General features: G+C 43.6%; 233 protein-coding genes, 1 tRNA gene, 1 riboswitch and 1 other annotated feature (2 of these 236 only partly in view). Of the genes, 159 read left to right on the top strand and 75 right to left on the bottom strand.

Annotation, left to right across the window (positions count from 1 at the left end; translation table 11 throughout):
• The 4 genes from AM506_RS02845 to splB form a co-directional block, all read left to right on the top strand.
• Positions 1 to 697, top strand: partial view of an ABC transporter permease gene (locus AM506_RS02845; protein WP_060670577.1) — the 3' portion only. Its footprint begins 65 nt before the window's first position; 697 of the gene's 762 nt are visible here — the last part of the coding sequence; its start codon lies off the left edge, out of view; it ends in the stop codon at positions 695 to 697.
• Between the two features lies 1 nt (position 698).
• Positions 699 to 1436, top strand: coding sequence for an ABC transporter ATP-binding protein (locus tag AM506_RS02840; RefSeq protein WP_060670575.1), 738 nt, complete (start codon positions 699 to 701; stop codon positions 1434 to 1436).
• Positions 1437 to 1587: 151 nt separating this feature from the next.
• A complete protein-coding gene (locus tag AM506_RS02835; RefSeq protein ID WP_060670573.1) occupies positions 1588 to 1833 on the top strand; it encodes a transcriptional regulator SplA domain-containing protein in 246 nt (81 codons plus the stop codon).
• Between the two features lie 11 nt (positions 1834 to 1844).
• The gene (gene splB, locus AM506_RS02830; protein ID WP_060670571.1) at positions 1845 to 2873 is read left to right on the top strand and encodes a spore photoproduct lyase; all 1029 of its coding nucleotides are present in this window, start codon (positions 1845 to 1847) and stop codon (positions 2871 to 2873) included.
• Between the two features lie 46 nt (positions 2874 to 2919).
• On the opposite strand, the gene AM506_RS02825 is transcribed toward splB, so the two are convergent.
• Entirely contained in the window at positions 2920 to 3348 is a 429-nt protein-coding gene (locus AM506_RS02825; protein ID WP_060670570.1) for a hypothetical protein, read from the bottom strand.
• 373 nt (positions 3349 to 3721) lie between these two features.
• Between AM506_RS02825 and AM506_RS02820 the strand changes: the two genes are divergently transcribed.
• The 3 genes from AM506_RS02820 to putP all read left to right on the top strand — a co-directional run bounded on the left by AM506_RS02820 (position 3722) and on the right by putP (position 7581).
• A complete protein-coding gene (locus tag AM506_RS02820; protein ID WP_060670568.1) occupies positions 3722 to 4966 on the top strand; it encodes a dicarboxylate/amino acid:cation symporter in 1245 nt (414 codons plus the stop codon).
• 201 nt (positions 4967 to 5167) lie between these two features.
• Positions 5168 to 5731: an NAD(P)H oxidoreductase gene (locus tag AM506_RS02815; RefSeq protein ID WP_060670566.1), complete on the top strand. Its 564-nt coding sequence runs from the start codon at positions 5168 to 5170 to the stop codon at positions 5729 to 5731.
• 374 nt (positions 5732 to 6105) lie between these two features.
• Entirely contained in the window at positions 6106 to 7581 is a 1476-nt protein-coding gene (gene putP, locus AM506_RS02810) for a sodium/proline symporter PutP (protein WP_060670564.1), read from the top strand.
• A gap of 46 nt (positions 7582 to 7627) precedes the next feature.
• Here the strand turns inward: putP and AM506_RS02805 are convergent, their stop codons facing one another.
• On the bottom strand, positions 7628 to 9025 hold the full coding sequence (locus tag AM506_RS02805) for a cryptochrome/photolyase family protein (RefSeq protein WP_060670562.1): 1398 nt from the start codon (positions 9023 to 9025) through the stop codon (positions 7628 to 7630).
• Between the two features lie 196 nt (positions 9026 to 9221).
• Between AM506_RS02805 and AM506_RS02800 the strand changes: the two genes are divergently transcribed.
• Positions 9222 to 9674, top strand: a complete 453-nt coding sequence (locus AM506_RS02800; protein ID WP_060670560.1) for a helix-turn-helix transcriptional regulator — start codon at positions 9222 to 9224, stop codon at positions 9672 to 9674.
• A 60-nt stretch (positions 9675 to 9734) separates the two neighbouring features.
• Here the strand turns inward: AM506_RS02800 and AM506_RS02795 are convergent, their stop codons facing one another.
• Both AM506_RS02795 and AM506_RS02790 read right to left on the bottom strand, forming a co-directional pair.
• Positions 9735 to 10253, bottom strand: a complete 519-nt coding sequence (locus AM506_RS02795) for a universal stress protein (RefSeq protein ID WP_060670558.1) — start codon at positions 10251 to 10253, stop codon at positions 9735 to 9737.
• A gap of 344 nt (positions 10254 to 10597) precedes the next feature.
• Positions 10598 to 12658 carry a sigma-54 interaction domain-containing protein gene (locus AM506_RS02790; RefSeq protein ID WP_060670556.1) on the bottom strand — a complete coding sequence of 687 codons (2061 nt, stop codon included), beginning with the start codon at positions 12656 to 12658 and terminating at the stop codon, positions 10598 to 10600.
• A gap of 165 nt (positions 12659 to 12823) precedes the next feature.
• On the opposite strand from AM506_RS02790, the gene yfcC reads away from it, so the two are divergent.
• The 10 genes from yfcC (at position 12824) to AM506_RS02740 (ending at position 23757) form a co-directional block, all read left to right on the top strand.
• On the top strand, positions 12824 to 14326 hold the full coding sequence (gene yfcC / locus AM506_RS02785; RefSeq protein WP_082386205.1) for a putative basic amino acid antiporter YfcC: 1503 nt from the start codon (positions 12824 to 12826) through the stop codon (positions 14324 to 14326).
• A gap of 76 nt (positions 14327 to 14402) precedes the next feature.
• Complete coding sequence (iadA, locus tag AM506_RS02780) at positions 14403 to 15575, top strand: beta-aspartyl-peptidase (protein WP_060670552.1); 1173 nt, start codon at positions 14403 to 14405, stop codon at positions 15573 to 15575.
• A gap of 307 nt (positions 15576 to 15882) precedes the next feature.
• Positions 15883 to 17148 carry an MFS transporter gene (locus AM506_RS02775; protein WP_060670550.1) on the top strand — a complete coding sequence of 422 codons (1266 nt, stop codon included), beginning with the start codon at positions 15883 to 15885 and terminating at the stop codon, positions 17146 to 17148.
• A gap of 173 nt (positions 17149 to 17321) precedes the next feature.
• Positions 17322 to 17855, top strand: coding sequence for an RNA polymerase sigma factor SigY (sigY, locus tag AM506_RS02770; protein ID WP_060670548.1), 534 nt, complete (start codon positions 17322 to 17324; stop codon positions 17853 to 17855).
• A complete protein-coding gene (locus AM506_RS02765; RefSeq protein ID WP_060670546.1) occupies positions 17839 to 18156 on the top strand; it encodes a YxlC family protein in 318 nt (105 codons plus the stop codon). Before sigY ends, AM506_RS02765 begins: the two co-directional genes overlap by 17 nt.
• On the top strand, positions 18153 to 18359 hold the full coding sequence (locus AM506_RS02760; RefSeq protein ID WP_060670544.1) for a hypothetical protein: 207 nt from the start codon (positions 18153 to 18155) through the stop codon (positions 18357 to 18359). The genes AM506_RS02765 and AM506_RS02760 overlap by 4 nt, the downstream gene beginning before the upstream one ends.
• A gap of 522 nt (positions 18360 to 18881) precedes the next feature.
• Complete coding sequence (locus AM506_RS02755) at positions 18882 to 20639, top strand: ABC transporter ATP-binding protein (protein ID WP_060670542.1); 1758 nt, start codon at positions 18882 to 18884, stop codon at positions 20637 to 20639.
• Positions 20636 to 22654, top strand: a complete 2019-nt coding sequence (locus tag AM506_RS02750; protein WP_060670540.1) for an ABC transporter ATP-binding protein — start codon at positions 20636 to 20638, stop codon at positions 22652 to 22654. The genes AM506_RS02755 and AM506_RS02750 overlap by 4 nt, the downstream gene beginning before the upstream one ends.
• 243 nt (positions 22655 to 22897) lie before the next feature.
• Complete coding sequence (locus tag AM506_RS02745) at positions 22898 to 23275, top strand: hypothetical protein (RefSeq protein ID WP_060670538.1); 378 nt, start codon at positions 22898 to 22900, stop codon at positions 23273 to 23275.
• A complete protein-coding gene (locus tag AM506_RS02740; protein WP_235576025.1) occupies positions 23272 to 23757 on the top strand; it encodes an endolytic transglycosylase MltG in 486 nt (161 codons plus the stop codon). Before AM506_RS02745 ends, AM506_RS02740 begins: the two co-directional genes overlap by 4 nt.
• 41 nt (positions 23758 to 23798) lie before the next feature.
• On the opposite strand, the gene AM506_RS02735 is transcribed toward AM506_RS02740, so the two are convergent.
• Positions 23799 to 24407: an NAD(P)-dependent oxidoreductase gene (locus AM506_RS02735; protein ID WP_060670536.1), complete on the bottom strand. Its 609-nt coding sequence runs from the start codon at positions 24405 to 24407 to the stop codon at positions 23799 to 23801.
• A 201-nt stretch (positions 24408 to 24608) separates the two neighbouring features.
• Between AM506_RS02735 and AM506_RS02730 the strand changes: the two genes are divergently transcribed.
• The 4 genes from AM506_RS02730 to fumC all read left to right on the top strand — a co-directional run bounded on the left by AM506_RS02730 (position 24609) and on the right by fumC (position 28396).
• A complete protein-coding gene (locus tag AM506_RS02730; RefSeq protein ID WP_060670534.1) occupies positions 24609 to 25424 on the top strand; it encodes an amino acid ABC transporter substrate-binding protein in 816 nt (271 codons plus the stop codon).
• Complete coding sequence (locus tag AM506_RS02725) at positions 25408 to 26103, top strand: amino acid ABC transporter permease (RefSeq protein ID WP_060670532.1); 696 nt, start codon at positions 25408 to 25410, stop codon at positions 26101 to 26103. Before AM506_RS02730 ends, AM506_RS02725 begins: the two co-directional genes overlap by 17 nt.
• Positions 26104 to 26121: 18 nt before the next feature.
• Positions 26122 to 26856: an amino acid ABC transporter ATP-binding protein gene (locus tag AM506_RS02720; protein WP_060670530.1), complete on the top strand. Its 735-nt coding sequence runs from the start codon at positions 26122 to 26124 to the stop codon at positions 26854 to 26856.
• Between the two features lie 154 nt (positions 26857 to 27010).
• Positions 27011 to 28396 carry a class II fumarate hydratase gene (gene fumC, locus AM506_RS02715; protein WP_060670528.1) on the top strand — a complete coding sequence of 462 codons (1386 nt, stop codon included), beginning with the start codon at positions 27011 to 27013 and terminating at the stop codon, positions 28394 to 28396.
• Between the two features lie 62 nt (positions 28397 to 28458).
• Here fumC and AM506_RS02710 read toward each other — a convergent pair whose 3' ends face one another.
• Positions 28459 to 28677: an alpha/beta-type small acid-soluble spore protein gene (locus AM506_RS02710; RefSeq protein ID WP_034763234.1), complete on the bottom strand. Its 219-nt coding sequence runs from the start codon at positions 28675 to 28677 to the stop codon at positions 28459 to 28461.
• A gap of 296 nt (positions 28678 to 28973) precedes the next feature.
• Between AM506_RS02710 and AM506_RS22445 the strand changes: the two genes are divergently transcribed.
• The gene (locus AM506_RS22445) at positions 28974 to 29225 is read left to right on the top strand and encodes a hypothetical protein (RefSeq protein WP_152968513.1); all 252 of its coding nucleotides are present in this window, start codon (positions 28974 to 28976) and stop codon (positions 29223 to 29225) included.
• A gap of 47 nt (positions 29226 to 29272) precedes the next feature.
• Here AM506_RS22445 and AM506_RS02705 read toward each other — a convergent pair whose 3' ends face one another.
• Positions 29273 to 30370, bottom strand: coding sequence for an ABC transporter ATP-binding protein (locus AM506_RS02705; RefSeq protein WP_060670526.1), 1098 nt, complete (start codon positions 30368 to 30370; stop codon positions 29273 to 29275).
• Between the two features lie 96 nt (positions 30371 to 30466).
• Positions 30467 to 31384, bottom strand: a complete 918-nt coding sequence (locus tag AM506_RS02700; protein ID WP_060670524.1) for a PucR family transcriptional regulator — start codon at positions 31382 to 31384, stop codon at positions 30467 to 30469.
• A gap of 147 nt (positions 31385 to 31531) precedes the next feature.
• On the opposite strand from AM506_RS02700, the gene AM506_RS02695 reads away from it, so the two are divergent.
• Positions 31532 to 31792, top strand: coding sequence for a metal-sensitive transcriptional regulator (locus AM506_RS02695; protein WP_034763238.1), 261 nt, complete (start codon positions 31532 to 31534; stop codon positions 31790 to 31792).
• 54 nt (positions 31793 to 31846) lie between these two features.
• Here the strand turns inward: AM506_RS02695 and AM506_RS02690 are convergent, their stop codons facing one another.
• Positions 31847 to 32035 carry a hypothetical protein gene (locus AM506_RS02690; protein WP_060670522.1) on the bottom strand — a complete coding sequence of 63 codons (189 nt, stop codon included), beginning with the start codon at positions 32033 to 32035 and terminating at the stop codon, positions 31847 to 31849.
• Between the two features lie 97 nt (positions 32036 to 32132).
• A complete protein-coding gene (locus AM506_RS02685) occupies positions 32133 to 32342 on the bottom strand; it encodes a YheE family protein (RefSeq protein ID WP_060670709.1) in 210 nt (69 codons plus the stop codon).
• A gap of 127 nt (positions 32343 to 32469) precedes the next feature.
• Between AM506_RS02685 and AM506_RS02680 the strand changes: the two genes are divergently transcribed.
• The gene (locus AM506_RS02680; RefSeq protein WP_060670520.1) at positions 32470 to 32868 is read left to right on the top strand and encodes a ferritin-like domain-containing protein; all 399 of its coding nucleotides are present in this window, start codon (positions 32470 to 32472) and stop codon (positions 32866 to 32868) included.
• Positions 32869 to 32910: 42 nt separating this feature from the next.
• Here the strand turns inward: AM506_RS02680 and AM506_RS02675 are convergent, their stop codons facing one another.
• From AM506_RS02675 to AM506_RS02660, 4 genes are read right to left on the bottom strand one after another with little or no spacing between them, the layout of a single operon-like run.
• Positions 32911 to 34104, bottom strand: a complete 1194-nt coding sequence (locus tag AM506_RS02675; RefSeq protein WP_060670519.1) for a YheC/YheD family endospore coat-associated protein — start codon at positions 34102 to 34104, stop codon at positions 32911 to 32913.
• Complete coding sequence (locus tag AM506_RS02670) at positions 34101 to 35474, bottom strand: YheC/YheD family endospore coat-associated protein (RefSeq protein ID WP_060670517.1); 1374 nt, start codon at positions 35472 to 35474, stop codon at positions 34101 to 34103. Before AM506_RS02670 ends, AM506_RS02675 begins: the two co-directional genes overlap by 4 nt.
• On the bottom strand, positions 35474 to 36565 hold the full coding sequence (locus AM506_RS02665; RefSeq protein ID WP_060670515.1) for a YheC/YheD family endospore coat-associated protein: 1092 nt from the start codon (positions 36563 to 36565) through the stop codon (positions 35474 to 35476). The genes AM506_RS02670 and AM506_RS02665 overlap by 1 nt, the downstream gene beginning before the upstream one ends.
• Positions 36566 to 36580: 15 nt before the next feature.
• On the bottom strand, positions 36581 to 37906 hold the full coding sequence (locus AM506_RS02660; protein WP_060670514.1) for a YheC/YheD family endospore coat-associated protein: 1326 nt from the start codon (positions 37904 to 37906) through the stop codon (positions 36581 to 36583).
• 129 nt (positions 37907 to 38035) lie between these two features.
• On the opposite strand from AM506_RS02660, the gene AM506_RS02655 reads away from it, so the two are divergent.
• From AM506_RS02655 to AM506_RS02630, 6 genes are all read left to right on the top strand, one after another.
• Positions 38036 to 39175 (top strand): DUF445 domain-containing protein, encoded by a 1140-nt coding sequence (locus AM506_RS02655; protein ID WP_060670512.1) that lies wholly within the window; start codon positions 38036 to 38038, stop codon positions 39173 to 39175.
• 74 nt (positions 39176 to 39249) lie between these two features.
• Positions 39250 to 39603 (top strand): YlbF family regulator, encoded by a 354-nt coding sequence (locus tag AM506_RS02650; RefSeq protein ID WP_060670510.1) that lies wholly within the window; start codon positions 39250 to 39252, stop codon positions 39601 to 39603.
• A gap of 135 nt (positions 39604 to 39738) precedes the next feature.
• Positions 39739 to 40611 (top strand): HAD-IIB family hydrolase, encoded by an 873-nt coding sequence (locus tag AM506_RS02645; protein WP_327205513.1) that lies wholly within the window; start codon positions 39739 to 39741, stop codon positions 40609 to 40611.
• Positions 40612 to 40744: 133 nt separating this feature from the next.
• Positions 40745 to 42244: a coproporphyrinogen III oxidase gene (locus AM506_RS02640; RefSeq protein ID WP_060670508.1), complete on the top strand. Its 1500-nt coding sequence runs from the start codon at positions 40745 to 40747 to the stop codon at positions 42242 to 42244.
• Between the two features lie 190 nt (positions 42245 to 42434).
• A complete protein-coding gene (locus tag AM506_RS02635) occupies positions 42435 to 44048 on the top strand; it encodes a long-chain fatty acid--CoA ligase (protein ID WP_060670506.1) in 1614 nt (537 codons plus the stop codon).
• A gap of 101 nt (positions 44049 to 44149) precedes the next feature.
• Positions 44150 to 44944 (top strand): enoyl-CoA hydratase, encoded by a 795-nt coding sequence (locus AM506_RS02630; RefSeq protein WP_060670504.1) that lies wholly within the window; start codon positions 44150 to 44152, stop codon positions 44942 to 44944.
• 105 nt (positions 44945 to 45049) lie between these two features.
• On the opposite strand, the gene AM506_RS02625 is transcribed toward AM506_RS02630, so the two are convergent.
• The gene (locus tag AM506_RS02625; RefSeq protein ID WP_060670502.1) at positions 45050 to 45235 is read right to left on the bottom strand and encodes a YhzD family protein; all 186 of its coding nucleotides are present in this window, start codon (positions 45233 to 45235) and stop codon (positions 45050 to 45052) included.
• A gap of 190 nt (positions 45236 to 45425) precedes the next feature.
• Here AM506_RS02625 and AM506_RS02620 point away from each other — a divergent pair, with 190 nt between their 5' ends.
• The 6 genes from AM506_RS02620 to AM506_RS02595 all read left to right on the top strand — a co-directional run bounded on the left by AM506_RS02620 (position 45426) and on the right by AM506_RS02595 (position 53172).
• Positions 45426 to 46325, top strand: a complete 900-nt coding sequence (locus AM506_RS02620) for an ABC transporter ATP-binding protein (RefSeq protein WP_060670500.1) — start codon at positions 45426 to 45428, stop codon at positions 46323 to 46325.
• The gene (locus tag AM506_RS02615; RefSeq protein ID WP_060670498.1) at positions 46318 to 47568 is read left to right on the top strand and encodes an ABC transporter permease; all 1251 of its coding nucleotides are present in this window, start codon (positions 46318 to 46320) and stop codon (positions 47566 to 47568) included. The genes AM506_RS02620 and AM506_RS02615 overlap by 8 nt, the downstream gene beginning before the upstream one ends.
• A 143-nt stretch (positions 47569 to 47711) precedes the next feature.
• A complete protein-coding gene (locus AM506_RS02610) occupies positions 47712 to 48923 on the top strand; it encodes a metallophosphoesterase family protein (RefSeq protein WP_060670496.1) in 1212 nt (403 codons plus the stop codon).
• Complete coding sequence (locus AM506_RS02605; RefSeq protein WP_060670494.1) at positions 48920 to 51880, top strand: ATP-binding protein; 2961 nt, start codon at positions 48920 to 48922, stop codon at positions 51878 to 51880. Before AM506_RS02610 ends, AM506_RS02605 begins: the two co-directional genes overlap by 4 nt.
• Before the next feature lie 54 nt (positions 51881 to 51934).
• Positions 51935 to 52876, top strand: a complete 942-nt coding sequence (gene yhaM, locus AM506_RS02600) for a 3'-5' exoribonuclease YhaM (protein WP_060670492.1) — start codon at positions 51935 to 51937, stop codon at positions 52874 to 52876.
• A 116-nt stretch (positions 52877 to 52992) separates the two neighbouring features.
• The gene (locus tag AM506_RS02595; protein WP_060670490.1) at positions 52993 to 53172 is read left to right on the top strand and encodes a sporulation YhaL family protein; all 180 of its coding nucleotides are present in this window, start codon (positions 52993 to 52995) and stop codon (positions 53170 to 53172) included.
• Positions 53173 to 53225: 53 nt separating this feature from the next.
• Here the strand turns inward: AM506_RS02595 and AM506_RS02590 are convergent, their stop codons facing one another.
• The gene (locus tag AM506_RS02590) at positions 53226 to 54179 is read right to left on the bottom strand and encodes a peptidylprolyl isomerase (RefSeq protein WP_060670488.1); all 954 of its coding nucleotides are present in this window, start codon (positions 54177 to 54179) and stop codon (positions 53226 to 53228) included.
• A gap of 187 nt (positions 54180 to 54366) precedes the next feature.
• Here AM506_RS02590 and AM506_RS21990 point away from each other — a divergent pair, with 187 nt between their 5' ends.
• The 3 genes from AM506_RS21990 to AM506_RS21985 all read left to right on the top strand — a co-directional run bounded on the left by AM506_RS21990 (position 54367) and on the right by AM506_RS21985 (position 54845).
• The gene (locus AM506_RS21990; RefSeq protein ID WP_044337791.1) at positions 54367 to 54453 is read left to right on the top strand and encodes a YjcZ family sporulation protein; all 87 of its coding nucleotides are present in this window, start codon (positions 54367 to 54369) and stop codon (positions 54451 to 54453) included.
• A gap of 85 nt (positions 54454 to 54538) precedes the next feature.
• On the top strand, positions 54539 to 54622 hold the full coding sequence (locus AM506_RS02585) for a YjcZ family sporulation protein (protein ID WP_060670486.1): 84 nt from the start codon (positions 54539 to 54541) through the stop codon (positions 54620 to 54622).
• A 127-nt stretch (positions 54623 to 54749) separates the two neighbouring features.
• On the top strand, positions 54750 to 54845 hold the full coding sequence (locus AM506_RS21985) for a YjcZ family sporulation protein (protein WP_079534381.1): 96 nt from the start codon (positions 54750 to 54752) through the stop codon (positions 54843 to 54845).
• A gap of 62 nt (positions 54846 to 54907) precedes the next feature.
• Here AM506_RS21985 and AM506_RS23055 read toward each other — a convergent pair whose 3' ends face one another.
• Both AM506_RS23055 and AM506_RS02575 read right to left on the bottom strand, forming a co-directional pair.
• Positions 54908 to 55087 (bottom strand): hypothetical protein, encoded by a 180-nt coding sequence (locus AM506_RS23055; RefSeq protein WP_034763303.1) that lies wholly within the window; start codon positions 55085 to 55087, stop codon positions 54908 to 54910.
• A gap of 217 nt (positions 55088 to 55304) precedes the next feature.
• On the bottom strand, positions 55305 to 55841 hold the full coding sequence (locus AM506_RS02575; protein ID WP_060670485.1) for a DUF3267 domain-containing protein: 537 nt from the start codon (positions 55839 to 55841) through the stop codon (positions 55305 to 55307).
• Between the two features lie 183 nt (positions 55842 to 56024).
• Here AM506_RS02575 and AM506_RS02570 point away from each other — a divergent pair, with 183 nt between their 5' ends.
• Complete coding sequence (locus tag AM506_RS02570) at positions 56025 to 56354, top strand: DUF1878 family protein (RefSeq protein WP_060670483.1); 330 nt, start codon at positions 56025 to 56027, stop codon at positions 56352 to 56354.
• Position 56355: 1 nt separating this feature from the next.
• On the opposite strand, the gene AM506_RS02565 is transcribed toward AM506_RS02570, so the two are convergent.
• Together AM506_RS02565 and AM506_RS02560 are read right to left on the bottom strand one after the other, a co-directional pair.
• Positions 56356 to 56931, bottom strand: a complete 576-nt coding sequence (locus AM506_RS02565) for an HTH-type transcriptional regulator Hpr (protein WP_060670481.1) — start codon at positions 56929 to 56931, stop codon at positions 56356 to 56358.
• 373 nt (positions 56932 to 57304) lie between these two features.
• A complete protein-coding gene (locus AM506_RS02560) occupies positions 57305 to 57676 on the bottom strand; it encodes a YtxH domain-containing protein (RefSeq protein WP_060670480.1) in 372 nt (123 codons plus the stop codon).
• Between the two features lie 165 nt (positions 57677 to 57841).
• Between AM506_RS02560 and AM506_RS02555 the strand changes: the two genes are divergently transcribed.
• The gene (locus AM506_RS02555; protein WP_060670478.1) at positions 57842 to 58036 is read left to right on the top strand and encodes a hypothetical protein; all 195 of its coding nucleotides are present in this window, start codon (positions 57842 to 57844) and stop codon (positions 58034 to 58036) included.
• 61 nt (positions 58037 to 58097) lie between these two features.
• Here the strand turns inward: AM506_RS02555 and AM506_RS02550 are convergent, their stop codons facing one another.
• Positions 58098 to 58634 (bottom strand): tryptophan transporter, encoded by a 537-nt coding sequence (locus AM506_RS02550; protein ID WP_060670477.1) that lies wholly within the window; start codon positions 58632 to 58634, stop codon positions 58098 to 58100.
• Between the two features lie 171 nt (positions 58635 to 58805).
• Complete coding sequence (locus AM506_RS02545; protein WP_060670475.1) at positions 58806 to 59228, bottom strand: HIT family protein; 423 nt, start codon at positions 59226 to 59228, stop codon at positions 58806 to 58808.
• A gap of 1431 nt (positions 59229 to 60659) precedes the next feature.
• Here AM506_RS02545 and AM506_RS02535 point away from each other — a divergent pair.
• The 4 genes from AM506_RS02535 to AM506_RS02520 all read left to right on the top strand — a co-directional run bounded on the left by AM506_RS02535 (position 60660) and on the right by AM506_RS02520 (position 63939).
• Positions 60660 to 61403, top strand: a complete 744-nt coding sequence (locus AM506_RS02535) for an ABC transporter ATP-binding protein (RefSeq protein WP_060670703.1) — start codon at positions 60660 to 60662, stop codon at positions 61401 to 61403.
• Positions 61393 to 62622 carry an ABC transporter permease gene (locus AM506_RS02530; RefSeq protein WP_235576024.1) on the top strand — a complete coding sequence of 410 codons (1230 nt, stop codon included), beginning with the start codon at positions 61393 to 61395 and terminating at the stop codon, positions 62620 to 62622. Before AM506_RS02535 ends, AM506_RS02530 begins: the two co-directional genes overlap by 11 nt.
• A gap of 61 nt (positions 62623 to 62683) precedes the next feature.
• Entirely contained in the window at positions 62684 to 63388 is a 705-nt protein-coding gene (locus AM506_RS02525) for an EcsC family protein (protein ID WP_060670471.1), read from the top strand.
• A 143-nt stretch (positions 63389 to 63531) separates the two neighbouring features.
• Complete coding sequence (locus tag AM506_RS02520; protein ID WP_060670469.1) at positions 63532 to 63939, top strand: DoxX family protein; 408 nt, start codon at positions 63532 to 63534, stop codon at positions 63937 to 63939.
• A 40-nt stretch (positions 63940 to 63979) separates the two neighbouring features.
• Here AM506_RS02520 and AM506_RS02515 read toward each other — a convergent pair whose 3' ends face one another.
• Positions 63980 to 65182 (bottom strand): M20 family metallopeptidase, encoded by a 1203-nt coding sequence (locus AM506_RS02515; RefSeq protein WP_060670467.1) that lies wholly within the window; start codon positions 65180 to 65182, stop codon positions 63980 to 63982.
• Positions 65183 to 65278: 96 nt separating this feature from the next.
• Here AM506_RS02515 and AM506_RS02510 point away from each other — a divergent pair, with 96 nt between their 5' ends.
• Positions 65279 to 65872: a phosphatase PAP2 family protein gene (locus AM506_RS02510; RefSeq protein WP_060670465.1), complete on the top strand. Its 594-nt coding sequence runs from the start codon at positions 65279 to 65281 to the stop codon at positions 65870 to 65872.
• A 40-nt stretch (positions 65873 to 65912) separates the two neighbouring features.
• On the opposite strand, the gene AM506_RS02505 is transcribed toward AM506_RS02510, so the two are convergent.
• Positions 65913 to 67310 (bottom strand): hypothetical protein, encoded by a 1398-nt coding sequence (locus AM506_RS02505; protein WP_060670463.1) that lies wholly within the window; start codon positions 67308 to 67310, stop codon positions 65913 to 65915.
• 243 nt (positions 67311 to 67553) lie between these two features.
• Between AM506_RS02505 and liaF the strand changes: the two genes are divergently transcribed.
• From liaF to AM506_RS02490, 3 genes are read left to right on the top strand one after another with little or no spacing between them, the layout of a single operon-like run.
• Positions 67554 to 68366, top strand: a complete 813-nt coding sequence (gene liaF, locus AM506_RS02500) for a cell wall-active antibiotics response protein LiaF (protein ID WP_060670461.1) — start codon at positions 67554 to 67556, stop codon at positions 68364 to 68366.
• Between the two features lie 19 nt (positions 68367 to 68385).
• Positions 68386 to 69420 carry a histidine kinase gene (locus AM506_RS02495; RefSeq protein WP_440480336.1) on the top strand — a complete coding sequence of 345 codons (1035 nt, stop codon included), beginning with the start codon at positions 68386 to 68388 and terminating at the stop codon, positions 69418 to 69420.
• Positions 69421 to 69438: 18 nt separating this feature from the next.
• Positions 69439 to 70092 (top strand): response regulator transcription factor, encoded by a 654-nt coding sequence (locus tag AM506_RS02490; RefSeq protein ID WP_327205512.1) that lies wholly within the window; start codon positions 69439 to 69441, stop codon positions 70090 to 70092.
• A 92-nt stretch (positions 70093 to 70184) separates the two neighbouring features.
• On the opposite strand, the gene AM506_RS02485 is transcribed toward AM506_RS02490, so the two are convergent.
• Positions 70185 to 70760, bottom strand: coding sequence for a cysteine hydrolase family protein (locus tag AM506_RS02485; RefSeq protein ID WP_060670457.1), 576 nt, complete (start codon positions 70758 to 70760; stop codon positions 70185 to 70187).
• Between the two features lie 144 nt (positions 70761 to 70904).
• A complete protein-coding gene (locus tag AM506_RS02480; RefSeq protein ID WP_060670699.1) occupies positions 70905 to 71411 on the bottom strand; it encodes an antibiotic biosynthesis monooxygenase family protein in 507 nt (168 codons plus the stop codon).
• Positions 71412 to 71687: 276 nt separating this feature from the next.
• Between AM506_RS02480 and hemE the strand changes: the two genes are divergently transcribed.
• The 3 genes from hemE to hemY all read left to right on the top strand — a co-directional run bounded on the left by hemE (position 71688) and on the right by hemY (position 75252).
• The gene (hemE, locus tag AM506_RS02475; protein WP_060670455.1) at positions 71688 to 72716 is read left to right on the top strand and encodes a uroporphyrinogen decarboxylase; all 1029 of its coding nucleotides are present in this window, start codon (positions 71688 to 71690) and stop codon (positions 72714 to 72716) included.
• A gap of 90 nt (positions 72717 to 72806) precedes the next feature.
• Entirely contained in the window at positions 72807 to 73739 is a 933-nt protein-coding gene (gene hemH / locus AM506_RS02470; protein ID WP_060670453.1) for a ferrochelatase, read from the top strand.
• A gap of 115 nt (positions 73740 to 73854) precedes the next feature.
• Positions 73855 to 75252 (top strand): protoporphyrinogen oxidase, encoded by a 1398-nt coding sequence (gene hemY / locus AM506_RS02465; RefSeq protein ID WP_060670697.1) that lies wholly within the window; start codon positions 73855 to 73857, stop codon positions 75250 to 75252.
• Positions 75253 to 75362: 110 nt separating this feature from the next.
• Here hemY and AM506_RS02460 read toward each other — a convergent pair whose 3' ends face one another.
• Positions 75363 to 76769 (bottom strand): LysM peptidoglycan-binding domain-containing protein, encoded by a 1407-nt coding sequence (locus tag AM506_RS02460; RefSeq protein WP_060670450.1) that lies wholly within the window; start codon positions 76767 to 76769, stop codon positions 75363 to 75365.
• A 188-nt stretch (positions 76770 to 76957) separates the two neighbouring features.
• Between AM506_RS02460 and AM506_RS02455 the strand changes: the two genes are divergently transcribed.
• From AM506_RS02455 to AM506_RS02445, 3 genes are all read left to right on the top strand, one after another.
• Entirely contained in the window at positions 76958 to 77530 is a 573-nt protein-coding gene (locus AM506_RS02455; protein WP_060670448.1) for a TetR/AcrR family transcriptional regulator, read from the top strand.
• A gap of 126 nt (positions 77531 to 77656) precedes the next feature.
• Positions 77657 to 79855 carry a YhgE/Pip domain-containing protein gene (locus AM506_RS02450; protein ID WP_060670446.1) on the top strand — a complete coding sequence of 733 codons (2199 nt, stop codon included), beginning with the start codon at positions 77657 to 77659 and terminating at the stop codon, positions 79853 to 79855.
• 140 nt (positions 79856 to 79995) lie between these two features.
• On the top strand, positions 79996 to 80748 hold the full coding sequence (locus tag AM506_RS02445) for a FixH family protein (protein ID WP_060670444.1): 753 nt from the start codon (positions 79996 to 79998) through the stop codon (positions 80746 to 80748).
• A gap of 64 nt (positions 80749 to 80812) precedes the next feature.
• On the opposite strand, the gene yhfH is transcribed toward AM506_RS02445, so the two are convergent.
• Complete coding sequence (gene yhfH / locus AM506_RS21980; protein WP_079533738.1) at positions 80813 to 80947, bottom strand: protein YhfH; 135 nt, start codon at positions 80945 to 80947, stop codon at positions 80813 to 80815.
• Positions 80948 to 81143: 196 nt separating this feature from the next.
• Between yhfH and AM506_RS02440 the strand changes: the two genes are divergently transcribed.
• The 3 genes from AM506_RS02440 (at position 81144) to AM506_RS02430 (ending at position 84582) form a co-directional block, all read left to right on the top strand.
• Positions 81144 to 81878: an MBL fold metallo-hydrolase gene (locus AM506_RS02440; RefSeq protein ID WP_060670442.1), complete on the top strand. Its 735-nt coding sequence runs from the start codon at positions 81144 to 81146 to the stop codon at positions 81876 to 81878.
• A gap of 11 nt (positions 81879 to 81889) precedes the next feature.
• Entirely contained in the window at positions 81890 to 82876 is a 987-nt protein-coding gene (locus AM506_RS02435) for a lipoate--protein ligase (protein WP_060670440.1), read from the top strand.
• Between the two features lie 149 nt (positions 82877 to 83025).
• A complete protein-coding gene (locus AM506_RS02430; RefSeq protein ID WP_060670438.1) occupies positions 83026 to 84582 on the top strand; it encodes a fatty acid--CoA ligase family protein in 1557 nt (518 codons plus the stop codon).
• A 40-nt stretch (positions 84583 to 84622) separates the two neighbouring features.
• Here the strand turns inward: AM506_RS02430 and AM506_RS02425 are convergent, their stop codons facing one another.
• A complete protein-coding gene (locus AM506_RS02425; protein WP_060670435.1) occupies positions 84623 to 84925 on the bottom strand; it encodes a hypothetical protein in 303 nt (100 codons plus the stop codon).
• Between the two features lie 152 nt (positions 84926 to 85077).
• Between AM506_RS02425 and AM506_RS02420 the strand changes: the two genes are divergently transcribed.
• From AM506_RS02420 to AM506_RS02395, 6 genes are all read left to right on the top strand, one after another.
• Positions 85078 to 85854 (top strand): enoyl-CoA hydratase-related protein, encoded by a 777-nt coding sequence (locus tag AM506_RS02420; RefSeq protein ID WP_060670434.1) that lies wholly within the window; start codon positions 85078 to 85080, stop codon positions 85852 to 85854.
• A 329-nt stretch (positions 85855 to 86183) separates the two neighbouring features.
• Positions 86184 to 87785 (top strand): DcuS/MalK family sensor histidine kinase, encoded by a 1602-nt coding sequence (gene dcuS, locus AM506_RS02415; RefSeq protein WP_060670432.1) that lies wholly within the window; start codon positions 86184 to 86186, stop codon positions 87783 to 87785.
• Positions 87778 to 88488 (top strand): response regulator, encoded by a 711-nt coding sequence (locus AM506_RS02410; protein ID WP_060670430.1) that lies wholly within the window; start codon positions 87778 to 87780, stop codon positions 88486 to 88488. The genes dcuS and AM506_RS02410 overlap by 8 nt, the downstream gene beginning before the upstream one ends.
• A 201-nt stretch (positions 88489 to 88689) precedes the next feature.
• Positions 88690 to 90012, top strand: a complete 1323-nt coding sequence (locus AM506_RS02405; protein WP_060670428.1) for a 2-hydroxycarboxylate transporter family protein — start codon at positions 88690 to 88692, stop codon at positions 90010 to 90012.
• A gap of 70 nt (positions 90013 to 90082) precedes the next feature.
• On the top strand, positions 90083 to 90985 hold the full coding sequence (locus tag AM506_RS02400; RefSeq protein ID WP_060670426.1) for an AEC family transporter: 903 nt from the start codon (positions 90083 to 90085) through the stop codon (positions 90983 to 90985).
• A gap of 131 nt (positions 90986 to 91116) precedes the next feature.
• Positions 91117 to 92367 (top strand): YeeE/YedE family protein, encoded by a 1251-nt coding sequence (locus AM506_RS02395; RefSeq protein WP_060670425.1) that lies wholly within the window; start codon positions 91117 to 91119, stop codon positions 92365 to 92367.
• Positions 92368 to 92409: 42 nt separating this feature from the next.
• Here AM506_RS02395 and AM506_RS02390 read toward each other — a convergent pair whose 3' ends face one another.
• Both AM506_RS02390 and AM506_RS02385 read right to left on the bottom strand, forming a co-directional pair.
• Positions 92410 to 93480: a CotH kinase family protein gene (locus AM506_RS02390; RefSeq protein WP_235576023.1), complete on the bottom strand. Its 1071-nt coding sequence runs from the start codon at positions 93478 to 93480 to the stop codon at positions 92410 to 92412.
• 104 nt (positions 93481 to 93584) lie between these two features.
• A complete protein-coding gene (locus AM506_RS02385) occupies positions 93585 to 94142 on the bottom strand; it encodes a helix-turn-helix domain-containing protein (protein WP_060670421.1) in 558 nt (185 codons plus the stop codon).
• Positions 94143 to 94245: 103 nt separating this feature from the next.
• On the opposite strand from AM506_RS02385, the gene AM506_RS02380 reads away from it, so the two are divergent.
• From AM506_RS02380 to AM506_RS02365, 4 genes are all read left to right on the top strand, one after another.
• A complete protein-coding gene (locus AM506_RS02380; RefSeq protein WP_060670419.1) occupies positions 94246 to 94968 on the top strand; it encodes an AzlC family ABC transporter permease in 723 nt (240 codons plus the stop codon).
• Positions 94961 to 95272, top strand: coding sequence for an AzlD domain-containing protein (locus AM506_RS02375; RefSeq protein ID WP_060670417.1), 312 nt, complete (start codon positions 94961 to 94963; stop codon positions 95270 to 95272). Before AM506_RS02380 ends, AM506_RS02375 begins: the two co-directional genes overlap by 8 nt.
• A gap of 247 nt (positions 95273 to 95519) precedes the next feature.
• Positions 95520 to 96791, top strand: a complete 1272-nt coding sequence (locus tag AM506_RS02370; protein WP_060670415.1) for a M48 family metallopeptidase — start codon at positions 95520 to 95522, stop codon at positions 96789 to 96791.
• Positions 96792 to 97039: 248 nt separating this feature from the next.
• Positions 97040 to 97303: a hypothetical protein gene (locus AM506_RS02365; protein ID WP_060670413.1), complete on the top strand. Its 264-nt coding sequence runs from the start codon at positions 97040 to 97042 to the stop codon at positions 97301 to 97303.
• A gap of 30 nt (positions 97304 to 97333) precedes the next feature.
• Here AM506_RS02365 and AM506_RS02360 read toward each other — a convergent pair whose 3' ends face one another.
• A complete protein-coding gene (locus AM506_RS02360) occupies positions 97334 to 98002 on the bottom strand; it encodes a DUF421 domain-containing protein (RefSeq protein WP_060670411.1) in 669 nt (222 codons plus the stop codon).
• A 134-nt stretch (positions 98003 to 98136) separates the two neighbouring features.
• Entirely contained in the window at positions 98137 to 98373 is a 237-nt protein-coding gene (locus AM506_RS02355; RefSeq protein WP_060670409.1) for an IDEAL domain-containing protein, read from the bottom strand.
• Between the two features lie 197 nt (positions 98374 to 98570).
• Here AM506_RS02355 and AM506_RS02350 point away from each other — a divergent pair, with 197 nt between their 5' ends.
• Complete coding sequence (locus AM506_RS02350; RefSeq protein WP_060670407.1) at positions 98571 to 99140, top strand: competence protein ComK; 570 nt, start codon at positions 98571 to 98573, stop codon at positions 99138 to 99140.
• An 8-nt stretch (positions 99141 to 99148) separates the two neighbouring features.
• Here AM506_RS02350 and AM506_RS02345 read toward each other — a convergent pair whose 3' ends face one another.
• A complete protein-coding gene (locus AM506_RS02345; RefSeq protein WP_034763359.1) occupies positions 99149 to 99538 on the bottom strand; it encodes a hypothetical protein in 390 nt (129 codons plus the stop codon).
• A 207-nt stretch (positions 99539 to 99745) separates the two neighbouring features.
• Here AM506_RS02345 and AM506_RS02340 point away from each other — a divergent pair, with 207 nt between their 5' ends.
• The 4 genes from AM506_RS02340 to AM506_RS02325 all read left to right on the top strand — a co-directional run bounded on the left by AM506_RS02340 (position 99746) and on the right by AM506_RS02325 (position 106585).
• Complete coding sequence (locus AM506_RS02340; protein WP_235576022.1) at positions 99746 to 101716, top strand: alpha/beta hydrolase family protein; 1971 nt, start codon at positions 99746 to 99748, stop codon at positions 101714 to 101716.
• 317 nt (positions 101717 to 102033) lie between these two features.
• Positions 102034 to 102675 (top strand): TVP38/TMEM64 family protein, encoded by a 642-nt coding sequence (locus tag AM506_RS02335; protein WP_060670403.1) that lies wholly within the window; start codon positions 102034 to 102036, stop codon positions 102673 to 102675.
• On the top strand, positions 102672 to 103232 hold the full coding sequence (gene lepB / locus AM506_RS02330; protein WP_060670401.1) for a signal peptidase I: 561 nt from the start codon (positions 102672 to 102674) through the stop codon (positions 103230 to 103232). Before AM506_RS02335 ends, lepB begins: the two co-directional genes overlap by 4 nt.
• 131 nt (positions 103233 to 103363) lie before the next feature.
• Positions 103364 to 106585 (top strand): BTAD domain-containing putative transcriptional regulator, encoded by a 3222-nt coding sequence (locus AM506_RS02325; RefSeq protein WP_060670399.1) that lies wholly within the window; start codon positions 103364 to 103366, stop codon positions 106583 to 106585.
• A 58-nt stretch (positions 106586 to 106643) separates the two neighbouring features.
• Here AM506_RS02325 and AM506_RS02320 read toward each other — a convergent pair whose 3' ends face one another.
• Positions 106644 to 108158, bottom strand: coding sequence for an HD-GYP domain-containing protein (locus AM506_RS02320; protein ID WP_235576021.1), 1515 nt, complete (start codon positions 108156 to 108158; stop codon positions 106644 to 106646).
• A gap of 555 nt (positions 108159 to 108713) precedes the next feature.
• Between AM506_RS02320 and AM506_RS02310 the strand changes: the two genes are divergently transcribed.
• The 12 genes from AM506_RS02310 (at position 108714) to AM506_RS02255 (ending at position 120824) form a co-directional block, all read left to right on the top strand.
• Positions 108714 to 109934 (top strand): substrate-binding domain-containing protein, encoded by a 1221-nt coding sequence (locus AM506_RS02310; protein WP_060670393.1) that lies wholly within the window; start codon positions 108714 to 108716, stop codon positions 109932 to 109934.
• A 101-nt stretch (positions 109935 to 110035) separates the two neighbouring features.
• A complete protein-coding gene (locus AM506_RS02305; protein WP_060670695.1) occupies positions 110036 to 110800 on the top strand; it encodes an ABC transporter ATP-binding protein in 765 nt (254 codons plus the stop codon).
• On the top strand, positions 110784 to 111491 hold the full coding sequence (locus tag AM506_RS02300) for an ABC transporter ATP-binding protein (RefSeq protein ID WP_060670391.1): 708 nt from the start codon (positions 110784 to 110786) through the stop codon (positions 111489 to 111491). The genes AM506_RS02305 and AM506_RS02300 overlap by 17 nt, the downstream gene beginning before the upstream one ends.
• A 12-nt stretch (positions 111492 to 111503) precedes the next feature.
• The gene (locus AM506_RS02295; RefSeq protein WP_060670389.1) at positions 111504 to 112364 is read left to right on the top strand and encodes a branched-chain amino acid ABC transporter permease; all 861 of its coding nucleotides are present in this window, start codon (positions 111504 to 111506) and stop codon (positions 112362 to 112364) included.
• A gap of 4 nt (positions 112365 to 112368) precedes the next feature.
• Positions 112369 to 113364: a branched-chain amino acid ABC transporter permease gene (locus AM506_RS02290; RefSeq protein ID WP_060670387.1), complete on the top strand. Its 996-nt coding sequence runs from the start codon at positions 112369 to 112371 to the stop codon at positions 113362 to 113364.
• Positions 113365 to 113378: 14 nt separating this feature from the next.
• The gene (locus tag AM506_RS02285) at positions 113379 to 114383 is read left to right on the top strand and encodes a 3-oxoacyl-ACP synthase (RefSeq protein WP_060670384.1); all 1005 of its coding nucleotides are present in this window, start codon (positions 113379 to 113381) and stop codon (positions 114381 to 114383) included.
• Positions 114384 to 114399: 16 nt separating this feature from the next.
• Positions 114400 to 115311, top strand: a complete 912-nt coding sequence (gene phaZ, locus AM506_RS02280; protein ID WP_060670378.1) for an intracellular short-chain-length polyhydroxyalkanoate depolymerase — start codon at positions 114400 to 114402, stop codon at positions 115309 to 115311.
• Entirely contained in the window at positions 115308 to 116051 is a 744-nt protein-coding gene (gene fabG / locus AM506_RS02275; protein WP_060670376.1) for a 3-oxoacyl-ACP reductase FabG, read from the top strand. The genes phaZ and fabG overlap by 4 nt, the downstream gene beginning before the upstream one ends.
• Positions 116052 to 116076: 25 nt before the next feature.
• Positions 116077 to 117255, top strand: coding sequence for a thiolase family protein (locus AM506_RS02270; protein ID WP_060670374.1), 1179 nt, complete (start codon positions 116077 to 116079; stop codon positions 117253 to 117255).
• A gap of 194 nt (positions 117256 to 117449) precedes the next feature.
• Positions 117450 to 118622, top strand: a complete 1173-nt coding sequence (locus AM506_RS02265) for an endonuclease (RefSeq protein ID WP_060670693.1) — start codon at positions 117450 to 117452, stop codon at positions 118620 to 118622.
• Between the two features lie 129 nt (positions 118623 to 118751).
• Entirely contained in the window at positions 118752 to 120239 is a 1488-nt protein-coding gene (locus tag AM506_RS02260; RefSeq protein ID WP_327205511.1) for a class I adenylate-forming enzyme family protein, read from the top strand.
• Positions 120240 to 120287: 48 nt separating this feature from the next.
• Positions 120288 to 120824, top strand: coding sequence for a GNAT family N-acetyltransferase (locus AM506_RS02255; protein ID WP_060670370.1), 537 nt, complete (start codon positions 120288 to 120290; stop codon positions 120822 to 120824).
• Between the two features lie 256 nt (positions 120825 to 121080).
• Here AM506_RS02255 and AM506_RS02250 read toward each other — a convergent pair whose 3' ends face one another.
• A complete protein-coding gene (locus tag AM506_RS02250) occupies positions 121081 to 122238 on the bottom strand; it encodes an MFS transporter (protein WP_060670368.1) in 1158 nt (385 codons plus the stop codon).
• Positions 122239 to 122401: 163 nt separating this feature from the next.
• On the opposite strand from AM506_RS02250, the gene addB reads away from it, so the two are divergent.
• The 3 genes from addB (at position 122402) to AM506_RS02235 (ending at position 130039) form a co-directional block, all read left to right on the top strand.
• A complete protein-coding gene (gene addB, locus AM506_RS02245; protein WP_060670366.1) occupies positions 122402 to 125884 on the top strand; it encodes a helicase-exonuclease AddAB subunit AddB in 3483 nt (1160 codons plus the stop codon).
• Positions 125877 to 129644, top strand: a complete 3768-nt coding sequence (gene addA, locus AM506_RS02240; RefSeq protein ID WP_060670364.1) for a helicase-exonuclease AddAB subunit AddA — start codon at positions 125877 to 125879, stop codon at positions 129642 to 129644. Before addB ends, addA begins: the two co-directional genes overlap by 8 nt.
• 92 nt (positions 129645 to 129736) lie before the next feature.
• Positions 129737 to 130039: a hypothetical protein gene (locus AM506_RS02235; protein WP_060670362.1), complete on the top strand. Its 303-nt coding sequence runs from the start codon at positions 129737 to 129739 to the stop codon at positions 130037 to 130039.
• A gap of 49 nt (positions 130040 to 130088) precedes the next feature.
• Here the strand turns inward: AM506_RS02235 and AM506_RS02230 are convergent, their stop codons facing one another.
• The 6 genes from AM506_RS02230 to AM506_RS02205 form a co-directional block, all read right to left on the bottom strand.
• Positions 130089 to 130307 (bottom strand): spore germination protein, encoded by a 219-nt coding sequence (locus AM506_RS02230; RefSeq protein WP_060670360.1) that lies wholly within the window; start codon positions 130305 to 130307, stop codon positions 130089 to 130091.
• A gap of 79 nt (positions 130308 to 130386) precedes the next feature.
• Positions 130387 to 130797 carry a spore germination protein GerPE gene (locus AM506_RS02225; RefSeq protein WP_060670358.1) on the bottom strand — a complete coding sequence of 137 codons (411 nt, stop codon included), beginning with the start codon at positions 130795 to 130797 and terminating at the stop codon, positions 130387 to 130389.
• 3 nt (positions 130798 to 130800) lie between these two features.
• On the bottom strand, positions 130801 to 130980 hold the full coding sequence (locus AM506_RS02220; RefSeq protein ID WP_060670356.1) for a hypothetical protein: 180 nt from the start codon (positions 130978 to 130980) through the stop codon (positions 130801 to 130803).
• Positions 130955 to 131584: a spore germination protein GerPC gene (gene gerPC / locus AM506_RS02215; protein ID WP_060670354.1), complete on the bottom strand. Its 630-nt coding sequence runs from the start codon at positions 131582 to 131584 to the stop codon at positions 130955 to 130957. Before gerPC ends, AM506_RS02220 begins: the two co-directional genes overlap by 26 nt.
• A 31-nt stretch (positions 131585 to 131615) precedes the next feature.
• Positions 131616 to 131840: a spore germination protein GerPB gene (locus tag AM506_RS02210; RefSeq protein WP_060670352.1), complete on the bottom strand. Its 225-nt coding sequence runs from the start codon at positions 131838 to 131840 to the stop codon at positions 131616 to 131618.
• A gap of 12 nt (positions 131841 to 131852) precedes the next feature.
• Positions 131853 to 132074 (bottom strand): spore germination protein, encoded by a 222-nt coding sequence (locus AM506_RS02205; protein ID WP_060670350.1) that lies wholly within the window; start codon positions 132072 to 132074, stop codon positions 131853 to 131855.
• 130 nt (positions 132075 to 132204) lie between these two features.
• Between AM506_RS02205 and AM506_RS02200 the strand changes: the two genes are divergently transcribed.
• The 4 genes from AM506_RS02200 to AM506_RS02185 all read left to right on the top strand — a co-directional run bounded on the left by AM506_RS02200 (position 132205) and on the right by AM506_RS02185 (position 137801).
• The gene (locus AM506_RS02200) at positions 132205 to 133392 is read left to right on the top strand and encodes a DUF418 domain-containing protein (protein ID WP_060670347.1); all 1188 of its coding nucleotides are present in this window, start codon (positions 132205 to 132207) and stop codon (positions 133390 to 133392) included.
• A 24-nt stretch (positions 133393 to 133416) separates the two neighbouring features.
• The gene (locus tag AM506_RS02195) at positions 133417 to 134286 is read left to right on the top strand and encodes a fumarylacetoacetate hydrolase family protein (protein WP_060670346.1); all 870 of its coding nucleotides are present in this window, start codon (positions 133417 to 133419) and stop codon (positions 134284 to 134286) included.
• A gap of 72 nt (positions 134287 to 134358) precedes the next feature.
• Positions 134359 to 134730 carry a YisL family protein gene (locus AM506_RS02190; RefSeq protein WP_060670344.1) on the top strand — a complete coding sequence of 124 codons (372 nt, stop codon included), beginning with the start codon at positions 134359 to 134361 and terminating at the stop codon, positions 134728 to 134730.
• A gap of 158 nt (positions 134731 to 134888) precedes the next feature.
• Positions 134889 to 137801: a bifunctional diguanylate cyclase/phosphodiesterase gene (locus AM506_RS02185; RefSeq protein ID WP_060670342.1), complete on the top strand. Its 2913-nt coding sequence runs from the start codon at positions 134889 to 134891 to the stop codon at positions 137799 to 137801.
• 59 nt (positions 137802 to 137860) lie between these two features.
• On the opposite strand, the gene AM506_RS02180 is transcribed toward AM506_RS02185, so the two are convergent.
• On the bottom strand, positions 137861 to 138424 hold the full coding sequence (locus AM506_RS02180; protein WP_060670340.1) for a DUF2777 family protein: 564 nt from the start codon (positions 138422 to 138424) through the stop codon (positions 137861 to 137863).
• A gap of 148 nt (positions 138425 to 138572) precedes the next feature.
• Between AM506_RS02180 and asnB the strand changes: the two genes are divergently transcribed.
• The 4 genes from asnB to AM506_RS02160 all read left to right on the top strand — a co-directional run bounded on the left by asnB (position 138573) and on the right by AM506_RS02160 (position 144583).
• Entirely contained in the window at positions 138573 to 140429 is a 1857-nt protein-coding gene (gene asnB, locus AM506_RS02175) for an asparagine synthase (glutamine-hydrolyzing) (protein ID WP_200908401.1), read from the top strand.
• Between the two features lie 329 nt (positions 140430 to 140758).
• Complete coding sequence (locus AM506_RS02170) at positions 140759 to 142282, top strand: phytoene desaturase family protein (RefSeq protein WP_060670336.1); 1524 nt, start codon at positions 140759 to 140761, stop codon at positions 142280 to 142282.
• The gene (locus AM506_RS02165; protein WP_060670334.1) at positions 142279 to 143781 is read left to right on the top strand and encodes a phytoene desaturase family protein; all 1503 of its coding nucleotides are present in this window, start codon (positions 142279 to 142281) and stop codon (positions 143779 to 143781) included. The genes AM506_RS02170 and AM506_RS02165 overlap by 4 nt, the downstream gene beginning before the upstream one ends.
• Positions 143747 to 144583, top strand: a complete 837-nt coding sequence (locus AM506_RS02160) for a phytoene/squalene synthase family protein (protein WP_060670332.1) — start codon at positions 143747 to 143749, stop codon at positions 144581 to 144583. Before AM506_RS02165 ends, AM506_RS02160 begins: the two co-directional genes overlap by 35 nt.
• A gap of 108 nt (positions 144584 to 144691) precedes the next feature.
• Here the strand turns inward: AM506_RS02160 and AM506_RS02155 are convergent, their stop codons facing one another.
• The 4 genes from AM506_RS02155 to AM506_RS02140 all read right to left on the bottom strand — a co-directional run bounded on the left by AM506_RS02155 (position 144692) and on the right by AM506_RS02140 (position 150609).
• Positions 144692 to 146077 (bottom strand): ammonium transporter, encoded by a 1386-nt coding sequence (locus AM506_RS02155; protein WP_060670330.1) that lies wholly within the window; start codon positions 146075 to 146077, stop codon positions 144692 to 144694.
• A gap of 62 nt (positions 146078 to 146139) precedes the next feature.
• The gene (locus AM506_RS02150) at positions 146140 to 146481 is read right to left on the bottom strand and encodes a P-II family nitrogen regulator (protein ID WP_060670328.1); all 342 of its coding nucleotides are present in this window, start codon (positions 146479 to 146481) and stop codon (positions 146140 to 146142) included.
• Positions 146482 to 147376: 895 nt separating this feature from the next.
• A complete protein-coding gene (locus AM506_RS02145; RefSeq protein WP_060670326.1) occupies positions 147377 to 148732 on the bottom strand; it encodes an MATE family efflux transporter in 1356 nt (451 codons plus the stop codon).
• Between the two features lie 116 nt (positions 148733 to 148848).
• Positions 148849 to 150609 carry an alpha-glycosidase gene (locus tag AM506_RS02140; protein ID WP_060670323.1) on the bottom strand — a complete coding sequence of 587 codons (1761 nt, stop codon included), beginning with the start codon at positions 150607 to 150609 and terminating at the stop codon, positions 148849 to 148851.
• A gap of 292 nt (positions 150610 to 150901) precedes the next feature.
• On the opposite strand from AM506_RS02140, the gene AM506_RS02135 reads away from it, so the two are divergent.
• The 5 genes from AM506_RS02135 (at position 150902) to AM506_RS02115 (ending at position 157194) form a co-directional block, all read left to right on the top strand.
• Entirely contained in the window at positions 150902 to 152179 is a 1278-nt protein-coding gene (locus tag AM506_RS02135; RefSeq protein ID WP_060670320.1) for an extracellular solute-binding protein, read from the top strand.
• A gap of 152 nt (positions 152180 to 152331) precedes the next feature.
• Positions 152332 to 153618 (top strand): carbohydrate ABC transporter permease, encoded by a 1287-nt coding sequence (locus tag AM506_RS02130; RefSeq protein ID WP_060670318.1) that lies wholly within the window; start codon positions 152332 to 152334, stop codon positions 153616 to 153618.
• 1 nt (position 153619) lies between these two features.
• On the top strand, positions 153620 to 154462 hold the full coding sequence (locus AM506_RS02125) for a sugar ABC transporter permease (RefSeq protein WP_060670316.1): 843 nt from the start codon (positions 153620 to 153622) through the stop codon (positions 154460 to 154462).
• Between the two features lie 38 nt (positions 154463 to 154500).
• Positions 154501 to 156036, top strand: coding sequence for an alpha-amylase family glycosyl hydrolase (locus tag AM506_RS02120; protein ID WP_060670314.1), 1536 nt, complete (start codon positions 154501 to 154503; stop codon positions 156034 to 156036).
• 126 nt (positions 156037 to 156162) lie between these two features.
• Positions 156163 to 157194, top strand: coding sequence for a LacI family DNA-binding transcriptional regulator (locus AM506_RS02115; RefSeq protein ID WP_060670312.1), 1032 nt, complete (start codon positions 156163 to 156165; stop codon positions 157192 to 157194).
• A 67-nt stretch (positions 157195 to 157261) separates the two neighbouring features.
• Here the strand turns inward: AM506_RS02115 and AM506_RS02110 are convergent, their stop codons facing one another.
• The 5 genes from AM506_RS02110 to AM506_RS02095 form a co-directional block, all read right to left on the bottom strand.
• Positions 157262 to 158131: an SDR family oxidoreductase gene (locus AM506_RS02110; protein ID WP_060670311.1), complete on the bottom strand. Its 870-nt coding sequence runs from the start codon at positions 158129 to 158131 to the stop codon at positions 157262 to 157264.
• 128 nt (positions 158132 to 158259) lie between these two features.
• Positions 158260 to 159612, bottom strand: coding sequence for a CoA-disulfide reductase (locus AM506_RS02105; protein WP_060670309.1), 1353 nt, complete (start codon positions 159610 to 159612; stop codon positions 158260 to 158262).
• Positions 159613 to 159681: 69 nt separating this feature from the next.
• The gene (locus AM506_RS02100) at positions 159682 to 160173 is read right to left on the bottom strand and encodes a YajQ family cyclic di-GMP-binding protein (protein ID WP_044337711.1); all 492 of its coding nucleotides are present in this window, start codon (positions 160171 to 160173) and stop codon (positions 159682 to 159684) included.
• 153 nt (positions 160174 to 160326) lie between these two features.
• On the bottom strand, positions 160327 to 160458 hold the full coding sequence (locus AM506_RS22440) for a DUF3941 domain-containing protein (protein WP_152968511.1): 132 nt from the start codon (positions 160456 to 160458) through the stop codon (positions 160327 to 160329).
• A gap of 57 nt (positions 160459 to 160515) precedes the next feature.
• Positions 160516 to 161373 carry a DegV family protein gene (locus AM506_RS02095; RefSeq protein ID WP_060670306.1) on the bottom strand — a complete coding sequence of 286 codons (858 nt, stop codon included), beginning with the start codon at positions 161371 to 161373 and terminating at the stop codon, positions 160516 to 160518.
• Positions 161374 to 161539: 166 nt separating this feature from the next.
• On the opposite strand from AM506_RS02095, the gene AM506_RS02090 reads away from it, so the two are divergent.
• A complete protein-coding gene (locus AM506_RS02090) occupies positions 161540 to 162394 on the top strand; it encodes a YitT family protein (protein ID WP_060670304.1) in 855 nt (284 codons plus the stop codon).
• 54 nt (positions 162395 to 162448) lie between these two features.
• Complete coding sequence (locus AM506_RS02085) at positions 162449 to 162871, top strand: Gmad2 immunoglobulin-like domain-containing protein (RefSeq protein ID WP_060670302.1); 423 nt, start codon at positions 162449 to 162451, stop codon at positions 162869 to 162871.
• A 41-nt stretch (positions 162872 to 162912) separates the two neighbouring features.
• Here the strand turns inward: AM506_RS02085 and AM506_RS02080 are convergent, their stop codons facing one another.
• The 3 genes from AM506_RS02080 to AM506_RS02075 all read right to left on the bottom strand — a co-directional run bounded on the left by AM506_RS02080 (position 162913) and on the right by AM506_RS02075 (position 164177).
• Entirely contained in the window at positions 162913 to 163104 is a 192-nt protein-coding gene (locus AM506_RS02080; RefSeq protein WP_060670300.1) for a DUF3813 domain-containing protein, read from the bottom strand.
• The gene (locus AM506_RS22940) at positions 163104 to 163253 is read right to left on the bottom strand and encodes a hypothetical protein (RefSeq protein ID WP_179886584.1); all 150 of its coding nucleotides are present in this window, start codon (positions 163251 to 163253) and stop codon (positions 163104 to 163106) included. Before AM506_RS22940 ends, AM506_RS02080 begins: the two co-directional genes overlap by 1 nt.
• Before the next feature lie 108 nt (positions 163254 to 163361).
• On the bottom strand, positions 163362 to 164177 hold the full coding sequence (locus AM506_RS02075; RefSeq protein WP_060670298.1) for a Cof-type HAD-IIB family hydrolase: 816 nt from the start codon (positions 164175 to 164177) through the stop codon (positions 163362 to 163364).
• A gap of 189 nt (positions 164178 to 164366) precedes the next feature.
• On the opposite strand from AM506_RS02075, the gene AM506_RS02070 reads away from it, so the two are divergent.
• Positions 164367 to 165140, top strand: a complete 774-nt coding sequence (locus AM506_RS02070; protein ID WP_060670296.1) for a prolyl oligopeptidase family serine peptidase — start codon at positions 164367 to 164369, stop codon at positions 165138 to 165140.
• A gap of 84 nt (positions 165141 to 165224) precedes the next feature.
• On the top strand, positions 165225 to 165533 hold the full coding sequence (locus AM506_RS02065) for a metal-sulfur cluster assembly factor (protein ID WP_060670294.1): 309 nt from the start codon (positions 165225 to 165227) through the stop codon (positions 165531 to 165533).
• Between the two features lie 60 nt (positions 165534 to 165593).
• Here the strand turns inward: AM506_RS02065 and AM506_RS02060 are convergent, their stop codons facing one another.
• Together AM506_RS02060 and AM506_RS02055 are read right to left on the bottom strand one after the other, a co-directional pair.
• Positions 165594 to 166286: a Crp/Fnr family transcriptional regulator gene (locus AM506_RS02060; RefSeq protein WP_060670292.1), complete on the bottom strand. Its 693-nt coding sequence runs from the start codon at positions 166284 to 166286 to the stop codon at positions 165594 to 165596.
• Between the two features lie 71 nt (positions 166287 to 166357).
• Positions 166358 to 167167 carry an undecaprenyl-diphosphate phosphatase gene (locus AM506_RS02055; RefSeq protein WP_060670290.1) on the bottom strand — a complete coding sequence of 270 codons (810 nt, stop codon included), beginning with the start codon at positions 167165 to 167167 and terminating at the stop codon, positions 166358 to 166360.
• Between the two features lie 194 nt (positions 167168 to 167361).
• On the opposite strand from AM506_RS02055, the gene AM506_RS02050 reads away from it, so the two are divergent.
• Both AM506_RS02050 and clpB read left to right on the top strand, forming a co-directional pair.
• On the top strand, positions 167362 to 167541 hold the full coding sequence (locus AM506_RS02050; protein WP_034763424.1) for a YjzC family protein: 180 nt from the start codon (positions 167362 to 167364) through the stop codon (positions 167539 to 167541).
• Between the two features lie 122 nt (positions 167542 to 167663).
• Positions 167664 to 170255, top strand: coding sequence for an ATP-dependent chaperone ClpB (gene clpB / locus AM506_RS02045; RefSeq protein ID WP_060670288.1), 2592 nt, complete (start codon positions 167664 to 167666; stop codon positions 170253 to 170255).
• Between the two features lie 33 nt (positions 170256 to 170288).
• Here clpB and AM506_RS02040 read toward each other — a convergent pair whose 3' ends face one another.
• On the bottom strand, positions 170289 to 170456 hold the full coding sequence (locus tag AM506_RS02040; RefSeq protein WP_309137639.1) for a YjzD family protein: 168 nt from the start codon (positions 170454 to 170456) through the stop codon (positions 170289 to 170291).
• A 264-nt stretch (positions 170457 to 170720) separates the two neighbouring features.
• On the opposite strand from AM506_RS02040, the gene AM506_RS02035 reads away from it, so the two are divergent.
• The 9 genes from AM506_RS02035 (at position 170721) to AM506_RS01995 (ending at position 177936) form a co-directional block, all read left to right on the top strand.
• Entirely contained in the window at positions 170721 to 171464 is a 744-nt protein-coding gene (locus tag AM506_RS02035) for a hypothetical protein (protein WP_060670285.1), read from the top strand.
• A 22-nt stretch (positions 171465 to 171486) separates the two neighbouring features.
• The gene (locus AM506_RS02030; RefSeq protein WP_152968510.1) at positions 171487 to 172206 is read left to right on the top strand and encodes a hypothetical protein; all 720 of its coding nucleotides are present in this window, start codon (positions 171487 to 171489) and stop codon (positions 172204 to 172206) included.
• A gap of 100 nt (positions 172207 to 172306) precedes the next feature.
• Entirely contained in the window at positions 172307 to 173275 is a 969-nt protein-coding gene (locus AM506_RS02025) for a BMP family ABC transporter substrate-binding protein (RefSeq protein ID WP_060670281.1), read from the top strand.
• Positions 173272 to 173460, top strand: coding sequence for a ComZ family protein (locus tag AM506_RS02020; RefSeq protein WP_034763435.1), 189 nt, complete (start codon positions 173272 to 173274; stop codon positions 173458 to 173460). Before AM506_RS02025 ends, AM506_RS02020 begins: the two co-directional genes overlap by 4 nt.
• Positions 173461 to 173654: 194 nt before the next feature.
• Positions 173655 to 174587, top strand: a complete 933-nt coding sequence (locus AM506_RS02015) for a beta-ketoacyl-ACP synthase III (RefSeq protein WP_060670279.1) — start codon at positions 173655 to 173657, stop codon at positions 174585 to 174587.
• Between the two features lie 51 nt (positions 174588 to 174638).
• Positions 174639 to 175883: a beta-ketoacyl-ACP synthase II gene (gene fabF, locus AM506_RS02010; protein WP_060670277.1), complete on the top strand. Its 1245-nt coding sequence runs from the start codon at positions 174639 to 174641 to the stop codon at positions 175881 to 175883.
• A 95-nt stretch (positions 175884 to 175978) separates the two neighbouring features.
• The gene (locus AM506_RS02005; RefSeq protein WP_060670275.1) at positions 175979 to 176752 is read left to right on the top strand and encodes a DUF2268 domain-containing protein; all 774 of its coding nucleotides are present in this window, start codon (positions 175979 to 175981) and stop codon (positions 176750 to 176752) included.
• A 129-nt stretch (positions 176753 to 176881) separates the two neighbouring features.
• Positions 176882 to 177091: a hypothetical protein gene (locus tag AM506_RS02000; protein ID WP_060670273.1), complete on the top strand. Its 210-nt coding sequence runs from the start codon at positions 176882 to 176884 to the stop codon at positions 177089 to 177091.
• 95 nt (positions 177092 to 177186) lie between these two features.
• Positions 177187 to 177936 (top strand): YjbA family protein, encoded by a 750-nt coding sequence (locus AM506_RS01995; protein WP_060670271.1) that lies wholly within the window; start codon positions 177187 to 177189, stop codon positions 177934 to 177936.
• A gap of 111 nt (positions 177937 to 178047) precedes the next feature.
• Here the strand turns inward: AM506_RS01995 and trpS are convergent, their stop codons facing one another.
• Positions 178048 to 179046: a tryptophan--tRNA ligase gene (trpS, locus tag AM506_RS01990; protein ID WP_060670269.1), complete on the bottom strand. Its 999-nt coding sequence runs from the start codon at positions 179044 to 179046 to the stop codon at positions 178048 to 178050.
• A 50-nt stretch (positions 179047 to 179096) separates the two neighbouring features.
• Positions 179097 to 179329: a binding site (T-box leader), on the bottom strand.
• A 43-nt stretch (positions 179330 to 179372) separates the two neighbouring features.
• Positions 179373 to 179756 (bottom strand): DUF3899 domain-containing protein, encoded by a 384-nt coding sequence (locus AM506_RS01985; RefSeq protein ID WP_060670267.1) that lies wholly within the window; start codon positions 179754 to 179756, stop codon positions 179373 to 179375.
• Positions 179757 to 180268: 512 nt separating this feature from the next.
• Here AM506_RS01985 and AM506_RS01980 point away from each other — a divergent pair.
• The 12 genes from AM506_RS01980 (at position 180269) to pepF (ending at position 194853) form a co-directional block, all read left to right on the top strand.
• On the top strand, positions 180269 to 181921 hold the full coding sequence (locus AM506_RS01980) for a peptide ABC transporter substrate-binding protein (protein ID WP_060670265.1): 1653 nt from the start codon (positions 180269 to 180271) through the stop codon (positions 181919 to 181921).
• A 173-nt stretch (positions 181922 to 182094) separates the two neighbouring features.
• Positions 182095 to 183024: an oligopeptide ABC transporter permease gene (gene opp3b / locus AM506_RS01975; protein ID WP_034763453.1), complete on the top strand. Its 930-nt coding sequence runs from the start codon at positions 182095 to 182097 to the stop codon at positions 183022 to 183024.
• On the top strand, positions 183024 to 184058 hold the full coding sequence (gene opp3C / locus AM506_RS01970) for an oligopeptide ABC transporter permease (RefSeq protein WP_060670264.1): 1035 nt from the start codon (positions 183024 to 183026) through the stop codon (positions 184056 to 184058). The genes opp3b and opp3C overlap by 1 nt, the downstream gene beginning before the upstream one ends.
• A gap of 19 nt (positions 184059 to 184077) precedes the next feature.
• The gene (locus tag AM506_RS01965) at positions 184078 to 185148 is read left to right on the top strand and encodes an ABC transporter ATP-binding protein (RefSeq protein ID WP_060670262.1); all 1071 of its coding nucleotides are present in this window, start codon (positions 184078 to 184080) and stop codon (positions 185146 to 185148) included.
• Complete coding sequence (locus AM506_RS01960) at positions 185148 to 186083, top strand: ABC transporter ATP-binding protein (RefSeq protein ID WP_060670260.1); 936 nt, start codon at positions 185148 to 185150, stop codon at positions 186081 to 186083. Before AM506_RS01965 ends, AM506_RS01960 begins: the two co-directional genes overlap by 1 nt.
• A 260-nt stretch (positions 186084 to 186343) precedes the next feature.
• Positions 186344 to 187495, top strand: coding sequence for a putative glycoside hydrolase (locus AM506_RS01955; protein WP_060670691.1), 1152 nt, complete (start codon positions 186344 to 186346; stop codon positions 187493 to 187495).
• Positions 187496 to 187788: 293 nt separating this feature from the next.
• On the top strand, positions 187789 to 188361 hold the full coding sequence (locus AM506_RS01950) for a GNAT family N-acetyltransferase (RefSeq protein ID WP_060670258.1): 573 nt from the start codon (positions 187789 to 187791) through the stop codon (positions 188359 to 188361).
• Between the two features lie 296 nt (positions 188362 to 188657).
• On the top strand, positions 188658 to 189053 hold the full coding sequence (spxA, locus tag AM506_RS01945; protein WP_032089161.1) for a transcriptional regulator SpxA: 396 nt from the start codon (positions 188658 to 188660) through the stop codon (positions 189051 to 189053).
• Positions 189054 to 189387: 334 nt separating this feature from the next.
• Positions 189388 to 190059, top strand: coding sequence for an adaptor protein MecA (gene mecA, locus AM506_RS01940; RefSeq protein WP_060670250.1), 672 nt, complete (start codon positions 189388 to 189390; stop codon positions 190057 to 190059).
• A 104-nt stretch (positions 190060 to 190163) separates the two neighbouring features.
• Positions 190164 to 191669, top strand: coding sequence for a cardiolipin synthase (cls, locus tag AM506_RS01935; RefSeq protein ID WP_060670249.1), 1506 nt, complete (start codon positions 190164 to 190166; stop codon positions 191667 to 191669).
• A gap of 90 nt (positions 191670 to 191759) precedes the next feature.
• A complete protein-coding gene (locus tag AM506_RS01930) occupies positions 191760 to 192941 on the top strand; it encodes a competence protein CoiA (protein ID WP_060670247.1) in 1182 nt (393 codons plus the stop codon).
• An 88-nt stretch (positions 192942 to 193029) separates the two neighbouring features.
• Positions 193030 to 194853, top strand: coding sequence for an oligoendopeptidase F (gene pepF, locus AM506_RS01925; protein ID WP_060670245.1), 1824 nt, complete (start codon positions 193030 to 193032; stop codon positions 194851 to 194853).
• Positions 194854 to 194939: 86 nt separating this feature from the next.
• Here pepF and AM506_RS01920 read toward each other — a convergent pair whose 3' ends face one another.
• The 5 genes from AM506_RS01920 to AM506_RS01900 form a co-directional block, all read right to left on the bottom strand.
• Positions 194940 to 195128 (bottom strand): hypothetical protein, encoded by a 189-nt coding sequence (locus AM506_RS01920; protein WP_060670243.1) that lies wholly within the window; start codon positions 195126 to 195128, stop codon positions 194940 to 194942.
• Between the two features lie 280 nt (positions 195129 to 195408).
• Positions 195409 to 196275 carry a ClpXP adapter SpxH family protein gene (locus AM506_RS01915; protein WP_060670241.1) on the bottom strand — a complete coding sequence of 289 codons (867 nt, stop codon included), beginning with the start codon at positions 196273 to 196275 and terminating at the stop codon, positions 195409 to 195411.
• Complete coding sequence (locus AM506_RS01910; RefSeq protein WP_060670239.1) at positions 196268 to 196669, bottom strand: globin domain-containing protein; 402 nt, start codon at positions 196667 to 196669, stop codon at positions 196268 to 196270. The genes AM506_RS01915 and AM506_RS01910 overlap by 8 nt, the downstream gene beginning before the upstream one ends.
• Positions 196670 to 196921: 252 nt before the next feature.
• Positions 196922 to 197563, bottom strand: coding sequence for a lytic transglycosylase domain-containing protein (locus tag AM506_RS01905; RefSeq protein ID WP_060670237.1), 642 nt, complete (start codon positions 197561 to 197563; stop codon positions 196922 to 196924).
• A 47-nt stretch (positions 197564 to 197610) separates the two neighbouring features.
• Positions 197611 to 198198, bottom strand: coding sequence for a CYTH domain-containing protein (locus tag AM506_RS01900; protein ID WP_060670235.1), 588 nt, complete (start codon positions 198196 to 198198; stop codon positions 197611 to 197613).
• A 128-nt stretch (positions 198199 to 198326) separates the two neighbouring features.
• Between AM506_RS01900 and AM506_RS01895 the strand changes: the two genes are divergently transcribed.
• The 4 genes from AM506_RS01895 to AM506_RS01880 are packed head-to-tail and all read left to right on the top strand — an operon-like array spanning position 198327 to position 201112.
• Positions 198327 to 198701 (top strand): hypothetical protein, encoded by a 375-nt coding sequence (locus tag AM506_RS01895; RefSeq protein ID WP_060670233.1) that lies wholly within the window; start codon positions 198327 to 198329, stop codon positions 198699 to 198701.
• A gap of 19 nt (positions 198702 to 198720) precedes the next feature.
• Positions 198721 to 199371: a GTP pyrophosphokinase gene (locus tag AM506_RS01890; protein WP_060670231.1), complete on the top strand. Its 651-nt coding sequence runs from the start codon at positions 198721 to 198723 to the stop codon at positions 199369 to 199371.
• 17 nt (positions 199372 to 199388) lie between these two features.
• Positions 199389 to 200186: an NAD kinase gene (locus AM506_RS01885; RefSeq protein ID WP_060670229.1), complete on the top strand. Its 798-nt coding sequence runs from the start codon at positions 199389 to 199391 to the stop codon at positions 200184 to 200186.
• Positions 200187 to 200200: 14 nt separating this feature from the next.
• On the top strand, positions 200201 to 201112 hold the full coding sequence (locus AM506_RS01880) for an RluA family pseudouridine synthase (RefSeq protein WP_235576019.1): 912 nt from the start codon (positions 200201 to 200203) through the stop codon (positions 201110 to 201112).
• A gap of 38 nt (positions 201113 to 201150) precedes the next feature.
• On the opposite strand, the gene prpE is transcribed toward AM506_RS01880, so the two are convergent.
• Positions 201151 to 201888 (bottom strand): bis(5'-nucleosyl)-tetraphosphatase PrpE, encoded by a 738-nt coding sequence (gene prpE, locus AM506_RS01875; protein ID WP_060670227.1) that lies wholly within the window; start codon positions 201886 to 201888, stop codon positions 201151 to 201153.
• 278 nt (positions 201889 to 202166) lie between these two features.
• On the opposite strand from prpE, the gene mgtE reads away from it, so the two are divergent.
• The 5 genes from mgtE (at position 202167) to AM506_RS01850 (ending at position 207505) form a co-directional block, all read left to right on the top strand.
• Positions 202167 to 203510, top strand: a complete 1344-nt coding sequence (gene mgtE / locus AM506_RS01870) for a magnesium transporter (protein WP_060670686.1) — start codon at positions 202167 to 202169, stop codon at positions 203508 to 203510.
• A 21-nt stretch (positions 203511 to 203531) separates the two neighbouring features.
• The gene (locus AM506_RS01865; protein WP_060670225.1) at positions 203532 to 205394 is read left to right on the top strand and encodes a monovalent cation:proton antiporter family protein; all 1863 of its coding nucleotides are present in this window, start codon (positions 203532 to 203534) and stop codon (positions 205392 to 205394) included.
• Between the two features lie 115 nt (positions 205395 to 205509).
• Entirely contained in the window at positions 205510 to 205995 is a 486-nt protein-coding gene (locus tag AM506_RS01860; RefSeq protein WP_060670223.1) for a DinB family protein, read from the top strand.
• Positions 205996 to 206075: 80 nt separating this feature from the next.
• Complete coding sequence (gene fabI, locus AM506_RS01855; protein ID WP_060670221.1) at positions 206076 to 206852, top strand: enoyl-ACP reductase FabI; 777 nt, start codon at positions 206076 to 206078, stop codon at positions 206850 to 206852.
• Positions 206853 to 206974: 122 nt separating this feature from the next.
• Positions 206975 to 207505 (top strand): CotO family spore coat protein, encoded by a 531-nt coding sequence (locus tag AM506_RS01850; RefSeq protein ID WP_060670219.1) that lies wholly within the window; start codon positions 206975 to 206977, stop codon positions 207503 to 207505.
• Positions 207506 to 207557: 52 nt separating this feature from the next.
• Here AM506_RS01850 and AM506_RS01845 read toward each other — a convergent pair whose 3' ends face one another.
• Positions 207558 to 208043, bottom strand: a complete 486-nt coding sequence (locus AM506_RS01845) for a CotY/CotZ family spore coat protein (RefSeq protein ID WP_060670217.1) — start codon at positions 208041 to 208043, stop codon at positions 207558 to 207560.
• A 134-nt stretch (positions 208044 to 208177) separates the two neighbouring features.
• Here AM506_RS01845 and AM506_RS01840 point away from each other — a divergent pair, with 134 nt between their 5' ends.
• The 10 genes from AM506_RS01840 to AM506_RS01800 all read left to right on the top strand — a co-directional run bounded on the left by AM506_RS01840 (position 208178) and on the right by AM506_RS01800 (position 213837).
• Entirely contained in the window at positions 208178 to 208534 is a 357-nt protein-coding gene (locus AM506_RS01840) for a DUF1360 domain-containing protein (RefSeq protein ID WP_060670215.1), read from the top strand.
• A gap of 265 nt (positions 208535 to 208799) precedes the next feature.
• On the top strand, positions 208800 to 209267 hold the full coding sequence (locus tag AM506_RS01835) for a sporulation protein (RefSeq protein WP_060670213.1): 468 nt from the start codon (positions 208800 to 208802) through the stop codon (positions 209265 to 209267).
• Positions 209268 to 209279: 12 nt separating this feature from the next.
• Positions 209280 to 209750, top strand: a complete 471-nt coding sequence (gene spoVAC, locus AM506_RS01830; RefSeq protein WP_060670211.1) for a stage V sporulation protein AC — start codon at positions 209280 to 209282, stop codon at positions 209748 to 209750.
• Positions 209750 to 210766, top strand: coding sequence for a stage V sporulation protein AD (gene spoVAD, locus AM506_RS01825; protein ID WP_060670210.1), 1017 nt, complete (start codon positions 209750 to 209752; stop codon positions 210764 to 210766). The genes spoVAC and spoVAD overlap by 1 nt, the downstream gene beginning before the upstream one ends.
• Before the next feature lie 20 nt (positions 210767 to 210786).
• Positions 210787 to 211143, top strand: coding sequence for a stage V sporulation protein AE (gene spoVAE / locus AM506_RS01820; protein WP_034763503.1), 357 nt, complete (start codon positions 210787 to 210789; stop codon positions 211141 to 211143).
• Between the two features lie 15 nt (positions 211144 to 211158).
• Entirely contained in the window at positions 211159 to 211851 is a 693-nt protein-coding gene (locus tag AM506_RS01815) for a DUF421 domain-containing protein (protein ID WP_060670207.1), read from the top strand.
• A gap of 78 nt (positions 211852 to 211929) precedes the next feature.
• Positions 211930 to 212061, top strand: a complete 132-nt coding sequence (locus AM506_RS21975) for a YjcZ family sporulation protein (RefSeq protein WP_082386193.1) — start codon at positions 211930 to 211932, stop codon at positions 212059 to 212061.
• 153 nt (positions 212062 to 212214) lie between these two features.
• Positions 212215 to 212475, top strand: coding sequence for a stage VI sporulation protein F (locus tag AM506_RS01810; protein WP_034763965.1), 261 nt, complete (start codon positions 212215 to 212217; stop codon positions 212473 to 212475).
• A gap of 166 nt (positions 212476 to 212641) precedes the next feature.
• A complete protein-coding gene (locus AM506_RS01805) occupies positions 212642 to 212914 on the top strand; it encodes a hypothetical protein (RefSeq protein WP_060670205.1) in 273 nt (90 codons plus the stop codon).
• A 26-nt stretch (positions 212915 to 212940) separates the two neighbouring features.
• Entirely contained in the window at positions 212941 to 213837 is an 897-nt protein-coding gene (locus tag AM506_RS01800; RefSeq protein ID WP_060670203.1) for an MBL fold metallo-hydrolase, read from the top strand.
• Here AM506_RS01800 and AM506_RS01795 read toward each other — a convergent pair.
• The 4 genes from AM506_RS01795 to AM506_RS01780 all read right to left on the bottom strand — a co-directional run bounded on the left by AM506_RS01795 (position 213834) and on the right by AM506_RS01780 (position 216454).
• Positions 213834 to 214508, bottom strand: coding sequence for a DUF421 domain-containing protein (locus AM506_RS01795; RefSeq protein ID WP_060670201.1), 675 nt, complete (start codon positions 214506 to 214508; stop codon positions 213834 to 213836). The two genes, AM506_RS01800 and AM506_RS01795, sit on opposite strands and share 4 nt — an antisense overlap.
• Positions 214509 to 214625: 117 nt before the next feature.
• Positions 214626 to 215048: a GNAT family N-acetyltransferase gene (locus AM506_RS01790; RefSeq protein ID WP_060670199.1), complete on the bottom strand. Its 423-nt coding sequence runs from the start codon at positions 215046 to 215048 to the stop codon at positions 214626 to 214628.
• A gap of 3 nt (positions 215049 to 215051) precedes the next feature.
• Positions 215052 to 215570: a YjcG family protein gene (locus tag AM506_RS01785; RefSeq protein WP_060670197.1), complete on the bottom strand. Its 519-nt coding sequence runs from the start codon at positions 215568 to 215570 to the stop codon at positions 215052 to 215054.
• A gap of 161 nt (positions 215571 to 215731) precedes the next feature.
• Positions 215732 to 216454, bottom strand: coding sequence for an alpha/beta hydrolase (locus AM506_RS01780; protein WP_060670195.1), 723 nt, complete (start codon positions 216452 to 216454; stop codon positions 215732 to 215734).
• A 150-nt stretch (positions 216455 to 216604) separates the two neighbouring features.
• Between AM506_RS01780 and AM506_RS01775 the strand changes: the two genes are divergently transcribed.
• The 5 genes from AM506_RS01775 (at position 216605) to AM506_RS01750 (ending at position 221567) form a co-directional block, all read left to right on the top strand.
• Positions 216605 to 217159: a phosphatidylglycerophosphatase A family protein gene (locus tag AM506_RS01775; RefSeq protein WP_060670193.1), complete on the top strand. Its 555-nt coding sequence runs from the start codon at positions 216605 to 216607 to the stop codon at positions 217157 to 217159.
• Positions 217160 to 217450: 291 nt separating this feature from the next.
• On the top strand, positions 217451 to 218446 hold the full coding sequence (locus AM506_RS01770; RefSeq protein ID WP_060670191.1) for a TAXI family TRAP transporter solute-binding subunit: 996 nt from the start codon (positions 217451 to 217453) through the stop codon (positions 218444 to 218446).
• A gap of 122 nt (positions 218447 to 218568) precedes the next feature.
• Complete coding sequence (locus AM506_RS01765) at positions 218569 to 219090, top strand: DUF1850 domain-containing protein (protein ID WP_060670188.1); 522 nt, start codon at positions 218569 to 218571, stop codon at positions 219088 to 219090.
• Complete coding sequence (locus AM506_RS01760; RefSeq protein ID WP_060670186.1) at positions 219077 to 221062, top strand: TRAP transporter permease; 1986 nt, start codon at positions 219077 to 219079, stop codon at positions 221060 to 221062. The genes AM506_RS01765 and AM506_RS01760 overlap by 14 nt, the downstream gene beginning before the upstream one ends.
• 433 nt (positions 221063 to 221495) lie before the next feature.
• Positions 221496 to 221567 (top strand) — tRNA-Val (locus AM506_RS01750).
• 131 nt (positions 221568 to 221698) lie between these two features.
• Here AM506_RS01750 and AM506_RS22935 read toward each other — a convergent pair.
• Positions 221699 to 221872 (bottom strand): hypothetical protein, encoded by a 174-nt coding sequence (locus tag AM506_RS22935; protein ID WP_167562135.1) that lies wholly within the window; start codon positions 221870 to 221872, stop codon positions 221699 to 221701.
• 374 nt (positions 221873 to 222246) lie between these two features.
• Between AM506_RS22935 and AM506_RS01745 the strand changes: the two genes are divergently transcribed.
• From AM506_RS01745 to AM506_RS01730, 4 genes are all read left to right on the top strand, one after another.
• Positions 222247 to 222447: a cold-shock protein gene (locus AM506_RS01745; RefSeq protein WP_034763533.1), complete on the top strand. Its 201-nt coding sequence runs from the start codon at positions 222247 to 222249 to the stop codon at positions 222445 to 222447.
• A gap of 180 nt (positions 222448 to 222627) precedes the next feature.
• On the top strand, positions 222628 to 223395 hold the full coding sequence (locus AM506_RS01740) for a 3-hydroxyacyl-CoA dehydrogenase (RefSeq protein WP_060670184.1): 768 nt from the start codon (positions 222628 to 222630) through the stop codon (positions 223393 to 223395).
• A 90-nt stretch (positions 223396 to 223485) separates the two neighbouring features.
• Positions 223486 to 224631 (top strand): acyl-CoA dehydrogenase family protein, encoded by a 1146-nt coding sequence (locus tag AM506_RS01735; RefSeq protein WP_060670182.1) that lies wholly within the window; start codon positions 223486 to 223488, stop codon positions 224629 to 224631.
• 14 nt (positions 224632 to 224645) lie between these two features.
• Entirely contained in the window at positions 224646 to 225800 is a 1155-nt protein-coding gene (locus tag AM506_RS01730; RefSeq protein WP_060670181.1) for a thiolase family protein, read from the top strand.
• A gap of 42 nt (positions 225801 to 225842) precedes the next feature.
• Here AM506_RS01730 and AM506_RS01725 read toward each other — a convergent pair whose 3' ends face one another.
• Complete coding sequence (locus AM506_RS01725; RefSeq protein WP_060670180.1) at positions 225843 to 226697, bottom strand: MurR/RpiR family transcriptional regulator; 855 nt, start codon at positions 226695 to 226697, stop codon at positions 225843 to 225845.
• Between the two features lie 163 nt (positions 226698 to 226860).
• Between AM506_RS01725 and gndA the strand changes: the two genes are divergently transcribed.
• Positions 226861 to 228273 carry an NADP-dependent phosphogluconate dehydrogenase gene (gene gndA / locus AM506_RS01720; RefSeq protein WP_060670178.1) on the top strand — a complete coding sequence of 471 codons (1413 nt, stop codon included), beginning with the start codon at positions 226861 to 226863 and terminating at the stop codon, positions 228271 to 228273.
• Positions 228274 to 228309: 36 nt separating this feature from the next.
• Here the strand turns inward: gndA and AM506_RS22930 are convergent, their stop codons facing one another.
• Together AM506_RS22930 and AM506_RS01715 are read right to left on the bottom strand one after the other, a co-directional pair.
• A complete protein-coding gene (locus AM506_RS22930; RefSeq protein ID WP_200908406.1) occupies positions 228310 to 228471 on the bottom strand; it encodes a hypothetical protein in 162 nt (53 codons plus the stop codon).
• A gap of 120 nt (positions 228472 to 228591) precedes the next feature.
• Entirely contained in the window at positions 228592 to 229362 is a 771-nt protein-coding gene (locus AM506_RS01715) for a SurA N-terminal domain-containing protein (RefSeq protein ID WP_060670177.1), read from the bottom strand.
• Positions 229363 to 229935: 573 nt separating this feature from the next.
• Positions 229936 to 230115: riboswitch (cobalamin riboswitch) on the top strand.
• A 144-nt stretch (positions 230116 to 230259) separates the two neighbouring features.
• On the opposite strand from AM506_RS01715, the gene AM506_RS01710 reads away from it, so the two are divergent.
• Positions 230260 to 230686, top strand: partial view of a ribonucleoside-diphosphate reductase subunit alpha gene (locus AM506_RS01710; protein ID WP_060670175.1) — the 5' end (the start) only. 1811 nt of this gene lie beyond the right edge of the window; the window shows 427 of its 2238 coding nt (coding positions 1-427); it begins with the start codon at positions 230260 to 230262; its stop codon lies beyond the right edge, outside the window.

Here is a 230686-nt window from a genome sequence, read left to right as displayed (position 1 = left end):
GGAAGTTGCCATCAATATATTTGAGGTGCCAGCCTGGCTGATGCCGTCCCCTTCAGAGATATGGGAAGAAGGAATTGCTTCGTGGTCTGAGTTCAAGGGGCATTTCTCATCAACGGCATTTCTGACAATCACAGGGTTTGCGATTGGCTGTTCAATTGGACTCGGGACAGCGGTCGTGCTGCATCTCCTGCCAAAGGTAAGGGAAGCGGTTTATCCACTTATGATCCTGTCTCAGAATATACCTATCATTGTCTTGGCTCCTCTCCTTGTCATTTGGTTCGGATTTGGCCTCCTGCCCAAAATCATCGTCATTACCTTGATTTGTTTCTTTCCTGTGGCCGTTTCGGCGATGGATGGATTCAGGCAGACGAATGGAGAGTATATCCTTTATATGAAAATGTCCGGTGCAACAAAAGGGCAGATTTTCCGGAAAGTGGAGTGGCCGCATGCTCTGCCTTCCATCTTCTCCGGTTTGAAAATATCAGCTACCTATAGTGTGATGGGGGCGGTCATTTCGGAATGGCTTGGTGCTCAAAAAGGAATTGGCGTCTATATGACACTTGCATCCTCTTCCTTCAGGACCGACAGGGTTTTTGTCGCCATTTTCATGATCATGCTCCTCAGTCTGCTGTTCTTTGGACTCATCGTACTATTAGAAAAAATCATGGTGAAGTGGAATCGAAAGGAGGACAAATAACATGACGACGTTATCTATACAAAATATGTCCAAATCCTTTGATGGTGAATTGATTCTCGATGATCTTTCCATTCATGTAGGGGAAGGTGAGTTCGTTTCCATCCTTGGCCCTTCCGGAAGTGGGAAAAGTACGCTATTTCACGTGATCGGTGGATTATTCGCACCCGATTCAGGAGATATAAAGCTCGATGGACAGTCGATAAATGGCCGTAGAGGGTCCATCAGCTATATGCCGCAAAGTCCGTCCCTCTTACCGTGGAGGACGGTGATCGAGAATGTGATGCTTGGTCAGGAGTTACACGGAAAGAGGGATAAGGAAATGGCGATGGGGATGATTGAGCGTGCCGGTTTAAAGGGCTATGAGGACGCTTATCCTGAAGATCTCTCAGGAGGGATGAAACAGCGTGTCGCATTCATCCGTGCACTGGTCAGTCCTCAATCGTTTTTATGCCTGGATGAACCATTTTCTGCCCTTGACGAATTTACCCGGTTGGACATGCAGAGGTGGCTCCTTTCCATATGGGAGGAAGACTTAAGTTCGGTCCTGTTTGTCACTCATAATATCGACGAAGCCCTCTTCTTGTCGGACCGTATCATTGTGTTATCAACCAGACCGGCCCGTGTACAAAAGGAGTTCATCGTGCCATTTCCCCGACCTCGAGACAAGGAAATCCTTCTAACCGAGGAGTTCCTGAAATGGAAAACGGATATCTTTGAGGAATTATCTCAATATGTGTAAGTCATTGATTGTATAGAAAAACTTCTCCTGCAATTTGGATGTGGGGGGAGTTTTCTTTTTTTCTTAAAATGATTAAACATCTTTTACCATCATATTTCTATCACGATTGACAGAAAATGAATGTAATGAATGATAGGAAAAGGTGAGGAAAATGGAATTGAACGATCATTATACGCCATATCAAGCTGGCGATGTTGTTTACGTGATTTACCGTAACCCGCATACTCAAAGCGTAGCCAATGTACAGGAAGCAGCGGTTGTGCACGATCCCGAAAACCCAAACGAATTAGCATTATTTCTTTATGAAACCTATTATCCGTTAACACATGAAGTAGCCGTCTATTCTACAGAAGCAGAAGCAGAAGAGGCCTATTCACAATCATTTGGAGACCTGTAGGAGGGAATAATATGGTAAAGCCTTTCGTGCCTCAATTGGTCTATTTTGAACCCAATGCACTGGATTACCCATTAGGAAAGCAATTAAAGGAAAAATTCGAGAAAATGGATGTGGAAATCCGCTATACCACTTCCCACAATCAGGTTCGAAATCTACCTGGGGATAATCATTTTCAAAAATACAGAATCGCCAAATCAACGTTAGTGGTAGGCGTGCGGAAAACGCTGAAGTTCGATACCTCCAAGCCCTCAGCTGAATATGCCATCCCGTTTGCGACAGGTTGTATGGGGCACTGCCATTATTGTTATCTTCAAACCACAATGGGGAGTAAACCTTATATTCGGACGTATGTAAATGTAGATGAAATTTTTGAGGCAGCAGATCGGTATATCGAAGAAAGGGCACCAGAATTTACGCGATTTGAAGCAGCGTGTACCTCTGATATCGTAGGAGTGGACCATCTCACACATACGCTAAAGCGCGCAATCGAACATTTTGGTGAATCGGAGTATGGCAAGTTACGTTTCGTAACCAAATTTCATCACGTTGATCATTTGCTGGATGCGAAACATAATGGGAAGACAAGATTCCGCTTCAGTATCAACGCGGATTATGTCATTAAGAATTTTGAACCTGGTACATCCCCACTCGATAAAAGGCTGGAAGCAGCAGGTAAAGTTGCCAGGGCAGGGTATCCATTGGGCTTTATCGTAGCACCCATTTATTTACATGAAGGCTGGGAGGAAGGGTATAAGCGGATGTTCGAACACCTGGAAGCTCATCTGCCTGATGAAGCGAAAAAAGATTTAACATTCGAATTCATCCAGCATCGCTTTACGAAGCCGGCGAAAAGAGTGATCGAGAAGAATTACCCGATGACGAAGCTTGAATTAAATGAAGAAGAACGGCGATATAAATGGGGGAAATACGGAATCGGGAAGTATATATACCAAAAGGATGAAGAGCAGGAAATCAAGGATCATCTGTATGCTTATATGGAGAAGCATTTTCCGAAAGCAAAGCTTGAGTATTTTACGTAAAAAAAAGGGACTGATTACATTGAACGTTCCGTTGTAATCAGTCCTCTTAATGTAATTGTGGAAGTAAATGTTCTAAATCCTTTACCTTCATTGCAATCTCGTCGCAAATTTCCTGGTAATGTACCCATTCTTCAATTAATGTTGCAGCACGCTTTCTTGGATTTGGTAAATTCCAATAGATGACTTTTTCTTCTAATTCAGAAGGAAGTTCAATCTTATCATCGTATTCTCTATCCTGAATCGCAACGATAACCGAGGCATCACCAAGTTCCTTCATCTCGATGCGCGAGAGAGGGAATGAACTGATATCGATACATAATTCTTTCATTGCCAGAACGCTGAATTCGGCACGGCCATCAGCAACCCATCCGGCACTTTTAAATGACCAATCCGACACGTCGAGCTTTTCTGCCCAGGCCTCAGCCATCAAGCTGCGCTGTTGACTACTTGAAAGAAAATAGACGGTTTTATTCATAATCGTATGTTCCTTTCTAATTTCATGCTGTTATTACTATTTACCCAATTGCGTATCATTTAATCCATGAATGGTGAAAAGAAATTTTTGGAAAGGTTTTCTTAGTAGAATGGATTCATTGAACTGCCTGAAATTATGAAATCCCAATCCGTAAAACTAGTAAATTTGATGTGAATCTCCGTCAAACTTCTTTAATTTTATAAAAAATCAGTATAATGGTGAGAGAAGAATGAAGTTCTCGAACGAACAAGGCAGCCGGGGGATGACACGAGAGAAAATCATTCATTAAAAGTTCTAAACATTTTTGGTTTTATAAAAATGATATAAGGGTAATATCTTTATACTATTTGGAAAATTATAGGGAGGTACATCTATGAAATTTAATTTAACAACAAAGATTATTACAGCCTTGATATTAGGGGCAGTAGTAGGATTGATTCTGAACATTTTCGCAAAAGATTTATTCGATATATTAGATCCTTATCTGTTCACACCCCTGGGCAAGATTTTCCTCAACCTGATCAGTATGCTTGTCGTACCGATTGTTTTTCTTTCCATCGTCCTTGGATCGGCAGGATTAGGGGACCCGAAGAAGCTTGGAAGAATTGGATTGAAGACGATCGTATACTTTTTAGTGACAACCTGTATCGCCATTGTGATCGGTTTGACACTGGCCTACATCATTGATCCAGGATTGGTGGAAGGAATCGACGCCTCCCAATCAGAAGGCTTTAAAACAGAAAAAGCTCCTCCAGTAGGGGAAACACTTATGAACATCATCCCTAAAAATCCATTAACGGCCATGACCGAAGGCAATATGCTACAGATTATCGCGTTTGCTATCTTCATCGGATTCGGATTAACGGCACTGGGTGAAAAGACAAAAGGAATTTTAAAGCTTGTGGAGCAAGGAAACGATCTGATGATGTATCTTGTAACCCTTGTGATGAAATTCGCTCCATACGGAACATTTGGATTGATCGCTTCTGCAATCGGCAGTCAGGGGTCCAGTGCCCTGAAGGCCATGTGGCTTTATTTTATAGTCGTTTTAGCGGCATTACTTGTACATGCCTTTATCACCTATGGCGGAACGATACTCTTACTTGCAAAGAAAAACCCTATATGGTTCTTCAAGAATTTCAGTCCGGCCATGAGTGTCGGGTTCAGTACATCAAGCAGTAATGCGACCCTCCCGATTTCGATGGACGTCGCCCAGCAGCGACTCGGTGTTTCCAAACCGGTAAGCTCCTTCGTACAGCCTTTGGGAGCCACAATTAACATGGATGGAACGGCCATCATGCAAGGGGTAGCCACTGTATTCATCTCTCAGGTTTACAATGTCGATCTATCCTTGGAACAGCTGATTACCGTCGTCCTTACGGCTGTACTTGCAAGTATCGGTACAGCAGGGGTGCCGGGAGTCGGATTGATCCTCCTGGCCATGGTCTTAAGCAGTGTCAATCTGCCTGTTGAAGGGATCGGTTTGATCCTTGGGATAGACCGTCTGTTGGACATGGCCCGTACATCCATTAACATCTCAGGGGATGCTGCATGTGCCCTGTTTGTATCTGAGTCAGAGAAAAAACGGACTATAAAGATCCAAAGGGGCGAATCATAACCGTTCGCTCCATTCTGCAAGAAAAAAAGGTGAAATCAAATTGATTTCATCTTTTTTTTGTAAAACGAAGCGCGTATGCATGTTCTCCATAGCGATTCGACAAATTATAGAAGACGGACTCTGTGAAAAATCCGGTATGTTATCCTAAGATGGTGAAAGCCGCACAGTGATCACTGTAGTCCATTTAAGGAGTTGTTTTTCTTGAAAGTACTATTGATTGTTGCCCATCCGCGATTGAATTCCCTCACGTTTTCCATTACAAAGCATATTCAGAAAGGTCTGCATGACAAAGAATATAAGTCATCCATTTTAGATTTGTACAGGGAGGAATTCAATCCCCTACTTGATGAAAAGGGTGAAGAAGAGTGGGATAACCCTATGAAAGGGAAGCCTTCCTATATTGCTGAGAAAGAAAGGAAGAAATTAAAGCGATATGACGCCCTGATCTTTGTTTTCCCGATTTGGTGGTATGGTTTACCGGCCATCATGAAAGGGTACATTGATCGAGTCTTTACCTATCCGGCATTCACTCAGATTAATCCTCAAAAGGTTCTTTGGGTCGGGCTCGCAGGTGAAACGAAAGAGGAATTTATTTCTAATGGTCATGATGAAACGCTGAGACACCAGCTAATAAAGGGAATTTCTGAAAAAATGGGAGTCATAGACAAAGAAGTGGAGATCTTTTTTGACACAATGGACAGGGATAAAAAATTTGATTATGAAAAAACTATGAATAAAGCGTATCTGCTTGGTACGTTATTTTGATTAGGGTGAGAAAAAAGTACTGTTTTTCAATAAATTTAAATAATTTTTTGTGAATAAATATTGACTAATACTTGATATAAGTCAAAAATATCGAATATTAACGTATATTTATTCATTAATTTATTCCTGTTGAGAGCAGATGACTTTAAAATATTCTGGTTTATGGTATGATAATTCTTGTGTCTACAACAGCCGTAAACTTATCATTTAAAAATAAAGTGTATAAAAAATACACTTAATTGCATAAGGAGGAGGTACTGAATATGGGTGAAGAATTAACATTGGGAACCTGGTTATGGTTATTAATTCCGATGCCGACATTGATCATTTTATCAATCATTACTTTTTTTACAGAAAAAACAAAGGAGTAGATTATGGATATTAATATTCAAACGTTAACATCGATTATTATTTATTTAATTGGAATGGGTATTATTGGTTACATGGCAGCTAAGTTAACCAGTAATTTATCCGACTATGTGCTTGGAGGCAGGCGACTAACTGCCGGTGTAGCTGCCTTGAGTGCAGGCTCTTCCGACATGAGTGGTTGGTTGATGCTAGGTCTGCCAGGTGCCGTTTATGCCAGTGGGATGGGGTCAATCTGGTTAGCGATTGGTCTATCAGTAGGTGCTTACTTGAATTGGCAATTCGTTGCAAAGCCATTCCGGGTTTATACGGAAGTGGCGAATGATTCAATCACAGTACCGGATTTCTTTGAAAATCGTTTTCACGATTCAAGCAAAATTCTTCGAGTGTTCTCTGCTATCATCATCCTGATCTTCTTTACGTTCTATACTTCATCAAGTTTAGTGGGTGGAGCAATCTTACTTGAAGAATCATTCAATATGGATTACCGATTAGCATTATGGGTTGGTGCAGGGGTTATCCTCTCTTATACGTTCTTTGGAGGATTCCTTGCAGCCAGCTGGACAGACTTCATTCAAGGAATCTTGATGTTCCTTGCTTTGATCATCATCCCGATTGTAGCCATTTCCGAGATTGGCGGCTGGGATGCCACGGTGAATGCCGTATCAAACATCGATCCATCCTACTTGAATGTTTACACTGGAGCGACATTCGTCTCAGTTGTATCGCTTCTGGCATGGGGCTTGGGTTATTTCGGACAGCCTCACATCATTGTACGATTTATGGGTATCAAATCAACGAGAGAAATTCCTAAAGCACGCTTGATTGGTATGGTATGGATGATTGTCTCCCTGTTTGGAGCGATCTTCATCGGTTTCTCCGGTATTGCGTATTTCGCTGATTCACCGTTAGAAAACTCTGAAACGGTGTTCATTATGTTCTCACAAGTATTATTCAATCCTTGGGTAGCCGGTTTCTTACTTGCGGCCATCCTATCAGCGATCATGAGCACAGTGGATTCACAGCTTCTTGTTTCATCAAGTGCCCTGGCCCAGGATTTCTATAAAGCGATTTTCCGAAAAGAAGCAAGCCAAAAAGAAGAAGTATTGGTTGGTCGTATTTCGGTAGTAGTCATCGCGATCCTTGCGATTTTCCTAGGATATGACCGCGATAGTAAAGTGCTTGAGTTAGTCAGCTATGCATGGGCTGGTTTCGGTGCTGCCTTTGGACCAGTCGTGATCTTGAGCTTGTTCTGGAAACGCATGACACGTAACGGTGCCCTTGCAGGTATGATTACGGGTGCGGTAACGGTCATTGTATGGAAGCAGTTGTCTGGAGGACTCTTCGATGTGTATGAGCTCCTGCCAGGATTCATCTTCGCGACCATCGCCATCTTTATCTTCAGTTTTGTTGGTAATCCTCCTGCCAAAGAAGTACAGGAAGAGTTCGAAACGGTTAAGGTGCGACTAAAAGAATACCAATGATCTAAAAAAGGACCCGGTACGCTCGTATCGGGTCCTTTTCTTTGCATTATTTTATCTCCTCATAGTGCTCCAATGCCCTTTTCCTGGCTGCCTTGTGATCAACGACGGGATATGGATAATCCACTCCAAGGGTAATGTCAGTACTTTTTAACACATCTCCGGGAGCGTCTGAAGGCTTGTGTATATAGCGATTTGGGAGATGACTTAATTCAGGAAGCCACATCCGTATATATGTCCCTTCTTTATCAAACTTTTCACTTTGAAGGGTAGGGTTGAAGATCCGGAAGTAAGGTGCAGCATCAAATCCTGAGCCTGACACCCATTGCCACCCCATAGAGTTGTTGGCAAGGTCTGCGTCGATCAGCGTATCAAGAAACCACTCTGCTCCCCTTTGCCATGGGATGAGCAGGTGCTTCGTGAGGAAGGATGCCACAATCATTCGCACCCGGTTATGCATGAAGCCGGTTGCCCACAACTCCCTCATCCCTGCGTCGACGATGGGATAACCGGTTTGTCCTCTTGTCCATTGTTTCCATCCTTCTTCATCACTTTGCCAATGGAATTCTGCAAATTTTTCATTAAGTGGACGTGTCGGGGACTCGGGATAATGGAGAAGGGCTGAATAGGAGAATTCTCTCCATATAAGCTGTTTAATAAAAGGTTCAATCGGTTTGCTCTCCATATCAATGAGGGTATGATAGATACTCCTGACAGAAATGACCCCGAGAGCCAAATATGGGGACAGGGTGGAATGTTGTCCCTTGCCCGGGAAATCTCTGCCTTCTGAATAATCATGTAATCTTTTAGTAAAGAATGAACTCATCCTTTTGAATGCAGCTTCTTCACCGGGGTCCCATATGCTTTCCATGATGTGAAACCAGGGGATGGACGGGAGGAGATCTAATTCGTTCAGGGCCATCCCATCGTCTTGAAGTTGTGGAACCTCGATCCGTTTAAGAGCTGGAAGCGGCTTTGGGATTTCTTCTTTCCTGAGTGATCGGTAATAAGCCGAGTACACTTTATATGGAGTCCCATCCTCCTTTTTGATTTTCCAAGGGGGCAGAAGAAGTGTCCCTTCGAACGTTTTGACCTGGATTCCCTGGGATGATAAGGACTGGGCCATCGTACGATCCCGTTGGTATATGTCAGGGTTGTATTTCCGGTTCCAGTAAACAGCTTTTGCATTTGTGTTCTTCACCCATCGGGAAAGGACTTCTTCAACCTTTCCCTTATCCAGCCATAATCGGCCGTTAATCGATTGAAGGGTGTGTTGGTAGGTCTCGATATTCCGGTGCAGCCACCACTTCTTTGCGGCGCCGAGGCTGGCTTGCTCATCCAGGATATAAAGGGGGATCACGTGCCCTTCCTGGCAAGCTGCATAGAGAGCGGGGTGATCGTGAATCCTTAAGTCTTCCCTGATCAGAACGATGATGGGATTCTTCACCTTGATTCCTCCTTTGAAACGATAATTTTTAGCGCATCTTTGCAAAAAATTTTTAAATGAATTCTAAGTAGAAGTATAATGAATCATTGAATGGTATACAAAACTCAATGGGTTGCTTAAAAGATATTCGATTGGGATTGAAATCAGATATGAGATAGGTGTAATATTACACTATAAACAAGTAGGGTGTGAAACGATGACAAAAGAAGAAATCATATTAATCATCTCGGATAAATTACGGTTGGTACGGACAGAAGCGGGGTATACGCAGGATAAGATGGCTACTGTCATAGGGCTTTCGAAAAAAACCCTCGTACAGATTGAAAAGGGCAGAGTGATGGCCAGCTGGACCGCAGCCGTCGCCATTTGTGCATTATTTAAAGATAGTGAAACATTAACGACCAGTCTTGGTGGAGAACCCCTTGAGGTCATCGAGACTATCGCCCGGGAAGGCATTGATTATCGGAAGGAAAAAACACTTGGGGGCAAGATTTGGTGGAAGGATATCAAAAAGACGGGCGAATACATTCTTCAGCAAAATCTGTTCAGCAAACATTACCGAATACTCGATGCAGAGGCCTACCGGATCTATAGCAGCTTTGATGAGGAAAGCAGTCATAAGCGATTGGACGAATTGACGGCTGATTAAGATACATAACAAAGAGGAGGGACGGACCATTAAGGTCCGTCCCTCCTCTTTGTTAATTGCTTACTTTACTACCAGGACACTGGATTCACAGTTTTGTGTGACTTTTTCGCTGACACTTCCGAGTACCCATTTCTTCATGCCGGATTTACCGCTGCTTCCAACGACAACCAGGTCGGCCTGTATTTCCTTGGCGTATTCACATATGCGTTTCGCTTCAGAACCTGACAGGTGAATGAAATTGGCATCCACTCCATGAGGAGAAAGTTTTTCCCTGGCATTTACTAAATACGGATGGGTGGAAGAAGGTGTCTGGATTTCATGCCTATCTTCATCACGAACTTTGTTGTCAGGAGAAACCGATAGATTCCCCATGTACTGGTTATCGAAACCAGGAGACGTATCAGCGATTGCGTGAGTCGGTGTAAAGTTGTCACGAGGTTCATTCGCTATTTTTTCATCTGAAATATGAAGCACGGTTAGTTTTGAGTCTATGGAACTTTTCATTAATTTCGTTACTTCGTCTAATGCTTTTTTACTTCCATCTGTTTCATCGTAAGCTAATAGAATATGTCTATACATGTTAATCACCTCAACATTGGGATATCTGTTGTTTACCCCTTTTAAGAATTTTTAATCTTCTTTGGCGAATTCCCGAGATGGATGAAGAATCATTCAAAAAGAAAAATAAGGAGCAGAATGGGGGAAGATCCATTCTGCTCCTTCGCTTTCGATAATATAACTCAAATAATTGCAAGAATAATGTTTGGCTGATGTGGTCTTTCTTAAAGCATGCTGATGATCCAGCCAATAACAACAATTGCGCCAATGACCATTAAGATCGTACGTACCATGAAAATCACCTCGACTTATTGTATCGTGAAGAATGTTTAGTATTTCTAACCGGTTAAAGTAAACATACCCCGTTATCCATTGGTTAAAACATTCTCCCTCTGTTCATTTAGCCAATTTACTCCTGCAGGTGTTATTTCAGTTCCGATTCTCCCTCTTTGGATGCACACATATCCTAAAGCCTGTAATTCGTTCAATCTTGTCCTGATTTGTTGAACGGATAGCGGGGTAGGACCTTGTTGGAGTGTAGAATGAATCTTATCCCTGCTTGCCCTCTTTCCATTTTTAAAGAAATCCGCTAATGCAGTCAGGATATTGATATACTCCTGGGATTTAGACATGGTGACTTCCACCTGAGAATAGGTACCGTTAGTTTGCTCTTTATCAGTGAAATTATGATCGTTTCTCGGTAATTCTTGTAGTGTCAGCCTGTTGTGCCCGGCGACGGTCATCATATATAGGAGTGTATTCTTCAGTTCCCGAATATTTCCCCTCCACGGAGCTTTCTTCATTGATTCTAGTACGGAGCGGTCGATAGTGGTGATTTTACTATGTTCCATCAGGAGGAAGTGTTCGATAAGAAGAGGGATATCTTCACTTCTTTCCCTGAGGCTTGGCAGCTGTAAGGATAATACTTTTAAACGATGGTAAAGGTCTTCCCGAAACGTACCTTCTATTATTAAGGTTTGAAGGTCTTTGTTTGTAGCTGCGATGATCCTCACATCCACCGGAATATTCTTGTTTCCTCCGATCCTCCTGATTTCCATTTCCTGAAGGACCCTTAGGAGTCTTGCCTGAAGCTTCAAACTGATATCCCCAATTTCGTCAAGGAACAGAGTGCCTCCATCAGCCTGTTCGAATAATCCCTTTTTGCCGCCCTTTTTAGCACCTGTAAAGGCGCCTTCCTCATAACCGAATAATTCGCTTTCCAATAAATCTTCTGGTAAGGCGCTGCAGTTAACAGCGAGGTATGGGCTGTTCTTTCGGGAAGAATCATTGTGAATGGCGCTTGAAAACAGCTCTTTCCCAGTCCCTGTCTCACCGTAAATCAGAACCGGAAGCTCGCTTTTTGCAAGTTTCTCTGCAATCAATTTAGTTTCGTTAATAAGACGGCTGTTTCCTAATATGCTGTCGAATGTGTACTTAGCGATATATCCCCTTCGCTGAAGTTCACGTTTCCGTACTTTTTCCATTTCAATGGTCTCTTCCATATCTTTGAAAGTAGCCACAATGACACCTTCAGCCTCCAAACGGAAACGATACACCATGACATTCTGCTGTCGGAGCGTGAAATATTCCAGATCTTCATCCTGCTCTGAGGTCAGGAAATGATTGAGCTCGATGTTTTTGAACACCCTGCTCAATTTCTTCCCCTTTGCGTGAGTGGCGGAGATCCCGATCATTCTTTCAAGCACTTCATTGAAGACGGTGATTTCCCCATCCTCCTGAAAGGCGAGAATCCCGTCATTAACTCCATCGACTACTTTATTTAAAAATTTGTTTAACGTTTTTGCTCGTCGGTTGATGGCACCGAGCTTCTGACTGAGCTCAATGATTTTCCTCGTATAACGATCCGTTATGTCATAGGTCAATCTCTCTGATAATTGAAAGTGATGGACGATTTTCATGATCGTATTCAAATCGATCAGTCTGACACCTATATCGATTTTTTTTGGGATGGAGGAGGGGATGCTTGCCATTTCCCCTGGAGAAACAGCTGTATCAACTTGTCTCGTATCTCCTTCTCCGGATGGGGAGTAAGGAATATAGTCCACATGATCAATTCCGAGACGTTTTAAAGTAGCGACGGCTTCCTGAGCCGTTTCGATGAAGTCATTGACATAAAGGATCTTCTTTCCCGGAGGTAATTCGAATATTCGGTCTATGTATTCGTAATTTACCGTTCGACGGGCTTTCATGATGGTGCAGGAATCGAAATCGATATATTCTTGTACTTCGTCGGAAATGAGGGAAGAAGAGTACACGATCAATGCATTTGTAAAATACGTTGGGATTCCCTCATCACAGGCATAGCTTGTAATTTGAATCAGTTCGCCGAAAACGGATTGCAGCTGTTCCTTAAGTGCTCTTTCTGTTTGCTTGGTTCCGGCTAATAGAATTAATTCGCGTTTCATAATGTCCCTCCTAATGGTTATTGAAAGTTTAATGGTTATTAATAGTTTAACCTATATCAACCAATGAAGGGGATGGAGTTTGTATTTTCAGATAATTAAAGGTTGGCACGGAACTTGCAAGTTAGGAAATGAAGCACATCAAAATGTCTTATGGGGGGAATAGAAATGGAGAAAGAACAAAAAGCATGGAAGGTGCCGCATACGTTTGTTATTGTGTTTTTTGTCGTGCTGGCTGCTGCCATATTAACGTATGTCATACCTAAGGGGCAATTTGCGACGGAAGAGATCACGTACATGCAGGATGGGGAGGAACAAACCAAAACGGTTTTAAATCCTGATTCGTTTAGTTATTTGAAAGATGGGGATGGAAATCTCATCAGAGAAGGGACAAGTCTATTCGAACCAGGCGGGGGGATCGGCTTCCTGAATTATGTATTCGAAGGCCTCGTATCGGGGGATAAATGGGGATCCGCAGTCGGGGTAGTGGCATTTATCCTCATTATCGGGGGAGCCTTCGGAATCATCATGAAAACAAGGGCGATCGAAGAAGGGATCCTTAAGGTGATCGATCGGACCAAAGGGAAGGAATCTCTTATCATTCCGATCATGTTCTTCTTATTCTCATTAGGTGGGGCAGTCTTTGGTATGGGGGAAGAGGCCATCGCGTTTGCCATGATCCTCGTTCCGATCATGATTGCGATCGGTTATGATGCCATTACGGGGATCATGATCACATATGTTGCGACTCAGATCGGGTTTGCCACATCGTGGATGAATCCATTCGGTGTAGCAATCGCTCAAGGGGTATCAGGTGTCCCGGTTCTATCAGGAGCCGGCTTCCGAATTGTCATGTGGATCGTCTTTACTCTGTTCGGAATTATTTACACATGGAGATATGCCAATGCGATCAAGAAGGATCCTAAACGAAGCCTTTCTTACAAAACCGATGAGTACTTCCGGAAAGAAGGGAAAGTGGAAAATTTAAATGCGACATTCACTTTGGGCCACTCACTCGTCATTCTTACAGTAGTAGTGGGGATTGCCTGGATCATTTGGGGAGTAGTGGAGCATGCTTACTATATTCCTGAGATTGCGAGCCAATTCTTTACGATTGGTTTAGTTGCGGGAGTCATCGGAGTCCTGTTTAAATTAAACGGGATGACATGGGACGATGTAGCAAATGGATTCATCGACGGTGCCAAAGATCTTCTGCCTGCCGCATTGGTGGTGGGGATGGCAAAAGGGATCGTCATCATCCTTGGTGGAGATGCACCGGACGCACCATCTGTATTGAACACGGTATTATATGGTGCAGGGCAGGTAGTCGGTGATTTCCCTGAAGCCATTTCTGCCTGGTGTATGTATTTATTCCAGTCTGCTTTCAACTTCTTCGTTGTTTCCGGTTCCGGTCAAGCAGCGCTCACGATGCCTTTGATGGCACCACTTTCAGATATCGCCGGCGTTACCCGCCAAGTAGCGGTACTTGCTTTCCAATTGGGGGATGGACTGACGAATATCCTTGTTCCGACCTCTGCTGCCTTGATGGGATCACTCGGAGCGGCACGGGTCGATTGGGGTGTGTGGGCGAAATTCATCATTAAATTCATGCTCATTCTATTTGTACTGTCATCCATCTTTGTGATCACGGCCACACTCATCGGATTCTAACCTTTGAACTTTCGTGCCGGGTCCACCTTTCTGGCCCCGGTACAATCATTAACAAGAAATGAAAGGAGCAAACATCATGCTGACATTAATTCAAAACGGGGAAGTTTATGCTCCAGCATATCTAGGGAAAAAAGATATCCTCCTGGTCGGGGATAAAATAGGATTCATTGAAGACCATATTGAGCTTCCAGATTCATTTGTGGATATAAAAGTCGTGGATGCAACAGGGAAATTTGTTGTACCAGGATTCATCGACTCTCACGTACATATCATTGGGGGTGGTGGTGAAGGGAGTTTCCGTACAAGAACCCCGGAAATCCAGCTCTCCCAGGCTACTCTTGCAGGAATCACCACTCTTGTCGGAGTCATCGGAACAGATGGGACGACAAGGACGATGGCAAGCCTTATTGCTAAAGCGAAGGGGCTTGAGGAAGAAGGCATCACCTGCTACACACAAACCGGTTCATACCAGGTACCATTGAAAACGCTCACCGGCAAGATCGAGGACGATATTATCCTCGTGGACAGAATCATAGGAGTTGGTGAAGTGGCGATTGCCGATCATCGCTCCTCACAACCGACGGTCAACGAATTAGCAAAAATTGCGTCTGCTGCAAGAATCGGAGGAATGCTGTCTGGTAAAGCCGGTATTGTGAATGTCCACGTGGGAGACAGCCATGATCATTTAGGTCTGCTTGAAGAAATAGTTGAAACAACGGATATTCCGATCAAACAGTTCTACCCGACACATATCAACCGAAATGCCCATCTTTTTGAAGCGGGGATCCGATACGCACAAAAGGGTGGATATGTGGACTTTACGACAAGCACGATCCCACAGTTTCTTGAAGACGGGGAAGTCAAATGCAGTAAAGCACTTAAACACATGCTTGATGCAGGTGTACCGGTGGAACAAATCACCTACACTTCCGATGGACAGGCAAGCCTGCCGGATTTTGATGGGGATGGAGAACTGATCGGGCTGCAGATTGGCCAGGTATCCAGTCTCTATAATGAAGTGAAGGACGCTGTTTTGGTGGAAAGAATTCCGTTGGAAACAGCGATCAAGGTCATAACCTCAAACCCTGCCAAAATCCTGAAACTAAAGCATAAAGGCCATGTGGAAGTGGAAAGGGATGCTGATCTTGTACTGTTGGACAACGACAGCCTTGAAGTGAGATCGGTTTTTGCGAGAGGGAAGTTAATGGTCGACAATGGGGAAGCCGTGGTGAAGGGGACATTTGAATGATTTGCTGAATGTAAGAATGGCTTGGAGCATTTATGCTTCAGGCCTTTTTGTTGATTGAGGGATGGATCTCACCTGGGAATAGTCAATTTCCTAAAGATATCGGAGGTACGTTGAGAACGTATTGAGATTTTATTCATATGCGAAATTCCAAAAATATCAGCGAAAAGACAAATCATCACTGCATCATCGGAAATACCCGATCCCCATCCGACCCGAGACTGAGGAAAAAACCACCAATAGACCCTCATGCTCATAAGTGAATTTCTATAAAATAAAGATAGTTAATCATTGATGGGGGACGGTTTGTATGAAAAAAATGATAGAAATTTTTAAGAATCCGGTATTTTTAAAATTATTTTTCGCGAATTTCACTTCACATATGGGAAGTGTGATCGGTCTTACGGCGTTTATGTTTTATCTTTTGGATCGATTTTCTGATCAGCCCATGTATGCTTCTATTACAGAAATGATGTATTCAATCCCGACTCTTGTTGTGTTTTTCCTAGTGGGGGTGTTCGCTGACAGAATGGACCGTCAAAAAATTGCGTATCACTGTGATACGATCAGTGCCTTTCTCACACTGTTATTATTCGGAGCCATATTCATCGGTTGGCTGCCACTCATCTTTGCCGTTCTTTTCCTGAGAAGCGGCGTGCAGAAATTTTTCTTTCCTGCAGAACAAGGCATCCTGCAGGGGGTACTTTCCAAGGATGATTATGCTACAGCAGCCGGATTGAATCAGATGGTGATGAGTTTGTTTATGCTGCTCGGAAACGCCGTTGCCATATTTGTTTATTGGACCGCCGGGATTTACGGTGCCATTGTGGTGGATTTCGTTACGTTTGTGATTTCAGCCATCTTGATTAGAAAATGTGTTATTCCCGAAGAAGTCCGTCTCCCAAATGGCAAGCATTCCTGGAAGGATTTGAACATACAATCTGTCGCGAAAGACTTTACAGCGGGAATGAAGTATATCCTGAACCATAAGCTCCTATTATCGTTGGTTGGCGGGTTTGTCGTGTTCGGAATCGTGAACGGCGGGTTCTCGGTGATTCCTATCTTTATATTGAAATATAAGCTTGCGCCCGCTTCTTATGAAGAATACTCAATTTTATTAGGTGTCGCATTCGGGGCAGGTGTGCTGATCGGAAGTATCTTCTCTTCGATGCTGACCCAGAAATTCAAGCTTCATGTACTGATTGTGTCAGGTCTAGTGATTTCGGGGACATTCATCATCGCTGCATCTTTTGCTCCGACCACATGGATCTTCCTTGCCATCATTTTCTTGGCTGCACTCGGGTTGCCACTCGTAAACATTGCGATTGGCGGGTGGATGCCGAGTATCATCGACCCCAAAATGATGGGAAGGGTTCAGGGGTGGATCAATCCACTCATGATGCTGTCTCAATCGATTACTCTTGGAGTCATCGCTGTGACATTCCCATCCACCGTCACCGTAGAAATGCTCTACTGGCTCGTCGGCGGCTGCCTCCTCATCGTAGCCGTATTCTATACCATCATCCTTCCAAAATACGTGAAAGAAGAAACACAAACCGCAGTTGTGAATGGATAGAAATCCAATCCCCCCTATTGAATAGGCAGGTCTATTCGATAGAGGGTTAAATTGTGTCAAATATAGAATGAAAAATATTTTGAAAAAGTATACTGTTTTTATGAACGATATTTCCTGTTATACGTCTTATCAATGAACTCACCGGATAGGGTGGATAGAAAGGACAGTAATGGATGGATGAGAGAAAATGGATTAAACTAGCAAAAAAGGGGAATCACGAAGCCTTTGCTCTGCTTTTTAGAGAACATTATCCTTTTCTAGTGAAATACTTGATCAAAGTGACAATGAATCGGGATCAGGCAGAAGATCTTGCCCAGGATACGATGGCTAAGTGTGTCGAGAAAATCCATCAATACAACGGAAAATCCAAATTTTCCTCCTGGCTGATTTCAATTGCGACCAATCGATATATCGACCTTCAGCGCAAAAATAAGAGAGAAGAGACGTGGCAAAAGGAAGAGATGAATGGTAGGAAGCTGAAATGGGAAATGGAGTCAAGAAATGAGGAGTGGAATGATGTGTTAGCTGCACTGTCCACATTATCTGAAGATATCAGGCTCCCAATCATCTTGAAACATTACTACGGATATTCCTATGATGAAATCGCTCATATGACGGAAATTCCAGCAGGTACAGTCAAATCGAGGGTTCATCACGGAATCACCAGGTTGAGAAAGGAGTTAAAGATAGATGAACAAGGATCGTGAACAAGATGAATTAAAGAGATTACTTGGGGACGGATTCCGATCTATTGAAGAAGAAGTCCATCAAAACACGCCAAATCTGCAATGGTTTGAAGAGTTCGTCTCCGAGAGACAGGAGCGGCAAAAAGCCAGATTCAGACGGGATCTCATCATTTTTCTCCTTCTGGCCGGCTGCATCCTGACTTTGTTTTCCCTAACATTATTTCAAATGCCCGTATTGTTTCTGCTTCTTCAAATTATCATCTTTCTGGGAGCATCGATTTTTACAGGGATTACCTATCGGAAAAAGGTGAAGAGGGTATGACGAAAGAAGAACTTTATATTTTACCCCTTGTCATTCCCATTCTTTTGACACAAAGCATTTATCTGTTCATCGATGCTCGTAAAAACGGTCACAATTACTGGTTCTGGGGAATTTGGGGATTGATACAGTGTCCATTCCCCATCATCTTCTATTTATTATTTGCTAAAAAAGTATGGAGGAAATTCAAGAGAATAGAAAAATGATGGTTCACGAATGCATAATTGGATCATATATTGTATTGAAAATTACTAATAAAGATAATATTGACACAATTCGCGCCATATAGTATGGTTATTAATGGAATAAACACATTAAATGAATGGAGGGTTTGTGATGATGAAAGTGTATAGAATTAAAGGAGCACCATCAGCTTGTCCTATCAATTTCATATCATCACATGACCAGTAACTCCTTGCGATTTTATATGAATCAATGAGCACAGGTTATGAAGGTAATCTGTGCTTTTATATGTCCAAAATCGAAGACGGACGTTCATAAGGCGCAAAAGATCCGGTTGGTCCAATGGTGGGCTCTGCTGAATCTAACCGCTTTAGGACGTCCGTCTGTTTTATTTTTGGTGTATCCAAGGCAATCCTTGATCACATATGCATTTAATTTATTGAGGAGGAAATGAAGATGGTAATGGTTCAAATGAAGAAGATGATGACTGCAGTGGAGACAGAAGGCGGATAGATGGGAAAGTCAACTTGAGGAGGTAGAGTGGGATGTTTAGTATTTTTAAGAAATTATCATGGTTTTTTATTGAGAATTGGAAACGATATACAGTCGCAATCGTCCTATTGACGATTGTCGGGATTCTTGATGTGATTCCACCTAAACTTGTGGGGAATGCCATCGATGACATCCACCTTGGTGCGATGACCTGGGATGTGGTGGGGAAGTATCTTTGGATGATTGCCGGGATTGCCCTCATCTCATATGGGATGACATATGTGTGGATGTATCAACTGTTTGGCGGAGCCTTTCTCGTTGAGAGGAAGCTGCGCAGCAAATTTATGGGGCACCTCTTAAAGATGACCCCGACGTTCTTTGAGAAGAATCGCACGGGTGATTTAATGGCGCGGGCGACGAATGATTTGAAGGCGATCTCGGTTACGGCAGGTTTCGGTGTGCTGACGTTGATCGATTCCAGCGTGTTTATGTTAACGATCCTGTTTACGATGGGGTTTCTCATCAGCTGGAAACTGACGATAGCGGCTGTTTTGCCGCTCCCGATCATGGCTCTGTTAATGAAGGTATACGGCGCGAGGATCCACAAACGGTTCACCGAAGCACAGGATGCGTTTGGAGACTTGAATGATAAGGTGCTTGAGTCGATTGCCGGGGTCAGGGTCATCAGGGCTTACGTACAGGAAAGGGCAGATGAGAAGCGATTCGCTGATATGACGGAAGATGTATATAACAAAAATATAGGTGTAGCAAGGATTGATTCACTCTTTGAACCGACCATTAAAGTCCTTGTCGGGTTAAGTTATTTAATCGGATTGGGCTATGGGGCCTACCTGGTGTTCCATCAGAGCATAACGCTTGGGCAGTTGGTTTCCTTTAATGTGTACCTGGGGATGCTGATCTGGCCGATGTTTGCGATTGGTGAATTGATCAATGTGATGCAGCGCGGGAATGCGTCCCTCGATCGGGTTCAGGAGACCCTTGATTATGTCCAGGACGTCCAGGATAGGGAGAATCCTAAATCAATCGATTCCCCTGAACAGATCGGATTTAAGGATGTGGACTTCAAGTATCCGTCCTCACAGGTATTGAACCTTTCCAACATCAATATGGACATTCATCAAGGAGGAACTCTCGGGATAGTCGGAAAGACCGGAAGCGGCAAAACGACATTCATCAAGCAGCTTCTCCGTGAATATCCAGCGGGAAGTGGTTCGCTATCCATCGGAGGTATCCAGATAGACGACTTGTCCATTCAGCAGGTAAGGGACTGGATTGGCTATGTACCACAAGATCATGTTTTATTTTCCAGAAGCGTACGAGAAAATATATTATTCGGAAAGCATGATGCAACAGAGGAAGATTTGGAAAAGGCGATAGAACTGGCTGATTTCAAAAAGGACCTCGAGATGCTGCCTGATGGGTTGACCACTCTTGTAGGTGAAAAGGGTGTGGCTCTCTCAGGCGGGCAGAAACAACGGATTTCGATAGCAAGAGCTCTCATCAAAAATCCTGAAATCCTGATTCTTGATGACTCATTATCGGCCGTAGATGCAAAGACAGAAGCAAAGATCATAGACAATATACGAACAGAACGTGAAGGGAAAACAACGATTATTACGACTCATCGTCTCTCGGCGGTTCAGCATGCAGATTGGATCATCGTATTTGAAGATGGGAAAGTGGTAGAAGAAGGGGTCCATGAAGTGCTCCTCGAAAATGGTGGTTGGTATAAAGAACAATTCGACCGCCAACAAGTTGAAGATTCCTCGCGTGAGGAGGTGGGCACATGAACGTCGGAAGAAAACTAACCGAATATGCGCTTATTTATAAAAAAATCATCATAGCGGCCCTCCTGATGCTCAGTGTATCAGTGGCGGCAGAACTTGCCGGTCCTTTCATAGCCAAAAAACTGATTGATGACCATATACTAGGGATTGAGTCGACCTGGTATGAAACGGTGGAGGGGAAAGAAGCTGTACCTTATGAAGGAACTTGGTATAAGCGAGATCAATATTTCCAGGAAGGGGAGACAAAAGGAGAAGACGTCCGTATCCTTCAGGTTGGCAGAGCGTTTTATTTCGTTCCTGCCACGGTTTCCTTTGACGGGGAACGATCTGTGTCATCAGGGGAGATGACGATTACAAAAGGCGGGGAATCAGCAACCTATCCCGCTGAGAAGTTAACAGGGGATGAGCTTCTCAGGTTCTATAATCCGGAAATCCCAAGGATCATCCGGTTGATTGCCTTTTATTTCGGCTTGCTTGTCCTCGCGGCCTTCTTCCAATACGGCCAGCGGTTCTACCTTCAGAAGGCAGCAAACCGTGTCATACAAAAGATGCGTAATGATGTATTTCAGCACATCCAGAAGCTACCGATCCGCTATTTCGATAATCTGCCGGCAGGGAAGGTCGTTGCCAGAATCACAAACGACACGGAAGCAATCAGGGACCTTTATGTAACGGTATTATCCACATTCTTCTCAAGTACCATCTATATTATCGGGATTTACATTGCACTCTTTATCCTTGATGCAAAATTAGCGGCCATCTGCTTGATCCTGATACCGATCCTTGTGGTGTGGACGTATCTTTATCGTATTTATGCGTCGAAATACAATCACATCATCAGATCGAAAGTGAGTGATATCAATGCCATGGTCAATGAATCCATTCAGGGCATGAGCATCATTCAGGCTTTCAGCAGAGAAAAGAAAACAAACGAAGAATTCGAAGATCTGAACGAAACCCACTTCAAGTATCAAAATAAGCTATTAAGCTTAAATTCAATGACCTCCCATAACCTTGTAGGGGTTCTGAGGAATATCACGTTCGTGGCGTTCATTTGGTATTTCGGGGGATCATCGATCGGAGTGGGATCTGTTGTCACGCTTGGTGTGCTTTACGCCTTTGTTGACTACATCAACCGGTTGTTCCAGCCGGTGACAGGGATCGTGAACCAGCTTGCCAACCTTGAACAGGCCCTTGTTGCGGGTGAACGGGTTTTCGAGCTGCTTGAAGAGACGGGAACCCCTGTAAACGATGAAAAAATGAGCAGGTATGACGGAAATGTCAGCTTTGAACATGTATTCTTTGGATATAAAGAAAATGAGTATGTATTGAAAGATATAACGTTTGAAGCGAATAAAGGGGAAACCGTTGCACTGGTGGGACACACGGGTTCAGGAAAGAGCTCGATCATGAATCTGTTGTTCCGTTTCTATGATAGCAATGAAGGGGAAATCCGGATTGATGGAAAAGACATTGTCGATATTCCCTATCAGACGATTCGGGAACATATGGGAATCGTCCTGCAGGATCCTTATTTGTTCACAGGGACGATTGCTTCTAATGTCAGTCTCGATGATCCAAGGATTTCACGGGAACAGGTGAAGGCAGCACTCGATGCAGTAGGTGCGGAAAAAGTGTTCAAAAACTTGGAGAATGGATATGATGAACCGGTGATCGAGAAAGGCAGCACCCTTTCATCCGGTCAGCGCCAACTGATATCATTTGCCCGTGCACTTGCCTTTAATCCAGCAATCCTAATTCTCGATGAAGCGACGTCGAGCATCGATACAGAGACTGAGGCCATCATTCAGGAAGCGATGGAAGTCCTGAAAAAAGGCCGAACGACCTTCATCATCGCTCACAGGTTATCCACGATCAAGGAAGCCGATCAAATCCTTGTGTTAGATCGAGGGGAAATCGTTGAACGTGGGAATCATGATGAATTAATGAAAAGGCTGGGGCGTTATTATCAAATGTATCAGCTTCAACAAGGAACAAAAAATAATCTGGCAGGATAGAAGAGGAAAAGCGTCTGACGATAGAAGTCGGATGCTTTTTCTTATTGACCTATTATGATTTTGAAAATATCCCATTCTACTTTATAAATATATTGGTGATACGGGGGATCAACCATGTGTAAATACAATTTCCTGTTAAGAAAACAGGACTTTCGTGGGATTTTGTCGTTTTAAATCGAATTTATCTCTTTATCAATGTATAATTTAATTGATGAAAAAGTTTCATAAAGGGAGGATCCTATGATGGGATGGGCAATCGCCATTTTATTTGGGTCAGCAGTTGTGCTGCTCATTTTATCGTTTATTAAAACGACACAAACCAACTCGAGGCTTGAGCAACAGATAGAGCATGTATCCATTTCTGTATTGAATGAGGTTCATGAACTGGAGAAGCAATTACGAAATATACAATTGGATGCAGAAATTACAGCCCAGCAGGCAGGAGCTGTACCAGCTGTATCCGAGGAGCGCCAATTGCTCCGTGAGATGCTTGATTTGTATAAAAGAGGCTATTCTGTTGAAAGTATTGCTGGAAAAACAAAGCTCAAACCTAATGAAGTGGAGCATATGCTTGCGCCGTTCATGGCTCAAAAGGGTGAAAGGGGCTTAGTGGCACAATGACAGTGACATCGAATTCGTTACGGAGTTTTGCTGGGGGGATTTTGATCGCAACCTCATTGATTGGGGCTGTGTATCTTTTTGGTCCTTCTGAAGCAAGTAGTACCGGGAAAGAAGAACCTGCTGAAGTGCAAAAGCTGTCAGAGGATGAAATGGTGAAGAAGCTGACTTCAGAAGGCTATGTCATACATACAGAAGACCAGTGGAACAAACAGCTGAAAGCTATGAATGAAAAGCAGGATGAAAAAGCATCGGATAAGAAAGATGACGATAAGGTGGTCTACAAAACGATGCTCACCGTTTCTACCGGTATGACAAGTATCGACGTAGGAAACGCTCTGGAACAAGCCAATATCATAAAAAATGGGTTGGATTTCTATAAAGAGGTAGAAAAGCGGGGGCTTGAGAACGAGCTGCGCCCAGGTACCTTTGAAGTCGAAAGTGGAATGAGCACGGACGAAATCATTTCTACCATCTTTAAATAATAGGAAAACGGGACTGATATTCAGCCCCGTTTTTTTTATACTCAATAACTGATACCAACCCGAGTTTTGATGAAGGATTCGTCTGAGAGTTGTTTGTATATGAAATCTCCGGTGTCATACATGGAAATGCTGCTTCCGCCTTCAGGTAGAACATCTCTTTCCGTTCGGTAATTCCCCAGTCGTTCTCCATCCGGCAAATAGGTCGGACAAACGATGGTCCAGTCCATTCCGGATGCCTGAAGCATGAGAAACGCCCTTAAATGGTCTTCCGCAGCGGTTGTGCTCCTTCGTTTCGATTCACTTGACTGAAAACGATAGAGGCGATCATCTTTCCGCGCCTGGAGGATGCCCGCCGTCCCGCACGTGATAATTCGTTTCACTCCATAGTTTCTCATGGCTTTCAACAGGATTGGCATGCTTTTTGTGAGGACATCCTGTTTATCTGTATTCAGGCAGCTGATCACGGCATCTGAGCCTTCGATGGTCTTCCTCACATCTTCTTCATTCAACACATCCCCGACAACTTCCATACCGGAGGCGTCTTGTCCACTGCCTCTCCGTACCAATCGATTTACTTCATGTTCTGACACAGCCAGTTGGAAGACTACGGAACCAACCCGGCCCGTGCTCCCGAATAAAGCAATTTTCATATCATGCCCTCCCATTTTCTTATAAAAATAGTGTATCTTATAATCGGAAATTTTTACATGTTTGTGTATTCAGGGATACATACTAAAGACATGAAGAAAAAAATCTTGAAATGAAACTTTTATGTTGACTTATTTCTGGTAACGTTTTATGATGACATTCGTAACAAATTTAAATCCGATAAGAATAGTGGGGGTTTTACAATGAAAAAATGGAAATTATCCATCATCATGCTAATCGCCTTATCCATGGTATTAGCTGCATGTGGGCAATCTAAAGATAAAGAAGAATCAAATGGTGATTCGAAAAAGACATCCCTTTACGAGAAGGTAAAGGAAGATGGCGAATTGCTTGTCGGGACGGAAGGTACATATCCTCCTTTCACATTCCATGACGAATCAGGAAAACTGACCGGGTTTGACGTAGAAATCACCCGTGAAATCGCGAAACGTCTTGGTGTCGAAGCGAAATTCCAGGAAACGCAATGGGATGCAATGTTTGAAGGTTTGAACTCCAAGCGATTCGATATGATCGCAAATCAGGTGGGGATTCGTGAAGACCGCGAGAAGAAATACGATTTCTCTAAACCATATATCGAATCAAGTGCCGTAGTGGTCGTGTCAAAAGACAACAAGGATGTTACCTCATTTGAAGATATCAAAGGATTGACTTCAGCTCAGTCCTTGACAAGCAACTACCGTGATATCGCTGAGAAAAACGGGGCAAAGATCCAAGGTGTGGAAGGTTTATCACAATCAATCCAGCTTCTTGAACAAGGCAGAGTGGATGTGACCGTGAATGATAAAATTTCCATTCTTGATTACTTAAAGAAACAACCAAACGCCAACGTCAAAATCGCTGCTGAAGCGGAAGATGCGGGTCAAAGTGGTTTCATGTTCCGTAAAGGGAATGATAAGCTGGTTGAGGAAGTAAACAAAGCGTTAGAGGACATGATGGAAGACGGTACGTACAAAGAAATCTCTGATAAGTGGTTCGGAGAAGATGTATCTCCTAAGTAGCATTTACCAGGATCCTGAAGCAATGATTGATATTTTACAAAGCTCCCTGCTTCCAATGTTAGAGGGGGCTTTGTATTATTCTATCCCTCTGACGCTCATTTCTTTTGCTTTAGGTATGATTCTGGCTGTACTCACTGCTCTTGCACGTCTATCAAATGTATCGATCTTACGGGGAATTGCCCGATTTTATGTTTCGGCCATACGGGGCACGCCTCTACTCGTGCAATTATTTATCATATTCTATGGGTTACCTACTCTAGGAATCAAATTTGATCCATTCCCATCAGCTATCATTGCCTTTTCATTGAACAAAGGTGCGTATTCATCAGAAATCGTGCGTGCGGCGATTCAATCGATTCCAAAAGGCCAATGGGAAGCGGGATATTCGATCGGCATGACCTATTCACAGGCGTTAAAAAGAATCATCCTGCCCCAGGCGACGAGAGTATCGATTCCACCATTGGCCAACTCATTCATCAGTCTAGTGAAAGATACGTCCCTTGCTTCCTTGATCCTAGTAACAGAAATGTTCAGAAAAGCCCAGGAAATCGCTGCAACGAATTATGAGTTCCTGCTTATGTATATGGAAGCAGCCGTACTTTACTGGATCATCTGCTTTATATTATCAATCATACAAGGCCGCATCGAGAACAGGCTGGACCGATATATTGCGAAGTAATTTAAAAGGAGATTGAATATGATTTCCATCAAAGGATTAACGAAACGATTTGATCAGTTAGAAGTCTTAAAGGGAATGAACGTAGAAGTCGATAAAGGACAGGTAATCGTCCTGATCGGACCTTCAGGCTCCGGGAAGACAACTTTCCTCCGTTGTCTGAATGCCCTTGAAATCCCGAATGAGGGGACCGTTTCAATAGGAGGAACGGCGGTAGACTTCACGAAGAAAGCCTCCAGGCAGGAGCTTCTTCAACTAAGAAGAAAAACCGGGATGGTATTTCAAAATTATAATCTGTTCCCCCACATGACAGCTCTTGAGAACGTCATGGAAGGTCCTACGGTCGTGCAAAAGCGTAACAAGGGAGAAACAAGGAAGAAAGCCATCAGGCTGCTTGAAAAAGTGGGCCTGGGTGATAAGGTCGATTACTATCCATTCCAGCTTTCAGGTGGGCAGCAACAGAGGGTCGGCATTGCAAGGGCCCTCGCAATCGAGCCGGAAGTGATGCTCTTCGATGAGCCAACCTCTGCACTCGATCCCGAACTGATAGGTGAGGTCCTCAAGGTCATGAAAGACCTTGCTGAAGAAGGAATGACAATGGTCGTCGTGACACACGAAATGAGGTTCGCGAAAGAAGCGGCCGATAAAGTCATTTTCATGGATGGGGGCTATATTGTCGAAGAAGGCCCTCCACAGGAAGTATTCGAGAACCCGACGAATGAACGGACGAAGCAATTCCTTAACTTAATACAATAAAGTGAGAAGGTGAATGGGGCGTGGGCTCATTCATCTTTTTTTAGATTTTGTTCATATAGTCAGCTAACGTTAATAAACTTTTCAGAAAAAGGTTAGAAGGGACGTTTTAGTGGAAATATGGTAGTAGTTGGATCATTTACAGGGAGGAATGACAATGGAATACCGTATTGAACGTGACACAATAGGAGAAATGAAGGTGCCAAAGGAAAAATATTGGGGGGCCCAGACTCAAAGGAGTAAGGAAAATTTCCAGATCGGCACCGAGAAGATGCCCATCGAGGTTACATATGCCTTTGCACAGTTGAAGAAGGCGGCTGCAGTCGTCAATCATTCACTTGGAAAGCTTTCTGAAGGGAAGATGAAGACGATTGGAAAGGCCTGTGATGAGATTTTGGAAGGGACGTGGGATGACCATTTTCCCCTGGTCGTATGGCAAACGGGAAGCGGGACACAGTCCAATATGAACGTAAACGAAGTAGTGGCTTATCGTGCCAATGAACTTCTCGGTGAAAACGGCTCGGAGGAGAGGGTTCATCCTAATGATGATGTGAACATGTCTCAAAGTTCCAATGACACATTCCCGACTGCCATGCACGTAGCGGCGTATCAGGAAATCGAATCCAAGCTGTTTCCCGTGCTTCAGGAATTCATTGCAACACTGAAAGAGAAAGAAAATCAATTTCAGGATATTATAAAAATCGGCCGTACCCATCTCCAGGATGCAACGCCGTTAACTCTTGGGCAGGAAATCAGCGGATGGCGCTCCATGATGGAAAAATCCTATAGCATGACAAGAGAAAGTGTACAGCGTTTGGTCAACCTTGCCATTGGGGGAACAGCAGTAGGAACCGGGATCAATGCAGATCCGACTTTTGGCAGCAAGGTTGCGGCACAATTAGAAGTACAGACAGGCATCAAATTCGTTTCATCTGATAATAAGTTCCATGCCCTGACATCCCATGATGAAGTCGTGTTCGTCCACGGTGCCATCAAGGCATTGGCAGCGGATCTAATGAAAATTGCGAATGATGTCAGATGGCTTTCAAGCGGACCACGAAGCGGCATAGGGGAAATGACGATACCTGCCAATGAACCAGGCAGCTCCATCATGCCGGGGAAGGTGAACCCGACACAAAGCGAGGCTGTGACGATGGTTGCCACACAAGTGTTTGGAAACGATGCGGCCATAGGCTTTGCCGCAAGTCAAGGGAACTTCGAACTGAATGTATTCAAACCGGTCATCATTTATAATATGCTGCAATCCGTAAGGCTGCTTGCGGATGGGATAAAGTCCTTCAACGACAAATGTGTGAAGGGTTTAGAGGCAAATCGGGAGGTCATTGAAGACTTTGTGCAAAGGTCACTCATGCTCGTGACGGCACTAAACCCGCACATCGGATATGAGAAGGCTGCAGAAATTGCGAAGAAGGCCCATCAGAACGGGTCTACATTAAAAGAAGCAGCCCTCGAGTCAGGTTACCTGACAGAAGAACAGTATGATAAATGGATCGATCCGGCAGCCATGGTCCATAATAAATAAAGACATAATGAAACTCCCGGCCTAAAGACCGGGAGTTTTATCCATTCATATTAACTTGCTGATTATTTTTGGTACCCGCCACCGATTTGTTGTTCAGCCATTTGAACCAGGCGTTTTGTGATTTCTCCACCTACAGAACCGTTAGCACGTGCTGTTGCATCAGGTCCTAATTGTACGCCAAATTCAGAAGCGATTTCGTACTTCATTTGGTCGATTGCTTGTTGAGCTCCTGGAGCTACTAGTTGGTTAGATGAATTGCTGCGAGATTGTTGCTGTTGCATAATCTGTCATCTCCTTAAAATGTATATGATTTTTTTGGTTGGGTTAGCTGGAATTGCACCAGCCCGCTATTCCATGAGCGACCATCTTATTATGGTATAACCCATCGGGTGGGGTTTAGTGAAGGCTTGTTTCTGCCTTGTTACTAGGTATTATGGTTTCTCTGAAGGATTATATTCAAGGGGATGACAGGGAATTTATTCCTATTAAATCCCTGCAAGTTTTCTACATAAATCACCATGATTGTAAAAAGGATAACACTATACAAAGATTTAGATTGAAAGTATGGTGACACATCATGAAAGCTTGCGCGTTATGTAACGGAATCGTTGAATACAGGGGACTTTGCAAGAAATGTGGAGACTCGACAACGGATCAGGGCAGATATTATGATTTTTACGATGAGTATAGTGCGTATATGGATATTCAGCACGTGCAATTAGCCGACGGCATTCCGAATAGCAGCTGCTCTGATACTTGTCTTCATCTTTTTACATGCATCCGGTGTGGGGAAGAAGAAGGCAAAAGTATAGACCTGACGGAATTTTAATAAAAAATGGCGCACCCTGCTTTCGGGGTGCGCCATTTCTTATATGATTATCGAATTCTTGACTCAGACTCTGAATCAAAGAAATGAGCTTTATTCATATCAAATGCCAGGTCGATCGTTTGACCTGCAACGATATCTGTACGGGAGTCAACACGGGCTACAAACTCTTGTCCTTCTAATTGAGAATATAACATCGTTTCAGCACCCGTTAATTCAGATACTTCAATCTTCGCCGTGATCTTCGCACCTTGAGCAGTATCAAGGAAAAGAGGCTCGTCATGAATATCTTCAGGACGCACACCAAGAATGATGCTCTTTCCTACATGTCCTTGCTCGCGAAGCACCTTCATTTTTCCTTCCGGTACAGAAACTTTCGTATTACCGATGACGAATTTCCCATCTTCGAGTGATCCGTGAAAGAAGTTCATGGCAGGTGATCCGATGAATCCGCCTACGAAGACATTCTCCGGTTTATCATAAACCTCTTTAGGAGAACCGACTTGTTGAATCACACCGTCTTTCATGACCACGATACGTGTGGCCATCGTCATCGCTTCTGTCTGGTCATGTGTTACGTAGATCGTTGTTGTTTGTAAACGTTGGTGAAGCTTGGCGATTTCAGCACGCATCTGTACACGAAGCTTTGCATCAAGATTGGATAAAGGCTCATCCATCAAGAACACTTTCGCATCACGGACGATGGCACGGCCAAGGGCTACACGCTGACGCTGACCACCTGATAATGCTTTCGGTTTACGATCAAGCAGTGCTTCAAGACCGAGAATCTTAGCTGCTTCCTGTACGCGGCGGTCAATTTCCTGTTTATCGAACTTCCGCAGTTTAAGACCGAATGCCATATTATCATACACACTCATATGAGGGTATAGGGCATAGTTCTGGAAAACCATTGCGATGTCACGGTCTTTAGGTGCCACATCGTTCACGCGCTTGCCGTCAATCGAGAAGTCCCCTTTTGAAATTTCTTCAAGTCCTGCGATCATGCGCAGGGTAGTGGATTTCCCGCAGCCCGATGGACCGACAAATACGATGAATTCTTTATCTTGAATGTGAAGGTTAAAGTCATTTACCGCTGTTACCTTACTATCATAAATTTTGTGGATATTTTCTAATTTTAATTCAGCCATTTCTTTTTTCCTCCTCGAAATGCAATCGTTTTCATCTATAGATTCATTGTAGAGAAAGCGGATTCATAACGATATGGTCAACCTGCACAAAGTTGCCTAACGATTATTGGGCAGGTTGTCAGATTGGTAGCTTAAACAGGCAAAGTAGGCAAGGATTCCTCCTTGAAAGCTTTTAATATCTATATTTGTTTTTTCGATAAACTTATCAATCCGGTACTGGACGCTGTTCCGGTGCATGAATAATGTCTTGGCGGTTTGACTGATATTGGATTGATTTTCAAGAAAGGCCCTAATGGTGTGAATTTGTTCAGGATCTTCAGAAAAGAAGTCGGCGACCTTTTTAAAGAAATGCTCCTCCCACTCGTGTGGAAAGTGGTAGAGGGCGAATTCAGGCAGAACCGTCACGGCCGACTGGATGAATGCCTGCTTATGAATGGTTCTTGAGAACGAAAACAGCTCTCGCTCATGGGCAAAAAAAGCAGGGAGATGTGAATCGGTTTCATGAAACTGCCCTATGTAAAAAGAAGGGGTGACGAAGAAGTCCGATTCAATGACATGGGAAATCGACAGCAGCTGTTCCGCATCCATGTTCCACTCATGCTTCTTTTCTATAAGCAGGCCCATACGTTCGGCCAGGAAAACGAGAATGGTCCCGTGTGGTAACAAATGTTGAAACGCTTCTCTCAGTTGAAGCTGATCCCTGTCTTCCTTCAGCCTGAATTGTATGATGCGGAACTCTCCATCATTCATTGTGGGGACAGGACCGTTTTCCAATAAGTAATTGTACCACTCCGCGGAACCGGGAGAATCATTCACGATTCCCGCTGAAGGGGTGATCTCTTTAAACAAGCAATATAATAAATCCAATTCCGGCTGGGAAATCTCTGATTGATCGATCCCTATATACTCATTTTCTTGTTCGTTTGTAAACCAGACTTTCGTAGACTCGATGCTGGCGGGATAATGGTGCTGAATGATGGCACCAGGATATTTTTTACGTAAAGATGTAAACATGTGATCCCTCTTTGTTCATTATTATAGTAAAAAAGGTTATAATGACATTGTACTGAAATAGCTGGAGTAATCAAAGAGTGCATGATTGCAAAAGTACAATAATTTTAATACTATTGTATAATGAATAATTCTTATGGGGTGTCCTGAATGGAATATACAAAAGAAGTAACCAATCGAATGAAACGTCTTGAAGGTCAGGTCCGCGGTGTATTGAAAATGATGGAAGATGAGAAACATTGTAAGGATGTCGTTACTCAACTATCAGCCGTCCGTACTGCCGTTGACCGCACGATCGGCCTCATCGTGGCAAAGAATTTGGAAGCGTGCATACGTGAGTCAGAAGAAGAGGGCATAAAGGCGGAAGATGCGATTCAAGAAGCTGTCAATATGCTCGTTAAAAGTCGATAAAAGGTAAAAGCTGCCGTAGGGAAGATTCCTGATTGGCAGCTTTTTTTGTCCATATTATCTTGGTGGCTCTTCGTAGTCTGTGATTTCAACTGCTTCTTCAATGTTCGTGGTGTTTTCCCTCATGTGGACGGAACCTCCGGACATACCTTCGTTGATGAAACGGTCGACATCGAGAAATGCTTTTTCTTTTCCTTCGTAATTCGTATCAGGAAGGAATTGATCGTTTTTATTATCTTTTTTCATGCTTATCAGCCTCCTTTCTTTAGTTTTAGAAAGGGGGCTGAAGTTATGCATGGAGGAGGATTAAATTCTTTCGGACTGGGGTATTATGTAATTTGCATCACTCATAAACATGGAAAAGCATCAGTTCATGCAGCTGCTTCTTAAGGACCTCTTCCTTGTCAGCCGGAGGATTGGGGCCGGTCCATTCAATTCGTCCATCCTTATGATATGTTCCTGTATATTTCGTCCCGCTGTAATAAAAGGAAAACGTCCAGCCGGGAAGCTGTTTATTTTCGTACATGTTCTTAAATTGAAAATGTTGAATCATCATTTGTCACCTCCATTCATATTGTAAACGTTTTAACTCGAACTGTGTAGGACCGGGCTGTGAAATGTATCATAAATGGAGTGCTTCTCTAATAGAATTTACTGAAGAGATAGGGGAGGGACGAAGAATGAATTCGTTTATTCGTGATTTAGAGAAGGCGATCAGTGATGAATGGACAGGTTATTATTTCTATAAAGAGTTAAAAGCGCGGACCAATAATCCACTGTACGTTGAGTTTATTGAACACGCTCAAAAAGACGAAAAAGAACATTATGAAATGTTTCAATATCTTCATTATTTATTGACGGGAGAGTATTATGAACACAAGAAAGAAAAGGTGGGGTTCACCACCTTTAAAGAAGGGGTGCTGCGTGCACTGAAGGATGAACTTGAGGGTGCGGAGTTTTACCGGGATATGCTCCTTGAGATTCCCAATCAGCAGGCGTATAAACCACTTTTTATTGCCATGACAGATGAACAGGAACATGCAACCAGATTTTCAACCATCTATAATTCTTTACGATAAGCAATAACGAAAAAGGTTGAACCTTGTGTCAATCACGAAGATTCAACCTTCACTGTTTTGTGCACTGAGTGTCATGAATGTACGGACAAGCTGTTTTCTCCGCTTCGTCTCAATCTCAATCTCATCAAAACACATCGGCTTTGAATTAATTTCAAACAAAACGAATCCCCCTTGTTCCCTGGGAGCAAGGTCAATGGAAAACTCCCCTACATAGCCAAACGATTTGGCCAATTCTTCCCCGCATATTTGAACGATCCTCGAAATTTCTTTTTTTGTTTCTGCATCTGCTACTTCCTTCAAGGAAATGATTTTGCCACCGGCAGGTACATGTGTTGTGACTTCCTGACGCTGGGACATGCGGACCCCAATACCGATTAAACGGAAATCTTCTCCTGTGTGAAGGACTAATATGCGAAAGTCGAAACGGTGTTCGTGCACTGTTTTACAAGGAACCGCTTCCTGCATGATCCACTGATTGCCCAGAAACCATTCGTTATACGTTTGATGAAGACGGGAGATCGATACGAACCTCTCTATCTTCTTAATGCTTTTACATAAGACTCCGCCTCTGTCGTCCATTTCTATCAGACGGATGCCTTTTCCCTGTGAAGCGAGGGAGTGTTTCACATATACTTTCTGATGAGTGGCCAAAAAGCGTGAAAGGGAAGCTTCATCGGTAATCAGTTCGGTCTTTGGCAGGTATGCTTTGAGTTCATCATTTTTGGATAACAGCTGGTAGATTTCCCATTTGTTAAAGAAATGGGGATTGAAGAAAGGAATCCCATGCTTTTTGATGAAACGAAGAAGCTTTTCGTATGATTGATTTTGCTCGGCATGCCTTGAGGGGACCCGGTTGTATATTACGTTGGGAACTGGAAATAGGCATCTTACCCATTTGTGTAAATCATGATTATACATGATTCCCTCGATCGAATCACCCAGAACATCCTGCGGGGAAAAGACGAAACAGATTCCTCCAGACTGCTCGACATCCTGTTGTATCGACCGGAATAATTCAAAGTTTCCCTTATATTTGTTTCTTCCCTCCTTACTCGAGACGATGCCGACTAAGGGAATCGCGGGACGATTCCTCATTCGGGGGGAGATGGAAAATGTATAGCATTGATTGGAAGCTTTAGAGGATAAGAGAAAGGAATCCTTTGCAAATGCATAGGTGGTAATAGGTTCTTCCCTGTGAAAAAAGGTCTTCTTTATTCGGTCGTAAAGGATAATCATGGAATCATTTCCTCGGGATGATCCAGGCTTTGGTGGGTGAGGAAAATTCCAAATGATAAGGCGAGTTTCCTTGTTAATAAATCAAACCTTTTTAAGTCAGGATGGGAGAATATCGACCTGCCTGGCTTTGAATTTGCTTCAAACATCCAAATGCGATGTTGATCGTCCACACCGAAATCGAATCCTATTTCACCGATGAATCCTTCAAGGTTTCCCTCGATGGCATGTGACAGCAATAAAGCCGCATCCTTTAAAGCCTCTTCAATGGTCTGTCTTTCACTTGCTTCCGGGAATAGTTCTGAAAGGATCTTCACTTCTCCTCCATTGTTCGCATGTGTCGTCACACTTCCTGCTCCTGCCACTTTTCCCGCCATTGCACTGACTTGCCAGCTGCCATCTTCGTCTTTATTCGTATGGACCCGGAAGTCAATAGGGCGATTATTCTCTTTCAGTAAGGAGATTCCCTGCTGGACGACAAAGGAGTCCAGGTTCCTGTTTTTTAACACTGTATTGGCCAGCTGTTCCAGTGATTTAAACTTAAGTAACCGGTTCTTCTGATCTCCGTCCCTGAAACGGCAATAATACTCTTCTGTGGACCGGTTATACGTGATTTTGTGTATTCCGTTCCCGAGACTTCCGTTTTTCGGCTTCAAATAAATATGGTAATAGGCGGAAAGCATTCGTTCCATTTCCTCAAATGATTGGAATGGTCTGGTTTCTGGAAGAAAGTGTTGAACCGTGCGATCATTTTCCAGTCTCTCGAAAAGGTCGAGTTTATTGAAGAACCCTGGATTATACCACGGAATGCCGTACTCTCTTTCCAATCTCTCCTTTAGTCCCTGATATGTTTTCCGCTTTTCGCTCTGCCTGTTCGGAAGTCTGTCATAAATCACATTCGGGAAAGGGATTTCTTCGATTTCCCACCCTTCCCCAAAATGAAAAAATCCTTTGATGAGTCCATTTTCCCAATCAATATGCCGTTCTCCAAATACAAATGGGATGACTCCCAAGGAAGATTGAACCGATAACAGCTTCTTGAAAAAGTGGGATCGTTGTCCGATGGGACTTAATCGGAAACTTGTGAAACCGGCAGTGAATATTCCTATGAGTACCCCTGCGTGTAAGCATTCATCTTTACAATAAAGGGAGAGGGAATCGACTTTTGATGGTAGGTGCAGCTTTTCCGCTAAACCTGTACTGATCCCCAATACATTCCGGCCATTCGGATGACGCCTGCAGATGGCAGGTTGTCTTCTGGTCCCAAGTATCACAGTATGTGGAAGGATGTCCTCCTCGATTCTGAATCCGGACGGAAGGTAGAGGATGCTTTCTTCATCTTGGAAGTATTCGACTTTATATGCATGAAGCATTAGAAATCACCTCGCCTTAAGGATGAAAGAGATTGTGAGGATAGAAAGTCACAATAATCTAATGGTGCCTGATATAATGTTGATAATTTCCCGGGATGTAATGCCTCCACCACCTTATGCCCGGGCTTGGAGTTAAGATCCAGGATCCATAGGGAATGATCATCCCCAATAATGAGGTCGACTCCAATTTCAAAAAGAGGGGAAAAATGTTTTTCAAGAAGGATAGGGACTTCTTCCAAAATGGATGTGAGTTCTTCGTCGATAAAATCCCATGCATGCGAGTCATGATTATCCTTCCACTCCCTGTAGGAAAGATAGGAAGCACCGCGGCTGATATTCGTCAGGATTCCATTCTCTTCACCTTTACGGATCGCACGTTGAAATTTCCTCCATTCTCCCTTCTGATCTTTATTCATGAGAACGCGCATATCGAAAGGGGCATTTCCTTTCGTCAGGTTTGGCAGCCTTTTTTGACAAATGAACGTGTTAAGCTTGAGTATGTGGTCAACCCATTTTAGAAAGACATCTTCATTTGCAAAAGATTGTTCTATGATTCCCTGCTTTTTGGTGGTGCGAACGACAATTTCATGTGGATGTGCAACGAGATGATAAACGGCAAAACCATGAGCTCCGTCGACAGGTTTGATTATTATATCTTTATGTTCGATGAGGAGATTTAATAAATGTTTTCCATCGGATACTAAGGAGGTTGCAGGGATATAGGGGGCGAGGGAGGTCTCTTTCAGCTTTTCATATAGATGCCATTTGTTAGGTAATCCGTAACCAAGGAAACGGATATGCTCTTGGTTCTTTAACCATTGAACGACGGCCCTCGCCTGCCGGGACTTCAGATCCTTCTGATAATATGTTCTGTCATAGATATACTCAGGGATTTCAAAGGCATCTTTTTCCCATTCCCCCGTCACCCTGTCAAAATGAAAACCTTCCACGGTTTCGTTTAAAGGGGATATCCCCTGTGGAGAAAACAGGTAAAGATCAATTGGGTAGGCAAGAGACTGTTTGGCGATTTCGAGAAAGTATTCGTTCGTCACATCCGGTGTAAGGGTCATGATGCCCAGTGAGTGATTCATTTGTGTTGTTCCTCCTTATTTAGTCCATTTGGCAAAACTGAATTCATAAAGGGCTTTAACCGATGGACGAATTCTGTCGTTCTCTAAGTAGGTTCGTTTAGATGGCTTGGAATTGACCTCGATCAGCCATGGCTTTCCCGACTTATCAATTCCAATATCGATGCCAAACTCTGCGAAATGGCCTTCAAGGCTATCGGCAAGAAGCTTTGAAGCATGGATACATAATTCTTTCATCTCTTTCATGATAGCGGCGCTCTCCCTGGGTGAAAAAATCGTTTGCAAGACCACGAGGGGCTTTTCGATCCGGCCACCCTGGTCGACATTTGCCACGAATTGGTCTTGAGAAGCAATTCTTGCAACCGATGAGACCAGCCCCCATTCTTCATCGCGATTCTGATGACAAAGAAATCGAAAGTCCAAAGGCTGTCCTTCGACTGTAAGAAAGGGGATCGTCTCCTGAACCAGGTAAGAACGATTGCACCAGGCCTTAAGTTGTTTGTACAGAGCAGGGTAGGTCGGGAAAGTTAGAGGATTCTCAGGAGAAAATGAATTCTGCTGCATGTGATAACCATCTTCTCTTTTTTGGATCCTCATGATGTAGCGTCCTTTGCTCCCATTTATCCCTTTGACGAAAACATCGTGATATAAGGTAAGCATCTTCTCCAAGGGATGCAGTCCCTTTACGGTCTCGGGCAGGTGAGGAGAAAGGATGGGACTGTCTTTTAATGCGTCGTAGACCTGGTCTTTGGACAAAAAGCCGGTATTGAAAACCTTGATGCCCTGGTCCAGTGAGCGGTCAAGAGCCTTTTGAAAGGAAGGTGACCTCTCTGTTTTTCGTGAGTGACATCGATTGTACAGGACATGGGGATCAGGCAGCGGGCCGGTTTCCCAATCGTTACCGTTATAATAAACACCCTCCGCGTTATTCCCGACGAAGGAGGAAAGGGGGAGCAGGTAGAAAAATCCACCTTTTCGTTGAAACCATTCCTGACACTCTGTAAAATATTCTTTTAAAGAGTGGGAATGGATGGTCTCAAGCGAAGATTGATTGAGTAAGAGAGCCACAACAGGTCCCATATGGATCACGGCATTCCTCGTGTCGATGGAGATCCATATATTTTGCAATGGAGGGATGGATGCGAATAATGAATCCGATGTATCCAACATAATCTGTATAGAATCCGTTTTTGTTTCCACGCATGTTACGTCAAGATGGGAGCTGCCACATTTCAACGTCATATGCCGTTGAAAGGGGAAGCGGTCCATCAATTTTCCTGGAATATATAAATGATGATGCTCCTTATTATGTTGATGCGAAATAAATGAACATTTTATCTTCATCCGACATTCCCCGTTTGCATAACCCGTTCGATTGACTTTATAATAATTTATTGGGCTAATGTTGATATAGCATTCTATGTAAACATAGGCAAAATGTTCAAACGAGAAGTAGAAAAGGAAGGTGCACTCATGCTAGATGCTTTCATCCTGGTATTATTCATGGTAATCATTGGGGCCATTATTGGGGGAGTCACCAATTCACTCGCAATAAAAATGTTATTCAGGCCTTATCGGGCATACTATATCGGAAAATTCAAAGTCCCATTTACACCCGGACTGATCCCGAAACGCCGGGGGGAGCTGGCGGAACAACTCGGGAAGATGGTGGTGGACCACTTAATCACCCCTGAAAGCCTTCAGAAGAAAGTGATGAATGAAGACTTCCAAAAGGATGTGACCCATTGGCTATCTGAAGAATTACAGCCGGTATTCTCATCCGATAGAACGGTGAATGAGTGGCTCGACACCCTTCAAATCCCCGTCTCTTCCGATCGAGTCAATGAATGGCTAGAGGACTGGATCGCAGTAAAGATCAAGGATGCAAAGACGTCCTATACCTCTTTGAAACTGGAAGAGGCACTTCCAGAGAAGTGGCAGGAAAAGGTTTCAGAAAGTATTCCGAATCTTGTGGACTTCATTGCAAACAGGGCTGAAACATATTTCACAAGCCCGGAAGGAAAAATGAAAGTGAAGATCATGATCGATGATTTCCTGAAAGAACGCGGCATGCTCGGAAATATGCTTGGCATGTTCCTTGGTAACACGTCGGTTGCGGATAAAGTGCAGCCGGAAATTGTCAAGTTCATCAAGCATGAAGGCACACAGGAGATCCTCTTTAACCTCTTGACCCAAGAGTGGTCGAAGCTGAAACAAATGAAGCTGGAAGAATTCATCGACAGATTGCCGGAAGAGGACCTCATCCAGACCGTCCAGACGTCACTGGTCAAACTCGTCAACATCGACGGTCACCTCTCCAAGCCGCTCAGGTCTTGGCTCGAACCGCACAAGCATTCCTTCTTCGACAAACAACTGCCGAAATGGGTGGATAGAGGGACGGATCTATTATCCAAGAAGATCCCGAACCTCATGGAGAAGATGCACCTTCAGCATATCGTTCAGGAGCAGGTGGAATCCTTCTCTGTCGGCAGGTTGGAAGAACTCGTCCTCGGCATTTCGCGGCGAGAATTCAAAATGATCACCTATCTCGGGGCTTTGCTCGGCGGCGTGATCGGGATCATTCAGGGAATGATCGCTCTTTTCATCTCCTGATAAGGGTCCTTCCTAGAAATCCACCCCATTGTTTGTTATAGTGAGGGAGACTGAAATTTTAGGAGGTACGTATTTTGGCTATTAACTTATATGATCAAGCAAACGAACTGGAAAGTGCATTGCGTCAGAGCGATGAATTCCTACAACTGAAAAAAATGTATGATGAAGTAAACAATGACGAATCTGCTAACAAGATGTTTGAAAACTTCAGAAACATTCAAATGACGCTTCAACAAAAACAAATGAGCGGTGAAGAGATTTCACAGGAAGAAGTGGAGCAGGCTCAAAAAACAGCTCAACTTGTTCAACAGCACGACAAGATTGCGAAGCTTATGGAAGCTGAGCAACGCATGAGCATGGTGATTAATGACTTAAACAAAGTCATCATGAAGCCGCTTGAAGAACTTTATGGTTCCATGCAACAATAATACTGATGAGTAGGGACCGACTTCCTGATGGGGAGTCGGTCTTTTTTTGTTGGGCTTTTCCCCCCCTTGGCATATTTGTCTCCCATCCTTCATAAAAGTAAAGAAAGGGAGTAGACAACATATAGGGGGACACCAATGATGATCTATCGAATGCTGGCTTTGAATATTGATGGCACGATTGTAAATGAAAACGGAAAAATTGCGAAGGAAACGAAGGAAGCGATTGAGTACGTTCAAGATAAAGGGGTTCCGGTCACATTGGTTACAAGCCGGAGTTTTACTTCTGCAAAGAAAGTAGCCAAAGCCCTGAAGCTTGAAAGTCCGATTGTGACACACAGCGGTGCCTATATTGCAGGAGAGCTTGAAAAACCGATGTATGTGAAAAAAATTGCGGAAGACATAACCTATGAAATCTCACAATTCCTTGAAGGCTTTTCATGCCAGATACACCTGTCCCATGAAAAGCGGTCCATCGTAGGTAAAACCAGTACCGGGGCACGTGAGATGGCAAGGGTCTCCTGGCAAAGAGAATCGAAATTACTTTACAGCAAACAGTTTGTGGACCGGGTCAGTGATCACCTGTTGGAGAATCCAATGTCGGTACCGAAAATTTCGGTAGTGATGGAGAACAAGGAAGACGTGTGGGACGTTGTCGCTTCGTTAAAAGGAATGTATGAAGAAGTGGACGCGATTCCGACGTCTGACTATAAGGTGGATATCGTGCCAAGAGGTGTTTCAAAGCTCAGGGGATTGATGTACCTGTCTGAGCGTCTCGGAGTGAAGAAGCACCAAATCGTGATGGTCGGATCCGGGATAGATGACATTGATTCCATGGAGTGCTCGGGCCTCGGTGTCGCCATGGGGGATGCACCCCGTCAAGTGCGGGAAGCGGCGGACTGGATCACACGCAGTCAGGTTGAAAAAGGGATTCCGTACTTTGTCACTGAGTTATTCCGTAAACAACATCCCATTCCATTCTTGAAAAAAATGAACATCATAAAATCGTAACTAGAGGAACACCCCGTCATTCCAACAGGAATGCGGGGTGTTATTTTGTTGGGAGGTTTCGGACCATTGACCATTCCCACCCCTTTCTGTACACTTATAAAAGCTTATTAGTTTTATGAAAGGTGATTAGAACGTGAATGTTTTGATAAAAGGAATCGAGGATGAGCGTTTTGAACGTCCCCTGCGATTGATAGCGAATTTATTCTTTGAAGAGTCCGCCATACACTTCGGTGATTGTGTTGAGCCCGATCTTCAAGTCCAAATAGAACTTTCTTCAGATGACAAGATAGAGGCGGAAGCCGTATTAACTGACTCAAGGGAACAAGAACAATCATACACGGCACGCTATGAGCATGGCTGGGTGCCTTATGAAAATGAGAAAGAACGGTTCAAACAGTTGAAAACGGCTGTTTCCCATGTGTATTTAAATGTTCTTCAAGATTTGACGGGGATCAGGCAGAAGTGGGGCATATTGACGGGAATCCGTCCCACGAAACTCATTCATAAGCAAACCCAGCTCGGATTGCCCAAACAAGAGATTCATGAGAAATTAAAAAAAGAATACCTGATCACGGATGAAAAGATCGAGCTGATGCAAAACATCGTCGACCGCCAATTATCCGTTGTACCGGATCTCTATGATCTACAGCATGAAGTGAGTATTTATATCGGTATTCCATTTTGCCCGACCAAATGTGCTTATTGCACATTTCCTGCCTATGCCATTCTCGGTAAACAGGGGAGGGTCGATTCCTTCCTGGCGGGACTTCACTATGAAATTCAGGAAATGGGACGCTGGATGAAGGAAAACAATATCCAGATTACGACCATCTATTACGGCGGGGGTACACCAACATCCATCACAGCCGAAGAAATGGATGCCCTGTATGAAGAGATGTACCGTTCTTTCCCGGATGTCGACAAGGTAAGGGAAGTGACAGTGGAAGCAGGGAGGCCGGATACGATTTCCGAGGATAAGTTAAAGGTCCTCAATAAATGGAATATCGACCGGATCTCCATTAATCCTCAATCGTACACACAGGAAACATTAAAAGCGATCGGACGTCATCATACAGTGGAAGAAACGATTGATAAGTTTCATTTATCCCGTGGTATGGGAATGAACAACATCAATATGGACCTCATCATCGGTCTTCCAGGGGAGGAGCTTCCTGAACTTCAGCATTCTTTGGACGAAACAGAGAAGCTTATGCCGGAATCATTGACGGTTCACACCTTATCCTTTAAGCGGGCGTCTGAAATGACGAAGAACAAGGACAAGTACAAAGTGGCGGATCGGGTTGAGATCGGGAAGATGATGAATCTTGCTGAGGAATGGACGAAGGAGCACGGTTATGAGCCGTACTATCTATACCGCCAGAAGAACATTCTCGGTAACCTGGAAAATGTAGGATATGCGCTTCCCGGGCAAGACAGCATCTATAACATCATGATCATGGAAGAAGTCCAAACCATCATTGGAATCGGATGCGGGGCGGCAAGCAAATTCATCGATCCGAAAACCGGAAAGATCACGCATTTTGCCAATCCGAAAGAACCAAATGCGTATAACCTTGGATTCAAAGAATATACGGACAAGAAAATCAAGATTTTGAATGATTTATTTTCATAAAAATGAAACGCGCCACTTCACAACATGAGTGGCGTGTTTTTTTATTATGAAGTCAGTTTCCTTGCTCATTTCATGAATATTTCATTCCTTCTTAAAGGAGATATCATCATAAAAGGAGAATTAGTAAGATAGACATAGGAAATCAGACATTTATTGTAAACGCTTACTATATTGAGGGGAGAGATCGAATATGATGCAAACACCTCTGCTATTGACACAAATGATTGAACGAGCCGAAAAGTATTTTCCCAAGAAAGAAATCGTATCCCGAACAGAGTCCGGTATCAACCGCTTCACATACAAACAGTGGGGTGAGAGAACGCGGCGGCTTGCAAGCTCCCTTTCGAAACTCGGTATCGAAGAAGGGGACAAAGTCGGTACACTCGCATGGAATCATCATCGTCATCTGGAAGCATACTTTGCGATTCCATGCAGCGGAGCCGTACTACATACGATCAATATCCGCTTATCGCCCCAACACATCGTTTACATCATCAATCATGCCAGGGATCAAGTATTGCTCATCGACCCGGACATTGTCCCGCTCATTGAAAAGGTCAAAGATCAGATCCCGACGGTTAAAGCCTTCATTGTCATGACCGATGGAGACTTGCCTGAAACGACTCTTGAGCCAGTGTATCACTATGAAAGATTGTTGGAAGAAGGAGATCCATCGTTCCAATTTCGCAGCGACATTGATGAAAATGCCCCTGCGGGAATGTGTTACACGTCGGCCACGACCGGAAACCCTAAAGGAGTCATCTATTCCCACCGTGGAATCGTGCTCCATGCGATGGCACTGGGACTGGCTGATACGACAGGCGTCAGTGAAAGGGACGTTGCCTTGCCGGTGGTACCTATGTTCCATGTGAACGCCTGGGGACTCCCGTTTGCGTCTGTCTGGTTCGGTAGTAAGCAGGTTCTGCCGGGACCTTATTTCACCCCTGGCCTCCTTGCCGGGCTCATGCAGGATGAGAAAGTGACCATTTCCGCAGGGGTACCGACGATTTGGCTTGGATTACTCAATGAATTGGAGAAAAATGAGTATGATCTCTCAAGCCTCCGTTCCGTTCTTTGTGGGGGATCAGCAGCCCCAAAAGGGATGATCAGAACATTTGAAGAAAAATTCGGCATCCCGTTCATGCATGCATATGGAATGACGGAAACGAGCCCACTCGCTGTGATCGCTGCATCCAAAAGCTATCATGACGACCTTTCTGCCGAAGAGAAGCTCGACTTGAAAGCGAAGCAGGGGATCCTCGTTCCCGGATTAGATATGAAGATCGTCGGGAAAGATGGGGAAGTGGCATGGGATGGAATTGAAATGGGGGAGCTTGCCTTAAGGGGTCCATGGATTGCTTCTGAGTATTATGAAGATGATCGCACCGAGGATGCGTTCAGGGATGGCTGGCTTTATACGGGAGATGTCGTCACCATTGATGAAGAGGGCTATATCAAGATCGTCGACCGTACGAAGGATTTGATCAAATCAGGCGGGGAATGGATTTCTTCCGTAGATCTTGAAAATGCCCTCATGGCACATGAGCATATCTTTGAAGCCGCTGTGGTGGCCGTTCCCCATGAGGAGTGGCAGGAACGTCCGATTGCCTGTGTCGTCTTAAAGGAATCGGGAAAAGGGAAGGTGACGAAAGAAGAAATCATGGACTTCCTGAAACCTCAGTTTGCAAAATGGTGGCTTCCGGATGAGATTCTGTTCCTGGATGAAATCCCGAAAACCTCTGTGGGGAAATTTTTGAAGAGAGCTCTCAGGGACCAGGTGCAGGATAAAATGAAACAAACTTAATTGAGACGGGAGATCGGCTCTATGTCGATCTCCATTTAAAATTATTGTACTTTTCTAAATAATCATTCTGCGCTATGCTAGTAGAAAGGGGAGGGATTTTTTTGACAGTGTCAAATCAATATGAAACAGTAAAATTACATAAGGATGGGAAGGTGGCGAGGGTTCACTTGAACCGGCCGCAGTCCCTGAACGCATTGGATGCCCGGCTTATGGAAGAGTTGCTGGCTGCTTTGAAGGAAGTGAAAAATGATCCATCGATTTCTTTATTGATCCTGACAGGGGAGGGTAAGGGATTTTCTTCCGGGGGAGATATTAAGTCCATGCTGTCATTAAGTGGAGAGGAGCAGTTTTCACGGATCATGGATACGATCAGTGAACTGGTGATGACCTTGTATTCCATGCCGAAAGTGGTCCTGACAGGCATTCACGGGGCAGCGGCTGGGCTTGGGCTGAGTCTCGCCCTCGCTTCTGATTATATCCTTTGTGAAGAAGATAGTAAGCTCGCCATGAACTTTATCGGAATCGCCTTGATCCCGGATGGAGGAAGTCATTTCCTTCTCCAGGAACGCCTGGGGACGCATAAGGCAAAGCGTTTGATCTGGAATGGAAAAGTATTTGAAGGACAGGAAGCCCTAATGAAAGGACTCGTCGATGAAGCCATTCCTTCAGGGAAATTGGAGGAAGGCATAGAACGCTACACGAAACAGGTATTGAGTGCGCCGACGAAAGCAATGCTGAAAACGAAAGAAGTATATGTGGAGTTGAACAAAGAAAGATTGCAGCATGCACTCGATCTTGAGAAGGAAGGTCAGTGGCTCATGCGCCAAACCTCCGATCACCAGGAAGGCATTCGCGCATTCGTGGAAAAGAGAAGACCTGAATTCAAGGGTGAATAGTGAATCGATAAAGGGAATCAGCCTTAGAGGGTTGGTTCCCTTTTTAAAAATGTGCAATAAAAAAATGCATTACAGCCATTGAAGTCTGTAATGCAAGAAGGAATCCTACACGTGAAACAGCAAGAGTTTCCCAAGCGGGGACGTACAGCGATGCGTATGTTCAGAATATCCTTTTTCCTCAAGCATTGTTTCTCCCATCTTCTTCGCTTCGCTGTCGGAAGAAGCTTCGAATGATTCGTCCAGGATCTTTTTTCCGTCACGCTCAAATACCGTCAGTTTGTATACTTTCATTATGTAATACCCCTTTTTCTTGAAATGATGTTCTTCTTTATTTTTTCATATTATCATTTTTTTGGGAAGTCTAAATAGTTTGATAATGAAAAAATACTGGGAAATGAAACCTTTTATGGATAGAATCGTAGAGTACTAGAGAGATAAGATACAGGATTTCAATAATGGGCAACAGGAGGGAAAGCGGAAGATGAGTTTAAAATTACAACAGGTGACCAAAAGGTTTGGGGATTTCACAGCGGTAGATGAGCTGTCACTTGAAATTCCCCCAAGTGAAATGTTCGGCTTCCTTGGAGCGAATGGAGCCGGAAAGACGACGACGTTCCGAATGGTGTTAGGATTGTTGGATGCAACAGAAGGCAGGATCACGTGGGACGGCAAGGGGATTGATTATTCCACCAGTCCGGAAATCGGGTATCTCCCGGAAGAAAGAGGACTATATCCGAAAATGAAGGTGAGTGATCAAATCGTCTATTTGGCACGCCTCCGGGGGATGGAAAAGAAGACGATCCTGAAAGAATTGGATTATTGGCTGGAGCGATTCAATGTTCCTCAATACCTAAATAAAAAAGTGGAGGAACTCTCCAAAGGGAATCAGCAGAAAATTCAATTCATCGCATCCGTCATTCATAAGCCGAAGCTATTAATACTCGATGAACCATTCAGCGGTCTTGATCCCGTGAATGTGGAGCTATTGAAGGACGCCGTAAGGGAAATAAAAAAGAACGGAACGACCATTGTGTTTTCAAGTCATCGGATGGAGCATGTGGAGGAGCTTTGTGAAAGCTTATGCATCATGCATAAAGGCCGTCCAGTGGTGCATGGCGGACTGAAGGAAATCAAACGTTCCTTTGGAAAGAAGAATGTCGTGATCCATGCAGACTATGATCTTACGTACTTAAGGGACATGCAGGGAGTGACAAAGCTTAAAGAAACGACGGAAGGAGTCCTGCTTCAGGTGGAATCCGAGGCTGCCGCTCAAGGGGTATTCCATGATGTCGTCCAAAAGGGCTTCCTGCGCAAATTCGAGCTGGAAGAACCTTCACTGAACGATATATTTATAGAAAAGGTGGGCACTTCATATGAATAATTTCTTCTTGATCCTCGGTCATTCCTATATGTCAAAATTGAAAGCCAAGTCCTTTATCATATCCACCATCATCATTGCCGCTGCCCTAGTCCTACTGGCCAACTTCGACAGCATCATTTCGAGTTTCACAGATGATGAAGGGAGCAGGGTAGCGGTTCACGATGAAACGGGCAAATTATATGAACCGCTCCTGCAGCAGTTGAAGACGATGAATAGTGAGATTCAATTAGAGCCCGCAGCGGAATCAACAAATGAAATCGAGAAAAAAATAAAGTCAGAAGAATTTAAAGGTTTACTGGTATTAAGTGAAAACAGTGATGGGCTCCCACAGGCTCTGTATAAATCGAACTCATTATCAGAGTCCGCCGTGACCGGGGAATTGCAGGCAGCCCTGCAAAATGTAAAATCGTCCCTTGCTGCGGGTAAACTGAATCTGTCCGGGGAGGAGCTCTCCTTGTTAAGTGCCCCCGTAGATTTCGAGAAAGAAGCACTCCTTGAGGGGGCGAAGTCTGAAGAAGAACTGAGTCAGGCGAGGGGCATCGTTTACGTCTTATTATTCTTTATCTATTTCTCGGTCATTGCCTATGCGAATATGACTGCGATGGAGGTCGCCACCGAGAAAAGCTCCCGGGTCATGGAAATCCTCATCTCAAGTGTGTCACCGGTAAAACAAATGTTTGCCAAAATCATTGGAATCGGTCTCGTTGGCTTGACTCAATTAGCCGTTATCCTTGGTGTCGGATATTTTACCCTGATCCGCAAGAAGGATGAACTGGTAGGAGGATTCTTTGAAGGATTCGGATTTGAATCCCTGTCACTCAGTGTCATCATTTATGCTGTCATCTTCTTTCTGCTTGGTTACTTCCTGTATGCAACCCTGGCAGCGTTACTCGGCTCACTCGTGAGTAGAATCGAAGATGTCCAGCAGATGATCATGCCGATGACCTTCCTGATCATGATCGGATTCTTCATATCCATGTTTGGCCTTGGGAGTCCGGAATCGGGCTTTGTCACGGTTACATCATACATTCCATTTTTCACTCCGATGGTCATGTTCCTGCGTGTAGGGATGCTGAACCTCCCTGTATATGAGCCGATCATCGGGATACTCGTCCTGCTTGTGTCCATCACTCTTCTTGGAGTTTTCGGTGCGCGGGTCTATCGTGGAGGAGTGCTCCTATATGGGAAGTCCAATTCGTATAGGGATATTAAGAAAGCAATCGATTTAACATCAAAGAAATAAGTGGAAGGCTGTCACGTTTAAACTGGCAGCCTTTTTTTCATGAATCGGATAAATTGTACATACATACTGAAATCTTCGCCGGTTTTAGGATATAATGAATGAATAGCAGAACGTATATTCGTAGTGTTGAAGGAGGGGACTTCATGGAGGACATAAAGTTTTTTCATGTAGCAGACTTGCATTTGGACAGTCCGTTTAGGGGTCTGAAGCATTTACCAAAAGAAGTATTTGAACGAATACATAATAGTACCTTTGCTTCTTTTGAAAAAGTGGTGAAAGAAGCGATAGAGAGAGAAGTCGACTTTATGATTCTCAGTGGGGATCTGTTTGATGAAGAAGACCGGAGCATCAGGGCGCAGGCTAAGTTGGCGAAACAATTTCAAATACTTCATTCACATGAAATCCCTGTATACGTCGTTCACGGAAATCATGATCATCTCAGCAGCCGACGATTAGAACTTGATATGCCGGATAACATACATATTTTTCACGAGAAAACCGAAGTGAAACAGCTTACTACAAGGAAAGGTACCCTGGTTGAACTTGTGGGGTTCAGCTATGGAACAAGGCATATCCGGGAAAGAAGGATCGGGGAATATCCTAAAGGAACGGCAGACCGTTTCACGATCGGAATCCTGCATGGAAGTGAAGGGAGCATGCATTCTTCTCATGAAACGTATGCCCCTTTTACGATAAATGAGTTATTGGAGAAGAATTACCATTACTGGGCACTCGGGCATATTCATCAACGCCGGATATTGCATGAAGAGCCCTTTATCGTTTATCCCGGAAATATCCAGGGGAGGCATCGAAAGGAGACTGGTGCAAAGGGATGCTATGAAGTCATACTTGGTGAGCATGGGACAGAGCTGACGTTCATTCCCACCAATGATTTGATATGGGAAACATGTGGTGTATCCCTGCATGGTATAGGGAGGTTTGGTGAGGTGTTTCAGCGCATCCAAGGGGCGATGGAATCCATAAGTGAAGATAGCTTGATTGAAATCGTCCTAACCGATGGAGATTCCCTCCCAGAAGATATGATGAGCAAGGTTGAAAATGGTGATCTCCTGGAGGCGCTGCAATCCGATATAGAAAATCAGGGGAAATTGAAATGGGTTCACTCCATACGCCGGTCTCCCGGCACCACAGTGTTAAAGGAAAGGGATCCCTTTCTACAGGATGTGATTTCAACTCTTGAAAGCTTGGAAGGGGAAGAGTGGAAAGAAGTCCTGGCAGAGCTGTATGAACATCCGTCGATCTACCGATTTCTTGAACCTTTGGAGGTCGAAGAGAAGAACGAGCTGATAGAAGAAACAAAGCACTTACTTAAAAGTGGGGGTGAAAGAAATTGAAGCTGAAGGAACTTCATATTTACGGATATGGGAAGCTTGAGAACAAGCATTATACACTTAGCGATCTTCAATTATTCTATGGAGAAAATGAAGCGGGTAAATCGACGATCATGTCCTTCATCCATAGCATCCTATTCGGTTTTCCAACGAAACAGCAATCTTTGCTGAGATACGTACCGAAATCATCGACCGAGTATGGTGGGAAAATCCTTTGTCAAACGGAAGAGCAAGGGGTTGTGAGCATCGAGCGGATCAAAGGGAAGGCTGCAGGAGACGTAACTGTCCAATTTGAAGATGGAAGAGTGGAGGGAGAAGAAACCCTCCAACAATTGTTGGGGAATATGGACCGGTCCACCTATCAAAACATCTTCTCGTTCAACCTGGATGGCCTACAAAACATCCAACGACTCAAAAAAGAGGAACTGAACCAGTATTTATTCACAGCGGGTTCTACAGGGACGGACCTTCTATTAAAGCTTTCACAGGACTGGCAGAAAGAAAGGGAACTGCTGTTTAAGAAATCAGGCAGAAAACCGAAGATCAATGTAGTGCTTTCCCAACTGAAAGACCTTGAAAAACAAGTTAAGGAAGGCAAAGAGAAAAACGATCAGTACCTGCCCCTCATAGCGAGACGAGGATCACTGGAGTCGGATATATCAGCCATGGAAAGGGAAAAGGAGCTTCTTTCTGAAAAGAGGGAAAATCTTATTTCCGTAAATGAAAATTGGGATACCCTTGTCCAATTTTATGATGTGGAAAATCGCCTTTCCGTACTGAATGACCTCGATTTCCCTCCAAACGGATTAGAAAGAATGAACGAGCTGAAAATCGAAGAAAGACAAACGTCAGCCTATCTTGAGACCCTGAAGAGCAAGCAAAAGAATCTACAGGAAAAGTTGGAATCAGATGATCTGGACCTTACATTAAGTGAAGACATTCCGTATATGGAGAAACTATTGTCCCAGCAATCCTCTTACCTGAAATGGAAAGAAGAGAGCAGTGAACGAAGCAGGGAATTGAGAATGGTCCAAAGTAAAATCAGCGACACAATCCGTGAATTGGGACTGCAGATTGACATGGAAAATATCCCGTCATTGAACACTAGCCTGATGATGTCTGAAAATATCCAGCAGGCTTTGGACCATCAGACCAAACTCCTTCACGAACAAGAAAGCCTGGATAAGCTTCAAGAAGAGGAAATGGAAGAACTTCAGGCCATTGAAAAAAAATGCGAAAACTTAGAAAAACGATTAATGGAAGAGGATGAATATCAAGAATTACAACGAAAGGTCAAAGCTCTCACCGGCAGGCATTCTACGAAGGAGCAGATGGAATGGGTGAATCTGCAAGTAAAGGAGGCAGAGGAAAACTATAGCCGAAAAAAAGCCTCCTATTCGTATCAGATGCTTATCAGTGGTGGAGCACTCCTGATAGCAATGGGATTCGGTTTATGGGGGATGTTCTCCGGCAATTGGATCATGGCGGGTATGTGCTTGCTGGTTATGATGGCTGTCGGTGGAACCATCTTTCAATCGAGGGAGAATGTCAGGAAAGAAACCCTCACCCTCCAAAAGCTCAAGGCAAGAGCTAAAGAAATTCAACCGGAGAATACCGGGACTCTGGATACAGCAGAACAAAGCCTGTCGGAACAAATGGAATTTCGTAACGAGTGGAAGCAGCGGGTCCTATCGTTAGAGGAACAGGAGCTGAAGATGCAGAAGCTTCACGAGAGAAAGGAAGAGCTTGAGAAAGCAATCGTCCAGGGAGAGGGAAGGATAGAACGCCTGAAACGGGAATTATACTTACCTTCCGATTTTCATTGGAAATGGCTGCGTGATGCATTTGCCAAGATGAAAGAATTAGTCTCTTCCTATGAAATATGTACTCATCTATCCGATGAAGTGGCTTATTCAGGAGAGAAAGTGAAAGAATTCACTGAAGAATGCCGGGATTGGTTTCACCGTCACTCCCTCTTGTTCACGACGGTGGAGGAAGCACTCCTTCAATTGAAAAGGATGCTCCAGGATCTGGAGAAACGTCAGCTGGTAGTTGAAAGTATTGCTGCAGAGTTAGAGCCATTATCCTTGGACATCGAAAAGCATTCCATAGAAGTTGGGAAGATCCGTCATGATATGCATGACCTTATTCATGTAACTGGTTGCTCCGGGGAAATGGAATTTCGGGAGAAGGCTCTGAAGGTTCAGGAACGAAACGAACTCTGGTCTCAATATAGGGGGATGAAAACGAGATTGACCAAAAAAACCCTTGATACGTTTCTTGAGTTTCCGTCGTTGGAAGAAAGCAGGAGAGAATCATCCCGGGTCTTACAATCCATCGATGAGTTGTCAAAGGAACTCTCCGCTCAGCAAAAAGAACTCGCCTCCCTTTCGTATGAAATCAAAACGTTAGAGGAAGGTAAGAGTTATTCGACCATCCTTCAAGAATTCCAAAGTAAAAAAGCCGAGGTTGCAGAGCTAGCCTTTGAATGGTCTAAATATACATTGGCAGACGTCTCCTTAAAGAGAACCATGGAACTATATCAGAAAACCAAAATGCCGAAAGTCATAGAACTTGCAGAAGAAAACTTCAGGGAACTGACAGAAGGGCATTATCAACGCATTTTCTTGTTGGACGATGAGATGATCAAGGTTGAGAGGAAGGATGGGACGATCTTTCATGCAATCGAACTCAGTCAAGGTACGAAAGAGCAGCTTTTTATTTCGATTCGCTTTGCCCTCATTCAATCTATCGGTGATAAATATCCTTTGCCTGTTTTGATAGATGATGGGGTAGTCAATTTTGACCTGGCCAGGACAAAGGCATTTCTTTCGCTCCTAAGGAAAGTGGCAAGGGACCATCAAGTGTTATTCTTCACCTGCCACCCCCATATCAAACAATCGTTTACGGATGACGAGATGATTGTGTTAAAGAGGAAGGAGTCGATCCGGACTTCTTGAGTACAAAAATATGATATACTGAAACTACTTTTATAGTGGAACGGAGGAGAAGAGATGTCAGGTATTACACATTTTAGCGTAGGTGAGACGATTGACCTGCCATTATTGATCAAGCAAATGACCAAAGGTACCACCAATACAGGAAAGCCGTTTCTCACGCTGATTCTGCAGGATAAGAGCGGAGATATGGAAGCGAAACTCTGGGATGCTTCTGAACAGGATGAGAAGGCATACCAGCCTGAAACGATTGTCAGGGTTGTCGGGGACATACACAGCTACCGTGGGAAGAATCAGCTAAAGATCAAACAGATCCGGCCAACTTCCCCGGCGGATGGCTTTGCCATTTCAGACTTCCTTGAAACGGCACCGGTGAGCATAGATGAGATGACGAGCAAGATTACACAGTATATCTTTGAAATGAGAAATCCGAACATCCAGCGCATCACAAGGCATCTGATTAAAAAATATCAAAAGCCTTTCCTTGAATATCCGGCAGCTACGAAGAATCATCATGAATTCGTATCAGGACTCGCCTATCATGTGGTCTCGATGCTGGATCTTTCGAAAGCCATTGCAGGACTGTATCCTTCCCTGGATTCGGATCTTCTCTATGCCGGGGTGATCCTTCACGATTTAGGGAAAGTCATCGAGCTGTCGGGCCCTACATCGACAACGTATACGATTGAAGGAAATTTGATCGGGCACATTTCGATCATGGTGAATGAAATCGGGAAAGCAGCGGATGAACTGGGAATTGAAGGGGAAGAGGTCATGATCCTTCAACATCTCGTATTGAGTCATCACGGGAAAGCCGAGTGGGGAAGTCCCAAGCCGCCACTCATCCGGGAAGCTGAAATCCTTCACTACATCGATAATGTCGACGCAAAGATGAACATGCTTGACCGTGCACTTGAGCGGGTGAAGCCTGGAGAGTATACGGAGAGAGTATTCGCACTGGATAATCGTTCGTTCTACAAACCTACTTTTCATAAATAAAGATTCCAAGAATCCGGTCCATTGATCGGATTCTTTTTTTACATAGGGTCATGTTTTCTTCCCCAGTCTCATATAGTGTTAATAAAAGAGGACAAACCTATAAGGAGATGAAGCAAATGACCCTGCCTATTTGGATGTACCTGGTTGTAGCAGGAATTTTCGGGAGTGCCTTTATGACGATCAAATCGGCGAAGGAAGAAAAGACGCTGGAAGATGAGTGGATTGAAAAAGAGGGAGAAGTCTATATTCATCGGATGGAAGAGGAGAAAGAGAAGAGACGTCACCTAACGTCATGATCAATTCATTAAAAAAGGACTGATGGCTTATAATAGCCGTCAGTCCTTTTCAATTATTCCTGTTTCTCCGTTGCAGGAGCTTCGCCTTCAGGTGCAGGTGTTTGTCCGCCTTCAGGTGCTGCAGAAGAATTCAGTACCTGATCGAATGATTTCTTCAGATCTTTATCTTTGATCTTCAGATCAGCTTTTTCGATTTCAGCTTTCATCGCTTCCTGGATTTTTTGAGGATCCACTTTGGAAAGTTTCAGTTCTTTTTCGATTTCCTTTTTCATTTCGTCAAAGGATTTCTTTTCTTTTTTATCTGTCACTTCAATGATATGGTAACCATAATCTGTTTTGATCGGCTCACTTACTTTTCCTTTTTCAAGAGTGTCCAGGGCTTTCGAGAATTCAGGAACAAAGTTTTGGCGACCAGCGTAGTCTACCCATCCTAAGCTTCCGCCGTTTTCAGCAGAACCGGGATCTGTGGAGTATTCCTTTGCAAGATCTTCGAATTTCGCTCCATCAGCCAATTTTTGTTTGACTTCTTTCGCTGTTTTTTCATCTTCTACAAGGATATGGCGAACTTTAATTTCAGGCTTCCATTTCTCGTAGTACTCTTTCACTTCTTTATCCGTTACTTTCACATCGGAAATAGCGGATTTTTCTTGTAGCAATTGAAGCTTTAAGTATTGTTTGAACGATTTTTCGTCCAGGTTATATTGTTGTAAGAAACTATCGAATTGAGGCCCTAATTGATCTTTCGCTTCATTCAGCTTGTCATCGACTTCCTCTTTTGACACGTCATACTTTTCTTCAAGGACTTTTGTATACACCAGCTCCTGAAGGGCCTGTTCCATTTGTGGAGTGAATTTTTGTTTCATTGATTTGTAAAGTTCATCTTTTGTTACATCTCCGGCTTTTGTTGTTGCAACAACGTCATTGTTTCCTTCAGCACCGTCACCGCTGCATCCTGCAAGTCCTACGACTCCCGCAGCCAATGATACTGAAATGATCCATTTTTTCATGGTGACCAACTCCTACAATAAATTCGTTTGATAGTTTGTCAAAAATCTACAAAACATACTATAACACACTTCTTCCATTTAAAAAAATATTTTCCAAACTAATCTTCGGAAAAATGGGCATTTTACACACCCATTTCCTAGGTACTTTCATATGATAAGAGCGAAGAGAGAAAAGGAGGTAATAAATATGAGCTGTGGATACAATTCCGGATTCGCGTTAATCGTAGTGCTGTTCATCTTATTAATCATCGTTGGTGCCGCATATATTTGCTAAAAAATTAAATTTATGACATTAGCCTAAAACAAAAGGCAGCTAACTTGAATAAGATAAAGTAGCGCTTCAAAGGAGGTGGAAAGTTATGGGTCACGCATACGGCGGAGGTTTCGCGTTAATCGTAGTACTGTTCATCCTGTTAATCATTGTAGGTGCAGCATGGCTATAATTTAGCCTCAGGGTTTAGGTTCACCGGATAAAGACTGTAAGAGGGGGCAATACCTTAAGAAAGGCTGGCCCCTTTTGCTTCATATTCATATGTTTATGCTTTTCATACATGAAAGGAGGAAGCGCATATGTCAGGTGCTTGCGGCGGGTACGGCGGAGGTTTCGCGTTAATCGTAGTTTTATTCATTTTGTTAATCATCATTGGTGCAGCATACGTTTGCTAATATAAATAAATTAAAAAGCAGATCCGGTTTTTCGGATCTGCTTTTTTCTTACATTTCATGTTCTATGTAAATAGTATCTCTATGTAAGAAGAAACCAGCAGTATGGTGATTAGGATATTGATGGTCCTAAATACCTTAGGTTGGCGTTCTTCAGGTATTTCTTTTTGTAAACATAATGCGTTGGTCATTTTATTTATATAAAATAAAATGAAGACAGCAAATACTAAAAACATGGAGATCATCCAAACCCCTCCCCGTTATCTCCTATAGACTATACATTACCAAATTATTTCCCTAATTGGTAGCAAGAGTGTTGCCTACGTTCATGTAAATGAAGCTTTTTTGGTATATGAGGCCCTTCCGGTATGAAGAACAGGAAAATGAAAGCAATTATCCTGAAAAATAAGAGAAGGATGATTTCATCCATCGAGTGTATGCATCAATGGCCATCCATCATCCTTACTGATAAATCAATATTTCATATCCATCTTCATTTTCTTCGATTAATGCATTCCTTGGTGAGTCCATCAACTGTTTCGCATAAATGAAATCAATGGCACAGATCCCTGAATGAAATGCAAGGAGCATTGTAAAGTAATGCGAATAGTGTGGGAAATGGAAGCACCCGTATAATAAAATACTGTTCAGTACAAAGAATGGAGCCACAAGGGCGACCAAATAACGGTATTTTGAAATTGGCTGATCCACCCGCAATGAAAGTATCGGCAAAAAATACATTTTTCTATTGCATTTGCATTTTATTTTTCTCACAAAAGGCAAGATGGGCACGATGTGAAAAAATTTATGCAATGGATAGATACTGACCAGTCCCACGAAGAATCCCAGGAAATGCTTATCGTAAAAAGCACTCGGAAATAGTAAGTTGATTGGTACGTATATTAATGAGAATACCATCATCATGATGATGGATGAAAGTAAAAAGACTCGGTAGAATCCAAATTGTTTTTCCAGATTGATTGTTTTCCAGCAATGCATAAAAAAATCGCCTCCATTAGACGAATAGTGGTTAATTAAGTGCTTTACATACTTTATTACGATTGCCGGAAAAAATCAATACATTTTCGAAGGATTTTTCTTATTTTTTGGAGAGAGTTTTGGGCGACATGTATGTTATAGTTTTGTACAATAAGAGTATGAGATAAATAGCGGGTGATAACGATGCACGAACTAATGAAGCGAATAGAAAAACTTGAATACCATCATAGGTTGATGGTGGAAATGTGTCCCGAAAATGGGTTTCCCTTTAATCGTCTGATCATTCGAAATGGGCTGTCAGAGAAGGAAGTGAAGGAGTTCTTTCAAACTTGTGATAGATTGAGCATGAAACTTGAAAAACAAAAAGCGGAAGGGTTCGTATACAATACTCCGCTTTTTAAAGAATTTGAAGATGAGCTTCATGCAAAGCTGAAGGTGCATGAAGTCGTAGAAGGTTGCCTGGTTCAAAATATTTATCCAGCTTTGATGAAACAATTTCAGAAGAGCTTGTAGATCAGGCCAGCTCTTCCTCATCTTCAAATAGTTCACCGAGCTTACCATTATCATCAGAAAAATCATTTTCAATATTGTGAAATGACTTTTCGAATATTTCCATAAAATCATTTCCATAAATATTACGGACGACGGTCATCATTTCGATCATTTCAGGGAACTTACCATATAATTCCCGTAATGGAGCCACTCCCTGGAAGATGGAATGATTTTCAGGCTGATAGTTCTTCATTAGATCGAGAAGGATATTTTCCCCCTTGGCCGTCAGTTGAATATAAGTATTCCGCTTATCATTCTCCCGTTTGGAAAACTCAAGAAGTTCACGTTCCTCTAATTTCTTCGAAAAGTTAAATGCCGTAGAAACATGCATAACACCGAATTTGGCCACGTCCGAAATGGAAGCACCCTTTAAATGATACGCAATCCAGAGAATATGATGTTCATTGATATTTAAGTCGTATGGCTTGAGCCATTGCTGCCAGTCCTTTTCAATGGCCTTCCACAAAGCTTTACTAAGCTGAGCCATCCTTTGACTGAAGAGCATTGCCTCTTTCAGAGTAAATTCTCTTTCCTTCATCTCATTCACCCACTTTGCTTGAAAATCTTTTTTTAGTATAAGCTGTTCTTGAAATGGTTGCGTTGTAAGCCGTTCCAAAGGATTCACTGAAACAACGGTCATTAAAAAAGAAAGCGCTTATATTTTATTATGCCAATAAAGTAATAATTAATAAAGGCTAAATTGACAAAATTTTTCGAAGTATATAATTTCTGGTTGGTTTACCGGCTTCAAATTGGAAATATAAGAGGGTTTGAACCCTGTAATGATGGGATTCGTATAGGGAATCACTATTCTGAAAAAAATCGAGAGGAAAATAAATTTTATTTTAAATAAAATAGAATCCCCGTAAGCCAAAACCCATAAATGGGTGAATGGCAAAACGGGGATAGGGTTACTGATTCGTCGTGTTGGCTGAGTTGATCGATTTTTCCAGCTCTTCGATGGTTCGTTGGATGGATTGGATTTCTTCCTGAAGACGCTGGTTGTTCGGCTCGGTTGAAGCCTGCCACTGCTTGAAGGAAGCTTGAAGATCCTTGGAAAGCTGAAGGACGGTTTCCTTTCCTTCCTGTGACAGGGTGCCGATGGACTCTTTCAATTCACCGATGTGGCCTTTCATCTCCTCGATGACCGCTGTCCAATCGTCTTTTTTGTCTTTGATTTGTGCACGGATTTCTTTACCTGATGAAGGGGATGTCAGCAGGGATGCGATTCCTCCGACCACTCCACCGATTAATAATCCGTAAGCAAGAGATTTTTTATTCACTATGTTCACCTCGTTCTTCTATTTCTATAATACTATATTTCTACAATCAGTTTGTATTCTCCTTTTCCCTTTTAGAACAGATTAAAACAAGTCGGTTCATATCTTTCTCTTCAAACGCATAAAAATAAGAAAAGAGGTGGTGAAGAGGGGGGAGGTCCTAACAGCATGGATGGAATAATCTTTGGTTTCTTTGCTCTCAGTACTGTTTTATTTCTAAGTATGGTATATAACTTCATTAGTATTCAAAGACCTGGAATGTATCCTCCTAAAAATATATTGAAAAAGCGTGCGACCATATTGGGTGCAGGTGGATTGATTACGTTTCTCATAGGGATACTGCTCTGGTTTGCAGTCAGTTAATAAAAAAAACCCCCCATTATGTGAAGGATCACAAACATGGAGGGTGTTTTTATTATTTCGTTTAGGATAGCTGTTCTGTTGTGACAGCTTCTCGAATGGTTGAACGTTTTAAGATACCGTTGATAATCGGATACACAACGAACATTGCGCCGGCGTTCACAAGTGTTGCCGGAAGTACGACTGCTGCGAATAGAGCGAAGAAAGCTCCAGGCAGGCCTACGATCACATATGCAGAAATAAGGAAAATACTTCCTGATACGAGGGTGCCGATTGCGGTTAGAACAGAAGCGCCTAACAGTGAACGAGTGATTTTCTTTGTTGCCAGGAATAATCCGTAAAAAACGAATGCCGTGACCGGTTTATCGATCAGGTTTGGTAAGAATCCACCAGGGAATTGTGTTGTCAATCCTGAAATGACTCCTGTCAGTAAACCTAATAGCAAGACGTTTTTCTTTGCAGGGAACAGAATGATTCCCAAGAACATCATCGTCAGCATCATATCCGGCTTCATTCCTAAGAATATGCCCGGGATCACTGTGTGCAGAACTGCTCCGATCCCTACTAATAATGACAGGGATACAAGTGTTTTTGTATTCATTTCTCATCTCTCCTCAACTAAGCTATACTTTGTATTCTGCTTCTCCTAATGTGCACTGTTGCCATTAGCGAAAAGATAGGTACATTATAACACAGAGAGACTGGGTGTCAAAGATGAATATTTCTGAAAAAAGCCCGGCCGCTTTACTCACAAAGGGCCGGGCTTTCAATTCTATGACAGATGACTGGCGATGGAATCCGCGATCGTTTTTAAATCTTCGTGGCTGTAGTCGTCGTTATGGGTTTTCCATACTGCTCCGAAACCATCTCCATTGCCGTAGCGTGGTATGAAGTGCATGTGGAAATGGAAGACGGATTGTCCCGCTTCTTCACCTGCATTGCTTAAAAGATTCATTCCCACAGGGTTAAACTCAGCCTTGATGCTGTTTGCGATCTTTGGTGCTACAGAGAAGATGTGACTTGCCACATCAGGGGTCAGCTCGTAGACATTTTCTTTATGTACTTTCGGAATAAGGAGTGTGTGGCCTTTCGTCACTTGGCTGATGTCAAGAAACGCAAGCACATGGTCATCTTCGTACACTTTCATAGCCGGGATTTCTCCATCGGTGATTTTACAAAAAATACAGTCACTCATGCTCATTTCCACCTTTCAGTAATAGTGTATGTATTTTACCATTAAAGTAAAAATAAATGAAGAAGAGACAGGAACGATTTTCCTGCCTCTCTTCTTAGAAGGGGTAAAACTCTAAAGGTTTAAATGTCAGGCTTCATTCTCTTTGATAAACACCTCATTCGCTAGTAGCTACTGTAGTGATACCATTCTTGGGTAGAATGAACATTGTTCAATGCGACCATCCCCTTATCTTTTTGCTATTTAAGCATTCAGACAATAGAAACTGTTAGCCGTCTTGGACAAACACCTCATTTGCTATAAGGATGATATGTGTAAATCGTTAGAAACATGAATGACTCTGTGCAAACTGACCATCCCCTTATCTTGTAGGCTAAAGAAAGCTTAGTAAGAAAGTTGATTTAGTCAAAATGTGCTTTAACAAACACCTCATTTATCAATTTTTTGATGAAATGAATTGGGTGAGTGTGTCATTCACTAAAGAAGACGACGAATCCTTCAAGTCGTACACAATAGTGAAATCGGTTAGCTGGTCTTTAACAACCATCCCCTTTTTCTTATTGCTGGCCCCTTCTGATAATATGTTGTGCAGAAAGCATGATGGTTATGAATACTAAAATATGGAAGGTGTGTTCTTCAACCGTTTGTCGTGAAAACTTCCACCTGAGAAGAAGTGAGTGCTGGCTGATTTCCGCTGCAGGTGCTCGCTTTCCGCGGGGCGTGAGTTGAGCCTCCTCGGGCTTTGCCCTGCGGGGTCTCAACTGTCTAGCTACGGCGGCTAGCCCCTCGAGGTCATAAGCTAAATGGTCCAATAAGGCAAAAAGCGCCTTCTCGGCCCATTCATCTTATGCTTGTCGGGGCTGGGCGAGCCGCCTCCGCTTTTCGTACTTTCCCGCTATTCCCGTCGGAGTCGAGCACCTGCAGCGAGAATCAACTTTCCAAGTGAAGTGTTAAACTAAAACAATTTAATGACGAGATTGCTACACCATTGAATACAGCACAGCACTCTTATCATTTTAGTTGTAGTAATGCCTCTGCTAATACTTCCAAACGACCGAACATTCGAAAACTATAGCCTGGGTATGAAAAACGAAAACCCGGTGAAACGGAATTTTTGCAATCTAAAGCGCATTCAGTTACAGCAGGGGCTAGCTATTGATTGGAGTGCAAGACGAAGACTCCTGCGGGAAAAGCGGAATAGGTAAGACCCCGCAGGAGCGTAAGCGACGAGGAGGCTTGCCTTCCGCCCCGAGGAAAGCGAAGTCTTGCACGGAAATCAATAGCGGTGTAGTAGAAAGTGATCTCGACAAATTACTTGCTTGTTCTTATTTAGAGATCTGTTGGGAAAATGATTCATATTCAAAGCATGCCTTTGCTTTAAAGTTTTGATAAAATAGAAATAATACATATAGAAGAGAAAGGACGTTGCTGCTCGTGTCTTTATTAGAAATTAAGCACCTTGTTGGCGGGTATACAAGGAAGCCGGTTTTGAAGGATATTTCCTTTTCCATTCATTCGAATGAAATTGTTGGATTAATCGGATTGAACGGAGCCGGTAAAAGTACGACCATCAAGCATATCATCGGACTCATGGAGGCAAAGCAAGGCGAAGTTTCCATCAATGGCCATACGTTGAAAAAGGATGCGGATCAATACCGCAAGCAATTCTCATACATACCGGAAACACCTATTTTATATGATGAATTAACCTTGGAGGAGCACCTGAAGCTTACGGCCATGGCCTACGGATTGTCAGATGCGGAATATAAGGGAAGAATCGATAAATTATTAAAAGCGTTCCGCATGGAGAAGAAGATGAGTTGGTTTCCTGCCCATTTTTCAAAAGGGATGAAACAAAAAGTGATGATCATGTGTGCGTTTCTTATCCAGCCCAGTCTGTACATCATAGACGAACCGTTTGTTGGATTGGACCCACTCGGGATCCAGTCTTTACTTGATTGGATGCAGGAAATGAAACAAAATGGGGCGGGCATCCTCATGTCTACCCACATATTAGCTACGGCCGAGAGATATTGCGATTCATTTATCATCCTTCATGAAGGGAAAATCCGGGCAAAAGGGACTCTTGAAGAGCTTCGCAGTGAATTTACCATGCCTGAAGCCACCTTGGATGATATATATATCCAGCTGACAAAGGAAGAATCCCATGATGAATAACGTGGAGGGCATCTGGAAAAAGCGGATTGTAGAGTATAACCAGGAACTTCAAAAGTATTTGAAGTACATGTTCAATGATCATTTATTATTCGTCCTGATCTTTGCTTTGGGGGGCGCGGCATTTACGTATAATCAGTGGGTGAAGACACTAGAGCCAACATTCCCGGCTCCTCTCATCATGGCGGTCATTCTTGGTCTTTTATTGGCATGGAGTCCCGTATACACATTTCTCCGGGAAGCGGATGCTGTATTTCTTCTACCTCTAGAAGGACGCTTATCCAGTTATTTTACGAAATGCATCTGGATCAGCTTCATGTTCCAATCCTATATTCAGCTCCTTGTCCTGGCTGCCCTTATGCCTATGTATGTAGCTGTATCCGGAAACAGTTTCAGAAGCTTCTTTCCGTTACTTGCCTTAATATTGATCATAAAAATATGGAATCTTTATGTTCGCTGGTTCATGTTAAGGTTTCAGGAGAGGGAAGCTCACCTGACGGACAACCTGGTCCGTTTTCTGTTGAGTGGGGCTCTTGTGTTCCTTGTGTTATCGGGAGCTGACCTTTGGATGACAATCGTCGTCGCCGTCTTGATGCTAGGCTATGCATTTTATTTTCATCAAGCAACAAAGGGTAAGAACCTTAAATGGGATTTATTGATCAATCTTGAAGAGCAGCGCATGCTGATCTTTTATCGGATCGCCAATATGTTCACGGATGTTCCAAAGCTGAAAGGGAAAGTGCACCGGAGAAAATGGCTCGATTGGCTTGTGAAGGCGCCTTTCTCACAAGCATCAACCTATCGCTATTTATATCTTCGCTCGCTTGTGAGGACAAGTGAATATTCAGGTCTGTATATACGCTTGACCCTAATCGGTGTGTTGCTGATTTATTCAAATTCATCTTTCATCTTCAGTATCCTGACGGCTCTTGTCTTTCTATATTTGACTGCTTTTCAGATGATTCCATTATTCAAGCGCTTTGACTATAAGATCTGGGTGCTCATTTACCCGGTTTCTAGAGAATTGAAAACATCATCTTTTCAAAAAATCATGAGTCAGGCGATGATGATTCAGGCACTTGTGTTTTCCCTGCCCCTATTTATAAAAGGAGAATGGCTACCTGGATTGATCACGCTGCTTGCAGGCTTAACCTTCTCCATCTTTTTCAGTCAGTTCTACCTGGTTCAACGGTTGAAAAAGATGGAAGAAACGCTTTTTTAATGAAACAGAGAAAATGAACATATTATGAGTAAAGGCTGACGAAAAAGGATGGTGGTTCATAATGAACCATGAGAGAGAAGAGCTCGAGGTGTGGAAACGAAGATACACCAGGAAATCATCCATCTTTCAGAGGGTTTCCAAACAGGCCCAAACGAAAGTGAATGGGTGGATACCTGAGAAAGCACATAAAGTTGTCACGGAAAGCATCAAGAAAATGGTGGAGGTCACTTTGAAGGGCAGCGAATGGGTGTCCCTTCAGACGATCCCCTGTAGACCTCTGCTTCAGGAACGGGAAGTCGTGATGAAGGAGCGAATGGAATTTTACCGGAAAGCAGCCACCATCGAAGGGGCGGGAACCGGTGCCGGGGGGATCTTCCTCGGTCTTGCGGATTTTCCATTGCTCCTGTCCATTAAGATGAAATTTTTAAGCGAATGCTCCCTGATCCATGGGTATGATCCCAAGCAATATGAGGAACGTCTATTTCTCCTGTATGTCTTTCAACTTGCATTTTCAAGCGACACTCATAAGAAGAAGGTCCTCTCCATCATTGAGAATTGGGAGGAAGAGAAAGAAAAGCTGAAAGAGCTTGACTGGAAAACTTTTCAACAGGAGTATCGGGATTACATCGATTTCGTGAAGATGCTTCAGCTCATCCCGGGTGTCGGGGCTGTTGTGGGTGCCTATGCGAACTATCAGCTTTTGGATCAGCTTGGTGAGGTGGCAAAATTTGCTTATCGGATTCGCTACTTTAATGAATTAGAATAGTACCGTATGAAGGTCGATCGTCATGATCGGTCTTCTTTTTGTTGGGGGTCATTGTGATTACATACCCATCTTTTTATTTCCGCAATGACTTCATGTATAGTGATAAAGGTAGGGTAAATTGTGTTTAGTGAGGTGTGAAATAGATGAATAAACGGAAAAAAGCATGGAAGATAGTGGGGCTCATTTTATTCTCCTTTTTCTTCTTTATGGCAGGAGTCTTTCATTTTATTGAAGCTCAAGGGTTTGCGAAAATGGTCCCTGCGTTTATTCCTTTAAGGGAAGAGCTCGTATATATTACGGGAATTCTTGAATTCATTCTGTCAGTCCTGCTGTTGATTCCGAAGACTCGCGAAAAAACCGGAATCATCACCGCGATCTATTTAGTTCTTGTATTTCCTGCAAATATCTATGCGGCCATTAAAGGAATTCCGGCCCCGGGACAGGAAGATGCCAATCAACTGCTGCTCTGGGTCAGACTTTTGTTTCAACCTCTCTTGATCTGGTGGGTGCTCGTGGTCAGTAAAATTGAAAAGACTCATCGCTTTTATTAAATATGAAGGATCGGATACGAGCGCCCGATCCTTCTTTGTGTTATTTCGAAACGGCTTCCGAAACGGAATGTTTATCCTGGTAGTGAATTGTTGCACTTGCCAATGATTTTGCTGCAATGAGAAGCGCTTTTTCGTTAAGATCGAACTTGGGGTGGTGGTGTGGGAAGGCCGTTTCCACATTGTCTGGCTTGGCTCCCGTAAAGAAGAAAGTGCCCTTTACATGTTCTAAATAAAAGGCAAAATCCTCCCCGCCCATTTGCATTTCGATTTCTTCAACTGTATGCACTTCATCTACAGTTTCTGCACTTTGAATGAATAGGTCTGTCTCTTCAGGGTGATTGACAACGGCCGGATACCCCCGGTCATATACATATTTATAATCACAGCGGCCGGATATGCAGGCCCCTTTCAGGATCTGTTCGATTTCCTCTTCAATGAAGTCCCTGACTTCGGGGTTGAAGGTCCGAACAGTTCCAATCATTTTAGCTGAATCGGCTATGACATTAAACGCATTATCAGCTATAAAGGAGCCGATTGTCACGACAGCTGGATCGATCGGGTTTACTCTTCTGCTGACGATTTGCTGGAGCTCTGAAACAATTTGGGCTCCGATCACAATGGAATCCTTCGTCTTGTGGGGCTGTGCCCCGTGCCCCCCGGATCCTTTGATCATAATTTCAAAGCGGTCCGCAGCGGCCATGATCGGTCCTGTCCGGTGGAGGACCTTTCCAAGAGGTTCCGTTGCCCATAAATGGGTGCCGAAGATCACATCCACACCTTCGAGGCATCCCGCATCGATCATGGACTTAGCTCCTCCAGGTGCATATTCTTCAGCGTGCTGATGAATAAGAACTACTGTTCCTGAAAGGGATTCGCGCATTTCTTGAAGGGTTTTCCCTAATACGAGAAGGGTCGCGGTATGGCCGTCATGACCACAGGCATGCATGACACCCGGCACGGTAGAACGATATTCCACTTCCTTTTCATCCTGTATGGGAAGGGCGTCAAAGTCTGCACGGAGAGCTACGGTCTTACCGGGGAGAGCGCCTTCAACTCTCGCTACGACACCATTGCCGCCGACTTGTTCCTGAACGGGGACCCCGATCTCTTTGTAGTAATCCGCAATATACTTTGCCGTATTTTTTTCCTGGAAGGATAATTCCGGGTGTTGATGAAGAAACCTTCTGATTTTAACCATTTCTATCCAACGATCTTCTAATTTCTGATATAATTCATTCAGCAAGTCCCCAACCTCCTAATGTTTGGTGAATATTACGAATATTATAACACTAAATCTGTACCGGGAAGAGGGGATAAGTGAAATTGTAGGAGGGGTCCCATGAATAAAATCTTATCCATAACGGCTATCATTTCATTTGTACTTTTTATGACCATTGCACACTTTGTGTATCATGACATGGAGATTTTCGAGGAGGATTATCTTCTGACAAAGATGAATGACCTTTATTTTTTAAAGCTGTTTTCAGTGATAGGAACCGAACCGGTAATTGGAATTGTCACAATCACCTTGATTCTGTTCCTTTGGTGGGTTAAAAAAGATTATCCGGGAATCATTACTGTCGTGGTACTGGTTGCGGGGAGTAACGTCCTGAATAAAGCCATTAAAGGTTTGATGAAACGTGAACGGCCTCCATTTTCCCATGGAGAAGAAGGATTCAGCTTTCCAAGTGGTCATGCCATGGTGGGACTTGTCTTCCTGCTAGTCCTCGCTTATTTCGTGAGTAAAGAGATTTCGTCCCTCGGAATAAAAGTCGCGATTTTCACTATGGCCGTCCTCCTTTCCCTGTTGACGGGATTCAGCAGGGTAGCGGAACAGGCTCACTATCCCACTGATGTAGCTGCCGGTTTCCTTCTGGGATACTCGTTTTTCGTGCTATGTATTTTCCTATATGAAATGCGCCCTGCAAAATAAGAGGGACGGACCTTCCGAGGTAAGGTCCGTCCCTCTATTTTTAGATTAAAAACATCGCTACGATGGTAGTTGCGATCAGTCCGATGACGACTGGGAGCAGATTCCGCCTGGCGAGTTCGAATGGGTCGACTCCGCAGATGGCGGCTGCTGGAATGAGTGCCCATGGTACGAGAGTCCCGCCACCGACCCAGATGGCTGCCACTTGACCAAGGGCCGTGAGGGTAGCAATACCGGACCCGATGCTTTCAGCAAATAAATTGGCGACGGAACCGGCAAGGGAAATGCCAGAAAAGCCTGATCCATCGAGTCCCGTAATGGCACCGACCGTCGTTAGGGTAATGGCACCCACCGCCTTGGAAAGCGGGACGGCAGCAGCAAGGGATGCACCCAGGTCATTGACGATTCCATGTGAGGTGGCCGGAAGAAAATCCCCAATGATCGTTTGAAATCCTGAGTCCCCTAAGTAGAAGAAAGCGGCAATCGGAATCACGGGACCGAATACTTTAAATCCGAACTGAAATCCGTCAATCATGAAACTGGTCGTTTTCTCCAATCCTTTTCCTTTATAGGCTGCCAATGAAATCAATAATAGAATGATGATGGAGGTTCCCCCGATAAGTGCGGTAGCATCCCCACCTTGCAGATCGAATAGAACCATTGCCGTAATATCAGCAGCGAATAAAATGGGGATGAGGATAGCGATTGCCTTTTTCCAACGGGAAGAGAGAAGATCATGTGAAGAATCCTGCTCCGGACCGATGGCATCAAGGGAGCTGGAATCGACTGTGAGGATCCCTTTTTTCATATCTCGCTTTAGGAAGATAAATGCAGTGATGGTCGTGACGACTCCCATGACAATGATGAGGGGAATACTTGCTGAAATAACTTCAGAAACAGGAATACCTGCAGCGTCTGCCGTCAACTTTGGAGCAGCCTGGATCACAAAGTCACCTGAAAGGGCGATTCCGTGACCGAATAAGTTCATGGCCATGGCGATACCGAGAGCGGGTAATCCGACCCGTAAGGCAACGGGTACCAACACGGCTCCCAAAAGGGCCACTGCTGGGGATGGCCAGAAAAACCACGAAATGAACATCATTACAAGACCTATTGTCCAGTACGCAAGGGCAGGGGTGCGGATGAACTTAGTGAACGGTCGGATCATCACATCATTAATCCCTGTCGACGTCAGTCCTTTACTCATGGCCACGATGATGGAAATGACGAGAATGGTCGAGAGTAATTCAGTGATGGCAAAGATAAAGCTATTAAATATACTACTGATCGACCCACTGATCGATCCCGTAGCAACCAAAGCGATACTGAAGATTCCGAGAATGCATACGATGGTTGTGTCTTTTCGGAAAATCATAAATAGGATGATCAACCCTATGAAAATTAAATAAATCCAATGAAGAGCAGTCAAATCAATCCCCATTAGAAAAACCTCCTCAACATTTGTTCCACAAACCTTGGGCATTTGCCCTGATCTGTACTATAGATTATGAAAATGCAGATAAGGTGTGATACAGGTTAGAAACATTTTTTCAGCCTCTGGACTGAGGAGGAATCATTCCGATGCTCGTCAAACAACAAGGGAAATCAATCTATAATGGAAGAAGTAACAGGAATAGGCAAGATCAATAGCGAAAGTTATAAGTGATGTGAAGGTGGTGTTCGTATGAGATACAAAGGAAGAAAACAATGGTTTTTCTCATTTTTGCTGATGGTTATAGGATTGTGGCTATTATTACTGAATATAGGTGTCATTTCCTTGGAAATAACACAGATATTTGTCAATATTATTCCTATTTTGTTGTTGCTGCTGGGTTTGAAGTGGTCAGTAGACAGCTTCTTGAAAAAAAGCTTCGGCAAATTACTATTCGGCCTTTTCAGCCTGGCACTTGGGGTGCTGATCATCCTGGATAGATATGATGTGGTCGATTTCGATTATGGAAACTGGTGGAAGTTATGGCCGGTTATCATCATAGCCATTGCCATTCATCGGATAGTCAGGAACAAACCGTTCAAAGTGAGTATAAGCAGCGATTATCCGTTTGATAAAGAAGCTGACTCAGATGATTTGGGTCAGCCGTTGGATCAAAAGATCCTCCAGAAGAAGAATAAGGTGAATAGAGGATTTATCGTTGGGGACATCCGTTTTGCCGAACCGAACTGGCCCCTTGAAAACATGAAGCTTTATAACGCTATAGGAGATTACTATTTTGATTTCAGCAAAGCCTTCATTCCTGAAGGGGAAACGCCTGTTGATATCAAGGGGTGGATCGGCGATGTAAAGATGATCATACCGGAAAATGTTCCTGTGGAAATCACTTTGAAGGTGCAGGTGGGGGATGTGAAGTTGTTTGACCAGAAATCTGCTGATATTCGTTCGGAACTGTATTATCGATCACCCCGGTATGTCGAGGCAAGTAAAAAAATCAAGCTGACAATTGATGTGAAAATCGGTTCTATCCGGATTACCCGGATTTAAAGGCAGTGGACGAGGAGGAATGAGTTTGAATAAAACCTCAAATATTCGAAATTGGATCTTTAAGAGCTTTTTGATGATGTCTGTCATGGCCATCCTGCTTTTTTTTATCGTTTTGCAAGTCTATCTGTATCTTTCAGAGGATCCCAGTATCTCTCTTACACTTTCAATTTATTTGACCACTTGGTTAGCCCTTATTTTATTATTATTAAGTATTTATTTCGGTTTTCGTACAGGGTATCTATTCAAAGGCAGAATTGACGATATCTCCACCTTCGTCACCTTACTCCGAAGTGGAAAGTTCTCTGCGAGGGTGGACCGGTATGATCATGACGAGTTGGGGATTTTATCGCACGAATTGAATCAGCTAGCGGTATTCATTCAAGAGCAGGTGAAATCGCTTCAGAGGCTGGCCGATGAAAAGTCAGAGCTTGCCGATCAGGCTCACCAGGCTGCGGTCATGGAAGAAAGGCAGAGGCTTGCCAGGGACCTGCATGATTCTGTCAGCCAGCAATTATTTGCACTGAATATGCTTTCTTCTGCGGCGCAAAAAAGCATAGGGACTGATTATAAAAAGGTTGAAATCATCGTGAAACAAGTAGCCGACATTGCAGGAAAGGCACAAGGTGAGATGAGAGCCCTCCTTCTTCATCTACGACCGATTGACTTAAGGGGTGAAAGTCTTCGAGAAGCGTTAATCATCTTAATCAGGGAATTGAAGGAAAAAACGCAAATTGAAATCGATGCCACCCTGGATGGAATGGAAGACTTATCGAAAGGTACTGAAACACATATGTTCAGGATCATCCAGGAAAGTCTTTCAAATATCCTTCGTCACTCGGAAGCAACGAAAGTGAAAATCGTGACGGAGAATAAAGGGGGCTACGTCTCCTTGTATATCAGTGATAACGGTAAAGGGTTTAATCTAATGGAAACTAAGATGACCTCTTACGGACTTCAAACGATGAGAGAGCGGGCGGAGGAAATAGGAGGATTATTTCAGATTCGCTCGAAAGAAAAAGAGGGGACGTATATTGATCTCCGCATCCCGGTTTAATTCAAAGGGGGAAGACACTTGGAAAAGATTAAAGTGATGATTGTCGATGATCATGAGATGGTACGGCTGGGCATGAAAACCTATTTGCTGACAGAAGATCGAATTGACTTTCTTGGAGAAGCGAAAAGCGGGAATGAAGCGGCTCAGCTTGCCAAGCTGTATAAGCCAGACGTAATATTAATGGATTTATTAATGGAGAATGGAAATGGCATCGAAGCCACAAGGAAGATCCTATCCTTTCATCCTCACTGTAAAATTATCATCCTAACAAGCTATTATGACGATGAAAAGGTGTTTCCCGCAATCGAAGCAGGTGCCCATAGTTACTTATTGAAGACGGCAAGTGCAGAAGAAGTAGCCGGGGCGGTTTATAAAGCGGTTAAGGGTGAGTCTGTCATAGCAAGCAAGGTAGCCGATAAGATGATGAACCGATTCCGACCGCAGGAAAGGAAGGCTCATGAAGAACTTACGACAAGGGAAATGGATGTGTTGAAATGTTTGGGTGAGGGCATGACGAATCAGGAAATTTCAGAAGAGTTATTTATCGGAATCAAGACCGTCAAGACCCATGTGAGTAATATTTTGAGTAAGCTTGGAGTAGCAGACCGGACCCAGGCAGCCATTTATGCAAATCGAAACGGGATCTTGCATAAAGCCGGAAGGGAAGAGTAGAGAAGTTTTATGAAAAGCAGAATGGGCTTAGTCAAAAGGAATGAAAGCATTCCCATTGACTAAGCCCATTCTGCTGAAATCGAAAATAATTATTATAAAATGACCGGCTTCGTTAATTTCAATCGGGATGATAGCAGGGACTCCGTTGAAGAGATGGAGGCAAATTCTTGGTGTAGATTTGCCAGGGACAGACCATGAACAATTTCAGCGGAAAATAGGGAACCGTCAAACGAATAGGTTTCAAAGCATGCAGTGGCATCATAAGGGACTGTCACTTCATACCCCAGATCCGCGGCCATACGGACAGTAGTGGAAATTGCGTGATTCGTCGTGAACCCCATTACAACAAGGGATTTATATTTTTCCCGTTTTAAATATAAATCCAGATCTGTATCGATAAAAGCGCTATTGACATGCTTAATGATGTGTTTTTCTTTTTGTACAGGACGGAAACTATCTATAAAATCAAAACCTGCTGAACTTGAATGAAGTGGTGATTCCATATCGAAAGAAGAATGTTGCACGTGTACAACCGGCCAGGCCTTTTCTCTCCAGCCGTTCAAAAGCTGAAAAGCGTTCTTTTCCATACTGGGATTATTCCGCTTTCCCCGAGAAGAATCACTAAATGCCTTTTGAAAATCAACCAGGATCAAACATGTTTCACTCATCGGAACTCCTCTCCTTTCATTCAGGATGTCTCAAACCAATACGATTAAGTATACTGTTAATCATTTGTAATTATGTATGTACACCTTCAAAGCAATTGTAAAGATTGAAAAAGAAAAAAGCTGCCGGAATTGGCAGCTTTTTCTTCAGGATTGACCAGAAACATAGTATTTACTTACATAGGAAGCACGTGGGAATATATCCTTTTGATTATCAATTCCTTCTTCAGTGCCCCTCTTTGCATGAGCCTTCTCGTATTGTTTGGATTCCTGCCAGCCAAGGAAGCTTCGTTCGTCCTCCCAGAGGGTCATGATCACATATGTATCGTTGTCGAGTGGTCTAAGAACCCGAATCGCGGTAAACCCTGGTACCTCTTCAATCAAACCCGCCCGATTTTTAAACCGGTATTCAAAAAGCGGCCTGCCTTCGTCTGATACGGGGATGTTGTTGAAGACAACGTATCCTTTGCTTTCAAGTTCCCCCGATTGATCAACAACCTCATAGCGGCGAGGAGATTCAAAGACACTTTCTCCACTTGTTTCATGTAAAAGCAGTGCATCTTCGCCCTGCATTAAAATCATTTTTTCCCCCGCGTGCTGATCCATTATTTTTTGTAGGAAATCATGTGTACCTGTAGTCATATAGATCTTCATCCAAATCACCTCAATAAAGTAGTCACTTCTATTATACTCTTCCCTTTTCTGTCTCTCTTGTAACATGAATGATGGATATTTTTTTACCACCCTTCAAAAATCGGCAAATTTATGACATTTTCCCTTGATAACTATACAATTCTCCCTAAAACGTCTATAGTTTAAAAGGGTTACAATCTGTACGTTCATATTAAATATAGGACAATTTTAGAATCTACTCAAATTAGTTTACAATAGGGTTAATGGAGTTACATAGAAAGGTGGACGAACAAAGGTATGAAACAGATGAATGATACTTTTTTACGAGCGGCAAGGGGAGAGAAAACGGATTATACTCCGGTTTGGTATATGAGGCAGGCGGGTCGTTCACAGCCTGAATACAGGAAGATCAAGGAGAAATATTCTCTTTTTGAGATCACGCACCAGCCTGAACTTTGTGCATATGTGACAAGGCTGCCTGTGGAACAATATAATGTCGATGCAGCCATTCTTTATAAGGATATCATGTCACCTCTTCCTTCGATTGGAGTGGATGTCGAAATCAAATCAGGCATCGGTCCTGTGATCGATAACCCTATCCGTACGGTTGCTGATGTTGAAAAGCTTGGAGAAATCAATCCCGAACAGGATGTTCCTTACGTATTGGACACAATCAAGTTACTGACACAGGAACAATTATCGGTCCCGTTGATCGGTTTTGCCGGAGCTCCGTTTACGATGGCGAGCTATATGATTGAAGGCGGTCCTTCCAAAAACTATAATAAAACAAAAGCGTTCATGTATGCAGAACCACAAGCATGGTTTGCTTTAATGGATAAATTGGCAGCGATGACAATCACTTATGGGAAAGCCCAAATCAAAGCCGGGGCGTCTGCCTTCCAAATATTCGACTCTTGGGTAGGTGCATTGAATGTACAGGATTACCGTACATTCATCAAACCGGTCATGGAAAGAATCTTTAATGAATTGAAGGAAGAGAATGTACCATTGATCATGTTTGGTGTCGGTGCAAGCCACCTTGCAAATGAGTGGCATGATCTTCCCATCGATGTAGTCGGACTTGATTGGAGATTGCCGATTAAAGAAGCAGCAGAAAGAGGCATATCCAAAACGGTGATGGGTAATCTGGATCCTGCTATCCTGCTTGCCCCATGGGACGTAATTGAAGAAAAAGCTAAAGAGATCCTGGATCAAGGGAAGGACCTAAGCCACATTTTCAACCTCGGACACGGAGTATTCCCTCAAGTCAATCCAGATACACTAAAGCGATTAGCATCCTTTGTGCATGAATACAGTGCCAGGTAGAGAACATCCACACGTCTCTATAAATGGATTCTATTAAAGAAACATGGCACAATAATGTAATGTATGAAACTGACAATGAGGTGAAATGGTATGTCAAAGAAGAAAATGGGCCTATTGGTGATGGCCTATGGTACACCATATAAAGAAGAAGATCTGGAACGCTATTATACACATATCCGTCATGGAAGAGTCCCTTCCAGTGAACTGCTTGAAGACCTGCGGGGACGTTACGAGGCGATCGGGGGGATTTCCCCACTGGCGAAGATCACCCTTGATCAGGCGAAAAGCCTGGAGGAGCATTTGAATACGGTCCAAGACAACATTGAATTTAAAATGTATCTTGGGCTAAAGCATATCGAACCGTTCGTAGAAGACGCTGTGGAACAAATGCATCAAGACGGCATTGAAGAAGCAGTGTCCATCGTACTCGCACCTCATTTCTCCACGTTCAGCGTCAAATCATACAATGGACGTGCGAAAGAAACGGCGGAAAAGATCGGCGGTCCAAAGATCACATCGATTGAAAGCTGGTATGAGGAACCTAAATTCATTCAGTACTGGGTGGACAGGGTAAAGGAAACCTTTGCAGGAATGAGTGATGAAGAGCGAAACAAAGCGGTTCTCATTGTATCTGCACATAGCCTTCCTGAACGCATTCTGCAATCCGGAGATCCATATCCGAAGCAATTAGAAGAAACGGCGAAGATGATTGCAGAGGGAGCTGGCGTCACGGATTATGCAGTAGGCTGGCAAAGTGAAGGGAACACTCCCGACCCATGGATCGGTCCTGACGTTCAGGATCTGACAAGGGATCTTCACAGAGATAAGGGCTATACAACGTTTGTTTACACCCCGGTAGGATTTGTAGCTGATCATCTTGAAGTACTCTATGACAATGATTATGAATGTAAAGTCGTAACAGATGATATCGGAGCTTCCTACTATCGTCCGGAAATGCCCAATGCCAAACCGGAATTCATTGATGCCATGGCTGATGTCGTGTTAAAGCACCTTAAAAAATAATTTCCCGTTTTTGGCTGTACAGGAAGGACTGAAGCGAGTGGGTTCACTCTCACCGCTTTAGTCCTTCTCTATTATTGAACATGAAGATATTTCGTTAAAGAAGGCGATGAACGTGTTGGAACAACAAACCAAAAAGATTGTAGTCGTTGGTGGGGGGATCACCGGCTTAACCACGGTCTACTATCTGCAACAGAAAATAAAAGAAGAAAACCTGCCCATCGAAGTAAAGCTTGTAGAAGCCACCCATCGGTTAGGCGGCAAGGTCCAAACCCTCAATAAGGACGGCTATATCATCGAAAAGGGACCCGACTCTTGTTTATCAAGCAAAACTGAAATCTCCCGTTTAGCGGAAAAACTGGGTATGGAAGACAAGCTCGTTCGAAATCGCAAAGGCACTTCCTACTGTATAGCCGGTGGTGAACTTTATCCAATACCCGGGGGATCCATTGTAGGAATTCCAACCCAAATCGCCCCTTTCATCACAACAAGTTTATTTTCACTATCAGGAAAAATGAGGGCTGCTGCGGATTTTATCCTTCCACGCTCCCAGGAAAGAGAAGATCAATCATTGGGTAAATTCTTCAGGAGAAGAATGGGGGATGAGGTTGTTGACCACTTGATCGAACCGCTCTTAACGGGCATATTCGCCGGGGATATTGATCAACTAAGCTTAATGTCTACATTTCCGCAACTCTATGAATTGGAACAGAAACATCGGAGTTTAATAGCCGGCATCAAAAAGAGCGGACAAGCGGGAGAATCAAACGAAGAAGGGAACTTCTTGACTTTTACCGAGGGTCTTCAATCATTGATCGATGCCATGGAAGCAAGTTTGGAACCAAATACGGTATACAAGAGCATGAAGGTGACCAACATAGAAAAAGAGATCAGCGATGACTATACAATCACTTTCACGAACGGGGATCAAATGGAAGCTGACAGCGTCATCGTCACGACCCCGCATCACGTATTGCAATCCATGTTTCCCTCCTATCCATTCTTACATTTTCTGAAGGAGATGCCTGCTACGTCAGTGGCGACTGTTGCAATGGGATTCTCACAAGAGGCCATAAAGAAAGATATCGCCGGAACAGAGTTCCTGGTATCGAGAAATAGCGATTACTCCCTGACTGCGGGAACGTGGACACATAAAAAATGGCCACATACGGCTTCGGAAGGAAAAGCATTATTGCGTTGCTACCTTGGCAAGTCCGGTGACGAAACCATCGTGGATTTATCCGATGACCACATCGAGCAAATCGTGCTCGATGATTTGAGTAAGATCATGGAAATTGAAGGTCCGCCTGATTTCACAATCGTCTCACGCTATAAAAATTCAATGCCTCAATACACGGTTGGCCACAGGGAACGAATTCAAAGTATGTATGATCAAGCAGAGGCCACTCTGCCAGGAGTATTTATCGCCGGGAGTTCATATGATGGATTGAGTATTCCCGACTGCATCGGGCAGGGGGAGAGAACCGTATCGAAAGTGTTGGATTATTTGAACTAGTTAATTTTGAAGACTGCCGGGAAACTGGTGGTCTTTTTTTGTGGGCATCCGGAAGTTTCTCTATGCCGCACTTACAGATGAAAGAAGGCACCCTCTATTGAAGGTGCGTCCTACTTCACCACCCGATATCTTGAATGCTGAAGCACCCAATTCTGTGGAAAGGCAGAACCTAGCACCCAGTAGCTTAGTCCCCTTAATTTATAGGCATCCACCACCATTTGCTTTGAAAGCATGCTTCTTGCATCTTCAAACCAGACTTCATGCTGCTGCCCTGATTCATCCCAATATTTGAAGAATGGAGACTCGTATTGGTCATTGTATTGAATCCGCACCCCATATTTGCTTGCAAGGTCAATGGCACCCTGAGGAGAGACGGTTTTCGCAAAGGTCCCATCCACCCATGGGAGTTTCCAGTCTCGACCATATAAAGGAGCCCCCATGAGGATTTTATTGCGGGGTATGACTGTCACGGCGTAGTCCAGTACTTTTTTCACTTCATTGATAGGTGCAATCGCCCATGGTTTCCCGCCTGCCCATCCCCACTCGTAAGTCATAAGGACAACAAAGTCGACGATTTCTCCGTGAGCCTTATAGTCATGGGCTTCGTATAATAGCCCTTTTTGATCTCCCTTGATTTTTGGTGCGAGTGCAGTTGAGACAGAATAGCCTTTTGGTTTCAATGCAGAGACCGTCCTCCTTAAAAAGGAATTATAATTTTCCCGGTCTTCGGGGTAAACGTATTCGAAATCAATGTTCAATCCTTTATAGCCCTTCTCTTCCATTTTCTTCAGTATGGAAGAGATTAATGTGTTTTGCAGTGATTCACTTCTTAATATCGTTGCAACAAGATCGGAGTTGAATTTGCCGTCCACATAATTGGTCAGTACCAATAGCGGATCGACGTTTTGATTATCCGCAGCCGAAATTAGACCGGTATCGTTCAGTTCTGTAATCGAGCCTTCTTTTGTAATGGAATGGGTAAAAGGAGCAAGGTATGTGAAGTAGCTTCCCAGCCCATTCACTTCGGCTACTCCTTGACTGTCGGTCCTCGTGGTGTACGCATTCACCTCAATCACCGGCTTCGTGTTCGGGATCCGAATCTGTTGATTAGGGTAGATAAGGGATGGATTCGAGATGGCATTCGCATTTAAAATCTCTTGCATGGGAACTTTATAATTATAGGAAATGGTATAAAGGGTATCACCTGTTCGAACGGTATGAATGAAAGCAGGCATTACGATCAACTGACCGATAAATAGTGTGGAAGGGTCAGAGATCTGGTTGAATGTCTGTAGTTCATTGAGATCCATATAATACTTTTGACTGATCTTATAGAGCGAATCCCCTGGTTGGACGATATATTCTTTTAAAGGTTCCGGGATGAGAAGGCTTTGTCCGATAACAAGTAGATTCGGGTTTTTTAACTGATTTCCATAAGAGATCTGGTTCACCTCAACCCCGTACCTCGATGCAATCGACCAGAGTGTATCCCCGCTTTTTACTACGTAAATATTCATATGACACCTCCTGAACCGTCTTATATCTATAGCCTATTCAACAGGGCTTATTCGATATGAAGGAACAGGGGTAAAGAAAATGAAAAATATCACTTGTGTAATCCTTGCAGATGTGATAAATTTATCAATGTTAACAAAATGACTAAATTACAAATATGGTCAAACGGTCAAACGAGAGGAGTGAATTCATGGCGATTGATCGAAAGAAACAGATCCTCGAGGCAGCTACCAATTCTTTTTCATTGTTTGGATATAAAGCCACGACGATGGATCAAGTAGCTAAAATTGCGAATGTGGGAAAAGGAACGATTTATACATTCTTTAAGAATAAGGAAGAATTGTTCGACGAGATCGTTTCATCGTTAATTAATGAGATGACCTTTGAAGCAGAAGAAGTGATTAATCCCGATGCTACCTTTTCTGAAAATGTCCACCGTGCGTTGTTTCGTCTTCTCGAATTTCGAAAAGAGCATAAGCTGACGATCAAGTTATATCAGGAAGCTCGTGAAATGGGAACACCTGCTGTATCCGAGGTCATTGACCGCATGGAAAAAGTGGTCATAGAATTCTTGAGTCACCGGATTGAAAAGGCCGTTGCTTCAGGAGCGATTAAGCCCTGCAACCCGGAAATGACGGCATTTGTCCTGTTGAAGCTATACGTTTCCCTGATCTTTGATTGGGAACGTACACATGGTCCACTCGATAAAGATGAAATAGCCGACCTGTTTGAGCTGTATATCATTAAAGGGTTATCAAACTGATAGTCCTTCATTTTTAGGAAAAAATGACCAATTGAATAAAATAGTCATTTATTTTTTACCTTGGAATGACCGTTTCGATTTATTGGTCAATGGTTCAATTATTTAGATAAAACATAGGAGGAAGACATGAAAAAATCATTTATTGGTTCAGAATTCAAAGCGATTTTTCGCAATAAGAAATTGCTCATCCCGATCCTTGCCGTGCTATTTATTCCTGTACTATACAGCGGCATGTTCCTATGGGCATTCTGGGATCCGTACGAACAGCTTTCAGATCTTCCTGTAGCTGTTGTGAACAGTGACAAGGGTGCAGAGTTTGATGGTAAGGAGCTGCACATCGGATCGGAGCTTGTTGATAAGCTGAAGGAAAGCGATCAGTTCGATTTTCACTTCGTCGATAAAAAAGAAGGATACAAGAATCTGGAGAAACAAGACTACTATATGCTTGTGGAAATTCCAGAGGATTTCTCTGAAAACGGCACTACGCTGTTAGAAGAGAATCCTCAAAAACTTTCTCTGAAATATGTCCCGAATGAGAGCTTTAACTTCTTATCAGCTCAAATCGGGGATACGGCTATGAAAGAGATCAAAGCGAGTCTCTCTAAATCCGTTTCAGAAACGTATGCAGAAACAATGTTTGATAAGATTCAGGAAATGGGAGATGGTTTCCAGACTGCCAGTGACAAAGCGGGGGAAATCAACAATGGGGCCATTGATCTTTCTCAAGGTGCCAAGAAGCTAAAGGACAATTTAGCTGTTCTTGCTGAAAAGAACGTCGAGATGACAGACGGCGTGGCTAAAACCCGTGCAGGTGCCGAAAAACTCGCAAAAGGTTCTCAGGAATTATCTGACGGGGTCGGTGTCATGACGGATAAATCCCAGCAGCTATATAAAGGAACGCAGGATGTCCAATCCGGGTTGAATTCCCTTGCTGCCGGAATCGATAAAAGCAAGGCCGGTTTGGAACAAGTGGACGCTGGGCTTGATAGTGCCGTTGACAATACGGCTAAATTGCAGGCAGGTTCCCAAACCCTTGCAGAAAAAATCGGTGCCCTGAAAGGTGGGGCCGATAGCGCGCAAGCAGGCGCTCAGGCGATTGGTGCCGGGGCTTCAAAGCTTGAAGAAGAATTGGCTCCATTCATGGGAAGCCTTCCGGAAGAAAAGAAGGCTGAACTTCAGGCAGCCATCGATCAGATTAAGCAAGGTGCATCGGGACTTCAGACAGGTACAGGTGCTTTAAGTAATGGTGCTGGCGAACTTCAAAAAGGAGCGAACTCGCTTGCGGGTGGCATCGGTGCATTAAATGAAGGCCAGAAGAAACTTCAGGGTGGCGTGGATCAACTCGTAGCAGGTTCGGCACAGCTTGACGAAGGCTCGAATCAGCTTGTAGCCGGTCAAAACAAAGTGGTGGAAAACTACGGTTTATTAAATCAAAAACTTGGTGATGTATACCAGGGAACGGTAGGTCTTGCTTCAGGAGCAAATGAGCTGAGCTCAGGACTTAACCGGGTATATGATGGGTCCAATCAGCTGGCAGACGGATCAAGGAAACTCGCCGATGGTTCCACTGAGCTCGCAGACGGTTCAACGAAACTATCAGACGGAACAACGGAATACGAAGCGAAATTAAAAGATGCAGCAAAAGAAGCCAACGGTGTCAAAGCGGATGACGATACGTATGACATGATGGCGGGTCCAGTCGATGTGAAAAACGAGAAAATCAATCATGTTCCAAACTACGGAACAGGGTTTGCTCCTTATTTCTTATCTCTTGGACTATTCGTAGGGGCATTATTAATCTCGATTGTGTATCCGCTCCGAGAACCATCCAACCGCCCATCCAGCGGAATGAGCTGGTTCATGGGTAAATTTACTGTCCTTACGACAGTCGGGATCATCCAATCACTAATTGCAGCAGCAATCTTACTCTTCGGATTGGGCCTTGAAGTGGAAAGTGTACCATTATTCTTACTTTCTACTATTATTACAAGTCTTACATTCCTGGCATTGATTCAAATGCTGGTTACAATCCTTGGTGATCCGGGACGATTCGTCGCCATTATCATCTTGATTCTGCAATTAACAACGAGTGCCGGTACATTCCCACTCGAACTAATTCCGACTGCACTGCAACCAATCAGTGCGCTGTTACCGATGACGTACTCGGTATCAGCCTTCAAAGCGATCATTTCAAGCGGGGACTTTGCCTTCATGTGGCAAAACCTCTTCATCCTGCTTGGATACTTCATTGTGTTCGTTGCATTGACTGCCGTGTTCTTTGTAGGGTTATTCAAGAAACAATATACAAAAACAGTAGAAGCTTAAGGAAAAAAACGGTAGATGTCACACACATCTGCCGTTTTTTCTTCATAAAATGGACAAACCCCGGGTATACATGAACGTGTATACTAAATGGTGAGAGGTACATAATGGTGATACGCTGAAAGATACGAGGAGGATCAATCATGAAAAAAATAAGTTTGTTTATGCTCGTAGGGATTCTTGCATTGTTTATCGCTGCATGCGGTAATACAAATGAAGATAACGGAGCAAAAGAGGACGAAAAATTAGAAGCAATCGACGCAAAGTTAGACGTGCCTGAAAAAGGAGAAAAAGGCGAACCCGTTTCCCTTTCCACGAAAGTCACTCAAGGTGATGATACCGTCGATGATGCAGGTGAAGTGAAATATGAAATTTGGAAAAATGGTCATAAAGAAGAAAGCGAAATGATCGAAGCCAAGCACGAAAAAGGCGGACTTTATAAAGCGGAAAAAACATTTGAAGAAGACGGAATGTATACTGTTCAGGTTCACGTAACGGCCCGTGACATGCATACGATGCCTAAAACGGAAATTGCGATTGGAGAAGTAGAAGGCGGCGAACATGGACAAGCAGGTGAAGATCACCACCATGGTGACCATGAAAGTACCGTTTCCATACATTTGATGAAGCCGGATGTGGTCACAGCTGGTGAAGTAGCGGAAATGATGGTGCATGTAGAAAATAAAGAAGACGCACTGGAAGACGCCAGAGTCCGTTTTGAAATTTATCAGGAGGATCAAGAAAAGCATGAATGGGTTGATCTGAATCCAGGTGAAAAGGGAGAATACAAAGGCTCCTATACATTTCCGGAGAAAGGTTCCTATAATGTTCAGGTCCATGTCACCAAAGGAGAAGAAATTCACGAGCACACAATGGAAACAGTCGAAGTACAATAATCATAAAAAGGATGCTCTTCATTTTGAAGAGCATCCTTTTTCGTACCCCTTGATTTTCATGAACTCAGTATTCGTAGTCAGTCGTGCATTTTTCGCAATAAATGCCGTAGCATTCATGCTGCTCCTCAATTGTATCTCCACACTGTGCACAAGACTTAGGCGGCAAATTTCGAAAGAACTCAACAATATTTTTTACCATGTTCATCACCCTCCGTAAATTTGTATTCACCCATCAATTGTTCGTGTTATATAACTGATGTGTTAATTTATTTTATTGTATTATAACAGTATGAGTTTCGTCAACAATAAATTCTAAAATGGGCGGAAAAAATGAAAAAATAGGCACAATGAAGTATAGTAGGGGTACAGACTAAAGTGAAAGGAGATGTTCAAACATGAAGTTAACCATTATTGGTCAATGGGGCGGATATCCGAAGGCAGGAGAAGCGAGCACCGGGTATTTACTTGAAGCAAATGGCTTTAAACTGCTTATTGACTGTGGAAGTGGTGTACTATCCCATCTTCAACATCATATAGAAGCAACAGAGTTGGATGCAGTCCTTCTGTCCCATTATCATCCCGATCATGTCGCAGATATAGGTGTACTACAACACGCTTTATTGATTCAATACTTCCTGGGTAAAAACAAAGGTACCCTGCCTGTGTATGCCCACCGGGAAGATCAGCAAGGATACAATTCCCTTACATACAAAGATCTAATGACAGCCCACGAGTATACGGAGGACTCTTCTTTATCCCTTGGTCCCTTCACGGTCACGTTTGTGAAATCCAAGCATCCCGTCCCGTGTTACGGGATGAGAATCGAAGCAGGTGGGGAATCCCTCTTTTATACAGCAGATTCCGCCTACAGGGAAGAATTCGTTTCATTCGGACAGGATGCTGACCTGCTTCTATGTGAATGTAATTTCTATGGGGAGATGGATGCATCAAACGCTGGTCATATGACTAGTCTCGACGCCGGAAGACTTGCTCAGAAAACCAATGCCCGGAACCTCATCCTCACACATCTGCCTCATTTCGGGGACTTGGAGCAGTTAATTACAGAAGCGAAAACGATTTATAGCGGTCATGTATCATTAGCAGAAAAAGATATGGTAGTAGAAATTTAGGAGGAAAAACGATGTTATTTATTGATAATAAAGGGATCACAGATCCGCGGATCAATCTTGCTATAGAAGAATATGCACTGAAGAACTTAGATATTAATGAGAGTTATTTATTATTTTACATCAATGAACCTTCCATCATCATCGGAAAGAATCAAAATACAATCGAAGAGATCAATACAGATTACGTGGAGAAACAGGGGCTTCATGTCGTACGCCGTCTTTCCGGTGGAGGAGCCGTGTATCATGACCTGGGAAACCTGAACTTCAGCTTTATCACGAAAGATGACGGGGAAAGCTTCCACAATTTCAAAAAATTCACTGAACCTGTTGTAACGGCCCTTCATAAACTCGGAGTGAAAGCAGAGCTGAGCGGTCGTAACGATATCATCGCAGAAGGCAGAAAGATCTCCGGAAATGCCCAGTTCTCCACCAAAGGTCGGATGTTCAGTCACGGGACGCTGCTGTTCGATTCCGAAATGGAAAACGTCGTGTCCGCTCTCCGGGTGAAAAAAGACAAGATCGAATCAAAAGGAATTAAATCGATCCGGAGCCGTGTAGCCAATATTTCAGAATTCCTGACTGAACAAATGACCATAGAAGATTTCCGCTCAACCCTCCTTGATTTCATCTTTGAAGGGAGCGACGTAGAAGAATATGTCCTGACGGAAGAAGACTGGAAGAACATCCATGAACTTTCAAAAGAACGCTATCAGAACTGGGATTGGAACTATGGGAAATCCCCAAAATTCAATCTCCAGCATTCCCACCGCTTCCCGGTCGGTTCAATCGATGTCCGCCTCGAAGTGAATAAAGGGAAGATTGATAACTGTAAAATCTTCGGTGATTTCTTCGGAGTGGGAAATGTAGAAGACATCGAAGAAAAGCTGGCAGGTACACGCTACGAGCGAAAAGACATTGCCGGGGCATTGGAAGGTGTTGATATACAACACTATTTCGGTAATATCACAAAGGATGAATTTGTTGATTTAGTGTATTGATAAATGGAAAAACCGTCCAAATTGGGCGGTTTTTTTACATCAATATACTTGTATTAATACTATTCTTTATATAGAATATATTTTGAATACTTTTAATAGTTAGATGAATGACCATTCATTCATTTCATTGAAAAAGGGGAGGGATACAATTGAATATTGCTACACGGTTAGATCAAATCGCTCAAGAGAAAGCAGATAAAACAGCGTATCATTTCTTGAATACCTCAAGTACATACGGGGAATTGAATGGTGCTGTATCGAAATTTGCAAGCGGCTTAGAGCAATTGGGTCTGAAAAAAGGAGATCATATTGCGCTTGTATTGGGGAATTCACCGCATTTTGTCATCGGATTATATGGAGCCCTGCGTCTTGGATTAAAGGTCATTCCGATCAATCCGATCTACACGCCGGATGAGATTGGCTACATTCTGAAAAATGGTGATGTGAAGGCCATTCTTACACTTGATCTGCTCGTGCCTTTAATTGAAAAAATGCAGCATCTGTTATCGGATGTGGAGCACTTCATCCTGTGTGAATCTGGAGATGAACGGGCGAAGGATATTGATTTAGACAAAATTTCTCTTGCGTACCCTAAAATGAAATCGTTTACAAGTGTTTTGGGGAAAGGGGACCCTGGCTTTAAAGGTGAGTCAGTGGATGAGAATGAGGTTGCCATCATTCTTTACACTTCCGGAACAACAGGGAAACCAAAAGGCGCCATGCTCACTCATAAAAATATTTATTCCAATGCGACCGACGTTGGCAGCTATTTACGAATGAATGAAGATGATACCGTCATTACCGCTCTGCCGATGTTCCATGTTTTCTGTTTAACAGTGGTCCTGAATGCACCGCTTTTGAGAGGAGCCACCTTGTTAATCGTTCCACGCTTCAGTCCAAAGGCCATTTTTGAGTTATCAAAGGCGTATCAGCCAACCGTATTCGCCGGAGTCCCGACCATGTACAACTTCCTGTTTCAGTATCCTGATGGGGACCCGGAAGATCTATCATCTCTTCGTCTCTGTATTTCAGGCGGCGCATCCCTGCCGGTGGCTCTCTTGAAAAACTTTGAAAAGAAATTCAATGTCATGATTTCTGAAGGGTATGGATTATCCGAAGCGTCACCTGTGACATGCTTCAACCCGCTGGATCGGCCCAGAAAGCCGGGATCGATCGGAACATCAATCATGAACCTGGAGAATAAAGTCGTCGATGAAATGGGAGAAGAAGTCCCTGTCGGACAGGTCGGCGAACTGATCGTCAAAGGACCGAATGTCATGAAGGGCTATTACAAGATGGAAGAAGAAACCGCCGCAACGATCCGTGACGGCTGGTTATATACCGGGGACCTTGCCCGCATGGATGAAGATGGCTACTTCTACATTGTGGACCGTAAAAAAGAGCTGATCATTGTAGGGGGTTACAACGTTTACCCTCGTGAGGTCGAAGAAGTGCTATACAATCATCCAGGTATCGTGGAAGCAGCGGTCATCGGTGTACCGCATCCTGAACTTGGTGAAGCCGTCAGCAGCTATGTTGTAAAAAGCGATCCATCCCTGACGGAACAGGATGTGCTGGAATACTGTAAAGAACATCTTGCAAAATACAAGCTTCCGGCAGCCATTGAATTCCTTGAGGAACTGCCGAAAAACACAACAGGAAAGATCTTAAGAAGAGCGTTGAAGGAGCAAGTACTTCAGTCATAAAAAAGAAGATGTTCAGTGGAGCACTGAGCATCTTTTTTTTTCATTTCATAGCTTTACTGGCCTGTAATAGCTTTGATTCACCTTTTTCCCACGTCTCAACCTGCTCAATTGCCTGCTCGGGAGTGAATCCCTGGCCGACCAATACACCAGATAAGATAAATTCCTGGAAGAGGTGAGTAAGGTTGATACCTTCTTCCACCTCCGATAATGCACGGGTCACGAGTGGTTGGATATATTCCACCCACTGATCGGGAAGGCTTTTCGTTTCACGGTAGTACGGATTGACATATTGGTCCGCTTGTTGGTGTTGGAAGTAAGGGTTTTGATTTGGATGTTGATACATAATAGCATACAGCTCCTTTATGGGTAGATGTCACGAACAGTCTATGCATCAGCACGGGAAATGTTCTGCCCTTTTGAAAAATGAAAGGGTTTTCTCGATTCGTGTCGAATCATACATAAGGAGGAAACACTTATACAAAGGGGAGAACAAACATGGAATCCATTTTACTAGAACAAAAGGGTAATGTTGCAACAGTGACCATCAACCGGCCGGATGCAATGAATGCCTTTAATTACGATACACTGAACGAGCTTCAACAGGTCGTCGAAGCACTCCGAATCAACCCGGACGTACGGGTCGTCATCTTCACAGGAAGCGGGGAAAAAGCCTTCTCCGTCGGAGCGGATCTTAAGGAACGCAAAACCTTGACTGAACAGCAGGTCATTCGCAACGTCTACAAGATCGGCGAAGTCTTTCAATCCGTCGCCACCCTTCCGCAGCCGACCATTGCTGCTATGAACGGCTATGCATTCGGGGGAGGGATGGAACTTGCTCTTGCATGCGACTTCCGAATAGCTGTTGCGGGAACGACAATGGGACTGACCGAGACAAGTCTTGCCATCATTCCGGGAGCAGGAGGGACTCAGCGTTTACCGCGACTGGTCGGTGAATCCAAAGCCCTTGAACTTATTTTGACGGCTAAACGTTTAACCTCAGAAGAAGCATTGGATATCGGACTTGTTACGAAGGTAGTAGAAAAAGAGCATTTCATGGGTGAAGTCCACGGATTCGTGGAACCGATGTTAGCGAACGGACCGGTTGCCCTTCAGCAGGCTAAGTTTGCTGTTAAAAATGGGATGAACGTGGACCTGCAGACAGGATTACAGATTGAGAGAAAGGCATATGAAATCACGATCCCGACTGAAGACCGGGTGGAAGCTTTACTGGCATTCAGTCAGAAGCGGAAGCCGGATTTTAAGGGGAAGTGATTTGAACGTATTGCCTGATTGATGTTTTATGTGAGTTTGCAGATCTGCTGTGGAGCCAGCCTGGCTCTCGTGGCGGATCTTTTTTTTGGTGACGACTGGTGGAAATTCACTTTTGAAAATAAACGTGGTGTTTTTGAAAATAAAATCTTGTTTATGATAATAAAATCCTATTTTTGAAAATAAACGAGTTAGTTTTGATAATAATTTTTTCTTTCACAGGTTGTTCTTAAGGGGTTCCATATGGAGCCTCTTTATTTACGAGGGTCTATCATAAAACCAGATTTCATGTAAAATAGACAATCATACCAAACTGCACAGGAGTGACTCCCGTGAAAAAGAAAAAGCTTAAACTGAGTACCATCATCATTCTTTTCGTCTGTGTCGTTGTCCTCGTTTCCCTTGTCATAACCGATCTGCTGATTTCAAGGACGATCAATGATAATATAGAAGCGAATATTGAAGAGAAAGCCAAGATTGTGTCAAGGACCGTGGCTCACTCGACGATTGTGAAGAACGGCCTTCAGAATCAAGAAAAGGAAGACAACATACAAGAATACACTTTGGATATCCAAGATTCAGCAGAGGTCCTGTTTGTTGTGGTGATGGATATGGAGGGCATAAGGAAATCCCATCCCAATCCTGATCGAATCGGCAAGCACTTTGTCGGTGGGGACGAGAAAGACGTGTTGGAAGGCAAAGAAAGCCTGTCCATTTCTGAAGGCACTCTAGGTAAGTCTGTCAGGGCTTTTTCTCCCGTTTACAATGAGAAACATGAACAGATCGGGGCAGTATCTGTCGGGATTTCCCTAAATAGTGTGGAGGAAGCGCTGAATCAAAGCCATTACAATATTTTAGTGGGGTCGGCTCTTGGAATCATTGTCGGGGTCGTAGGTGCTGTTATCATTGCCCGCTATATAAAGAGAATATTATTTGGGCTTGAACCCTTTGCAATCGCGAAGATCTTGGAGGAGCGGAATACGATGCTTCAGTCTGTCCATGAAGGAGTAGTGGCTGTGAATAAAGATACCACCATTTCCCTGGCGAATAAATCAGCATTGAAAATATTCAATAAAGCTGGACTGAGCTCTGATCCGATAGGTATGCCCATTAAGGAATACATGCCGCATACCCGTCTTGAACGGGTGATGGAGACGGGGAAACCCGAACTTGACGAGGAGCAGACGATCAACGGGGTATCTATACTCGTGAACCGGGTTCCATTAATCGTCAATGACGAAGTGGTCGGAGCGATTTCCACCTTTCGTGATAAGACAGAAGTGAATCAATTAGCGGAACAACTAACCGGTGTAAAATCATATGCGGAAGCTTTACGGGCCCAGTCACATGAATTCATGAATAAGATGCATGTGATTCTGGGACTCGTAAAGATGAGGGACTACGGCCATTTAGACCGGTATGTGAAAGAACTGGTTTCCTTCCGTGTCGACGAAGTGAGCATGGTGACCACTAGAGTGAAAGATCCCGCCCTTGCCGGTTTTATCATGGGGAAACTAAGCTACGCGAGGGAAAAGAACGTTTCGTTAACCTTCGAATGCCACGACTTTCTTCCGGAACCAAGGGACCCTGCGGTTACCCATGAACTGATAACGGTCATTGGAAACCTATTGGATAATAGTATTGATGCTACGATGGATTGTGACGAAAAGGAAGTGTTGATGGAAATATTTTATCAGGATGGTCAGTTAGAAATGGTTGTGACCGATACAGGAATAGGGATGCCGGATGATATGGTAGAGGATATTTTCACCAAGGGGTATTCTTCCAAGGGAGAAGGACGGGGCTACGGTCTTTTCCTAGTGAAAGAGAGTATCGGTAAGCTGAATGGGACCCTGCATGTTGAATCGAAGGAAGGTTCTGGGACGACCTTGATTGTTCAGGCTTCATATGAGGAGGGGATGAAGGGTGATTAATGTATTGATCGTGGAAGATGATCCAATGGTGGCCCGGTTTAATCAAAGGTATCTGGAAGAAATCAATGGATTTCATTTAATCGGCATTTCGAATTCTATTGAAGATGCAATGGAGAAGGTAAATGAGCACAAGGTCGATTTAATTTTATTGGATGTTTATTTACCCGGGAAACAAACGGGAATGGACTTATTGGAGCAAATACGCAAAGAACAACGGGAAATAGATGTCATCCTCATCACAGCGGCATCAGAAGTCGAAAATATTCAAAGTGCCCTCAGGATGGGCGTTGTGGATTATCTAATCAAGCCCTTTGAATTTGAACGGTTTAAAAAAGCGTTGACGTCTTACCGGGAGAGTAATTCTATGCTTCATAAGCATTCTACCATTGGACAGGACGAACTGGATCTACTTTTACTAAGGGAAGTACAACAAACCCGGGAGGAGGTGCCCCTTCCTAAAGGATTGACTCGAAGTACATTAGCGTCTATTTTCCAAGAGCTTGTTAGTTTCGAAGAGGAGTCATTTTCAACAGATGATATAGCAGATGTGACGTCGATCTCACGGGTGTCGATCAGAAAGTACCTGAGGTTCTTGAAAGAAATCGGGGTGGTGGATGAAACCTTGGTCTATGGAATCGGAAGGCCGGTATTTCGGTATACGTTAAAGAAAATGAATATCCCCAGAATCGAAAGTTATTTATAAGCAGCTTATGGCTGCTTATTTTAATTTCAAAAAACAAACAATAGTTTCATAATCTATGAAATCATAAAACGTTTTCATAAAATGAATATAAATGTAAGCGGTTGCTAAAGTGCGATTACAGGGGTGTAAGGAAGAGAGTGCTGGAAAGAGCGGTACAGCATTTTAGTTCGTACGTATAAATCGACAAAGGGGATGAACAAGATGGGACAAACAGCTTCAACACTTTCATATGAAAATGAGAAAACAAAAGAGGATGGGACGGATACGAGAGATCGTGCTCTAAGGGTTTTCAATATGCCGCTCCTTTGGTTCCTGATCTTTACGGGGATTACGCTGGTTAGCATGTATACGGGGAACCTGCCTGGAGGGATGATCGGAAGCCTTCTTGTCATGATGGTCCTGGGTGAATTATTTGGATGGGCGGGAGACAGAACACCCATCGTGAACACATTCCTGGGAGGCGGTGCTATCATAGCGATTTTCGGCGCGGCTTATATGGTCTATGCCGGGTTGCTTCCTGAGGACACGGTCACATCCATGACCGACTTTATGAAGTCTGGCGGATTCTTGAATTTTTATATTGCGGCGTTAATCACCGGAAGTATATTGGGGATGAATTCGAAAGTATTGGTAAAGGTGGGCCTCCGCTACTTCTTGCCAATCTTCGGGGCTGTGGCAGGAGCAATCATCGTAGCAGGTATATTTGGATCTCTGGTCGGCTTTACCCTTAAAGAAGCCATCCTTGTCATTACCATGCCAATCATGGGTGGTGGAATGGGAGCGGGCGCAGTGCCAATGAGTCAAATCTATTCAGAAATGATGGGTAATGATCCGAGCTATTATATATCGATGCTTGTACCGGCACTTGCGTTGGGAAATGTTTTTGCCATCATTCTGGCATCGGTACTTGATATTATCGGAAAAAAGGTCCCTTCCCTGAGCGGGAACGGGCAGCTCATGAAAGGCTTTACCTATGAGAAAACAAAGCAGAAGTATCATATTGAAAAGATGGGAGTAGGCTTACTTGCTGCCCTGACATTCTTTACGGTCGGTACCTTGCTTGGATCCATTCTTCCGCTTCATCCTTATGCAATCATGATCATTCTAGTGGCTGTGGCGAAGATTTCAAATATCATTCCACAAAATGTAGTAGAGGGAGCGAGTCAGTGGTATCAATTTGTAGCCGCTAACTGGACTTTCGCTTTACTATTTGGGATCGGTGTTGCGTACACGGATTTGAATACGGTCCTTGAGGCCTTGACTCTTCAATATATCCTGACCGTACTCGGAGTGGTCCTGGGGGCGGTCATCGGTGCAGCAATCCTTGGGAAACTGGTTGGCTTTTATCCGATCGAAGCAGCTATCACAGCGGGGCTGTGCATGGCGAATATGGGAGGAACAGGGGATGTTGCCGTATTGTCAGCATCCAAACGAATGGAGCTTATGCCATTCGCACAGATTTCTTCACGACTGGGTGGCGCATTGATCCTGCTGTTAGCCGGATTAATTATCCCACTCTTGTAAATGTGGTACACTTAGGCTTGACTCTAGTAGTCAGGCCTATCTTTCATTTTAATAGATTGTGGTGACATGAATGGACGTAATATTAATTGTACTGCCTGCCTTACTGGTCTTTGCTGTTGGATATATAGGACAAAAGAAACTTGGTTTTGAGATCAATTCGATTTCGAAGATGGCCATCTACTTAATGTATCCTTTCCTGGCGTTCAAGACCTTTTACGAAAATGAACTGAATATGGATTATCTTTATATTTTTCTCTTTTGTATCGCACTTTGTGTAATATTGATTGTTTCCGTTAAAATAGTGGCTGCGATCAGGAATTATTCAAAACCGAAAGAATCGGCTATGATCCTTTCCGGCGTTTTCATGAATTCGGGTAATTACGGTGTACCCATCATTCTGTTCGGGTTTGGCGAACTCGGTTTTCGCTATGCGGTCATCATGATGGTGATTCAGTCGTTCCTCATGAATACGATTGGTTTATACTACGCCATTAGCGGGAGTGACAAAGCAAGGGGACCGAAGGAAATCTGGATAAAGATCGTCAAGATGCCAATCTTGTATGGAGCGTTTATCGGGCTTGCCTTTCAAGTATTGCATCTTCACGTTTCACTATTTTTAACTCAAACGATAGATTTGATCTCCCAAGCAACGATTCCTACAATCATGGTGGTTCTTGGGATGCAGCTGGCCACGCTTGGAGGGAAGAAAGTGGAGAGAAGGGCATTATCCTTCATCGTGATCATGAGAATGGTCGCTTCGCCAATTCTGGCATTGGCGATCGTCTCCCTGCTGCCGATTTCCTCTACACTCGGTTCGATTCTTATTATATTGGCCAGCATGCCGACCGCTGCAAATACAACGATGTTTTCACTGCAATTCAATACAGAACCTGATCTCGTGTCAGCAAGTACTTTAGTCACGACCCTTTTGAGTATCGTGACGATTCCGGTTATGTTGGCACTGGTTTCATAGTGTAAAACCACTTGAGCGTTCTTGCTCAGGTGGTTTTTTTATGGAAGCTCATCTTTTGACAGAAACCGAAGAATCCATTACTATTGTAAAATGAATTCCAACCAAATCAATAAGATTAAGGAGGATTTGCTATGGCTGACTATGTTCAACCAATCAATGAACAAAAAGGTCCGGAGAAAAAGAGTACCGAATTGAACTCACCACAGACGTCATTAGTGGCTGTTGGGCTCATCGTATCAGCGGTTCTTGGCCTATACCTGCTCTTTACACAGGAATTGGCCCAAACCGTGCTTCTCGTTCTCGGACTTCTGTTAGGATATACATTATTTCATGCACGATTCGGATTCACTTCTGCCTTCCGTAGGGTAATGTCTGTCGGAAACGGGCAGGCGATGCGTGCCCATATGGTGATGCTTGCCGTTGCCGTTACCTTGTTTGCACCGATTCTTGCTACAGGGTACACATTTTTTGGAGGGGAAGCGGCAGGCTATGTGTCACCAGTCGGTGTCAGCCTGATTGTTGGTGCCTTTCTGTTCGGGATCGGGATGCAGCTCGGGGGAGGATGTGCTTCGGGTACCCTTTATGCAATTGGCGGAGGACGTTCCGTCATGTTCATTACGCTGTTATTCTTTATTGTAGGTGCAACCGTCGGAGCGGCTCATCTTCCCTTTTGGACAGAGGAGCTTCCTTCCTTTAAGCCGATTTCGCTGGCCACATCCACTGGATTAGGTTATTTCGGGGCATGGGTCGTCTCCATGTTATTCTTCGCCTTCGTTGCATGGGTCACCCTTCGAATTGAAAAGAAGAAGAATCCCCCTCGTATGGCAGTTCTTCCGTCAGCAAAAGGGTGGAAGCGGATCTTCCGTGGATCCTGGCCGCTTCTTGCAGCTGCCATCGTTCTTGCGGTATTGAATGCCCTCACTCTCATGACAAGGGGAAATCCATGGGGAATTACGTCGGCCTTTGCGTTATGGGGATCCAAGGTGGCCGGAATGTTCGGTGTGGATGTTGCTGGCTGGGGCTATTGGTCGGGAGCCAATGCCGAGGCCCTTCAAGCGTCAATCTTTGCTGATTCCACAACCGTATTGAATTTCGGTGTCATTCTTGGAGCATTCCTTGCCTCTGCAGCCGGAGGGTTATTCCGTTTCAATAAGATTACTGGTAAAAATGCCATGGCATCGGTCATTGGCGGACTGTTGATGGGATACGGTGCCCGATTGGCATTTGGATGTAACATCGGTGCGTACTTCGGAGGAATTGCTTCCTTCAGCCTTCATGGGTACATCTGGGGAATCCTGGCCCTTGCCGGCACATTCCTTGCACTATATCTTCGTCCACTGTTCGGCTTGTCCGTTCCAAAACCGAAGGATACGTTCTGTTAATGGTAAGCGTGGGAAATTCTTGTTCCCACGCTTTATTTTTTTCTAGAGATGTTTTAATTCCTGTCTCAGGTAAGCGCCGCGAGCTTCTATGAACTGAAGGATGAAGGAAGGTTCCCGGTCATACAAATCAATATCTTTCTGAAAATGGGGGTCCATCAGGATATAGGGTCTCAGGGAAGAATGTAAGCTCATCACTTTGTCTTCAAGGTATGCCACAGTGAACGTCGTATCGAGAATTTCCTCCAATATATCCTTATATAATTTCCGGAATCGGGATCGTTTCATCAGCTGTGTGGTCAGTTTGTTTTTCGTTTTTCCCGTAATCGGCACATAATCCCATTCCATGACGTCCCCGTTCACACGTCTTCCAAACGTAGCGTCGTAATCCCACGGTATGATGGAAAATAGTTGATCTCTCCTGTTCAGATACAGAGCGTAGTTATGGGTGAATCCATCATTATTCATCGTACAGACAGCCCCGGCAAGCCACCTCAAGTAGTTTTCAATGTGTAAGAGCCGAGGGATTTCATGTAGGAAGGTGGAAGGTGAATTGATTTTCTTGATGAAGTGGATGAGTGTATGATCATCTTCCATATTTCCGAGTTTTCGCTGGTATCCTGATGTCAGGCCCCGTTTTCCCTTTTGTGAGAAGTCAGCTTTGTCGCTGACAGCATAATAAATCGTCCCCGGGGGAAGATCTCTCTTTTTCAGGTAGATCTCATCCACTGATTCAAGCTGAAGGTATAAACCTATAGGCTCTCCATTCAGGGTAAGGAATACATGCTTATTCTCCGGTGTGTGGATGCCTGCTTCCCTCATGAAATCAAGGGAAAGTTTATTCCGGAAATGGGAGGGGTCAATGGACTCTGCGTTCAAGTGTAGTTCTGATGATTCGTCAGAAGCGCGTTGGTTGGCAAATTCTATATGATACGACTTTTTTTCCAATTCCCTTGTATAGGATCCCCTGTACCGGATATGGATATCATGTACGGCATCTTCCATTTTCAATTGAGCCGGAACGGGAGTGTTACTCCATACATCACGTTCCAGCTCCCGTAAATCAGCATGATCGAATTGGAGGTCAAATGAGGGCAGGGAAGGGGTCATGTTCATTATTCTCCTCTCAACTTAAAGATGTAATAGTATATTGGTCAGTTCCAAAGTTTGACACGAGAAAAATAGCAGTCATGAAATGGAGGTCCCATTTCATGACTGCTTTATTCTTCCCCGTAATAGATGACCATTTGGCAGACAGCTTCTTGATTCGACTCGTTGGAGTATTCATGACCGGAGTCGGCGGCGAATCGAATCGAACTTCCTGCCGTCAATTCATACTTTTCCTCTGCAATCTTCAGGGAAATCACTCCTGAAAGGACCGTGATGTATTCCTCCACACCCTTCGTATGTCCTTCATTCCGATAGGTACAGCCCGGTTTCATTTCCACCCGATAGCTTTCCCATTTCTTTAAGGGATCGAAAGGGAAGATGGGATATACGATGTAGTTCCCGTCATCTTCAAGCACAGGCTGCACGTCTTCATAATGAATGATGGACACCAGGCTGCTCGGCTTTTCGATGAGGGAAGAAAAGGATACCTTCAAGCCATTGGCAATCTTCCACAGAATTGCAACGGTAGGATTCGAATCACCCCGTTCAATTTGACCGATCATCGCCTTGCTGACCCCTGTCCGCTCAGCCATTTGTTCAAGGCTGAACCCCCGTTCTCTCCGGATCTTTCTGATATTATCACCAATTTGTATCGGGAAATTTTCCATGAACAAAACTCCTCTTGTCTAACATAACGTCTATATGTATAATATAATAAATTATCAAAAAATTAAAACAGTGAATAACACTTATTATAAAGGATGTGAGGGGATGGAAGCACTTCTTTCTTCGAAAAAAGTGAGTGATTTTCGCTATGGCCTGCAGGGGGGCATCAGCATTGCCATTGGGTATATGCCTGTCGCCCTGACGTTTGGACTGTTGGCACGGACTACGGGGCTTACGGTGACGGAGACAATTCTGATGAGCATGCTTGTCTTTGCAGGTGCCGCTCAATACATATCACTGAGTTTGATTGCGGTTGGAACCGGGGTCATCGAGATCATTTTTACCACGTTCATCGTTAACATCCGTCACTTTCTCATGTCTGCGTCGCTAAGCGAGAAGCTTGAGGAAGACCGTTTGTTTAAGAAACTTTTCTATGCGTTCGGCATCACGGATGAAACCTTTTCGGTCATCAGTATCAAAGAGGGGAAAGTACGGACGGGGTTTGCCTTTGGGGTCATCCTCATTTCATATGGAAGCTGGGTCGTGAACTCCGGCGTGGGATATTTTATCGGAGAAATTCTCCCGGAATTCCTTCAAGCCAGCATGACGATTGCTCTTTATGCCATGTTTGTCGGTCTTCTCGTTCCTTCCATGAAAAAAAGCGTCAAGGTCACGTTTTTGGCGGTTGTGGCAGGTGCCCTGAATAGTATCCTGCTGTTCACCACAAATCTTTCGAACGGTTGGTCGATCGTAACAGCCACGCTTGTTTCGGCTGTTATCGTGGAGGTAGTGGACATGATGAGAAGAGGGGGAAGTGCTGATGAATAGTGCAATTGTGTGGATGATCCTCGGGATGGCAATTGTCACCTACATCCCCAGGATGCTTCCCTTCCTCGTGTTCAAAGGGAAAGAGCTTCCTCCATTTCTCCAAGGGATTTTGCGAAATGTCCCATTTGCCGTATTGGGTGCGTTGATCTTTCCAAGCATCCTGTTAATCCAGGAAGGGAATGTCCTGTTTGGAGTGGTTGGGACGGTAGCTGCCTTTGCCATCGCGTTTTTGGGTGCCAATGTGATCCTTGTGGTGATTGGGGCGATTTCAGTTTTGTCACTGTATTCCGTTTTCTTAATGTAGGAGTTTATTGGTCACGATCTAAAATCGTGGCTTTTTTTATTGAGGATGATTTTTGGGTTTTTTAGAATGGCAGATAAATTTCACAAATGACAAATTTTTCTTCTTCCGGCAGATATAATGAATATATGGCAGATGAAAGATTTTCCATGCACGAACGGCGCCATTTCACTCACCGTCCGTGTTTAGGTTCTAAAACTTTGGACAGGGTATTACATATAGTAGTGAAGACGAGAAGGGAGGAAACATGTTGGCTAGAAAATGGGCGCTCAGGTCGATACTTGCTTATTTGCTATTAGGCTTATTCTTATATGTGTACTTATTTTTCCTGGCGGATTCCACTTTACCTGAAATGTATAAGGGAAGCAGTGCGGACCCGGCCACCTTTATGAATAATAAAGAAATCATGTTAAGTGAGGACTTTTCAAAGATCAAGAATCTTTTGTTCTTCTTATCGACTCCGTATGAATGGATATTCTATTTCTTGATCCTGATTTTCGGTGTATCACGTGTGTTTGAAAAATGGGCGAGGGGAACGGTGAAGAACGGCTTCCTTCAAACGGCCATTTTCTTATTCTGGTTATCGATCTCTTCTTTTGTGGCCATTTTCCCCTTGCAGTATATTTCATATAAAATTTCAAAAAGCTACAATATTTCCACTCAGACGTTTTCCATGTGGATGAAAGACGAAATCACGGATTTCTGGGTAAATTATCTTTTGATGTTCATCATCGTCTCGGTCCTGTATGCCCTTATGAAGCGCTTCAAACAGCGCTGGTGGCTTGCGGCCTGGGCTTTGTCGGTGCCATTTACGATTTTCATGATGTTCGTACAGCCTGTCCTGATAGATCCCCTCTATAATGACTTCTATCCATTGAAGGATAAAGCGTTGGAGGAACAGATCCTATCCCTTGCAGACAGGGCGAAGATCCCTGCAGATCACGTATTTGAAGTCGATATGTCTGAGAAGACCAATTCCCTTAATGCCTATGTCACCGGAGTGGGATCCAATTCCAGGATCGTCTTATGGGACACAACCCTTGAAAAGCTGACAGACAAGGAAATTCTTTTCGTCATGGCCCACGAAATGGCCCATTACGTGGAAAAGCATATCTACATCGGAATCGGGATCTATCTCGTTCTGTCCTTCTTCGGACTATTCCTGACAGCTAAGCTGATGAGGGGGCTCGTGGCAAACCATAGTGATGATTTGAAAGTATCGAGCGTATCGAGCCTTAGCTCACTTCCTTTATTCTTAATGATAACGTCCATGCTTTTGTTTACAATCAGTCCACTCAGTAACTGGATCTCCCGGTATCAGGAAACGAGGGCAGACCGCTATGCCATCGAAATGACCGGTGACAAGGAAGCGGCCATTTCGTCCTTCCAGAAGTTATCAAAAGTAGGCTTATCACAAGTGAACCCGCCGCTTTTGGTGAAGATCTTCCGGTACGGACATCCGACGATGCTTGAGCGCTTGTCGATGCTTGAAGAGTATGAAGCGGAGAAGAAAGAAGAGTAATGAGAAAAGGCCGAGTCAAAAATTGACTTGGCTTTTTAATTTTTGAATGAACGGGGAAAGGATCAACCAGCTAAAAACTTGAGAACAGAAAAATTAAGTGAATTAATTACTCTAAATTATAACTTTTATGGTAAAATAAGTAATATTTAATAAAGTTTGATTATTAAAATTGGATGGAGAGGCGGAAGAGGATGGAAGTACTCATAAACCAAAAACTGTTGCTTTTTTTTAGCAAGGTTGCTTTTACTATGTTGGTGTTACTGGGATTGCCATTTTGGAGTTATCTTGAAACGGGCCGCCCAATGATGGAATGGTCATTGATCATCGGGATATTGATCACGTTGATCCTCATTTATGCGTACGGAGGTGGTTATCGGTATCAAAGGATCCAACACATGCTAAAAGGGAAGCAGAAGAGATTTTATCACTCGATTTCATTTTGGACAGCCTTAATTTATACTGTAGTGGTATTTTATTTAACGATAAATGCTTACGGGAACATTTTTTATTGAACTCTTGAAGTGACATAAAAGGGAAAAGGCCTAGTCTGCCTTTTCCCTTTTGCTGATGACCAGATTCTTCGCTTTTTCCGTCATATAGGCGAAGATGACATCTTTGTGATGCAGGTTGGAGTTGGTTAGTTGAGTTTCCAGCCATTCCTTCGATTTTCCCAGGAGTTTCAAATTCCTTGCTTGGATCTTACCGTCCACTATGACTGAAATCGGAAGACCTTCGTCGTCGATTTTTAACTTGAGGTGTTCCACGGTAACCGGAGTATTTTCTACCTTGGGAATGATGCTCACTTCACCGATGGGCTCGAGCATCGCATAGTCCACATCGGAAATCTTGGGGTATCCTTGAGATCTGAGGATGGACGTTAATTGAATGAGTGAGATTTTTGATTTTTCAAGGTTATCTTCTAATATTTCCCCGTTTTTTATTAACAATGTCGGCTCTCCCAGGAAGAACCGGTTTCCCCATTGACTTAACGTAAGGAATGAGAATAGTACATGGAGCCCGACAAGAAAGATGAGGGCTGTGATGGTCGGCCAGAATTTTGTTGAAATGAGTGGCTCGGAGGCGATGGTACCTACGATGATGATGGCCACCAGGTCATATGGAGTCATCTGTACAATCGTAGACTTACCCATCAGCCTCATAGCAGCTATGGTGATCAAGTAGAGGACCAGTACTTTTATCAATAGGATCATGATGATTCGCTCCATCGTATATAGATTAGCTATTAGGGTTTGCAAATGGAGAAAAAGTCATGCATGGAGGTACCAAAGGCCCGTCCAATAAAATGGGAATGGCTGACTCAGATGGAGTCAGCCATTTAGTATGATTATCCGTAACTAACATTCAATTCATTTAATTCTTTTGATAATTTCATAAACAATATTTTATCCTTTGTATCCAGGGCGGCATCAATATCAGTTAAGAGCTTAGATCTTTGTGTCATTAGAATGCTTTCATGCAGTACCATATCGATATAGATTTCCATTACGCTTCTTTCTGTTGCTTTCTTCCGGGTCATGGCAGCGGCTTTCATCATTTCTGTATAGGACTTTTTGCTTTCCATATACCTCACCCCTGAATTCTTTTTATTAGTATATGGGGAAAGAGGTGAAAATTCAACCAAAAAAATTAAATATTCTGATAATTTTTTATTCATAAATCAGTAGAAGAGGATAAATATCAGAATTTTTAAAAATAAGAGAGACAACCGTCGAAATTTGTGGTATTATTTTGGTGAAAAATGTAAATGGAGGCGATGGAATGAGAGAAAAATCTCGAATTATAGAAGAATATGAAGTGAATCCCCATACGATGATCCTTCAGCCTATGGAATATGGCGCCAGGACATTCACGAAAATAATAGAGGTGGATGACGTATTGATTTCTCCGTTCAAACCTTTTGAAATCCTGAAGAAAAGTTGTGAGTTCTTTGGCTGTTCTTATGAAGGCAGGAAAGAAGGAACGAAAAAACTTACGGGTATCATCTACAAAGCCCCCATTATGGTCAACCCTGATATGTCCATGTATCTATTTCCGACATCTTCTCCAGTGAAGCAGGAATGTGCCTGGATCTCCCACTCCCATGTCCGGGGATATGAACGAATGACGAATGGATCAACACGGATCTTCCTTCAAAACAATGAATCCTGTACGGTTCCCATTTCTTACAGTTCTTTTGAAAATCAAATGCTCCGCACCTCGGATTTACGCATTGCCTATACACAACGAATCGCCGAAATGGAAAGTAAATATAATACGAAAGTCCAGACTGAAATGAATAATGTAAAGACGTTCTATTTGAATCGACATATACACAAAACCGATGCGTGAGCAGAGTATCACGCTTCTTTTGTTGTATCTGTCTTTGTTTCCGTGAAACGGCGGAATAAATAATGTCTCATTAAATCCTCCACCCGGTTCCGAAGGCGTGGATTGAAGTAATTATGATGTTCTTCATATCCCTTATACAAAAACATATACATCGTAAAAGCATCATCGGATTGAATGCGTTCCACCTTCATCTTATTCGTCCTCATATATTTTTTAACATGGGCGAGTTCCCCCTGAATGACCTTCATCGTCTCCTCGATCATCTCTAGATAAGGTCTCTTTAACTTAAAAGGGCTGCTGTCTACGACTTGCAGATCGCGATTCAATATCGTCAGCACCATGGGCAGATAGATTGCCTGCTCCAAAATATTCCGATCGGTCTCCGGTATCCTTGTCATATGAAAAGACTCCTTTTCACTTTGGTTTAGAACGTATGTTCGTATATAATATTTTACGTTGATTTCAATTTACTTTCAATAGGGAAAATTGTAGAAGTTGAATTTGTTTCTATTATGAAGGGGATCACACGTTTTTATCCGTGAAGGGATTCGCATTTTCAGTGTCGAAAATATAAAGGGTACAGAATGAAAGGAAGGTGCAGTAGCATGAAGAATAGCATGACCATAAAAGACCTTTACGAATTGAAGGCTGTATCGGATCCAAGACTCTCACCGGGTGGAGAAGAAGCTGTATTTGTTCAAACGGTGATGAGTAAAGAAAAAGATGAATATTTCTCAACCTTACATAGTATCGGCCTAAAAGAAAAATCCATTCGTCAATGGACGTTTGGGGAACAGAGAATTTCGTCACCAAGATGGTCACCTGATGGTAGGAGGATTGCATTCATCTCCAATCGGTCCGGTGTCAATCAGCTTTATCTCATCAGTAGGGATGGAGGAGAAGCAGAGCGAGTCACGGACTGTCCGACAGCGGTCTCGAATCCTGTGTGGTCTCCATGCGGTGAAAAGATTGCCTTATCCATTCGCTTAGAGAAAGGCGGAACGTTCGATCATAAAGAAGAAAAAGAGGAAAAACCAAAGCCCTTTGTTACGACAAGCATGAAATATAAAAGTGATGACCGCGGCTTCCATGATGATTCATTTTCACAGATAGCATGTGTGAATTTAGAAACGAAGGAAATGAAAAGGCTCACGGATGATGAGCATGACTACACGCTTCATTCCTGGTCCCCGGACGGAAAGTACCTTGCCGTGTCGACTGACATGAGAGAAGACAGGGACTTTTCATTCCAGTCCGATTTATATCTTTTTCACCTTGAAACTGGAGAATTGAAACAAGTGAACGGGGAGCCGGGGTACTACGGAGAAGCAAGCTGGTCCCCGGATGGCATGCGCCTCGCCTATATAGGCCATAATCGTGAATTTGAAAACGCCACTCATAATAAGATATGGATTCACGAACCTGCGACCGGACACTCCATTTGCCTGACTGAAGGAATGGATGTTCCGGTAGGGGATTATCTTAACAGCGACAGTATCCAGGGCTCGTCGCAGACGGGGATACAATGGTCAAAGGACAATGAAAGTTTTTATTTTCTGGCATCAGATTCGGGAAATACAGTCCTCTATTATGCTCACATCGATGGTGCCATTTATCCAGCGCTCTTACAGGAAAAGCAGCACGTCTACGGATTCGACCTCGATTCGGACCGCCAAACCATCCTTCTGGCCATGAGCACACCGACAGAGCCTGGCGAATTGTATACGCTCCATGTCCCGACCGGGGAACTGACCACCATCACCCGTTTAAACGGGGACCTGCTTGCCGCGAGGGAACTGGCCTCTCCGGAATCGTTCATGTACAGCGGGGCAAAAGATTGGCCGGTACAAGGCTGGATCATGAAACCTGCGGGATTTGAGGAAGGGAAGAAGTATCCCCTTATCGTCGAAATTCATGGTGGTCCGCACACGATGTACGGAAACACATTCTTTCATGAGTTCCAGGTGCTGACAAACTGTGGCTATGCTGTCTTATACGTCAATCCCCGGGGAAGTCACGGCTATGGTCAGGAGTTCGTCGATGCCGTAAGGGGTGATTATGGCGGCGGGGATTACGAAGATATCATGAAAGCAGTGGAATATGCATTAAAGGAATATCCGTTCATCGACGAATCCCGCCTTGGCGTAACCGGTGGAAGCTATGGAGGCTTCATGACCAACTGGATCATCGGTCACAGCGACAGATTCAAAGCGGCGGCGACCCAACGCTCGATCAGTAACTGGATCAGCTTTTATGGAGTGAGCGACATCGGCTACTATTTCTCCGAGTGGCAGATCCAAAGCGACCTTAGGGACGTTGAAACTCTGTGGAATCACTCTCCCCTCGCCTACGTGAAGGATATGAACACTCCTCTATTGATCCTTCACAGTGAAAAGGATTACCGTTGTCCGATCGAGCAGGCCGAGCAGTTATTCATCGCATTGAAACGTGAGAAAAAAGCGGCGAAGTTCGTCCGTTTCCCGGAGTCCAACCATAATCTTTCCCGGACAGGAAAGCCCTCCATGCGGGAAGCAAGGTTACAGGAAATCGTGGATTGGTTCGGGGAGCATTTATAGAAAAGATGGAGAACTGCCATTCCGGTGTGGATGGCAGTTCTTTTTGTTGAAGGGAATAGGGGAGTTGATAATATATTGTTGAATGCCGATAATAAAATGAAGAAGTTGATAGAATAATGCCCAAAGTCGATAATAGGTGGATAGATGTCGATAATAAAGGATGACCTATGAGGTTTACGATCCCCTGGTTTAGGAAAACGTGTATTAATAAAAACGACGCGTGAAATTGCAATATGGAAATCCTGTTCCGGTGTGATATGATGAGAGAGTAAGTAGTGAATGCGAAGTTCATGGTCGTTTAAGGGGAAACATATCATATGAATATCAATAAGATAAAAGATTGGTTTACGCTTGAAAATATGATGGATTTGATTCAGCAATATCGTTCATTTGGACCGATTCCCGGAATCCTCCTTCCATTGTTGGAGGCATTTCTTCCGTTCCTGCCCCTGGTGGTGTTTGTAACGGCCAATGCGAATGCTTTCGGTTTATGGTGGGGCTTTTTGTTCTCGTGGATCGGTGCTACGCTTGGTGCACTGATTGTCTTTCTATTGGTAAGAAGATACGGGGAGGCACGGGTCTTTCGCTTCTTAAGAAAGAATAAGCAGGTGAAACGGTTGACGAAATGGGTAGACCGGCATGGGTTTGGACCACTGTTCATCCTTTTGTGTTTCCCATTTACTCCGTCGGCGGTTGTGAATGTAGTGGCAGGATTATCCTCCATCAGCATCGCTCAATATATGCTTGCGGTGGTTACGGGGAAAATGGTGATGATATTCACCATAAGTTTTATTGGATATGATATTATATCATTAGTTAAACAACCAATTCGTACAGTCATCGTCGTGGCCATTATTTTCGTGTTATGGTTTGTTGGAAAACGAATTGAGATACATCTGAATAAGAAAATGGAATTAGACCAACGAATTGAACGGAAAAAGCAGGAGGAATCAAATTGAGAGAAGAGGTAAAAAGAGAAGGACTTGAATGGATCAAAGCCTTGGGAATTGGATTAATCATATTCATCATCATTCGGACCTTTCTCTTCTCCAACTATGTGGTGGAAGGCGAATCCATGATGCCTACACTGCAGGATGGAAATAAACTTGTTGTCAATAAAATTGGCTATCATATAGGAGAATTGGACCGCTTTGATGTAGTGGTGTTTCATGCAAATGAAAAAGAAGATTATGTGAAGAGGATCATTGGTTTGCCTGGTGATAAAATCGTGTACAAAGATGACAAACTTTACGTGAATGGGGAGTATTATCCAGAACCCTATTTAAAAAAATTCAAGCAGGAATACATCGGGAGTAAGCTGACGGGTGACTTTACCCTTCAGGAAATCACCGGTGAAAAAATCGTTCCTAAAGGTAAGATATTCGTCCTCGGGGATAATCGCCGGGGAAGTATGGATAGCCGCTATTTCGGATTTGTCGACCGTGAGCAGATTGTCGGGAAAGTGGACCTTCGCTATTGGCCGATTAATGAATGGGATGTGCAATTTAGAAAATAGAGAGACAGAGAAGACGACTTGTAAGGGGTCGCCTTCTTTTTTTTTTGACAATTATGTACTAGTTATCCTCCATTGCCCAATATAATTATGATAGAATAGTAAGAAAATTCGTTCGTTTTGAGGGTGGTTATGTGACAACAGAAATTCCAATCATTGAAACCAAGTTTGTGCCGCCTGTTGTCAAGGATTCATATATTAGGCGTCCAAGCTTAATGAAAAAAATGAGAACGGTTACAGACTATAAATTAGTGATCGTCCATTCGGGGGCAGGCTATGGGAAAAGTACGGCCATCAGCCAATTCTTACAGGATGTGAAACCAGATTATTGCTGGTACTCCATTACGCAGACCGATGATGGCCTGATCCCTTTTGTCACAAATATCGTATATGGAATCCAAAAGCGGATTCCAGATTTTGGCCAAGAACTAAGAGAGACGCTCCGGTCCATGGGGCAATATATGAAGGAAGATGATATCCACCGGTTAAGTGCTTTGTTTATTAACGAATGCATGAAAATCCCCCACTCCTTCATCATGATTGTAGATGACTATCATCTTGTGGATCATTCCTTTCTCATCAACCAGTGGATGGAGAAGGTCATCGAGCATTTACCCGGAAATATTCATTTCTTTCTTTCTACACGCACCAAACCTGCCTGGTCCTCATTTATACAGCTTAAGATATCCGGTCAACTGATGGAGATATCAGAAAGTGATTTGTGCCTCAAGAAAGAAGAGGCGGAATTACTCCTGACGGGATTTCACGAAACCATCATCCCTGAATCCCAGCTCGACGCCATTTATAATTTGACCGAAGGTTGGGTCATCGCAGTCAGTATGATCCATTCACAGCTTAAGGAAAATCCGGATATTCTTATGGTGGAAAAGCAGCATTCCTCCCTTGAAGAACTCTTTCATTACTTGGCTCAGGAAGTACTCTCCAAGCAAACACCAATCGTGCAACAGTTCCTAAAGCAGATTTCGATTCTGGATGAAATCAACGGAAGTACGTGCGAAGTGATCTTTGAACTGCCGGGATCCGAACAAATGCTGAAGCAGCTGTCCGAAAAGAATGCTCTACTCCAGGAAATGAAAGGTTCTCATCATTTCCGACTGCATGCCTTGTTCCAAACGTTTTTAGAACGAAAATTGAAAGAGGAAAGCCCAGGTCTCTATAAGGAACTTCAATTGAAGTGCGCCCGATTCTTTGAAGGGAACGGGAATTGGGAGAAAGCCATCTTTCACTATTTGAAAATGGGAAATATCGAGGCAGTGTCCACGATCCTGGTCAAAGAAGCTGAAGGGATGATGAAGGGTGGGCAGCTCGAAACTCTGGGGGATTATTTAAGCGGGATACCCGATCACGTAAAGGATCAATATCATTCCCTGTGGTTTTATCAAGGAGAATTTTTTCGCTATCGTTCATTTTATGAAAAAGCAGAAAAAGCTTACACGAGGGGAGTACAGCTGTCAGAAAATGATCCGATTATGTTGAGTAAAGCATATGAAGGAATCGGACGGATCTATCTAGATACAATTCAGCCGGGTAAAGCGCAGCGGTTTTTACTTAAGGCCATTGAATGCCTTGAAGCCGGGGAGCAAAAATATTTGGAAGAAAAGAATCACCTGTACGTATTGACAGCCGAAAACCTTGTAAACTCTGGAAAGGCGATACAGGCAAAGCTATGGTATGACAAAGGAAAAAGGAACGGATTCATGAAAGAAGAAGGCAACCTCGAGGCAAGGATGCTGCTCAGGACAGGAAATCTTCAAGAAGCCAAGCAGGTCCTGCTCTACAAGGAAGGGGAAGATCAGCTTCCTCAATCCCACCGTGAGAAAGAATTGCTATTGTCTCTCATTCAATCGTTTATGGGGAACGGGACCGAAGCCAAATCATTGGCACAGCATGGAATCAGTCAGGGAATCAAAGGGAAATCTCCATTTGTTGAAGCCTGCGGGTGGATCAGGTTGGGACATGCGGTTCAGCTGATCAGCGACTATGACACATCCCTGGCGAAAAACTGCTATGAAACATCCCTTGAATTAATGAGTCAGATCAACGTCTCCAGGGGAAAGGCAGAACCGTATATGGGATTGTCCATTCTTTATGCCCGGTTAGGTGAGTTTCAAAGAGCGAAGGAGCTGGCCGAAGAAGCGCTGCATGAAACGGAAAAGGTAGAGGACATGTGGCTGTATTCCCTTATCCTGCTCAGTATTGGGATCACGGACTTCTACCGTGAAGAATGGGGAGAAGCAAGAACAAGCTTTGAACGGGCGGAGAGACAATTGGATTCCTGTGGTGACCGTTACGGTAAAATGATGACAAAGCTGTGGAAAAGCGCAGTCGCTTATAAAAACGATGATACCGCCTTGTTCATGGAAAGCATGTCCTCCTGTTTGAATGAAGTGCAGACAGGAGAATATGAATTTATCTTTTTTAAGCCAACGACATTCGGGCCGAAAGATTTGCAAAGCCTGGTTCCATTAATCGTAAAAGCTCATCAGGAAGGAATTCATGCTCCGTACTGTCATCAACTGCTAACAAGATTGGGGTATGATTCGATCCCCTCTCATCCGGGTTACTCAATAAAGGTTCAAACTCTTGGCCGCTTTGAAATCCAGTTAGGGGATCAAAGGGTCATTGAGAAGCAGTGGCAAAGGGAGAAGGCAAAGGAATTATTTCAATATCTGCTGATCCATGGGACCCAATTAAAGAGGAAGGAAGAAATCATCGAAGAGCTGTGGCCCGAGGGGAGCGGTTCCGACCGTGATTTCAAAGTGGCACTCAATGCCTTGAACAATGTATTGGAGCCCAATCGACAAGCAAGGGGAAAAGCTTTCTTTATCGGAAGGCACCAGGAAGGCTACGGACTGAATCCATCGGCGAATATCGAGTACGATGCCGAACAATTTACGGGTTGGATCATGGAAGGGTTGAAGGAGAATGATGTGGAAAAGTCCGTTCAATATCTTGAAAGGGGACTGCACTATTACAAGGGTGAGTTCCTGTCCGACCGGAAAGGCATGTGGTGGACCGAGAAGGAAAGGGAAAGACTGCAGCACCTGTACTTAAGGGGATTGGAAAAGCGTGCACAACTCGCTGTCAGGACGGAACAGATAGACGAAGCCATCGACTACTGTCTTGAAATCATTGAACACGATCCACTTTGGGAGGAAGCTTACAGAATCCTCATGTACGGCTATTATCAAAAAAATAACCGTCCACAGGCCGTTAAATGGTTCAGGCGCTGCAAATCCACTCTTGAGTCTGAACTCGGTGTCGAACCGATGACGGCGACCATCCAAATGTATGAAATGGTGATGGGGATCGACAGTGGCGGAAAAGCACTTTAGATAGGAGAAGGATCCGGTCGGTTTGACACGGATCCTTTTTGGCATGGGGTGGCAGTGTTCATCCTGTCTGCCTTGTATCCCCGGATGCCTTTTCCATCCCCTTCAAAAAGGCATCCACAAATTCCTTGTCCCACTGTGTCCCTTTTCCTTCCTGCAGGATGGAGAATGCCTTCGCATAAGGCATCCCTTTACGATAAGGACGGTCAGACGTCATGGCGTCAAATGCATCTGCGACAGCGATCAACCGTCCGAATACGGGTATTTCGTCTCCTTTTAATCGATCGGGATACCCGTAACCATCCATACGCTCGTGATGGTGCTTAATCCCGGGTAAGATAGGCAGGAGTTCTTCCGTCAATTGAACCCCTCTAACAATTTCTTCACCGATCACAGGGTGACGCTTGATCTGATCAAACTCTTCATCTGTCAATTTCCCTTCTTTTAAAAGCACATCATCGCGAATCCCTATCTTTCCGATGTCATGAAGGAGGGCCGACTTATTGAGTAAATCGATGTCTTCTAAAGACCATTCACACTGTCTGGCAATCATAACGGAATATTCCGCCACACGCTTACTATGACCGGCAGTATAAGGGTCACGGGCATCCAATGTACCTGCCACCACTGCGAAAAACTGGTCGAGGAGCTGCAGGTTTTTCTGATCCCGGAGATTGATGGCTTCCACCATATGGTTAAATCCCGAAAAGAGGTGGGCGAACTCGTCCGTATACGTATTTATAGCAGGTGCAACATGACCCTGTTCCACCTTTTCAAAACGATTGACCAATTCCTTTACGGGCCCTTCGATGCTTTTGAAAATAAGGATCGCCCCATAGAAGGCGAGTACCGTGATAATGAGGATCAAGGCACCAGCCCACCTCCAGTAGTCTACTAGAAGAGCAGAGTCCGTGATGGATAAGCGAATCTGAGAGGCAAGTGAAAACAGCAGAATCGGAAACAGGGCAAGAAATAACGAAGCAGCCAGGATTTTTTGTTTAAGACTGATAAATAGAGTGGACTGATTGGAGGGATCAACTCCATACCTTTCCATCGCTTTCCGGATCAGATCTCCCTGGAGATTGTGACAAGCTTTGAAGGTTAAGAAAAATTCAATCAACGCATGAAGGATCGCCACTAAAAAAGCACCACACCAGGCGTAAAGAATGTACGAGTATGGAATGGAAAGAGAGCCTCCCCGGATGAAGACGACTGTCAGCAAGGTTGACGGTACAGCAAGTCCCAGAAAATGGGGAAACATGATCCGTTTAACCGTTAACAGGGGGAACCTTTCTGTTTGTTGATAGGCGGTTAGGAGAAGCTCCAATCTGATGGATGGATCCTTCTTAATGTAAACCTCTTTAATTGGACGAATATGCTTCTGGTATACGAGAAATTCAAAACCGAACATCGTGACAATCGAAAGGAAGATGATGCTTACCATGGCGATGAATTCTTCTTCCTTAAGGGATAGGGTTTGGAAAATGAACACTGACCCGACACCGAACACGGCTATGAAACTGCCTAAAAGATAATTTTTGATGATGGTACTCTGAAAATGATGAAATATCTCCAAGGATGAATCCTCCAATTCCACTAACATTTAGTAGATTCATTATATAGGAAAATGGGAGTGGGGAACACGGTAGTTTTTAAAGATTTGTTTGAGAGAGGGGCACTTTGTTGAATCCTTTTTTTTATATATTGGCGGAATCATGTCGAGAGAGGCTGTTTTTTTAGATGCATCCATCTGGAATTCAGGAGTAGCCGGGGGAGTCCGGGCGTAACCGATAAGGATAAGGGTGGTTTTCAAGGTAATTCTGGCGGAATGGATAAGGATCCGGTCGTTATCCAGGGTAAACCAGCCGAAATGTCGCAGAAACCAGCCGATTATCAGAATAATCCGGCCGAAACAGTCGAGAATTCAGCCGTTCTCGAGGATAATCCAGCCAATTCCTCAATAAATCCAGCCTTTTACCTTTTTTATCTAATCTCATCTCATCTCATAGCATGAGCAAGCACAAACCTGGAGCCAAACACCCAAACATCCTGTAACTCATTTGTAACTCCCCTCCCCTAAGATGAAATCAAAGCTATTATCGCTTTAGTTCAATCTTAAGGGGGAAAAAGAATGAAACGATCATTTAGATGGACGGCTTTCATCCTGATGTTGTCATGCCTGTTGGTTTCTGCAAGCGCCTGCAGTTCGGAAAGCAGCAGTGGATCAGGGGACGGAAAAGGGAAGGAAAAGGAGACGGTGAAAATCGGGGTACTTGCTTCCCTTACCGGGGCGCTGGAGTCATACGGTAAGCAGACGAAGCAGGGATTTGAATTGGGTCTTGAGTATGCGACGGATGGAAAGATGGAAGTGGCAGGAAAGAAGATAGAAGTAGTCTATGAAGATACAGAAACAAAGCCGGAGGTAGCGGTTCAGAAAGCGACGAAATTATTAGAAGAGGATGAAGTCGATTTCCTGGTGGGATCTTCAAGCTCAGGTGACACCCTGGCCGTGCTCCCTCTTGCAGAGGAATACGAAAAAATCATGCTTGTCGAACCTGCAGTGGCAGACAGTATTACAGGATCAGAGTTTAATCCGTATATCTTCCGGACAGCACGTAACTCTTCACAGGATGCTATTGCAGGTGCTGCGGCAATCGCAAAGGATGGAGTGAAGATTGCCACTCTGGCACCGGATTACTCTTTTGGACGCGACGGGGTGGCAGCCTTTAAGGAGGCAGCCGAAAAGCTCGGAGCCGACATAGTCCTTGAAGAATATGCCGACCCGGCAGCGACGGATTTCACCTCCAACATCCAGAAGGTCATCGATAGTAAACCGGAATATCTTTTTGTCATCTGGGCAGGAGCCAATTCTCCTTGGAATCAGATAGCGGATATGAAGCTTCAGGAAAAAGGGATCAAAATATCCACGGGTGCACCTGATATTGCCGCCCTTTCCGCTATGGAACCCCTTGTCGGGATGGAAGGATTCAGTGTGTATTACCATGAGCTGCCTGACAATGAGATCAATGACTGGCTAGTGGAAGAGCATCAGAAGAAATATGACGAAGTACCGGATCTCTTTACTCCTGGCGGGATGAGCTCGGCGATTTCCATTGTCGAGGCGATCAAGAAAACGGAAGGTGATCTGGATGCCGATACACTTATCGACACAATGGAAGGCATGAGCTTTGAGACGCCAAAAGGGACGATGACGTTCCGTGAAGAAGATCATCAGGCTCTACAAACACTGTACGCCATTAAGCTTGAAAAGAAGGAAGGAGTTCCATATCCTGTACCGGTATTGATCAGGGAACTTTCTCCTGAAGAAACCGCGCCGCCAATCCGTAACTAAACTGAACATAAACGAATTAATGGGGGTGACTGGCATGGTGTTATGGCACTTTGTTTACAGTCAGCCCCTTTCATAAAAAATCCAAGCGGGGTGAAAAAACGTTGAGTATTTTAGAAACCAAGAACTTGAGTATCGCATTCGGAGGGCATACAGCCGTGGACAATGTGACATTTTCTGTACCGGATAAGGAATTCAAATCGATCATAGGACCGAATGGTGCTGGGAAAACGACACTCTTCAATCTATTAAGCGGCCAATTAAAGCCATCGAGTGGAGATGTATATCTAAAAGGACAGAAAATCACCAGGCTGTCCCCGACAAAACGTGCCCGTCTCGGCATCGGCCGTTCCTTTCAAATGACGAATGTGTTTCCGAACTTAACGGTGTTGGAGAATGTGAGATTGGCCGTACAGTCCAAACAGGGAATTCGGTATGTGGTGCACAGGAATATTAACGCATTCAGCGACGTGATGAGCGAAGCCCATGAATTACTGAAACTCGTCATGCTTTCAAATAAAGCCGACTCCCTTGCCGTAAATCTTGCACATGGGGAAAAAAGAAAGCTTGAAATTGCCATGCTCCTTGCACTGGATACGGAAATCTTATTATTGGATGAACCGACGGCAGGGATGTCCCTGGAGGAAGTACCGCAGATTCTGGAAGTGATTCGTGCCATTAAATCTCAAGGAACCAAAACGATTGTCCTCATAGAGCACAAAATGGATATGATCATGGATTTATCAGACAGCATCATGGTGTTATTCAATGGGCGATTGCTTGCTGATGATCATCCTAAGGAAATCATGAAAAATGAGCAGGTGCAATCGGCATATTTAGGGGGGCTATATGATGAGCACACTGCTTAAAGTAGATCATATTGAAACGTATATCGGGCAGTACCATATCCTCCAAGGAGTTTCGTTTGAAGTGAAAAAGGGTGAAGTAACGGTGCTTCTAGGACGAAACGGTGCGGGGAAAACGACCAGTCTCAGGAGCATCATGGGACTGACTCCGCCATCTAAAGGAAAAGTCATCTATAAAGGCGAAGAAATCCAGGGGCTTCCAACCTTTAAAGTGGCGGGTAGAGGCATCGGTTATGTACCGGAGGATCAAGGGATATTCGGAGACCTGACTGTAGAAGAAAATATGAAGGTGGCAATGAAAGCCCAGGACCGGGAGACGGAGGATCGCGTGAATTGGATCATCGATCTGTTTCCTGATTTAAAGAAGTTCTGGAGGAAGGCCGGAGGGAACTTAAGCGGCGGGCAGAAGCAGATGCTTTCCATTGCAAGGGCGTATTTGAATAATAATGACCTCATCTTGATCGATGAACCGAGTAAGGGGCTTGCTCCGATCGTCGTCGAGAAAGTCATGCGTTCCATTGAAGAAATGAAGGAAAGGACGACAATCCTACTTGTGGAACAGAATTTTTTGATGGCGAGTCAGATTGGGGACCGTTTTTATATTATCGACGATGGAACCACTGTTCACCATGGACAGATGAAGTCATTGGTGAAAGATGAAGAAATGAAAAGGAAATACTTAGGAATCGCGTGAGGAGTGAATGGAATGGACCTCATCATTACCCTGGCACTGAATGGATTGGCGACAGGGATGCTGATCTTTTTGCTGGCAGCAGGATTGACACTAATATTCGGATTGATGGATGTATTGAATTTTGCTCACGGCGGATTATTCGCCTGGGGTGCCTATAGCGGGGTTTGGGTATACACCGTGACAGGGAGTTTTGTGATCGGCATCATCGGAGCAATTGTGACGGGATTGGTATTAGGTTTTGTGACGGAAAAATTCATCATACAGCCTGTGTATGGAAACCATGTGCAACAAATCCTCATTACTCTGGGCTTCATGCTCGTCCTGACAGAATTATTGAAAGTGGTTTGGGGGCCGAATCAGCTATCGGCCACAGCGCCTGACTATTTAGCGGGAAGCTTTTCAATCGGGGATATCATTGTCATTAAATACCGTGTCTTCATCATCCTCATTGGTCTCTTCATTTTCACGATTGTTCAGCTGATTTTGAATAAAACAAGAATCGGTTTGATTGTCCGGGCTGGGGTCATGAATAAAGAAATGGTGGAAGCGTTTGGAATCAATATTAAGAGGGTGTTTATGTATGTGTTCATGGTCGGGTCAGCGTTAGCTGCCCTGGGCGGGATTCTCCTCGCACCCTATTCAGGTGTCATATATGCGGAAATGGGGATGGAATTCGCGATCCTCGCCTTCATCGTCGTGGTGATCGGGGGAATGGGGAGCTTTCCGGGTTCATTATTCGCAGCCATTTTAGTTGGATTGTCCGGCTCGTTCATGACCTATTATGTTCCGGAACTATCCCTCGCCGTCAATATGATCTTAATGGCTCTCGTACTCATATTCCGACCACAGGGGTTATTTACAGTAAAGGGGTGAGGAAGTGAAGATTCTCAAAGACAGATCGAACACATTTTTAGGGTTGGCTTTAATCATCTTGATCGTTTACCCATTTTTTAACGATTCGAGAAGCATGATGATTCTTCTGACGCAGATATTCATCTTTGGCATTTTCGCCATGAGTTATGATCTCCTGCTTGGATATACAGGGATCGTCTCCTTTGGCCACGCCATGTTCTTCGGGATCGGCGCGTATTCTACAGGGATCTTCCTCGACCGGATGGAGCCGACCATGTTTTGGCTTGTGGTCTCAATCCTGGTCGCGTCCGTCATTGCAGGGATCGTCAGCTATATCGTTGGACTCTTGACGTTACGCCTTAAGAGTCATTTCTATGCCATGCTGACCCTGGCCTTCGCAGGTTTGTTCCTCGTCGGTGCGGAAAAGTGGAGAAGCCTGACTTTCGGGAATGATGGATTTACGTTCCGGACACCGGATTTATTGAAGGACCGTCTTGTCTTTTACTTCGTTTGTCTCGGTGTCATGGTCATCATTTTTCTATTATTAAAAAGGTTTACCCACTCTCCGGCGGGCTCCGTTCTCCAGGCGATCCGTGAAAATGAGCAGAGAGCGGAATCGATCGGGTTCCAGGTTCTTCATTACAAGATTTTAGCCAGTGTGATAGCCGGGGTGACAGCGGGCTTTGCGGGTTCTTTGTACGGCTTGTCCTTACGCTTCGTGAATACGAGTGTATTTACAATGGATGTGACCCTTAATGCATTATTGATGACGATCATCGGCGGGGTAGGGACTCTGATCGGACCGATTGTCGGTGCAGGGTTAATTGAATTTGCCCATCACTATCTGACTGAACTCGCCAGAACGTATCCGATCTTTGAACGATGGATCATTTTCTTCGGTATCCTTTATATCCTGGCCGTGATGTTCTTCCCGGCCGGCATTGTGGGATCATTCAAGAAATTCAAGAAGAGAAAATGGACAAAAGAAGAGGACAGAGAAGAGAAAAACATCGCAAGCTAAAAGGGAGGATCTTCATGAAAGTCGGTATGCTCAGTACAGGGGTATATTTACCCTCATCCACTATGACGGGTAAAGAAATCGCAGAAAAAGCAGGACTTCCAATAGAGGTTGTAGAAAGCAAAATGGGGATCAAAAGGAAAACGGTTCCAAATCCTGAAGACCATACATGTGCCATGGGGATTCAGGCGGCAAGAGAAGCCATTTCAAAGGCCGCCATCGATCCCAAGGATATCGATGTAGTCATCTATATTGGGGAAGAGCATAAAGAATATCCCCTCTGGACCGCAGGCATCAAGCTTCAGGAAGAAATCGGTGCGTATCACGCCTGGGCATTCGATGTTGCACTGAGATGCGGAACCACCATCATGGCCATGAAACTTGCAAAAAGCTTACTGGAAACGGATCCTGCCATTAGAACGGTTCTTATGGCAGGAGGCTATCGCAACAGCGATTTCATAGATTATGAGAATAGCAGGACTCGCTTTATGTTCAACCTGTCAGCAGGAGGCGGGGCGATGATTCTACAAAAAAACCTGAAGAAAAACCAGGTAATGGAAACATCCATCATCACCGACGGCTCGTTTTCAGAAGACGTCATTGTGCCGGTCGGAGGAACGAAGGAGCCTTTGACAGGGGAGTCCATACACCGTTATAAGCTCGATGTAACCGATCCTGATGGAATGAAGAAGAGACTGGAACAAAAGTCCATGGGTCACTTCTTAAAGGTGGTGCGGGAATCCGTTTATAAAAGTGGCTACGAAGAGAAGGATATATCTTATGTTGCGATGCTGCACATGAAAAGGTCGGCCCACCGCTATGTACTAAAGGAATTGGGGCTCACGGAAGAGCAATCCATCTACCTCGAGGAATACGGGCATATCGGGCAATTCGATCAAATCTTATCACTACAATTGGCGGAAGAGAGAGGCAAGCTGAAGGATGGCGATGTGGTCGTCCTCGTCAGTGCAGGTATCGGATACGCATGGGGGGCAACCACCATCGTCTGGGGGAATTCATAAAAGGGGGATCAACAGTATGACAAAAGTTCAATTGAAGAAAGCATTGCTCGGAAATGGAGAAACGCTCGCTTATCGGGAGAGAAGCGGGGGGCATATTCCCCTCGTTCTCGTTCATGGGAATATGACGTCATCCAAACATTGGGATATCGTCCTCGAAAATATGGATGAGCGCTATAAGATGTATGCGGTCGATATGAGAGGATTTGGAGAATCCAGCTATTATCGGGAGATTAAGAGTATCAAAGATTTGTCTGACGATCTTAAGGATTGGGTGGATGGTCTTGGACTTAAGGAGTTTTCCATTATGGGATGGTCCACAGGAGGGGCGGTCGCCATGCAATACGTTATTGATTATCCCGATGATTGCAAGAATCTGATATTACTCGCTTCCGCATCTACCAGGGGTTATCCATTTATGGGGACGAAAGAAGATGGCACAACTGATCTTGGGAAACGACTTCGTACGATTGATGAAGTGAAACTGGATAAGGGAAAGACCATTCCGGTACAAGCGGCCTATGACAGGAATGACCGGGAGTTCCTCCGTAACCTCTGGAATGCCCTGATCTATTCCCATACCCAGCCTGACGTAAGATGCTATGAAGAATATATCGATGACATGAGAACCCAGCGGAATCTCGCTCATATTTATCATGCGCTCAATACGTTCAATATAAGTGATGTACACAATGGTCTCGTTGATGGAAGTGGTAAGGCAGGCACGATCTCCATCCCTGTCCTAGTCCTCCGGGGAGAGCGGGATTATGTCATCACAAAAGAAATGACAGAGGAGATCATCGAGGATATAGGAGAAAACGCTGTATTTGTCGAATTAAAGAATAGTGGGCATTCACCGCTCATAGATGATTTGGATCAATTGCTCGACACGATCCATTCGTTTTTGCAAACGAAGGAGGAAATGGCATGAGGCTTCTCGGGAAAGTCGCATTAATCACGGGTGCAGCCAACGGAATCGGATACGCTGCATCAGAAACATTTGTAAAAGAAGGATGTCATGTGGCCCTTGTGGACTTCAATCAGGAAAGAGGGGAAGAAAAAGCACGCCAGCTGAACGACCTTGATAAAGGGAAAGCCGTCTTCTTTCAAGGAGATGTAGCCGATCGCTCTTCGGTGGATTCATTTGTGCAGGGAGTAAAAGAACAGTTCGGCAAGATCGATATTTTAATCAACAACGCGGGGATCACGAGGGACGGCATGGTTCATAAGCTTTCGTCCGAAGATTTTCAGAAGGTGCTGGATGTCAATTTAACGGGTGTATTCAACTGTACCCAGGCGGTCCTGCCACATCTGATCGAAAATGGCAAAGGGAAAATCATCAATACCTCGTCTGTCAGCGGGGTTTACGGAAATGTCGGTCAGACCAACTATGCTGCAACGAAGGCAGCGGTCGTTGGGATGACGAAAACATGGGCAAAGGAATTAGGCCGCAAAGGGATCAACGTCAATGCAGTCGCACCGGGCTTTACCGAGACGAACATGGTGGCGGCTGTGCCGGAAAAAGTCATCGATCAAATGAAAGCGATGATTCCACTTGGCAGACTAGGAAAGCCGGAAGATATCGCAAAGGCCTATTTGTACCTCGCATCGGACGACAGTGACTATGTCAATGGCACCGTCCTCCATGTTGATGGCGGAATCATGATGTAGTCAGACACGAAAGGGAAGTGACAAAATGAGAAACGTAGTAATTACATCGGCTCTCCGTACGCCGGTTGGCGCATTTGGGGGATCATTCAAGGATTTACTCCCAACGGACTTAATCGTGCCCGTTATGAAGGAAGCCGCAAAGGAAAGCGGGTTATCGGCAAGTGACATTGATGAAGTGATCCTTGGGCATTGCATTCAACGGACCGATCAGCCTAATACGGCCAGAACGGCTTCACTACTTTCAGGCTTTGATGACACAACGACAGGCTTTACGATCCAGCGTCAATGTGCAAGCGGCATGCAGGCCATCATATCGGCTGCCATGCAAATTCAAACGGGCTTATCCGATATCGTCATGGCAGGCGGAGTAGAAGCGATGAGCTCCAGCCCTTACATTTTAAAACAGCACCGATTCGGTCAAAGACTGCAACACGGAGAGATCCGTGATTCGGTTTGGGAGGTGCTTGAAGATCCCATTCATGGCATCATGATGGGGGAAACCGCTGAGAATCTTGCAGAAATTCATTCCATTTCCCGTGAAGAGCAGGATGAATATGCGCTAATGAGCCATGAGCGGGCAGTGAACGCAATGGAAAAGGGATACTTCGATTCGCAGATTGTACCGATTACAGTGAAGGAGCGAAGAGGCGAGAAGATCATTGAGAAAGATGAAAGTCCCCGTGCAGGAATGGAAATCGATAAACTCCAGAAATTAAAACCGGCGTTCCGGGAAGGGGGATCTGTTACAGCAGGGAACTCGTCCAGCTTGAATGATGGTGGGGCGGCCTTGATCTTAATGAGTGAAGAAGAAGCTCAAAAAAGAGGATTACAGCCTCTTGGAAGGATCGTCGGATATTCAGTGGCGGGCGTCGACCCCAAAGTGATGGGAATCGGTCCGGTACCTGCCATTCAGAAAGGATTACATACGACGGAAAACTGGTCCCTGAATGAGGTCGACCTATTCGAAATCAACGAGGCATTCGCTGCCCAATATTTAGCGGTGGAGAAAGAACTTGGGCTGGACCGGGAAAAGGTTAATGTGAACGGAAGCGGGATCAGCATCGGTCATCCCGTCGGTTGTACAGGCGCCAGGCTAGTCGTGTCATTGCTCCATGAAATGAAGCGCCGTGAATTGAAAAAAGGAATTGCGTCATTATGCGTGGGCGGAGGCATGGGTGCTTCGGTTTTTGTGGAAGGAATGTAGTGTGGAAGGTGTGTGCCGGTCCTTTTAATGGACCGGCACTTTTTACGTTCCTGACATGTACCAAAATCACCATCCGCCCCTTATGAAATTTGACTCATTTTCCCTTATTTACATAAAATTTACCCTATAATGACAATCGATAATGTACGCTAAATGTGTAATGCATTCAAAGGAGGCGAAGCAATTTGAAATCTATGCACAAAAAAGTCATCGCTATTTTTGCCATTGTATTTATTTTTACGATTGCGTGCAGTCAGGTATCCCCGAGTCAAATGAGTGCTGCCGGAAATGGGACGTGGAATTCCCCTTATACGGTGGATCAAGCCATCTCAAATCAAAATGGATCCACACAGTCCGTAGAAGGATATGTGGTCGGGCAGCCAACCTCTGGCTCATCGGTTGTCACAAATAATTTTCCGAACGATTATGCATTGGCATTGGCGGCTTCCCCGTCAGAAGCCAATACGGATCAGATGGTGTATGTCCAGATTCCATCTTCTTACCGTTCAAACTACGGTCTTCAGAGTAACCCGGGACTGATGGGTGAAAAAATCAAGGTGACGGGCAGCTTAACGGCCTACTTTTCCCATCCGGGAATGAAGTCGACATCGGCGTTTGAATCGATGGAAGGTGGGGAAACCGATCCTGCCGATCCTCCAACAGACCCGACCGATCCACCGGCTTATGAAGAATATTACAGCACGGCTGAAGGAAAAACGGGTGATGCCCTGAAAACAGCACTACATAACATCATCGATGATCATCAAACCCTTTCGTACGATGCTGTATGGGGAGCGTTGCGAAATACGGATGAAGATCCTGATAATCCGAATAACGTCATACTTCTCTACTCAGGACGTTCACAATCGAAAACGACAAACGGCGGCGGAGTGAACGACTGGAACCGTGAACATGTATGGGCTAAATCCCATGGTGATTTCGGAACGGTCAAGGGACCGGGGACGGACCTTCATCATTTAAGACCGACAGATGTAACGGTCAACTCTACACGAGGGAACCTTGACTTCGATAATGGTGGAACCGAGCAGAGTGAAGCCCCGGGAAACTATTATGACAGCGATTCATGGGAGCCTCGTGATGAAGTGAAAGGCGACGTGGCACGGATGATTTTCTACATGGATGTCCGCTATGAAGGGGACAGTGGTGAAGTGGATTTGGAATTGAACAATAACGTCAACAACGGGAGTGCCCCTTATATGGGGAAAATGTCTGTACTCCTTGAATGGAACGAAGAAGATCCAGTTGATGAAAGGGAAATTCGCAGAAATAACATTATCTTTGAACAATATCAAGGAAATCGAAATCCATTCATTGACCACCCCGAGTGGGCAGAAATGGTCTGGTAAAGAGTTTGGGCCTGGAGTCTTCCGGGTCTTTTTTTGGTTGAGGGAAGAACCCGTCAAGACCAATCCTGTAACTCATTTGTAACCTCCGATCCTTATGATAAATACAACCACCCAAAGGAGGAGATGAGTATGGAAAGAGTCACAGATTGGTTGCATAAGCGATCAATGATCTCTCCTGATCGAATTGCGTTACAGAATGCTGCCACGAACGATCGAATTGATTACCGCACTTTAGATGAACGGGCGTCTAAGTGGGCTCAATATATGTGTAATCACGGGATCACGAAAGGGGACCGTGTGGTGTTCATTTCTACGAATCATACGGTCTGCTTCGAGATTTTATTTGCCTGTGGAAAGATTGGGGCTGTGTTTGTTCCACTCAATTGGAGGTTGGCGCCATCTGAGATAGAATCGATTACGAAGAATTGTACCCCGAGTCTACTTTTTTATAAAAAAGAACTTCAACCCCTCGTTACTCCAATTTCTAAGTATTGCCAACAACTCTGTTTAGATGATATTGCAGGGGAAGTTTCCTCAGTGGAAAAGGGTGTGTCATCCTCTACTATTCTCTCACCCTCTGATCCCTGGCTGATGATTTATACAGGAGGCACGACCGGGAGTCCGAAGGGGGTCGTCCTTTCACACAAATCAGTGACATCAAATGCCCTGAATACAGTGGTGAGCTGGAATTTAATCCAAGAGGATTGCACAGTGACGTATTTGCCTACATTTCATACTGGAGGATTAAATGCTTTATCGATTCCCCTGTTAATGATAGGGGGAAAGGTCGTGATTGCTGAGAGGTTCGATCCGGATCAGGCGATACAGGCTTTAATTGAATATGGATGCAGCATTGTTCTCCTTGTACCGACAATGTATCATCTGCTGATGGAAAAGGAGGAGTTTAAATCTGCCCTTTTCCCGAAGATGAAGGTGTTTCTATCCGGGGGAGCCCCTTGTCCGGGGAAAGTATATGAATTCTTTAAAGAAAAAAAGATTCCCTTTAAAGAAGGGTATGGTTTGACAGAAGCCGGGCCGAATAATTTCTACATTGACCCTTCCCGTATGAAAAAGGGTTCAGTCGGGAAAGCAATGATGTTGAACCGGGTGAAGGTCGTCGATGACAGGGGGGACCCTGTCGGTCAGGGGGAAGTCGGGGAGCTATTATTAGGTGGAGATCATTTATTCAAAGAATATTGGCAGAATCCTGAACAAACACAACAGGTGATAAAAGACGGATGGCTTCATACAGGAGACCTGGCGAAATTCGATGAGGATGAAGATTACTTCATTGTCGGCCGGAAAAAAGACATGATCATTTCAGGTGGTGAGAATATTTACCCGCAGGAGCTCGAGCACTGGCTATCGGAGCACCCTGCCATCTTTGAGTGTGCGGTGGTCGGTTTGCCACATGAAAAATGGGGGGAAGTCGTCACAGCCTTTATTACGTTACAAAAAGGTGCTGGTATATCAACGGAGGATGTGAAGACATTTTGCCTGCAAAAGTTCGGTAAATATAAAATCCCCAAGGACTATCACTTTGTGAAAGAATTACCGAAAACCGATGTGGGCAAAGTCAACAAACAGGCATTGACAAACCTTCTACAGGGTCAATGAAGGAAAAGAAAGGGAACATCTCGAAATACATATATCGAGGTGAAAAAGGTGAAACGGTTACTATCCGGTACAAGAATATATCTATCAGGTTTTCAGGAAGAAGACGTTTCGGCTATAAGGGAATGGAATCAAAATGAAGAAGTGCAGAGACTATTGGATGCCCTCCCCCATAAACCGAAATCAGAAGAAGAAATCAAGAAATGGATGGGAGATCCCGGTGACAATGCCTATCGTTTTGCGGTCCGTCTGAAGGATGACGGCAGGATCATCGGATTTGTTGAATTGGACGGAATTCTTTGGTCTCATCGTGTGGGATGGGTTTCGATATCCATCGGTGACGAGCAGTCATGGGGGAATGGATTCGGCAGGGAAGCCATGCAGTGTCTCCTGGCCTATGCCTTTCATGAGTTGAATTTACACCGTCTTCAGTTAACGGTATTTTCGTATAATGAGAGAGCGATCCGATTATATGAATCTCTGGGCTTCACGAAAGAAGGAAGCTTCCGTCAGTTCCTGCAACGAGACGGGAATCGATATGACATGATATTGTATGGATTATTAGTGGATGAATGGAAAGAAGGATGAGGGTGTCCTTCTTTTTTTTGTTGGAGAGAGGTTGGGGAGGGATTGAGCGCTCAGTCATTTTCCTTTATTTATCAAAAGACGCAATGACCATCCAGAACGACGCAATAAATGAAAATACGACGCAATAAAATCCAAAATGACGCAATCCCCGTCCAAAATGACGCAATTAAGCCCAGGAGTGCCAATTCCCATGCAACAGACACTCTCCAATTACAGCTCCACACCTTAAATTCCCCCAAAGAATCGAGGTCGAGAGCTAATCCCCCGCCCCCCAGCTCTTCCGCCCCACATATAACAAGCCTCCCATCCATGCATGGAACAAAAAGCATCCCACTAACAGAAACAACGATTGGACATACGTTAGGTGCATGATGACCAACGGTGCCACACTGGTCCCTCCTAACAATAAGAAAGAGTAAAGGCTGAGTGCCTGGCTTCGTCCCTTGCCGCTCATATTTCCGATCAGGGTGATGACGGTGGGAATCAATAAAGAGATGGCCGAGACAAAAAGAATGGAAGAAAGAATGATGATGAAGGGTTCGTGACCATATGCATAAATGAAAGCAGCCACCACACTTATCAGCGATAGAGCGACTCCGATAAACAGAGTTTTGTAGATTCCCAGGGCCTCCATAAAACGGCCGGTGAAAAGGGATAAAACGGCTCCGATCAGACCTACTGCCCTTGTGAGGAAAAGCAGGTCGGGATCTTCTGACATGTAGCGGGTCAGGCTGTCATAATAGGCGATGAATGTAGCGAGAAGGGTGAAGACTATTCCGTAACAGTAAAGAAGTTCTTTTCTCTTGAGCAGCTTCACGATGGTGGCGATTTGCTGTGAGGGTGAAACAGATACCACATTTGCGGGTGGAAGTGTTTGGTTTCCGATTAAAAAAAGGGAAGCGTATACCATGGCGAAAAAGAAGAATACAGCAGACCAGCCGGAGTAGCGTGTGATTCCTTCACTGAGCAACTGCCCGAGGATACCGGCAAAGAGAAAGCCTGAATTGATGAAGGCCAGAAGCAGGGTCCGAGGCTTTCCTGAAAACAAATCATACGTATAGGCAAAAGCGACGGGTGCAAAGCTCCCCAGACAGAATCCCTGCAAACCCCTCGTGATAAATAAACTCCAGAAATCGGCTGATAGTCCGACGAGCCCCGAAGAAACGGCAGATGCAAGCATTCCCCAGACGAGGATCCTTTTTTTGCCGAAATGGTCTGCGAGGTTGGCGAATGTCAATAAACCGCATGCGTAGAAAAAGATAAATGATGTTCCGGCCATGACGACTTCACTTTGCGGAATGGAAAGAGTAGCAGCGATGCTTCCATAAATGGGGATGAATGTGTAAATATTACAAGCTACCATCACGGCCATCACAACCAGGACAGCAGTGATTCTGTGGAAATACTGATTCATGATGATTTCACCTGCCTATCTTTACTGTATGCAGATGATCCAAATATTTTCAATCAAATTTGAGACGGGAAAGATTTGTGGTTGTGTACTATAATGAACCTATACAAAAATTCATGAACCCTCTTGGTTAGAATAGATAGAGTATAAGAAAAGGAGTGAGAGGATGTCTGTACATTTTATTCTCGGACGCTCCGGTACGGGGAAAACCCATCGCATATTGGATGAGATGAAAAAAAGTTTGTTGGACGCACCGAATGGAGATCCAATCATCTATATCGTACCGGATCAAATGTCTTTTATATCTGAATACGATCTCGTGAACACGCCGGGATTGAACGGTATGATCCGTGGACAGGTGTTCAGCTTCACCCGTCTTGCGTGGAAGATCCTTCAGGAAACGGGTGGGATGAGCCGATATCATTTATCTGACGTTGGGTTAAATATGATGATCCGGAAGATCATAGACGAAAACAAGGAGCATCTCCATATTTTCACCAAGGCATCGGACAAGCCGGGGTTTATTCATCATGTGGAGGCGATTGTAAAGGAATTCAAACGCTACTGCATAACGCCCGCGGACCTGCAGGGATTTAATGAAGACGGTGATCGCTCCAAGGTATTGAAGGATAAGCTTCATGATCTTGAACTGATTTATGAGAAATTTGAGGAAAAGCTTTTCGGAAAGTACATTGATTCGGAAGATTATTTTCAATTGCTCGCTGATCATGTGAAAAATTCCGACCTCCTGAAAGAGGCAGAGATCTACATAGATGGGTTTCATAGTTTCACTCCTCAGGAATACCTCATTATCGATCAGCTCATACAACATACGAAGAAAGTGACGGTTGCCCTTACAACGGATCCTGAGCAGCCAATCGACGCCATAAATGAGTTAAGCCTGTATCGGATGACAAACGAAACTTTTCATACCCTTCAGGATATATGCAGGGTGGCAGGAGAAACGGTGAAGGAAGAGGTGCTCACGAAACCGATTCGCTATGGAAGTGAAACGATGCTTCATTTAGAGCGTCATTTTGAAGAGCGTCCAACGATACCCTATGAGGGAGGAAAGGCCACCATTGAATTTCTCGAAGCGTCCAACCGTCGTGCTGAGGTTGAAGGAATCGCTAGGGAGATCAGAAAGCTTGCCCGGGAAGAAGGATACCGCTACAAGGATATCGCCGTATTGGTTCGAAACAGCCAGGATTATCGTGATAAGGTCGAAACGATTTTTCAAGATTATGCGATTCCCTTTTTCCTTGATCAGAAGCGGACGATGCTCAATCATCCTCTCATCGAGCTCATTCGTTCCACTCTTGAGATCATGAACACCAACTGGAGATATGAACCGGTCTTCCGGGCAGTGAAAACGGACCTTTTATTTCCTTATCAGAAGAATCCTGCCGATTTGCGTGAAAAGATGGACCGGCTTGAGAACTATGTGCTTGCTTATGGTATAAAGGGAGACCGGTGGACGAGGAAAGACCGTTGGAAATATCGTCGCTTCAGGGGACTTGAACATGTTAACGCCCCACAGACCGACCGGGAGAGGGAGCTTGAGCACGAGATCAATGAATTGCGGTTATTTATCTCGGCACCGGTCATCCGTCTGGGAAAACGTTTAAAGAAGCGTGCTACGGGACGGGAATACTGTGAGGCTATTTATCTTTATTTGGAAGAGTTGGATATACCGGCAAAGCTTGAACGAATGCGCATAGAAGCAGAGGAGAAAGGGGATTTGATCGCAGCAAGGGAACATGATCAAGCGTGGTCGGCAGTGATGGATCTGCTTGATCAATATGTAGAGATGCTTGGTGATGAAGAAACGACCATGAAGAAATTCTCTTCCATCCTTGATGCAGGTATTGAAACGATGGAATTTTCATTGGTCCCCCCTGCCATTGATCAGGTCATTATTGCAGATCTTGAGAAATCCAGGCTTGGCGACATCAAATCCGCTTTCATCATTGGAGTGAATGATGGGATTCTCCCGGCAAAAATGAATGAAGACGGGGTCCTGTCCGATGAAGATCGTGAGTCATTGATCACAAGGGGATACAAGATCGCCCCGAGTAATAGGACAAAACTGTTGGATGAAGAGTTTGTGGCGTATAAAGCGTTCACGACTCCGAGTGAACGCCTCTTCATCAGCTATCCCATCGCAAATGAAGAAGGAAAGGCGCTCCTGCCATCTTCATTCCTCAAGAGATTGAATGAAATGTTCCCGGATGCACATACGAAGCTTCTCATCAATGAACCGTCTGAACTATCTGAAGAGGATCAGCTTCATTACGTCTGTCATCCGAATGTGACGATTTCCCATTTGACCTCGCAGCTTCAGTTGAAGAAAAGGGATTATCCGATCTATGACTTCTGGTGGGACGTGTATAATTTTTATGCTTCGTCCAATGATTGGAAGTGGCATTCGGGCCATATCCTGTCTAGTCTTTTTTATGAGAATCGTGGTAATCAACTGTCCGAGGATACGAGCAAAGAGCTGTACGGGGACCATATCCTTGCGAGTGTTTCCCGTATGGAGCTGTTCCACAGCTGCCCATTTTCTCATTTTGCCAATCACGGCCTGAAGCTCAGAGAACGGGATTTCTTTAAATTAGAGGCACCGGATATCGGTGAAATGTTCCACTCGGCTTTGAAGTGGATATCAGAAGAAGTGGAACGACATGGACTGACGTGGGCATCGCTCTCGAAATCCCAGTGTTTGCAGTTGGCGAAAGAAGCGGTCCTTATGCTGGCACCGAAGCTTCAGCACCAGATTCTATTAAGCTCGAACCGGCATTACTATATCGCTCAAAAGCTTGAGCAAATCATAAGCCGGGCAAGCATGATTTTAAGTGAACATGCAAAGGCAAGCGGGTTTGTACCCGTCGGGGTGGAACTTGGATTCGGCCCGCAGGCGACTCTGCCGCCTTTCCAGTTCCAATTGAGAAATGGTACGAAGATGGAGCTGCAGGGAAGGATTGACCGTGTGGATAAGGCGGAGGATGCAAACGGTGTGTATCTCAGAATCGTCGATTACAAATCGAGCGCAAGGGATCTGGATATGACGGAAGTATATTACGGCCTGGCCCTGCAGATGCTGACGTATCTGGATATTGTGTTAACCAATTCGAAACAGTTCGTCGGGAAGGAAGCGAAGCCTGCCGGTGTACTCTATTTCCATGTTCACAACCCGATGATCAACAGCAAGAAGATCTTGACAATGGATCAGATCGAGCAAGAAATCTTCAAGAGCTTTAAGATGAAGGGTCTCGTCCTTGGGGATTCCAACATTGTCAGATTAATGGATCAGACGCTCGAGACAGGGAACTCTGATATTATTTCAGCAGGAATCAAGAAGGACGGTACGTTATCTTCCCGTTCGAAAGCGGCTTCTGGTGAAGACTTCCATTATATGCGTCAACATGTCAGAAAGCTCTATGAAGCCTCCGGAAACCGGATCATCTCAGGAGAGACGGATATAGCTCCATATAAACTGAAGGACCGGACTCCGTGTCAATTTTGTTCGTTCCGTCCGGTCTGTCAATTTGATCAGTCTTTGGATGAAAACGAGTACAGAGTGCTGCCGACTGCGAAGCCGGAAGATTTATTGCGGAAAGTGAGAGAGGAGGCAGAATCCAATGAATAATGGTGGTATTCCAGTCAAGCCCGATCATGTTACATGGACAGATGATCAGTGGAAGGCGATATGGGCGAAAGGGCAGGATATCCTTGTCGCTGCAGCGGCGGGGTCGGGTAAAACAGCTGTCCTGGTAGAGAGGATCATTCAGAGAATCCTCTCAGAAGAAGACAGGATGGACGTGGATGAATTATTGGTGGTTACTTTTACCAATGCTTCAGCGGCAGAAATGAGGCATCGGATCGGCGGTGCCCTCGAGAAGGCAATCGATGAGGATCCCCATTCTCGTCATTTAAGGAAGCAGCTCAGTTTGCTGAACCGGGCGTCCATTTCGACCCTGCACTCCTTTTGCCTTGAAGTGATACGAAAATACTATTATCTCATTGATATCGATCCGGGATTCAGGATCGCAGATGAGACAGAAGGAGACCTGCTACGGGATGAGGTTCTTGACGATCTCTTTGAAGAGGAATACGGCAAAGAAGATAATCATGACTTTTTTAAGCTGGTGGACACATTTACTAGCGATCGAAGTGACGGTGCCCTGCAGGATATGATCAGGAAGCTGTATGATTTTTCGCGCTCCCATCCGAATCCCGATGAGTGGCTGAGAAGACTCGAGGATCTGTATGAGGTGGAAGAGGGCGAGGGAATTGATCAACTTTCCTTTATTGAGCCCCTTCTGACAGATATCCGATTGCAGCTTCATGGCGCAAAAAGTCTATTTCAGCGTGCACTGGATCTCTCTCGTGTGCCCGGGGGACCTGGTCCGAGAGCGGAGAACTTCTTAAATGATATCGAGATTGTCGAGAGCCTGGAGGAAAGTCTGGCAATTTCCTGGAACACTTTATACGAAACGATTCAAACCCTGCCCTTTACGAAGCTAAAAGCTTGCAGGGGGGACGATTATAATAAAGAACTAGTGGATGAGGCGAAGAAACTCCGGGATCAAGGAAAGAAAACGTTGGAAAAGCTTCAGGAGGATTTCTTTTCAAGAAGACCCGGTTCATTCCTTGAAGATATGAGGAAGATGAAGGACGTAATTCACACCCTGGCAGAAGTGGTGATTGAATTCGGTAAACGTTTCAGGGTAGTGAAAGAAGAAAAAGGACTCGTCGACTTTGCCGACTTGGAACACTTTTGTCTCGACATTTTAAGGGACCCTTCATCTGATGCATTAGTTCCTTCAGAAGCAGCGAATCTGTATAAAAATAAGTTCAAAGAAGTGCTGGTGGATGAATACCAGGATACGAATATGGTTCAGGAATCCATTCTCCGTCTCATTACAGAAGAACGTGAAGAAGTTGGGAACCGCTTCATGGTGGGGGATGTAAAGCAATCCATCTACCGTTTCAGATTGGCGGAACCGAATCTGTTTTTAGGAAAGTATACCCGTTTTCTCCCGGAGAGAGGGGAAGCCGGATTGAAAATCGATCTTTCTCAAAACTTCCGAAGCCGGAAAGAAGTGTTAGAAGGGACGAACTTCTTATTCAAACAGATTATGGGTACAGCTGTCGGTGAGATGGAATACAACAGGGAAGCTGAACTTGTAAAAGGTGCCCCTTATCCAGAAGAAAAAGAGTACCCGATTGAAGTGGCGATCATCGATCAGGAAACGGAAGAGCCTTCTCCAGGTGGTGATGAAGAGGGACTATCCATCTTTGATGAAGGGGATATCGAGAAATCAGTTCTGGAAGCCCGTTATATGGCAAACAAAGTCAAAAGGATGATCGAAGAGCGGACACCGGTCTATGATGCCAAAACGAAAACCGAGAGACCGATTCAATACCGGGACGTCGTGATTCTGCTTCGCTCCATGCCTTGGGCGGCAGAAATCATGGAAGAATTCAAGCGGCAGGGGATCCCGATTTATGCGAATTTATCTACAGGGTATTTTGAAGCGACCGAGATTGCCATTATGCTTTCACTGCTGAAAGTGATCGATAATCCGTACCAGGATATCCCCCTTGCTTCCGTCCTAAGGTCTCCGATTGTCGGACTCGATGAGCAGGGTCTTGCCAGTATCCGGATCCATTCCAGAGCAGGGACGTATTACGAAGCGTTGAAGACATTTGCCGGTGAGAAGCCGGGCAATCCCCGTGAAGAGGAAACATTCGAAAAGGTCAAAGTGTTCCTATATCAACTCGGGAACTGGAGGACGAAGGCGAGGCAGGGATCTGTGACAGAATTGATCTGGCAATTGTACCGGGACACCCGATTCTATGATTATGTAGGAGGGATGGCCGGTGGGAAGCAGCGTCAGGCGAATCTCAGGGCTCTTTATGACCGTGCCCGTCAATACGAAGAAACTTCCTTCAGGGGCTTATTCCGGTTCCTGCGATTCATCGACAGGATGAGGGAACGGGGGGACGACCTGGGAGTGGCGAGAGCACTGAGTGAACAGGAAGATGTGGTACGGTTAATGACCATCCATTCCAGTAAAGGCCTTGAGTTCCCTGTCGTATTTGTCGCTGGTACCTCCAAGCAATTCAACCTGATGGATCTGAATGCAGCATACTTATTGGATAAAGACCTAGGATTGGCCGTGAAATACACGGATGCAGCTAAACGGATCAGTTATCCGTCCCTTCCCCAATTGGCGTTCAAACGGAAGAAGCGGATGGAGGCGGTCTCAGAGGAGATGCGGGTGCTTTATGTGGCGTTGACCCGGGCGAAGGAGAAGTTATATCTGGTTGGTACCGTGAAAAGCCTGGAAAAATCCCTGAAGAAATGGCGCGGGGCTTTAAGTCAGAAAGATTGGTTATTATCTGATTATGACCGGGCAGGGGCGAGTTCTTATCTTGATTGGATAGGTCCGTCCCTCATGCGCCACCCTCAGTGCGGAGAGCTTAGTGAGGCAGGGGCGTCAGATGTCAGCTTGATTAATGAAGAGATTCTCACGCATCCTTCCTGCTTTCATGTGACGCCGATTCATAAATCTGAGCTGGTTGCAGACGATGATGAGGAAATGAGTGAAGAAAAAACGTGGCAGGAGAAAGTGAAGAATGGGGAAGTGGTGGATATCGTGTCTTCCCAACAAGAAGAGGTGTTAAAACGGTTATCGTGGGAATACCCTCATGTTCGCGCTACAAACCTACGTTCAAAGCAATCGGTCTCCGAGCTGAAACGGATGGTTGAAATCCGGGATGAAGCCTCAAGTATTGATATACTGAGGCAGCATCATAAGCCTGTGTATAATCGACCCCAATTTATGCAGTCGAAAGAACTGTCCCCTGCTGAAAAAGGGACAGCCATGCACACAGTCATGCAGCATATTTCATTTGAAGATGGCGTTCCGACAGAGGAGAAGGTTGAAGACCTTTTATCGAAGCTTGTTCATAAAGAAATCCTGACGGAAGAACAAAAACTGGCAGTATCAGTCGAACATATCGCAGGATTCTTCAAGAGTGGACTTGGTCAGAGGATGGTAAATGCCCGGAATATCCAACGGGAAATCCCCTTCAGTATGAGTGTCCCACTTAGTGAAATATCAGAAACGGGTGAAGAAGCACCTGAAGAAACCATTCTTGTTCAAGGGGTCATCGACTGTGTATTCAGGGATGAGTCGGGAATCGTCCTGTTGGATTACAAGACAGACGGCATCCATGACCGCTATCAGGGCGGATTCCCTGAAGCGAGACCTGTACTTGAAGAGAGGTATAAAGTACAAATCGAATTATACACCCGGGCATTAGAATCCATATGGAAGGAACCAGTATCAGAAAAGTATCTGTATTTCTTTGATGGAGGACATGTGTTGGAGTTGTAGCAGGAAAACACTTCGCGGCTTTGCTTCGAAGTGTTTTTTTATGCTGTTGCGGGGAATACCTATACTAATCACTTTATGAGGAATGGTTAAAGATGAGTAAAAGTGCTATTGGTACATGTGAGTTATGTGCCCGGAGAAATGTAGAGACGACGATTCATCACCTTACACCTAAAGAGGTCGGGGGAACATTCCTCGAAACGGCGCGATTATGTATTCCTTGTCATAAGCAGATTCATTCCCTTTACACAAACGAAGAGCTTGGGGCAAGATTGAACACAATTGAAGATTTAAGAAGAGATGAGAAGATTCGTTCATTCATAAAATGGATCCGCAAGCAGCCGCCTACCAAATTAATCAAAACGAAGAAAAGTCAGGAACGAAGGAAGAAACGATAGCGATATCAAAATAAAAACCAAAAAGCCTGCGGATGGGCTTTTTGGTTTTTTAGTTATTCCCTGTTATCGGTTGATCTACGACATTACAATCGAATGTGGTATTTACACTGAATACATTGTATGTTAACTGAAAAGGGCCGGTATTGAATCCGCCAGATCCACTAAACGTTTTTGATGCGGACTTAGGCGAAATAATACCAGTATCTCCAAACTGAACACTTCCTCCACCAACATTAAGAATAGCGACGGGACCTACTAAAGCGGGCATATTCAACATCCTCTTTTATAAATATCTATACAGTTAACCTATGTGAAACAGAATAGAATGTTCATGTTCCTATAGGCTTTTAGTCTGGCTGGTCTATAGTTTCGAAATTTTGCAGATCTTCTTCATGCTTTTTAGATTCAAGCTGACGGATGTGTTTCACTCTTGATTCCATGGCTACATTCGAGGTATTTCCAATATGGATGATGGAAGAAAAAGCCGTAGCCTTGATAAATACTTGATCGACTTTGATCGGACAAAGATTTAGCCGGCTGACCCTCACAGTGGGATCAACAGGGGGTTTAGTGATTGGTCCTTGAAAAACGCTGGAATCAAAGCTTCCTTCACTCGTCAGGTAAAATTCCTTCTCCCGTTGAACAGCATAGGCGAAGGATAAGGCGTTTATGTTTTGAGAATCGCCTATTTGATAGAGAGAGCTGAAGGATAAGGTAATGCCGTCTAATTTATTAACAATCGAATATCGCTTAAACATCTATTATCCTTTCGGTGTCAGCGGGACGAATGGACCGATGATCAATGACTCAGGCGGTGTATCGAATGCAGAAGTAAGCTGAATGATATCAGCATCCCCGATCAGGACAAGGGAGGAGCTTGCTACCCCTGCAATATCGATACTGCCGACTGACAATTCACGATTGATTACTTGGAGGTTCATTGTTATTCATCCCTTCCATATTCTCCGGCATCTGGGACATAAAGGAAAAGAGTGCCGTTTGAATATCCTGTTTGATTTTTGAAATGATTTTTCTTTCCCATTCCCCTTCAGATTGTTTGGATTCGACATGAGGTATGTTTTCCAAGTAGAAATCGATTCTTTGCGGCATTTGATTTAGCAGATCCTGCTGTACCATTTCATAATAAGAAGGGTCGAGGGATCGTTGGAATTGCATTTCGTTGTCTTGAATGAGGGCAGGCAATTCGTTTTGAATGTACGCATGTATTTCTTTCGTAATTCTTTCTTTGTAAGGGGTCAAATCTTTGATCGATTCGACATTCACATTTTGATCAACGGCTAAATCCTCTATGGTATCCTTTAAATTACTTGGGTTAAGGCCGATATTCAATGTACCATCCAGGGACTCGACTTTAAGCTGATCGAATTTGTATTCAATTTTTTCTACATTAATCTTCGGAGTATCCTTGATCGCCGTCAATTCCTGTGAGAGCTCATCTACTTTTTTTTCTAACGCGACAATTCTCGTATTCAACATGTCGATATACTGATAAAGTTGTTGGGGTGTCATATAGTAATTAGTCATCCTGCCACCTCTTTTCTTGTCGCGGACTCTTTTAAGGCTTTTGAAGAGGAACTAAAGGTGATGCTGATGGTCCGGTTGTCACACTCCCGCTTTTTTCTGCCTCAGGAGCCGGTTCTGTATAACCCCCGGTATTATACAAGTAGTCATTCGTGTTTATTTGTCCACAAGTACCGATCTGTAATACGGAAGAATTGGACATTCCCCCGATTTTAATGAACTGAATCTGTATGGATTGTTGAACATAATAATTCGTCATTCGGCATCACACTCATAGGTTTAAATTTATTCCTTGATCCATTCCATCGTCGTCTACCGTGTAGGTCAAGGAACTTTCATTATAGACGGAAATCCCTCTTCCTGTAATAAATGAACCTGCACCGGCAAAGGTTTTGGCTGTTGATATCGGGCTGATGTTAAACACATCCCCAATGTGAAAAACGGCGCTGGAACCGACGTTTATGACTTGTGCAATTCCTACAATTGCAGGCATTTCGACTCACACCTTTAAGACAAAGTTAATTATTGTTATTCTATGTTTAGAACATGAATAGGTGATAATCGCCTAATTTCCCATTTAAGGTTAGAATAGATACAAGATTAATGATTCCGGAGGAAGATGAATGAACAACTTGTCGCCAATTGAACAGAAAGAACGTATTGTAAGTCTCGATGTGATCAGGGGATTCTCTCTGCTCGGCATCTTCATCATCAACATGATATCCTTCCATTCACCATTTCTTTATTATGATCCGTATACATGGTGGAAAACACCTGACGATACAGCATTATTTCCTTGGATCGATGTGTTGGTTCAAGCGAGCTTCTATCCCTTATTCGCCATGATGTTTGGATATGGGCTTGGGATCCAGCAGCAAAGGGCAGCGATGAAAGGAACATCCTTCTACCTGTTTGGGGTAAGAAGACTTGTTGTTTTATTGGGAATCGGCTGTATTCATGCCTTCCTGATCTGGTCTGGGGATATCCTGATTAATTATGCCGTATTCGGTCTGATCCTTCTTGGTTTCATGAGGCTTTCCGGTAAGGCCTTGATGTGGCTCGGAGGTTTATTATTTCTAATGCCACAAACGTTTTTCAGTATTTTACTAGTATTGATGACCTTTTCTGATCCGACAGGCGTGACGAATTATACGAATATTGCCGCACTGCAGGATTCGGTCGCGTCCTATGCTTCAGGAAGCTTCGGCAGTATCATGGCACAACGCTTTCAGGACTGGTATATGGTGAACTCACCTGACAATCTCTTATTCTTATTTCTTTCGATTCTTCCTATGATGATGATCGGGGCAGGAGCAAGCAAACAGCAACTATTGTCCAAGGTCAGAACCCATAAGAAGATTTGGATGATAACAGGTGGATTTACGTTACTCATTGGAATTATCATTAAATCATTGCCACTATTCTTTGAACCCAATTTCGCTTACAGCTATATACAGGACTTTTTGGGAGGTCCGTTCTTATCAGTATCTTATGCAATAATCCTTTCATTATTATTGTTGAATGAAAAAATGATGAAATGGAGCAAGCCATTGGCTTCAGTAGGGAAGATGTCCCTCTCGAATTACCTGTTGCAATCCACCATCGGCACACTTATCTTCTATTCTTATGGATTTGGCCTCTACGGAGAAGTGACCTTAACGACAGGGACGATGCTTGCAGTTGGGATTTATATCATACAGGTGATTCTATCTGAAATTTGGTTATCCAGGTTTCGATATGGACCCGTTGAAAAGCTCTGGCGGGTGTTAAGTTACGGGAGAAGCAATGTGGTTAAAAAGGGAGAAGTATAATACTGGAAAAGGGGATGAATAAGGATGAAATTCGTTAGTTTTAAGTGTGAGGGAAAAGAAACATATGGAGTGGAAATGGACGACAGGATCCTTGATGTTGCGGGGGCGGAAGATTTACCCGGAGATTTACTTCAGGGAATTGAAGCAGGGGAAGGCTTTCTTGAACGTGTAGAAGCAATTCTTAAGGAGAAGAGTGGAACTCTGCCATCTTTCGCAAAGGATGAAGTGAAATGGCTTTCCCCCATTCCGAATGTGAAGAGAAACATCATGTGTGTAGGAAAGAACTATCGTGAACATGCCATTGAAATGGGCGGTGAACAGGATATCCCGAAGAATATCATGATTTTCACGAAAGCAACCCATACGGTCATCGGTCACGGGGAAACGGTTCTTCATCATGATGACATAACGGAAGAACTTGATTATGAAGGAGAACTGGCCGTGATCATCGGGAAGAAAGGGAGAGGGATTTCTCCTGAAGAAGCGATGGACCATGTCTTTGGTTATTCGATCCTGAATGATATCACAGCCCGTGACCTCCAAAAAAAGCATGGCCAATTTTTCATCGGAAAAAGCCTGGATACAACGTGCCCGATGGGTCCATTCCTCGTGACAAAGGATGAAGTGGAGGACCCTCAGAACCTGTCCATCACCACGAAGGTAAATGGTGAAGTCCGTCAGTCTTCCAATACGGGACAAATGATATTCTCGATCCCGACGATTATTTCCACCCTGTCTAAAGGAATGACGCTGCTTCCGGGGGATATCATTGCGACAGGGACACCTTCTGGAGTGGGGAAAGGCTACAAGCCTCCACGCTTTTTGAGAAAGGGAGATGTAGTGGAGATCGAAATAGAAGGATTGGGAATTTTGACAAATCCGTTACAGGCTTAGTTAAAATTTCTGTTGGTGAGAAGACTGTGGTAATATTATGAGCGTAAACTATCTACCTGTAGGAGGTTCAATATGTTTGATAATACACATGCCCATATTACAACGTGGGTCGTTGCCATCATTCTTTTCTTTGTAGCGGTCGGCTTACATAACGCAGGGAAGAAAAAAGGCATGAAAGTTGTACATATGATTTTACGATTATTTTACCTGCTCATCATTTTAACCGGTGCGCTTTTATTCTGGAAGCATCAGGGAATCAATCCGGCCCTTTACGGCATTAAAGGATTGGTGGGAATATGGGTGATCGGGATGTTTGAGATGATTCTGGTCCGCATGAATAAAGGGAAAAGCACGAATGTATTGTGGATTGTCATGGTTATCGCCCTGCTCATCGTTCTGTATTTGGGACTGCGGTTACCACTTGGTCTTCATCCATTTGCATAACGTATAAAAGTCTGCTCATTATGGAGCGGGCTTTTTTATTTAGCACTTTTCGGCAGGTGAAGGAAATGAACTGCTACTATTTTCATATAAATGGATATCCAAATCTGTCGAATTGTGGTACTTTGATAGAAACGATGTCTTTCAAGTAGGTGTAGAAAATGGTGAAGTCCTTTCAATACATATATAATGATGAACATTCCTTAAACCAATTTATTCAAGAGCACGGTATAGATCAATATCCCTCCCTCCTGATCCAGGCATTTGTCGGCGATTCCCCGTTAGCGGTCATAAAAGGTCTGCAACGTCACATTAACCGCATTCTCCCACGTGGGACCCTCATTGGCTGCAACTCGAACGGTCAAGTCATAGGAGGGTCGATTGTTTCAGAGATCGTCTTATCATTTACGATATTTGAAGTAACCGTGATTGAGTCCCTCTTACAAGAAAGGTCAGGGTCGAGTAAACAACTCGGTCAACAATTAACCGGAGTTTTGGGGCAATCCGACACCAAAGCGTTCATCGTCTTTGCGAGTCACTTACATCTGGGGGTTCAGGAATTTCTGGAAGGGGTGTCCGAAAGAGGGGACGAAATCGTCATCGCCGGTGGGGTATCTTCCGATTTGCCGGATAAAAGACCGACATATGTCTTTACGAACGACGAAATCACCAGTGAAGGCTTTGTGACGGCATCATTGAGTGGGGAAGAATTGAAAATTCATTCCCATAGTATAGAAGAGTGGCAGGAAGTCGGCCCCGTTTTCACTATTACGAAAGCAAAAGGAAATATCCTTGGGGAAATCAACCATGTGAAACCCATCCGTCTCCTCGATACGTATCTAGGGGAAAGATTTGTGTCAGCTCTTCCTGATTCCTCGATCGAGTTTCCATTTCTGTTGCGGAGAGAGAATGAGAAGGTTGCGGTATATATCATGAACGTGCTGCCAGACGGGAGTGTGGAACTCAGTCATGGAGTGACAGAAGGGGATACGGTGTCGTTTGGGTTTGTGGATGTGAGGGATTCGATCCGCTCCACAACTAAGCTCTTATCCCGATTGAAACGCCATCCTGTAGAAACGCATTTTGTGTACAATTGTGTAGCCAGAAGAAGGTACATAAGGGATGTAACGAATCAGGAGCTCTCCTTTTTCAATCAGGTGTCACCCTTGACCGGTTTTTTCTCATATGGAGAATTAGGCGGAACCGGGGGGAAACCGAAGCTCATGGCTCATTCCCTTTCGTATCTTGGTTTGTCTGAAAGTGTACGTGAACCCATCAGGGATATGAAGATCGATTTTCAACTGACGCCCGAAGCCGACGTGATGATGAGTTTAACCCATTTAATCAATACAGCTGAAAAGGACATAAAAGAATTAACGCAAAACATCCAGATATCAGAGGAATATTACCGATCACTCTTTGATAATAATACGGATTTTGTCTACAGTACGGATCTGAATGGCCGATTTAATTCCCTCAACCCTTCTTTTATGAAAACATTCGGTTATACGAGGGAAGAGATTCTTGGGAAATCCGCCCTCAACTTTATCAGGGAAGAGGACGCGGTTCGGGTAAGGAGGCATTTTTACCGTGCCATGGATGGGAGGGAGCAGTACTATGATCTTCCTATTGCATCCAAGAAAGGTGAGGTGAATTTCTTTCAAATCAAGAATATCCCGATTACCGTTGATGGAAAATGTGTCGGGATCTTCGGGATAGGGAGAAATGTCACGAAAGAACGCCAATTTGAGAAGAAAATCACGCAGCTCGCATATTATGACGGTGAAACCGATCTGCCTAATAAGATGAAATTCAGGGAAATCGTAGATGAGCATATTCAGAGGGCGAAGAAAAAGAAACGGCAGCTTGCGGTTTTATTTCTGGACATGGACCGTTTCAAGATGATTAATGATACCCTTGGTCATTTTGTGGGGGATGTCATTATTAAAGAACTTTCCCAAAGGATTCAAGGCATTCTCCCTAAAGGCGCCTACCTTGGCCGTTTCAGTGGGGACAAATTCACGGTGCTTCTCACCAAAGAGGTGAATGGGACAACTATTTCAGGTATCACGCAGGATATATTGGAAACCGTGCAGGCACCTTTTTCTTATCAGGGCAAAGAATTCTACATATCTGTCAGTATCGGTGCAGGCATCTATCCCCAAGATGGGGAAGAGACTGCCGACTTGTTGCGTAATGCCGACTCTGCCCTGAATTGGGCCAAATCGAAGGGTGGGAATAATACCGTTTACTTTTCAAGGGATATGGAAGAAGAGATTACGAGGAAAGTGGAAATGGAAGCGCATCTCAGGAGAGCCATTGAGAAGCAGGAGTTGTTCATCGCATTTCAACCCATCATTAACATACAGAGTCAATCCCTGATCGGCTGTGAGTCATTACTCAGATGGCAGCATCCATCCTGGGGGTTGATCTCGCCGGGTGAATTCATCCCACTGGCAGAAGAAACAGGGCTGATTCATGATATCGGAAAATGGGTCCTGGTCGAGTCCTGTATACAGTTAAAAGAGTGGATAGATCGAGATGCGGGGAAGTTCTATATTTCTGTGAACGTCTCAGCACGGCAATTCCAGCACCCTACGTTTCTGAATGATGTGGAAGAAGCGTTGGCAATATCCGGTCTGCCGGCAGAATATCTTTGCTTGGAGCTGACTGAAACGATCATGCTGCATGATGCCTCGCGTACCATCGACGCCATGAAATCACTTGCTGATCTTGGGGTGAAGCTTGCGATTGATGATTTCGGCACGGGTTATTCTTCTTTAAGTTATTTGAAGCATCTGCCCCTTCATATACTGAAGATCGATCGTTCGTTTGTACAGAATATGAGCGATCATACACCTGATGTAGCGATCGTTCAATCCATATCCACCATGGGTAAGGGGTTGAACATGAAAGTGGTGGCTGAAGGTGTGGAAACCCCCGGACAATTGGAATTACTGAAACAGCTTGGCTGTGACTTTGCTCAAGGCTTTCTAATCGAGCGGCCCATGCCATTGGAGAAAATGAACACATTTTTAACGAAAATGCACCTCGTGACAAACCTGGATATATAAAAGGCAAATGCCTGTCGGGTACCTAACCTGACAGGCATTTGTCTTTTTGATGTAACGGATCAAATGTTGAAACTTTCAATCACAATTCGTCTACCCGTACTTAAAGTAAATTCAAAGCGGTCGCGTTTCTTTTTGTAGTAGGTGAAATGATGCTGGACTGCGCATACTTCCACACCGTTATCGAAAGTGATGAAGTTTACGCCTTCCTTGATCTTTTGGTTTCCGAGGAATACAAGGTGGTTATGGCAAAAGATACTGTCATAAATCGAATAGCCCAGGTTATTCAAGGCTGTTGTAAACTGATGAAAGGCATCATCAGAAATCTCTTCCAATAAATTTTCCAACGAATACAATATATTCTTCTTTATTTGAATTCGATCACCATTCTCGATTCTTATTCGCTCATAGGGGGTGACGATGATACCATCTTCTAAGAGAACTCCGGAAAGCCATTCTCCATCTCTATACACTTTCAGTTCATGATTGAGGTAAAATTCGAGCTCAGACTCTTCCTCGGCGTCGATCTCGAAAAAGAACCATGTATCTTCTTCAAATAAAGCAGTGCCTTCGGAAAAAGATCTTTTTTGGGATTTTAAAATGTTTGATCGAAATATGTTGCTCAAGTGAATATCCCTCCTTAACTACATTTCTTGTCATAATTATCATATTTCATTCATGTAAAGATTGATTGAGACAATTAACCATTTCTCTTTCGGGGCATAGAATAATTTATGTGTCAGTGAGCCCAGTTTGTTTGACTAGAAAGTGAGGATGATCACTATGTGCGGAATTACAGGTTGGATCCATTATAAACAAGATATGTCCAATGAAAAAGATGTTGTTGAAAAAATGGCTGAAACCCTTTCTAAAAGAGGGCCTGATGAAACGAATGTCTGGGTTGACCAGCATGTTGCGTTCGGTCATAAACGATTAATCGTAGTCGACCCGGCAGGAGGAAGGCAGCCTATGAGCCTCGACCATAACGGACACCTTTTCACCATTTGCTATAACGGAGAACTTTACAATACAGAAGATTTGAGACAAATACTTATAGAGAAGGGATATACCTTCAAAGGCCACTCTGATACCGAGGTCCTGTTGACCTCATATATTGAGTGGAGGGAAGAATGTGTCCACCATCTGAATGGGATTTTCGCCTTTGCTGTATGGGATAGTGAGAAGGAGCATGCATTTATAGGCAGGGACAGAATGGGGGTAAAGCCTTTATTTTATGTTGAAAAGGATGGCGGTATCCTGTTTGGTTCAGAAATCAAAGCTTTACTTGCCCATCCAACTGTTTTGCCACAGGTGGACCTGCAGGGACTTTCAGAAGTGCTGGGGCTCGGTCCATCCCGCACCCCAGGGAATGGGGTCTTCAAAGGGGTGAAGGAACTGCGTCCCGCCCATAGCATGATCTTCTCCAAGGAAGGTTTGAATATATGGAGATACTGGAATGTAAAAAGTGAGGAGCATACGGATTCGTTCATCGAAACGGTCTCGAAAGTCCGTTTTCTGCTTACAGATGCCATACAGAGGCAGCTTGTTTCCGATGTGCCGCTATGCACATTCTTATCGGGAGGACTCGATTCCAGCGCCATAACGGCAGTGGCAGCAAATTCATATAAAGCAGAGGGTAAAGGGAGTCTTCATACGTACTCCATAGACTATGAAGAAAATGATCAATACTTTAAAGCGGATGATTTCCAACCGAACTCCGATGCCCCTTGGATTGAAAAGATGACAGCTGAATTCGACACGATTCATCACAAATGTGAGATCAGCCAACAAGAGTTAAAGGACCATCTGATCGAAGCGGTTCATGTAAGGGACCTTCCGGGAATGGCCGATGTAGATTCATCTCTCTTGTGGTTTTGCAGGGAAATCAAAGAAGACTTTACCGTTGGGCTGTCAGGTGAATGTGCAGATGAAATCTTCGGAGGGTATCCTTGGTTTCACCGGCCGGAAGATTTTAACCGCAGAGGATTTCCATGGATGCGTTCCACAGAGGAACGACAGGGTCTTCTCAAAGAAGAGTGGAGTAAGAAATTGAACCTCGAGGAATATGTACTGGAACAGTATGATCGCACGGTTGCCGAAACCCCGTTGTTAGAAGGGGAAAATGAAGTGGAGACCAAAAGGAGACAATTATTCTATTTGAATTTACTATGGTTCATGACGACCTTGCTGGATAGAAAGGACCGCATGAGTATGGGAGCGAGCCTCGAAGTAAGGGTGCCGTTTGCCGATCATAGACTTGTAGAGTATGTGTGGAACATCCCGTGGGAGATGAAAATGCACGAAGGCAGGGAAAAAGGCATTCTTAGAAAGGCACTTGAAGGCGTTCTTCCCCATGAAGTCCTTTATCGAAAGAAAAGCCCTTACCCGAAAACCCATCACCCGGAGTACACCAAATTAGTCGGTGACTGGCTCAATGAAATCCTGGAAGACAAATCAAGCATTCTCTATGAATTATTTGACGAAGAAAAACTGAAGGAAATCGTCGCAACCGGCGGAGCAGCCTTTGAAGTCCCCTGGTACGGCCAACTCATGACCGGTCCCCAACTACTTGCCCACCTCGCCCAGATCCATGTATGGTTCAAGGATTATAATATTGAAATTGTGGAGTAGAGCAATGGATGGAGCAAGAATTTAGAGACAGGTACAAACATAGAATGAAAGTATGAATGATTGAAATGGAGGCATAGTAAAGGATAGAATCCTTTACTATGCCTCTTATTTGTTCAGGATTGAATTATGTTGCTAAGTAGCAACAAAATGATGGAAAGCGAAATACGGTTACAGTTCTAAAGGGTTTATTGAATGTAGGACAAGTTCAAAATTGAGGAAAAAACAAATTTAATTGGAAAAATAAAGTTTATTGTTTCTTCATAGTGGAAAACAATTGTATAAGTGTTGTATAATAATTGTACAAATAAAATACATTGGAGGCTATAACAATGGCCGAAAAGATAATCGTCATTGGTGCAGGTCCTGGGGGCCTGGCCGCGGCAATGCTTCTTGCCAGTAAGGGTTACAAAGTAGAAATCTATGAGAAGCAAACATTTGTGGGCGGACGGAATGGTTCTGTCACGATGGATGGTTATACATTCGATATTGGACCTACATTCCTCAGCATGCCGGAAATAGCAGAAGAATTATTCGAGGCGTCTGGAAGGAATCTTCATGATTATGTTGACCTGCGGGAGCTTTCCATGATGTATGAACTCATTTTTAAAGATAAAAAAGTAAAAATGTATAAAGATCCCGAAGCGTTATCGGGGGAAATCGAACGACATTATCCAGGGAATGCAGAGGGCTATTCGCGTTTCATGAATGATACACGTAAAAAAATGGAAAGGCTGAAACCGATTTTACAGAGCCCGATGGATCGATATTATCAATATATCAGTTGGAAAGTCTTGAGGGCACTTCCTCAATTATCCTTGGGTAAATCCCTATACAACGTGTTAAGTGATTACTTTACAGAACATGAATTGCGTTTGGCGTTCACCTTCCAGTCCAAGTATTTGGGTATGTCCCCATGGGAGTGTCCCGGCGCATTTTCAATCCTGTCTTTCATGGAGCACGAATACGGTATCTTTCACCCGATCGGCGGATTGAATCAACTATCGAAAGCCATGGCAAGAGTGGTAGAGGAGCATGGAGGCTCAATCCATCTCGGGTCTGGCGTCAAGAAGCTGTGGATTGAAGACGGTAATGACGTAAAAGGGATCATAACAGAGGATGGAGAAAGAATTGCCGCAGATGAAGTGATCATCAACGGGGACTTTGCACATGTCATGACCAACCTGGTGGAAGATGGGGTCTTGAAAAAATACAGTAAAGAAAAGCTGAAGAAGAAAAAATACTCCTGTTCCACGTTCATGATTTATCTTGGGCTTGATAAACAATATGATCTCCCCCATCACAGCATCGTGTTTGCGGAGGATTACAGGCGAAATGTAGAGGAGATAACGAAGACATTTACCCTCTCGGAGGATCCTTCCATTTATATTCAAAATGCCTCAGTGACGGATCCAACACTGGCGCCGCCCGGACATTCAACATTATACATCCTTGCCCCGGTCCCTAATAATGTAAGCGGGATTGATTGGACAGAGAATGAACAAACGTTCCGGGATCTGGTATTGGATGCAGTGGAGAGCAAGACAGGTTTAGAGAATATCCGCGATCATATCAAGGTAGAAAAGATCATCTCACCCCATCACTGGGAGACGGATTTCAATATTTATGAAGGTGCCACCTTCAATCTTGGCCACCAATTAACGCAAATGATGGCACTCCGCCCACATAACAAATTTGAAGAACTTGAACACTGCTGGTTAGTCGGCGGGGGTACTCATCCGGGGAGCGGACTGCCTACCATATTAGAATCAGCCAGGATCACGACCAATATGTTGATGAATGAAGACCCTTCGTATTCGTTCACTAAAGAAGAAACGATGGAGGAAGCTTTATGAAAACAGCAGTCGTAGGATCAGGGATTGGTGGATTGATTTCGGCATTGTTACTCGCGAAAGATGGTCACGACGTCACGGTCTATGAGAAAGAGCCGACGATAGGTGGACGTCTTGCCTTTGTTCAAGAAGGGGAATACAAGATTGATAAGGGACCTACCATTGTCCTCCTGCCAGAGATGCTCCTTTCCATTCTTTCAGAAGCAGGAATAGACACGAATGAAATAGAATTCATCCGCTGTGATCCCCTCTATGACGTTCATTTTGCAGATGGGCAAACGTATAGGAAGTATGCCGATATCCATAAGCAATATGAAGAGATCAAGGAGAAGTTCCCCGGCGATGAAGAAGGGTTTCTACAATTCATGAGCGATATGGATGAACGATTTGCAATCGGGATGCCACAATTTCTTGAAACGTCTTTTCTGAAAACGAGGGATTATCTCAATACTCAAACGCTTGGGTCGTTGCTTAAGCTAAAGGCTTACCGCAATGTGATGGGAAACTTAAAGCATTATTTCCATCACGGGAAGCTGCAGACAGCCTATGGACTGCAAACACTGTATATCGGTGGGAATCCCTACACGACTCCGGCGATCTACAGCCTGGTGTCCTTCAGTGAACACAAGCACGGCATCTACTATATAAAAGGGGGATATGCGGGTTTACTGGACCATGTGAGGGAAGCGTGCAACCTGCATGGCGTCACGATCAAGACGTCCTCACCTGTCTCAGAAATCGAAACGAAGGAAGGGAAAGCGACTCATATCATCCTTGGAGAGCACAGGGAGCCGGTCGATTCGGTCATCATTAACGGAGATTTCCCTACGGCATCAAAATTAGTAAAGAAAGAAGCACCAAAACCATATAAGCCTTCTTCCGGCTGTGTGCTTTTATATATGGGGATCGATGGGAAGTATGATGACAAGGAAATGCATCAATTTTATTTGAATGAAGATTTCTCCGGGAACATGGAGGATATTTTCAAGAATAAGAGAATTCCTAAAGAACCTTCCTTTTACGTATTTAATCCTTCCAAGGTCGATGTTTCACTTGCCCCTGGAGGTAAGAGCGTCCTTTATGTCCTCATACCGGTTCCGGTGTCGGATAAAGCGGACTGGAAAGAAGCTTCAGAATTTCTTTCCAACCAGGTATTGGATACAATGGAGGAAAGGGGATTCGAAGAACTGAGAAAGCGGATTACGTGGATGAAAATCAGGACGCCTGAAGAGGCATTACAAGAGGGGCTGTATTCAGGGGGGAGCTTCGGAATTGCGCCAAGTTTGGGTCAATCCGGTCCGTTCAGACCCCAGGTACAACCCTTTCCGGAGAAGAACATCTTTGCTGTCGGAGCATCCATTCACCCTGGCGGAGGAGTACCGATTGTCATGCAGGGTGCGAAGCTCGTTGCCCAAGCCTTTAAAGAACATTGTAAAACAGAATCAGAAAGGAAGGATGTGTCCTTACATGAACAAGATCTTGGAAGCATACGATCACTGTGAGAATATCATAAAGGTTCATTCCAAAACATTTTACAGAGCTTTTTCCTTACTGCCGAAAGACCAAAAGAAGGCTGTGTGGGCTGTGTATGCCTTTTGTCGCAAAGTGGATGATATCGTTGACGAGGGCACGAATCCTTCAGAGGAATTAAGGCGATTCGAGATGGAATTTGAATCGTATTTAAGCGGATATTATCCTCAAAATGAGCCGATGTGGATTGCATTGGATGATGTGTTTAAACGATTTAACATGGATGTCGGGGCTTTCCGGGACATGATAAAGGGGCAAAGGATGGACCTTAGTGAAAGGGTCTACGTGAAAATGGACGATGTCCTTGACTATTCGTATCACGTAGCAAGCACTGTGGGTTTAATGCTCCTGCCCATCCTTGCCCCAGGCAAAGAACAGCTATTGAGGGAAGATGGAATCTATCTTGGTTATGCCATGCAGCTGACGAATATCTTAAGAGATATCGGCGAGGATCTTGAAAGGGGCAGATTATACATCCCTCAGGATCTTTTAGTGAAATATGAATATACCGTAACGGATTTAAAAGAACATAGAATCAACGACGCCTTTCAGTCCATATGGGAAGAAATGGCCCGACTTGCAGAAGATTACTATGAAAAAGCTTTTCGTACCATGAATCTTTATCCTGTGTATTCGAGAACCCCGGTAAAGGGTGCTGCCCTATTATACCGTGCGATTCTTTCCGAGGTTAGAAACAGTCACTATAATGTTTTTTCCAAGAAACATTTCGTATCAAAAGATGTAAAAGAGAAAATCATATCATCCATCTCTTAAATAAGCTCGTATGGAGGCTGCACTGATGCCTTCCATATGAGCTTATTGTTGTCCAGCAATCATTTTAGGAAAAGAAAAAAGAGCCGCATAAAGCAGCTCTTACTCAATTTAGATTGTATTCCGTTGCTTCATGTCACTCACTTTTCCCGTTCCGATCGAGTTCAATCGCTCGACTAAGTCAGATCCAAATGGGGAAGCGGAAGAAACGTTCGACTCCAACACGGTATCCTTTAATTCATAGGCATTGGAACCGTGCTCTGTAAAATCAAGTCCTGACAGTTCTTCTTCGCGGGAAACGCGAATACTTGATACCCTCGTTACGATGAATAGGAATCCACCAACGGTGAAAGATGTCCAGGCGATGACGGCCAACACTCCGAGAGCTTGAGTGGCGACCAAAGCAGCACCTCCGCCATATAAAAGCCCGTTCTGAACGTCGAACAATCCGACAGCGACGGTACCCCATATTCCACAAATTCCGTGAACGGCAATGGCTCCGACTGGATCATCGACTTTCAATTTCGAATCGATCAGTGTGACGGCTTCAACCAGTATGACTCCTGCAATCAGGCCGATAATGAGGGAACCTGCCAGTGATACATTGGCACAGCCGGCAGTGATACCTACTAGTCCGCCGAGGGCACCATTTAATGTAAGGGATGGATCAATCCGTTTAAACCGGATCAACGTGTAAAAAGCGGATGAAAGAATGGCTGCCGAAGCTGAAAATAAGGTCGTCGTGATGACGTGTGGAACAAGGGAGGGATCAGCGGCCAGGCTGCTTCCCCCATTAAATCCGAACCAGCCGAACCAGAGGATGAACACACCGAGTGCCCCGATCGGAATATTATGGCCCGGGATGACATTCACTTTTCCTTTGCTGTATTTTCCAACACGGGCTCCAAGGAATAAGACCGTGATGAACGCGCCTACTGCACCTGTTAAATGGACGACAGTAGAGCCGGCGAAATCGACGAAACCAAGCTCGGATAGCCAGCCGCCGCCCCACACCCAATGTCCGACGATCGGATAGATGATTCCTGTCATGGCAATGGTCAAGAGGATATAGCTTTTGAGTTTCATGCGTTCAGCCACGGCACCGGAAATGATCGTGGCACATGTAGCGGCAAATACGGATTGAAATAAGAAGAAACCGATGTCTTCACGTCCTGATAGGAAAAAGCTGTCCGTACCAATGACGCCACCTGATGACCCTCCGAACATGAACCCGAACCCAACGATGAAATAAAGAACAGAAGCGATGGCGACAGTTAAGAAGTTTTTCATGAGGATATTAAGGGAGTTCTTGGCACGGGTGAATCCGGTCTCGACCATGGCGAATCCGGCATGCATGAAGAACACAAGGACTGCAGCGATCATGACCCACAGGGAGTCGACGGATGCTTGAACAGATTCTGCGGTAGGGGCCGCAGCGAAAGCGGTAGTGCTCACAAAAAGTGACAGAAACAGAAGCGACGAAATTTTTCTAATCAATGGAATCCCTCCAGTATTGGTTTGGTGAAGCGGTTTATTGGTTGAGTAAAGAAAGAAGTGATTTACAAAACGGCTTTTTTACCACGTTCGCCTGTACGTATGCGAATGACATCTTCTACGGGATAGATGAAGATCTTTCCGTCTCCTACGGTGTCCGTACTGCAGTGTTCAACGATGAGATCGATGATGTCTTCCACCTGACCATCGTCGACGATCATTTCCACCTTTACGCGGGGGACTAGCTGCAGTTCAAATTTATTCCCCCTGAATATCCCCTGCTTACCTTTCTGCTTTCCACACCCAGCTGCCTCTGATACAGTCAGGCCGCTGAATCCGCGAAGGCATAACGCTTCTCGCAGGGACAAGAAAGCTTCTGCACGAATAATGGCTTCTACTTTTTTCATTGTAATTTCCTCCTTTTGTATTTTAGTATTTAAAGCGAATCTTGATGTTAGGTTTTATGACATGAGTAAGTTATATCATTTATCATATTCAGAAAATAACAAAAGTTCAAGTATTAATTTATAATGAAAGCGTTTTTATGTAAAAAAACTTAACATTTATAAATGAGTGCGTTTTCATTTGGAGAAAAAAGAGGTTAAGACAAAAGAGTTTAGTTAATAGGAAATCCGAACGATCATTCGAAATCGTTCGGATTTATCATTTAGCTGTTTACGTAAATACTGTTGGTTTTGAATGTAGTGAGTGGTGGTTGATTTCCGCTCCAGTTGCTCGCTTTCCGCGGGGCTGGCGGTGAGCCTCCTCGGCTGCGCCTGCGGGGTCTCACCTGTCCAGCGTTTCCCGCAGGAGTCGAGCAACTTCCGCTCCAATCAACTTTCCAAGCGTAAGTGTTTCACTTTCACATTGTAGTGACCACCATTGCATACAGCAAACCTTATTCTCAGTGTTCAATTACCGTTACTTATTCAAATACTTTTTCATACCTGATGTGAATGACTCAGTATGCTCCAACACACTCCAAATGATTGAACATCCGAAAACTATAAAGTCTTTGTATGAATAACAACAAACATGGTGAAATGGGACTTTTAATATTATTGCTAAAGCATATACACTGTATAGAGCAGATCCTAGCTTTTGATTGGAGTGCAAGACGAAGACTCCTACGGGAAATGCGGAATAGGTAAGACCCCGCAGGAACGTCAGTGACGAGGAGGCTTGCCTTCCGCCCGAGGAAAGCGAAGTCTTGCACGGAAATCAAAAGCGGTGTAACAAGTGATCCTAACTAATTTCTTGATTGTTCGTTTTTAAATGCCATCTGAAGGAAGGTCCGTCCCTCTAAACTGCGTTTTTATCATGTTGGACAAATCGTTTATGGATCCATACTTTGGATCGCCAGCGTTTGAGCATGATGATGCCCCGCAGCCATTCATCGGCGATGAAGGAGATCCAGATTCCGATTAGTCCGAGTCCGAACCAGATTCCGAGGATATAGGAAAGCGTGACGCTTACTCCCCACATGGATAATATCCCCATGTAGACCGGGAAGCGAACGTCACCTGTTGCCCTTAGTGCGTTTATGACAACTAAATTAAAGCTTCGGCCCGGTTCGAGAATGATGGTCAGGTAGATCAATGTTTTACCAAGGGAAATGATTTCTACGTTGCTTGTAAAGATGCGTAGAAGCGGCTCCGCTGCTACAGAGAAAATTCCGGCCATGATAAGAGAAATGATAATAGCAATCTTTAAGCTTTTTAAACAACGTTCATAGGCACTGTCAAATTGTTTCGCTCCAATCATATGACCGATGATGATCTGTGTCCCCTGGCTGATGGCGACGCTGAATAAGAAAATGAACATCATCAGGTTCTGGGCATATACCTTCGTCGTAAGAGCATTGGTTCCTATACTCGCAATGAAATAGGTAATGACCATTTGTGACCCGTTATAGGATAGATGCTCTCCTGCAGAGGGGATTCCGATCCGTAATAAATTTTTAACGTGAGAGACGGGGAGCTTGAATAGTCTTCTGATTGGAAGAGCATTGGGTATCCGCTTCCTGATCACGATGATACTCACGATGAATCCGATCAGTCTCGAGGTGATGGTGGAAATGGCCACACCCTCCACGCCTAATACAGGGACACCGAATGGTCCGAATATAAATAAGTAGTTTCCGATCACATTGACAATGTTCATGCCGATTGTGATATACATGGCGTCTTTTGTATAGCCGTAGCTCCTCATGATGGCTCCCGCAGTCATGATCAAGGCCTGGATGAAAGCAAAGCCTCCGACGATTTTCAAATAGGATGAAGCTTCATTCATTAGTGAACGCGGGAGATCCATCGATAATAAGATCGGCTTACTGAAAAATATAAGGGCGATACTCAGTAAGAGTCCAAATAGTAGATTGACAGCAATGGAAACGATCGACACTTCCCCTGCCATGCGATTCTCATCCGCCCCCAGATGCTGGGCCACGAGGATGGCTGTACCCGTCGCGACAAATCCAAACATAACGATGATGAGAGAAAGGATTTGATTGGAAACCCCGACGGCTGCTACAGAATCATCAGAATACTGACTTAGCATTAACGTATCGGCATTTCCCATCAACATGTGGAGAAAGATTTCAATGAAAATCGGCCAAGTCAAGGCAAAGAGGGTCATATTTTTTTGATTATTGCTCATAGATTTTCTCCTTTTGCTTGCCGGGGATAGGTGCACCCCAGGCATCCGATACAATTTAAATAGATAAGGGGACTAACCGTCAAGGCCTAGTCCCGCTCTTTAGAAAGTAAGCATCATTAAAAATTCAGGATGGCAAATCCATACCCGTCGAGTGCGACTTCGATGGACTCTGCTTCGGCGGCAAAATCTTCCCCGTTCCACAGATTGGTGATTTTCTTTCCTTTTAACTCAAAAGGAAGGGAGTAGGTGGTAGATTCTTCGCCGCAGTTTAATAGAACAAAGATTGTTTCCTCTCCGTTTGACTTGGTGAATGAAAGGCAATGGTCATGGAGATCACCGGGTAAAAACGCCAGATTTCCTTCGTTGCTTAACAATGGGTATTTCTTGCGAAGGGCGATATGTTTCTGTATATGCCCGAAGAGCTCCTCGTTATGGAGCTCCTGTTCCCAAGGAAAACATTTACGGCACCCTGGATCCTGTTCACCAGTCAGACCGATTTCGTCACCATAATAAATACAAGGTGTGCCGGTGAAGGTGAGCATGAACGTGTAGATTTGTTTAACGCGTCGGATATCTTCGCCGCATTCTGTCAATACGCGTGGTGTATCATGACTCCCGACAAGGTTGAAATTCACTTCATTAACATTCTTAGGGTACATATGAACGACAGCCGTCATGTTTTCTGCAAACTGAGAAGCTGAAATGGTCTGGTGAGCGAACAGATTCAATAGGTTGGTCGTAAAAGGATAGTTCATGACAGCATCGAATTGATCTCCCCGCAGCCAGGGCATGGAATCGTGCCAAATTTCCCCTAAGATATATAAATCCGGTTTAATACTTTTTACTTCTTTTCGGAATTCACGCCAGAAGTGGTGATCGACTTCATTCGCGACATCGAGACGCCATCCATCGATATCGAATTCCTTAATCCAGTAGCGCCCAACTTCCAATAGATAATTGCGGACCTCTTCATTTTCAGTATTTAATTTCGGCATGGAAGGTTCGAATGCAAAGGTATCATAATTAGGGGGCGAACTTTCGATATCCAAAGGGAATTCGTTTACGTGAAACCACTCTTTATAAGGCGAGTCTTCACCCTTTTCAAGTACATCCTGAAACTGGTCAAAGTAAAAACCGCTATGATTAAAGACGGCATCCAGCATGACTTTAATATCATTCTCGTGACAAACCTTAATTAATTCCTTCAATGTTTCTTTCGTCCCGAACTGCGGATCGATTTCGAAATAATCGATCGTGTCGTATTTATGATTGGAGTGCGCTTTGAAGATCGGGGTAAAGTAGATCCCGGAGATCCCAAGCTCTTTTAGATAAGGTATGTTCTGGATGACGCCTTCTAAGTCCCCTCCGAAAAAATTGGTCGGAGTGGGCTCTGTGCTATTCCACTCCAGTGTTCCTTCTGGATCATTGTCCGTATTCCCATTTGCGAAGCGCTCAGGGAAGATTTGATACCAGACCGTATCCTTCACCCATTGGGGTGCTTCGAAGACATCGATGGCATTCAGGAACGGGAAGCAGAAATAATCCCCTATATCAGTAGAAGGGGCCTCGTTAAATCCTTTTTCTCCATAAAAGACTTCTTGTGTTTCGTCATCGAGGATAAAACCATAGCGGAGCCGTCTGAAAGGAGGGGAGACGGAAGCGAACCAATAATCAAACAACTGATCCGTTCCGGTCAAAACCATTTCCTTACGATCATATAGCCATTGTCCGTTTTCCCATTGATAAGGATCTCCATGCAGGAGCGTGACGGTTTCAACGTCATTCTTCTTTGTGCGAATCCGTATGTGTAATTCACTTTTTGTGCAAGCGTATGCATAATTATCTTTCGGTCTATGATAGATGGCTTCCAGTAGCATCGTATATCCTCCTCTTATTCATTCCATTAAAGAGTATTCCAAACCAACAATGTTGTCAATGAAAGGCAGTCAAACTAGTAAAACGTTTTCTTTACTTTCAAGCGAAACGCAAAAATTTTCAAAAAAAGTATTGTCAAAGGAGATTTAGTTTGTATAATAAGAAGTAGGTTGTGCAATCGTTTTCACAAAAGAATGTAAGCGATATCTTTAGAGAATAAGTCATAGAATGTGCAAGCGTTTGTTCAATCTAAAATATGAATTAATAGTTTCACCATACTTAGGAGGGGTCGAAATGAAGAAAGCGTTATCACTGCTTATGGTAATCATGCTTGTACTTGGGGCGCTCGCTGCTTGTGGTCCAAACCGTGAGGAAGGATCAAAAAGCGACAGCGGAGAGAAAAAAGCTGACGATGCGAACAAACCTGAAAAACTGGTTGTCTGGGAAGATCAAGAGAAAACTGGATGGCTGGATGAAGTAGGTGCCAAGTTCGAAGAAGAAACTGGTATCAAAGTTGAAGTAAAAGAAGTCGAAATGGCTACGAAAATGAAAGAACAATTACGTTTAGACGGTCCTGCAGGAACTGGTCCCGACGTATTAACATTACCACATGACCAAATCGGAGAGCTTGCTCTTGCAGGTCATATCGCTCCTTTAGAAGTCGACGGGGACATTGAAAAACGTTTCACTGAATCTTCCATGACGGCTGAGAGCTATGATGGTAAATTATATGGTCTTCCAAAATCTTCAGAAACGCCTGTGTTCATTTACAATAAAGCGTTGATGGAAGATGCGCCTAAAACAATGGATGAAGTATACACATTCTCTAAAGATTTCACGAAAGACGGAAACTACGGTTTCTTGGCTCTTTGGGATAACTTCTATTTCGCACATGCACCGATCGGTGGATTCGGCGGATATGTATTTGCTGAAAAAGATGGAGCATTAGACGCGAAAGATCTTGGCTTAAACAATGATGGTGCTGTAGAAGGTACTGAATATATCCAAAAATGGTACACAGAAGGTTTATTCCCTAAAGGGATCATCGGGGAAAATGGTGGATCTGCTCTTGACGGATTGTTCGGTGAAGGAAAAGTTGCATCTGTCATGAATGGACCTTGGTCATTCCAAGGATATAAAGATGCCGGTATCGATATCGGTATTGCTGCAATGCCTAAGCTTCCTAACGGAGAGCCGATGAAGACATTCATGGGTGTTAAAGGCTGGCACGTGTCAGGCTACTCTAAAAACAAAGAGTGGGCTCAAAAATTCATTGAGTTCATCACTCAAGACGAGTATGCTAAATTACGTTTCGAACAAACACAGGAAGTGCCAACGAACCAAGGTTTGATCGACGATCCTGCGATCGCTGACAATCCTGGTGCAAAAGCGGTTGCTGAGCAATCTCAATACGCGGTTCCAATGCCGAACATCCCTGAGATGGGAGAAGTTTGGGGACCAATGGCTGATTCACTTCAAACGGTTGTAACAGGTAAGCAAGAACCGAAAGCGGCTCTTGATGCAGCAGTGAAGCAAATTCAGCAAAACATTGATGCGAACCACTCCAACTAATCATTAATCATAGCGGTACCTTCTCGTTATTGAGAGGTACTGCTATCCTTTTAAAGACCTATTCAAGGGCTTTTTAAGGAAATAAAGTCCTTCTTTTCTTAAAAAGCTCTTGAAGCTTATCAAAATTGTGAACGTAGAAAGGGGAATATAGGATGGAGCAACAATCCTATCAAACTAATCATAGAAAAACAGCGCTGGCCCTTTCCCTAATCCCTGGTTTAGGTCAGATGTATCATAAGCAGTTTCTAAAAGGCGGATTCTTCCTGATCATGACAGCCGCCTTTATCCTTGTCTTCAGAGACTTGATCGGCTACGGATTATGGGGGATCACGACCCTTGGGACAGACGTCTCATACGGAGATCATTCCATTTTCTTAATGGTATACGGTATCTTGGCAATCATAGTATCTATTTTTGGAATCGGTTTTTATCTGTTTAATCTCCGGGATGCGTATAAAAATGGAGAAAAGCGGGACAGGGGAGAGAAGCTTAGCACGATCCGCGAGCAGTACAGAAATCTGATCGATAATGGATTTCCATATCTCATTATGTCTCCAGGTTTCTTATTACTCGTATTCGTCGTTATTTTCCCGATCATCTTTGTCGTTTTACTGGCATTTACTAACTACGATCTGTATCACTCACCGCCGGCTAAACTGGTCGACTGGGTAGGGATCCAAAACTTTGTTGATATCTTCAAGATTGATATATGGAGAGAAACGTTCATCACCGTACTTGCATGGACGCTCGTTTGGACGTTCGGCGCGACAACGCTTCAAGTGGCACTTGGTGTATTCCTTGCCATTCTTGTGAATCAAAAGGATTTAAAAGGGAAAGCCATCATCCGTACGGTATTTATCCTGCCTTGGGCGATCCCGGCTTTCGTTTCGATCCTCGTTTTCGCCGGAATGTTCAACGAATCTTTCGGAACGATCAACCGGGACATCCTGGGATTCTTCGGTATTGAAGGATTACCTTGGATGACCGAACCGATGTATACTCGAATTGCCTTGATTGGAATCCAGGCATGGCTCGGCTTCCCGTTCATCTTTGCCATGACAACGGGAGTGCTTCAATCGATTCCTGATGAATTGTATGAAGCAGCTACGGTCGATGGGGCTTCAGCATTCCAGAAATTCAAGAATATCACGCTGCCACTTGTCCTTTTTGCAACGGCACCGATCATCATCACACAATATACGTTTAACTTTAATAACTTCAACGTGATTTACTTATTCAACGGCGGTGGGCCGGCATTAACCGGACAAAATGCAGGTGGGACGGATATCCTGATTTCCTGGATCTACAGTCTGACGATGACATCCGCACAGTATTCGAAAGCCGCTGCCATCACATTATTATTGTCCATTATCGTAATCACTGTAGCGGTCTGGCAGTTCAAGAGAACGAAATCATTCCAAGAAGAGGATATGATGTAATATGAATATGAAGAGACAGAAACTCATACGTTTGACACTTTCATACGCCGCCATCGGGATCATGTTTGCCATCATTCTTTACCCGGTTGCATGGATCATCGGATCATCATTCAACCCGGGTCAAAGTTTATCCGGTTCATCCATCATTCCTAAGAATGCAACACTGGCACATTATAAGGAACTATTTGATCTAGAAAAAAGCAATTATATGCTTTGGTATTGGAATTCATTGAAGGTCAGTTTATCCACCATGGTCCTAACCGTGTTATTGGTCAGTTTAACGGCTTATTCATTCTCCCGTTACAGATTTACTGGCCGAAAGAATGGACTGATGACATTTCTGATTCTGCAAATGATTCCGAACTTTGCAGCATTGATCGCAATTTTCGTTTTAGCACTTCTGACAGGACTATTGGATACTCACATTGGATTGATCCTCGTGTATGTAGGAGGTCAGATCCCTATGAACACATGGTTGATGAAAGGGTATCTGGATACGATTCCGAAAGAGCTTGATGAATCAGCCAAGATGGACGGGGCGGGACATTTGCGCATTTTCTTTCAGATCGTCATGCCTCTTGCGAAACCGATCATTGCGGTTGTGGCACTGTTTTCATTCATTGCCCCATTCGCTGACTTTATCATTGCAAGTATCCTGTTGCGTTCAGAAAAGATGTACACATTACCGGTTGCCCTTTATGATATGGTCGCGAAACAGTTCGGAGCGGAATTTACGACATTTGCTGCCGGATCTGTACTCATTGCCGTACCGATTGCCCTATTATTCCTGTTCTTCCAGAAATACTTCGTTTCAGGATTGACGGCAGGGGGTACAAAAGGATAATCTTATAGGCGTTACTAACAATTTTAGGAGGAGCGGAGATGAAAAGAAGAGTATTATCTCTCATTTTAGTCCCGTTTCTTCTTTTTTACGCCCTTCCGGTAGGAGCAGTTGAAAAAGAAGAACGAAAATGGCAGGATGAGACCATTTATTTTCTGATGGTCGATCGCTTTAATGATGGGGATACGAGCAATGATAAAGATGTTAACACGAAGGATCCGAAAGCCTATCAGGGCGGTGATTTTCAAGGAATCATCGATAAACTGGATTACATCAAGGATATGGGATTCACTGCTATCTGGCTGACCCCGATCTTTGATAATCAACCGATGGGTTATCACGGCTATTGGATTACGGACTTCTACAAAACCGAAGAACATTTCGGCTCGATGAAGACGTTCAAGAAGCTTGTGGAAGAAGCCCACAAACGGGATATGAAAGTGATGCTGGACTTTGTTGTGAACCATGTCGGACCTGGCCACCCCTGGGTGAATGACCCTGAAAAAAAGGACTGGTTCCATGAGAAACAGCCGATGAACTTCAATAATGAAGAAAGTCTTCAGAATGCCTGGTTATATGATCTTCCCGATTTAAATACAGAAAATCCCGAAGTGAAGAACTATTTATTCGATGCTGCAAAGTGGTGGATCAAAGAAACCGATATCGATGGATATCGCCTTGACACTGTACGTCATGTCCCGCAGGAATTCTGGGATGAGTTCAGCGATGAGGTGAAGTCCGTGAAAGAAGACTTCTACCTGTTAGGAGAAGTGTTCGACCGGGATCCGGAAAAAATCGCTGCGTACAATGGGACAGGGATCGATGGATTCGTCAATGTTCCTCAAGCGGAAGAAATGCGTTCTGTCTTCCAAAAGCCTGATACATCCTTGGATCGGTTATTCAACTTTTGGAAATACAATGAAACCTTTTATGACAATCCATATGTGATGGGAACATTTATCGATAATCATGATATGGAACGATTTACGAGAATGATTGTTCAAGAGAAGCTTTTCCCTGGAACGAGATGGAAGCTTGCCCTCACCTATATGTATACAACCCCGGGAATCCCGATCGTTTATTACGGATCTGAAATAGCGATGGACGGGGGGAATGACCCTGACAACCGCCGCTTTATGAATTTCAGGGCGGATAAGGAACTGATCGATTATATCACCCGGTTAGGTGAAATCCGTCAAGACTATCCCGCACTGACGAGAGGCGATATCACGCCGATCTACAATAAAGACGGGATGGGAATCTTTAAGCGGACGTACAAAGATCAGACGATCGTCATAGCGATCAACAATACGAGCGAAACACAAAATGTTCAATTAACAAAAGAAGAATTAGCGGATAATCATGAATTAAAAGGGTTGATCAGTGATGACCTGGTCCGCAGTGACAAGGATGGAAATTATCATCTCGTTCTGGATCGTGAAGAGTCAGAGATCTATATGCTGAAAAACAAGAGCGGCCTGAATTATCCTTACCTGTTCGCTTTGGGAATCATGTACTTCCTATTCTTCCTCTTCCTGTATCTTGTAAGGAAACGTGGAAAAGCGAAGAAAAAGTAATAAGAGCAGGGCCATTAAGATGAGCCCTGCTGCCATTTTAAACATAATGAAATGGAAGCGTTTTAATTTTATGAATGAGCAGCCCGCCTTAGGGTCCGCTTTTTTTAAAACAGGGGGGTGGAATATATGGCTGTTACCATAAAAGATGTTGCGAAACTTGCAAACGTAGCACCGTCCACGGTGTCACGTGTTATCGCAAACAATCCAAGAATAAGTGAAAAAACAAAACAAAAAGTCCGGGAAGCGATGGAGCAACTTGGGTATCATCCCAACTTCATTGCAAGGAGCCTGGCAAATCAGTCCACCCAGGTGATAGGGTTGGTACTACCGGGTTCCGCCAGTGCCTTTTCACAAAATCCATTCTTTCCGACTGTCTTAAGAGGGTTAAGTGAAGGGGCTCAGGAAAAGCAGTATGCCCTTCAAATGTCCACCGGCCAATCCGATGAGGAAATCTTTGAAGGTGTCGTTCAGATGGTCCAGGGTGGACGGGTGGACGGAATCATCCTGTTATATTCAAAGGTAGAAGATAAAGTGATGAACTACTTAAAGAATCGGGATTTCCCTTTTGTCGTCGTCGGTAAGCCATATAAGTATTGTGAAGAAATCACGCATGTGGATAATGACAATTACCGGGCAACGAAAGAAGTGACGGACTATCTCCTTGGGCTAAAGCATGAATGCATCGGCTTTATCGGGGGAGACCTGAATCTTGTTGTGACGGTGGAGCGTTTGCTGGGTTACGAAAAGTCCCTCCGCGATGCGGGGATCGATATGAAGGACGAATACATCATTCATGAAGAATTCCTTCGTGAAGGGGGACGTGAAGCCATTAAAGAGCTCATGCAGCTCGAAGACCCCCCGACTGCCCTGGTTGTAGCAGACGATCTGATGGCGCTTGGAGTCTTGAATACATTGGATGAGATGGGCATTAGGGTCCCGGAAGACATATCTATTGTCAGCTTCAATAATGTACTCCTGGCTGAAATGTCCAGACCTCCGCTTACATCAGTGGATATCAATATATATAATCTCGGGAATGAGGCTGCGAAAAGCCTCATTCAAAAAATTGAGAATCCGAAAGAACCGATCAAGCGCATCATTGTTCCTCATCATCTTGTGACCCGGTTTACCTGTGGTGAACGTAAAGTAAAGTCATAATAAAAAGCGACTGAAGCGTGGACTCCCTCCAAAAGGGGAGAGTCATAAACTTCAGTCGCTTTTTGTTTTATCCGTTGATGACGGTACCGCCATTAACGTGAATCATCTGTCCTGACACGTAACTTGAATCATCACTGGCAAGATAAACATAGGCAGGTGCTAATTCAAACGGTTGTCCCGCCCGTCCAAGGGGTGTGTTCCCTCCGAATTCCGACACTTTTTGTGAACTGAAAGTGGATGGTATCAACGGAGTCCAAATCGGTCCTGGAGCGACCCCGTTCACTCTGATGCCATCTGAGGCAATATTTTCAGCCAGTGAACGGGTGAAGCTGACAATGGCCCCTTTGGTAGAAGAGTAATCGATCAGATCCTTGTTTCCTTTATAAGCTGTGATCGAAGCTGTATTGATGATCGAGGCTCCCTTCTTAAGATGGGGGAGGGCAGCCCTCGTCAAGTAGAACATCGAGAAGATATTCGTTTTGAATGTACGCTCCAACTGTTCGTCGCTAATATCCTTAAGGTCAGCCTGAGGGTGTTGTTCAGCAGCGTTATTCACGAGGATATCAAGTTTCCCGAACTCGGATATCGTCTTATTTACGAGATCTTTGCAAAAAGTCGAACTTCCGACATCACCTGGTAAAAGGATGCACCTGACTCCTTCTGCTTCTACAAGTTCCTTCGTTTTATTCGCATCCTCATGCTCATCCAAATACGAAATCGCTACATGTGCGCCTTCCCTTGCGAAGTACCATGCAACCGACCGTCCGATCCCGCTGTCGCCTCCTGTGATCAGTGCGACCTTTCCATCCAGCTTGCCACTGCCTTTATATTTTTGATCCGTATGGATTGGCTGGGGATTCATTTCATCCACCGTACCAGGCTGATGTTCCTGGTGCTGAGGTGGGAAAGTCTGTTTCTGGTTTTGTTGTTGAGACAATGAAAACACTCCTTTATGGGTTTAGGTTATCTTAAGATAGTGTTTACCCTGAAAAAATAATTATTAACGTGTTTTTTTAGAGGAGGGTAGGAAAAAGCAGGCTCCCCCAATGAGAAGCCTGCCTGCAATCATTTCTTTTTCATTTTGCCTGCTGCTTTATATCCAATCATATTCAACAACCCTTTAGGTGAGGAGAAGGGAGGGGCATAGCACGTCTCGATTTCCTGAAGATCGGTGACCGAGAGTCCACTGTAGATGGCAGTGGACAGGATATCGATTTGTTTATCAACACCTTCACCGCCTACCACATTCCCCCCGAAAATCTTACCGGTCTCAGGACAGAAGTGGACGCGGACATACACTTCATGAGCCCCGGGATAGTAACCGGCGTGGGACTTTCCTTCGTGCACGGCCGTTTGATACGTATAGCCTTTTTTCTTTAGGTCTTTCTCTCCGTGACCCGTCGAAGCGATGGAAAGGTCGAATACTTTGGCAATCGCCGTTCCAAGCATCCCTTTAAAAGGGACAGGGTCCCCGGATAAGTGCTTGGCGATGATGTAGGCTTGCCTGTGGGCGGGCCAGGCAAGGGGTACTTGTTTCGGCGTATCGTCAATGAAGTCGATGGACTCGACGACATCCCCGACTGCATAGATGGAGTCATCGTCCGTTTGCATGAACTCATTACTGACGACCCCACCTGATTCCCCGATCGATAAACCGGCTTCCTTCGCCAGTTGGTTCCGGGGTTTCACTCCGACTGCAAGAAGGATGAAGTCAGACTGTAACGTTTCTCCGCTGTCGAGTTTTAATGTATTCTCCGGCAAAACTTCTTTCAACCCATCATTCGTATACAGCTTTACCCCTTTTTCAGTGACATGATCCTGTAAGACATTCGCTGTCTCCTCATCTATGATACTGATGACGTGTTCAGACCTTTCGACGATATTCACCTTCATCCCGAGATGGGTGAAGTTTTCAGCCATTTCGACCCCGATGAATCCGCCGCCGATGATGGTGCAGGATTCAGGTTTTGATGTTTCAATGAACTGCTTGATCCTGTCCATGTCTTCAACGGTTCTGAGATGGAAAGCCGGGATCTGGTCAAGTCCTGGAATGTCAGGGAGAAAGGGGGATGCACCGGTTGCAATCACGAGATAGTCATATGCTTCATCATAATCTTCATTGCGGTCATGGTCCCTTATCAGTAGGGATTTCTTCTCACGATCGATGGTTAACGCTTCATGATGCATTCTGACGTCAATATTCTTTTTTGTATGTAATTGTTCAGGAGTGGCTGCAAAAAGACTTTCCCTGTCTTTGATTACATCGCCTAAGTAATAGGGCATGCCGCAGGCTCCGTAGGATAAGTATGAGGTTTTCTCGAGCAGGATGATCTCGATCTCACTGTCGAGCTTCCTGATTTGAGATGCTGTCGTGGCTCCTCCGCCGACGGCACCAATGATGATGACTTTTTTCTTCATGTTTTTCCTCCTAAATGAAAGAAGTCTAATGGAATTATTGTACCCATTAGACTTCTTTGAAAAACCGTATTAGCGGAAGTTTACGTATTGTACATCGATGGAAAGGTCAGCTTCGCGGATGGCTGCAATGATTTTTTGGAGATCATCTTTGCTTTTACCCGTAACGCGGACTTGATCATCCTGAACTTGACTCTTTACCTTCACGCCTGAGTTCTTGATGATTGTATTGATTTTCTTTGCGTTCTCTTTATCGATTCCCTGTACAAGTTTCGCACGCTGACGGACAGTGCCGCCTGACGCCCCTTCGAGTTTACTGTAATCGAGGTTTTTAACCGGGACGTTACGCTTGATCAGTTTACTGAGAAGGACGTCCTTCAATTGATTCATTTTAAATTCATCATCGGAGACGAGGACGATTTCCTCACCATCTAATTTAATATCACTCTTGCTGCCTTTGAAGTCATAACGGGTTTGAACCTCTTTTAACGCGATTTGAATCGCATTGCTCACCTCTGACATATCCACTTTGGATACGATGTCAAACGAACTTTCCTTTGCCATATGTAACCCCTCCATACTTTTTTCTCTTTTCATTATAGACAAGCTGTGACGGGACATACAACTTCTTTGGTTGAAATAGTAGGGGTTTTTTAGAAATAAAAACAAAAGGCACCCCTTCATAAAAGAACAGGTGCCTTCTGGCCGGGCCATCCCTTATAGATGATCCGTTTTTTTGGAGTATTGATTTTTACCGGCTTTTCGGTTTATTTCTTTGATTTTATTCTTTTCCTGGCGCAGGGCATTGTTGTCTCTCGCCTTTTTTTCATTATCAGATGTATGTGACATGGTGATTCTCCCTTCCGTAATGGTTCTCGTTACTAGTATGAGGAAGGGGAGGGAAGTTTATGAGTGCTGATTTAAGAAAAATATGGCTAAGGTCCCTGTACCTGTATGAGAACCTATGGCGCATCCAATAATACTGATATAAACGTCTTTCGGTGAAAATTTTCCCTCTATGAGCTGCTTCATTTCAAGAGCGAGTTCTTCGTCGTCTCCATGACTGATAGCGATGACCTGGCTGGAGAGATCGTCACCACGTTCTTCCATCACATCTAAAATGCGTTTAAGGAGTTTTTTCTTTCCGCGTAACTTTTCAATTGGAACAAGTTTCCCATCTTCCACATGGAGAAGGGGCTTGATGTTCAGGAGTCCTCCGAGAAACGCTGAAGCTTTGGAAACTCGCCCTCCTTTTGCCAGGTATTCAAGATCCTCTACGGTGAAAAGGTGTTCCATATGCTCGGAGTTAAACCGGGAGGCTTCGATGATTTCTTCTTTTGTCCCGCCGTTCTTCAGGAGTTCGGCCGCTTTCATCACGACTAAACCATATCCGAGAGAAGCGCATTTCGAATCGATGATGGTCAAATCAAGATCAGGATAATCTTCTTTTACCTGATCCCTGATCATGACAGCCGTTTGATACGTGCCTGATAATTGGGAAGAGAAGGCAACGTAAATGCCGGATTGGCTCGATTCTGCAAGCTGTGTGAACTTTTTCAGGAACGTGTCCGGTGAGACTTGAGACGTTTTTGGCATATGTCCGTCCCTGATTTTATCGAATACGGTTTTCGGTTCAATGGTGATCAAGTCCTCGTAGTCATGACCATCTATATGTACTTTAAGTGGAAGAAGCTCTATGTTGTGTTCATTGAAATAGGCAGCAGGAAGGTCGCTTGCACTATCAGTAAATAATTTTACTGTCATCTTCATCATCCTTTGACTTATCTTTATAGCTTTAGTCTAGCGATTTTCAGTGAAAATAACAATCGATTGAACATGAATTATGATAAAAAGATGAATAGTAGAAGGAGTTTAGGTAAGATGAATTGTGGAACATAGAAAATAACAACAAGATGCAGGAGGTATGTGTATGTCGAGAGATCATGTTCAATTAGAGGCAAAGAAATTTGTCGTGGTTCTGGTAGGATCCCTCTTAGGGGCCATTGCCATGAACTTCTTTCTTATTCCGGCAAATGTGTATGCGAGCGGCTTTACGGGAATAGCCCAGCTGCTGTCGAGTTTACTGAAAGAGTTTGCACCTTTCAATATTTCAACTGGTATTTTATTATTCATCCTTAATATTCCTGTCACCATCCTGGGGTGGCTTAAGGTCGGCCGCTCCTTTACTGTGTACAGCTTTATTTCGGTCTTTTTGACTTCCTTTTTCCTGGAAGTGCTTCCCGTCATTAAATTGTCACCGGACATCCTTTTGAATGCGGTATTCGGCGGGGTCATAGCGGCTGTCGGGGTCGGCATCACATTGAAGTGGGGGGCATCCACGGGGGGAATGGACATTATCGCCATGATCCTGTCAAGAATGAAAGATAAGCCGGTCGGATCTTATTTCTTCTTGATGAATGCCGTCATCATTACATCTGCAGGGTTTCTGTACGGGTGGGAAAAAGCACTGTATACATTAGTTACATTATATGCTTCCACACGTGTCATCGACGCCATTCATACACGACATGAGAAGCTGACTGCGATGATCGTCACCAAGAAATCGAATGAATTACGTGAAGCCATTCATTCCAAACTCGTAAGGGGAATCACTACTTTGCCCGCTAAAGGGGCTTTTTCCGGAGAGGACAAGGAGATGTTGATCATCGTCATCTCACGGTATGAATTGTACGAGCTTGAACATACGATCAAGGACGTCGACCCCAATGCCTTTACCAATATCGTCCAGACAACAGGGATCTTCGGTTTCTTTCGAAAAGATTAGATTAGAAAGTTTAACAGATACTATGGGTGAACCTAGATAGAAAGGGGTATCACCTTGAAAGCCATCGTATATTTACTGATCAGCTTTATCCTGTTCTTGGTTGCACCATTGACCACAAAAGCAAGCCTCTATACGGGAAGCGTCCATCACCCTTCAGAAGAAGTCGAATCATTTACTGTTACTGAGGAGAATCCTTCCTTTAAAGATGTGAAGGTAAGGGAGGTCAAAGGTCGCTATACGGTTAGTGGACGAGCCTGTGTATCAAATGGAAGTTTTTACTATTCGGTGGAAGATGGTCATAGTGTTGTCTTATCAGAAACGCTTCTAAAAGTGAACAAAGAAGCTCCTAACTGGACTGAATTTTCCATCATCCTGCCTGAGATGGAAGGGAGAACAGGAAATCTGTTCTTAAATCTATATGAGCGGGATAAAGGGGACGGTAAGGTCATTCATTCTTATACCGTCGCTCTTCCATAAAAAAACAGGGTTGCCTGCAAAAAGGCAACCCTGTTTCTTGTTTATGATAGGCGGTTCAACTCATCTTGAAGAGCGTGAAGCTGCTTTTGTTCTTCCACATTCGAGTTAGCGTAAGCAGATGACAAAGCATTCTTCGCTTTATCAATGGACATTTGAGCGTTTTCTCCCGTATTGCATGCCTGTTTGGCTGAAGATACAGCGTTACGTGCCTGCTGGAATAGTGGATTGCTCATTATTCCAGCCCCCCTGCACCGTCACCATGTGAAGCAAGCTTCTTAGCCTCTGCTTCTGCATACGTAAGATGATACGGAATACGTTCGTCATGTTTTGATACAGCAATTTTACCTTGTTGTACAAATCGTTTCGATTTATTTCTACCCATCACTTACCACCCCTTGTGCAAGTTGGAACGCTGGATGCGTTCTTTACTAGTATGGCTCTCGGAGGGAGAACGTACAGTAAGAAGATTTACCCACCGTTTCCATCATGTTTAGAGATCGAAGCGTTTTTGCAGGTAGCGCCCGATGCCATCCTCTTCATTCGAAAGTGTCACTGCATTGGCAATATCCTTCAGTGGATCAATGGCATTACCCATGGCCACACCTGTTCCTGCGTAGTCGAGCATTTCCAGGTCATTGTCCTCATCGCCGAATGCGATGATTCTTTCTTGAGGGATGTTCAAAGAAGAAGCCACGCGCTCTATCCCCACTGCTTTATTCAATCCGGATTTAACGATTTCAATGATATGCCATGGTGCAGCCCAGCGGCGATGATCGATCAATTCTGCATGAACATCATCCAAGTGGGCACGAATATCGGCTACATCCTCTTCCTCAGCGTGAATGAGCATGGAAGTAGGATGATCGGATAATACGTTTCGGATATCCCCTGTTGAGATGGATGGATTACCCATCATGAATACATCGATGATCTTTTCGTCATGATAATGAAGATAGACATCATCCATCACTTCAGCGACAATGTTACGGAACGAGAAGTCATCACATGCATCGATGATTTGTTTTGCCACTTTTAGATCCATCGGTTCATGGTAGATTCCCCAAGATGGGTCGGCCGGATGATGCACGAATGCTCCATTGAAATTGACAATGGGCGTACTCAGCTGTAATTGTTGATAGTATAATTCACTTGCACGAAACGGCCTGCCTGTTGCAATCATCACTTCATGACCTTTATGACGCGCTTTTTTTAAAATATCATGTGTTTTGGACGAGATTTTCTTCTCATCGGTTAATAATGTTCCATCGAGATCCAGAACAATCAAATGTTTTTCTTGTGAGTTCATGAATACAAATCCCCAATCTTATTGGTATGAAGGCTATTCTAGTTTAGCGTTACACCCGGAAAGTTGTCCACCGACTGCACGTAGAATTTAAGAAATGTTTACATACGCCTTCGATTTAAATATTATACATACTACCAAATCTAGGATATCATAGTAAAGTGAAAAGCGATCAGGAGGGAGAGAACCAACATGATTCTTATTGATAAATCAAACATACAAACAATCCCCTTTCTTCATCTTGTGAAGGAAGAGGACATAAATAAACCGTTACCGACATGCTTCTTTATTCACGGCTTTACGAGTGCGAAAGAGCATAATCTTCACTACGCATACCTTCTTGCTGAAAAGGGGTTCAGAGTGATACTCCCGGATTGTTTAGAGCACGGAGAACGATCTTCTGGAAAGTCAGAATATCAATTAGGAGAAGTCTTTTGGAAGATCGTGTTGAATACCATTCATGAATTGTCCATATTGAAAGAGCACTTTGAAGAAAAAGGGCTGATCGCACCAAATGGAATCGGTGTTGCTGGTACATCCATGGGGGGGATCGTTACATTGGGTGCCCTGACTCAATATGAATGGATCTCTTCAGCCGTTTCACTGATGGGGAACCCTACATATGTGAAATTTGCACAGGCCCAGCTTGCTCAAGTTGAATCCTTGGGATATGATCTCCCATTTAGCGAGGGTGAAATCGACACTATGATGAGTGAGCTCGCCCATTATGATCTAAGCCTTCAACCAGAGAAGCTTGGAGGCAGACCCCTCATGTTCTGGCATGGAAAGCGCGACAAAGTCGTCCCCTTCCATTTGACCAGGGAATTCTATGAGAGCATATTGCCTTATTATGAGGAACGAGAAGACCATCTGCTTTTCATAGAAGATGATAAAGCCGATCACAAAGTGACGAGAGAAGGCGTGTTGAGGCTTGTCGAGTGGTTCGAGAAGCACTTATCAGCTTAACCTTTTGTTTTATACGTGGTTATTTGTTAAGATGAGTATTGAAAATGGGTAAGAGACAAGTATAAGCGTAAAGGAGTGATTAGCATGGATCAAGATCTTAAAGATAATATGATGGGTGCTTTAGAGCAGGTTGTCGACCCTGAATTAGGAATAGACATAGTTAATTTAGGTTTAGTTTATGATGTGGATCTAGACGAAGAAGGTAAAGCGACAGTCACCATGACCCTTACGTCAATGGGTTGCCCCCTTGCCGGAACCATTGTGGATCAAGTGAAAACAGCATTGAGGGACATCCCCGAAGTGAAAGAAACAGAGGTAGACATCGTCTGGAATCCACCATGGAGCAAAGACAATATGTCCCGCTATGCGAAAATCGCATTGGGGATCCGTTAATACCCAATAAATGAAAAGCCCCCTGAAGCTTGCCTGCTTCAGGGGGCTTTTCGGTTTGAATCAATCGATCCGACAAATGGAGACCGGGCAATTTTCACAGTCAATTTCATTCTTCAGATAATCCAGATCCAAGATCGTGATGTATCCTTTTTCCGAGATAAGGACGTCGTCTCTCTTCAATTCACTCAATAATCTGTTTACGACTTCCCTGGATGATCCACAAAAATTGGCCAATTCCTGATGAGTTAAGGGCAGGTCGATCAGGATACCGGTTTTAACGGTTTTTCCGTAGCTATTGACCATACGGATCAGGGTAGAATACAGGGCTCCTTTTTTCCCATGAAGGATGAGGTCGCGAAACTTTGTCTGATTCTGCTGATTTTGAAGCTGTATCCATTTTAGCCATTGTATTGTCAAGTCACCGTTTTGGGACAGGGTTTCTTCAAACCTTTCTTTCGGTAAAACATAAACCGTCGTGTCCTCAAGTATTTTCGCGCTGAGCATGTAGTTGGCCACTTTACTGAATAAAGTCAATTCTCCGATGACATCATTAGTTGAACAGATGCGAAGGGATAATTCACGTCCATCCGGAATGGTTTTGCTTATTTGAACTCGACCGCTTTTGATTAAATACAACTCGTGAGCGGCTTTTCCTTCTTGAAACAAAAAGCTTCCTTTTCTTAAGGTTTTCACCGCCTCTTTCTCGATGAATAATTGTTTTATTTCGGAAGGGACTCCAACATTCTCACTCATGAGATCACATCGTTTCCATCAAAATGTCTTATTCTAACAAGCTTAACAAAGAAACGCGGGCGATAGAAGGCTTATGTGAAAATCAGGACGGCAGCTCCAACGGCGACACAATAAATAGCAAAGTATTTCAAATTCCCTTTTGCCATAATATTCATAAACCACTTCAATGAGAAGTAAGAAGCGATCAAAGATGCAATAAAGGCAACGATATATGGAATCGCCATAGAAGATAGGTTCGGATCATCCAACAAGTCGCTTATTCCAAATACCATGACGCCCACACTGACGGGGATATAAAGAAGGAACGAAAAGCGCAGGGCTGTTTCTGCCTTCATACCGCTTGCCATTGCAGCAACGATCGTGGCACCTGAACGACTGATTCCAGGGATGAGGGCAACGGCCTGTGCAAGACCGATGATGATTGCGTCCTTTACATTTAAGTCCCCATCATTTTTTCTTCCTCTCAGGTTACGGATCATCCAAAGGGCGATACCTGTCACGATCAGTGTGATGCCTACCGTGATGACAGAAGTAAGATGTTCCTCAATGACATCGCCGAATAATACACCGATCACCCCGGCAGGGATTGTCCCGATAAGTAAGTATATAATGAAATGAAAATCACGTTTTGTTTCGGGTGTTTTCTGCTTGAAATAACCGAGTCCATTTACGATGAGACGCATGATATCTTCACGGTATACAATAAGTACAGCAAGTAATGAAGCCGTATTGACAAGTATTTCAAAGGTCAGTGTTGTGTCTGTGATTCCGAGGAAATGCTGGGCGAGCAGCAGGTGTCCACTGGATGAGATCGGAATCGGTTCCGTGAACCCTTGAAAAATCCCCAAAAATAAGTATTTCATAATCAAATAAAAATCCATTGTATATCCTCCAAGCTTTTTTTCTCCACATTTTTTAATTTAACACCATAAAGGGAAAGACTGTAAAGACTTTTTCCGAATGTTAACCGAACCGTAACGTGAATATCATATTTATCCTTCATCTGGCATGCATGAAAGGTCATGCTTGTAGAAAAATAGGAAGGAAGCATCGCTTCGAAAAAGGAGGGGTAAAAATGGGACAATCACGACAATTCAGGGCCGGGGAAAAAGCACCGAACAATGGTGAGTATATAGAAATCGGTGAAACCGGGAGCATGGTGAAGAATCCGCAAAAACTGCGTTTGAAAGCAGGGGACAGGTTTCCTGAGAACTCCAATCACAACCGTCTTTGGTCGTATATGAGAAAACCTTAACCATCAGGAACAAGGGTGCCCCGTAACAAGGCGGCTCTTGTTCCTTTTTCTTTCCCTTTTTGGGAAGAAAGGGATATAATGCAATTAAAGGTCAATAAAGGTCAAATGCGAGGTGGTAGACAATGAATCTTGATAATATGACCCACAGCATTCAGGAAGGATTGGTTTCAGCTGGTCAATTGGCGAAGGAAAAGCTACATACAGATGTAAGCGCCCTTCATTTATGGAAATCCCTTCTCGGGTCGGAAGAAAGCTTCCTTCGTACCATATATGAGCGGGCGGGGATACCCATTCAGGCTTTGACAGAATGGATTGATGAGAAGTTACAGGACATTCCTGCGGTAGAGGGGGAAGGTATCCAATATGGACAGTACCTCTCAAGGGATATCCATCAACTCTTCGCTGATAGTGAGAGTTGGAAACGGAAATGGGAAGACGACTATATTGCCATTGAGCATCTTGCCCTTTCCCTGTGGAAGCAGAAGAATCATCCGATTACTCTATACTTAACACAGCAAGGGGTAACGGAAAAGAACGTAAGAGAAATGATTGAAGAGATAAGAGGAGGGAGCAGGGTGACGACACAAAACCCGGAAGTGAAATATGAAGCGCTGAAGAAATACGGAAGGGACCTTGTGGCTGATGTGAGGTCAGGGAGAATCGATCCTGTCATTGGGAGAGATAGTGAGATCCGCCACGTCATTCGCATTCTTTCACGGAAAACAAAGAATAATCCCGTCTTGATAGGTGAGCCGGGTGTAGGGAAAACCGCTATCGTGGAAGGTCTTGCCCAGAGGATTGTTCGTAAGGATGTTCCTGAAGGCTTGAAGGATAAGACGATTTTCGAGCTGGACATGAGCTCTTTAGTCGCAGGAGCGAAATTCAGGGGCGAGTTTGAAGAAAGATTGAAAGCCGTTTTGCAAGAAGTGAAAAAGAGTGAAGGACGCATTCTCCTTTTCATTGATGAACTCCATACGATTGTCGGTGCAGGAAAAACAGAGGGAGCCATGGATGCAGGGAATATCCTGAAACCGATGCTTGCAAGAGGGGAGCTTCACTGTATCGGGGCAACGACCCTCAATGAATATCGAAAGTATATAGAGAAGGATCCTGCTCTGGAAAGACGTTTTCAACAAGTGCTCGTACAGGAGCCGAACGTGGAGGATACGATTTCCATCCTGAGAGGATTGAAGGAACGATTTGAAATCCATCATGGGGTCAATATTCATGACCGGGCGATCGTGGCTGCGTCCAGGCTGTCTGATCGTTATATTTCAGACCGGTTCCTCCCTGATAAGGCAATCGATCTAATCGATGAAGCATGTGCCATGATTCGGACGGAAATCGATTCGATGCCGTCAGAGCTCGATGAAGTCACCCGTAAAGTGATGCAGCTCGAAATTGAGGAAGCAGCGTTGAATAAGGAAAAAGATGCTGCAAGTATAGAGCGGCTCGGACGTATCCGTGAAGATTTAAGCAATCTGAAGGAAAAAGCGAATACCATGAAATTAAGATGGGAGCAGGAGAAAGAAAGCATCTCCGTCGTACAGGAGAAGCGGGAAGAATTAGAGAAACTCCGGCGCCAGTTGGAAGAAGCTGAAAGTGATTATGATTTGAATAAAGCCGCTGAGCTCAGGCACGGACGGATTCCGGCCATGGAAAAGGAGCTTGAGGCAATAGAACAGGAAATGATGAAAGAACAGGAAGGGCGCCTGCTTCGTGAAGAAGTGACAGAAGAAGAAGTGGCGAACATTGTGGCGAGATGGACGGGGATCCCGGTCACAAAGCTTGTAGAAGGAGAAAGGGAGAAGTTGTTGAAGCTTGATCACATTCTTCATGAACGGGTGATCGGGCAGGATGAAGCCGTACAACTGGTCAGTGATGCCGTCATTCGTGCAAGGGCAGGGATCAAGGATCCGAACAGACCGATAGGTTCCTTCATTTTTTTAGGGCCGACAGGAGTCGGGAAGACTGAGCTTGCGAAGACACTCGCCCAAACGTTATTTGACAGTGAAGAACAGATGATCCGAATCGATATGTCTGAATATATGGAGAAGCATGCGGTTTCCCGTTTGATCGGGGCACCTCCTGGATATGTAGGCTATGAAGAAGGCGGTCAGCTGACGGAAGCCATCAGGCGCAAACCCTATTCTGTCATATTACTTGATGAAATTGAAAAGGCCCATCCCGAAGTATTCAATATTCTTCTGCAAATGCTTGACGATGGCCGGATCACCGATTCTCAAGGGAGGACCATTGATTGTAAAAACACTGTGATCATCATGACCTCCAATATCGGTTCTTCTCACCTCCTTGAACGGAATAAAGGGGAAGAAGAGATTGACACGGAAACAAAAGATCTCGTCATGGGGCAGCTGCGATCTGCTTTCCGCCCTGAATTCCTTAACCGGGTGGATGATATAATCCTATTCAAACCTTTGAGCATTCAAAATATAAAGGGAATCATTGATAAACTCATTGAGGACCTTCAAGAGCGGGTAGAGGATCAGCAAATCATCCTTTCCCTGACGGAAGGGGCGAAAGAATTCATCGCAGAATCCGCCTATGATCCCATTTATGGAGCCCGTCCCTTAAAAAGGTACCTTCAGAGGGAAATCGAGACTAAGCTTGCAAGGGAGCTCATTGCAGGAAACATCCGACAGGGTCAGACCATCACGATTGAGGCAGGTGAAAATGGTCTATCGATTCATTAAACTAAAAAAAGCAGCCGGATTTGGCTGCTTTTTTTAATGGTTTTCTACAGGCTCGTTTGGAATAACAAGCGTGATCAGGAATACCAATACCGTGAAACAAACGGAAAGGATTAATCCTGTTTGAAAATGAAATTCGTTTCCATTCATAGAACTTACAACGTAAGTCAGCATTTCGGACAATGCAAAAGCCCAGAAGAACATCCAAAAAAATCTCACGCCAAGTCACCTCATTCCTATGTATTTAACACATTCAATCGCAGTTATCACTCATTTCAATCTTTATTAGTTTACCACAGCTTTCACAATTAATAAATGACTAATCTGTGAAATGTAAACCCTGTCATTCCGTTGGGGATAGTGGACGAAATTTACACAAATAAATGGCCTTATATGGGCTATCTTCCTTACAAATGCAGTCTCTTTACATAAACTATAGAGACTTAGTATGTAAAAGGAGAAATTTAAATGTATCAACGATTGTTTCAATTAGAGCAAGAGTGGTGCATGATCCATTACCCTGAACGACCAAATGGATTCGCTGTAATGATTATTGGGGACTCCCATCACTATGTAGACGAAAAGAGCAGCTTCTGGGTGCAGCATGAGGCACGGTATAAGTGGATTCAAGAGCTGACAGCCAAGGGGTATATTGTATATTATAGTAATCTGTATGGAGCGAATTGGGGTAGCGATCAAGCCGTACAACTGGCGAGGCGACTCTATCAGCATGTGAAACGCAATGAAATCATCAATGGAAAGATCCACATATTGGCTGAAGGAATGGGAGCATTAGTATTGAAAAATCTCTATCCGAAATTGGAACAGGATATTAGAAGTGCCGTCCTCCTCTCTCCCTGCGTATCGCTGTATGACCATTTAGAACAAGAAAAGGAACAGAAATTCTTTTATAAAAAAGTGATAAAAGAACTTTCCTTCATGTTGAAGATGGAGGAAGAGGAGTGTGAAGCCTTCATTTCACAACAATCACAGAACTACAAAATATTCCAGGAGATCCCTATTCCCCTGTATATTGTTCAGTCAATGACTCTAAACCGTTATAAAAATCAATTCACTCTCATAAAAGATATATATACGGAGCGTTTAGCAAAAGGAATTTCAACGGATCTATTCTTTGTTCTTCCTGAGAAGCGAGGGTCTCTCGGAGGGAAGATCGCCTCTTACTTTTCCCTGCATGAGAAAGAGTTATAACAAAAAAATTGGAGTGATTGACTTGAACCACCATGCATTCGTTTTTGCTGCACAACAGTTTTTGGGATTCGAACTCTGTAATGCCCTTCTGGAAGAAGGATGGACCGTGACTGCCATCGATGAGGCCAAAGAGACGAAGGATAAATGGATGGAGATTGGAAGGAATGCAAATCTGGAGTACGTTCCTTATGGGGAATGGGATAAGAACGTACGTGGAGGCTCCAGTGTATTCCTTCCCTACTATGACCAGGGAAGAGGGAATAGAGCAGCGTTTTTATCAGAAGTAGATAAACTGCTCTCAAAAGTGGACCAACCCTTCGATATGATTCGGATCTATTCCAATGGGAGAGGAAATAAAGATCTTGAAGAGGATGGAGCCGCCTTCTACCTCCCAACGTTATATGGCATCCATCAGCCGGAAGAATTTCTGTTTGCACAGATTTTGACCGGCAGAGGGGAAGTAGAGGATTATGTGGATGATCCCTCGGGGGCGATCTATGTGAAGGACGCAGCGGGTATGATTGTCAGTCTTTTCTCAAAGAAAGATACCTACACCTTGAAGCCTCTATCAAGCCGGAGCTGGAATGAAGTTCTCTCATATATTACAGATGAAACTTTTTCAGCTGATCACCGTGAAATCGATTCAGTTGGAAAAGAAGTGATTGTCAGACCATCCAAGTCTCACAAGAGCATCATTGATCAACAAGAAAAAGGGATACGCTTGCATAAAATTGAAGAATGATAAAACTTTTTCTTTTCATGTGGATACAGGTGAGGGTAAAATAGGGAGGATGTAATAACCTTTTATAGATGCTGCATGGGCTTTAAAGGAGTTGCTGCACATGAGTAAGAAATGGTACATGTTTATCCTGATGGTATTCCTCGTTGGACTGAGTGGTTGTTCATCAGGGGACAGTGAAGAGATAGAAAAGGTTGGTTTACTTGTTCCGGAAGCAGTGAATGATGGAGTATGGGGAACAAAAGGATACAGGGGATTATTAAAAATACAATCCGATTATAATGCAGACGTCTTCTATAAAGAGGGAATGAAGAATGATACATCAATCAAGCAGGCAGTAAAGGATTTTGATGATAAGGATGTCACCTTGGTATTTGGACACGGAAGTGAGTATGCGGATGTCTTTAACGGCTTGTCAGCGGACTACCCTAACATGCATTTCGTGAGCTTTAACGGACACGCGACGGAGAAAAACACGACAAGCCTACAGTTCAAAGGATATGCCATGGGCTTTTTCGGAGGAATGACAGCAGCCTTTCACTCTAAAACGAAAAAGATCGGTGTGATTGCGGCCTTTGATTGGCAGCCTGAAGTTCAAGGTTTTATAGATGGAGCGAAGTATCAAAACAGTGAGACTGAGGTCAAGGTGGAGTACACCAATCATTGGGACGATCAAGCAAGGGCCCTTCAAGAATTGGACACTTTACTAAATGAGGGTATCGATGTTTTATATCCTGCAGGGGACGGCTATAATGTAGCTGTTATCGAAAAGCTTAAGGAAAGAGGACTTTATGCCATAGGGTACGTATCCGATCAATCCGACCTTGGGGAATCAACTGTCCTGACCAGCACTGTCCAGCAGGCGGATAAGTTATATGGAGTAGTAGCCGAGAGGTTCGCGCATGATGAACTCAAATCAGGCAACCTGGAATTTGATTTTGAAGACGGCGTGATCTCCATGGGGAAATTCAGTCCGCTCATTCCGAAAGATTTTCAATCTGAAATGAAGCAACATATCAAGGACTATATTGACACCGGCAAATTGCCGAATGGAAAGGAATCGAAGCAATGAATCAAGACAAAACGATGGAATTTATGCAGATTGCCATGAAGTACTTCCCTCAAGCGAAGGAACAACTCGATCAAGCAGGTGTCGAGTTCTCTCCGGAAATGCTGCAGCCATTCATGACGCTTTTCACCCAGGTCATGAGTGAAGCCTACGAATTAGGCAAGCAGGATGCCTTACATAAAGAATAGTTATTAAAGGACGGGTCATCGGAATATTCGGTGGCCCGTTTTTATTACGTCAAAAAACGTGTAGAAGGTAGGGAGAAGTAAAAAATAATTGCAGAAAGTAGAAATCTTCGATAAAATTAGTACCAAGTCATAATAATTGATAATAACCATTGAGTATAGGAAAAAAATTATAAACGAAAGTAGGGAACGCCAGTATGAATACAGGTATTATTGGAATTGGACGTTATCTTCCTGAAAAGATTTTAACAAACGCGGACCTTGAGAAAATGGTGGATACTTCGGATGAATGGATTCGTACGAGAACAGGCATCGAAGAGAGAAGAATAGCAAATAATGAAACGAATACTTCTGATATGGCTTTTGAAGCCGCAAAGAAGGCAATTGCTGATGCGGAAATCAATCCAGAGGAAATCGATCTGATCATGGTTGCAACCGTTACCCCGGATCATCCATTCCCATCTGTTGCCTGCCTCCTTCAAGAACGATTGGGAGCAAAGAAGGCTGCTGCAATGGATATCAGTGCCGCATGTGCGGGATTTATGTATGGGATGATTACGGCAAAGCAATTCATTGATAATGGTGCGTACAAGAATGTTCTTGTGGTCGGTGTGGAGAAACTATCCAAGATTACTGACTGGGAAGACCGTAACACAGCCGTCCTGTTTGGGGATGCTGCCGGTGCGGCGGTCCTTGGAGCCGTTCCGGACGGCAAGGGGATTCTTGCCTTTGAATTAGGATCGGACGGTTCTGGGGCGAAGCACTTGTATCAGGACGAAAAATTGATCATGAACGGTCGGGAAGTATTTAAGTTCGCCGTTCGTCAAATGGGTGAATCCAGTATAAATGTGATTGAAAAGGCTGGGTTAAGGAAAGAGGACGTAGATTTCCTGATTCCACACCAGGCCAACATCCGTATCATGGAAGCAGCAAGGCAAAGACTTGAGCTGCCGGTGGAAAAAATGTCTAAGACGGTAAATAAATATGGAAATACATCAGCGGCTTCTATCCCGGTTTCATTAGTGGAAGATCTTGAAGCGGGAAGAGTGAAAGAAAATGATGTTGTCGTCATGGTAGGATTCGGTGGCGGTTTAACTTGGGGCGCGATCATTATGCGCTGGGGTAAATAATTGAGTATCAGAAGTTTATTGACAACTTGCAGATAAAGGAGATGGAATAGAATGAATAAGAAGCGTGTAGTAGTGACAGGATTAGGAAGCGTCACGCCTTTAGGTAATGATGTTGAATCGACCTGGTCGAATATTTTGGCCGGAAAGACGGGGGTAGGGCCTTTGACGCGTCTAAACGCCGATGAGTATCCTGCTAAAGTAGCGGCAGAACTTAAAGACTTCAATATCGAAGAGTTCGGAGTGGAAAGAAAAGAAGCAAGAAAGATGGATCGCTTCACCCACTATGCGATTGCTGCATCGTTAATGGCTGTAAAAGATTCAAAACTTGATATCACAGACGAAAATGCACATCGCGTCGGCGTATGGATCGGTTCAGGTATCGGAGGAATGGAAACATTCGAACAGCAATACGAAACATTCCAAAAACGTGGATATCGCCGGGTGAGCCCATTCTTCGTGCCGATGATCATACCTGATATGGCGGCGGGACAAGTATCCATTATGCTTGGGGCCAAAGGCTTCAACTCTTGTACCGTAACGGCTTGTGCCACAGGTACAAACTCAATCGGTGATGCCTTCAAGGTCATTCAGCGCGGGGATGCGGATGTGATGGTTTCCGGTGGAGCAGAAGCGCCCATCACGAAAATGTCCGTAGCCGGATTCTGTGCAAACACAGCACTTTCCACCAATCCAGATCCCGAGAAAGCATCAAGACCTTTTGATTCCAACCGTGACGGGTTCGTAATGGGAGAAGGAGCGGGGATCGTAGTTCTGGAAGAACTTGAGCATGCTGTAAAACGTGGAGCGACGATTTATGCAGAAATCGTCGGATACGGGTGTACCGGAGATGCTTATCACATCACTGCCCCGGCACCGGCTGGAGAAGGCGGCGCAAGAGCGATGAAAATGGCACTTGATGATGGCGGGATCCTTCCCGAAGAGATGGACTACATCAATGCCCACGGAACAAGTACCCCATATAATGATAAATACGAAACGATGGCTGTGAAGGAAGTGTTCGGGGAACATGCGTATAAATTAGCCATGAGTTCCACGAAATCAATGACGGGACACCTTCTTGGTGCAGCTGGGGGAGTGGAAGCGATTTTCACTGTACTGGCGATGAAAGACAGTATACTTCCTCCTACCATCAATATTGAAACGCCGGACCCTGATTGTGATCTCGACTACGTAGCAAACGAAGCAAGGAAACAAGAAGTAAATGTAGCGATGAGTAATTCATTAGGATTCGGTGGTCACAATGCCACCATCGTATTCAAAAAATATCAGAGTTAACAAAGAAGAGCCTGTTACATGTAGCAGGCTCTTTTTGTTGTGAATCTTTCCTCTTTTACATATACATGTTAAAAAGCATGGAAAGAGGGATGAAGGTGGCAGTTGTTCCTACAGATGATTGGTTGGAAGATTGGATCGATAAGCCCTTGGATCTTCTCAAGAAAACGAAAAATGGGAAGGACGATCAGCAATCGTTTTATCAATACCTCATCAAGCACGGGATGTATCGTTCTGCGCGTCTCGCCGGAGATATTTACGAAAAAATGAAAGAAAAGAAACTTTGGGAACGATTTGCTCTTTTTGAAAAAAAATATAAGCGAAAGTGGAATGGACCGAGCGTCCCAATTTATCTGTTCCCCGTACAGGAAAAAAGGGGGATGTTCCAATCATCCATGAAAAAATCGGGGGTATGCTTTAAAGATGAAATCTTCTTTTTCGTTACTGACCAGGAAGACCCCAAAGAATACGAAGCGTTATTTGTCCATGAATATCATCACTGTGTCCGAATGAAGCGGTTAAACAAAAAGGATGAACACTACACGCTCCTTGACTCCATCATCTTTGAAGGACTGGCAGAAAATGCTGTCAAAGAATACTGTGGGGAGAAGTATGTAGCTCCCTGGACAAAAGCGTATGACGAACAAGAATTGTCCCGCTACTATGAAAAATGGATCGAACCCAATTTGGAAGTGAAACGGAGCAGTCCCCTTCATGATCAGCTCCTTCTTGGACAGAAATCCTTTCCGAAAATGCTCGGCTACTCCTCGGGCTATCGATTGGTGCAACATTTTTTAAAGAAACAGGATTCGTCAACCCTTTCCCTCTTAGGAGAACCGTCATCGGTATTTTTGCCAAAGAATATCAGGTGAGCGGACGAACCCGTGTGATTTTCGTGAAAATAGGCTGCCCTGTGCCGTCATATCTTCCTGTTCCTTTCATAAAATATAGTAAGCATGGACGGGCTCCAATATCTTAATGCAAGGATAGAGGCGGAAGGTATGGTGGTACAATTGTTTGGGCTCTTTATTGGATTTGGACTGGCTGTTTCAGGAGGAGTGAGTTTAATCATGTATTTAAATTTGCTTACGACCGGAATGACGTTTACAGACTATATATTCTTCGTCACGACACATGTTGAATGTTACTTATTCCTTTTGGGGATCCTCATCATCACCCTCTCGATCTATTTGCCGCGCAGAAAAATATAATGACTATCATAAAACCCCTCATAATAGGAATAAATTTACACGGATTAGCCTATACTGATTGACAAATAAGATTGAAGCAAAGCGAGGGGTCAATCATGTTATATCTTCATGATGTATGGGTAAATTGGTTCGAAGGCGAAGAAAATGGCTACAATGTCTGCCATTTTCATGAGTGGAGAAAAGAGGACGTTATCGAATTACTGGATCAGGTTCCTCTTATTAAAGTAGACACGACACTGTTTCATTACATCGAGAATGATCTATCAGAGTTACCTCAACAACTGCTCCATCAGGTCTATCAGAAAGCGTATCTGCGAAAAAACCATGAACGGATCCAATTGGATTATTGTTTCATTGTGACAGATGGTACCGGGATACTGGCAGTGGATACAATCGGGTACACCGTACCAATCAGAAAAAGCAGACTCATACCAAGACAGGAACAACTGGTGTATGAAATGGTGGAAAGTCATGAAACGATGCAGTATTCCATCGAGCCGGATGGTAAAAGGGAGGAAGCGTATCACATTCTTTCCCCGAATCCTTATATGATGAGTGGACTGACCAGGAAGGAAAGACAATTGAAGCAACTGTTATTCATGGCGCTTGATCAACTGCACAGTTCAAACAACACGGCGGAAATCCGCTATTGGTACACCGAGTGGGCACCACAGCGCTACCGCACCATCCAGGAAATGGACTTTGAAGACATTTGGCAAATGCTATATGAAGAAACCCAGTACGGTTGGTCGGACAAGCACCTTACTCTCTGTGAGAATCTGATAAAGGGACAACCGTTTTTCGAGAAACTGTGGGAAGTGGAGAATCGTCCAAAGGTAAACTAATAGTCAGAGTAAACCTTGGGTCCTCAAAGGACTCGAGGTTTTTTTGTTTGTGAGTCAAATAACCCGAAAGAAAAGACCAGAAACCGCGCAAGCAGTCTCTGGTCGTCCTGATTATTTCCTCTTTCTCTCTTTTCGTCCCAATCCCATGGCCTTTTCCATCTTCTTCAGCATTTTGTTAGCGGCGAAGTTGGCCTTTTCAGCACCACGATCCAGAATATCATCCAACTCCTCGGAATCGATCAATTCATAATAGCGGTCCTGTACCGGTTTGATGGCGTTTACGACCACTTGTGCCAGGTCGCCTTTGAAGTCTCCATAACCTTTACCTTCATATTTCTGTTCAAGTTCTTCTATAGAAGTACCTTCCAGAATCGAGTAGATCGAAAGGAGGTTCGACACTCCCGGCTTGTTTTCTTTATCGTATTTCACGATGCCGTCTGAATCGGTTACGGCACTCTTAATTTTCTTCTCGATCTGTTTTGGATCGTCAAGGAGTGTAATGAAGGCCTTCTGATTCGAATCGGATTTACTCATCTTCTTCAACGGGTCCTGAAGGGACATCACCCTGGCACCGACTTTGGGGATTCTTACTTCAGGTACAATAAAGATATCATTGTATTTATTGTTGAACCGTTCTGCCAGGTTCCTTGTCAATTCCAGATGCTGCTTTTGATCCTCTCCGACTGGAACAAGATCTGTTCCATACAACAGGATGTCAGCGGCCATTAGCGGGGGATACGTCAATAATCCTGCTGAAACGGCTTCTTTACCATGAGATTTGTCTTTGAACTGCGTCATTCTTTCAAGCTCACCAATATAGGTCACACACTGTAAAATCCAGCCAGCCTGTGCATGTGCAGGGACCTCCGATTGAATGAATAGTGTGGACTTCTCCGGATCGATCCCACAAGCGATATACAGGGCGGCAAGGCTGCGGATGTTTTTACGCAGTTCCATTTTATCCTGTGCCACCGTGATGGCATGCTGATCTACCACACAGAAATAACAATTGTATTCTTCCTGAAGCTCGGTGAATTGCTTCATCGCCCCGATGTAATTGCCGAGAGTGATCGTCCCACTCGGCTGAATGCCGCTAAATATTGTCTTCATTTCATTTCCTCCTAGTTTTACACAAAATAAAAACCCACCCGTCCTATGAAAATAGGGACGAATGGGATCATTTCCGCGGTGCCACCCTAAGTGCCCGTTAGAGCCAGCTTAGTCCATGACGTGCATGGAACCTCTTTAACGTAAGGTCATCCCGTTATATGCTACTCCGTTTCACACATAAAGCTCCGAAGTCCATTCCTTTTCAAATGATTGCTTGTTCGCACCAACCACAAGCTCTCTTTTAATCATCCTGAAAAGTACTACTCTTCATCCATGCTTATACTTTCATTCATATGTAGATATTATATGAAAAAAAATAGGTAAATTCAAGTGTACAGAAGATAGGTCATGATAATGGAAAGGACAAGTGTCACTCCCCCTGTCAGTAAAAAGGATCGTGTAATGGAGTAGGAACGTTGTACTCCATATTCTTCGTGGGCTTCTTTCATCTCATCCAGGTCATCGAACTGAGAAATATACTTTCCCTGTTTCGTGCTGTTGCGAAATCTTTTAAGAGCATACACGATGCCGTTAAAAAATCCTTTGCCAAAAATGTAGAGGAGAGCGCCGATACTGATATATACAATGCCGATCACAAATAGACTATCTATAATAGAAAGAAGCAGGTCTTTTTCCTGCAGTGAAGCCACTACCACGGCAATGATGAAAATAACAAAGGTAACTAGGTAGAACAGATTTATTCGTTTCATAATACTCCTTAAGATGATGTTTTTATCCAAAGTATACATGAAGGCAGAAGAAGAATTCAATCCTCATTAATATATATTCATTTCTTTCAGTGTTGTTTGAGGGGTGACGACAAACATCCATACAGGGCATATATATGAAAGGTATGTTATTTCCAATGATAGTAGAAAGAGAAATAAGTGTTAATTCTATTATTTATATTTAGTCTGTTGTTTTAATATTTATAATAGAAGCAGTATGTTAAAAGATGAAGAAACATACATAATGTAAAATGGTTTCATCTCCCGAAATTTACGATTGTAACAATTGTAATAGGACAAACTCTCTAAAATGTTTAGAAAAAACGTTGATATAGCGGTATTTTGGCAACAATATACCTACTAATCTGATAATTTAGCAAAAAAACTGTTAAATTCATATTGCAATAATTTCTCTATCATGTATAATAAGTAACAAATCTTCTGAAAATTAGAAGATAAATAAATATGAGATTTACGAGGAGGTCAATTTCAAGATGAAGAAAAAGTTTTCATTCTTGCTGGTTCTTCTTCTGGCTCTAAGTACTTTCTTGGCTGCATGTGGCGGCGACAAGAAGACTGAAGGCAACGAAGAAGGATCAGGTGCAGGCGGTTCTGACGAAAAGAAAGAACAAGTACTTAACCTGCTGGAGGCGTCTGAGATCCCATCAATGGACTCCACTCTGGCAACTGACTCTGTTTCATTCAACGTAATGAACAACGTATTGGAAGGTCTTTATCGTTTAGGTGAAAATGATGAAGCGGTTCTTGGTATGGCTGCTGAAGAGCCAAAAGTAAGTGAAGATGGCAAAACATACACGTTCAAGATTCGTGATGCGAAATGGTCCAACGGAGATCCCGTTACGGCTAACGACTTCGTTTACGCTTGGAAAAAAGCTTTAAACCCTGATACAGGTGCAGAGTATGCGTACATCATGTACGATATCAAAAACGCTGCTAAAGTAAACAGTGGTGACCTACCAGTTGATGAATTAGGTGTTAAAGCAACTGATGACAAAACACTAGAAGTTCAGCTTGAAACTCCTGTACCATATTTCAAGGCTCTACTTTCTTTCGCAACATTCTATCCTCAAAACCAAAAATTCGTGGAAGAGCAAGGCGACAAGTTCGGTCTTGAAGCTGACACGGTTGTTTATAACGGACCATTCACTCTTTCTGAGTGGAAGCATGAGCAAAGCTTCAAGCTTACTAAAAACGAAGATTACTGGGATGCAGAAACTGTTAAGTTGAAAGAAGTTAATTTCAACATCGTTAAAGATACTGCTACTGGTGTTAACCTTTATGAAACAAACAAAGCGGATATTGCTGGACTTTCAGCTGAATTCGTTGATAAGTACAAATCAGATGATAACTTCAAGACAAGAGCTGCTACATCTGTATACTTCTTACGTTTAAACCAAGGTAATGAAGTGATGAAAAACGTTAATGCTCGTAAAGCAATCGATGCTGCTTATGATAAGCAAGGTATGGTTGATGTATTACTTAACAACGGATCGATCCCTGCGTACTACTTAGTACCAAAGGATTTCGTAACGGGTCCTGACGGAACTGAGTACCGTGAAGCTGTTGGTGACTTCGGTAAATTCGACGCTAAAAAAGCTGCAGATTACTGGGCTAAGGCGAAAGAAGAGTTAGGTAAAGATTCTATTGAATTAGAATTATTAAACTATGATTCTGATAGTTCTAAGAAAATCGGTGAGTTCTTAAAAGAACAGCTTGAGCAAAACCTTGAAGGATTAACGGTTAAGATCAAAGCTCAACCTTTCAAGCAAAAGCTTGAGTTGGAAACGAAAGGTCAATATGACTTCTCATTCGCCGGTTGGGGTCCTGACTATCCAGATCCGATGACTTTCGTTGACATGTTCGTGACTGACGGTGCTCATAACCAAATGGGTTACTCGAATCCTGAATATGACAAGAAAATTGAACAAGCTAAAGGTGAACTTCTTGATGATTTAGATGCACGTTGGCAGGCAATGGTTGACGCTGAAAAGATCCTATTTGATGATCAAGCGATCAGTCCAATGTACCAAAAAGGCGTTTCTTATCTAGAGCGTCCGTATGTTAAGAATGTTCTACGTCATTCATTTGGTGCAGATAATTCATACAAATGGGCTTCAATTGAGTAAGTATTAACTCAGTAGACACACCTTTAAAGGGAGAGCGTATGCATGAGCATATGCTCTCCTTTTCCAGTGAATGTCGATAATTATCAAAAAAGTAAAAATACATTGAAAATTTGTCGAAAATAGCTATAATTAAAAATGTAGAAAAAATAAGATAAAAAAAGGGGGGCTAAAGAATGGTCAGATATACAATTCAACGTATCGTCTATATGATCATCACTTTGCTTATCATTGCAACCGCCACTTTCTTTCTGATGAAGCTCCTGCCTGGATCTCCACTGCAAAACACAGAAAGGCTGTCTCCGGAACAACAACAAATCATCCTGGATAAATACGGTCTCAACGACCCGCTGCCAGAACAATATATCAACTATATGGTTGGGTTAGCTAAAGGGGATTTGGGGTTGTCCTTCCAATATGATAATCGCCCAGTAACACAAATTCTTGGCAGTCGTATTGGTCCTTCCTCACTTTTAGGATTTCAAGCCATGGTATTAGGAACATTTATAGGACTGTTAGTCGGTATTATTGCAGCAATTAAACACAATACATGGTTGGATTATGGATCTACATTCATGGCCGTATTGGGAATATCAATTCCGTCCTTTGTATTTGCAGCACTGCTACAATATTATGTCGGGGTCAAACTTGAATGGCTGCCTGTTGCACTTTGGGGCGAATATAAGCATACCATTCTTCCTACACTAGCACTTACTGTCGGTGTTGTAGCTACTATTGCCCGTTTTATGAGAACAGAAATGTTAGAGATTCTAAACTCTGATTATATTTTACTAGCAACTGCCAAAGGTATTTCTAAGACAGGTACCATTGTGAAGCACGGAGTTAGAAACGCCATGATTCCAATTGTTACTATTCTTGGGCCAATGACAGTCGCAGTTATGACTGGCTCACTGGTTGTAGAACGGATTTTTGCAGTTCCTGGATTAGGGGAACAATTCGTACTATCAATCAACACAAATGATTACACGGTCATTATGGGTATTACCCTATTCTTTAGTGCTTTATTTATTGGTGTCATTTTCTTGGTGGATATCCTTTATGGAATCATTGATCCGCGTATTCGCTTAGCTGGAGGGAAGAAATAATGGGTGCAAAACTAAAGAAACAAGAGCAACTAGAGCAACTTAGTCCAGACCTCTTCCAACCCCAACAGGCTAGTGGAGACGAGGCAGAAAAAATTTCACGTCCAAGCTTGAATTTTTGGCAGGATTCATGGCTTCGCTTACGCAAGAATAAAGGTGCACTTGTAGGGATCATTATCACTGTCATCATCATATTCTTTGCCATATTCGGTCCTGGAATGAACGAATACAAATTCAGTGATCAAAATATCCGACATGCAAAGCTGCCTCCGAAAATTGAAGCGCTTTCAGGAATCAGTTGGCTGCCCTTTGACGGTAAAGATGCTGACGGTTTTGACGTATATGAATCGAGACAAATCAAAGAGAATTATTGGTTCGGTACAGATGACCTTGGACGTGACTTATGGACACGTACTTGGAACGGAACCCGCGTCTCTTTATACATTGGTATACTTGCCGCAGTCATTGACTTCCTGATCGGGATTTCCTATGGTGGGATTTCTGCTTACTACGGCGGAAGAGTCGATGACGTTATGCAGCGTATCGTTGAAGTTTTGGTAGGGATACCAAATCTGATTGTTGTCATCCTTTTCATCCTGATATTTGAACCGGGTATCTTCTCCATTACGATGGCAATGGTCATAACCGGTTGGGTCGGAATGTCAAGGATTGTCCGTGGACAAGTTCTTCAATTGAAGAATCAGGAATTCGTCCTAGCCTCCCGTACTTTAGGAGCAAGCAGTAATCGTTTAATCTTTAAACATCTGCTACCGAACGTAATGGGGCCAGTCATCATTACGACAATGTTCACGGTTCCTGCAGCAATATACACAGAAGCATTCTTAAGCTTTATCGGATTAGGGATCGCTCCCCCTAAAGCATCTCTGGGATCATTGGTTAATGAAGGATACAGATCTATCCAGTCATATCCACATATGATGCTTGTGCCATCAGCTGTCATTTCATTAGTCATTCTAAGCTTCAACTTAATGGCCGATGGACTGCGTGACGCACTAGATCCGAAAATGCGTAAGTAATGGAAGGGAGATTATGAATATGTCGAAAATTTTAGAAGTGAAAGATCTACACGTCTCCTTCAATACGCATGGAGGGGAAGTACAGGCAGTACGCGGTGTAGATTTCCATTTAGATAAAGGTGAAACATTAGCAATCGTAGGGGAGTCGGGTTCAGGTAAATCCGTAACGACGAAAGCTCTTATGAGATTGATTCCAAACCCGCCAGGATTCATCAAGGGTGGAGAGATCCTTTTTGAAGGAAAAGATTTAGCGAAACTTCCTGAAAAAGAGATGCAAAAAATTCGTGGGAAAGATATCTCGATGATTTTCCAGGATCCGATGACTTCTTTAAACCCAACGATGACGATTGGGAAACAAATCATGGAACCACTGGTGAAACACCAGAATATGAGCAAAAATGATGCTAAAAAACGCGCCATTGAACTACTGAAGCTCGTTGGCCTTCCAAGCCCTGAAACCCGCTTCAAGCAATACCCGCATCAGTTTTCGGGTGGACAGCGTCAACGTGTCGTGATCGCCATCGCTCTTGCGTGTAATCCTAAAATCCTTATTGCCGATGAACCGACAACGGCATTGGACGTTACGATTCAAGCGCAGATTCTCGAGTTGATGAAAGATCTTCAAAACAAAATCGAAACGTCCATCATCTTCATCACTCATGATCTTGGAGTGGTAGCGAACGTTGCAGATCGTGTAGCGGTCATGTACGGTGGTCAGATCGTAGAAACGGGAACGGTCGATGAAATTTTCTACGATCCTCGTCACCCGTATACGTGGGGCTTGATCGGTTCCATGCCGACAACCGACACGGAAGGTGAGCAGGAGCTTGTAGCGATTCCAGGTACCCCGCCGGATTTATTGAATCCACCCAAAGGGGATGCTTTCGCTCTCCGCAGTGAATATGCATTAAAAGTGGATTTTGAACAGGAACCGCCTTATTATCAGGTATCAGACACTCACATCGTGAAGTCATGGTTATTACATCCGAGTGCTCCACAGGTTGAGCCTCCAGAAGCAGTGAAAGTAAGACAAAGACAAATGCCTGCGAATTTCAGAGAGCCGGTACTTGTTGAGGGGGTTCGTTCATAATGGCAGAAAAATTACTTGAAATTAAGAATTTAAAGCAGTATTTCAACCCAGGTAAACCGAATATGGTAAAAGCGGTAGATGATATCAGCTTTGATATTTACAAAGGGGAAACTCTTGGACTTGTGGGAGAATCCGGTTGTGGGAAATCAACGACAGGCCGTACGATCATTCGTCTTTATGACGCGACTGACGGTCAGGTTCTCTTTAACGGTGAAGATGTTCATGGGAAGAAGTCACGCTCTCAATTAAAGAAGTTCAACCGTAAAATGCAAATGATTTTCCAGGATCCGTATGCGAGTCTAAATCCTCGTATGAAGGTAGCCGATATCATTGCTGAAGGCATCGATATTCATGGGTTAGCTTCTTCTAAAGAAGAACGCTTGAAAAAGGTTCATGATTTACTGGAAACAGTGGGATTGAACAAAGAGCATGCCGGACGTTATCCACATGAATTCTCAGGTGGACAACGTCAGCGTATCGGGATTGCCCGTGCTCTTGCAGTAGATCCTGATTTCATCATTGCCGATGAGCCGATCTCTGCCTTGGACGTTTCGATCCAAGCCCAGGTCGTCAATCTGATGCAGGAACTTCAAAAGGAAAAAGGGTTAACGTATCTTTTCATCGCCCATGACCTTTCCATGGTAAAGTATATCAGTGACCGGATTGGTGTTATGTATTATGGTAAGCTTGTTGAGTTGACTACAAGTGACGCCCTGTACAAAAATCCGCTTCATCCTTATACTCAATCGCTTCTTTCAGCGATTCCGTTACCGGATCCCGAGTATGAGCGCACCCGCAGAAGAAAAGAGTATAATCCTTCTGTTCATAACTATACAGAGGATGACAATCTTGAAATGCGTGAAGTGGTCCCGGGACATTTCGTTTACTGTTCCGAGAAAGAATTTGCGCAATATCAGGCATCATATAAAAGCTAAGAGGATGATAAAAGCTCCCTTCAATGAGGGGAGCTTTTTCCGTTGAGAAAGTCTATTTACAATAGTGATTCATATTATATATTGAAGAATATTCATTTCCTTGGAAATTTCGACAGACTAGGTGGAATAACCCTTTTCTTTCAAGTAATTTCCTTGTTAGAATAGTAAGGAGTTACATAATTTACTAGATAGCATACTTAATAGAGGAGAGGTTCATTTTGAAATGGAGTAAGGTAGCGACATCACTATGTGTTGTCACAATGTGCGTATTGCCCTTCCAGTCGGCAAGTGCCGCTGAAGATGGTCCGGTAGAACATGAGAAGAGAACGTTTTCAATGAGTAAAAAAGAGATGACAAGCCCAGTACCGCGGTTTGTGTACGATTCCGGTCTGAGCTTCGAGTATCCGGATGCTATTAGAGGAGTATATGTTACTGCACATTCAGCTGGCGGAGACCGTTTTAATACTCTTACAAATTTAATGGATAGTACAGATCTTAATGCCATGGTCATTGATATTAAAGATGACGTAGGAAATGTAACATATGAACCTGAAGAGTCTTCCCCGTATGCTAAAGTGGGTCAGCCATATATTAAAGATCCCAAAGCGATGTTAAAGACTCTGGAAGAAAAGAAAATCTATCCGATTGCACGAATCGTTGTTTTTAAGGATACGGTGCTTGCGAATCAGCGCCCCGACTTGTCCTTCAAGGACGGCGATAAGGTCTGGTCAAATGGTGGGGGAGACTCCTTCGTCAATCCATTCCTGAAAGAAGTATGGGATTATAATGTAGGTATCGCCATTGAAGCTGCAAAGATGGGCTTTCAGGAAATCCAGTTCGATTATGTCCGATTCCCTGAAGGATTCGAGAAGCGAGATGATGAATTGACATATAACGGTGGGGAGTTTGCGAAGGAAGACATTGATAATGTCCAGAAACGAGTGCATGCCGTTACTGACTTTGTGGAATATGCCCATAAAAAGCTCGAACCGTATGGAGTGAAAGTATCCGTTGATATTTTCGGGTATACGGCAACTCTTCCAGAGGCACCTGGTATCGGTCAGAATTTCTCTAAGATATCTGAGAATGTGGACGTCATTTCATCCATGATTTATCCAAGTCATTGGACACCTTATTTTGGAATTGCAAAACCGGATCTGCAGCCGTACGAACTTGTAACAGAATACTCCAAGGTGGAGAAAGCGAAAATAGCAGAACTGAAAAATAAGCCAATCTCTAGACCTTGGCTCCAGGATTTCACCGCTTCCTGGCTAGGGAGTGGAAACTATAAAACGTACGGAAAAGCAGAAGTAGAGGCACAGATCAAAGCGTTAAATGATCAAGGAATCAATGAATTCCTTCTTTGGGATGCTGGTAATTCCTATACAGAAGGCGTTGACTACACTCCTTAATGAAGTGACTGACCTGAGACCATTCAGGTCAGTCTTTTTGCGTTCATAAAGAATCCAGAAATGAAGCATCGCTTCCCATTTGAAAAAGAGTTCAAATATTGTTATCATTAAAGTACTGGTAAGATTAACCGCTTTCAACCACATTACCCTCTTCATGGGCGTACAGCCTGTGATTCCGTACGATTATCCCACGGATAAGACTAACATCTAACATAAACCAATTTTTTTCTGAGAATGATAATGGTATCACGTTAGTCAATGTCACTTAAAAATTCAATCGAAGGAGTAGATCCATGCACTGGTATGAAAAATTAAATCAATATTTCCCTGTAGAGGAAATGAAATCAAAAGAACATCTTGAATCACTTTTAAAAGAGAGAAGTGATATCTATCACAAAGATGAAGGTCCTCACCATGTACTCATGTACGCTGAACTTGAAGACTTTATCTTTATCGATTATCTATTTGTCTCAAAGGATGCACGTGGACAAGGACTTGGCCATAAATTACTCGATCAGTTAAAAGAAAAGAAGAAAGCGATCATTTTGGAAGTCGAGCCCGTGGACTACGATGACACTGACACAGAGAAACGATTGAAATTCTACAAGCGTGAAGGCTTCGAACACGCCGTCAGCATCGGATATGCCCGCCGGTCACTCGCCACAAACGAGATTAACCAAATGGAAATCCTATACTGGGCTCCCCAACATGAATCTGAAGACCTTATTTTCGAATCCATGAAAAAAACTTACGAGCTCATTCATACCTACAATGACCAGAAATTTTATGGTGCATCTTATCAACCCGTTGAAGAAGTTCTAAAGAAAGATGAAGAACGGGATGGAGATGTATTAAAAGATCTCTAAGCCAAAGAAAACCTTATTGTCTATTCGCAATAAGGTTTTCTAAATGAAAAAATGAAATGTTCAATATTATGTTTAGGATCAGGTCGTACCGGGTAAACCCATAATAGAAACAGAATATTTAGCTATGTTAAACCTCTGTATAGGAAATTTGACAAATTAGTTAAAACTATGTTCATGGGCCAGTAATTCATGTATAATACATAATAGAGATTTCTTATTTAAACTAATTTTAATTAACGCCGTTTAAATAAACAACTCTATATTATAAAAAATCCTTAAGGGAGTGTGAATGATTCGTGGTTACATTATTCACTTCACCTAGTTGTACATCTTGTCGTAAGGCAAAAGCTTGGTTAGAAGAGCATGAGATTCCATATACCGAACGTAACGTATTTTCTGAGCCATTAAGCATCGATGAAATCAAGGAAATCCTTCGTATGACTGAGGATGGAACAGATGAAATCATTTCAACCCGTTCTAAAACATTCCAGAAGCTTAATGTGGACCTGGAAACTTTACCACTTCAAGAGCTGTTCGAATTGATTCAAAAAAATCCCGGACTTTTAAGACGACCGATCATCCTTGATGAAAAGCGTCTTCAGGTTGGCTACAATGAAGATGAGATCAGACGTTTCCTTCCAAGGAAGGTTCGGACATTCCAACTTCTAGAAGCTCAAAGAATGGTAAACTAAAGTATCCTTTTCTAAGTATGGGAATATATAAGTAAAAGGGGCTGACCCTTTAAGGAACGTTGCGTCTCCTTTCGGGTCATCCCCTTTTATATTAGAATAAGTTTTATCACTTGAATTTTCTGCAAATATTCGCTAAAATGTCAAAAACACCTATAGGGATTTGTGAGAAAAATGGGTGTTAGTTTAATTCCATTTTCTGAGGTTTTATCATAAAATAGAAGTACAAGGTACAAACTAACCTAAATGTATCTTCTATCTTCACCAGCAATGGAGCGAAAGAGCTCAGAGGGTGTAGTCCCTTCACTAACATCATGCAAGAAGGGAGAGGTGTTAATTGGAAATCGAGCGCATTAACGAAAATACAGTCAAGTTCTATATTTCATATGGGGATATAGAAGATCGCGGATTTGACCGTGAGGAAATCTGGTATAATCGCGAACGGAGTGAAGAACTCTTCTGGGAAATGATGGATGAGGTTCATCAGGAAGAAGATTTCGGAATAGAAGGACCGCTTTGGATTCAAGTTCAGGCTTTGGATAAAGGGCTAGAAGTACTTGTGACAAGAGCCCAGGTCTCGAAGGATGGCCAGCGATTTGAGCTTCCCATTCCAGAGGATAAGCTCAAGGAACTTCCTGTAGATGAGCGTATAGAGGAACTACTGGATCAGCATTTCCAGATTAAACAGGATCAGGACGGGGAAGCTGAAGTAGTATTGGACTTCACGTTGAAATTCAATGATTTCGAAGATGCGATTTCTCTATCCCATCGATTGAAAGACATGCCTATGGAGCATTTAGAAACAAAGCTGCTTGCATTCGAAGATAGATATTTTATTTATGTTAAATTTTCTGAAGAACACTTTTCTGAAGAAGATATCGACAATACGTTAAGTATGCTGCTTGAATATGCTGATGAATCACGAATGACTGTTCATCGTCTTGAAGAGTATGGCAAAGTGGTCATCCATGACCATGTATTTGATACATTAAGTGAACACTTTTCGTAAGGATCAATACCGGTTTCATATAGAAATCGGTATTTTTTATATCCACTCTCTGTAGAAGGGTGTTTAATTTTTGATACATTAAGCCGGTGGAAGGTGTTATACATATGAAGAATACAGTAAGAGTACTCTTATTTATTGCTGTCCTTGTATTAAGTTATATTTTTTATTTTGATCAATATCTTTCGGGCATGGTGAAGTATTTTAGTATCGTCTTTACATTCTCGGTCATTGTCATTGGCTTTCTTATTTTCTTTGAAAATCGTCATCCGGCCCAAACTTTGACATGGCTTGTAGTATTAGGGGCATTCCCGTTTTTGGGCTTCATTTTTTATTTATTATTTGGCCGGAATTACAGAAAAGAGAAAATGTATAAGAAGAAGTACATATTGGATCAGGAAACCTATAATAAATTTGAACCTGGTCCTAAAGACATAAACGCAGATATGTTTGGTTTATTTCAAGAGAAGCATTTTCAGCTTGCGCAAAGAATCGGGAACAGCGCCATATCTTTTTCAAGTGAAACGAAACTGCTGACCAACGGAAACGAAACATTTGGTGAAATTTTAAAGTGGTTAAAGACGGCAAAGCATCATATTCATATGGAATATTATATTGTACGTCATGATGAAATTGGAAATCAGATTAAGGACATTCTTATTGAGCGGGCAAATAATGGAGTCAAAATACGCTTCCTTTACGATGCTGTCGGTGCTTGGCAATTATCGAAGGATTACATAAATGATCTTAAGGATGCAGGCGTAGAGGTGGTGGCGTTCGGTCCTGTCAAGCTTCCTGTGCTGAATAACAAATTCAACTTTCGGAATCACCGCAAAATCATTGTCATCGATGGAAGTATTGGATTTGTGGGAGGACTTAATATCGGGGATGAATATTTAGGTAAGAATCCTCACTTCGGTTTCTGGAGGGACACTCACCTATTTGTAAGGGGAGAAGCGGTTCGGACTTTGCAGTTGATCTTCCTGCAGGATTGGTATTATATGACGAATGATGACTTCCTGACACCTGGATATTTAAGTCCTGATCCCCTTGAAAATGCGAACGACGGCGGAGTGCAGATGATCGCGGGGGGACCTGACAATGAATTGAGCGTATTGAAGAATATATTCTTCTCGATGATCACTTCAGCGAAAAAGAGTGTGTGGGTGGCTTCTCCATATTTCGTTCCGGATGAAGACATTTTATCAGCCCTGAAGATTGCTGCTTTAAGTGGCGTGGATGTGAGACTCCTGGTTCCACATAAACCGGATAAAAGGATTGTATTCCATGCCTCCCGCTCCTATTTCCCAGATCTTCTGGAAGCAGGGGCGAGGATATTTGAGTATCAAAAAGGGTTCATGCATAGTAAAATCGTAATTGTAGATGAAGAAATGGCTTCAATCGGAACATCGAATATGGATATGAGGAGTTTTCACTTGAACTTTGAAGTGAATGCATTTCTGTATAAAACGGAGAGTACTTCCTCGATTGTGAAAGAATATTTACATGACCTGGAGGAATCGGAAGAATTACAGCTGGAAGAATTTCAGAAGAGACATCTGGGATACAGGATCTTGGAATCCACTTCCCGATTGATGTCGCCCTTGTTATAGAGTGAAGCCTTCAAGTGTATTTTGCTTGAGGGCTTTGTTTATGCAGGATTTTCACTATTTATGTCGAATGATAACAGAAGGAGGTGTTACATGTTAACAGCATTATTAAACCAGCAAGTATTTACTACAATCCATTATTCCAGGGAGGAATTGAGAGGACTGAGAAGAAAAGATGTCTCCTTTGTCTGTCCCCACTGTTCTTCTCGATTGACCATGAAAATCGGTAGCCGAAACATACCCCATTTTGCCCATATGTCCGACGCTGATTGCGAAAAGGTGAGGGGAGAGACTCCACAACATCTCTTAAGTAAGCAGCTTTTATATGATAGGTTAAGTTCCCTATATGAGAATGTGAGTCTTGAACATTATATTAAAGAGCTTAAACAAGTCGCAGATATTTATGTGAAAACGGATACGGCGGACATTGCCATCGAGATTCAGTGTTCAACCATACCGATTTCTGAAATAGTGGGACGAACATATGGTTATCATCGCCAGGGGATCACGCCCTTTTGGATCCTGACTCAGTCCCTGAAGTCCAAGAAGCTCCTGAATTTAACGACCTTCCAACAAGCATTTATCAGATATTCACCCCCCTTGGATTATTTTCTCCTTCAGTTTCTCCCGGATAGGGGAATCTTTCAACTATATACCCATCTCTTTCCCGTTTCAGGTACGGCATTTATGAGTGCAGCGCCCATCATCATCCCCGTTTCTAAGTTCACACTTCCTATTTCCATTCCGGATGCTCCCGTACTTCATCCATACTCTTTATCCACATGGACCAATTTTAGAACCAAGTGGGTATACAATAAAATTCATTTTAATAAGACAAGAACAGATGTATTTTTAAGGGAAGTGTACGGGGAAGGGGATACGTTTTTGTATTTGCCCCTCTTTATCGGCTTACCTGTCATTCCCCATGGCATTCATATCAGAAATCACGAAGTAGAGTGGCAATATTATCTGTGGAAAGACTGTTTGAAAAAAGACCGCCTCTTTTCAGTGGAAAGTGTGTCAAAAGCGTTATATAGAAGACTCATTAAAGGACATATCGAGCTTCGTTCCTTCCCTCTCCAAAAAAGCGATGAAGTGATAAAAAGAATTGCTGATGGATATTTAAGATTACTAGAAGAAGTGCATGTTCTCAGAAAAGTGAATGATACATTTCAACTTATTGAACCATGGAGCTGCCCGGATCATTTTTCAGCCTTTGAAAAGCATCAGCATGATTTTTTTCCTAAATGGAAGCATATATTAAAAAAGCAGTAAGAAAGAATGTATTGTTGCAGGAAATTGGTAGATGAGAGAGAATGTAACTATAAGGAATTTTCTGTAGATTTCAGAATGGAGGATGTATATGTCAAAAGATACAGCTACTAAAAGTCTGCCTGGAAGAAAAGAGGTAGACGAAACGCTAACGTGGAGATTGGAAGATATTTTCGAAAGTGATGATGCGTGGGAGAAAGAATATAAAGAAATCAAAGGTATGACAAAGAAAGCAGAAGAATTTAAAGGAACACTGGGTGATAGTGCGGATCAGCTTTATAAAGCATTTGCCTTCCAGGATGAAATAATGGAACGTATGGGGAAGGTTTATACATATTCTCATATGCGCTATGACCAGGACACGACCAATTCCTATTATCAGGGTCTCGATGACCGTGCCAAAAGTCTTTATACTCAACTGGGAAGTAAGTTTGCTTATTTGGTGCCGGAAGTTCTATCGATTGACGAAAAGAAGCTTAATGGCTTTCTTGACGAGAAAGAAGAACTGAAGAAGTATAAGCATGCTGTAGAGGAAATCAACCTTCAGCGTCCCCATGTTCTTTCCGCTGAAGAAGAAGCGCTCTTGGCCCAGGCATCTGAAGTGTTCAGTGCTGCAAGTAATACATTCGGTATGCTGAATAACGCCGACCTTGAGTTTCCGAGCATCAAAGATGAAGATGGGGAAGAAGTGGATATTACACACGGTCGTTTTATCCGATTCCTGGAAAGCAGTGATCGTCGTGTCAGGGAAGAAGCCTTTAAAAAGGTGTATGAGACGTATGGGAAATTTGAAAACACATTCGCTTCTACTTTAAGCGGGGCTGTAAAGAAAGATAATTTCGTTGCCAACGTCAGACATTACGATTCAGCGAGACATGCGGCGTTATCTACTAATAATATTCCTGAAGAAGTGTATGATAACCTTGTGGATACGGTGAATAAAAACCTCCATCTGCTTCAGCGTTATGTGAAGCTTCGCAAGAAAGTACTGGGTCTGGATGAGGTTCATATGTATGATTTGTATACCCCCCTCGTGAAGGAAGTCAAAATGGACATAAGCTATGACGAAGCACAGAACATGATCCTCGACGGATTAAAGCCACTTGGTGAGGAGTATGCCAATGTGCTGAAAGAAGGCTTTGAGAATCGCTGGGTGGACGTCGTCGAAAATAAAGGAAAGAGAAGCGGTGCCTACTCATCTGGGGCATATGGTACCAATCCTTATATTCTGATGAATTGGCAGGATAATGTTAACAATCTATTCACTCTGGCCCATGAATTCGGTCACAGTGTCCATAGTTACTATACGCGTAGTGCTCAACCATACACGTATGGTCATTATTCCATCTTTGTGGCAGAAGTCGCTTCCACTTGCAATGAAGCATTGTTGAATGATTACTTGTTGAATACGATCGATGATGAGAAGAAGAGGTTGTACTTATTGAATCATTATCTTGAAGGCTTTAGAGGGACCGTTTTCCGTCAGACGATGTTTGCTGAGTTCGAGCATCTTATCCATAAGAAAGCCCAGGAAGGAGAAGCCTTGACTTCAGAGTTCTTAACCAAGCAGTATTATGAGCTGAATAAGAAATATTTTGGTGAAGAAATTTCGATTGATGAAGAGATTGGTTTGGAGTGGGCACGTATCCCACACTTCTATTACAATTATTATGTATACCAATATGCAACAGGTTTCTCTGCAGCAACGGCCCTTAGTCAACAGATCCTGGAAGAAGGGGAGCCTGCAGTGGAACGCTACATCGACTTCCTTAAAGCGGGAAGCTCCGATTATCCGATTGAAGTATTGAAGAAAGCAGGAGTGGATGTGACAACGTCCAAACCGGTGGAAGATGCTTGTAAGGTCTTTGAAGAAAAGCTGAATGAAATGGAAGAACTGCTTGAAAAGTTGCAATAAATAAGCGTGATGACTAAACTTAACACCCCTCCTGAAGCGTTATCATCAGGAGGGGTGTGTTTTATTTGATCTTAAAGGTCCGTCCCTCATTTCATCGATTTGAAGCCCCTGAAGCGGTTACGGTTACCGAGTGAGTGGAAGAAGAGGAGGAGGGAGAGGAAGAGTATGGGTGATGTGATATAAACTGGGATCAGGTGCATAAGCCCGAGGATATTTATGAAGAAGCTGATTACAATCAATAGAAGGAGGATTCCATATTTCATTTTTGCGAGCATAGCCATTCCCTCCGTAAGTTGTCTTATAACCATGTATATGAAGAGGAAATGGAGAACATGTATCGATTTTGACAATATTGTGAAATACCATACAAACAACTTGCCAATACAAGTGGATACATGATATATTATCACTGTGAAGTTGATCACAAGCAAACATATACCCCTTTGTTTGACCGTGAAAAATTTCTCCCATCCCCTTTGTTCGTATTGAAAAACCGATGTTGGAAACAACATCGGCTTTTCTTGTTTATAAGGCAGTTTAACTATATTAAAATAATTATTGACTGATATATTTCCAAAAGGTTCCGTGCTTTGCAGGGAGCTTTTTTACTTTTTGCTGAAGTGTCCATTTCTTCATTTGTTTCTCGACTTCTTCTACCGATAGATCGTACACAACAGCTATTTCTTTCGAGGCGACCACCCGATAATACTTCATGAACACATCCAGTGGAGGCAATGGCTGCTTTTCTGGCTTTGTTGCAAGCATTTCTTCAATGATGTGTACATAAACCTCATAGGAATACAATCCTGTAATCTTTAGTCCCTCATCTTCAATGTTTTCATTGAAGAAGACAAGCGTCGGAATTTCCTCCACTTCCATCTCAGATGTGATCTTGACATCGCATTGAAAAGCTTTGGATGCGGAAGAAGAGTTAATATCGTTCATGAATTCTGTGAGATCAAGCTTGGCTGCCTGTGCGCATTCCTTCAGTACCTCGATATTCGAGATGTCTTGTTTCTGCAGGAATAATCGCTCTTGTAAAAAACGTAAAAAGCGGATCCCTGAGTGTTTTCCTTGAAGCTCTGCCGCTTTAATGGCGAATGAAGCAAGATAGGGTGAATCAATAGGATTCTCGATCCATAGGCTCCCATCACAGGACATGCCGGAGCGACTCGCTGTTTTATCCCATTGCTGTGCCAAATCTTCCTTCTTCCGTTTCGTCGCAAGGTTTAAGGAGGCGAGCTGTCCGCTTAAAATATAGCGAATACGGAAGTATTGTCCATACTCAATGTGCAACTTCTTTAAGATAGGTTCAAGGGCCCAGCATTCCGGGCAAAGAGGGTCAATAAACATATATATTTCCAGAGGTTTCTTTTCACGCCCACACCCTTTAAGGTGATGCCAGCTATTTGTTCTAGTCAATGGAAGAACCCTTAGGTGTTTCAGTATTCACCATATGATGGGCGGTTAATACGAGTCTGTGAAAAAAGTCATCCCTTACAGGACCCTCTAGGTTGACCTCATCCATTGCGTCGTGCATACAGCTTAACCAAGCCTTTGCCCGTGACTCTGTGATGGGAAAGGGGAGATGCCTTGCACGCAGCATGGGGTGTCCGTGTTCTTCTGTATAAAGAGCCGGTCCACCTAAATATTGAGTTAGGAATTGTTTCTGTTTACGAGCTGTCTCGGTTAAATCATCCGGAAAGATCGGTGCTAACTCAGGATGATTTGATACTCTATTATAAAAGGCTTCAACGAGCATGGAGAGTTTCTTTTCGCCGATAAGATTATAAGGCAATTGTGGTTTCTCGACCATAAGAATGACTCCTTTTTCCTTAGATTGTATGTTCATTCTAGCAAGCATTCCTTCATATCTCAAACAAATCGCCTTACACCAACTGATTATTCCTAAATTAGTGTAGCCTGCTTTTGTCACTCTATCCCCAAATTCCATGAAATAGTGGGAATTACGGCTGAAGAATCAACGAGGGTAGATTGGACTATTCTGTAATCAAAAAAATCAGGCCTCAAAACGAGCGGCCTGATTGATTGATTGATGGCGGGATCGTTAGGCAAAATAGCGATCCGTCACTTTTTTTACATAGGAAGTGGTTTCTTTGAACGGTGGGATACCGTTGTATTTATCAACGTTTCCGGGACCTGCATTGTAGGCTGCCAGTGCAAGGTGGATGTCCCCATTGTACTTATCGAGCATTTGTTTTAAGTATTTGGTGCCTGCAAATACATTCTGTTCAGGATCGAATATGTTGTTTACCCCAAGCCCGCGTGCGGTGCTCGGCATGAGCTGCATCAATCCTGTGGCGCCTGCAGGACTGACGGCATCCGGGTTGAAATTGGACTCCTGTTTAATGACGGCTTGAATCAATTTTTTTGGCATATTGTAGTGATCTGCTGCACGGCTGATGATTTCATTGATTTCCTGCGGTGCATCCCTGTTCGAATTGTTTAAAGACGCAAGGGGGTGGGTGTTCATAGGAGCCGGTAGGTAAGATTGGGATAGAAGGGCCCCATTCACGGCTCCAAGTGTTTGATTCAAATCTATATTTTGTTGCCTTGGTTGCAGGGCTTGAGTTAATAATTGTTGAAACAAATCATTGGATTGACCGGCTGTATCCTGGATAGAAGATATTGAACCCAGACTGTTCAAGGCTTGAAGCTCCATCATCGTTTTCAACTGTTGAACATTCATATGTTTGACTCCCCTTCGATATAACACTTATTCCTATTCTATATCGGTCATGATCGGTCCTGTTTTAATTTCTCCAAGTAAAAACGTTTGATTTTATTATCTGTCTGACGAAGTGGAATCTTATGCTGCTTGAGTAATTCCAAGAATATCGCTTCACCTGATGTACGTTCTTTCACTTCATATTCGAGCTCATAATCTTCTCTTTTCAGGTAAGAGCTCTGGTCGAAAACAAGCAGGCCATTCCTATAAGGGATTTCCGCCCTGCTGGTTGTGAGTGTCCCGAAGTGTTGCAGGGATTCATAAGGAATGGAAAGGGAGATCAGCACATCTCTCACTTCTCCTTCTGGGAACAGCCCATCCTGTAAAAGGGAATCTGATTGATTTTTAGATAAGGATTGATTCGTCTCCAGGAGATCTTCTTTTAACGGGGTCTTTAACGTTAACGTATACCTCCCGTCTTTCTCCCGGATCCGGAGGGCAGACTGCTTTTCCTTTAATTGATAATCCGGTGTATCGAAATAATGATTATCCTGAGAAATGAAATCTTCCTCATTTATATGAAAATGTGAAGTCAATATAGTGAATTCGTCTTTTGTTACTAGATTCTTAAATTCAATTTCTATTTCCTGTGCCATTACAAGCATCCTTTCCTTGCATACTTCCTCTATTATCTCTTTAATAAAAGGGAACTTCAATATTTAGATGAAATGGTTTTCTTATGTTAAAATGATACTGATTGTTTAATGGAAGGATGAAGAAAAGCATGAGGAAAATTGTTCAATTTAACCACACAACATATGAAAACGGAACATTATATTTACATACGGACCAGTCGGAACTCTTAGAAGGTACGACTGCTGCCGGTCAGATCATTGCAGACTCCGATCGCTATGCTTTCGTTTACTTAGCTGAAAATGAAGAGGAATATGTATACTTATATTTGGAAGAATCAATCTGGCCGGAATTAAAAAAAGCTCTTAAAGAAAAAGCGGCAGTCGTGGCGGAAAGTGAAAAGTATTCACTGGAATTAGATCAATTCACGGAAGAGCTTGACTATCTCATAGATAATATAGAAGGAAACGGGAACTACGGTGACGAAATGGTTATAAAGGTAGAGAACGTATTTCTTGAAAAGTAGGCGTTTAGAGGTGAGGGGAATGAATCACTGGGAACAATTTTTGGCTCCCTACAAGCAGGCGGTTGATGAATTAAAGATTAAGCTTAAGGGGATGAGGGGAGAATATGAACTTCATAACACTCATTCCCCCATTGAATTCGTGACTGGCAGAGTGAAACCGATCGCGAGTATCCTTGATAAAGCCAATCAAAAAGGAATCAAGCTGTCCAACATTGGAACTGAATTGCAGGACATCGCAGGACTAAGAATGATGTGTCAGTTTGTAGAGGATATCCATGTGGTGGTGGAAAAACTCCGCGGGCGCAAAGATTTTACGATTATTGAAGAAAGAGACTATGTGACCCATAAGAAACAAAGCGGATACCGTTCTTATCATGTCGTCATCGACTATCCGGTACAAACGATTCACGGTGAAAAGAACATCCTGGTAGAAATTCAAATCCGTACACTTTCAATGAATTTCTGGGCTACGATCGAACATTCGTTGAATTATAAGTACAGTGGACAAATTCCTGAACAGATCCGTCACCGTCTGCAAAGTGCTGCCGAAGCGGCATTCAGACTGGATGAAGAGATGAGTTTGATCCGTGAAGAAATCCAGGAAGCCCAGGTCATTTTCACAAACAAAAAGGAAAAAGACCAGCGTGGCTCTGAACGTAAACAACAGTGACTTGAGGGGGTAAATGAATGAAGTTCGCAATTACATCAAAAGGTGATTCAAAGTCTAATACACTGATGCATAAAATGAGAACATATCTCCAGGATTTCAACCTGATCTATGATGACGATCAACCCGATATCGTCATTTCAGTCGGTGGGGACGGCACACTTCTATATGCTTTTCACCGATATAGATCAAGACTTGATAAGACGGCTTTTGTGGGTGTACATACGGGTCACCTCGGCTTTTATGCTGACTGGGTGCCTGAAGAAATTGAGAAACTTGTCATTGCCATCGCCAAGACACCATATCAGATTATTGAGTACCCACTACTGGAAACGATTATCCGCTATCAGCACGGTGGGAAAGAAACCCGTTATCTAGCATTGAATGAATCAACGGTCAAAAGCGTCGAAGGGACCCTGGTGATGGATGTGGAAATCCGGGGGCAGCATTTTGAACGGTTCAGGGGGGATGGACTATGCCTGTCCACTCCTTCAGGCAGTACGGCTTATAATAAGGCATTGGGAGGGGCGATCATTCACCCGTCTTTACCCGCCATCCAATTCGCTGAAATGGCTTCCATCAATAATCGGGTATTCCGAACCATCGGATCGCCGCTCATTTTACCTGCACATCATACATGCATGCTGAAGCCTGTGAATGGACCGGATTTCCTGGTGACAATCGATCATCTTTCCCTCCTTCATAAAGACGTGAAAAGCATTCAATATCGTGTCGCAGATGAGAAGATCCGCTTTGCACGCTTCCGTCCTTTCCCGTTCTGGAAACGGGTGCATGATTCATTTGTAGCGGATGAATAACGGGGAATGGTAAGGTGAAGGGATATACGCTAAAGTGGTGCATCCCGTCAAGCTATGAAGGGAAGCTGATGAGAGAGTTCCTGATCGATCAGCAATTGTCAAAGCGTACATTGACGGCAGTCAAGTTTGACGGAGGAAGGATCACCATCAATGGAAAAGAAGAAAATGTCCGGCATCCACTTACTGGAGGAGATATCCTTGAGGTGAGATTTCCTGAAGAAAAAGCGAGTGAAACACTGGTGGCGGACAGGATTCCTCTCTCAATCGTATATGAAGATGATGATGTGCTCGTTGTGGACAAACCATGGGGGATGAAAACGATCCCCACGAAAGAAGAGCCGACGGGAAGTCTTGCGAATGCGATATTAGGATACTTCAATCAAATGGACCTCGCTTCAACGGTACACATCGTCACCCGATTGGATAAAGACACATCAGGCCTCGTCCTGGTGGCAAAACACCGCCACGTCCATCACCTGTTCAGCCTTCAGCAGAAGGGGAGGGAAATCAATCGGACATATGAAGCCTTCGCTGAAGGGTTGATGAATGGATACGGTTCGATAGAGGAGCCGATTGGAAGGAAATCTGACAGTATCATTGAAAGGGAAGTACGGTCAGATGGACAATATGCCCTGACTCATTACAGGGTGGAAGATCAGTTTCCTGAATTTGTACACCTTGCGTTGAAGCTCGGAACAGGCAGAACCCATCAGATCCGTGTTCATCTTTCCTTCATAGGCCATCCTCTTGCAGGAGATGATTTATACGGAGGAAGTGTAGGGCTGATCGGCAGACAGGCCCTTCATTGTAAAAGACTGCACTTTTTCCATCCCATCATGAAAGAATGGATGGACTTGGAATGCCCTTTGCCCGATGATATGAGGATGCTGCTTGATAGGCAAAGAGATTCCGCTCAGTTAGACTGAGCGGGATCTCTTTTTCATGCTATCTCCCGCAAGAAAACTCATTCAACTTCCCGGAACTTCTCCGCCACGAAAGGCATGCTTGATGCTACACTCACTACTTCTTTTTCAGGGTATCTAAATGCAGATAGCATACCGCCAAACACGGCCCCCGTATCGATGTTGACCGTTTTATTTAAGAGGCGCGCTTCTTTTACCGGGGTGTGGCCGTATACGATCCATGCTTCCCCTTGATAGTCACGTGCCCAGTCTTTTCTGACAGGAGTGCCGTCATCGTTCTTTTCTCCAGTTATATCCCCGTAAAGGACAAAGGTTTTAACACGGTTCGATTGTTTTCCGATTAGTTCTTCTTTTATGCCTGCATGGGCAATGATTAGCCTACCTTTATCCAATACGTGGTATAGAGGGGATTGCTCATATAATTCAATAAACATATCCCGATAGCGATTTCTTTCCTTTAGCGGGAGGGCACTCAGTTCCGCCACGGTAGTTTCCAGACCGTGAAGGATTTTTACGTTGTTTCCTAAGAAATAACGATAAAGCTTGTTGCAATGGTTCCCGGGGACATAATAAACAGTATCGTTCTCATAGAGGTTGTATACGGTTGAAATCGTCTCCAGGGAGTGATGTCCCCGATCCGTCAGGTCACCCACCAACCCAAGTTTCCTTCCATCTGGGTGAACAGGAAGGCCGCCGCCCCATTCATACCCAAGCTTCCTCGTCAACTCTCTGAATTCGTTAAAGCAGCCATGAACATCACCGATAATATCAATTTTCATACAAATCCCACTCCCTTAACTGCCTTTTTTCTTTTCTTTTCACGTAATTTATGACATATTAATGATTCAGCAATTCCTCCATTTATTATTCGTCAGGCATTAGTATGACATATTAAAGCAAAGGAATACATGGATGGTTATGATTTCATAAGAGACAATTGTCTTGAGATTTGCTAGTATTATTACGACTATATTCAATCAAGTTATGAAGGAGGGTGTATTGGATGTCTGAGGTAACTCAAGAACAGGAGAATGACAGAGATAAGCAGGAAAAGGAAATGTATGATGAAGACCTTCTCATCAGAGCCCTTCAGGAAGAAGATCTGGATTTATTTCGTTCAGAATTTGTTCAATTACACTCTTATGATCAAGCAAAGTTTTTCTCTAAAATAGATGAAGCCTTACGAAGCCGGCTGTATCATTATCTTTCACCGGAAGAAATGGCGGAGCTTTTTGAAAGTCTGGATATAGATGAAGAAGATTATCAGGATATCTTAGCGGAGATGAATCCTACATACGCAGCCGAGATGCTTTCCAACATGTATGCCGATGACGCCGTGGATGTCTTGAATGAGCTGGATAAAGATCAGGTTGTCAGTTATTTGACGATCATGAATGATGAATCGGCTAAAGAGATTAAAGAATTGCTCCATTATGAAGAATACACAGCTGGTAGTATCATGACCACCGAGTTCGTGGCCATTTCAAAGAATCAGACGGTCAGGTCTGCCATGTATATTTTGAAAAATGAAGCACCGAATGCGGAAACGATTTACTATATCTATGTGGTGGATGATGATAAAAAGCTTGTAGGGGTAATATCCCTTAGAGATTTGATCATCAGCCATGATGATGTGATGATCGGTGAAATCATGAGTGGCCGGGTCATGTCTGTCGGTGTCAGCGAAGATCAGGAAGCTGTCGCACGGCAGATGAAGGATTACGATTTCCTTGCCCTGCCCGTCGTTGATTTTCAACATCATCTACTTGGAATCATCACGGTAGATGACATCATGGACGTCATGGAAGAAGAGGCATCCGATGACTACTCTAAACTTGCCGGTATCGCCGATTTGGATTCCATAGACAGAAGCCCTATAAATGCGGCCAAGAAGCGCCTCCCATGGCTCATCGCCTTACTATTCCTCGGAATGTTCACCGCAAGCCTCATCGGCAGGTTTGAAGATACATTGGATAAAGTGGCCATCCTTGCCGTGTTTATCCCACTGATTGCCGGAATGGCAGGAAATACTGGAACTCAGGCACTCGCCGTTGCCGTAAGGGGGATTGCAACAGGGGACCTGGAAAAGGAAAACAAGATGTCCCTTGTCTTTCGTGAAGCGGGAACAGGGCTGATCACCGGCACGACTTGCGGGATAGTGGTCAGCATCATCGTGTACGTGTGGAAAGGCGAATTCTTCTTAGGGATCCTTGTTGGCGTTTCCGTCTTAATTTCACTATTTGTTGCTACCCTCGCAGGTACATTAGTGCCCCTTATGATGCACAAGCTAAAAGTAGATCCGGCCGTCGCTTCAGGTCCTTTTATCACGACGATAAATGATATTATCAGTACTTTAATTTATCTTGGATTAGCGACGATGTTTATGAATTACCTAATATAGAGAGAAGAGGGGGAAGTATGAATGGAACAACATGCATCTGTTGCATCCCTTGTGATCGTGATCATGGTAGCTTTTTTAACTCCCATTCTGCTGCATAAATTCAAGTTGAATTTCATCCCGGTCGTCATCGCGGAGATTATAATGGGATTGGTTATAGGAAAAAGCGGGTTTAATCTCGTCCAGCAGGACATGTGGCTTGAGACACTTTCTACCCTGGGGTTTATTTTCCTCATGTTCTTGAGCGGTCTTGAAATAGATTTCACGGCTTTTTCAGGCGGGAAAAAGAAAAAAGAGGTACTGCCGAGTGGTAAAGAAGAACCAAACCGCTTGAAATTGGCCATTATCATTTTCATCGGTATTTTCTTTGTGTCACTGGGCTTGTCTTATCTGTTTGTCCTGTTCGGACTTATTGACAATGCATTCTTGATGACATTGATCATTTCCACGATCTCCCTTGGTGTTGTGGTACCAACATTGAAAGAGGCACATATCACGAAAAGTGCCATCGGACAGATCATTCTCTTGGTAGCGGTCATCGCGGACCTGGTGACCATGATCTTACTTGCTGTGTTCGTTTCTCTTTATGGAGAAGGACATGGGAATATGTGGCTTCTTCTGATCCTCTTTGGGGTAGGTCTGTTATTATATTTCCTCGCAAAGAGGCTGAAGAATAACCTTTTTATCAAAAGTCTATCGACCGGGACCGTTCAGATCGGTACACGTGCGGTCTTTACCTTGATCATGTTACTGGTGGCCGTGTCAGAGACGGTTGGTGCTGAGAACATTTTGGGGGCTTTCCTTGCCGGTGTGCTTGTATCTTTACTTGCACCGAATCAGGAGATGGTTCATAAGCTTGATTCATTTGGATATGGCTTTTTAATCCCGATCTTTTTCGTCATGATTGGTGTGGAGCTGGATCTTGGGTCACTACTGAGTGATAAGAAAATGCTTTTACTCATTCCATTACTGGTTCTTGCCTTCCTCATTTCGAAGATCATCCCGGTGTATTTATTGAGGTACTGGTATGATACGAAAACGACGATCGCTTCGGCATTTCTCCTTACGTCCACTTTGTCGTTGGTGATAGCTGCTGCAAAGATCGCAGAAAGAATCGAAATTATCACCCCTCAAATGAGTGGAACGCTCATTCTGGTGGCCGTGATTACATGTATCATCACACCTATCATCTTTAAGAAGCTTTTCCCGCGGGAAAGTGCAAAAGAGAGGAAGCTTAAGATTACGTTCCTTGGTGCCAATCAGCTGACCATGCCCGTTTCCAGGGAGCTTCAATCCTCCTTGTACGAACCCGTCCTGTATCATACGAAACAGGATAAATCGGATCGGAGCATCGCTGATTCACTGTTCGATATCCATGAAATCGATGATTATGATCTCAGTACACTCCTCGAGAAGGACATCTTTGAATCGGATATCCTCGTGATCTCAACTGGAGATGAAGAGGTGAATGCAACACTTGCCGTGACGGCAAAAGAGTATGGAATAGGACGTGTGATCGTAAGGGTGGAGAGTCCTGATCTGCATGAAAGTCTTCGTGAACAGGATATTGAAGTATATTCTGTATTCTTATCAACGAAAGCTTTATTAAGGGCGCTCATCGAATCACCATCCGTCATGAGCATCTTGACCAATCAGGAAACATCGCTTTACGAAATCCGCATGTTGAACAGTCAGTTTGAAGGAATGACACTCCGGAAATTCCCATTCGCGGGAGATGTCATCTTCGTCCGTATCTTCAGAGGGAAAGATTCCATCGTACCCCATGGAGATACAGAACTTCACATGAATGACCGACTGATTGTCACCGGCTCTAAAGAATACGTGGATGAACTCAAACGAGAACTCGAATTCTGTGAATACTGCTGACATGACACCTTCTTCCCAAGAAACATTTTTCTTGGGAAATTTTTATTTTAAAAAGGAGTATTACGATTTAATCCCTAATAGATAGATAATATAAGTTAAGAAGGAGGAAACGAATATGTGGGAAACCAAGATTGTGGAGATTCGGGAAAAGGTAAAGGAAAATATAAAGGGTTTGTCTTATGAAGAACTGAATGAAAAACCTTCTCAAGAGGAATGGAGCATTGCACAAATCGTCCTTCATCTTGCCGGTGCGGAAACGCGCTTTTTGACTTTGGCCATCGATTCTGCAGAAAGAGGAGGGGGTAAAAGCGATTCGGATGTTGATTTATCTGTATTTGATGATCCGTCCCAGAAAATGATAGCACCCATCGAGCCTCCTACTGATCCACAAACCAAGGAGGACCTGATGAAATCATTGGATGAGTCACGTTCTCTCACCACGCGCTTTCTGGAGAAATACACGAAAGAAGGCTTGAATCATCAATCCATGCACCATCACCGATTTGGAGAAATGCCGATATGGCAGGTACTCGAGCTTCTCGGAAAACATGAACAGAGGCATCTCGTGCAAATGGAGGATGTGAAAAAGAGAATAAGATAGAAATTTTCTTTTCTTTTATTGTATAGTGCGGTAGAATTAGTAGCAGGTACTAATAACATGTATTAAATAGGAGGATAATAATGACTCTTTCATTAAAAGGTAAAACATATGTTGTAATGGGAGTGGCGAATAAGCGCAGTATCGCGTGGGGTATAGCCCGTTCGCTGCATCAATCAGGTGCACGTTTGATTTTTACATATGCAGGGGAGCGTTTTGAAAAAGGTGTCAGGGATTTAGCCGGAACACTGGAAGGCGGAGAAGATTCACTCGTACTTCCGTGTGATGTGACAAGGGATGAAGACATCGAAAAATGTTTTGCCACTATCAAAGAAGAAGTGGGGACTATTCATGGACTGGCTCACTGTATTGCTTTTGCCAATAAAGAAGAGCTTGCCGGAGATTATATGAATACGACAAGAGACGGTTTCCTGCTTGCTCACAATATCAGCTCATATTCACTGACTGCAGTGGCTAAAGTGGCTAAGGACCTTATGACTGAAGGTGGAAGCATCGTGAGCATGACCTACCTCGGCGGAGAGCGAGTCATGCAGAACTATAATGTCATGGGAGTGGCAAAAGCTTCTCTTGAAGCGAGTGTGAAATATCTTGCGAGCGATCTTGGAAAACACGGTATCCGTGTGAATGCCATTTCTGCAGGTCCGATTCGTACCCTGTCAGCCAAAGGCGTCGGGGACTTCAATAGCATCCTGAAAGAAATCGAAGAGCGTGCCCCGCTTCGCCGTAATACAACACCGGAAGAGGTCGGGGATACGGCAGTATTCCTTTTCAGTGATTACTCAAGAGGAATTACAGGAGAGAACCTTCATGTAGATTCAGGCTATCACGTACTGGGATAATAATAGAAAAAACGGCTGTGGGATAAGATTCCCTTAGCCGTTTTTTTATATTCAATAAAAATGAAACCCCTGGGCGCTTTCTGCATACATATAAAAGTGGAGATCAATTAGGAGGTGTCTTAGTGAGAAAAGAAAAAAAAGCGGGGAGAGAACCCTTGCTGTATATAAACCAGCCGAAATTAGAAGAAGTGAAGGGCAATATGCAAGTTACTTACCGCTCAGTCAAGAAATCCAAGCCCCAGGCAGAGAGTATTAAAAGTAAAATGAAAACAGAATCGGAACCCCCATTAAGCGAAGTGATGAAAGAAGATAAATATGTTGATGAGCAGTTATTTTTGGACCAGGGGGATCACCTGGAAGAACCAAATATCCAGTCGAAACCTCAGATCACAGAGCGAAAAACGGCCGCTTCTGCATTCAGAAAACTAAAGCCATTCCGTGAATTGTCCATAGAAGGGAAATTAGACTACATTTCTGCCAGTATTTCAGGAAAAGTACCTTTTCCATGTGAGTTTTCAAATGGTCAGGTTGCAGTAAAAGGAGTCATTGTGGAGGATACGGGGGACGACATCACTGTCAAAAGCTTTCATGGCGAAGAAGTGCAAATGAGGAAGAGTGAGTTGCAATCCATCAAAATGATCGGATTGCAATAAAAAAAGGAGCCAGGCGGGATAACCGGCTGGCTTCTTTCAGATGAATAACGGATTATTCACATTCTAATTCAACGAATACGTCTTTGATACATTGAATCGCACAGAAGCAATCCAGATCGACCGTGATACATTCTCCAGTCAAAACCCACTCAGTGTTATGGCCCATAGTCTCCATACCAGAGCCGGATCCTGATCTTGAACCAGAACCAGAACCATCAGCATAGTCAGGCTTTAATACTTGAAGAGTCGCACAGCAGTTATCGAATACTTCTTTCACCCGGAAAAATGGTGATTTCCAAGGGCATCCTTTGATGTGTGCTTTAAACGTCTCACCGTTTTTAAGATATAACTTGAAGATACGAGTGTTTAAACGGTCAGCTGGACTTACCATTGCACCCAGCGGCTCTAGAAAACAATCGTGTTTACAATCGTTACACTCTTGATTTGCTTCGTCTTGGATATCTTTAATAGCACGGACGGCTTGACATACGCAACCACGATTTTTTGAACTATTGTCTTTATCTCTTCCGCAACCCATATAGAAGTTCCTCCTTAAAATGAATTTCATTTACATTACTAACATATTGTCATGTAGGCAATTAGGTAACGGACATCTGCCCTCTTTTGGAAATTTGGGCTTGTATAATTTGTGAATTGAAGGGAGTCTTTCCATTGCAACTTACGTTTATTGAACTGATCGCACTTGGCTTAGCCATATTCAGGATGACCCATCTCATTGTCTTCGATAAAATCGCAGAGTTCTTAAGAGCTCCATTTTTCGATGAGTATGTTGAAGTGGAAGAAGATGGGGAAGAGGCCATTTACCTCTCCCCAAAAAAAGGTGGCTTGAAAGGGTTTATCGGGGAGTTGTTGTCCTGTTATTGGTGTACGGGAATATGGGTATCCGGTTTTCTATATGGAGGTTATTTCTTTTTACCATTGTACTTCGGCCCATTCATCACGCTTTTAGCCGTTGCAGGGATCGCCGCCATGTTGGAAGCTGCCGTACAAAGTTGGAAAACTGACTAAAACCTTAGGTAATTAGTGGAAACAAGCTCAGGTTTCTTCACATATACTAAAAAGTGAAACAGGATAAAGGAGGAAATGAAAAGTGAAGAAAACCTCTACAAATACACATAAACAAGGTAACTCATCCACAAAGAAAAAAGGGTGCGGTTGCGGATCAAAAGTGAAAAAAAGCTAAGGCTGCTCAATGGGCAGTCGTTTTTTTTTTTCATAAAAAACGACTTTATGAAAAAAATAAGAGTGAGTACAAACAAAAGAGGGATCTGTCATGAATAAAAAAGGAATCATTATTCCACTTTCATTATGCGTTTTGATTGGATGTGCGAATAAGGAAGATGGAAGCGATAGTAAGATTGCACTTATGAAGAAAACCAATCCGCCTCCCATTGAATTAGTGGACAATCCAGAGACAGACAGTTACGGTCATGCCATCAAGAGGGAAATTTCCAAAATGAACGAGCTTTACGATGTCGCTGTCATCCAGGGAAAGAAAGAAACGCTCGTTGTGTACAAGGTGAAGCATCTGCACAGATTCAAAATGAAAAAGATTGAAAAGAAAATGGATCGCTATTTGGAAGATAAATATCCTAAGGAGGATTTTATATTGTCCAGTGACTATAAAATCTTTCTCGAAACCATCCGCTTAAAAGAGAGGCTGAGAAATGGATCAATCTCAAAAAAGGATGCTGAAGACAGATTCCGGGAAATCGTGAAGCTGCAAAAAGAGAAAACGTAGGAGGAATGTTTCGTGGGCAAAACGCCAAAAACACCCGAACAAAAAAAGTACGAGCAGTTAGAAAAGCAATATGAAACGAAACGGCCCCTACTGAAAAATGTCATAAAAGCATTCTTTGTGGGAGGCTTCATCTGTTTAATCGGACAGGCGGTAACGTATATGTACATTTATTATTTCAACTTCACTGAGCAGACTGCAGGGAACCCTACAGTTGCAACGATGGTCTTTTTCGCCATGCTCCTGACCGGCTTCGGGGTATATGACCACATTGGCCAATTTGGGGGGGCAGGAAGTGCCGTCCCTGTGACAGGCTTCGGGAACGCCGTGATTTCTGCCGCCATTGAGCATAGAACAGAAGGCCTCGTCCTCGGTGTTGGAGGAAATATTTTTAAACTGGCAGGCTCTGTCATTGTCTTCGGGGTGTTCTCTGCCTTTGTCGTGGCTTTAATCAAGACCATCTTAATCCAGTTGGGGGTGATCTGATGCTGCAAGGTACACGATCGTGGGTTTTTTCTGCCAATCCAGCCATCCTTTCAACCGGTGTCGTTGGTGGGCCTTTTGAGAAAAAAGGAAACCTCACAGCAGACTTTGATCAATTTTACGATGATGTATGGATGGGGCAGGAGACCTACGAGAAAGCCAACCGCACCCTCATTGAGGACGCCGTTCAGATCGCACTCGAAAAACAATCTCTGCAAAAAAGCGATATCCAATTTTTTCTGACCGGTGACCTGATCAATCAAATCACGCCTTCAAGCTTTGCGGCAAGAACCAATGGAATTCCTTATTTCGGCTTGTTCGGGGCGTGCTCGACATCAATGGAGGGTCTCGCACTTTCGGCCTTTTTAGTGAATTACCATGGAGCCCGTCATGTAGTAACAGGAGCATCCAGTCACAACTCGGCCACCGAGAAACAATTCCGCTACCCTACTGAATACGGTGGGCAGAAACCCCCTACTGCCCAATGGACGGTCACGGGTGCCGGCTATGCTGTGATCGGAGAAGGGACATCCGTCACCATGCCTACTCCGAGAGTGACATCGGCAACGATCGGGAAGGTGGTGGATATGGGGTTGAAGGACCCATTTAATATGGGTGGAGCCATGGCCCCGGCGGCTGTAGATACGATTGTTGGTCATTTTCAGGACCTGGGAAGAGACCCCTCATACTATGATTTGATTATTACAGGGGATCTTGCCTCAATTGGAAGACAGACTGCCGTTGAAATGTTGAAACAAAAAGGCTTCACAATCCCTGATGGGCTATTTCAAGATTGCGGCATGCTGATTTACGGTAAAAACCAGCCGGTTCAATCAGGAGCGAGTGGGCCGGGATGTTCAGCCACCGTCCTTTACGGTCATTTATTGAATGAAATGAAAAAAGGAACGTATAAACGCATTTTAGTCATAGCGACCGGAGCGTTGTTATCACCCCTGACATTTCAACAAGGCGAGTCGATTCCTTGTATCGCTCATGCGGTGTCGATTGAATTTATGTAGTTCTGAAAGGAGGAAACCAAGTGTTAGCGATGTTTTTTTGGGCCTTTACAATAGGTGGAATCATTTGTGTGATCGGTCAATTATTGTTTGATGTGGCGAAACTGACCCCGGCGCACACATTAAGTCTGCTGGTAGTCTCGGGAGCCATCCTTTCAGGCTTCGGATTATACGAGCCTCTTATCGATTTTGCCGGTGCGGGAGCGACCATCCCCATTACGAGCTTTGGGAACGCACTTGTTAATGGGGCGATGCAGGAAGCCGGGGAACATGGATTGGTTGGTGTTCTTACCGGTATGTTCGAAGTCACAAGTTCAGGGATCTCATCTGCCATTATCTTCGGCTTTATTGGTGCGCTCCTGTTCAAACCTAAGGGATGATAGAGGTGAACACAGATGCCTGAATACCTACAGGTGGCACTAAGAAGTATATTTATCCTGCTCTCCCTTTTTGCCATCACCAAATTATTAGGGAAGAAACAGCTGTCGAAATTATCCTTTTTCGAATATATCACCGGGATTACAGTTGGGAGCATTGCAGGAACTCTTTCAATGGATCTTAATCTTCCCTTGAGTGAAGGGCTGATGAGTATCTTATTATGGTTTGCATTTCCCCTCCTGTTTTCTTTCCTATCCTTGAAGAGTATTCGCTTTAGAAGGTTTGCTGAAGGAAAACCCACGGTCTTCATCAAGGATGGGAATATTGATGAAAAAGCCTTGAAGAAAGAGAAGTATTCCGTAGATGAAATGCTTGAACAATTACGGAAAAAGGATGTGTTCCGCGTTGCCGATGTGGAATTCGCATCCCTTGACACAAACGGCGATTTAAGTGTTTTACTTAAGAAAGAAAAGCAGCCCCTTGTCCGAGAAGATGTATTTGACATATCACAAAAATCCACTCCACCTCAAGCCGTCATCACAGACGGGAAAATAGATCAAAAAGCCTTGTCAGAAGTAGGTTTTCCTTTGGCCTGGTTGGTCCGGGAGCTGGCTAAGAGAAAACTCACGGTGGAATCCGTCTTTCTCGCACAATTGGATTCTGAAGGCAACTTGACCTTCGACCTGTACAATTGGACAAACACACAATAAAATATCCAAAAGCCCATACGTTCTACTCTCTTTATACATATGTTATAAGAGATTAAAGGTAAAAGAGAGGTGATATATATGTATGGATATGGTTACGGTGGCTGTGGATATGGTGGCGGCTGTGGATATGGCGGCGGTTATGGCTCAACGTTTGTATTGATCGTTGTGCTTTTCATTCTCTTGATTATCGTCGGAGCAAGCTTCTGTTAGAAAGGGGTACAAAAGGCAGAATCCTCATTGGAGAGATTTTGTCTTTTTGTTTTGCCAGAATGACTTTATGCTACGTCAATTATTTTTATTTTCAATTCACGCTCCTGGGTTTTTTACATATGATGCTTATAGTTAAAAGGAGGCGTGATGGAAATGAATAATAACTTTTTTAAGAATTTAGAGAAGAAGACAGGCGTTAACATGAACGAAGTGTTAGAGCTTGCGAACTCTTTACAAAATGCTAACTTCAAAGATGAAGCTACGGTTAGAAGCGTCATCAAACGTGTATCTAAAATTGCCAATAAACCTGTAAACAAGGAAATGGAAGATAAAATTGTCCAATCAATCGTGAACGATGGAAAGCAATTGGACTTCGGAACAATCTCCAACATGTTAAACAAGGGGAAAAAATAATAGAAGGTATCAAATTGAAGGAGAATGGACATAAAACAACGTGAAGTCACGTATTTTATGTTAATTCTTCTTTCTTTTTATAGAAGTTTCTATAGACAGGAAGGTAAGCATGAGTACGTTTTTAAAAATCTGAAATGGGGTAAATAAAACCAAGGAGGTCATAAAAATGGGATATATTGCGCCGATTCCTCATTATCAATACCAACAATATCAGGAAAGAGAAATCAAGGTTGATAAACATCACTTCAGCTTTTTCCCCGTACAACCGATTAAACCACTGAAAAATAAATCACAAGCTCATCCGGAAGGAGAAAGCGATCATGTTCCTCATTCCAATCAAGCAAAGGCTCCATACGAGAAACTAAGTAAATCATCCATCCCTTCCACTTTATTAGCGGAGCTCACAGGAAAAGGAACACACTTTAACGAATATGTGTAGTGAACCGATTCTTTGGAGGTATTGAATTGAAACTACAGAAATTTACTGAACAGTGTTTTGCATTCACGGGGGCAGTAACAATTGGTTATTGTGTGAAAGAAGGAAAGGGGCTTTTAATCGACACCGGACTGGATGACTCGGCCATGAAGAAGGTGAAGAGGATATTGGTGGAAGAGGGACTTCCCCTTGATTACTGCGTAATCACCCATGCCCACGCAGATCATTTTGGCGGTGCCCATTATCTTAAGAGCAAGCATGATATTCCACTGTTTGCGCTGAAGTTGGAAAAAGCCATCATTGAGAATTCCGTATTAGAACCCATCTATTTGTTCAATGGGGCAGTTCCCATAAATGAATTACGGAATAAATTTCTTGAAGGACAGGCAGTGGAGGTGGATGGAGAACTATTCACAGGAGAAAACACCATTGGTCCGTTCACCTTTGACGTCATTGATTTACCTGGACATTCCCATAGTCAGGCAGGTCTCCTGATTGATGATATCTTATATGCCGCAGACAGTTATTTTGGCAGTGAGACGTTGAAGAAACATGTGATCCCCTTTATTGTAGATGCAGACCAAACACTTGAATCATTGGAAAAACTCCTCCACATTTCATGTAAAGGAGCGATCCCGGGTCATGGCCGATTCGAAGAAAACTTCACTGGAACAGTGAAGGAAAATATCGAACTTCATGAAGAAAGAATGAAATCCCTTTTAGCTGTGGTAAATACAAGTCCGAACGGAAAGACAATCGATCACATCATGAGGGAATACTTGGACCTACATACGATCACCGTCTCGAATGTGGGGCAGTGGCTGCTATTTAGAACATCGGTCACAGCATACCTCACGAGTCTTGAACGCAAGAAACTCCTGTCCTTTTTCATTCAAAACAATGAACTGATCATTAAACCATGTTAATACCCTTGAACCAACAAGGTTTTTCCATCTTCCCATTCTGCGTAAAGCACATCCTTGGAGGAGTGGAAGCCTTGTTTTTTTATTTCATTGAGTAACCAACTATCTTCTTGTCCGGCAAGAGTTAAGTTATCATAGACAATTTCACCATCTACTATTAAGGCAAGAGGGAGGGTGGCTGCCTTGATTGGGAGTTGAAGATCCTGTCGTTGTACCATATCATATAATGGCTTTCGAATGACGCTCAACGTTCCGTCTGATTCAAGAAGAGCATATTCGCACTCTCTTACAGAGAAAACATCCTTTGCCCGAAGTAAATGCTGAAGCTGATTCAAATCTAGGTGGTTTTTTTTGAGTTCATCATAATTTATTTGTCCTTTATTGATGATTAACGAAGGGGTTCCCTCAAGCATATGTCGGAACCGCCTTGATTTTTGGGTGAAATATTCAGTAATGAAGATCAGGCTTCCCCAAATCGAAATGGCGGCGAGAATTTGGAAGACGGTTGTTTTCCCGTCATAAAGGGAGTTTCCCACGAGCTCACCAAGAATCAAAGCAGAAATGAAATCGAAAGCTGATATTTGTGTGATTTGTGTTTTTCCGAGGATTTTTGTCAAAATGAGTAGAGCAAAATATCCAACGATCAATTCAATGGCAATGGACTTGATTTCCATGATGTTCCCCCTTTCCATACCTTTCACCATTATCGCCGGGATGGTTCATGAATATACGAAGGGATAAACAAAAAAAGAACAGAGGACCCAGGCTTGAAACTGGATCCTCTGTTCTATTCAGATGTTTTTTTTCATTGTTTTATGAGGAATGCCGGCATCCAGGAATTCATCGGAAGTAACCTGATAACCTAATCCTTCGTAAAAAGGAATGGCATATGTTTGGGCATTCAATTTTAATTGTGATAAGGGCTGCCTCTTTGCATATTCTTCAATGGCGAGCATCAATTTACGCCCGGCACCTTTCCCCCTGAGGGATTTAAGGACACAGATCCTTTCTACCTTTCCAATTCCACCCAGAATGCGAAACCGCCCGGCCCCTACCGCCATTTTCTCATCATAGAGAACGAAATGGGTGGAGTCGTTTTCATACTCATCGATTTCTTCTTCCAGGGGAACCTTTTGTTCCTCTACAAAAACTGTCTTTCGTATATGGAATACCTCTTTGATCTGATCTTCTGACTGGGCAACTTCGACTTTCACCGATTATTGTTCCTTCCCTAAACGGAATGTTTCGAACACGGTCCAGGATCCATTCTCTAGCTGATAAAGTAAGTGGAAGCGGTCGATTGTTTCCTCATGATCGATGCCAAGCATGCTCAATGATCCGAAAATATCCGAATGTTCATCATTCGAAAGCTTCTGGGCAATCGTGATGTGAGGAACGAAAGCGAATTCAGGTTCGTCACCCATGAAGTTTTGATGATGCATGTCATCGTGCAACCCTTGTAGTTCAGGCTTTGACTCGACCTTGAAATAGATCACATTGTTTACAGGTTGAAAGGAACTAACTTTGTACACCTTTAAATTGAATGGATCGTATTTCTTTGAAATCACGGAAAGTTTTCCTGCGATATCTTTAATTTGGTCATCGTCTGCACTAAAGACATTTTTTAATGTCAAATGTGGTGGAACCAATGCATAATGAGGATCATAGCGTTTCCTATAAGAGTTCGCGATATCTTGTAGCTTTTTCGATGGGAAAATGACTATACCATAATTCATTTTCTTCAATCCTCCTCTATTTAACTATTATTGTCATATGTATAGTATAGCAAATTTTTCAAAAATTTAATATAGGGCGAACGAAAGAGCAATGGGGTGATTACAGAAGCTCGACGGCTGTTCTAAAGAGACAAGGGAGTCCCCCTTGCCTTTTTGGTCAGCTAAAACATTAATTTTAATGCACGTTTTATATCAGGCTGCCAATGCTTCCATGTGTGATCCCCGTCGAATTCCTCGTAAAAGGAACTGAATCCTTTTTGATCGAATGTTTCATGAAGCTGTCGGTTTGGTTTCAAGAAGTCCTTTACTTTACCATCTGTCGTTTTCACTTCGTTTTCCCCGGTTCCGATGATATGGTAAATGCTTAACAGATGGGGCTGAGTGAATTCTTCAACGGCATCAAGGACTTTTTCGTTGACGAAAGGAGATTGAAGGAGAACCTTACCGAATGTGTTCGGATATTTCAATGCCGTCATCAATGACACGGTTGCTCCCAATGAATCTCCGATAAGGGCGCGTCCCATCCCCATATGATAGGTCGGATAATGCTCATCTAAATAGGGGACCAATTCATGTGCCAGAAAGCGGATATACGCATCGTTTTCCTCGCCGTGGGGATGATACTTCCGTCTGCGATCCTCTACGTCCTTATATGGGACCCCCACTATGATCATATTTTCGATTTCCCTGTTTGAAAGCAGTTCATCCGCGTGTCGGGGTATCCTTCCAAGCTGGAAGTAATCTTTGCCATCCTGGGCAATGAGCAGGGTGTATTTATAAAGGGGGGAGTAGGTTGCCGGTAAGTAAACAAGCATCTTTATCTCTTCGTTTAATTCTTTGCTAAAGAGGTTTAATTCGGTTACAGTTCCTCTTGCAGTAGTCATGACGATAGCCTCCTATGATCAGTGTTAACGTTTACAGAAAGATTGTACCATAATCTCTTTCATAATTCCCAAAAGCGGATTGCAATACGAAAATTCAAAAGAGTGTTATAATTTTTATAGAATCAGGGCTGTTTAGAAAGGGGAATAACAATGAATAAACCTGTTCATTCAAGAGATGTTACCAAAGCTGCACTACAAAGATTGAAAGATCGTGGAGTGACCATTGAAGATATAGCTGAAATCGTCTTTGAAATGCAGTATCCATATAATCATGAGCTTACTATGGACGATTGTATCGATAGTGTGAAAAAAGTTTTATTAAAACGGGAGATCCAGCATGCCATCCTGGTCGGGGTTGAATTGGATCAGCTTGCTGAAGAGAAGAAGCTTTCAGAACCTCTTCAATCGATCGTGGAAACGGATGAGGGTTTGTTTGGAGTCGATGAAACCATCGCACTGGGGGCAGCACTTGGATATGGAAGCATAGCCGTGACCACTTTTGGTCATCTTGACAAAAATAAGATCGGCATCATCCGTGAACTGGACACAAAAAACGGAAAGGGAGTCCATACCTTTTTAGATGATATTGTAGCAAGCATCGCTGCAAATGCATCTTCAAGGATTGCCCATAGCCTGAGGGACCGGGAAGAGAATATTTCCGAAGAAGATAAGTTGAAGTTCGAGGACGAGGAATTAATCGGCTGATGAACCTGATATATAACAGCGGGGGACTGAAGAAAGAGATTCATCTTCAGTCCTTTTTGTGTGGACAAATATACACAGCAGGTGAAATGAACGAAAATTCTTGTAACCGCTTTATACATTTCCTATACATTGGAGGGTTCAGGATAAAGGTAACCGTATGAAATGGGAATTGCATAAAAGGGTTTTTTATGAAAAATGTTAAAAGTTTATGTATTTGATTTGACAAGATTATTACAGATTGTGTTACAATTATTTCGTTAACGTATAAAATTTAATAGGGGGAATTAGAATATGAAAAAACGCAGTTTATTTCTAAGCACTGCACTACTTCTAGTTCTATCTGTCGTTCTTGCTGCATGTGGCGGCGGTTCAGGTGGAGGTTCATCATCTGATGGTGAAGGTAACAAAGAGGTTGACTTCATTGGAATTGCTACAGGTGGAACAGGGGGTACATATTACCCGTTAGGCGGAACATTCGCTAAGATTATTGAAGATGAAACCGGAATCAAGTCTTCCGCATCCACTTCAGGTGCATCTGCTGAGAATATGGCCGCTGTGAAAGACGGCAAAACTGAAATCGCTTTTACGCAAACGGATATTGCATCATATGCGTCTGAAGGAACAGAAATGTTCAAAGACAACAAAGTAGAAAATGCAAGAGGGATTGCGACTCTTTATCCGGAAACAATCCAGATCGTTACAACCAAGGATTCAGGTATCAAATCAGTTGAAGATCTTAAAGGAAAAGTGGTTTCTGTTGGTGAAGCCGGTTCTGGTACATTATTGAACGCCACTCAAATCCTTGAGGTTCATGGCATCAAACTGGATGATTTAGAAGCTCGTAATCTATCATTTGATGATTCAACGACAGGAATCCAGGATGGTACCATCGATGCCGCATTCATCACATCCGGTACTCCGACTGGAGCGGTTGAAGGTTTGGCTGCAACGGAAGACATCGCGATCGTACCTGTTGAGTCAGGAAAAGTGAGCGAGCTGATCGAGAAGTATCCTTACTACTCAGAAGATGAAATCCCGGCTGGAACATACAGTAAAGTGGATGAGGCAGTGACGACTGTTGCCGTTCGTGCCATGCTTGTGACGAACGCTGACATTTCTGAAGATGTCATCTACGATGTAACAAAGGCCATTTTTGAAAATACGGATAAAATCACCCACGCCAAAGGGAAGCTGATCAAAGCTGAAGATGGACTTAAAGGTATGGGAATCGAATTACATCCTGGTGCAAAGAAATACTTTGATGAAAAAGGAATTTCAATGGAATAGTTTCACACCAGAAGATGGACGAAGGGATAGGCCGCTTAATACGGTCTATTCTTTTGTTTTGGTTAAGCTAATTCCAAGCCTTTACCAAAACGGACAAATAGTGGAATGGTGGGGGATTCTTGATGAAGAAATTTTCATTCATGGGTGCGATTCTCCTTATTCTTTGTGTCGGAATCATCCTTTTTATGCCCTTACAAACTTTTTTAGTGATAGAACCGAGAAGTTCAACGGGGGACCCGGTCCTATTCAGACTTCCCGTCGATCATTCTTTTTCGGTACGCTATACTCACTCTATTCATCTATCAGAAGTAGAGGAATTTTACCATCAAACATCTTCCAATCAAATTCAACAAACCCAATTACTTTATGAAGATACTGCCATTGGGATGCCTGCCAATGCAGAGGGAAATGAAACCTTTGAAGTGACAAAGGAAGGCAAATATTTAATTTCTAATATGGATAAAGTGTTTCCATACATTGATATCCGGATTGGACAGGTTGTCGCCAATCACCGCCTTGTGATGGACGGCAAGGAATATCCTTTAGCCGACTATTTTGATAAAGGTTCCGTCGTTCGGGTTCAATTAAAGGAACAATCACTTTATGATCAGTGGAAAGGAGTGACTGTAGTTGGAAAAAGATAAAGAATTCGAATCATTGACTGCAGAACAACAACAAGAGTTACTTGAGAAATATGATCCCGAATCATCTATAAGAAAATTCCATCATGGGGCTTTCAAATGGATCATATTCTTCGGTTTATTAGCATTTTCATTATTTCAATTAGTAGCATCCATCTTTCAATTCATCCCTAGGCAATTATTATTATCCATTCATTTAGGGTTCGCCCTTTCTTTAGTATTTCTCTTATTCCCTGCCCGGAAGAAGAATCTGAAGAAGGATAAGATCGCCTGGTATGACGTCGTTCTTTCGGTCATCTCAATTGGGATCGGTGCTTATTGGCCGATCATGCAGGATGACATCGTCAGCCGTGTGGGCTTGATGACCTCACTGGATTTCTACGTCGGGTTCGCTGCTATGATCCTTGTACTTGAAGCAACGCGCCGTGCAGTGGGATTACCGATTACGATCATTGCGTCTGCCTTCATCCTGTATATGTATTATGGGAGATTGATGCCTGGGTTCCTCGCACATAGAGGATATGACTGGGACGATATCGTTAAGACGATGTTCTTTACAAGTGAAGGGATACTGGGCACGCCGCTATATGTGTCAGCCACCTTCATCTTCCTATTCCTGTTGTTCGGTGCATTTCTGGTGAAAACCGGCGTCGGACAATATTTTAATGATTTGGCTGTATCGATAGCCGGCAAGCGTGTCGGTGGTCCAGCTAAGGTTGCGATTTTCTCCAGTGCCCTTCAAGGGACGATCAGTGGAAGCTCGGTGGCAAACGTCGTGACCTCGGGTTCCTTTACCATCCCAATGATGAAGAAGCTTGGGTACCGTAAAGAGTTTGCCGGTGGGGTAGAGGCCGCTGCGTCGACAGGTGGTCAGCTGATGCCGCCGATCATGGGAGCAGCCGCTTTCCTGATGGTCGAGTTCATCGGAGGGATATCTTATTGGGATATTGCGAAAGCTGCCTCCATTCCTGCCATCCTTTATTTTACCGGGATTTGGATCATGACTCACTTTGAAGCGAAGCGTATCGGTCTTCGTGGATTAACTGATGAAGAAATGCCCAACCGTAAAGAGGTATTCAAAAAGATTTATTTACTGCTTCCCATTCTGACGGTCATCATCCTGTTGGTAAGCGGGATGAGCGTCATGCGTGCTGCGCTATGGTCGATTGTTGCCACCATCGCGATCAGTGCGATTCGAAAGGATACAAGGATCGGTTTCAAGGATGCTGTGGATGCCCTTGTTGACGGTGCCAGAACTGCCTTGTCTGTAGCGGTGGCGACAGCAGCCGCCGGTATGATCGTCGGTGTTGTAACGAAAACGGGGTTAGGGTTGACCCTTGCAAATGGACTGGTGGACCTGGCTGCAGATCTGACCAATACAACAGAAGGCAAGCTGATCCTTACATTAATATTTACAATGATAGCGTCGATTGTACTCGGCATGGGCTCTCCGACGACGGCGAACTACGTCATTACATCCACAATCGCTGCCCCTGCGATTATCTTATTAGGGGCACCGGAGCTTGCGGCTCACTTATTCGTGTTTTATTTCGGGATCATTGCTGATATCACGCCTCCAGTGGCACTCGCTGCATTTGCCGCGGCCGGGGTATCGGGAGGAGAACCGATAAGGACAGGGGTCAATTCCGCTAAATTGGCCATCGCCGCCTTTATCATACCTTATATGTTCGTCCTGTCACCTGAACTATTAATGATCGATACAACCATTCCAAGATTACTTTGGGTCGTCTTTACGGCCGTAACAGGGATGATGGCGATCGGGGCAGGTATGATTGGGTATTGGTACCGACGAGTATTCGTCATAGAACGTCTCCTCTGCGTAGCAGCGGGATTATTACTGATTTATCCTGAGGGGATGTCGGACATTATCGGTCTCGTTTTATTCGGTATCATGCTTGCTCTTCAATTCTTTATTAAGAGAGAAGATAAAACACCAACAAGAGCAACGGCGTAACACAATAAGAGGCTTTTATCCCGTTTATGGGTTAAAAGCCTCTTATTTAGTGTAATCCGGTCTTGATAGAGTCCGACCAGAATGAAAAAGGATAGGAGAAGCAGCTAAAATGTCATGAATCCTGAAGTTGCGAATATCCTTCCTGAAATAGCAATAGGCCAGGATATATTCCTTTTGGACTTTTTTTACGAGTATTCTCCTTTTTGAACACTCCAGCTCCGAATTCATGTATATGATCTCAATGGGACATCGATCCACCAACGATCTCTCTATTATCCTTATCATAAGCAATCCCCTCTCAAGTGAGTGTATTGCTATTATATGCGAACGGATGTTCTTTTATGCGTGACATCTAGAATAAATGCTTTTCATTAGAAAAAAGCGTTGACAATTTCCTTAAACTTATTATAATAGAATATGTACCTTACATCGAGACTTGTTAGCTCAGTGGGAGAGCACTTCCTTGACAGGGAAGGGGTCGTGGGTTCGAATCCCTCACAGGTCATACATAGAAAAAAGCGTGCATCTCCTGAGATGCACGCTTTTTTTGCATTTTGTTAATAGAATTGAAAAAGGACTCTGCTGAATGCGGGTAAGAGTCCTTGTCAAAAACATATCAATAATAAATGATCGTATTTAGTTCACTTCTAATTCTTCTTCAAAATAAAATGTGCCTGGATGTTCCTTTACGATATAAGAATACCTCTTCATGTTCTTAACGTATTGCCATTTTAATATTGTCACTGTTTCTCCAGTTTCCTTGATCGTAACCATAGAGCCATTACTGAACCGATTTTTTGTTGATTTCATTGGGCACTCCCTTTCATATTTACTCATTATATCACAGTTTACCCTCCATTTTAGTGTCACATGAGTGATAAACATCATAAAACGATCACGTTCCATCGAAAGGACCAGAAGAATGAAAAAAGGAAACGCATTCATTTAAATATGTGTAATGCACCTTTTTCCAAGAACGGTTTCAAGGAGATCAAGTAAAATTATGTCAGAGGTCTGACTTTAAAAACTTCACCTTCAAGAACTTGCTTATTTGTTTCATTACTGTTATTCTATAGAAGAATTATTTTTGTCCGGTATACGAGGGAAGAACAAGATTTGGTTTTCACCTGATATCGCAAGAATAGTAATACAATGTGTGTAATGCACTTTAGGAGGCAACAAACATGGAAAATGGTAAAGTAAAATGGTTTAACGCAGAAAAAGGTTTCGGATTCATCGAAGTAGAAGGCGGAGACGACGTATTCGTACACTTCTCAGCGATCCAAGGTGAAGGTTTCAAATCACTTGACGAAGGTCAAGAAGTATCTTTCGACGTTGAACAAGGTGCTCGTGGACCACAAGCAGCTAACGTACGTAAAGCATAATCTAACTTTACAAACTCCAAAAACAGACTCATTCGTGAGTCTGTTTTTTTTATGGATTGTGCTGGCATTTAAACTATAACATCTGTTCGTGATAAATTGACGGAATTTTTAAAACTTTATTTCTTTTTCCTGCATCGAACGCTAGAATAAAACTATAAGCTTCAGAATGGGGGAATCAGAATGCTGATGAAAGATTCACTTGCCGTCATCACAGGGGGAGCATCCGGACTGGGGGAAGCGACGGCACGCAAAATCATGGAAGAAGGGGGAAAGGTTTATATCCTTGACCTCAATGGAGAGAGAAGCTCCGCTTTTAAAAAAGAGTACGGGGACTCCATGGGTTATGTTGAAACAGATGTAACGAGTGAAGAAAGTGTCAAAGAAGCCCTGGAAAGAGCGCTTGAAGCTTTCGGGGGAATCAATACAGTTGTGAATTGTGCAGGGATTGCACCGCCTGGAAAAGTGGTGGGAAGAAAAGGCATCCATGCCCTTGATCAATTTTCCAAAGTGATTGAAGTGAATTTGATTGGTACCTTCAATGTCATTCGCATGGCTGCAGAAAAGATGATGCAAAACATAGCGAATGAGCATGGAGAAAAAGGTGTGATCGTGAATACTGCGTCTGTTGCCGCATTTGACGGTCAAATCGGTCAGGCGGCCTATAGTGCATCCAAAGGAGGAGTGGTCGGAATGACTCTCCCGATTGCCAGGGAACTTGCGGGCGAGGGCATCAGGGTTATGACAATTGCACCTGGATTATTTCATACCCCTATGTTTGAAACCCTTCCGGAAGAGGCAAGGCAATCCCTTGGAAATATGGTTCCTTTCCCTAAACGTCTTGGTTACCCATCTGAATATGCTCATTTGGTCAAAAGTATACTTGAAAACCCGATGTTGAATGGAGAAACGATTCGACTGGACGGTGCCATCAGGATGCAGCCTAAATAACATAGTGGGTATTGAACTGAATGCGGATTCATTCATTTTTAAATGAAAGCGCTATCCTTTATCCACCATTATGAAATGAGGGAGAGACGTATGAAACATCCATATTTAACCGAAGATCACAGTATCTTTCGTCTGGCTCTGCGGAAATTTCTACAAAAGGAAGCTTATCCTTTCTATGAGGAGTGGGAGCATAACCGGATGGTTCCGAGATCATTTTGGGAGAAGATGGGGAAGCAGGGCTTCCTCTGCCCGGATATTGAAGAGGAATACGGGGGGAGCGGAGTCGATTGGGGCTTTTCGGTCATCATCAATGAAGAATTGGAAAGAGTGGGTTCCGGGTTGATCGGAATAAGTCTTCATAATGATATCGTAGTTCCCTATATTTCGGAATATGGGACAGATGAACAGAAAAAGAAGTGGCTCCCTTTGTGTGCGAGCGGAAAGATGATCACGGCCATTGCCATGACAGAGCCTGGCACAGGTTCTGATTTAGCTGCAATCAAAACAACAGCGCTCCCGGATGGAGATCATTATATTGTGAATGGACAAAAAACCTTTATTACCAATGGTATACATGGTGATTTAGTGATTGTCGCCGTTAAAACGGATCCCCATTGTAACCCTCCCCATAAAGGTGTCAGCCTGCTGGCGATTGAAAGGGATACTCCAGGGTTTTCCAGGGGACGTAAGCTGGATAAAATCGGATTGCATTGTCAGGATACAGCCGAACTCATCTTTGAAGATTGCAGGGTACCTAATGAAAATCTGATCGGGGAGGAAGGCAAGGGCTTTCGATATTTGATGAATAAACTGCAACAGGAAAGGCTTATCGTAGCGATTGCAGCCCAAACGGCTTCAGAGGAAATGTTTTCCCTTACGAGGGACTATGTGAAGAGCCGTCAAGCCTTCGGAAGGACCGTGAGTCAATTTCAGAATACCCAATTCAAGATGGCAGAAATGGCGACTGATATCGAAATGGGAAGAGCTTTTTTGGATGGGTTGATAGCCGAGCATATGCATGGAGTGGATGTGGTGACAAAGGTATCCATGGCCAAGTATAAGCTGACAGAAATGGCTCGTCAAATTGCCACAGATTGTATGCAGCTTCACGGTGGATATGGCTATATGGAAGAATACCCGATTGCCAGGCGATATCGGGATATACCGGTTGCAAGCATTTATGCCGGCACGAATGAAATCATGAAAGTGATCATTGCGAAGAATCTTGGGTTATAGAAAGGGAGAGTGGAATGAGAGAAGTTGTCATTGTTGAAGGGATCCGTTCTGCGGTTGGAAGGAGAAAAGGATCGTTAATGGGGATGAGACCTGACGATCTGGCTGGAGAGATACTTAAAGGATTGGTGGAGAAGTCGGGGGTGAATCCGGGTTGCATCGATGATATCATTCTGGGATGTGTGACTCAGTCTGGAGAACAGGCAGGGGATATTGCCAGGGTGGCTGCGCTTATAGCGGGTTTTCCGATTGAAGTGCCCGGCACAACCATTGACCGCCAGTGTGGATCCAGTCAGCAGGCCGTTCATTTTGCCTCACAAGCCATCCTTTCGGGGGATATGGATGTCGTCATTGCAGGCGGGGTGGAAAACATGACAAGAACGCCGATCGGATCTAATTATCAAGGGGCGGATTTCAGTGAAAAGTTAAGGGGAAAACATGAAATCATTCACCAGGGGTTATCAGCCGAGCGAATTGCTGAAAAATATGGTTTTACCCGAGAAGAATTAGACCGGTTCGCATATAATAGTCATCAAAAAGCTCTAAATGCCCAGGAAGCTGGACACTTTGATCGTGAAATCTTTGGTGTGACAGTCGAAGGGGAAGACGGAAATCCGTTCTTATTCACGAAAGATGAAGGGCCAAGAAAAGAAACGTCACTCCAAGTGTTGGGAACATTAAAACCTGCGTTCAAAGAAGGTGGCGTCATTCATGCGGGGAACGCCAGTCAAATCAGTGATGGTGCTGCAGCCCTGCTTCTCATGTCGAAAGAAAAATCCGAGGAATTAGGTTTGAAAGCCCGTTTTAAGGTTCATACACGCGTAGTGGTGGGATCTGATCCAACCCTGATGTTGACGGGACCGATTCCAGCAACGAGAAAAGCCCTTGAAAAAGCAGGGCTGATCGCCTCAGATATTGACATATTTGAAGTGAATGAAGCATTTGCTCCCGTGGCACTTGCATGGTTGAAAGAGATAAACGCGGATCCTTCCAGGTTAAATCCGAATGGAGGGGCAATTGCCCTCGGGCATCCATTAGGGGCAAGCGGAGCGAGAATCATGGTGAGCATGATGCATGAGCTTGAACGCACTGGGGGTAGATACGGGCTTCAAACCATGTGTGAAGGACACGGCATGGCCAATGCCACAATCATTGAAAGACTGGATGCATAATAAATAGAGGGACGGACCTTTAAAGGTCCGTCCCTCTATTTATTATACTTTTTTAATGGATATGGCATCACGTATTTTTTGCAGGGATGTTTTGGAGAGATCTTTTCTTTTTTTCATGATGTTCACATAGAGGGCGTCGACAATGCTCAGCTGACTGATTCTTGACGCAAGGGCTTCACCGCGGTATTCAGTTTCCTGTGAGACTGTGAATAATGGAATATCGATTCTGCTGCTTAAGGGAGACTTGGCGAAATGAGTGATGCCGATGGTAGTGACATGATTTTTCTTCGCAACCTCCAGCACTTCCAATAGATCTTTATTTGCCCCTGAGTGTGAGATGAACACAATAACGTCTTCTTCCGTCAGTTGAGAAGCGGAAATCAGCTGCATATGAGAGTCATTATAAGCGTTAGTGGTCATCCCCGTCCTGAGGAACTTATGATGGGCATCCATGGCAATAAAGCCTGACCCTCCGGTACCATAAAATTCGATCCTCCTCGCACAGAGCATCGCCTGGACGGCTTGCCGGAATGTTTCTTCTTTCATGATGCGCAATGAGTCTTCGAGGCTTCTCATATTAGATCGGAACACTTTCTGGGCGATGACCCCTTCAGAATCCTCTTCCTTTATGGTTTCATGGATATCCTTGATCGGTGTCACAAGATCGGAAGCGAGTGAAATTTTCATCGCCTGGTAGCCTTTGAAGCCTAATCGCTTGCAGAAGCGGAAAACGGTGGCATCTGCGATTCCGAGATCTTCTGCCACGCCACTGATGGTTGAATGGATAATTTTTTCAGGATTAGCAATAATAAAATCAGCAATCATCTTTTCTTTTTCACTGAATTGTGAGTAATGGGACCGGATTCGTGGAAAACAATGTTGAGCCTGTTCATCCATAGTGGTAGAATACCTCCTGTAAGACATCTGTGAAAATAATTTTAACCTATTTTTCGAAATAAAAAAATATTATTTCATAAAAAACCACCACGGAAATTTATTTCGTATTATAATAATAACGGAGAAGTCATCTATTTACTCGTACCTGAAAGGAATGATCGTAATGACAAAACAACAAATAGGAGTCGTCGGCGTTGGAGTGATGGGAAAAAGCCTCGCCTTAAACTTTGAAAGCAGGGGCTATTCAGTTTCTATATACGATGTGTCTGATGAAAAGGTAAAAGAAGTACTGGACGAACATCAAGGCAAGAAATTGGTAGGAACACATGATGTAAGTGAATTTGTTCAATCGTTGGAAGTGCCGCGTAAAATTCTCATCATGGTACCTGCGGGGAATATTACGGATAAAGCGATTGATTCATTGCTCCCTCATCTAGATAAAGGAGATATCCTCATCGACGGTGGGAACACATACTTTGAAGATACCATCCGCCGCAATAAGGCGCTGGATGAAAAGGGAATCAACTTCATTGGAGCAGGAGTTTCCGGTGGAGAAGAAGGTGCATTATACGGCCCTGCAATTATGCCAAGCGGACAGAAAGAAGCGTATGATTTAGTCGAACCTTTTCTGACAGCCATCGCTGCCAAGGTAAAAGGGGATGCATGCAGTACATATATCGGCCCGGACGGATCCGGCCATTACGTGAAAATGGTTCATAACGGAATAGAATACAGTGATATGCAACTCATTTGTGAAGCGTATTATCTAATGAAGAATGTGCTGGGGTTAAGTGCAACGGAACTTCATGAAATTTTCAAAGAATGGAACGCCGGGGAACTAGACAGCTATCTGATTGAAATTACAGCCGATATTTTCACAAAGGTGGATGAAGAAACAGGCAAGCCCCTTGTCGATGTCATTTTAGATACTGCCGGTCAAAAAGGGACAGGAAAATGGACGAGCATCAGTTCCCTTGAATTAGGAGTGCCGTTATCCATCATCACTGAATCTGTATTTGCCCGCTTCATTTCAGCCATGAAGGAAGAACGTGTGAAGGCGAGCAAGATCCTGAGAGGACCTAAAAATAAAGAGTTTACAGGTAATAAACAGGAGTTCATCGAAATGATCCGCAAGGCCTTGTACTTGAGCAAGATTTGTTCTTATGCACAAGGATTCGCACAGCTTCAATCAGCGTCGGATGAGTACGGTTGGGATCTTAAACCGGGTGAAATTTCCATGATCTTCAGAGGTGGCTGCATCATTCGTGCCGGCTTCCTTGGAGAAATCAAGAATGCCTATGATCGTGATCCGGGATTGACGAATCTGCTCCTTGATCCATATTTTAAAGAGATTGTAGAAAATTATCAGGATGAAGCAAGGGAAGTAGTGGCAACAGCCATCAAGTTGGGCGTTCCTGTACCGGGTCTCGCCAGTGCGTTAGCCTATTATGACAGCTATCGTTCTGAATCACTGCCTGCGAATCTGCTGCAAGCACAACGGGACTATTTCGGAGCCCATACGTATCAGCGTATTGACAAAGAAGGTACTTTCCATACAGATTGGTTATCAAAATAATAAGATCGGCCCTGTGGAAATCCACAGGGCCGTTTTTTAATCGTCTTTGGTATCGTGTTTTTTCTTTTCATCGCGCTGGTCTTTTTTTAGTTCGTCGATAGGGATGGGGTCGACATTTTGTTCACTTTCATGCTGATCAAGGATGCTTTCCTGATCTTGTTCGGCGTTTTCCGGATTTTGATTTGTTCTTTTGGTCATGATGTTCATCCTCCTTTAAATATCGGTTCTTATACCATACCCCCGGGACAGGGAGAAAAACCTCACAACGATAATAGAAAAAAAGAAAGCCGCTCAATGAAGGCGGCTTTCTGACATGCATTAGATTTTTACATCAATTTTTGCATTTTTCTTTAAGTCTTCAACATGTTGAACAAGTTTCTCTTGTTTCTTCTGCTGTTCCAACTGTGTCTTGATCTGTGGTTTTACATCTTCGAACTTCGGTGCATCCTTTGCTTGATCCTGACCTTGTTGACTGGCATACTGATCATAAAACTTCTTCATTTCATCTTCTGTCACTTCGTCGACTTTGATTTCTTTTTCAACGTAGTTTGTGTACTTGATATTCTCAGCAATTTGAGTTTTCAGCTCATCCATGGTAAATCCGGCTTTCTTCATGGCTTCTTCGAATTGCTTTTCATCTTTGTATTGCTTTTTCACTTCTTCGAGCTGCTTATTGATTTCATCATCCGTCGCTTTATAGCCTTTTTCCTCGGCCTGTTGCATAAGAAGCGTTTGACCGACTATGCTATCGATGGTTTGATCTTTGATTTTCTTGGCAGCATCTTTACTTGTCGGGTCCTGCCCCATTTGTTGATACTGCATCTGTGATTGAGTCAACACATTGTTGAAATCTTCACCTTTGATTTTTTCGTCGTTTACGATGGCTACGACCTTATCTTTTTCAACTTTTTGTTTATCCATTTTCTTTTGCATTTCTTCCATCTTTTTCGCTTGCTCTTCTTGAGCCTTTTTGTCAGAAGCTTCTGTTTTTGGTTTATCGTCAGCTTTTTGGCTCTCCTCATTCGAACCGCAAGCGGCTAGTCCAATTGTTAATAATCCTACTAGTAAAGTCGTTAATAGTTTCTTCATAATAGACTCCTTTCAGAACTAAGGTGTGATTTCCAAAAAAAATCACTTAATGGGCATTGTAAATCAAAAATGCGTAAAAAGAAAGTGTTTAGGTCAAAAAGTATTGATTGTAATCTGGATGAAACAGAGTTGAAAGGCGGTTTCTAGTTGATTACACTGATAAAGATAGTGAATGTAATTCTTATTAGGATGATAAAGTAGGGAGATTATTACATTCATACGATCGAAAAAAAAGAGGTTGTCTAAATCGGAGCCATTCTCCATTTAAACAACCTATCAAAAATATTGGGGACCAAAGAATACTGTCAAACAACCTTCTATTTGAATTATAGAGATGGAGTCCACTTCACTCAACCTACATGTGTGAAGGTGTGGATGGAATACGATCGATTTGGGTAATCTATTCTATACTGACCTTCCCTTTTCAGTAAAAATAATAATTATAAGCATATTCCAGGAATTTTTTTGATAAATAAAACTTAATAGATTTACTTGTAAATCCGTTTTGAATCATATATCATAGTTAAGGACACAACATTTGGTGTCTATTTTTATTTTGTTAACTATATATTGATTATAACCTGTGAATAAGGTGTCTGATGAGACTTAAAAGGGAATCCGGTGAGAATCCGGAGCTGTCCCCGCAACTGTATGTGCTGACGAAATAAGGAACTGCCACTGTCGTATCGATGGGAAGGCCTTAGAGTAGGGTGAAGCGCGAGTCAGGAGACCTGCCTTATTTAACACGTGTTATCTTCTTCGGGAATTGGGAGGATAAAGCGAGGATTACAATAGGCATTGGTCTATTTATATCTCCGTATTTTTTAAAGCCCGTCCTTCTTGAAGGATGGGCTTTTTTTGACTCCTTCCCACTCTAAGAAACGGGAGGAATGACTCATGACATTCACAGTGGTAAAGCAAAAAGAAGTAGAAGGGATTCTTAACAGTCTTAGCACACAGTTTCCCAATCTGGATTTCGCAGAATTTGACAAGAAGATTACCATGTATGCCAATCAGCAGGAAGCACTGACTACAGAACAGCTCCATCGTTTCATGATCCTGACAGCGATCGAACGGATCACAGCACTCGAACCGGGTTGGACCTATGTGGCTGCATCCTTGTACATCAAAGATTTATACCAGGGAATTTCCTTATCGAGGGGGAAATCAGAAGAGAATCTATCAGGCTCATTTTATCAGATGCTTAAAGATTTAACTGCAGCCGATTTGTATTCCCCGGCAATACTAGATTCATATAGCAAGGAAGAAGTGGAATACTTAGGATCGTTGTTGGATTCTACCAGAGATCGTCTCTTTACTTACA

The sequence above is a fragment of the Rossellomorea vietnamensis genome (assembly GCF_001305855.1).
Classification (GTDB): Bacteria; Bacillota; Bacilli; order Bacillales; family Bacillaceae_B; genus Rossellomorea; species Rossellomorea vietnamensis_A.
Note: the sequence above shows the minus strand (reverse complement) of the source record. Positions and strands in the feature narration are given on the sequence as shown.

Bases quoted from the DNA above. Each gene is read 5' to 3' on its own strand.
- AM506_RS02840 (WP_060670575.1), top strand. From the start codon at position 699: ATGACGACGTTATCTATACAAAATATGTCCAAATCCTTTGATGGTGAA.
- AM506_RS02835 (WP_060670573.1), top strand. From the start codon at position 1,588: ATGGAATTGAACGATCATTATACGCCATATCAAGCTGGCGATGTTGTT.
- splB (WP_060670571.1), top strand. From the start codon at position 1,845: ATGGTAAAGCCTTTCGTGCCTCAATTGGTCTATTTTGAACCCAATGCA.
- AM506_RS02825 (WP_060670570.1), bottom strand. From the start codon at position 3,348: ATGAATAAAACCGTCTATTTTCTTTCAAGTAGTCAACAGCGCAGCTTG.
- AM506_RS02820 (WP_060670568.1), top strand. From the start codon at position 3,722: ATGAAATTTAATTTAACAACAAAGATTATTACAGCCTTGATATTAGGG.
- putP (WP_060670564.1), top strand. From the start codon at position 6,106: ATGGATATTAATATTCAAACGTTAACATCGATTATTATTTATTTAATT.
- AM506_RS02800 (WP_060670560.1), top strand. From the start codon at position 9,222: ATGACAAAAGAAGAAATCATATTAATCATCTCGGATAAATTACGGTTG.
- AM506_RS02795 (WP_060670558.1), bottom strand. From the start codon at position 10,253: ATGTATAGACATATTCTATTAGCTTACGATGAAACAGATGGAAGTAAA.
- AM506_RS02790 (WP_060670556.1), bottom strand. From the start codon at position 12,658: ATGAAACGCGAATTAATTCTATTAGCCGGAACCAAGCAAACAGAAAGA.
- yfcC (WP_082386205.1), top strand. From the start codon at position 12,824: ATGGAGAAAGAACAAAAAGCATGGAAGGTGCCGCATACGTTTGTTATT.
- iadA (WP_060670552.1), top strand. From the start codon at position 14,403: ATGCTGACATTAATTCAAAACGGGGAAGTTTATGCTCCAGCATATCTA.
- AM506_RS02775 (WP_060670550.1), top strand. From the start codon at position 15,883: ATGAAAAAAATGATAGAAATTTTTAAGAATCCGGTATTTTTAAAATTA.
- sigY (WP_060670548.1), top strand. From the start codon at position 17,322: ATGGATGAGAGAAAATGGATTAAACTAGCAAAAAAGGGGAATCACGAA.
- AM506_RS02765 (WP_060670546.1), top strand. From the start codon at position 17,839: ATGAACAAGGATCGTGAACAAGATGAATTAAAGAGATTACTTGGGGAC.
- AM506_RS02760 (WP_060670544.1), top strand. From the start codon at position 18,153: ATGACGAAAGAAGAACTTTATATTTTACCCCTTGTCATTCCCATTCTT.
- AM506_RS02755 (WP_060670542.1), top strand. From the start codon at position 18,882: ATGTTTAGTATTTTTAAGAAATTATCATGGTTTTTTATTGAGAATTGG.
- AM506_RS02750 (WP_060670540.1), top strand. From the start codon at position 20,636: ATGAACGTCGGAAGAAAACTAACCGAATATGCGCTTATTTATAAAAAA.
- AM506_RS02745 (WP_060670538.1), top strand. From the start codon at position 22,898: ATGGGATGGGCAATCGCCATTTTATTTGGGTCAGCAGTTGTGCTGCTC.
- AM506_RS02740 (WP_235576025.1), top strand. From the start codon at position 23,272: ATGACAGTGACATCGAATTCGTTACGGAGTTTTGCTGGGGGGATTTTG.
- AM506_RS02735 (WP_060670536.1), bottom strand. From the start codon at position 24,407: ATGAAAATTGCTTTATTCGGGAGCACGGGCCGGGTTGGTTCCGTAGTC.
- AM506_RS02730 (WP_060670534.1), top strand. From the start codon at position 24,609: ATGAAAAAATGGAAATTATCCATCATCATGCTAATCGCCTTATCCATG.
- AM506_RS02725 (WP_060670532.1), top strand. From the start codon at position 25,408: ATGTATCTCCTAAGTAGCATTTACCAGGATCCTGAAGCAATGATTGAT.
- AM506_RS02720 (WP_060670530.1), top strand. From the start codon at position 26,122: ATGATTTCCATCAAAGGATTAACGAAACGATTTGATCAGTTAGAAGTC.
- fumC (WP_060670528.1), top strand. From the start codon at position 27,011: ATGGAATACCGTATTGAACGTGACACAATAGGAGAAATGAAGGTGCCA.
- AM506_RS02710 (WP_034763234.1), bottom strand. From the start codon at position 28,677: ATGCAACAGCAACAATCTCGCAGCAATTCATCTAACCAACTAGTAGCT.
- AM506_RS22445 (WP_152968513.1), top strand. From the start codon at position 28,974: ATGAAAGCTTGCGCGTTATGTAACGGAATCGTTGAATACAGGGGACTT.
- AM506_RS02705 (WP_060670526.1), bottom strand. From the start codon at position 30,370: ATGGCTGAATTAAAATTAGAAAATATCCACAAAATTTATGATAGTAAG.
- AM506_RS02700 (WP_060670524.1), bottom strand. From the start codon at position 31,384: ATGTTTACATCTTTACGTAAAAAATATCCTGGTGCCATCATTCAGCAC.
- AM506_RS02695 (WP_034763238.1), top strand. From the start codon at position 31,532: ATGGAATATACAAAAGAAGTAACCAATCGAATGAAACGTCTTGAAGGT.
- AM506_RS02690 (WP_060670522.1), bottom strand. From the start codon at position 32,035: ATGAAAAAAGATAATAAAAACGATCAATTCCTTCCTGATACGAATTAC.
- AM506_RS02685 (WP_060670709.1), bottom strand. From the start codon at position 32,342: ATGATTCAACATTTTCAATTTAAGAACATGTACGAAAATAAACAGCTT.
- AM506_RS02680 (WP_060670520.1), top strand. From the start codon at position 32,470: ATGAATTCGTTTATTCGTGATTTAGAGAAGGCGATCAGTGATGAATGG.
- AM506_RS02675 (WP_060670519.1), bottom strand. From the start codon at position 34,104: ATGATTATCCTTTACGACCGAATAAAGAAGACCTTTTTTCACAGGGAA.
- AM506_RS02670 (WP_060670517.1), bottom strand. From the start codon at position 35,474: ATGCTTCATGCATATAAAGTCGAATACTTCCAAGATGAAGAAAGCATC.
- AM506_RS02665 (WP_060670515.1), bottom strand. From the start codon at position 36,565: ATGAATCACTCACTGGGCATCATGACCCTTACACCGGATGTGACGAAC.
- AM506_RS02660 (WP_060670514.1), bottom strand. From the start codon at position 37,906: ATGAAGATAAAATGTTCATTTATTTCGCATCAACATAATAAGGAGCAT.
- AM506_RS02655 (WP_060670512.1), top strand. From the start codon at position 38,036: ATGCTAGATGCTTTCATCCTGGTATTATTCATGGTAATCATTGGGGCC.
- AM506_RS02645 (WP_327205513.1), top strand. From the start codon at position 39,739: ATGATGATCTATCGAATGCTGGCTTTGAATATTGATGGCACGATTGTA.
- AM506_RS02635 (WP_060670506.1), top strand. From the start codon at position 42,435: ATGATGCAAACACCTCTGCTATTGACACAAATGATTGAACGAGCCGAA.
- AM506_RS02625 (WP_060670502.1), bottom strand. From the start codon at position 45,235: ATGAAAGTATACAAACTGACGGTATTTGAGCGTGACGGAAAAAAGATC.
- AM506_RS02620 (WP_060670500.1), top strand. From the start codon at position 45,426: ATGAGTTTAAAATTACAACAGGTGACCAAAAGGTTTGGGGATTTCACA.
- AM506_RS02615 (WP_060670498.1), top strand. From the start codon at position 46,318: ATGAATAATTTCTTCTTGATCCTCGGTCATTCCTATATGTCAAAATTG.
- AM506_RS02610 (WP_060670496.1), top strand. From the start codon at position 47,712: ATGGAGGACATAAAGTTTTTTCATGTAGCAGACTTGCATTTGGACAGT.
- yhaM (WP_060670492.1), top strand. From the start codon at position 51,935: ATGTCAGGTATTACACATTTTAGCGTAGGTGAGACGATTGACCTGCCA.
- AM506_RS02595 (WP_060670490.1), top strand. From the start codon at position 52,993: ATGACCCTGCCTATTTGGATGTACCTGGTTGTAGCAGGAATTTTCGGG.
- AM506_RS02590 (WP_060670488.1), bottom strand. From the start codon at position 54,179: ATGAAAAAATGGATCATTTCAGTATCATTGGCTGCGGGAGTCGTAGGA.
- AM506_RS21990 (WP_044337791.1), top strand. From the start codon at position 54,367: ATGAGCTGTGGATACAATTCCGGATTCGCGTTAATCGTAGTGCTGTTC.
- AM506_RS02585 (WP_060670486.1), top strand. From the start codon at position 54,539: ATGGGTCACGCATACGGCGGAGGTTTCGCGTTAATCGTAGTACTGTTC.
- AM506_RS21985 (WP_079534381.1), top strand. From the start codon at position 54,750: ATGTCAGGTGCTTGCGGCGGGTACGGCGGAGGTTTCGCGTTAATCGTA.
- AM506_RS23055 (WP_034763303.1), bottom strand. From the start codon at position 55,087: ATGATCTCCATGTTTTTAGTATTTGCTGTCTTCATTTTATTTTATATA.
- AM506_RS02575 (WP_060670485.1), bottom strand. From the start codon at position 55,841: ATGCATTGCTGGAAAACAATCAATCTGGAAAAACAATTTGGATTCTAC.
- AM506_RS02570 (WP_060670483.1), top strand. From the start codon at position 56,025: ATGCACGAACTAATGAAGCGAATAGAAAAACTTGAATACCATCATAGG.
- AM506_RS02565 (WP_060670481.1), bottom strand. From the start codon at position 56,931: ATGAAGGAAAGAGAATTTACTCTGAAAGAGGCAATGCTCTTCAGTCAA.
- AM506_RS02555 (WP_060670478.1), top strand. From the start codon at position 57,842: ATGGATGGAATAATCTTTGGTTTCTTTGCTCTCAGTACTGTTTTATTT.
- AM506_RS02550 (WP_060670477.1), bottom strand. From the start codon at position 58,634: ATGAATACAAAAACACTTGTATCCCTGTCATTATTAGTAGGGATCGGA.
- AM506_RS02545 (WP_060670475.1), bottom strand. From the start codon at position 59,228: ATGAGTGACTGTATTTTTTGTAAAATCACCGATGGAGAAATCCCGGCT.
- AM506_RS02530 (WP_235576024.1), top strand. From the start codon at position 61,393: ATGATGAATAACGTGGAGGGCATCTGGAAAAAGCGGATTGTAGAGTAT.
- AM506_RS02525 (WP_060670471.1), top strand. From the start codon at position 62,684: ATGAACCATGAGAGAGAAGAGCTCGAGGTGTGGAAACGAAGATACACC.
- AM506_RS02520 (WP_060670469.1), top strand. From the start codon at position 63,532: ATGAATAAACGGAAAAAAGCATGGAAGATAGTGGGGCTCATTTTATTC.
- AM506_RS02510 (WP_060670465.1), top strand. From the start codon at position 65,279: ATGAATAAAATCTTATCCATAACGGCTATCATTTCATTTGTACTTTTT.
- AM506_RS02505 (WP_060670463.1), bottom strand. From the start codon at position 67,310: ATGGGGATTGATTTGACTGCTCTTCATTGGATTTATTTAATTTTCATA.
- liaF (WP_060670461.1), top strand. From the start codon at position 67,554: ATGAGATACAAAGGAAGAAAACAATGGTTTTTCTCATTTTTGCTGATG.
- AM506_RS02495 (WP_440480336.1), top strand. From the start codon at position 68,386: ATGAGTTTGAATAAAACCTCAAATATTCGAAATTGGATCTTTAAGAGC.
- AM506_RS02485 (WP_060670457.1), bottom strand. From the start codon at position 70,760: ATGAGTGAAACATGTTTGATCCTGGTTGATTTTCAAAAGGCATTTAGT.
- AM506_RS02480 (WP_060670699.1), bottom strand. From the start codon at position 71,411: ATGAAGATCTATATGACTACAGGTACACATGATTTCCTACAAAAAATA.
- hemE (WP_060670455.1), top strand. From the start codon at position 71,688: ATGAAACAGATGAATGATACTTTTTTACGAGCGGCAAGGGGAGAGAAA.
- hemH (WP_060670453.1), top strand. From the start codon at position 72,807: ATGTCAAAGAAGAAAATGGGCCTATTGGTGATGGCCTATGGTACACCA.
- AM506_RS02460 (WP_060670450.1), bottom strand. From the start codon at position 76,769: ATGAATATTTACGTAGTAAAAAGCGGGGATACACTCTGGTCGATTGCA.
- AM506_RS02455 (WP_060670448.1), top strand. From the start codon at position 76,958: ATGGCGATTGATCGAAAGAAACAGATCCTCGAGGCAGCTACCAATTCT.
- AM506_RS02450 (WP_060670446.1), top strand. From the start codon at position 77,657: ATGAAAAAATCATTTATTGGTTCAGAATTCAAAGCGATTTTTCGCAAT.
- AM506_RS02445 (WP_060670444.1), top strand. From the start codon at position 79,996: ATGAAAAAAATAAGTTTGTTTATGCTCGTAGGGATTCTTGCATTGTTT.
- yhfH (WP_079533738.1), bottom strand. From the start codon at position 80,947: ATGGTAAAAAATATTGTTGAGTTCTTTCGAAATTTGCCGCCTAAGTCT.
- AM506_RS02440 (WP_060670442.1), top strand. From the start codon at position 81,144: ATGAAGTTAACCATTATTGGTCAATGGGGCGGATATCCGAAGGCAGGA.
- AM506_RS02435 (WP_060670440.1), top strand. From the start codon at position 81,890: ATGTTATTTATTGATAATAAAGGGATCACAGATCCGCGGATCAATCTT.
- AM506_RS02425 (WP_060670435.1), bottom strand. From the start codon at position 84,925: ATGTATCAACATCCAAATCAAAACCCTTACTTCCAACACCAACAAGCG.
- AM506_RS02420 (WP_060670434.1), top strand. From the start codon at position 85,078: ATGGAATCCATTTTACTAGAACAAAAGGGTAATGTTGCAACAGTGACC.
- AM506_RS02405 (WP_060670428.1), top strand. From the start codon at position 88,690: ATGGGACAAACAGCTTCAACACTTTCATATGAAAATGAGAAAACAAAA.
- AM506_RS02400 (WP_060670426.1), top strand. From the start codon at position 90,083: ATGGACGTAATATTAATTGTACTGCCTGCCTTACTGGTCTTTGCTGTT.
- AM506_RS02395 (WP_060670425.1), top strand. From the start codon at position 91,117: ATGGCTGACTATGTTCAACCAATCAATGAACAAAAAGGTCCGGAGAAA.
- AM506_RS02390 (WP_235576023.1), bottom strand. From the start codon at position 93,480: ATGAACATGACCCCTTCCCTGCCCTCATTTGACCTCCAATTCGATCAT.
- AM506_RS02385 (WP_060670421.1), bottom strand. From the start codon at position 94,142: ATGGAAAATTTCCCGATACAAATTGGTGATAATATCAGAAAGATCCGG.
- AM506_RS02380 (WP_060670419.1), top strand. From the start codon at position 94,246: ATGGAAGCACTTCTTTCTTCGAAAAAAGTGAGTGATTTTCGCTATGGC.
- AM506_RS02375 (WP_060670417.1), top strand. From the start codon at position 94,961: ATGAATAGTGCAATTGTGTGGATGATCCTCGGGATGGCAATTGTCACC.
- AM506_RS02365 (WP_060670413.1), top strand. From the start codon at position 97,040: ATGTTGGTGTTACTGGGATTGCCATTTTGGAGTTATCTTGAAACGGGC.
- AM506_RS02360 (WP_060670411.1), bottom strand. From the start codon at position 98,002: ATGATCCTATTGATAAAAGTACTGGTCCTCTACTTGATCACCATAGCT.
- AM506_RS02355 (WP_060670409.1), bottom strand. From the start codon at position 98,373: ATGGAAAGCAAAAAGTCCTATACAGAAATGATGAAAGCCGCTGCCATG.
- AM506_RS02350 (WP_060670407.1), top strand. From the start codon at position 98,571: ATGAGAGAAAAATCTCGAATTATAGAAGAATATGAAGTGAATCCCCAT.
- AM506_RS02345 (WP_034763359.1), bottom strand. From the start codon at position 99,538: ATGACAAGGATACCGGAGACCGATCGGAATATTTTGGAGCAGGCAATC.
- AM506_RS02340 (WP_235576022.1), top strand. From the start codon at position 99,746: ATGAAGAATAGCATGACCATAAAAGACCTTTACGAATTGAAGGCTGTA.
- AM506_RS02335 (WP_060670403.1), top strand. From the start codon at position 102,034: ATGAATATCAATAAGATAAAAGATTGGTTTACGCTTGAAAATATGATG.
- AM506_RS02310 (WP_060670393.1), top strand. From the start codon at position 108,714: ATGAAACGATCATTTAGATGGACGGCTTTCATCCTGATGTTGTCATGC.
- AM506_RS02300 (WP_060670391.1), top strand. From the start codon at position 110,784: ATGAGCACACTGCTTAAAGTAGATCATATTGAAACGTATATCGGGCAG.
- AM506_RS02295 (WP_060670389.1), top strand. From the start codon at position 111,504: ATGGACCTCATCATTACCCTGGCACTGAATGGATTGGCGACAGGGATG.
- AM506_RS02285 (WP_060670384.1), top strand. From the start codon at position 113,379: ATGAAAGTCGGTATGCTCAGTACAGGGGTATATTTACCCTCATCCACT.
- phaZ (WP_060670378.1), top strand. From the start codon at position 114,400: ATGACAAAAGTTCAATTGAAGAAAGCATTGCTCGGAAATGGAGAAACG.
- fabG (WP_060670376.1), top strand. From the start codon at position 115,308: ATGAGGCTTCTCGGGAAAGTCGCATTAATCACGGGTGCAGCCAACGGA.
- AM506_RS02270 (WP_060670374.1), top strand. From the start codon at position 116,077: ATGAGAAACGTAGTAATTACATCGGCTCTCCGTACGCCGGTTGGCGCA.
- AM506_RS02265 (WP_060670693.1), top strand. From the start codon at position 117,450: ATGCACAAAAAAGTCATCGCTATTTTTGCCATTGTATTTATTTTTACG.
- AM506_RS02260 (WP_327205511.1), top strand. From the start codon at position 118,752: ATGGAAAGAGTCACAGATTGGTTGCATAAGCGATCAATGATCTCTCCT.
- AM506_RS02250 (WP_060670368.1), bottom strand. From the start codon at position 122,238: ATGAATCAGTATTTCCACAGAATCACTGCTGTCCTGGTTGTGATGGCC.
- addB (WP_060670366.1), top strand. From the start codon at position 122,402: ATGTCTGTACATTTTATTCTCGGACGCTCCGGTACGGGGAAAACCCAT.
- addA (WP_060670364.1), top strand. From the start codon at position 125,877: ATGAATAATGGTGGTATTCCAGTCAAGCCCGATCATGTTACATGGACA.
- AM506_RS02235 (WP_060670362.1), top strand. From the start codon at position 129,737: ATGAGTAAAAGTGCTATTGGTACATGTGAGTTATGTGCCCGGAGAAAT.
- AM506_RS02230 (WP_060670360.1), bottom strand. From the start codon at position 130,307: ATGCCCGCTTTAGTAGGTCCCGTCGCTATTCTTAATGTTGGTGGAGGA.
- AM506_RS02225 (WP_060670358.1), bottom strand. From the start codon at position 130,797: ATGTTTAAGCGATATTCGATTGTTAATAAATTAGACGGCATTACCTTA.
- AM506_RS02220 (WP_060670356.1), bottom strand. From the start codon at position 130,980: ATGAACCTCCAAGTAATCAATCGTGAATTGTCAGTCGGCAGTATCGAT.
- gerPC (WP_060670354.1), bottom strand. From the start codon at position 131,584: ATGACTAATTACTATATGACACCCCAACAACTTTATCAGTATATCGAC.
- AM506_RS02210 (WP_060670352.1), bottom strand. From the start codon at position 131,840: ATGACGAATTATTATGTTCAACAATCCATACAGATTCAGTTCATTAAA.
- AM506_RS02205 (WP_060670350.1), bottom strand. From the start codon at position 132,074: ATGCCTGCAATTGTAGGAATTGCACAAGTCATAAACGTCGGTTCCAGC.
- AM506_RS02200 (WP_060670347.1), top strand. From the start codon at position 132,205: ATGAACAACTTGTCGCCAATTGAACAGAAAGAACGTATTGTAAGTCTC.
- AM506_RS02195 (WP_060670346.1), top strand. From the start codon at position 133,417: ATGAAATTCGTTAGTTTTAAGTGTGAGGGAAAAGAAACATATGGAGTG.
- AM506_RS02190 (WP_060670344.1), top strand. From the start codon at position 134,359: ATGTTTGATAATACACATGCCCATATTACAACGTGGGTCGTTGCCATC.
- AM506_RS02185 (WP_060670342.1), top strand. From the start codon at position 134,889: ATGGTGAAGTCCTTTCAATACATATATAATGATGAACATTCCTTAAAC.
- asnB (WP_200908401.1), top strand. From the start codon at position 138,573: ATGATCACTATGTGCGGAATTACAGGTTGGATCCATTATAAACAAGAT.
- AM506_RS02170 (WP_060670336.1), top strand. From the start codon at position 140,759: ATGGCCGAAAAGATAATCGTCATTGGTGCAGGTCCTGGGGGCCTGGCC.
- AM506_RS02165 (WP_060670334.1), top strand. From the start codon at position 142,279: ATGAAAACAGCAGTCGTAGGATCAGGGATTGGTGGATTGATTTCGGCA.
- AM506_RS02160 (WP_060670332.1), top strand. From the start codon at position 143,747: ATGAACAAGATCTTGGAAGCATACGATCACTGTGAGAATATCATAAAG.
- AM506_RS02150 (WP_060670328.1), bottom strand. From the start codon at position 146,481: ATGAAAAAAGTAGAAGCCATTATTCGTGCAGAAGCTTTCTTGTCCCTG.
- AM506_RS02145 (WP_060670326.1), bottom strand. From the start codon at position 148,732: ATGAGCAATAATCAAAAAAATATGACCCTCTTTGCCTTGACTTGGCCG.
- AM506_RS02140 (WP_060670323.1), bottom strand. From the start codon at position 150,609: ATGCTACTGGAAGCCATCTATCATAGACCGAAAGATAATTATGCATAC.
- AM506_RS02135 (WP_060670320.1), top strand. From the start codon at position 150,902: ATGAAGAAAGCGTTATCACTGCTTATGGTAATCATGCTTGTACTTGGG.
- AM506_RS02130 (WP_060670318.1), top strand. From the start codon at position 152,332: ATGGAGCAACAATCCTATCAAACTAATCATAGAAAAACAGCGCTGGCC.
- AM506_RS02125 (WP_060670316.1), top strand. From the start codon at position 153,620: ATGAATATGAAGAGACAGAAACTCATACGTTTGACACTTTCATACGCC.
- AM506_RS02120 (WP_060670314.1), top strand. From the start codon at position 154,501: ATGAAAAGAAGAGTATTATCTCTCATTTTAGTCCCGTTTCTTCTTTTT.
- AM506_RS02115 (WP_060670312.1), top strand. From the start codon at position 156,163: ATGGCTGTTACCATAAAAGATGTTGCGAAACTTGCAAACGTAGCACCG.
- AM506_RS02105 (WP_060670309.1), bottom strand. From the start codon at position 159,612: ATGAAGAAAAAAGTCATCATCATTGGTGCCGTCGGCGGAGGAGCCACG.
- AM506_RS02100 (WP_044337711.1), bottom strand. From the start codon at position 160,173: ATGGCAAAGGAAAGTTCGTTTGACATCGTATCCAAAGTGGATATGTCA.
- AM506_RS22440 (WP_152968511.1), bottom strand. From the start codon at position 160,458: ATGTCACATACATCTGATAATGAAAAAAAGGCGAGAGACAACAATGCC.
- AM506_RS02095 (WP_060670306.1), bottom strand. From the start codon at position 161,373: ATGACAGTAAAATTATTTACTGATAGTGCAAGCGACCTTCCTGCTGCC.
- AM506_RS02090 (WP_060670304.1), top strand. From the start codon at position 161,540: ATGTCGAGAGATCATGTTCAATTAGAGGCAAAGAAATTTGTCGTGGTT.
- AM506_RS02080 (WP_060670300.1), bottom strand. From the start codon at position 163,104: ATGAGCAATCCACTATTCCAGCAGGCACGTAACGCTGTATCTTCAGCC.
- AM506_RS22940 (WP_179886584.1), bottom strand. From the start codon at position 163,253: ATGGGTAGAAATAAATCGAAACGATTTGTACAACAAGGTAAAATTGCT.
- AM506_RS02075 (WP_060670298.1), bottom strand. From the start codon at position 164,177: ATGAACTCACAAGAAAAACATTTGATTGTTCTGGATCTCGATGGAACA.
- AM506_RS02070 (WP_060670296.1), top strand. From the start codon at position 164,367: ATGATTCTTATTGATAAATCAAACATACAAACAATCCCCTTTCTTCAT.
- AM506_RS02065 (WP_060670294.1), top strand. From the start codon at position 165,225: ATGGATCAAGATCTTAAAGATAATATGATGGGTGCTTTAGAGCAGGTT.
- AM506_RS02060 (WP_060670292.1), bottom strand. From the start codon at position 166,286: ATGAGTGAGAATGTTGGAGTCCCTTCCGAAATAAAACAATTATTCATC.
- AM506_RS02055 (WP_060670290.1), bottom strand. From the start codon at position 167,167: ATGGATTTTTATTTGATTATGAAATACTTATTTTTGGGGATTTTTCAA.
- AM506_RS02050 (WP_034763424.1), top strand. From the start codon at position 167,362: ATGGGACAATCACGACAATTCAGGGCCGGGGAAAAAGCACCGAACAAT.
- clpB (WP_060670288.1), top strand. From the start codon at position 167,664: ATGAATCTTGATAATATGACCCACAGCATTCAGGAAGGATTGGTTTCA.
- AM506_RS02040 (WP_309137639.1), bottom strand. From the start codon at position 170,456: ATGTTCTTCTGGGCTTTTGCATTGTCCGAAATGCTGACTTACGTTGTA.
- AM506_RS02035 (WP_060670285.1), top strand. From the start codon at position 170,721: ATGTATCAACGATTGTTTCAATTAGAGCAAGAGTGGTGCATGATCCAT.
- AM506_RS02025 (WP_060670281.1), top strand. From the start codon at position 172,307: ATGAGTAAGAAATGGTACATGTTTATCCTGATGGTATTCCTCGTTGGA.
- AM506_RS02020 (WP_034763435.1), top strand. From the start codon at position 173,272: ATGAATCAAGACAAAACGATGGAATTTATGCAGATTGCCATGAAGTAC.
- AM506_RS02015 (WP_060670279.1), top strand. From the start codon at position 173,655: ATGAATACAGGTATTATTGGAATTGGACGTTATCTTCCTGAAAAGATT.
- fabF (WP_060670277.1), top strand. From the start codon at position 174,639: ATGAATAAGAAGCGTGTAGTAGTGACAGGATTAGGAAGCGTCACGCCT.
- AM506_RS02000 (WP_060670273.1), top strand. From the start codon at position 176,882: ATGGTGGTACAATTGTTTGGGCTCTTTATTGGATTTGGACTGGCTGTT.
- AM506_RS01995 (WP_060670271.1), top strand. From the start codon at position 177,187: ATGTTATATCTTCATGATGTATGGGTAAATTGGTTCGAAGGCGAAGAA.
- trpS (WP_060670269.1), bottom strand. From the start codon at position 179,046: ATGAAGACAATATTTAGCGGCATTCAGCCGAGTGGGACGATCACTCTC.
- AM506_RS01985 (WP_060670267.1), bottom strand. From the start codon at position 179,756: ATGAAACGAATAAATCTGTTCTACCTAGTTACCTTTGTTATTTTCATC.
- AM506_RS01980 (WP_060670265.1), top strand. From the start codon at position 180,269: ATGAAGAAAAAGTTTTCATTCTTGCTGGTTCTTCTTCTGGCTCTAAGT.
- opp3b (WP_034763453.1), top strand. From the start codon at position 182,095: ATGGTCAGATATACAATTCAACGTATCGTCTATATGATCATCACTTTG.
- opp3C (WP_060670264.1), top strand. From the start codon at position 183,024: ATGGGTGCAAAACTAAAGAAACAAGAGCAACTAGAGCAACTTAGTCCA.
- AM506_RS01965 (WP_060670262.1), top strand. From the start codon at position 184,078: ATGTCGAAAATTTTAGAAGTGAAAGATCTACACGTCTCCTTCAATACG.
- AM506_RS01960 (WP_060670260.1), top strand. From the start codon at position 185,148: ATGGCAGAAAAATTACTTGAAATTAAGAATTTAAAGCAGTATTTCAAC.
- AM506_RS01955 (WP_060670691.1), top strand. From the start codon at position 186,344: ATGTGCGTATTGCCCTTCCAGTCGGCAAGTGCCGCTGAAGATGGTCCG.
- AM506_RS01950 (WP_060670258.1), top strand. From the start codon at position 187,789: ATGCACTGGTATGAAAAATTAAATCAATATTTCCCTGTAGAGGAAATG.
- cls (WP_060670249.1), top strand. From the start codon at position 190,164: ATGAAGAATACAGTAAGAGTACTCTTATTTATTGCTGTCCTTGTATTA.
- AM506_RS01930 (WP_060670247.1), top strand. From the start codon at position 191,760: ATGTTAACAGCATTATTAAACCAGCAAGTATTTACTACAATCCATTAT.
- pepF (WP_060670245.1), top strand. From the start codon at position 193,030: ATGTCAAAAGATACAGCTACTAAAAGTCTGCCTGGAAGAAAAGAGGTA.
- AM506_RS01920 (WP_060670243.1), bottom strand. From the start codon at position 195,128: ATGCTCGCAAAAATGAAATATGGAATCCTCCTTCTATTGATTGTAATC.
- AM506_RS01910 (WP_060670239.1), bottom strand. From the start codon at position 196,669: ATGGTCGAGAAACCACAATTGCCTTATAATCTTATCGGCGAAAAGAAA.
- AM506_RS01905 (WP_060670237.1), bottom strand. From the start codon at position 197,563: ATGAATGTTCAACAGTTGAAAACGATGATGGAGCTTCAAGCCTTGAAC.
- AM506_RS01900 (WP_060670235.1), bottom strand. From the start codon at position 198,198: ATGGCACAGGAAATAGAAATTGAATTTAAGAATCTAGTAACAAAAGAC.
- AM506_RS01895 (WP_060670233.1), top strand. From the start codon at position 198,327: ATGAGGAAAATTGTTCAATTTAACCACACAACATATGAAAACGGAACA.
- AM506_RS01890 (WP_060670231.1), top strand. From the start codon at position 198,721: ATGAATCACTGGGAACAATTTTTGGCTCCCTACAAGCAGGCGGTTGAT.
- AM506_RS01885 (WP_060670229.1), top strand. From the start codon at position 199,389: ATGAAGTTCGCAATTACATCAAAAGGTGATTCAAAGTCTAATACACTG.
- prpE (WP_060670227.1), bottom strand. From the start codon at position 201,888: ATGAAAATTGATATTATCGGTGATGTTCATGGCTGCTTTAACGAATTC.
- mgtE (WP_060670686.1), top strand. From the start codon at position 202,167: ATGTATGATGAAGACCTTCTCATCAGAGCCCTTCAGGAAGAAGATCTG.
- AM506_RS01865 (WP_060670225.1), top strand. From the start codon at position 203,532: ATGGAACAACATGCATCTGTTGCATCCCTTGTGATCGTGATCATGGTA.
- AM506_RS01860 (WP_060670223.1), top strand. From the start codon at position 205,510: ATGTGGGAAACCAAGATTGTGGAGATTCGGGAAAAGGTAAAGGAAAAT.
- fabI (WP_060670221.1), top strand. From the start codon at position 206,076: ATGACTCTTTCATTAAAAGGTAAAACATATGTTGTAATGGGAGTGGCG.
- AM506_RS01845 (WP_060670217.1), bottom strand. From the start codon at position 208,043: ATGGGTTGCGGAAGAGATAAAGACAATAGTTCAAAAAATCGTGGTTGC.
- AM506_RS01835 (WP_060670213.1), top strand. From the start codon at position 208,800: ATGAATAAAAAAGGAATCATTATTCCACTTTCATTATGCGTTTTGATT.
- spoVAD (WP_060670210.1), top strand. From the start codon at position 209,750: ATGCTGCAAGGTACACGATCGTGGGTTTTTTCTGCCAATCCAGCCATC.
- AM506_RS01815 (WP_060670207.1), top strand. From the start codon at position 211,159: ATGCCTGAATACCTACAGGTGGCACTAAGAAGTATATTTATCCTGCTC.
- AM506_RS21975 (WP_082386193.1), top strand. From the start codon at position 211,930: ATGTATGGATATGGTTACGGTGGCTGTGGATATGGTGGCGGCTGTGGA.
- AM506_RS01810 (WP_034763965.1), top strand. From the start codon at position 212,215: ATGAATAATAACTTTTTTAAGAATTTAGAGAAGAAGACAGGCGTTAAC.
- AM506_RS01805 (WP_060670205.1), top strand. From the start codon at position 212,642: ATGGGATATATTGCGCCGATTCCTCATTATCAATACCAACAATATCAG.
- AM506_RS01795 (WP_060670201.1), bottom strand. From the start codon at position 214,508: ATGGAAATCAAGTCCATTGCCATTGAATTGATCGTTGGATATTTTGCT.
- AM506_RS01785 (WP_060670197.1), bottom strand. From the start codon at position 215,570: ATGAATTATGGTATAGTCATTTTCCCATCGAAAAAGCTACAAGATATC.
- AM506_RS01780 (WP_060670195.1), bottom strand. From the start codon at position 216,454: ATGACTACTGCAAGAGGAACTGTAACCGAATTAAACCTCTTTAGCAAA.
- AM506_RS01775 (WP_060670193.1), top strand. From the start codon at position 216,605: ATGAATAAACCTGTTCATTCAAGAGATGTTACCAAAGCTGCACTACAA.
- AM506_RS01770 (WP_060670191.1), top strand. From the start codon at position 217,451: ATGAAAAAACGCAGTTTATTTCTAAGCACTGCACTACTTCTAGTTCTA.
- AM506_RS01765 (WP_060670188.1), top strand. From the start codon at position 218,569: ATGAAGAAATTTTCATTCATGGGTGCGATTCTCCTTATTCTTTGTGTC.
- AM506_RS22935 (WP_167562135.1), bottom strand. From the start codon at position 221,872: ATGAAATCAACAAAAAATCGGTTCAGTAATGGCTCTATGGTTACGATC.
- AM506_RS01745 (WP_034763533.1), top strand. From the start codon at position 222,247: ATGGAAAATGGTAAAGTAAAATGGTTTAACGCAGAAAAAGGTTTCGGA.
- AM506_RS01740 (WP_060670184.1), top strand. From the start codon at position 222,628: ATGCTGATGAAAGATTCACTTGCCGTCATCACAGGGGGAGCATCCGGA.
- AM506_RS01735 (WP_060670182.1), top strand. From the start codon at position 223,486: ATGAAACATCCATATTTAACCGAAGATCACAGTATCTTTCGTCTGGCT.
- AM506_RS01730 (WP_060670181.1), top strand. From the start codon at position 224,646: ATGAGAGAAGTTGTCATTGTTGAAGGGATCCGTTCTGCGGTTGGAAGG.
- AM506_RS01725 (WP_060670180.1), bottom strand. From the start codon at position 226,697: ATGGATGAACAGGCTCAACATTGTTTTCCACGAATCCGGTCCCATTAC.
- gndA (WP_060670178.1), top strand. From the start codon at position 226,861: ATGACAAAACAACAAATAGGAGTCGTCGGCGTTGGAGTGATGGGAAAA.
- AM506_RS22930 (WP_200908406.1), bottom strand. From the start codon at position 228,471: ATGACCAAAAGAACAAATCAAAATCCGGAAAACGCCGAACAAGATCAG.
- AM506_RS01715 (WP_060670177.1), bottom strand. From the start codon at position 229,362: ATGAAGAAACTATTAACGACTTTACTAGTAGGATTATTAACAATTGGA.